This window comes from Sphingopyxis sp. 113P3 (assembly GCF_001278035.1).
Classification (GTDB): Bacteria; Pseudomonadota; Alphaproteobacteria; order Sphingomonadales; family Sphingomonadaceae; genus Sphingopyxis.
On sequence record NZ_CP009452.1, the window covers coordinates 893,292 to 1,116,018 of the forward strand.

Below are 222,727 nucleotides of genomic sequence, written 5' to 3' on the forward strand. Positions count from 1 at the left end.
CGGGGACGCGGGTGCGGCATGATACGGCGCCTCCTTCTCGCGGCTCTATTGTTGTTCCCTGCCCCAGGCGTCGCCGGCGAGAGCTCCATCGTCAAAACGACGCAAGGTCTCCTCGCGGGTGAGATTCTCGATGACGGCTCCCGCGTGTTTCGGGGCATTCCCTATGCCGCGCCGCCGATCGGCTCGGCCCGCTGGCGGCCCCCGGCTCCTCCCCCGGACTGGAAAGGCATCCGCGATGCGACGCGTTTCGGACCTGCTTGCATGCAACCCTTGCTTCCGGTGAACAGCCTCTATGCCAGCGAACCTCGCGCCATGAGCGAGGATTGCCTGACGCTCAATATCTGGACGCCGAAAGCTGCGAAAAAAGCGGCCGTCATGCTCTGGATCCACGGCGGCTCACTTCTGACCGGAGAGGGCGCCAGCCCCTTTTTTGATGGCGCCCGGCTCGCCCGCGAGGGTGTCGTGGTTGTCACGATCAACTATCGTCTTGGCGTCTTCGGCTTTCTTTCCCATCCCGGCCTCACAGCTGAATCGCCCGAGTATGCGTCGGGCAATTATGGCCTGCTCGATCAGATTGCGGCGCTGCAATGGGTTCGCAGCAATATCGACGCCTTTGGAGGCGATAGGGAGAATGTCACTGTCTTCGGCCAGTCTGCTGGTGCTCTCAGTATCGCCTATCTGCTTGTCAGTCCGTTGGCGGACGGCCTCTTTCACAAGGCGATCGCGCAAAGTCCCTATCTGGTTCCGACGCCGGAACTCCAGCGCCCCGCCTATGGTCTCCCGTCGAGCGAGGCGATCGGGCTGGAAGTTGCAAAAGCGCTCGGCGCCGAGGACATCAAGGCGCTGCGTGCGATCGAGGCCACCCGGCTCAACGCGCTACCGCCAAAAGGCGGGCCGGTCCCGCAGGCGACCGTGGACGGCTGGTTCCTGCGCGGACAGCTGCCCGATATTCTCGACGCGGGCGAGCAGGCGAAGGTCCCGCTTATCGCAGGCTTCAACAGTGGTGAAATCCGGTCCATTCCAGGACTTGCGCCCCCAGCGCCCTCATCAGCTGAGGCATATGAGGACACCGTCCGCGCCCGCTTCGGTGACCTCGCGCTGCAGTATCTTGCGCTTTATCCAGGGACGCATGTGACGGACTCGCTGCTCGCGGCGACCCGCGACGCAATCTATGGCTGGAGCGCCCAGCGGCTCGTCGCGACGCAGGCAAGCCATGGGGCGCCGTCCTATCTTTATTATTTCGACCACAGCTATCCCGCGTCCGATGCGCGCGGGCTTGGTGCTTTTCACGCCATCGAGGTCCCCTATGTATTCGGTGCGGCCGGCCGCGATGTGCCGCTCCCGCGGAATTGGCCGGTGCCGCCTATCGACAGCAGGGAGCGCGCCTTGTCGAACGCTGTAATCGGCTATTGGACGAGCTTTGCAAAATATGGCCGTCCCTCAGTCCGCGACGGGCCGGCGTGGTCGCCCTATGGCGAGGCGAAGGTCTATATGCGCTTTCACGGCCGCGCCGAGGCGCAGGCGGGACTTCTTTCAGGCCCTTATGCGCTCGCAGAGGAGACCACCTGCCGGCGCCGCGCCGCGGGACAATCCTGGATCGGGGCAGTGGGAAGCGCGCCGCCGAACCTTCCGTTGATCCTGTGCGGCGCACCGAGGCGCTGATACGGGAGAGAGAGAAAGAAAGAGGCCCGACGCGAGGGTGGCCTCGGCGCTGCGCGTTTGGAGCCAAATGGAGCATGGGATGAAAGCCAGATTTTTCCGCTTGCAGGCCGTCGCGTTCGCGATGCTGCTTTTTGGCCTTGTCGCAGGCGAACCGGCGCACGCGCAGGAGGGGGAGGAGGCTAGACGCTGCATCGATTTGCGCGGGCTCGCGGTCGAACAGGGCCGGGTGGTTGCCGCCTCCTTCGAGCGCGTCGGGGCGTTCCGCTCGCCAGACAAGGCGCAGCTTCCGGCGCTTCCCTCCTTTTGCCGGGTGGTCATCCTCTCGGCGAGCGAGCCGGGTTCGCGTATCGTCAGCGAGCTTTGGCTTCCGCTCGGCGCGGCGTGGAACGGCAAACTTCTCGGCACCGGCAATGGCGGCTTCGCTGGCGCGATCCGCTACAATGTTCTCGCGGGCGGGGTAAAGCGCGGGTTTGCTGTCGCGAACAGCGACATGGGCACCGCGCCCGCCCATTCGGCAGCGATCTGGTACGAGGCCGGGAACGGCCAGCCCGTCATGATCCGCGACTGGGGACACCGCGCAACCCATCTGATGACGGTCGCGGCGAAAGAGATCGTCCGTCGCTATTATGGCAAGGCTCAGCGACACGCCTATTTTTTCGGTTGCTCAACCGGCGGACATCAGGGCCTTTCCGAGGCTCAGCGCTATCCGGGCGATTATGACGGAATTCTGGCCGGCGCGCCTGGGCACAACCGCACGCATCTCCACGCAGCTTTCAACTATAATTTCCAGAAAGCGCAGGCGACCAAGGCGCGCGAACTGCCCGCGGCCAAGGCAAACCTGTTCCGAACCGCGGCGCTCGCCCATTGCGGCGGGAAGGACGGCGGTGCGCCGGGCGAGCCCTTTCTCAATGCGCCCCTTGCGTGCCGTTTCGACCCGGCCCGACTCGCATGCAAGTCGGGTCAGGAGGCGAGCTCCTGTCTGACGGCGGGCGATGTCACGATCCTGCAGAGCTTTTTCGCTGGCGCTCGCAATCCGCGCACCGGCGAGCGCATCTATTTCCCTTTTCTTCCTGGAAGCGAGACCCAGGCGGCCCCCTTGTTCGGCAATCCGCAATCGCTCGCAAGCCGCGCCCCCGGCGATCTTGCCTCCTGGGCGACCGACGGCGTCGCTGCGAGCGACCGCTTTGATTTCGACCGCGACCTTGACCGCCTCGATGCGACCTGGGGCGCTGACATCAATGCGCTCGACCCCGACCTTTCGCTTTTCTCGGGCCGGGGAGGCAAGCTTATCCTCTATCACGGCTGGGAGGACGGCGTTGTCAGTCCGCTCGACAGCGTCGCCTATTTTGAAGCAGTCCGCGGCGGCCCCCTGAAACGCGATCGCTTCGCGCGTCTCTACATGGTGCCAGGAATGGGGCATTGCACGGGCGGTCCGGGCCCTCGCCCCTTGACCCTTGAGGACATGCCCGACGACGATTTTCCGGACGATGAATTGCTCGCGGTGCTTGATCGCTGGGTCGAGGGGAACGTGCCCCCCGCTGTCCTAACCGCCTACGCCTTCGAGGAGGGAGAGCTCCGCGCCACCCGGCCGCTTTGCGCCTATCCTGCGGTACCGCGCTACATGGGCACTGGGAGTCCAGAGAAGGCGGCGAGCTTCGCTTGCGTGCGCGCGGCTCCCCTTGCTTTCGAGCACCCTTCGCCACGGTATCTCTTTGGCACCCAAGGGGCGCGCTGAGATGCTCTCGCGGCGCGATCTCGTCCGATGGGGCGCGGCAGGGGTTGCGGCCGCGCTGTCGCCGCAGCGCCTGACTGCGCAGGCTCCCGCCTCAACTGCCTCTCCTGCTGAACATGAAGCGCTACTTGGGCTCGTCGATCCTGAACTGCGCGGCCCATTTTTGGCGAACCGGACAATCTTGGATGCTTCCACCCTGCCAGAAGTGCGCGCGCGAATGGCAGCGAATATCCCGTCGTGGCTGGAGACACCCCCGATTGTTCGCCGCGCGATAAGAGGATCACGGGGCGCACCCGACGTGCCGATCGCGATCATCAACGCTTGCGCTACCGGCGTGCCAAGGCCCGCGGTCCTTTACCTTCATGGCGGGGGCTATGTCGCGGGCAGCATCGAGGGCGAGCTTGGGATGGCGCAGCGCATCGCCCGCGATCACCAATGTGTTGTCGTGAGCGTCGACTATCGGCTCGCCCCCGAAACACCTTTTCCTGGCCCGCTGGAAGATAATTATGCCGCGCTCAAATGGGTCGCCGCGAACGCCGCAGAGCTTGGCATTGATAGAGGCCGCATCGCCGTTATGGGAACAAGCGCGGGCGGTGGCCACGCCGCTATGCTCTCCGCAGCCGCCAAGGACCGCGGCGAGGTCTCCATCTGCTTTCAACTCCTGATCTCTCCCATGCTCGATGATCGCACGGGAAGTAGCCGGCCGATGCCGCCCCACATTGGGGCGTTCATCTGGACGGCTGACGCTAATTGCTTTGGGTGGTCGTCGTTTCTCGGGCTGCCTGCGGGGTCGGAAACGGTACCCGAAGGCGCTGTGCCATCGCGCCGGCTGGATCTCGCCGGGCTTCCACCGACCTATATCGGTGTTGGATCGATCGACCTCTTTGTAAGCGAGAATATCGACTATGCCGCGCGGCTCGTTGCCGCGGGCGTACCGGTCGAACTCAATGTCGTCCCTGGTGCCTATCACGTCTTCTTCGCGATCAAGCCCGATGCCGACGTGTCGAAGCAATTTGCCGCGTCATACAACCGCGCCCTTGCGCGCGCATTCGCGGCAGTCTGATGGCTATCCGATTGGCCGGCCCGCTTCGCTGGCGCGGATCCTTCTGTGAGACTGTCCCAGCGGGAAACGGCGCATTTGCCGCTCAGCGGTCAGGAGGGGTGCTTTGCACAAGGAAACGCATTCTATTTCCAGCCGGGGGCCGCGTCATAGTGCAAAACCCGCTATAATCTTGGAAATTTCGACGAGATTGGTTTGACCGGTGAATTCGAGTTTCACTTTGCCAAGGCCTGAAAAATACATCTCGAGTTCGGAATCGAGATCAAATGTTCCCGCGGTTTCAACCGAAAAGGCCGAAATCTTGCTATAAGGGAGGGACGAATAGTCGACCTTCCGGCCGGTGATCCCTTGTACATTGACGACGATAATCCGCTTGTCGGTAAAAACGACACCGTCCCGGATCGCCTTGAACGAGCTAATGACCTTCTCATCAGGCAGAAGAAGCTGAGCCACCTTGTCGGCGTACTCATCATTCTGCTTTAGCTTGAAAAAAGATCCGTTCTGAAAATCGATCATCCTTCTCTCCCCCATTTCATTCCGAAATAGATAAAATCAGATCCGAAACCGTCTCGGACTAGAAGACCACCAGCATTGTGCGGGAAGCAATGGGTTTTCAGCAATGGACGAGGAAGAGGAGAGGAAGTTCAATCTTGTTCCTCCCGAACGGGAGAAGCATCGAATGAGGCCGCACTGTGCTGACGATCAGCGGACGCATCGACCGCGCAGTCCATACTGACAGCGTGATGGCCTTTTTCGGCTCTATGAAGGCTGCTCACCGTTCATCAAGCTGCGATTGCGGTTTCGAGGAAGAGTGCGAGGGATCGACGTCCTAACCTCCACGGACCATAAGCCGGCGCCTTCCACGCCGCGCTCGACATATTTGCAAGCCGTGTTGGTATCGCGAACTGTCTGTGGGCCTGTGTGATGGCCGGCACCAAAAAAAGGCTCCAAACGGCATTTATCACGGCAAACCCACTTATCGATTATTTCGATCAAAAGTACCGATATTTTCAGTTTCCGCATTGCAACATAAGAGGCTAGAGGAGGGCTCCCGACAACCAAGGAGTTTTTCATGTCCGTTCTCAATACGACCCTCAAACCCTTTAAGGCCACTGCGTTCAAGGACGGCAAGTTCGTCGACATCACCGACGCTGACGTGAAGGGCAAGTGGGCGGTTTTCTTCTTCTATCCCGCCGATTTCACCTTCGTCTGCCCGACGGAGCTTGAAGATCTCGCCGACATCTATCCCACTCTCCAGAAGATGAACGTCGAGGTCTATTCGGTGTCGACCGACACGCATTTCTGCCACAAGGCGTGGCACGACACCTCACCGGCGATCAGCAAGATCAACTATTACATGGTGGGCGACCAGAACCACGTGCTGTCGAACAATTTCGAAGTGCTGCGCGAGGGCGTCGGCCTTGCGGACCGCGGCACTTTCGTTGTCGACCCCGAAGGCGAGATCCAGCTGCTTGAAATCACCCCCGAGGGTGTGGGCCGCAACGCCGCTGAGCTGCTGCGCAAGATCAAGGCGCTGCAATATTGGGTCAGCCACCCGGGTGAAGTCTGCCCCGCGAAGTGGGAAGAGGGCGCTGAAACGCTTGCGCCTTCACTGGACCTCGTCGGCAAGATCTAAGCCATGAACCCGTGTCCCGTCCCCGCGAACGCGGGGACGGGGCGCCTCAGGCCGCACGCTTGCGGCCTGTTCCCCCGGACTCGCCTGTGCGCGGGCCCGCGGATGCCCTACCTGTTCGCAAAGGAGCTCTCCCATGCTCGACGCCAATCTGAAGCAGCAGCTTCAAGGCCTCCTCACGAATCTTCGTGAACCGATTGAACTTGTCTCGTCGCTCGACGATGGCGTGAAGTCGGCTGAGCTGGCGGATCTTCTCGACGAAATCGCCGCGCTCTCCGACAAGGTCAGCGTGGAGCGCGCCGACGACGATGCGCGCCGCCCGAGCTTCCTCATACGCCGCGTCGGCCACCCCGAAATCGCGGTACGCTTCGCGGGCATTCCGCTCGGCCACGAATTTACCTCGCTCGTGCTGGCGCTGCTGCAGGTCGGGGGCCATCCGCCCAAGGTCGCGCCCGAGGTGATCGACCAGGTTCGCGCGCTTGAGGGCGACTATCATTTCGAGACCTATTTTTCGCTCTCGTGCCAGAATTGCCCCGACATCGTGCAGGCCTTGAACCTGATGAGCGTCGTCAATCCGCGCATAACGCACACGGCAATCGACGGCGGCCTCTTCCAGAGCGAGGTCGAGAGACGCCAGGTGATGGCCGTGCCGACAATCTTCCTCAATGGGGAGAATTTCGGCCAGGGCCGGATGGAGCTTGAACAGATCCTTGCCAAGCTTGACACGGGCGCTGAAGCGAAGGCGGCCGAGAAGATCGCGGCCAAGGATGCGTTCGACGTTCTCGTTGTCGGCGGCGGGCCCGCGGGCGCCGCGGCCGCCATCTATGCGGCGCGCAAGGGGATCCGCACCGGCATCGCTGCGGAACGTTTCGGCGGGCAGGTGCTCGACACGATGGCGATCGAAAATTTCATCTCGGTTCCGCACACCGAGGGACCCAGGCTCGTCGCGCAGCTCGAGCAGCATGTCAAAGACTATGACGTCGACGTCATGAACCTGCAGCGCGCCGAAAAGCTGATCCCCGCCGAGCGTGAAGGCGGTCTGCACGAAGTGCGCCTTGCAAACGGCGCGTCGCTGAAGGCTCGGACCGTGATCCTTTCGACCGGCGCCCGCTGGCGTCAGCTCGGCGTGCCGGGCGAAGAAGAATATCGCAACAAGGGCGTTGCCTATTGTCCGCACTGTGATGGCCCGCTCTACAAGGGCAAGCGCGTCGCGGTGATCGGCGGCGGCAACAGCGGCGTCGAGGCGGCGATCGACCTTGCCGGCATCGTCGCGCATGTAACGCTCATCGAATTTGACAGCGAGCTTCGCGCCGACGCGGTGTTGCAACGCAAGCTTGCGAGCCTCTCCAACGTCAAGATCATCACCTCGGCGATGACGACCGAAGTGCTCGGCGACGGCACGAAGGTAACGGGCCTGTCGTACAAGGACCGCGGCAAGGGCGAACTCCATCAGGTCGAGCTTGAAGGCATCTTCGTCCAGATCGGGCTTGTCCCCAATACCGAATGGCTCAAGGACAGCGTTGCCTTGTCCCAGCGCGGCGAGATCGAGGTCGACCATCGCGGCGCAACAAGCCAGCCTGGAATCTTCGCCGCGGGCGACTGTACGACCGTGCCCTACAAGCAGATTGTCATCGCAATGGGCGAAGGGTCGAAGGCGGCGCTGTCGGCGTTCGACTATATGATCCGCCTGCCCGCCGAAGCTGCGGTCGAGGCCGCCTGATCCGTCCGTAATTCCGGGCTGGGTTCAGCGTCTCGCTCGAGGGCGAGCGGGATCCTGGACCTCGCCCGGGTTGACGAAGGATTATTCGGGAAGCGCCGGCCTTGCCAGGATCGCACGGAGACAGGCCTCGAGCCCTTCGGCCTCCGCCTCGGTGAAGCGCAGCCCGAGCTTGCTGCGGCGCCAGAGTATATCCTCGCTCGTGCGCGCCCATTCGCGCGTGACCATCCATTCGGTCTCGGCCGCCGAGAGACCGTGCCCGATTTCGCCGCCAAGATCATCCCAGCTTTGCGCATTGCCGAGCCAGGCCCGCGCCCCGGTGCCGTGAGCGCGCGCGATGCGCTCCGCAGTAGCGGGGGTAAGGAAGGGGTGCGACTGGCGAAGTTCGGCGGTGAGCGCCGCAAGGCCATCAACCGGAAAATCCCCGCCGGGCAGCGGCCTCTTGCCGGTCCAGCGGGGTCCTGAGAGGGCGGGGACGTGCGCTGCAAGCTCGTCGATCGCATGTTCGGCGACATGGCGGTAGCTCGTGATCTTCCCGCCGTAGATGGTGAGGAGCGGCGCGCCCTCGTCGCAGTCAAGATCGATGCGGTAGCCGCGGGTCGCTGCCTCGGGTTTTCCCGACCCGTCCTCGATGAGCGGGCGAACGCCTGAATAGCTCCACACCACGTCGGAAGGGGTGAGCGCTGCGCGAAAATACTGATTTGCGCCGTCGCACAGATAATCGATTTCTTCTGCGCTCGCGTGAATATTGTCGAGGGGACCTTCATGGTCCTGGTCGGTCGTGCCGATCAGGGTGAAGTCGCGCTCATAGGGAATGGCAAAGAAGATGCGCCCGTCGGGAAGCTGGAAGAAATAGGCATAGCCGTGATCGAAGATGCGGCGCACGACGATGTGCGAACCGCGCACCAGCCGCATCCTGTAATCGGGAGGTGCCGCAGCACGGCGAAGGACATCGAGCACCTCGGGGCCCGCGGCGTTGACGAGACTGCGTCCGGTAAAGCGGTACGCTTGTCCGCTCTCGCCCGTCGCCTCGACGACCCACAGTCCATCCTCGACGCGCATCATGTCGGCGCGCGTGCGGGTGCGGATGCGCGCGCCCTTGTCGGCAGCATCGCGCGCGTTGAGGAGGACGAGCCGCGCGTCGTCAACCGCAGCGTCCGAATATTCAAAGCCTTTGTCATAGCGGCTCTGGAGCGGCGCGCCGGCCGGATGCTTGCGAAGGTCGAGCGAACGGGTCGCAGGCAGTTTCTTGCGACCCCCGATATGATCGTAGAGAAAGAGCCCGAGCCTGAGGAGCCAGCGGGGCCTCAGGCCCTCGCGATAGGGCAGGACAAAGCGCATCGGCCGGATGATGTGAGGCGCGATGCTCCACAGTCGCTCGCGCTCTTTCAGCGCCTCGCGCACCAGCGCGAATTCATAATGTTCCAGATATCGAAGGCCCCCGTGGATCAGCTTGGTCGACGCCGATGAGGTGCCGCCTCCAAGATCGCCCGCCTCGAGCAGCAGCACCCGGGCACCCCGTCCTGCCGCGTCGCGGGCAACCCCCGCGCCATTGACCCCGCCGCCGATCACGATGACGTCATAGGGCGGCACGGGGTCGGTCATGGCGTTGCTTCCTAGGGCCGTCTGGCCGACAAGGCCAGCTTCTGCAAAGCTATGCGGCCTACGTATGCGCGTTGCAATCAAGCGGTGCATCGGCCAGTTTTCGGTCGGATATCCAAGGGGAGAGCGCGTGAGCGTCAAAGTCGAAACATTGATATTGTTCGGGGCCACGGGCGATCTTGCGCACCGGATGCTGTTCCCCTCGCTTTACAATCTCCACATGGACGGCTTGCTCGCCGACACGTTGACGATCATCGGGTCGGGAAGGAGCCCCCTCGATCGCGCTGCCTTCCAATTGCAGGTGCGCGAAGCGCTCGGCGAGCATCTTGCCGAAGACCGGTTCGATGCCGCCATGGCCGAGAGCTTCCTCAAGAGGATTGACTATTGCCCGGTCGATGCGGGCTCGGGCACGGGATACGAGGATCTTGCCGCCCTGCTCGGCGATCGCATGACCCGCCCGATCGGTGTCTATCTTTCGACCCCGCCCTCGATGTTCGGACCGATTGCACAGGGGCTTGCGGCGGCGAATATCGCGTGCGCCGAATGCCGTATCGCGATGGAAAAGCCGATCGGGCACGATCTTGCCTCATCGCGCGAGGTGAATGCCCAGGTCGGCGATGCCTTCGCTGAGGATCGGGTGTTCCGTATCGACCATTATCTCGGCAAGGAAACGGTGCAGAACCTGCTCGCGCTGCGCTTTGCCAACATGTTGTTCGAGCCGCTCTGGAACGCACAGGCGATCGACCATGTCCAGATCACCGTCGCCGAGACCGTGGGGCTTGAGGGGCGTGTCTCCTATTATGACGGGGTCGGCGCGCTTCGCGACATGGTGCAAAACCACATGCTGCAGCTTCTTGCGATTATCGCCATGGAGCCGCCCGCGAGCGTATCGGCAACAGCGGTGCGCGACGAGAAGGTGAAGCTGCTTCGCAGCTTGCGCAAGATGCGCGCCGAGGATGTCAAATCCCTGAGCGTAAAGGGTCAATATACCAGCGGGGCGGTCGGCGGGCAGGCGGTCGCGGGTTATGCCGACGAACTTGGAAAGCCGTCGAACACGGAAACCTTCGTCGCCTTGAAGGCGTTCATCGACAATTGGCGCTGGAAGGGCGTGCCCTTTTACCTGCGTACCGGCAAGCGCATGCCACAGCGCCAGTCCGAGGTGCTGATCCAGTTCAAGCCGGTGCCGCACAATATCTTCGCGCGCGTCGGCGCGCCCAGGCTCGACCCCAATGTGATGATCATCAATCTGCAGCCCGAAGAGAATATCCGCGTCAAGGTCATGGCAAAGCAGCCGGGCCTCGACCGCGATGGCGTTCGGCTGAAGGAGGTCAATCTCGACGTCTCGCTCTCGCACAGCTTTGCTGGCGAGCGGCGGCGGATCGCCTACGAGCGGTTGCTGCTTGATTTCATCGAAGGCGACCAGACGCTGTTTGTGCGCCGCGACGAGGTCGAGGCGCAGTGGGAGTGGATCGATTCGATCCGCAATGCCTGGGCGGACGTTGACCTTGCACCGCAAAATTACACCGCCGGAAGCTGGGGCCCGTCCGCGGCGATCGCGCTGATCGAGCGTGACGGGGCGAGCTGGCATGATTGAAGGAGCTTCCCTCGCGCGCCGGGTGGATCGGATGGATTTTCATCCTTGCCTGGCTGCTGCACGCCCGGAGCCCGGGAGGGATCCTGGCTTGCCGCTCACCCTTCCTCTTCTCACCCATCTGAGGCGGCGCAGCGCGCTGCTTCGCCTGCACATCCCCTGCCCCATTGAGGCGGGGGGATTGGAATTCTCATGACCACGCTTCACCCCGCCATCGCCCGCGTGACCGAGCGCATCATCCGCCGCAGCGCCGAGCGCCGCGCCGCCTATCTTGCGCTGATGGAACGCCAGCGCGAGGCGGGGACCAATCGCGGCGTGCTCTCGTGCGGCAATCTCGCGCACGGCTTTGCAGCAGCGGGGGACGACAAGCCGGCGATCCGCGGGGGGAGGGCGATGAATATCGGCATCGTTACCGCCTATAACGACATGCTCTCGGCGCATCAGCCCTATGGCCGCTATCCCGAACAGATCAAGCTTGCAGCGCGCGAGAAGGGTGCAACGGCGCAGGTCGCGGGCGGCGTGCCTGCGATGTGCGACGGCGTGACACAGGGCCAGGCGGGGATGGACCTGTCGCTCTTCAGCCGCGACACGATCGCGCACGGGACCGCGATTGCGCTCAGCCATGCAATGTTCGAAGGCGCGCTCCTTCTTGGCATTTGCGACAAGATTGTTCCGGGCCTTCTCATCGGGGCGCTGCGCTTTGGTCATCTGCCGACGATCCTCGTGCCCGCGGGGCCGATGCCCTCGGGGCTTGCGAACAAGGAAAAGCAGCGGGTTCGCCAGCTCTACGCGCAAGGCAAGGCGAGCCGCGACGAGCTTCTCGCTGCCGAGGCCGCCTCCTACCATAGTGCCGGCACCTGCACCTTTTACGGAACGGCAAACAGCAACCAGATGATGATGGAGCTCATGGGACTCCACGTCCCGGGAAGCGCATTCGTCAATCCCGGCACGAAGCTGCGCCAGGAACTGACCCGCGCTGCAACGCACCGGCTGACCGAGATCGGGTGGGATGGCGATGACTATCGTCCGCTTGCGCGCTGCGTCGATGAAAAGGCGATCGTCAACGCAGCGATCGGTCTCCTCGCGACGGGCGGCTCAACAAACCATGCCATTCATCTGCCTGCGATCGCGCGCGCAGCCGGGATCCTGATCGACTGGCAGGACTTTGATGAACTCAGCCACGCCGTGCCGCTGCTCGCGCGCGTCTATCCCAATGGCGCGGGCGACGTGAACGATTTTCGCGCCGCAGGCGGGATCGGCTTTGTCGTGCGCGAACTTCTGAACGCGGGACTGCTCCACGGCGATATCCTCACCGTGAGCGGCTCGATCGAAGCCTATGCGAGCGAACCGCTGATCGAGGGCGATGAACTGCGCTGGGAGACCGCGCCCGCCGTATCCCGCGACGAGGCGATGCTGCGCCCGGTGACCGAGCCCTTCTCCGCCGACGGGGGAATGCGGCTGCTTGCCGGCAATCTGGGCCGCGCGATCATCAAGACGAGCGCGGTGGCCGAGGACCGCTGGACGATCGAGGCGCCCGCGCGCATCTTTGATGACCAGAATCAGGTGATCGAGGCCTTCAAGGCAGGCGAACTCGATCGCGATGTGGTCGTCGTCGTCCGCTTCCAGGGGCCGCGCGCCAATGGCATGCCCGAACTCCACAAGCTGACCCCGCCGCTCGGCGTCCTTCAAGACAAGGGTTACCGCGTTGCGCTCCTCACCGACGGGCGCATGTCGGGCGCGAGCGGGAAGGTGCCCGCGGCGATCCATCTTTCGCCCGAGGCGCTGCCGGGCGTCGACGGCGCGAGCGGTCCGCTCGCCTATTTGCGCGACGGCGACATGGTGCGCGTGTGTGCAAGAAGAGGCGAGGTCACCGCGCTGGTCGACGAGGCCGAGTGGGCGGCGCGGGCTCCCGCCGCGCCCCCGCCGCCTGCGCTCGGTGTCGGACGCGAGCTCTTCGCCTTGTTTCGTATCCACGCGGACGAGGCAGAAAGAGGGGGCTCTGCGATATTGGCGGCGATGGACAGCGTCACCTGACTGTCCCTTATCCCCAAAAGGCGCCGGGATGGCGCTGGATTGGCAAAGCGAACAAACCCCGATCCCGGCTTTCGCCGGGTATCCAAGGAAAGAGAAGTTTGAACATGGCACAATCAGGCATCGAGCAGATCATGGCGCTGGCGCCGGTCATTCCGGTCATCGTCATCGACCGGGTGGAGGATGCCGTGCCGATGGCCGAGGCGCTCGTTGCGGGCGGCCTTCCCGTGCTCGAGGTGACGCTTCGCACCGCAGCCGCGCTCGATGCGCTTCAGGCGATGAAGAAGGTCGCAGGCGCCATCGTCGGCGCCGGGACCGTGCTGGATCCGCAGATGCTGAGCGGCGCGATCGAGGCGGGAGCCGAATTCATCGTCTCGCCGGGTCTCACGGACACGCTCGGCAAGGCCGCGGTGGCAAGCGGCATTCCCTTCCTTCCTGGGACGGCCAATGCGAGTGACATCATGCGCGGCCTCGACCTTGGCCTCTCCCACTTCAAATTTTTCCCCGCTTCAACGAGCGGCGGTATTGCAGCCTTGAAGGCGCTCGCGGGTCCCTTCGGCCAGGCGCGCTTCTGCCCGACCGGCGGTATCACGGCGGCGAGCGCCCCCGGATGGCTCGCGCTCGATGCGGTGCTTTGTGTCGGCGGGAGCTGGGTCGTTCCGCCCGGTCCGCTCGATCCCGCGAAAATCGAGGCGCTGGCGCGCGAGGCCGCAGCGTTGCCGCGTTAAGGCATTGCGCGCGTCCCCTGCGCATCCGAGACGAGAAAATGGGGTTTCTATAAGCGCATCTGCTGTTAGCCTTCCTTCCGGGGAGGACGATATGATGGCACGCCCACTCAATGAGGATGATCCGCTCGACGATTTCGAGCAGCGCAATATCGCGCTGCTCGGCCGCAAGCACCGCGTCTACACGATGGGGAGCGGCCCTGCGATCATCGTGATGACCGAGATGCCCGGCATCAGTCCGCATGTCGCGCGTTTCGCGCGCTGGGTCCGCGACGCGGGATTTGCCGTCTATATGCCGCATATCTTCGGGAAGGATGGCGCGGTACCGCGCATGCCGGGCGCGCTGTTCACGATGATCGGCGGATGCATGAGCCGGCAGTTTCGCGCCTTTCAGGCCAATGAAAGTTCGCCTGCGACGCGCTGGCTGCGCGAACTTGCAGCGCTCGCGCACGCCGAATGCGGCGGTAGGGGCGTGGGGGCGATCGGCATGTGCTTTACGGGGAATTTCGCGCTCTCGATGATGCTCGAGCCCGCGGTCGTTGCGCCGGTGCTCGCGCAGCCCTCGCTGCCGCTCAATGATCCGGCAGGCATGCACATCGCGCCCGATGAACTCGCGGCCGTCAAGGCGCGGATGGAGGCGGAGGATCTCACCGTCCTCGCCTACCGCTTTGAAGGCGATAAATTCTGCAAGGCCGCGCGCTTTGCAGCCTATGAGGCCGCGCTGGGTGACCGTTTCGTCGGCCGCGTCCTTCCCGACAGCGCCGCCAACCCTGACAGCCCGATGAAGAATCCGCACAGCGTCGTCACGCTCCATCTCATCGACGAGGCAGGGCAGCCCACGGTCGCGGCGCGGGATGAAATCCTCGATTTCTTCCGTATGCGGTTGAGCGAATGAGCGCGCGGGCCTAAGGGCGGCGGCAATCTTCAACCGAAAGGATTTTTCATGCGCCCTTCCGGCCGCGCGCCCGATCAGATGCGCTCCATCACCATCGAGCCCGATTTCACCATCCATGCCGAGGGCAGCGTCCTCGTCTCCTTCGGCAACACCAAGGTGCTGGTGACCGCCAGCGTCGAGGAGAAGGTGCCACCCTTCCTGCGCGGCAAGGGGCAGGGCTGGGTTACGGCCGAATATGGCATGCTCCCGCGGGCGACGCACACCCGCGGCAGCCGGGAGGCGGCGAAGGGCAAGCAGTCGGGGCGCACCCAGGAGATCCAGCGGCTCATTGGCCGCAGCCTGCGCGCCGTCGTCGACATGGCGAAGCTCGGCGAGCGCCAGATCGTCATCGACTGCGACGTGATCCAGGCCGACGGCGGCACGCGCACGGCGTCGATTTCGGGTGCGTGGGTCGCGCTTCGCCTCGCGGTCGACAAGCTGATCGCGGCCGGCGCGCTTGCCGAGGATCCGATCGAGGACAAGGTCGCGGCGATCTCGTGCGGCATATACAACGGCACGCCGGTGCTCGACCTCGACTATGACGAGGATTCGAATGCCGAAGCCGATGGCAATTTCGTGCTGACCGGCAAGGGCCAGATCGTCGAGGTCCAGGCAAGCGCCGAAGGCGCGACCTATGATGAGGAAGGCCTGCTCCGTCTGCTCCGCCTGGCGCGCATCGGCTGCGCCGACATCTTCGCAGCGCAGGCGAAGGCGGTGGAGCGCTGAGATGACGCGCAGGCTCGCTCCCGGGAGGCTCGTGATCGCAAGTCACAATGCGGGCAAGGTGCGCGAGATCCGTGCGCTTCTTGAGCCCTTCGGGATCGAGCCGGTGTCGGCGAGCGATCTTGGCCTTCCAGAGCCTGAGGAAACGGGGACGACCTTCCGCGAGAATGCGCTTTTGAAAGCGCATGCGAGCGCAGCCGCGTCGGGCCTTCCAGCGCTCGCCGACGACAGCGGCCTCGAGGTGACCGCGCTTGGCGGGCGGCCCGGGGTCTACACCGCCGACTGGGCCGAGCGGCAATGGTTCGAGGGTGAAAAAGGGCGCGACTGGTATCTGGCGATGGGCAAGGTCGAGGGGCTCCTCGCCGAGCAGGGGGCGGACGTCGACCGGAGCGCGCGCTTCGTCTGCACCTTGGCGCTCGCCTGGCCCGACGGCCATGCCGATGTTTATGAAGGCTGGGCGAACGGCCAGCTGACCTGGCCTCCGCGAGGCGAGCTTGGCTTTGGCTATGACCCTGTCTTCGTCCCCGATGGCATGGCCTTGACGTTTGCGGAGATGGACCCGGCTGAAAAGCATCGCATCAGCCACCGGGCCGATGCATTTGCAAAGCTGGTTACGGGTGCCTTCGGCGCATAGTTATACCCGGGTAATATTGACGGGAATTTTACCCGGGTGTAATGGAGCGGCATGACACAGGAACATGATAGCGTCACCGCCTTTCTCGGTGACACCCGGCTTACCTCGGGACGCCGCGAGGAGGTGACGCGCCTCCTTGAGGAGCGTTATCCCGGCGATCTTGGCACCATCCTGGTTTTCGAAGATGCGACCGGGCGATTGACTGATCTGGACTATTGGGACGCCGCCAGGGCGGCGCCGCCATCGGCGGGACGCCCGCGGCTCGGCGTCAAGGCGCGCGAGGTCACCTTGCTGCCTCGCCACTGGGACTGGCTCGCCGCGCAGCCCGGCGGCGCCTCGGCGGCGCTGAGGCGACTGGTCGAAGCTGCGTGCAAGGAGGCCCCGGACGCGAAGCAGCGCCGCGACGCCGCCTATCATTTCATGAGCCATGTCTGCGGCGACCGGCCAGGCTATGAGGCGGCCTTGCGCGCGCTTTACCGGGGCGACATTGCGGCGCTTAAGACCGCTATCGCCGGGTGGCCCGCCGATATCCGCACGCATATCGCGCATCTTCTCGCGCCCTGATGCCTTGCGCGGGGCATTTCAGCCTTTGGCGCGAGCTCACAAAGCGAGTAGGGCGCGGGCGATGGCCGAACCGCTCGCCCTTTATGTCCATTGGCCCTTTTGCGTGAGCAAATGCCCCTATTGCGACTTCAACAGCCATGTGCGCGATCATGTCGACCAGGACGTCTGGCGCGCCGCCCTGCTTGCAGATCTGCGGCATGAAGCGGCGCTGCTTGGAGAGCGGCGCGTCTCCTCCATCTTCTTCGGAGGCGGGACGCCGAGCCTGATGCCGCCTTCGACCGTCGCCGCCGTAATCGCCGAGGCCGAGGCGCTTTGGGGGCTCGCGGATGAGTGCGAGATCACGCTCGAGGCGAACCCCAATTCGGTCGAAATTGCTGCCTTTTCCGATCTCGCCGCCGCAGGCGTCAACCGCGTGTCGATAGGCGTTCAAAGCTTTGACCCCCAGGTTCTTGCCTTTCTTGGGCGCGCGCATAGCGGTGAGGAAGCGCGGCGGGCGATCGCGGCCGCGCAAGCCTCCTTTGCCCGCACAAGCTTCGACCTCATCTATGCGCGTCCCGGGCAGTCGATTTCAGATTGGCAGGCCGAGCTTGGCGAAGCGCTTGCCTTTGGCACCGGGCATCTCTCGCTTTATCAGCTCACGATCGAGCCCGGCACGCGGTTCTGGGCGCTCGCGGCAAAAGGCGAGCTCGTCCTTCCCGACGGGGACACCGCCGCCGATCTCTTCGACGTGACGCAGGCGCTGACGCGTGCTGCGGGCCTGCCGCGCTACGAAGTTTCGAACCATGCAAGGCCCGGCGAGGAGAGCCGGCACAATCTCACTTATTGGCGCTACGGCGACTATGCCGGTATCGGCCCCGGCGCGCATGGGCGGCGGCTCGCCCAGGCGAGCGAGCGGCACAAGAAGCCCGAGAATTTTATCGCGGCGGTCGAGCGGAGCGGACACGGGCTGAAGGCCGAGAATGATCTGCCGCCGCACGAACGCGCGACCGAGGCGATGCTGATGGGCCTCAGGCTGACCGAAGGCGTTGACCTCGCGCGCGTCGAGATCCGCTCCGGACTGGCGCGCGAGGCGTTTTTCGATGCGGGGGCGGCAGAGCGGCTTGCGGCGCAGGGGCTGGTGCGGCAGGCGGGTGACCGGCTGATTGTCACCGACGAGGGGATACTTCTCCTCGACTCGATCCTTTCCGAGGTGGTTCGAACCGGCTAGTCTGTCCGAAAGACCGCGTCCTCTTCGCTTGGCAACCCTTGGGCCAGGCTTCGCCGAGGGAAGGCGGTTCATCCTTTTTCAAGGGCTGGGGATAGGAGAGGGCCTTGAAAGCACAGCCTGAACGGAATGTGGCTTGGCTGATCGACTGATCCGCGATTGGGACGCGCATCTCGCGCATGAGAAGCGCCGCTCGGACCACACCCGCCGCGCCTATATAGCGACGGCAGAGCGTTTTTGTGCCTTCCTGTCGCAGCATCGCGGCGGCGAGGTCGACAAGGCCATGCTCTCCGCGGTGAACCCAAATGACCTTCGCGCCTATCTCGCTGACCGCCGCGCGGGAGGGCTTGGCAATGCGTCGGCGGCGCGCGAGCTGTCGGCGCTGCGGAGCTTTCTGCGCTATGTGGGCGGGTCAAACGCGCACGTGCCCGCGATGCGCGGGCCGCGCGTCAAGAAGGGCCTGCCGCGCCCTGTCGCCCCTGCCGAGGCGATGGGTCTTGCGCAGGATGTCGAGGATAATGCGCGCGAGGGCTGGGTGGGCGCGCGCGATTTTGCGCTGCTGCTTCTGCTCTACGGCGCCGGCCTGCGCATCGGGGAGGCACTGTCGCTGACGGGCGCAGCGCTGCCGCTGGGCGATACGCTGCGCGTCACCGGCAAACGCGGCAAAACCCGCATCGTCCCCATCCTGCCAGCGGTCGCGAAAGCAGCGGCGCGCTATGCCGCGGCCTGCCCCTGGCCGATCGACAAGGAAACGCCGCTTTTTCTAGGCGCGCGCGGCGGCCCGCTTCAACCGGGCGTCGTCCGCGCGAGCGTGCGTGCAGCGCGGCGCGCGTTGGGCCTTCCCGAGCGGACGACGCCGCATGCGCTGCGCCACAGCTTTGCAACGCACCTCCTCGCAGGCGGCGCGGACCTGCGCAGCCTGCAGGAACTGCTCGGCCATGCCAGCCTCGCCTCGACGCAGATCTATACCGCGGTTGACGCGGCGCATTTGCTCGATGTCTACCGCTCGGCGCATCCGCGGGCGTGAGGCGATCGCCTGGGGGTGACGGGAAAGGCGGCTCGCTCTCTCGGTGCTGGATGCGTCTTTCACCGTCTCCGGAGCCGGAGATTCAAGGCCAATTGTTATGTTCGTGAGACGGGCGATCCGTTCCGGATCTCTTGTCCGCGAAAGGATCGGCAGGACCGGGTCTATCCATCAAGGGCATTGCCGATGGAAATCGAGCCCGACGTTTACGACGAATATTGGAAGACCATTCGACGCCGTGATCGCGCGGGATGACCCGCATAAATAGGGGGCGGGAGGATGCCAACATGCTGTCCGGCCAAAAAAATTGCGGGTTGCCTGGGGCTTTGGGCCGATGAACAATTTCCCCGACGATTGGCGCGCTCGCGTCGCAATCGGGGGACGAAATGACAATCTGGAAACTGGTGGTGGCGGCGGCCATGCTGATGCCGGGAGCTGCATGGGCCCAGAGTAAATGCCATGCGCCCGAATGGCGCACGGTGAATGATAGCGTCGCAGGCGCGGTCTATGACATGCCAGCGCCGCCGACGCGGTCGCATTTCATTGCTTCGGGAATCGGTTTTCCAAGCGCGCAGACGCGCGAGATGATACGCAGTGGACCGCAGGTTTCGGGGCGTTGCAGCAGCTTCAGCGTGCATGTGGTCAGAGTTGGTGACAATTATATCTCCAACCCAAAGGGATTTTTCGACACCGAACAGACCAATGCGATCAAAGGCCTGACCGAGGGCAAGATCGTGTCGAGTCGGTCGCTGACCATTGGCGGCTATCCGGCGCGCGAATATCAGTTCACTTTCCTCACCGATTACACTCGCCGCCCCGCCCGGCACAGGGTGCTCCTGGTCGTGCGCGGTAGCCAGCTGTTGAACTTCACCTGGGTGTGGGGCGATGCTGGGCCGCCGCCCGAGGATTCCAATCGGTCCTTTGCCTCGATTCGCCTCATCCCCGCGGACGACGCGATCCATATGGCGAGCTTTGCGCTGCTCCAGGAGTCGATCGAGAACTACTGGATTTATCCGTCATCCGATGGCGACAATGGTGGCATCTATTTCACCTCTGCGCTCCGCTCGCGCCTCGATGCCCGGCGCGCCGAGGATACCAGGGTGATCGCCGCCTTCGGCTTCCCGCGCGAGCTCAGATTTCTCCGCCGCGACGGAGCCGCGAAGGTGATCCGGAGCGAGCATGACAATGCGGTGGTCGACTGGACGATCACCGACAACGGCAAGACAATATCGGCAATCAGTTGGCAGAAGCGCTAGGCGCACGCGTTACGATCCCGTCGCCTTCCTGGGCATCCCGCCTGGGAAGGCAAGGCGGCATGAGGCCGCTCACTCGCCTTTTGCCTTGGGTTTCCACGTCACGACCCGGTAAATGTAGAGGAGGACGAGCGAGCCGATGGCAACCAGCGCGACGGGGCCGACGAAGGCGTCGAGATTTGCAAAACGGCCGCCGAACCAGCTACCCGCGCCCGCGAGCGCCGTGATCCAGATTGCCGAGCCTGCGGCAGTCCAGGCAAGGAACTTTGCCTGGTTCATCCGCACCATCCCGGCGGGCAGCGACACCATTGTTCGCGCGACCGGCATGAAGCGCGCGGCAAAGACGATGCCGGGGCCATATTTCAGGAAACCGCCGTGCAGCCGCTCGACCTCCGACCAGTCGAGCGTCAGCCAGCGTCCGTGGCGATCGATGAAGGGCCTGAGCCGTTCATAGCCAATCCAGCGCCCAACTGCGTACCAGACCCAATTGCCCGCGGTCGTCCCGGCAACCGCGACCGCGATCAGCGTCCAGAAATCAAACCGCCCCTTGGCGACCGCGATGCCGCCAAGCCCCATGATCACTTCAGACGGGATCGGCGGGAACACATTTTCGAGCAGCATCAGGACGAAGATGCCAGCGTAGCCCCAGCTCTGGATCAGATCGAGAATGAAAGCGGTCATGCCGTACTCTACGCCGGAGGCGCGTCAACCGATCCGCCGCGCGATCGCATCCCAGATCATTCCCGCCGTGTCGGTGCCGTTGAACCGGTCGATCGCGACGATGCCGGTCGGCGAGGTAACGTTGATCTCGGTGAGCCATTCGCCGCCGATGACGTCGATGCCGACGAAGATCAGTCCGCGTTCGCGAAGCTTCGGACCGAGCGCGGCGCATATTTCCTGCTCGCGCGGGCTGAGCGAGGCGGCTTCGGCATAGCCGCCGACCGCGAGGTTCGAGCGAAACTCGCCCTCGCCGGGCTTTCGGTTGATCGCACCCGCAACCTCGCCGTCGATCAGGACGATGCGCTTGTCGCCTTCGCTGACGCTCGGGAGGAATTGCTGCACCATGAAGGGTTCGGGCCACACCTGCCCGAACAGTTCGACGAGCGCGCCGAGGTTTGTGCCGGCCTCATCGATGCGAAACACCGCCTTGCCGCCGTTGCCGTGGAGCGGCTTGATCACCAGCGCGCCGTAGCGCCGGTGAAAATCCTTCACTGCCTCAAGATCGCGCGTGACCATTGTCGGGGGCATGAACTCGGCGAAATCGAGCACGAAGACCTTCTCGGGCGCGTTGCGCACCGAGACGGGATCATTGACGACCAGGGTCTCGTGCGCGATCCGCTCGAGCAACCAGGTCCCGGTCAGATAGCCAAGGTCGAAAGGCGGATCCTGGCGCATCAGCACGACGTCGACGTCGCGGCCGAGGTCGAGGGTCTGGGGCTCGCCAAAGCGGTAATGCGCGCCCACCTCGCGCCGCACGTCGAGCACCGGATGCGCGCGCGCGGTCAGCCGCCCCGCCTCCCACGTCAGCGAGCGGACATCATAGTGGTAGAGGCTGTACCCGCGTTCCCTGGCGCTCAGCATCAGCGCAAAGCTGCTGTCGCCCGCGATGTTGATGCCATCCATCGGGTCCATTTGCACCGCGGCGCGCAGGGTCATCGGGGTCTCCTCGGGTTGCCAGACGTGGTCCAGATGGCGCGGCATGCGCGCCGGCGCAAGGAGCATTGCGCTGTCGCGGCGCCGCGCAAGCGCGAAATCAGAGGTCTTCCTTCAGCGCGAGCGCGCGCGCGTAGACGGCGTGCCGGTCGCGACCGAAGCGCTTTGCGATCTCTTTCGCCGCTCTCGACACCGGCTGCGCTGCAAGCGCGCTTCGCAGCGCTGCATCAACGACCGCGTCGTCGGCTTCTTCGGCGGCGCCCTCGGTGGGAGGCGCAACGATTATCACGATCTCGCCCTTCGGGGGCGCCGCGGCGTAGCGCGCGGCAAGCTCGGTGAGGGGGCCGGTCACGCATTCCTCGTAAAGCTTCGTGATTTCGCGCGCGACCGCTGCCTCGCGGTTCCCGAGCCCTTCGGCGAGCGCGGCGAGCGATGCGCCAAGGCGCGGCCCGCTTTCGTAGAAGATGAGGCTGGCCCGCAGATCGGCGAATTCGGCGATGGTGTCGGCGCGCGCCTTTGCCTTGGAGGGGAGGAACCCTGCGAACAGGAAGCGGTCGCTCGGTAGCCCCGAGAGAGTGATCGCTGCGATCGCAGCGCAGGGACCGGGAAGGGTGGTAACGAGCCGTCCTGCGGCGCGCGCATCGCGGACCAGCTTGTATCCAGGATCCGAGATCAGCGGCGTTCCTGCGTCCGACACCAAGGCCACGACCTTGTCGGCCATTTGCGCAACCAGATCGGCGCGGGTGCGTTCGTCGCTGTGATCATGATAGGGGGTCATCGGAACACGCAAACCCAGGTGCGAAAGCAGCTTCGCGGTCACCCGCGTATCCTCGGCCGCGATCAGGTCGGCGCGCGCCAGCACCGCAGCGGCGCGCGCGCTGATATCGCCAAGGTTGCCGATGGGGGTCGCCACGATATAGAGACCGGGCAAGGGAGAATTTGAGATGGTCGAATCCGGCATGACGCCGAAAATGGCAGAAACTGCCGCGCTGCGCCAAGACAATGCGTCGCCGCGGCGGCATTTGCTGCGCGCAATGAGCGTAATGGCGCTCGGCGGATTGCTTGCGGCGTGTCAGGTCGTGCCGAAAACAGCGGGTCCGCCGCCGCCGCCCGAAACGCCCGAGACGATCGAGCCCGGCCTGCCGACCGATACCGATCGTCACCGCGTCGCGCTGCTCGTGCCCGAGACGGGCGCAAACGCCGACGTCGGCACCGCGATCGCCAATGCGACGACAATGGCGCTGCTCGACGCGCGCGCCGAGAAGGTTCGCATCACCACCTATGATACCGCGCTCGGGGCGGCTGCTGCGGCGCGCCAGGCGATCGCCGACGGCAACAAGCTTATTTTGGGGCCGCTGCTCAGCGAGGATGTCGGATCGGTCGCACCGATCGCACGTGCGGCGAAGGTGCCCGTGCTCAGCTTCTCCAACGACACGAGCGTGGCGGGCAACGGCGTCTTCATCATGGGCTTTGTCCCCGGCCAGTCGGTCGAACGCGTCGTCTCCTTCGCGCGGGGCAAGGGGCATGTACGCTTTGGCGCGCTGGTCCCCAAGAATGTCTACGGCGAGCGCTCGGCGGCCGCCTTCCGTTCGGCGGTGAAGGCGACCGGCGGCACGCTCGTTGCGGTCGAATCCTATGACCATAGCGCCGCGGCGATGACGGGTGCGGCGCGCCGGCTTGCCAATGCGGGCGACATGGATGCCGTGCTGATCGCCGATGCCGGCGGGAATGCGGTGCGCGCGGTGCCGGTGATCAAGAGCAATGGCGAACGCCAGATCCTGGGGACCGAGCGCTGGAACACCGATGCGTCCCTCGGGGCGAGCGCCGCGATGCGCGGCGCCTGGTTTGCGAGCGTCTCAGACGGTCTTTATGGCCAGATGGCAACGCAGTACCGCAAGCGCTACGGTAAAGCGCCCTATCGCCTCTCGAGCCTTGGCTATGATGCGGTGCTGCTCACCGTACGAATCGCCCGCGACTGGAAGCCGGGTACGAATTTTCCGGTAAATCGCTTGCTCGCGCCCGACGGCTTTGGCGGGATCGATGGCATTTTCCGCTTCGATAATCGCGGGATAGCGATGCGCGCGCTCGAGGTCAGCGAGGTCGGAGCGGGCGGATTCCGCGTCATCGACCCCGCTCCGACCAAATGGTAATCCGCGCCCAGGCGTGACTTCGTCGCCACAGTCGGGCGAAAACTGCGGTCGCTTTGCCACAGGCAGCCTTTACGAGGCGCCTGCGTTCACTATATGAGCGCGTGACGCGCTGCGTGACGATGCCGCGCGCCGCGCCCATGTTTTCAGGAGATACAGCTATACGCCCGCCCATGACCCGCCGCCCGCTGGCGCCGATGCCGCCGAAGAACGGCCCGCGATATAATGAATTCATCGCCTCCCCCAAGGTCCGCGTGATCGACGAGGAAGGCGAAAATCTGGGCGTAATGCTGACTGCCGAAGCGATCGAACAGGCGGCCGAAGTCGGCCTCGATCTGGTCGAAGTCTCCCCGAACGCCGATCCGCCGGTGTGCAAATTCCTCGATGTGGGCAAGTATAAGTACGAGGCCCAGAAAAAGGCGAATGCCGCGCGCAAGAGCCAGAAGACGCAGGAGATCAAGGAGATCAAGATGCGTCCGAACATCGACGACCATGACTTCGACGTGAAGATGAAGAAGGTTTTCGACTTCCTCGAGGAAGGCGACAAGGTCAAGATGACGATGCGCTTTCGCGGCCGCGAGATGAGCCACACCCAGCTTGGCCTCAACGTCCTCCAACGCGTGGCGGAAATGACCGCCGAGGTCGCGAAGGTCGAGGCACACCCGCGCACCGAAGGCCGCCAGATGCTGATGGTGCTGGCGCCGAAATAATAGCAGGGCTCAGCCCACCCAAAATTCAAGGGCGGTCGTTCCAGCGGGACGGCCGCCCGCTTCATATCTGCGCTCGGTCATTTTGACGCTGCCATCGGCGGCAAGCGCGACGAGAGTCGAGCAGCGGGTGCCATAGACGCCGCCTTCGAGGAACAGCGCTGGATCGTCCGTCGCGGTGAGCGTGTCGAGGAGACGATCGGGGGCCATGCCGGAGCTCACGAAGGCGCCGAGCGCCGCGCGAAGCCGCTCGGCCCGCGGGCAGGGCTGTTCGATGGGCTCATTGGCGAGCGCATGGACGCCCGGCTCGAGCGACAGGATCTGCGCGCGCGGCCGGTTGGTAAGGAGACGCGCCTTCCCGTCGACGGCAAACAGGTTGAAGGCATTGAAGCGCTCGAGATCGGCTGCCGCGGGCTCGGCGAAGCGGCCATCGCCGCGCAGCATGTCGACCACCAGAGCGCCGCGTGATTCCTTCGCCGGATCGGGCATCGCGCCGCGCACGTTGGTGACGACGACGACGCGGCCGCTTGGTCGATGCGCGCCCAGCCACGTCCCGCCCGCCTTGAGATCGCGTCCCCCAACGATTCCGCTGCCATCGTCCCAGGCTGCAAGCGCAGCGCTCGGTCGCGCATGAAATTCATCGCGATTGCCGACGAGGATCAGGGGCCAGTCCGGATGAACCCGCCAGGCGAGGGCAACGACGCACATGGCGCGCCTATCGCGCGGCCGCCCCGGCTTGCCAAGGGGGAAGCGCGTCATGCCGACACAATCAAGTTCCGCGTCCCGGTAAAGCATGGTAGATTGGGCGCGCTCAAAAAAGGGGAGGGGCTTGCCATGAACGGGACGGTCAGAACGCCTTGGCATTTGTGGGTTGTCGGGATGCTTTCGCTCCTGTGGAACGGCTTTGGCGTCACCGACTATATGATGACCAACCTCAAGAATATGTGGTGGCTGCGCGACTTCGCCCAGCTGACCCCCGAACAGATCGCCTATTTCGACTCGACGCCCAGCTGGGCGACGGCGGCCTGGGCGTTCGGCGTATGGGGCGCCTTTGCAGGGTCGCTGCTGCTGGTGCTGCGTAGCCGCCATGCGGTGACGGCCTTCATCGTGTCGCTCGCGGGCCTTGCTTTCAGCACCCTCTATCAGTTCGCTCTGTCACCCGTTGACCTTACCGAATTGTTCGGCCCCGGCCCGATGCTTACCACGCTGGTGATCTGGCTGATCGAGATCGCGCTCCTTTATTATGCGCGGCGCCAGACGGGGAAAGGCGTGCTGCGCTGAGCGAAGGGTGGCGGGGGCCACTCTAGCGCCCCCATTTGGTCCTGCTCTGCTTTCCAAAGCGCCCCTTTCGGGTGCCCGGCTTGCCCTCGTTCGAGCGCCCGACCATCGGCGCGACTTGCTGGTCGGGGGGCAGTCCGAGCTCATCGGCCTCGAGCCGGCGAATTTCATCGCGCAGGCGCCCTGCTTCTTCAAACTCGAGGTTTGCAGCAGCATCGCGCATCTTCTTTTCGAGCTCGGCGATGTAGGCGCGCAGATTGTGGCCGACCATATGATCGGGCCGGTCGTCGCCAAGCTCGATGGTGACGCCGTCCTTTGATGCGACATGCGCGATGATGTCGCCAATCTGCTTCTTCACGCTTTCGGGCGTGATGCCATGCTCTTCATTATAGGCGAGCTGCTTGGCGCGGCGGCGGTCGGTCTCGCGCATCGCGCGCTCCATGCTGCCCGTGATCCGGTCGGCATAGAGAATGACGCGGCCATCGACGTTGCGCGCGGCGCGGCCGATCGTCTGGACGAGGCTGGTTTCGCTCCGCAGGAAGCCTTCCTTGTCGGCATCGAGGATCGCAACGAGTCCGCATTCGGGGATGTCGAGCCCTTCGCGCAGGAGATTGATGCCCACGAGCACATCGAACACGCCAAGGCGCAGGTCGCGGATGATCTCGATGCGTTCGAGCGTCTCGACATCCGAGTGCATGTAGCGGACCTTGAGGCCCGCCTCGTGCAGAAACTCGGTCAGATCCTCGGCCATTCGCTTTGTCAGCGTCGTGACCAGCGTTCGGTAACCCGCCGCTGCCGTCTTCTTCGCCTCAGCGATCAGATCGTCGACCTGCTCTTCAACCGGTTTGATCTCGACCGGCGGGTCAATGAGGCCGGTGGGGCGGATCACTTGCTCGGCAAAGACGCCCTGCGTGCGTTCCATCTCCCAGGTTCCTGGCGTCGCCGAGACGCTGACGGTCTGCGGACGCATCAGATCCCATTCGGCAAAGCGCAACGGGCGGTTGTCGATGCAGGAGGGCAGGCGGAAGCCATATTCGGCAAGCGTGATCTTGCGGCGATGGTCGCCTTTCGACATCGCGCCGATCTGCGGGATCGTCTGGTGACTCTCGTCGACGAAGAGCAGCGCATTGTCGGGCAGATATTCAAACAATGTCGGTGGCGGCTCGCCGGGGAGGCGGCCGGTGAGAAAGCGGCTGTAATTCTCGATGCCGGCGCAGCTTCCAGTCGCGGCGATCATTTCAAGGTCGAAATTGGTGCGCTGTTCAAGGCGCTGGGCTTCAAGCAGGCGTCCCTCGGCTTCGAGTTCCTTGAGGCGCTCGGCGAGTTCGTGCCGGATCGCCTCGGTAGCCTGCTTGAGCGTCGGCCCCGGGGTAACATAGTGACTGTTCGCATAGACCCGGACATGATTGAGGCTGGCGATCTTTTTCCCGGTCAAAGGATCGAACTCGGTAATCTCCTCGATCTCGTCGCCGAAAAAGCTGACGCGCCACGCCATATCCTCATAGTGCGAGGGGAATATTTCGAGGCTGTCGCCGCGCACGCGGAAATTGCCGCGCGCGAACGCCTGGTCGTTGCGCTTGTACTGGAGCGCGACGAGCTTGCGGATGATCTCGCGGCTGTCGACGACCTGCCCCTTCTTCAAATCGAAGATCATCGCCGAATAGGTTTCAACCGACCCGATGCCATAAAGGCAGGAAACCGACGCGACGATGATCACGTCGTCGCGTTCGAGGAGCGCGCGCGTCGCCGAGTGACGCATGCGGTCGATGGCCTCGTTTACGCTGCTTTCCTTCTCGATGTACGTGTCCGAGCGCGGCACATAGGCCTCGGGCTGATAATAGTCGTAATAGCTGACGAAATATTCGACCGCATTGTTCGGAAAGAAGCTTTTGAACTCGCCATAAAGCTGCGCGGCGAGGATCTTGTTCGGAGCAAGAATCAGCGCGGGTCGTTGCAATTCCTCGATCACCTTTGCCATGGTGAAGGTCTTGCCCGACCCCGTGACGCCGAGCAGCACCTGATCGCGCTCACCCGCGCGCGCGGTGCCGACGAGTTCGCGGATTGCGGTCGGCTGGTCGCCCGCGGGCTCATAGTCGCTGACGAGCTCGAAGCGCTTGCCGCCCTCGACCTTGTCCGGGCGCGCGGGGCGGTGCGGGACATAGCCCTCGGCTGTATCGATTTCGTCGAGCGAGGTGCGAATCTGGATGGCCATCAAGGCCAATATGGGGCCGCGGGGCGTCCGCCGCAATCGGTGCGCAACCAACCGGGGTCAAGCGTGTTTTCCCTTCGCCGAAGTGGAGGAGGAAACCCATGAGAAAGTGCGTGACGATGGCGGCGCTTGGCGCTGCCCTGGCGTTGGCTGGATGCGGCAAATCGGATGACGCCGCCAAGCCTGGCGAGGCCGCGGTCGGCGCGAAGGCCGAAGGCAGCGCGGCTGCCCCCCTAGCCAAGCGTGAGCCGGGCAACTGGAAAACCGACGTGAAACTCGTCAAGTTCGACATGCCCGGCGCACCGGGCGCGGTGAAGGATCAGATGGCCAAGCAATTTGCCTCGGCTGGCAGCACCGAGACATGCTTGACGCAGGAAGAGGCGGATCAGGAAAATCTGGCGAACGTGATGTCCGAGCGGTTCGGCGAGGCTTGCACCTGGTCGAAGAATGTATTGCGCGGTTCGACGATCGACGTTGCGGGCACTTGCACCGCCAATGGCCAGAAGGTCGATCTCGCGATGGCGGGAACGGTCGGGGCCCAAAAGACGGACGTGACGATCACGACAAAGACGGCGGCGCCCACGGGCGGCCCGGTCGAAATGCAGATGCAGGTCACCAACACGCGCATCGGCCCCTGCAAGGCCTGAACGGCCGCAGTCGGCCCAGCAAGAAGGCGCGCGGCCTCGAGGGCCGCGTGCCTTTTTCAGTGGGCAGGATTTCCTTGGGCCATGCTGGTCGCAGCGCGATGGGCCTGCAGGAACGACGAGGGCAAGGGGAAGGGAGGCGGACTTGCCGATCGGGAGTAGGTGGGGCTACTGCCCGATCGGCGAAGTCTCAGTGTATGAAGCCGGCAGACCATGCGAATGATGCCAGGGACCAGCTCGCACCATTCAATCCATCGACCTCAAAGCGTCTACCTGAGACCAGGTCTCAGACCAGACCGCGGCGCTGTGGGGGGCACCGCGTCGAGGAAGGATTGACATCTTAGAGGAGGATGCGGCAGTTACATGGGGTCACGAAGCGGCATGTAGCCATTTGATAATCAATTATTAACCTCGTGGGACGCTTTTTTCGGGCTGGAAATGTGGGAACTATTCCGGTTCGAACGCGTTTGGGTTCGCTTGTTACCGTTACACGGTCATCCACTGCTGGGCAAAACGCCGGTTTAGGGTATCAACTGTGTTCCGGGTCGTCGGGGGCATATAAAGGCTAGCATGGATCGCACCAGGGATAGCGAGACCTCGGATACCGGCGGCGCCGACCGGATTATCGCCAATGAGCTGGAACAGCTTCTCGCGTCGCCCCTGTTCGTGCGTTCCCCCGTCCTTTCGCGCCTGCTTCAATATCTTGCCGATCATCAGCTGCAAGGTGGGCGCAGCGCCCCCAAGGCCTATGCCATCGCAACCGAAGCGCTTGGCCGCAGCGCCGATTTCGACCCGGCGGTCGACAGCTATCCGCGCGTCATGGTCGGGCGGCTGCGGACCCTGCTCGACCGTTACTATGCGGACACGCCCTGGATTCATCGCCTTCGCGTGCCGCAGGGAAGCTACGAGCTCGTCGTGCAGCATCGAGCCTCGCCGCCATCGCGTACCGAAGGCGTTCCAGCGCCTGGCAAGGAGGTGGCAAGCGAGCCATCAGCGCCGTTCGTCGCTGATAGCAGCCGCCGGGGGGCGCTTTGGTGGTCGGCACTTGCCGCTCTTGCCTTATTGATCTTGCTGTTGGCCGCCTGGTGGGCCTTTGCGGGGAATGCGCTCGGAAAAAAGCTGGCGCCGGTGCCGCTCCTTGAAGTGAGCGCGCCCGTGGCCGGCGATAGCGCCGAATCGCGTGCGATGGCGCGGGCGCTCGACGGGAAGCTGCGCGACGGATTGCGCCGGTTCGAACTCGTCGATCTGCTGAGCGCGCGCGAGCCGGGTGCCCGGTCGGCAAGAAGGGATGCTGATTACCGGCTTGATGCCTCGATCGTGCGAACCCCCGAGGGGCCCGTCGATGTCACCCTCGTCCTTAACCGCGTCGCCGACCAGCGCGCGATATGGTCGGTTCAGATCCGCGCTGCTCCCGATCAGTTGCCCGAGTTCGACGCGATCGCCCCCTCGATTGCCCAGCTTGCAGGGGACTATGGGGTTATCGTGCGCGACCAGATCCAACGCGAGCCCGAGAATTTCGCCAAGGGCTTTCCCTGTCTCGCGCAATTCAACCGCATTCGCCAGATGCGCGATCCCGCGAGCGTCCAGCAGGTCAGCGGATGCCTGCGCGCGTCGCTCGACGCCTCGCCGCGCGATCCTGTTTTGCTGAACGCCCTATCGCTCCTGCGCTTTGGGGATTGGCAGCCGCAGCGCGCGGGCGCGGCCGGCAAGGCGGCGCTGGACGAAGCTCGGCGGCTCGCCGAGCGCGCTTACCGGAGCGCGCCCGCGTCGAGCGCGGGCCTCTTCGCCATGGCCCGGGCGCATTTTTATGCGGGCAATTGTGCCGCCGGAATGCCGATGGGCGACGCGGCTGTGGAACTCAATCCCTATGACCCCGATCTCGCGGGCTTCCTGGGGCTCTTCAAGGCCTCGTGCGGCGATCCTGAAGGCGGCGAGCCGCTGCTGCGCCGTTCGCTTGAACTCGACTCGACTTACGCAGGTGTCCCCGCGGTCACGCTCGCTTTCATGCTGTCGCAGCGCGGCGAACTCGATGAAGCGCTCGCAATCCTTGACCGCATGCCCTCACCGAGCAATCTCGAGCCGCAATATCTGATGGTCCGGGCGATCGTCGTCGCGGCCAAGGGGGATGTCGAGGGGGGGCGCCGGCTCTGGCGCAAGCTCCTCGACTATACGGGCCAGCCGGCGAATGCCCCGCCCGAGCAGGTGCTGCGCCAGTTCATGATTACGCCTGCGGTCATCGCGCGCGCATCGGCCGCGCTGCGCAAATCGGCTATTGTTCCCGCGCGCAGCGGTGGGTAAATTTGGCCCGGAAATCCGGGGCGATCGTCCCGGGATCGTTGCCGCACGAGTATTTTTCGGTGCGCTTGCCGCGCGCCAGCCCTCTTGCCAGCCCCCTCGCTGGGCTCTAGGGCAAAATCCAACATTCACGCCATAGTCAGAAAAAAGGAACTGTGCATGAGCGATTCGGCCGAAAAGGTTAAGAAGATCGTCGTCGAACATCTGGGCGTCGAAGCCGACAAGGTGACCGAGGAGGCGAGCTTCATCGACGATCTGGGCGCCGACAGCCTCGACATCGTCGAACTGGTGATGGCGTTCGAAGAAGAATTCGGCGTCGAGATTCCCGACGATGCCGCCGAGAAGATCGCCACCGTCAAGGACGCGATCGACTATATCGAGGCGAACAAGGGCTAAAGCGGTCCAGTCCGGCGCGGCCGGACGCGGCGGCGACGCCGCCCACGCGTTTCCGGCTTCCCGGTCCCAAGCGCTCGCGCGCCGTGGCTGGGAAGCCTTTTTTATGGATACGCGTCTGCGAATCTGATGTGGACCCTTGCGGGGGCAGGGGCCGACGAAAGGAAAGACTATGCGCCGGGTTGTGGTGACGGGACTGGGTTTGGTGACGCCGCTGGGCGGAGACGTCGAAACCAGCTGGGCCAATCTGCTCGCCGGAAAGTCGGGCGCGGGGCAGATCACCCGCTTCGACGCTTCGGACCAGAAATGCACGATCGCGTGCGAGGTGAAGCCAGCCGACCATGAATTCGGCTTCGATCCGGGAAAGCGCGTCGACCACAAGATACAGCGACAGGTAGACCCCTTCATCATCTATGGTATCGACGCGGCGGGGCAGGCGCTCGAGGATGCCGGCCTTACCGACATGAGCGAAGAGGACCGGCTGAATGCGGGCTGCTCGATCGGTTCGGGAATTGGCGGTCTGCCGGGGATCGAAAGCGAAAGCCTGCTGCTCGCCGAAAAGGGCCCGGGCCGCGTCTCGCCCCACTTTGTCCATGGCCGCCTCATCAACCTGATTTCGGGCCAGGTCAGCATCAAATACGGGTTGATGGGACCCAATCATGCGGTTGTCACCGCCTGCTCGACGGGCGCGCATTCGATCGGCGATGCCGCGCGCATGATCAAGGACGGCGACGCCGACATCATGCTCGCGGGCGGGGCCGAATCGACGATCTGTCCGATCGGCATTGCGGGCTTCGCGCAGGCGCGCGCGCTCAACATGAGCAGCAATGACGCTCCCGAAAAGGCGAGCCGACCTTATGACAAGGGGCGCGATGGTTTCGTGATGGGCGAGGGCGCAGGCGTGGTCGTGCTCGAGGAATATGAGCATGCCAAGGCGCGCGGCGCGAAAATCTATGCCGAGGTCGTCGGTTACGGTCTTTCAGGCGATGCCCACCACGTCACGGCGCCGCATCCTGAAGGTTTTGGCGCCTATCGATCGATGGAAATGGCACTCCGCAAGGCGGGCATGACCCCCGCCGACATCGATTATATCAACGCCCATGGCACATCGACGATGGCCGACACGATCGAGCTCGGCGCCGTCAAGCGGCTGTTCGGCGACGCGATCAGCGGCGTCTCGATGAGTTCGACGAAGTCGGCGATCGGGCACCTCCTCGGCGGCGCAGGCGCTGTGGAGACGATTTTCTGCATCCTTGCCATCCGTGACCAGATCGTTCCGCCCACCCTCAACCTCGATGATCCTGATGAGGGTACCGAGGGCGTCGATCTCGTGCCGCACAAGGCCAAGGCGCGCGCCGTCCGCGCGGCGCTCAACAACAGCTTCGGCTTCGGCGGCACCAACGCGAGCCTGGTGGTGAAGGCGTTCGAGGAATAAGCCATGCGCTGGCTGCTCGCAGCCTTGCTGGCTTTTCTGCTCACCGCCTGCTCGGGCGGGGCACCGCGCGATACCGTCGTCGTCATCCCGCCCGGGGCAAGCATCGCCAAGGCCGGGCAGATCCTCGAGGAGGCGGGGGCGGCTCCGGCCTCGGGCTTCGTCAATCACGCGCGCTTCTTTGGCGGCGATGCGCCGATCAAGCCCGGCGAATATGAAGTGAAAAAGGGGATGAGCCCGGGCGACATCCTCAAACTGCTCCAGTCAGGCAAGACCGTCCAACGCTTCGTTACCGTTCCAGAGGGCATGCCGTCGATCATGGTGTGGGAACGGTTGATGGCCGAAAAGCGCCTGAAGGGCGAGGTCGCGGTCCCGGCGGAGGGCAGCGTGCTTCCCGACACCTATGCCTATACCAGGGGCGAGACACGCGCGGCTGTCTTGAAGCGGATGCAAGCGGCAATGGACAAGACTTTCGCCGAACTCTGGGCGAAGCGCAGCCCGCGGACCGCGGCGAAGGATCGCAATCAGGCGATCACGCTCGCTTCGATCGTCGAGAAGGAAACGGGCGTTCCCGCCGAGCGTCGCACGGTCGCGGGCGTTTATACCAACCGCCTCGCGGTCGGGATGCGGCTCCAGGCGGATCCGACGATCATCTACCCGATCACGAAGGGCAAGCCGCTCGGCCGCCGCATCCTGCGTTCCGAAATCCTCGCAGTGAACGATTATAATACCTACGCTATGACCGGCCTTCCCAAGGGCCCGATCGCGAACCCCGGCAAGGCGTCGATTGCTGCCGTGCTCGATCCGGAGCCCAACGATTATCTCTATTTTGTTGCCAAAGGCGACGGCGGTCACATCTTCGCCCGCACGCTTGCGGAGCATAATGAGAATGTGCGCAAATGGTATGAGCTTCGCCGTCAGCGCGGAGAAATGTGAGCGAGATCCCTGTCTGGGATGAGACGACGTAAAGAAAAGGGAGAGAATATGACAGCTAAACTCTTCCTCCACGGCGTGCCGGACAGCCCAGCGGTCTGGCGCCCGCTGCTCTCTCAGCTCGAACTTGGCGATGCGCCTATTGCGGCACCAGCACTGCCCGGTTTCACTGCCCCGCTTCCTCCCGGCTTTGCTGCCACCAAGGAGGCCTATGCCGATTGGGCCGTCCGCGAAGCAGAGGCGCTGTTCGCAAAATATGGTCCCATCGATATCGTTGGTCACGACTGGGGCGCGCTCATTGCGCAGCGCGTGGCGATGGTCCGCCCGGACCTCATCCGGAGCTGGGCGGTTTCCAACGCGGTGATCGATCCCGACTATCGTGGCCATCGCCTCGCGCGGATATGGAACACGCCGGTCCTCGGCGAAATCTTCATGGCGTTGAGCAAGCCCGCAGCGCTCGCCAAGGGTCTTGCAGATCAGGGTCTGCCTCCAGACATCGCTGCGGAGGAGGCCGCTCAATGGGCAAGCAAGGACAAGCGCCGCGCAATTCTCCGCCTCTATCGCTCGGCGAAAGGATTGAGCTTTGAAAAAGACTGGGCGCGCGACATCGGCCGGCTGCCGGCAAGCGGCACGCTGCTCTGGGGTGCGAACGATCCCTATGTCGCGCTCGCCGTCGCCGAACGCTTTGCTGCGCGGACAGGAACGCCGCTTACGGTCATCGGCGGGGCAGGGCATTGGGCTATCGCCGAGCGGCCGGGGGAAGTCGCGGCCGCGCTCGCTCACTTCTGGAAGAGCTTGTAGCGAAGGGGTTTCATCACGTGATAGGCGCGGCCGATCATTGTGACCCAATAAATCGATTGGATCGCTTGGAAATGATCGGCGAAAGGCAGGGGCAACGAGACAGGGCGCCCCATGGACGATGGCCATCCCCCCCCTCCCGCCGCCCTCCATCCCGTCTCGTGAACAGCGACCCGGGCCTCCCCTCCCGTCCGGGTCTCTGGAGCCGCGCCCGTCATCGTCACTGCGACGATGGGCGCGGCAGACCAGCGCTTCTTCAACGCTTTACGCGCCGCGCATTACCCGCCGGACCGCAATCATGTCCCGGCACACATCACGCTTTTCCACCAGCTGCCTCCCTCGAGTCTCGGTGAGCTCAAGGCACTGGTGCGGCGCATAGTCGCCGACACGCCGCCGCCCGCTGCGACACTGGCGAAAGCCTATTCGCTTGAAACGGGCGTCGCCTTCCGCATCGACAGCCCCGACCTGCTCGCCATCCGCGAGCGCATTGCCAGCCATTTCGAGGGTCTCCTGACCGCGCAGGATCGCGGCACGCCGCGACTTCACATCACCGTCCAGAACAAGGTAGCGCCCCAAACGGCCCGGGCGCTGCTCGCCGATCTCGCCCTCAGCACTCGTCCGCGAGCCATGGCTATCGCTGGGCTCGCCGCGCGTCTCTATCGCGGCGGAGCGTGGGAGACCGCCTTTTCGCGGAATTTTCGCGGGCGGCGCGGAGCGTATTGACCGAGGCAACCGCCATGCTTATAGGCGCGGCTCGCCCGCAAGCGGCGGCCTTTCGGGGCGGAGTAGCTCAGCCGGTTAGAGCAGCGGAATCATAATCCGCGTGTCGGGGGTTCGAGTCCCTCCTCCGCTACCAGTAATCAAGCACTTAGCGATGATCCGAAAACACGGTTTACACCCCACGCTGTAAACCAACGCGACATTGTTGCGTCTGTTCGCCGGCTGTTCTGCGCCCCAGCTATGCTCGGAGGTGCGTGATGGGCGACACCGACCTGTGCCCTGTCTGCGGGGCGCAAACCGAACGATCTGCCGTCGATATAGGTGTTGGCACTCAATACGGCCCCGCTCAATGCTTTGAGTGCGGATGGTCGGAAACCGACGAATGCGCCGATTTTCTGGATTACATCGAGAACGGAGCCCCATTCTAATGAGCCTCCACGACGAAACCGCCGAACGCTTCGAGCGCGAAGGGCGGAGGGCCTACCGCGACGGGAAGGCGGGCAACCCATATCGCGCCGGAACAATGGCCCACGATCGCTGGGCAAAGGGGTTTATGGACGCGCTCCATGAAGCGGGAGAGGCGTCATGACCACCCCAAACCTATCTACCCCGCGCGGGGAGGCGGAAACTGTGCGAGCGATTGTCTCATGGCTTCGGGATAAGGGAAGCGCCGATCTCCATGCGTCCAAAAGCTGCGCTTCATCCACGTCGGAAAGCCTACACCTGTTACGAGGCGGCACGCTCTACGAACTGGCCGAAGCTATCGAGCGCGGCGAACACCTGAAAGGAGAGCAGCAATGACCGACAAGGCAACTGACGTGACCGTGACGCAGGCGGATGAGAAGCGCGCAGACGATTGGGCGACGATGCTCGGCCGAATGGGCGGAGTTATTCTTGACCAGTCACAGCGCCGCGGACTAGCGGCACAATTCGCCGCCCACCGCATCGAAAGCACCCGCACCGTCCCGTCAGGCGACGACAAGCATCCCGAGATTGGTCCGGGCCTCCCGCCGCTTTCGTCAGGCGAGGGCCGCAGCAATGGGGCGGGGGAGGTCGATCCGTCGAAAATGTCGGTCGAAATGGCTGACCTGTTCGGGCTGGTCTGCAAGCTCAATCGCCTAAAGACCGAACGCGACGACCTGATGCGAACCGATGGCGGCTTTTCCGTCATCGAACGCGCGGCCGACATGATGGACGAGATTGTAGACGCCGTGCCCGAGTTGCAATCCGCTTTCGGTAAGGTCTGCGAACGGGAGCGCCAGTTGCTTGCCGCCCTCTCCGCTCCCCAAGTCGAGGTGGAGCGGCTGAGGGAGGCGCTGGTCGCCGAGCGTGAGGAAAACCTCTGGAACGCCTACAACACAGGGCATGTCAGGGATGGGAAGTGGGACCATCTCTGCATGAGCGATGGCGAATGGCTCGCGAGAGAATGTGGCTTCAATGTAAGCGATTGCCGCTTTGACGATGAAGCTATCAGGGCGGCTATCCCAAAGGCTGCGCGCAAAGCCCTCGCTCACAAAGACGTGAACGCCAACATAGGAGGGACCGATGCATGATGCTGAGACAATCGCAGGGCGCCTCACAGATGCGCAGAGGCGGGCGATCACTCATGTCGGCGCGGGCAACGGCTGGGGACTATTCGCAGGGATGCGCTGGGACCGGCGAACGCGCTACCGTCTGTTCGACCTCGGCCTTGTCGCGGCGTCGCGTTTAACCGACAAGGGGCGCGCAGTCCTTGCGATCCTGAACGGGGAGTGATGCACCGCTACGCGATATGGCGGCGAGCCGACCGGGAACCCCCTGTCCTAACTCGCCGCCTCTTCCAGTGGACGGCTCTATCTAGCAGGCTCGCATACCGCGCGCCACGACGCGTTGAAGGCGGCGGACGTTTTTGGGCGTGGAACCTTTAACCCTCTGTTCAGTTGACACCCCATATAACCTATCATAATGATAGGCAGATGACAGAGCCGACGCCGTTTAAGATGTCCGTTCCCTCGGCCAGCAGAATGCTGAAGGAGCTTGCTGCCGACAGCGACAGAATAGTTGTCGTGGCACATGGGCAGAAGCGGGGCCGGCAGCGTGGAATCACGCGCCGCCAGATGGAGCTTTGCGTCCAGAAGGGAGTGATTATCGAAGGGCCATTTCTCAATCAACATGGGAATTGGCAAGTGACGATCCAGCGGCGCGCCGCTGGTGAAGAAGTAACCTGTGTGGTGGCAATCGACTGGCCGAACCGGCTGATCATTATCACCGCTTTTTGAAGCTAGGAGCAAGGAGATGTCATACCACTACAAGGAAAGTGGTCTCGACAATATCGTTTTGGAAAATGGATACACCATCCATAAGACCCCTTATGGAGAGGGCGTGTCCATTCAGGACACGGAGGGACTGCATAAGGCAATCGCAGCATTCATCGTGGATATGGCTTGCCCGATCAACGGCGCGGAACTTCGGTTCCTGCGTCTGGAAATGGAACTCACCCAAAAGCGTCTGGCGGAAATTCTCGGCTCGGATGAGCAGAATGTCCGACGCTGGGAGAAGGCGCGCGACAAGTCCATTACGGGGCCGGTGGATCGGCTCCTGCGCGCGCTATACAAAGACTATGCGCTCGGAGACGGAACCTTGCGCGCAATGGTTGATCGACTGGCGGAACTCGATTGCGTCGAGAGATCGCCCATTGTGCTGCGCGAGACTGACGACCATTGGTCGCTCGCGGCCTGAGACACGGTAAAAAGGGGAAGGGGCGGGCTTCGGCTCGCCCCTATTTCGTTGCTTCGCACAGCCGTCGTAGCGCGGCGTTCTGTTCGGCCAAATCCTTCACCGTCTCATCCGTGTCGAACTGGTTGCCGGGGTCGTCAACGCCCGCCGCTGGCGCCGGATTGAACCGCACAACCTTCATGGTCAGGCAGGTATCGGACGCAGTTCGTGGGGGTTCGGGCTGACCGCACGCACTCAACATACATAGCGCAAGAGCGAGGATCGTTGACGGCATCGCGCGCGTCATTCGCAGCTTTGACATTCTCGATCACCTTTCCTTGGGTTTCGATCCGCTCGGCAGTGACACCGGCCTTCACGCCCGCGTCATGGGCGTCGTCTACTGTGTCGGTGAACCACCAGATTGCCCCGCCGATGACCGCCGCGACGATCAGCAGCACGAACGCCCACGACGCGAGCTTGGCGAAGCGTTCGCCCACGATACGGGTGGCAAGGGGGAGCAGGAGGCCGATCATCCTTCGCCTCCTTCCGCCGAAGCCTTCCCGAAATAGTACCCAACCACGAGTCCGGCGAGCGTGTTGACCCCGCCGATAAGCTGGATGATGCTGTCGCGGTTGTCGGTAGGGATCGCGACAAAGGTCATCACGATCACAGCCCCGCCGAACAATGCGAGGACAAGCAGCGCGATCAGAAAGCGCTGGATGTTGCGGTTGAGCCAGGTCATCGCATCGCCTCCGCCAGTTTGCGGTGATAGCCGCCCTTTTCGTAGGCCGTGCCGTTGTAACCCTTCGCGAATGCCCGGCAGTCGTCCGGGTTCGTCGACAGTGCGCGGAAAGCCTTGGTCAGCCCGTTCGTCTCTATGAAGCGGGCCAGTGCCTCATAATGCGCCTTCTCGGATCGCGACAGCGCCCAGACAAATTCGACAGCGTTGCCGTAGCCCAGCGATTTGGCGTGCGCGCCCATGATCTGGAACTTGCCCCAGCTCGCGCTCTCGAATGCGGCGAGAGGCGAGCGCATTGCTGCATCGGCAACCTTTTCCCAGCTGTCATTGATGCCGTCGCCGTCCGCGTCGATCGTGTAGCCGCCCGGCGTCGGGTTCGACAGGAGCGGGATAATGACCTGCATTCGGCGCCAGAAATAGTGCCGCTCATAGAGGCATTTCAGGCGGCCTTGATTGTCCCAGCCGCCGCCGGCGCTTTCGACCTTCGCCACTGCGGCAAGCTGGCGGGGACTGCCACCGAGACGGGCGGCGATCTGGGCAATCTCGGCGGGCGTGACGGCGGGCGCACTCCGGTTAATGAAGGTGTCGAGGATCGCCTTGCGGGTCGACGGGCCTCGAAGACCATCGACGACGAGGTTGGCGCCGCGGACGTTGAGCCACATCTGCAGGTCCCGAAGGTTCATCGCCGTTTCTCCAATGCAAGGTCGAGCTTGGTTTCAATGCGGGCCAGCCGGTCGTTCACGCTCGTTGCCGTGCGATCCGCGGCGTCGGCGCGCTGCTCGAGCTTGTCGAGGCGAGTGTTGGCCGTTGCTACGTCGCTGCGCAGCATTCCCGCCGAAAAGACGAGGCCTCCGAGTCCCAGTCCGATTCCGAGCCACGATGCCCATGATGCCTTTTGCTTCCCACGCGACGCCTCGAGAGACGCGATGGTCTGCTCGATGATGAGCCGCACCTGCGCGGCGTTGCCGTCGAGAATAGGCGCGTCAGGCATCACCGGCCTCCTTTGGAGTGGAGTTCCGATTGGGCGGTCACCGGCCAGCCCCATTCCATTCGATATCAACGCTTAACGCGTAGCCGGTTCCAACCCCTCCAGCGTAAGCCGCTTGGAATTCAAGATCGCTCCCGTTCAGAGCAATGTCAGCCGTGAAAGCCGGGTCTAGGGTATTCTCGATGTCTGTAACCGTGAGGGTTGACCCATCCCAAGTAAACCGCGCTTCCCGCAATCCGCGCGATCCGGTATTCGACGCGGCAGTTACTGTCATCCTTCCGCAAACACTCACTCGCCCTGTCGTGCTATTCCAAAGCTTCTTTGTAGCGGGGAGCGTGCCCAAAACGTCGGGATCAGAGCCCGCCAAATCTGAAAAGACACCGCCGAAGCGCTGTGCCCCCTTCCGGGCAAAGGGGGTATCGTAAAGCGTGTTGAACGACACCCCTGCGAACTGCATTCGTGTGCGGCTCGTCTTGCTGAGCGTGTTCGAGGTCGTTAGATCGGAATACACATGTTCAGTGTTTCCGGTCGTCATTTTCGTCCTAAGGGCACCGCCGGTACGAGTTTGCAGGATATAGCCTGCCTGCATTTCCGCTGCGAGATACGGGAATTTTAGGGTCGGACTCGTCCCATTCTTGACAATTATCGCATAGAGAAAATTCGGAGCGCCGGACGCCGTTGAGGCATAGGCCCAATAGAACTCGTCGGTGAGCCCGCTATAACCGAGTAGGGTGCGGTTACCTCTGGGGTCTGGATCGTCGATTGAGCGCGCAAACGTGATATCGGTGTTTCCAGTCGGTGTGCCGCAGCAAGAAATGATGCTGTGACTATCTCGCCGAAACTCAAAAGGCATCGCGACTATGTTCACGTCGCCACTGTTCTCCGCATCTGAAAGGCGCAGGAGAGTTGTCCCGGTCTTGGCATTGCGGAACCAGAGGTAACGGTCGTTCGAGACGATATCTGTCCTGAATTTCCCGCCGAGCGAGTGAGAAACGTTATAGTCGGTGCCGTTCACTTTAAGAATGACTTCGCCATAAGGCGTCGAAAACGAATCCATCCAGACATCGTCATCATTAACAATGTACGTTCCGGGCGGGATTACATATCGCCGATTACCCTTCGAGCGCGCATCAGCAAACGCAGAAGTAGAATCCGCCGCTCCGGTAGGATCGGCGCCGAACTGCGTTACAGTAATGCGGTTGCGAAGTTCGGCTTCCACAGTTCCATCAACAGCGTCTGGGTCATCCTGCCTGAATCCCACCATTTCAGCGCCGGTTGAGGATGCAAGCACCGCTTGCGACACGCCCAGCGCATCAATCGCCTGTGCCACCCGCTGCGGCGTCATGGCTTTATTGTTCACTGCCCCGGCTTCGGCCTCCGACTGAGACGCAATCGGGAAACCAGACGCGACAAGCTGGGCAGGGGTGCTTTTAAAGACACCCGAGCCATCATCGACAATAACCGCCGAGTTCGGATTGACCTCGCCGTCAGGAACGCTGGTCAGGTCGCGGGGGAGAACATTGGCCATTAGCTGCTGCTCGCTTCATTGACGACTTTACCACTTTTTGATAAAGCGTTGTTGTGGAAGAAATTTGGAAGCCGGTTCATCGGGCTGACCTTGCCCATGTTTTCGAAGTGAGCACTTGGGGCCGCGCCAGACGAGTGGACGGCAAAGCGCGCACTGATTTTTTCGTCCCGTTCGGCGGCAAGGGGGGGTACAAGCAGTTCTTTTTTCGCGCTGAGGGAAAGACGTGGCTGCCCCTCGTTCATCGCCTCGTCGCGATGGCGTTCCTTGAGAATCCCAACAATCTTCCGGAGGTGCACCACAAAGACGCAAACAAAGAAAACAACCGGTTGGATAATTTGCAGTGGGTAACGAGATCCGATAACCAGCTTTTGACGATACGAGATTGCCCCAATCGGATTGGCGAGGGGCACTATCTGTCCCGCCTCAATGAACAAGCGGTTCGGGAAATACGCGGGCGTCGAGGACGTGGGGAATCCTTGTCCGAGATTGCCAAGGATTATGGCGTGTCCATCAACACGATTTCTGCTGTGGCTCAGCGCAAGACATGGAAGCATGTTGAATAGCGGCTTCATGAGCTTGAACTCTTGATAATTTTGTTAAGGATGATGGTGGGCTGGACGTTCGCGTGAGCCTCGCCGCCACCTGCATTTTCGGCAGAAACCTCAATCGTGTGCGAGTGGGCGCCCGAACTTCCGGTTGCGCTGGTCGCCGAACTCGGCACGGTATTAAGGCCGTTCCCCACAAGGTTTGTCCCGCCGCCAAGGTTTAGGCTGTGGCTGTGCGCCCCCGCCGAATTGGTCGAGCCGGAAACCTCGTGCGTATGAACGGGCATCTGCGCTTCGGTGAGCGTAACCGTCTGCGAGCCACCGGCAGCCCCGAGCGTTCTGCTGTTGGGGCTGGTCAGGCGGTCGGCATAACCGCCTGAATCCACGTCCAGACCGGCGACCACGCGCCCGCGAAGATCGGGCAGGTTGAATACCGAAGCCGACGACGCGCCGAAAGTCGTGCCAAGGACCGCGAAAAGGTCGGGATAAGCCGCGCGGCTCAACGATTGGCCCGCGCAGATAAGCCATCCGGTTGGAGGTGAGGCAGCGGCCCAGTCCATCATTGAGCCCACTGGAACGCCGCTCAGTCCGGTGATTTGTCCGACCGTGGCGGCGTCTGTCGGCTGCGTTCCCGGCGCAAGGTTGCGTGCCTTGAAGCCGCCCATGTCGAGATTCGAGCGCATTCCGCCCCGCCCGTCGCGCGAAAGGCTATCCGAAAGCGCCTGTGCGATATCAGTGAGCGGCGGGTTGTGCTGCGACGGCACAATATCCTCGCCGACGCTGACCAGAGAGCCGCTGGGAAGGCTGTATGCACCGTCCGATGCGCGTGGCATTGGCTATGCCTCCTTTTTCGTGTAATGGGCGGGGATGGCATTTGGAGCATTTGAAATGGCGGCCATTGCCGCAGGCGCTATGTTCAAGCGCCCGATCAACGCCGCCACCGTCTGGTTGCTGAAACGGATCTGGGGGTTATTGCGCATTAACCGCCCCCGTGATGGCCAAGGCAGCGCCCACGTTCCCGAAGCGGGTTCTCAGATCATCGACGTAACGCCGGTAAGCGGTCGCATCCGCGAGTAGCTGAGCGGCCTCATCGACCGGGCGCTCTGTGGCCAGGAGCCGGGCAATCTCGCTTGACGCTTCCTCACGAGCCCCGCGGAATCCCAAGCCGTTCCGGTTTCGCAGAAAGCGCTGCATCACGCTAAGGCCGGCAGATGTCGGAGACCCCGTGAGGCCCGTTTCAAGGATGGCGTTCGTCATTTCGCCGCCGATCTGGTCGGAAAGCTGCTCATCCAGAGCTTGACGCGGCTGCGTCGGCGAACCCCCGAGGAATGCGTTCCGGGTTGCGCTCATCGCCTGCTCGACATCATAGGCCTGCTGGAAACGATCCGCCGCGTCTTGGCCGAAAACCAGCGATGCCCGCTCATAATCGAGTGGATCGCCCCAGATGCGCTGGTAGGGGTCGGACGATGTGCGCGCAGACTGAACCGCGTCACCCATTGCGGTTCGCTGGCCAAGTCGGAATTGATCCAACTGAGGATCCGACATCCCTTCAAGCCGCTGCCGGACCTGCCGGGGATGCTTGCCAACCATCTGCTGACCTGAGAGCAGAGCGGCGTTTTCCGATGCCGGGCCGGCAAACGCCGCTCGGGCTTGTGGATAGGTATCAGGGTATAGGCGGTCGAGTTCCGCGACGTAACGCCTGCGCAGGCCCTCTATGGCCGAACCTTCCGTGTCGAGCGCCAAGCGGCCCGTAGTGGTATCCCGATACCCGTCCAGCACATCGTCAAATCCGCGCTTGACGTAGTCGAGCGTTTGGGGGGAGGGCGAGCTGGTTAGCACCACTTCCCCAAGGTCGTTCAGGTCGAAACCAAGGGTGTTGGGGTCGACCTGATCGTTAGCCGCAATCGTCTGCGCTCGCCGCAACGCTTCGCGGCCTGCCGGGGTCTGCAGCATCGCTTGAATTTCCGGCGACGTGCGGGCGGGCTGTTCGCGGAATGCCATGTAAAGTGGATCGGACTGCGCTCTTGCCTGCGCCATGAGCGCCTGACTGGCTTGGATCGGATCGTCGAGCGGGCCGAATGACGCCTCGATCTGGTTCTGTGCTCGCCCAGCCTGACCGCGTGCCCGGTCGGTAAGCAGTCGGCCTATCTCTTCCTGAGTGCCCATATCGGCGCGGCGATACGCAGCTCCGCCTATTGTTCTCAGTTGGGGCGAAACATCCGCCAAGGTGACAGGCATGTCCAGCGAACGCCCCTGAGCGAGCATGGCGGCCACAGAGTCAACGTCTTCGGGAAGGTTGCTCGCGACGACCCTCTCGCCGACCGTCAACCGTGGCGTCGACGAACCGGTATAAGGAACGGGAGATTCCCCGCGGACGCCCAGCCATGCATTCCGTGCGCCGGTCCCAGCGTTAGCCAAAAGGTCTGCCACCGTGCGGCCAGCGCGCGTGTTGGCGGCTTCTCGGACAACGGGCGCAAGGAGGTATCGGCCACCAAGATTGCCAACCAGCGCGGAAGTCCCGCCTAGAACTGCGTCCTCCCAGCCATCTCCCTCACTATATCCTCGGCCTGCGCCATAGAGGATGTCAGCCCCCACGCCCCCGCCGCGCGTCAAGGCGCTGAGCCCGAGCCTGCCGCCTAGACTGGTAACGCCGCCTATGGAATTGGCTGTGCCTGCCACATCGCCAAGGAACGACGATAGAGGACGTTGCTCCTGAAGGCCCTGCAAAATAAGATCAGTGTCTCCGCCAGCCAGATTGTCGAGGTTCCCGAATGTGGCCGCGTTCGCGTAATTGATCACGCCCGCACCAATTGGGCTATCGGCCAGCCAGCCAATCGCTTTATCGAGGCCAGTGGCCGGCTCCCATACCTTCTCCAGATCGACACTGGGGCTAAAGTCTGGATGTTCGCGGAGATATTTGATGTTCTCCGAGATGCCCGTGGCGCTGTCTCCGAGGCCAGGACGAACGCCATTCAGATAGCTTCTAATTTCCGCTTCCGAACGCCCCTCACGGATCATTCGGTTTACATTGGCATTTGCGCCGGCAAGTGCGGGGTCGTTGATTATCCGCCCGTCTCCGCGCACTTCGGTGTCATCGCGGGGCGGGGGCGCTGAATCTTTCCGGGGCGCGGTGACTTGCTCAACCGTTTCCCCCCTGTAGAGCCGATCAACCTGTTCTGGAGACAGGCCTTTTGGCAGCGGCGTGACACGACCGCCAGCATCGGGCACTCCCCCGAGATACGAAATAGCCTTGGTTCGAGCCTCACGTGCGAGGTCGCGAACGCTCTGAATTTTGCGCTCGACCTCTTCGTTCGTGTCCCAACTATCTGGGATATAAGGCCCGTAGTTGATGACCAATTCGCCGGCAGTGTTGCCTTCGCCGCCAGTGAACCCGAGCGCCTGCTTGAGTTGGCCGCGCATGCGACCGCCGATAAGGCCGAATGCGCGGTTCTCGCCAGTCGGCAGGAAGTCTTTCACCCCGGCGATGCCGCTGGTGCGCCCTACCGTGCGGCGATATTCCCTCTCGATCTCGTCTGCTACCCTTTCAAGGACGGGGGCCGCATTGTAAGCGTCCAGTGCCTTGTTGCGTGTCTCATCGCCAACGCGCCCGCGCTCGGCGGCTGTGATCGCATCCGCGAGCTTTTCGGTTGTTACCGCGTTTTCAAGGTTCGTGCCGGTCAGGTTCGCTGCGGCCGTGGGGGCGGCGTAGGGAAGGGTGGCCGCACCGGTCTGAGCATCGACAACAGCCTTGTCCGCTTCCGCGTCCTTTTTTCGCTGAGTCCGCGCGCTGGGCGGGATATACGTTCCCTGACCGCCAGCAGGGCCGATGTCCTGCACTCGACCGTCCGGCAACTCGCGGTAGCGGCGCCCGTTCATTTCAAACTCGGCCATCAGCGACCTCCGAGGCGCGACATAAGGCCGCTCACATATCGTTTCGTCTCGGCGGGCATGGCGTCAAACCAGCGTTCGCCGTAGCGCTTGACGGCTTCATCAACGCGGCCAGGACCAGCGTTGTAGGCGGCCCACATTTTCGCCAGATCTCCGCCGTAGCGCTTCTGCATCGTTGCCCGGTACTCGCGGCCCAGCCGGTTCATGTCCGCCGCATTGCTCGGATCGGCGGGGCGGAGGCCGAAGCCGGGATCGCGAGCCGTCGAGGGCATGACCTGCATCGCGAAGCGCGCGCCAGCGGGCGAGGTGATCGGCCGACCGTTCGCAAAGTCCCGGCCACCGCTTTCGGCTTGCGCGGTCAAGGCGTTGAGCGTCGTCACGTCAAAAGTTGCCCGACGCGCTAGGCGTCGGACCTCCCTGCTTGCGAGGGTCGGGGATGATATCGCCCTCCTTGGTCGTTGCCCCGGACGCTCCACCGCCAAGGATGGCATTCAACCCCGACTGGCGTCCGGCATAGGTCCCGAAGTCGGGGTTGCCGATGATGTTGACGTAGGGGTCTTCCTTATTGGCGGCGACACCTTGGAGGAACTGCAACTGACGCGCGGGGTCGTTGGGGAACGCGACCTTGGCGAGCCGCTCTTCCGGCGTCGGTTCGGCGTATTTCGCCTGTATCTGCTGCTTGTGCTCGAAATTCGCCATGTCGAGCTGCATCTGCGCAACAGCCTTCGCACTGTCCGGGATGTAGGGATCGGCAACGATGGCCGATAGCTGGGCAATGTTCGCCCCCGGCGGAGGAGCACCGGGGGCGCCCGATGCGGAAGGGACACCGCCGGGATTCAGGAGGGATTGGATAATCTGTTGGCCGTAATCGGCGTTCGCCTGAGCGGCCTTGTCGGCTTCGTGCGACCGATACCCACCGATCAGGTTCTCAGCGACCCGCGCCAGACCCTGTGTCCAGTGCTGGACGGGCGAATAATCCACGTCCATCTGGCGCGTGGCGATCTGTCGCTCGCGGGCTATATCTTCCGGCGTCATTCGGCGGCCGCCCGCGCCCCACTGAAACGGGGCTTGCGGCTGCTGGGGCTGCATCAGTTGGGACGCTATCACCGATGCGGGGGTCATGGCGCCGATCATTGGACCGCGATCCCGTAGTTAACCATCTTGAAGCCGCCGTGCCCTTCGGTAACCGCCTCTGGATGAATTGCCTCCACGTCCTGCGCCATGAGTCCGATCTGGACGGGGCCTCCCGAGCGATATTTGAATGCATAGACGGGGAGCCCGTTATCGAGCGTGCCGACGCGTCTGATCTCGGTTTTGAGGCGGCGATCAGACCACTTTGAGAGCGCTCCGCCGCCAAGCGCCCCAGCCAAGCCGAAGAGGCCGCCCATGAGGCCCCCACTCGAATTAAGCTGGTTCTGATAGTTCTGCTGGACCATGCCCGCGTAATCGACGCCTCCGACCTGCGTCTGCGGCGTCGGCCCGGACATGCTCGCCGGGTTCGACACCTGCGAGCCCGAGAGCAATGCGGTTATCTCGTTGATCGGCTGGTTGCGCGTCGCCAGCGCCTCCGCGAACGCCTGTCCGCGCCCCGTCAGGGCAAGCTGGTTAAGCTGGTCGGTGTTGGCGTTGGTGAGGCGGGTCATTTCCGCATCCCACCCGGCACTCCCCGGCCTCAAACCAGCATTGATAAGGCGCGCCCGCAAAGCCTTTTCATTCTGCCCCTGCTGCTCAAGGATACGCGGCGAGGCAAGGTCATAAGCCCACTGCTCGGCGTCCTGGTTGTCGAACTCGAAGGGCTTTGAAAGATAGTCCTGCAGCATCGCCGACTGATCGGCGGCCAGCTGCGAAAGGTTGATTTCCGCTTGCTGCGACTGGTCGTAAATCTGCTGTTGCTCGGGGCTGAAACTCGTCGTCTGCGTGTAGCGCGGGATGGTGACGACCTTGCCGTCAGAGCCGATAAAAGACTGCGTGCCGTTCGGCGAATAGGTGACACTGCCCCAAGGGCCGGTCGTATCGACCATATTGAGCATTTGCTGGGTAAGCGCAGTATCCCGGTTATAACCGGCCTGCGCTTGTGCAGTTGCTACGGGATCTGGGGCCTTGGGGGTCCTCAATTCGTGAACTCCTTGACATATGCTCCTGACCTTATAATGCGTTCGATATGGAACATTTCACTGCCGCTGCTATCGCGAGATTTTGGTCCAACGTGAAAGTTGGAAAAGACCACCAGTGCTGGGAATGGACGCGAGGCAAGCAAGGTGCTGGTTATGGAGCCGCCTATGTCGATGATGGTTCGGGGAAACGGATTCAGATGCTGGCGCACCGCGTCGCGTGCACAATCGCTCACGGGTCGCCGCCAGAGGGAAAGGCATCCGCGCTCCATAGCTGCGACAATCCACCTTGCTGCAATCCGGCGCACCTTCGCTGGGGCAGCCACAAAGAAAACACGGCAGATGCCATTGAAAGAGATAGAGCCAGCCCGCCCCCGAAAAACACATCCTATCGCCGCCGCGACACGCAGCCCAAGGGCGCAGACGTATGGAACCAGTCGCTTACGGAAGATAAGGTGAGAGAGATTTGGCGACTTCACCTTGCGGGCGGGATGACTACGTCGCAGATCGCGGAGGCCGTTGACGCCACGCGGCACGCTGTCACTGACGTTGCGCGCGGGCGAAGCTGGCGGCACCTTCCGGACGCCCCGAGCGTCGAATCCCTGAAAGCTGGTGGAGTGAGGCGGGGCTACAACCAATTCTCGGACCTACTCGAAACGTGCGCGAAGTAGGTCCAGCCGCACCAGATGACGGGATTTATGCCAGAATCCCGCTTATTGGTCAATACCGCCAATCTCTGGCGAGGATTCCGACGATTGTTGCGTCTTGCCCCGGCCCATATTGGTCGCGCAGAACTCCCTCAACCTGGCCGCCGAGACGCTTTGCATAAGAGACGACCTCTGGTTGCCCGGTCGTGATAGTCATCCGCGCGCAGTCGAGCTGCCGATAGACATAGTGCCCCACCGCGCGCAGGAAGCCCCGCGTCCAACCTTTCCCGGCCACCGTGACGTGGACCGCCGAGCCCTCGAAGCAATGAAAGATGACGCCTCCGACAAGCTCTCCATCACGTTCTATGCCGAGCGTCGTATAGGGCGGGCAAAGGGTGATGCCGAGCCGCTCGGAAACGAAGCGGGCAACGCCTTCGCCGTCAACGATCATGAGAACCTCGCAAACTCTCCGAACGCATCTGTGGCCGCCCGGCAGTATGCTTCGTGAGCGCCCTGCTCGGTTTCGAAACTGCCCAAATGGACTTTGCGGCCCTCGATATAAATTCCCGATACCCAAGTGTTCCGGTCGGCATCCCAGCACGCTCCCTTGAGGGCGCCAGCCGTGCCTCGCCTTTTCCGTCGATTTTGCGCATTTTGCTTTAGCGTTGCTATCCGAAGGTTGGCTTTGCGATTGTCTAGCCCGTTTCCGTTTTTATGGTCTACTATGGCGCCAACTGGCGCGTTCAAGATCATCCGATGCATCAAGATGAGACCATCCGCATTGGTGGTCCTCTTTGCATAGCAAATGCCGGTGTTCCCGATGACTACCGACCAGCAATTACCCTCCACCAGATGAACGTCCTCGGCGTCGATTATAGCGCGATACCCCCTAGTAAGCGGGACGATTGCGCTGTCGCCTTCTATTATCACTTCCCGCTTAGGGCGCGCGACATGCAGCGGGTCGCCGTATGTTCGCAACTTCCAATAATGAGATTCACAAAGTCCGCGGCAGTACAGCCTCTTGCCGCATTCCCTGATTGTGCATAGTCGTGCATTAGCCATGTCGAACGCTCCATGTTCGGGGTGGTCAGGGCTGATGTGAGGTTGCACCCTTACGTCAGCCCGCTCTTTTTGGCAGAATCCCGCCCATTTTACAATAACTCCGTCACTTCATAGGTCAGTTCGGCGCTGATAATCTCATCGTCGAGCGGCTGGGCCGACCCGCTTGTCACCTGATAGGCCAGCGATCCGTAATAGCCGGTTCCCCCGAGCGACTTCCATCCGTCATTGATGAAGCGGGGGAGGCTCTCGACCCACTGCGATTGCCCCCAGATACCTTGCCCCCAAACGCTGCCGCCCATCAGCTCCGTCGCGTTGGGGGCTGCCGGGAGGGTCTCGCTATAGTCACCCTGCCACGATATGCGCGGGGCCACCATTGCCGAGGCCCGCGTGACATAGCGGCCAACCTTCGGGATTTTCCGGGCGCCCGGGGCCCCAAAGTCATCGAACAGCGGGATGACAGCGCCAGTGTAGGGCACGCCATCGTCAGACCCGGTTTCGTTGGCGATAAAGACCCCGCCGCCCGGCTCCCCGAACAGCAAGCGCCCCTCGAAAACCTCCATGCAGCGGACATCCCAGCCGGTAAAGCGACTCCATGCGCCGGTTTCGGTATTGGCCACGAAAAGCACAGGAGGAAGCCCAGCCCCCCCAGTCGGAGGAGAAAATGCAGCGATCTTCTGCTCGGGCCATACTTCGCCGTGCCAAGCCTCCAGCCCGCGCTGCTCGACCGCGTTCCCCCATGCGTCGGCCACCGGGTAGGATATGCTGGCGGCTGTCAAGGCTGTCAGGTCCAGTTCTATCGCTTTGGACAGGGGGACAAGCCCGACCGATGTTGCAATCGCAATGTCGCCCGCGCCGCGGATGAAGGCATTTTTCCCAAGAGGCCTCCCAACGCGATAGAGACCTACCTGCCCCCATGTCGTCGTGTCTTCCGGGGAGAGCCCTTGGAAGATAGCAACCTCGCCCTCGGTCGAGACGAAGGCATTCTGCTCGGAGAGGCCCCCATCTCCACCCGAAGACAGCGACCAGCGCTGACCAAACAGGAGCGATCCGCCCAACCCGAAAATGCCGGACATCGGGAACTTGGTAGCAGCCCCGCCAACCGAATCCACCTCAAGATACCAGGCGTCGAGCGTGTCTTTCTGGACGAAATAGAGGCGATTCTTGTAAACCCAGACGAACGACATATCAGCAGAGGTTATACCGGTGCCGAATTCAATCCCCGGCAAATAATCAGCCTCAGCACCGTTCGCGGTGGCTTCTCCGTCATCGCCATCGGTCAGGGTCTCATCGTCCACAAAAGGGCCGTTCTCCACCCCGTAGATGTACAGGATACCTTCACCTGAGCCCGTTTCCTCGATCTGCCAGACGATCCCCGTCGCGCCGGACGTGCCCCCGGTTACGGTCTCGCCGATTGTAAAGGGTTCAACCTCATCGTCATAGGCGAGTATTTGAATGCCGCCCGCCACATAGGGGTAGAAGACCGCCCCATCATAGATAAAGCCGGTGTCTTTCCCGTTCACCCCAACCAGAAATATCGCGCCCGACGCGGCGAACTGGACAACCGACCAGTCCCCTCCGGTAAAGGCTCCCATGACGCTGAGGAACTGCGTCGAAGACCAGCCGAATACATTGCCGTTGCCATCTTCGATAAGATCCCCGTCCTCGGTCGAAATCTCGGCGTCGGTGGCGAATTCAACATCGGTGATGTCGTAGATCGTGGTCTCGGTCGCCCCAAAGAGCTTCCGGTTCTGCCCGTCCTTGTAGGAAAAGAGCGCCGTCGCGTCCTCCGACCCGTTCCCGAGTGTGCAATGCCTGCGCTTGCCCCGGCGTAGGATAACGCTGGTCGCGCGCGGAATGAAGTTATCGAGAACCGCTGCCCCTTGCGGAGCCTTCCCGTCAGGGCCGTTCGGGACGGCCAGCGCGCGATTGCTGATCCATCCCGCAGTAGGGGCGGGGAGTTTCTTTATCTGCGATTTGCGCTGCTTGGGGCGTTGCAGGGTGCGGCCATACATTAGCCCAGCTCCCACGGCCACGCGAGATGCGTCCCCCTCATCGGCAGGCGGCGACCCGAGCGATAAATGCGCGACCCCTTGTCCTTGGCCGCAGCATCGGAGAGGGCGAGGGTAAACGCCTCCTGATCGCCGGTATAATTGAGCTTCTTCTGCTCGCGCCAGCGCCAGACAAGCCCGAGGGTCAGCAATCGCTCTTCCAGCTTGAACGTGTCGGTGTCGCTGTCAAAGGCGGCTTTTGCCCCCAGGGTTCCAGAATCCACCGCATAATTGCGAGATATATAGGGATAGGTCGCGGTCGATCCATCCGCCGGCGCGGGGGCGAAATGGATCTGGTCCTGATAAATGATCCACCCGCCCGGAAAGCCGGTAAAACCGCGCTCCTTCTGGTAGGTGAAATCATTGATGTCGGTGATCCGGCAATAGCCCCACAGCCAGCTATTCACGTCCATCATGTCGGAGCGCAGGAGCTGGCGCGCATAATCGTCCGGCAGGTCGAAGTCCGCCGTCTCGCCGTCCCCGCTGATCGTCGCGATCTTCGTCAGGCCCTGCCAATCGGCGAAATCAACTATATCGCGCGCGACCTCGTTCAACAGGTCGCAAAGCTCGATCTCGGTCTGTCCCGACGATCCGAAAAAGACCGCCGGTTTCTCACCGACAAGGCGGATGGACGCCGATTGGAGGGCGGAAAGGACGCTCACGCCGCCTCAAGTTCCGACAGAAGCCGCTCCAAGGTATCGCGGGTTGGCGTGCCCCGAGGAGCGGCGCCGGTCTTTTCCTTGATCTTCGCCTTGATGTCATCGTCCGACATTTCCGCGTAGGACTTGTCCGCGGCCTTTTGTGCGGCAGCGATCTCGTCGGGCGTCGGCTCCTTCACGGGCGGGGTAGAGGCCCCTGCCGCCTTGAGGGCTGCGATCTCAGCCTTGAGCGCTTCGATCTCATCCATCGCCGCCGAAGTGCTGTTACGAGTTGCGAGGAACTTCCTCGCCGCCTCACGAAGCTTGTTTGCGTGCATGCCCAGCGCTTTGACAGCCTCGGGGCTCTGCATCTTGTCGAGCGCCTCAATCGAATAGACCTTGACCGCGCGGCAGAGCGACAGCTGCTCGGGCGTCACGCCATATTGGCGGAGCATCTCAAGCGGCGTGCCCATCGCCTCCTGCGGGTTACCTTCCTTGAACGCCTGGTACTGGTCGGCCCAGCGTTCGGCATAGGTGATGACGCGGTTGCCGTTCGTGGGATCGCGCTGCCACATTGCATGCGCGGGAAAGACCGGCGAATAATTCTTCGACCCGGCGAAGCGGACCTCCACCATCTCCTTGACCTCCATGACCGGGTAACCGGCCTTTTCGGACTTGGGGACGTTCTCGATCTCCATGATCTTGAACACCGGGGTGACCGTGATTTCGCGGTCGTCGATAATAGCCATGCGCGTCATTGATTTTCCTCCAGAAGTGCAAGAAAAAAGGGGCGAGTTTCCCCGCCCCTTTCAGTCATCAGGGCGCGGTTCCCTTGGCGGCCCAGAAGCGGTCACCCGCCGCGATCGTGCCGCTGTAGAAGCCGGAATGCGGGGCATAGAAGCCACCCGCCCCGGCAGCGGCGGTGATGTCGTCGGGACCGGTCACGGTAAGCGAAATCTGCGTGCCAGGCGAAGCCGCGACCGTGATAGTGTCCGAGGCTTCGACCCAGACATATTCGCGGCCATTGTCGCCGAAGGATACATCGCCGAGCTGCGGACTGCCGACCTGACCAGCGCCAGCAGCGCCGCGGCCAGCACCCTCGTACCAAACCTTGTTGGCCTTCACGACCTGATGGAGGTTGGGACCGAGGCTCGGATTCGTGCGAAAAGGGGAAGTCATTTCCTTGCCTCCTTATTCTTCATTGGTGAGGATGCGGTAGGAGAACAGCGGGTTCTCAAGAACCAGCTGGCCCGACCAAACGATGCCCTGCGCGATGGCGTCCTGATTGATAGGACGCATCCCGTTGCCCGGGTGGAAGGGCACGAAGGCCTGACCCGGAAACTCGTAAAGGGCGAGACCCTGCGTATCGATGCCGATGATCGTATCCGCGGGCATGACGTTGCCGATACCGCCCGCTGCCACGATGTCCACCGGACCAGCCGGGGTCATGTAGGTGAGGCCAGCAAAGCCGAGACGCGCGAGACGCTCCGAGGCGAGGCGCTGGTGCGCCACGAACGAAGCCGAAATCGGCGCATAAGCGTTGGCGTCGGCGATCAGCAGGTCGGCATAGCGACCGTTACGCGAACGGGCGAGGGCGATATGCTCGATAATCGGGCGCGCGGTCGTGCTGTCCCACGTCGTGTAGGGCGACACATCGCCGTTGGTGATGTCGAACGTGCTGGTTCGCCAGTTGGCGACATCGACACGGCTTACACCACCATAGATGCCGGTGTTCGGAGTGACCGGAATGGCACCGCCGAGACCGATCATCTGGCGGCCACCGGAACCGGTGCCGTCGCCGACGAGCGAGGTTTCGAACTCCTCTTTGACCGACTTTTCAGCAGCTTCCATGTAGAACGCCATGAGATCGACCACTTCTTCCTCGCCCGAGGTGTAAAGCAGTTCGGTCCCATTCAGCGAGAACATGCCGACTACGCGCGACCAGTTGAAAACCGCCGAATTGAGAAGCTCTTTCGGGGTGATCTCGATCTTGTCGTAGCCGGTGAACCACTGCGCCTGCAGCTTGTCGAACTCGACAGGCACACGAAGCTCGGGGCCTCCCGCGCGCTTGACCTTGATGCGGCCCTGATCGCGCAGAATGCGGGTGAGGGGGGTTGCGTTGTAAACGATGTCCTGGATCGCCTTGGATCGGCGAGCCGTGGCAGCGGTGAGTAGCTGCCCATAATTGCGATCTGGATTGATCGGCATGACTAAGCTCCTAGGCTCTCATGCGCCTGAGCTCTTTTCGGATGGAGTCCTCGATACTTTCACCACTTGCGGCTACCGAATCGACATCCTCCGACACTGAGCCGGGCGATGATTTGATGGATTTGGCGGAGCCGCCGAAGTCATTGTCAGCGCGGCGATCAGTAGCAGGCTCGTCGGTGGTCGCTGGTCCGGCATTGGAGGCGGGATTGATCCGCTCAGCCATGTCGTAAGCCGCAGCGAGCCGTTCGGACGGGCTCAGGCTGTGCGGGATCTTACCAGAAGCGAGAAAAAACGCAATATCTGGTTCGAGTTCCTTATATCTGGGATGTTTCGCGGCGAAGGGCTCGATAATCTCGCGCATAGCCGCCTCGGCCTTCATCTTCGCGACTTCCTGTTTCAGGGCTTCGACCTCGCTGTTGCCCTGCATCTGCTGCTGCTGGACAGCGCCTTGCTGGACGATCCTTTGATAGCCGTCCTGCCCCTGCTTCGCGATGAAGCTGGCGACATCGATCATGCTCAGCGGCTGCCCATCGGCCTTGCGCGGGCCTACCTCCGCGAGAATGGCATTCAGTGCAGCAATCGGGTTCTGCTGCATCATGTTCTCGATCTGGTTGAGCTTGATGAGGCTTTCTTTCAGGTCGCGCCCATTGCTCCTGGCCAGCTCGTCGAACTCGCGCAGGTCGTCATATCGCTTGTAGGATTCGGTCGCCTGCTCAGCCTCGGCGAGAACGCGGTTGATTTCCGCTTTTACCTCGTTGGGAGTGTTTCGCCAAAGCTCCTTGGCGCGTGGCAGAAAGCTGGCCGGGGCATCGGGGTGGCGGGACTTGCCTTCCTTTGTTTCGGCCTCGCCCTTTTCGCCATCGCCCTTTTCGCCATTGGCCGGCTTCTCATCGGCTTTATCGGCCTCGCCCTTGTCATCCTCTTTCTCTTTCGCCTCGGTCTTCTTGTCGGCGGGCTCGGGCTTTTCCTCTTTCGCCGCAGCGTCGTCCTTTTCAGGCTCCTTGGCTGCGTCCGTCTTGTCCGCATCCTTGGGCTCGTCCATTTCCTTCAAGGCCGCATCGATGTCGTCGCGCGTGCTCGGGATCGTCGTCGGCTCGGCAATCTTGGGCGTACCAGCCCCGCCAGCGCTCGGGGTGGGCTCAGTGTCGATCGTGGTCGAAAGCTCGGTCATGTCAGTCCTCCAAAATCACAGGTTGGGGGACGTTCCCGTTCCGCACGTCCGCCATTGCTGCGCGAATGTCATCCCGGCGCTGCTTCGGGTCGAAATCGTAGGTTTTGCTCGGCAATTCCTCATTGTGTCCGAGCTCGAAATATCGTTCGCCCTTCGCGTTCCCTTCGGGGGTCAGGCTGTGGCGATAGGAGGCGAGGCTGTCGTGCAGCTTCCCGTCCGCGCCCATGCGGGGATCTATGCAGTCCGACACCACCAACGGGGCCGATACCATCCGGGAAGCACCCGCCCCGCACGCGCAGGATTGAACATCGTCAAACTGCGCGAGCGGGACGAAGCGCTCGAAGCGGTGGCCCTCGCCGCACCGGAAATCATACAAGGGGATAAGCACCTCCCGCCGCGTCGACATGCTTCCAAAGCTGCCGATTGCGAATCTTGCTTATGATTTGAGGTCGAAGCTGCACGGCCATGACTAGAATGCGACTCCCTTCTGGAAGTCCCAGCCAGCACTCCAGGCGTCCCGGAGAGCGCCCTTTCCGTGCGGGGCGCTCCGGCGCTCGATCCCCGAAAGCTGCGCGCGGCGGCCCTGCTCGTAAGCTGCGCGCTCTGCATCGGTGAGCGGCTTTGTTTCCGGCTCACGGGGCTTTGCAGAGGGCTTCGCAGCCGGTTTCGACTGGACCTTCTTTGTGGGCTTTGCGGGCTTTGCCGCCTTCTTCGCCGTCATGCCGCCGGGATCGCCGCGCCGATAGCGTCAGCGAATTCCTGCAGGTTGCCGCCAGCGAACTCGAAATTCGCCTCATCGACAGCCGCGACGGTAACCGCCGTTGCCGGCACAGTCACGCCAGCCACCGCGGCATTAATCTGGCTGACCAGTTCCGCGGCCAGTTCGGGCACCATGCCCAGCTCAATCAATCGTCGTGCATCTGCCATTTTCAGTCTCCTATGCGGTAGTGATTTCGGTGATCTCGCCATCGGTGACCGTGAAGGTCACATCCTTGGCGACGCCATCGACGAGCATGTTGATCGTCTGCTCGTTGCTGACGGCTACCGCTGAGCCGCCGACAAGGGTGACCGGCGTGCCCATCCCTGTCGGGGTGACAGGCGTGCCGTTGTTCGTGATCGTGACGGGAATCCCGCTCATTGCTGCGCTCCCTGCTGCTCGGTGAATTGCTGTTGACGATCCGCCCGGCTCTCTCCGCGCTCGCGGAAATCGCGCTCGGTGGCGGCTTGTTCGGCGGCCATGACATTATCGACCTGACGCTGCTGCGACTGCTCGGCCGCCTGATATTCCGACAGGTCCTGTTTCCGCTCGTCGAGCCCGATGGACGCGAGTATCTTTGCGGTTTCGGCGGTGAGCTTGTTGATCTCGGCCTGCTGCTTGTCGCCCTTCTGGGCCATCTCAGCGAGTTGCAGGCGCAGTTTTTCAGCCTCCATCTGCGCCTTCACCGCATCGGCCTGCGCCTTCGACTGCAGTTCGGTGACCTTGTTCTGCAGCTCGGCCTGCTTAAGCTGCGCGTCCGCCTGCACCTTCGCCATCGCGGCCTGCGCCTTCGCCATTTCCGCTTCCGCGAGCTTGTTCTGCGCGGCAATCAGTTCCTCGCTCTCGCCCTGTTGTCCGGCAGCATTGGCAGCCATCTGTGGGGCCTGATCGATGAACTCCTCGATAGCCCCATCAAACTCACGGCCAGCCCGGTAAGGCGCGAGAACGAATTTCATCATCGCCCCGGCGAGCTTCGCGCCCGCCTCGCCCATGCTCGCGAGCCCCATGAGCGACTGCGATGCGGTGGCAAACTCGGCCATGAACTCGTTGCGGGATTGCTTTTCCTGCAGTTCGTCGGTGAGGATCGTGCTGCTGCTCTCGATCTCGAATATGAAGTTGCGCGCACGATCGTCGCGCAAAAGGTCAACAACGTCCTCAATCGCGACCTGCTGCTCCGCCTGCTGGAGCATCGGCCCATATTTGGCGAGGATTTGCTGCTGGGCCTGCTGGACGGCCTGCTGCGCCTGCGCGGGATCCTGCATCTGCCCCGCCGTCTGCTGGGCTTTCTTGCCCAACTCCTTGATCTCCGCCTCGGCGGCTTCCTCGATTTTCTTGATGCGCTGCTTGATCTCGGCCCGCGTCGGTATCTCCATCTGCGACATGGCGAGCATCTGCTTCTGCGGGAATTTCTCGGCGATAATCTCCGCCGCGATCTTCACCGCGTCAGCCGCAACCCGCTGGAGCTCAGAGCTCCTTTCGCGAACGCGCACCGATCCGTATTGAGATTTAAGCTGCTGGGCGCCGAGCGTCTCGTCGGGGTCGGTCGCGCCGCGCATGATGTCGGCAATGCCGGAAAGCTCGTAGAAATTCTGGATCAGTGTCGCCCGCGCTTCGATGAGCCCCTGAATAGCCTGCGCGAGCTCGTTGAGCGGGAGCCATGCCACAAAGCCCTCCGCGCCCTGCTGCATCGCTGCCTGTGGGACAGGCACCAAAAGGCTGTCATCCACATCGGAGCGGATAAGCTGCTCGACCGCATCGCCAACATCCCCGCCAGCCGGGATGAGCCCCTTCATCCGCACCTTGTCGAGCAGCGAATAGATGCGGCGGGTTAGCTCGCTGATCTTGCTGAAATGGACCGCGTAGCGCCTCCAGTCCGGTACAGGGATCAGGCTGCGGCGTTCTGTCGTCGCATAAGCGGGTTTCGGGCAGGGGAAGAACCCCGCCAGGTCAAGATGGGGCTTGCCGCTGTCGAGAAGAACGTCGACACCCTCGGTTACCCAGAAGACCTTGCCCTCGGCCTTGTGCCAGACCTCCCACACCTTGGCCTTGGGCGCGTTGGCGCGCTCGTCGCGGAGATTATCTTCGCGATCCCGGCGCTTGGTGAAATTTGCATCCTGATACGCATCGCCGCTCGTCTTGCGGAAGCGCTGGCGCATCTCGCGCTTCGTCATCCACGACGCCGCGGCAACCCACCCGACTTCGGACCACTTGCGCGCGGGCTCATGCAGGAAGTCGAGCCGGTCTTTGTGCTCGACGCAAATCTGGTGATCGCCGTCCGTGACTTCGTGCCGCATCCACAGCGCACCGCGTCCAGCGAACAGAAGATCATCGCGCGCCTGAATCATCACGTCGTTGATGTCGGTGCGCTTGAACACCGATACTGCGCAGCGTTCGAGCAATTCCGCCGTCGTGCTGTTGACCGGCTTCCCGTCCTTGAACAGCGGCGCAACCACAGGCTGGGGAGGGCGCGCATAAACGGCGGGCTTCAATACCTCAAACGACGCCCAGAAAAGATCGAGCTCGCTATCGCGCCAGTCGTAGCCGTCGATGAAGGCGCGCAGTGTGTCGCCCTCAAGGCTGTAGATCTCGTCGATGACCTGGCATGTCGTCTGCCACTCGCGGAAAGTGTCCTCCGCCTTGCTGATCGCGGACAGTATCGCTTTCGACGATTTCGGCTCGTCGGCGGGAAGCAGGTCGTCGTCTTCGGTCATCGCCTCGTCCTCAAGGGGGGCGCAATCACGCCGTCAGATACGACCAGCGGAGCCCTGACAGTCTTCGGGCGGGCCTCTTTCGGGCGCTCACCCATCATCATGCGGTCGAGCAGCTGGCCGACGAGCCCGAGCGCATCGACCTGATCGTCGTGCACGCCCACAGGGAAGCTCATCAGTTCGGATTTGAAGTCGGAGAACCATTCGGCATTGCGGGGATAACGAAGCCCCTGCATCGCCATGCGGCCACGGATAGACTGAGCCCGCACTGCCTTGTCGCCGCGTGTCGGGAATTGCTCGCGGGCCGTATAACTGCCTGTTTCCAGCATCTGCTTGATGAGGAACGGGCCGACGCCGCTCTTGATCTGGCCCGTTTCCTCGGCCCAGCCGATAGGGTGCCACTTGCGGACCAGCGCGCAGAAGCTATCCACCCAGACATTCGAAGCCGCCTGCGCGCGCCACAGGTCGAGCAGGTAAATCTTGCCCTCGCTGTCGACCCCGACGACGACATGAACGGTGTAGTCTCCGCCGTCGGCCGTTACCGCATAGTCTGAGCCGCCATAGATCGCGAGTTGATCGCGGGGCGGGATATGATCGACGGGGATAAGCCAGTCGGCCTTGAAATAGTCGCCGGTCTCGGGCGTGGGCCGCTGCTGGTAGAGGGCCGACCAGTCACGCGAGGGGAGCGCGCGCTTGATCCGTTCCAGCGCCTCGAAGGGGTATTGCTCGGGCCACAGCGCTTCGCCGTTGTCATTGATTGCCGGCAGGTTGAGCACCGTCCAGCCTTCGTGCGCGTGCTCCTCCTGCAGCCAGCCCGAAAGGTCATCCTCGTGCCATCGGGTTTGAATGATGACGATCCGCCCGCCCGGCATGAGGCGCGTGTATGCGGTCGATGTATACCAATCTTTCGTTTTCTTGCGGATGACCTCGGATTCAGCATCCTCGCGGTTCTTTACCGGGTCGTCGATCAGCAGCAGGTGCGCGCCGCGGCCAGTGAGAGGGCCACCGACGCCCACCGCGTAAAATGCCCCCCGCTGCGTCGTGACGTGCTCAAAGCCGCCGAGGGTAGCCGAACCCTCGATATGGAAGCGCTTGGCGCTCTTGCTGTCGTCGGCGAGCCCTACGCCGGGGAAAACAGCCTTGAAACTCGGATCCTCGATCTGGTTCTTGACCTTGCGCCCGAAATCGTCGGCGAGCTCCTGCGCATAGGTCGCCGTGACGACGTAGTGATCGGGGTTGCGCCCTATATACCACGCCGGGAAAAACTCGCTCGCCAGCATAGATTTGCCGTGGCGGGGCGGCATGGTGATCATGAGGCGGGTTATCTCGCCGCGCTCGACGGCCTCGAGGTGGCGCGCAATAAGCCGATGATGGGGCGCGTCCTGGTAGCTGGGCCATTGATAGGCCGCGTAAGCAATGAGGCGCGAGAAAGCGAAATCCTCGGCGGTGAGGGCATGGGCCGCGCTCATTGGTCGGCCCTCGTCGCGGCGGCAACGGCGGCGTCGCGTTGCTCCTTCGTGCTGGTCTCGATCCCGCCGCTATGCTCAACCTCGCGCTTGTCCCGCCAATCCTCGGGCCCCGCGTTCTTGAGCGCAAAGATGGTCGAGGTAACGACGGGCCCGGCGTCGGCGGTGAGCAGGCGGCGCTCGAGGAAAAGCTGCCGTTTTGCCTGTGCGAGCTTTACAGTGTCCGCAAATTCTGGGTGGCGCTCCATCCACTCATAGACGCGCTGGCGGTGGATATTGAGCTCGGCAGCGCTCGCGGCAAGCGAAAGTCCACCCTCCATCAGTCCAAGGATCTTGTCGCCAAGGTCTGGCGTAAAGTCAGTCGGTCGGCCTGCCATAGCGGCCAACCATTTACATCACGATTTTTTGCCCCGTAACGGGGGATTAAATCAGCTCTGCGCTCTCATATCTGGCAGGCGGAAGAAGCCACGTCGGTAATCAGGGTTATCCCGCTCTACATATTTCTTGCGCGGTGTGAGGCCTACCCAACGGCGGATGCGTTCAATCATTCCCGCCGGGACCTCATCGCGGATTATGGGGGGACAGTAGCGATTGCCGACAACCTGAAACAGCTCCGGATATTCACTCGCGCTAACGTGCTGGCCAGCGAGAGGAAGATAGTTATCGCCGAAATCCCCTGCGATGGGAATGACCATACCAACCCGGCCAACGCCTTCGCGAGCGCAGATTCCATAATTAATTTGAGCGCCACTCATATCGCACCAAGCTTTCTCAGGTCCGAGACGATCCTACGCGCCTCTCGATAGTCATACAAGCCGCAGCGGCGGGCGAGGCGGGCGAGTGATATGGGTTCGCCCGCCTGAGCGGCGCCGATATACTCCTCAAGCACCTGTCGGCGCCTGTGGGTCATCTGTCCTCGGGGGCGGCCTCTTGCCATCAGTCCCTATCCCGGTCTGGCGCCACGCACCGCCAGAGGCGGCTGCTTTTCGGCGTAATGCTCTGGCGGAGGCCGTTGTCGTCGTAATAGACGTATATAATTTCCCATCCGGCCATCATTTGTTTGGTGATGACAGTCTTGTTCGTGGCCTTTTCCATGCAAAGCACTCGCTTGGGCTCCGGAGCGCAGGCGGCGATCAGGAACATTGCAGCGAGCATTGTGAGGCTCACCCCCTTTGCCAACGTCCCGATCACAGCCGGGCGAGCCTTTCGACCTGGTAGCGGATGCGGTAGGCAACATCGTCGATATCGCTCAGGACATTGCGGAGCGCGTCCATCTCGCCATCGGGGCCGACACCAACTTGGCTCAGCTCGTCATCCTTCTCAGGCCGCGATCCGAGGATGCGGTCAAGGTGGCGGTTCAGGTTTTCGTGCAGGTCTGCCAGATTCTTGTGCGTCTGATGGGCGCGCTCGATCGCGTTGCGCAGTTCGGGTGTCGAGGTGCTGTTCCCCAGCATCACGCCAGCGCGATCCAGCCCGCGGTCTATCGCGTCGAACCTCGCCACAGCTTTCGCAAAATCGTCCATCTTCATTCTCCTTCTTCAAATCTCAGGTGGGTTCCGGCGCTCAGCAGGGACGATCACATATCCTGCCTCGGTTATGGCGGTGAGAGCGGCTTGGGCGTTGGTTCGGGCGGCGTCCTGATAGACCCTGTGCTGACCCGGAAAGTTGTCGAGCGGGTGTTTGCCATCGACCTCTCCGAACCAGTCGGGATCGATCGCCCGCGCTATCGCCTCTACCAGCGTGTCGCTCGCTATGGTGCTGGGGGGATTCATGCGACGGGTTCATAGGTTGCGGCGAAAATCTCCGGCTTGCACGGATAGAGCTCGCCCGCGACGCCACGGATGATCCAATCACCGACCGACGCGATATGATGTCCCTCAAGCGTGACGACCATGAGCTGGGGATTGTCGCCCGCAAGGTCGAGGAACACGGCACCAGCCTCGCTTTCCCGCTTTGCCATCCCTTCGGTCAGCCAATCCGGCGGTGCGAACGAATGGTCGAACATCGGTTGCAGATGACCTTCGACGGGTTCCCATCCATTGTATTGAACTGCCTCGATAACGACCGGCTTTTTGCGGTATTTTGCCATCTTCATTCCTCCTCAAATCTCAGGTTGGTTATGTCGAAAGGCTCACCACGATCTCGCCAGTCCAGTTGATCGGCGGAGTAGGTCCAGCGGCTGATTTGCCCGCATCGAAACCGAACGCGGAGGCGTCTTGCGGTGCGGGGCTGCCGCCAGCGGGTGATGATCCAGCGCTTTCGGGGGCGGGCCGTCACCCCTTCACCCTCCCAACGCCAGTCATGGCAGCCCAGACCGCATCGGCGTAGGCGGCCAGCGATCCCGAACCTTCGTCTGGCGTCTCGTTGGCGCCAGCGGCCAACATCGCTTCGGTCGGTTCAAGCGGGAATACGTCGAATCCCGAGGCTCGCAGCGCGTGCAGACATGTCCGTATCGCGTTTCGCTTCTGGGTGCGCTCGTTGGGCTTCAGTTCGTCCCACGAGCGCGATGACGGGCGGCTGTTCGCGATCCAGTGGGCGCGGGCCATGATTTCTATGGGGTCGGTCACGGGTTGCTCCTTTTCGACGGCAAGGCCCTCAATCAGGTCGGCCAATTTCCGCCCATCGGGGTCTTCCGGGTGGTCCTCAATGCGGTCGCGGATGCGGATATGCTTCACGCCGGGGCATTTCCCGATGGCCTGCATCGCTTTGGTCGCGGCCTCTTGCGTGTCGGCATAGGCGGCGTTCTGCCAGCCTATTGCCTCATGGTTCGGCCAGCCTGTCGTTTGGACAACGAACCTCTGGCCCTTGTCGCCTATGCGTTCGGGAGGGAGCGTCATGACAGCGCCCACCCAAGGCCGAAATAGACCATCCAGACGAAGCACGTTCCAAGCAGCGACAGAAGGGCGATCAAAGCGCCGCCTATGTCGGGGAGATAGCCACCCCGCACAGGCTCGTAGCGGAGCGTCGGCCACCATGCGGCGATCGTCAGGGCCAGCGGTAACAGCCACCATCCAAATTCAATCGTGAACGTCATTCGACATAGCCGGGGTGGCGATCTATTGTGGCGCGCAAAGATGGCGCGCGCGGTGCCGAGCGCCGCGGCTCATCCTCGAATGCCTTGCGGCAATCGAGGTAGCGCTGCGTCGAGCCGTCCGGCATCTCGCGCTTGTTGACGAACCAGTGGTTGCCTAGCGCGATGGTGAAGCTCATCCGGTTGAGCGTCGCCGCATAGTTTTCGAGGAACGACAGGTCGATGGCCCCGCCGCCGTCCCCGCCATTCTGCTGGCGCCGGACCATGATTGCATTGCTAGCCATATGCGCCCTCCAGGAGCTTGGTGAATGATTTGGATTGCAGGAAGAAATCGAAGTCTGCCTTCCAGTCGGTCTTCTCGCCCCGGCAGAAGGGCGAGCGCTCGATGGCGTCCAGCGCCGCGGCGAAGTCGTCTGGAGGATGCTGCGCGATCATCGTTCGGAGACGCTTGCGGCGAGCGTCTGTCAGCCGCACGACCTTGGCGAGACCAATCCGGCTTGCCGTGTCGTTCCATGCCTCAACGACATGCTCAGGTTTCAAAGCCTCAGAATTTTCGTCGGGGGGCGTATCAGCGTTAGCTGATACAGGGGGAATGGAGGTTCTTGATGGTTTGGGTGCAGATTTTGCGGGGGTTTGACGCAATTTCTGCGGGGGTGCAGATTTTGCGGGGGTGCAGATTTTGCGGGGGTCGAGAATGTATTTCGGGCTGGTCCCGTTTCGACCTTCGATCTCGAAATAACCCTGTTCCTTGAGCCACTTCAGCGCTGTCTGAACCGTGCGTTCTGACTTGCTCGTCTTGCGCATGATAGTGGCGACAGAAGGCCAGCAGACTCCCTCGTCGTTGGCGTGGTCGCAAAGGCTCATGAGCACCATCTTTTCGGTGCTCCCGATGTCCAGATCCCACGCAGCTGAAAGGAGGCGGATGCTCATCTAGCCCTCTGCGCGTTGCGAAGGATCGCTTCGATGCACTTGTGATCGCGAGCCAGGATGCGCCCGATCGCCCTCAGGGATAGACCCTTGCCGCGAAGCTCAACGATGGCCTGGGCGCGGGCGCGACGGATCGGGTGGCGCTGTGAACGCCCCCGTAGATCCGCGATGCTGAGGCCGTGCGAGCGTGCAACGCTGGTCAGCGTGTCCATCAGAACCGCTCCTCCACCCACTCGCCCTTGACCCGCTGGATCGCGACGAACTGGAAAGGATACTGAGACGCCGCGACCTTGATCTTGACGCGCGCGTCGTCGGCATCACTTGGGAGAGCGGTTTGACGCCTGCTCTTTAGGGGTGGCCCAGCGGCAATTTCCTGGCTCGTAGTCACCGTCGTTGTCGATGCGATCAATCGACAGGCCGGGCCTCCAGCCTTGTCCCATGTCTGCGAGAAACCCCTCAAACGATGACCATTGCTGGCAAACTTTAATCCCGCGCCCGCCATATCGGTGGAATCGGTTATGGTTCGGATTGCCACATCGCGCGTGCATTTGCGCCCATGACGTATAGATCGGGCTAACCTTGCCCCCAGATGCATGGCCGTGGGTAGAGACCTTTTCAGCGACCTTTTTGTAGCGCGTGCACCCGCAACTTTGGACCGATCCATTCCGTAAATGCGATGTCCGAACACGCTTGGTATTTCCACAGTCGCACCGGCAGCGCCAAAAGACTCTGCCCTGCGCGTCGCGACCGTCTTGTTCTTGTGCAGTGAGTGTTCCAAACCTCTGTCCAGTCAAATCTAAAGCATTGTAATGCATGGCAATATCTCCATAAGTCCAATAGGACTTTGTTAGACCATTACCACTTAATATTCAACCGTCCTCCACCCGCCGCCTTCATTTTTGGGGATCGGGAAGGCGACCAGAAACCTGAACGGCATCACTGCGGATGCCGCCCTCACCTTGACCTTGGCGTCGTCCATGAAAATCCGGGGATGCCCTTTGACTTCATGGCATTCCAGTTGACCATTGCGGCTCAAGACGGCATAATCCGGCGTGTAAAAGCAGTTCTTGCCGATGCGGATTTTCCAAGGCTCGAACGCATACCAGAGGACTTCCCCCGCCTGCATCGCTGGCTTGAGAACATCATCTTCATAGGCGATTTCGGTCTTGTTGCGCTCACCCTGCTTTAGCCGACCGAGGGCGCGCATCCGCATCGAAGGTTTGAGGGCGATCATACCAACCCCTCCAGCCTGTAGCCGAGCGCCCGCCCGCGGCCTCCACCGCTTATGGTGACGCCTTTCTTCCTCATGTTGCAGATCATCACCTTGACCGACGTCGGGGTGCTGTCGAGCGCGCTGGCGATATCCTTGCAGGTCATTCGCTTGTCCCTGCGGATAAGCAGGTCAGCGATTGCCCGCTCGCCGCGCGTGAGGGTGTCTGGATCGCGCCTTGGGAGTCTCATGCGGCGAGCCTTTCCGCCTCAATGGAAGCGAGAATGGCGCGGCCGATCAGTTCGGGGATTTGAGGGACTACGGCGTTTCCGAGGGCCGCAAGTCGGTGTGGAACGTCGGGAACCCCATCATGTCTTCCACAAATTCTGGATTGGGGAAGATTGGATCGTCCGGGCCATCGCGCAAAACTTCCCTCAGGTTGGAGAAGCAGGTCCCGCTGCCCAAGTATCGGCCCTTCGGGGATCCCTTGCTGTCCGCACTCTTTGTTGGGGTAGGCAAGTACCCATACTCTGTCCCGTCGATGCCAGGCGCCAACGTAGGAAGCTGGTATGCAATGCCATTCCGCATCATACCCGAGCGAGGCCAGGTCTCCGAGAACTCTGCCAAACCATCCGCCACGTTGCTCAGTTGGGCCACTAAGCAGATTTGCGACGTTCTCCACGATGATGAAGGACGGTCGAATTTCGCCAGCCAATCGACAGATTTCAGACCAAAGGCCGCTTCGCGTGCCGCCCTCGATACCAGCTCGCAAGCCGGCGATGGAAACGTCTTGGCACGGGAAGCCGCCGGTAACGACATCGACGGCAATTCCATCAACATTGAGTCGCTGCGCGGTAAGCTCTCTGACGTCTCGATAGCAGGGGACGTCGGGCCAGTGCTTTGCAAGGACACGGCGGGGGAACTCCTCTATTTCACAGAAGGCGACGGTCTCGAAACCGCCCGTGCGCTCAAGCCCCAGGCTGAAACCTCCGATGCCGGAAAAGAGATCGAGGACTTTGAGCTTGCTCACCCCGCCCTCCGCTTTTCCCAGCCCTTGTGGGCGGCCTGAGAGCGTGCTTTCCGCCCCTCCCGACGACGAGCGAGAACCTTGTCCAGATCGGCTTCGGTGAGCACGACAGGACGGCGGCCAGCGACTGTGAGCGGGGCAGTGCGGGCGAGGGCGAAGCGAATGCGGCGGATGAGGCGGATCATGCTGCCTCTCCGTCCAGAAAGAGGTCGCCTTGACGCTGAGCGTCCTCGATGCGCTTGCAGGCTATGTCGAAAGCGTCGGGGCATATCTCTATGCCAATGAAATTCCGGCCTTCCCGCATACAAGCGACGCCCGTGGTGCCAGCCCCCATGAAGGGGTCACACACAGTGTCGCCTTCGCGGCTGTAATCGCTCACTAGAAGCTGCATTAGGCGCGTAGGCTTGCCGCCCATGCGTTCTTTGTCGTTCCAGCCTTCATTGGCGATATAGCCGCCGCGAAGGGTGCCCCATTTACTCTGCGCTTTAGTGCGCGAAACGACGATCCAGTCTGTCCATGAGCAAGGGCCATCACCTGCGAGCCTTACGCTGCGGCCAGAATGGAAATAAGGAAGTGGAGCAAAGGTTGTGCGACCAAGGCGATCAAATTCCCGCCTCAGCGGAGCGGCAAGTTCCGAGTCTGTCAGCCAAACGATCCAGCCGGGGCAATTATGGAGCAACGCAGCCAGCCTCAGAGCATCCGATTCAGATAGCGCGGAATAGCCTAGTTCGCGGGCAGCCGCTCCGTCACGGCGCCGCAGAGACTGCTTGTCGTGGGAGCCATGCGTCCGCTGACTATACGGCGGATCAGTGATAATGTGATCCGCAGCAATTCCTGGCAGCAGCTCAAGCGCATCCCCGCAATAGAGCGTCGCCCGCCCGATGGTGACAACCTCACTCACCGATCACCTCCGCGATCCGTGACGTGCGGACGGTCTTGTTACCGGCGATGATCGACCGAATGGCGCGCAGCTTTTCGATCGCGAGGCTCTGGCTGTCAGCGCAGCGAGCGTAAGCGGCGAGCGCTTCGTCATCACTCCCGAGGTCCGCCAGCTTCCCAGCGGTAAAGAACGCGCAAACCAGAAACCCTGCGATAGAGCCACCAAGGGCGAAGAGAATGTTGGTGATCATGCTGCGATCCCCAGCCGTTCGGCGCGGGCGATCAGAGAATTGACCAGTCGCTGCGTCGCCTTGAGGTCCGGCAGCATGTCCGCCAGTTCGATATGCGTGATTGCCGCACCGCCCTCGCTGTCGTCGTCGGTCGCGATCGAGAGTTTGTGCAGCGAGCCGGTGACCGCGGTAAGCGATACCCGCCCATCCGATGCATCCTTGGGCACGTTCCGGCCGCCGAAACAGGCCGACCAAGGATCGAGGCATTCGGGGCCGAAGCGCGCGCCGAGCTTGGCGATCGTTTCCTGATTGAGGTCGGTGCGCTCGTTGCGGACGTTGCGGATCGTGCCATCGCTGACGCCGAGAAGATCGGCCAGCGCCTCGTCTGTCAGTCCATGCTCGGCCTGCACCGACCGCACGATTTGCGCGAGGGCCGACCGAAGATCATTTCGGGTTGGCAGGGACATTGGCAGCAAGCCATTGCGGCGATCATCAGCCATTATAGCCTCCATGGAAGAAAGGAACGAGACGGCGGGCGGCGATGGTGCCGAGCCCGAAATCGATGAAAACCACGCGCGGCTCATCGGAGAAATCGTTGCCGATGCGGTTGCCGCGCTGGGAGCCGACAGGGCTATGACGCCCGGTGGCTGTGTGACTATTGGCCCGGACAGGGGGAATGAACTGTCCGGGCCAGCCGCGCGGGGGGAGCGCGGAACTCATGAACGGGGACCCTCAACTTCGAGCGCAAATGCGCGCCATGCGGACGCGACGGTCATGCTCAGAAGCAGGACCATCCACAGCACAAAGCCAGTGCTGTAATGACCTGCGCTATTGGCGGGTCGCTGGAGGTCACCTTCCGTTATGATCTCGAAGATGAGAACGACAAGGTACCCGCCCCATTGCGCCATCGTGGCCAGATGGATGCACGTCCAGAGCCACCCGCCCCGTGGTTCGCCCCCCGAGGTCATTATGCGCGCTCTTTTTGGGCTGGCCTGTATTCGGCCATGAAGCGGCGGATACGGTCCTCGGTATCGCCCCAGAGCCTTCGAGGGCGCGAGCGGCCTTGACCACGCAATTCCTTGATGAGCCTCCAGTCGCCAGCGGCCTCACGACCGAAAGTGCTTTCGGCCATGCCATGGGCGGCAATGAAGGTTTCGATCTCTGCCAAGATGGGGTGCTGTTCCATGGCCCCACTTTATTGCGTGTAATTACCCGCAGGTCAAGCCCACATGCGGGTGATTACACGATATTGCGGGAAAATACCCGCGAGTTGATAAGTGCGCTCATGGAAGGCGCGCCCAGAATTGACATAGATCGGCTGGTTGCCGACATGGAGGAATGCGTCAGGCGCACGTCAGGACGCCGCTTTTCGCTGAAGGCGACGGGCGGGCGAAACCCGGACTTTTATCGGAACTGGAAGGGTGGCCAGGACAAGCGGCTGTCCGCAGATGTATTCGCCGGAATTGTCACGGCGTTGGGGCGCGACCCCGGAGATTATATTGTTGGCTGGAGCCCCACACTAAGGTTGCCTAGTGCAACCGTGCTGACAAATACGTTCGCGACACTATTGGCCACGCTCGGTGTAGATCCCTACGAGGGCGAGCTCGCTCAAAAGCTTGGGCGGCAGTTTCCAGATGCTCTTCGAGACGTCTTAACTCTTCACGATCGGTTGGCCGACGAGTCGAGCTCGCCTCACGAAGAAGGCGCTCATGATCGCGACGAAGAGACTTTAGCACCATGACAATCGCCGCGCAGCGCAGGGTGCATCTCTCGCACTGCTCGGGGCACGCTGGTTCAATCAATTCGGTATTCAGGTTCATTCCATCCCCCACAGACGTTCTACGTTTGTTCTCTTGGTAATTCTCCAACATTTCAAGAGGGGGGTGACTGTTATCCACAGAGAACGAGCATTTGATATGCCGAATTTATTTGGGATCGTGGCGGGCAAAGTCCCTCCACCCGTTAGGGCCACTCCACTAGGGAATGAAACGGGTTGGCCCGCTGGCGCTCTCTGTCGTGTTTACCGTGTCACCGCTATCGGCGGTCAGTCGTGGCCCCCTCCGTTGGACAATGACAGCTTGTCGGCGTCCTTCCGAGGTCGAAAAATGACCGAAAAAAAATCGGCCGTGGCGCTGAGACACGTATATCCGGGTTGGCATCCAGCTAGCCTTCCCGAGGGGCGGGTGATACCCCCACGACACCCGTTTATCAGAGAAAACGACCCTCTTTGCGGGACTCGGCCTTTACCGGAACGAACTCGGTGCGCGGCGTACCCAAGGCAGCTTTTACGGCCACGGATAAAGCGCCAATTCGCATAACCGTTGCACCCTGGGGCCATTGTACGTATATCGTAACCCATGACGGCCTCCAGCAAATCGGCCGTTCGGGTGGGGGCTGGGTGCAAGACAAGCCTCCACCCACCCCTCTAGCACGAATCGCGAACAAAGCAAAACCCTCGGGAACGATCCGGGAACATATTGGCAACCGCCTTTCCCGGCGGGGTTTTTCGTGCCCGAAAGCCCTTTGCGGGTAGTTACACGCAATATTTGCTTGACGCGGGTAAATACCCGCATATACTGACCTCCATCAGACACCCCACGGGGAATGATGGAGGGAAACGAAATGGCTACCGCGCCGACACCCGAACAGAAGGAAGCCTTCGCCACCTACCGCGCCGCTCTGGCAAAGGTGCAGATCCACGACCGGATGAAGTCTTTCGAGACGATCCGCGCCATCTGCGACCGCGCGCTTGAGTGGGGACCGGAATACGAGGACGAAGCCCGCCTAGCCCTTGCCTACGCTCTCGATGACGTTCTGGACGTGGATAAGGCGCAGATCGAGGAGCTGGAGGACGAGTGCCGCGTCAACCATGAATTTGGTTGGGCCTACTGCGAGCGGAAGAGGGCTTTCGAGCGGGAGTGGGGGCTGTGAGCGCGCAGCACACTCCGGGGCCTTGGAAAGCGGTGACCGACCCGTTCCACTTTAACACCCTCTCGACCGTTGTCGGTGGCGGCCATGCAGAAAAGGGGCTCCAGCGCGCGATGATCGTGGAGGTCGGCGGCTATGCTGGCTGGCAAGAGCAAGAGGCCAATGCGCGGCTGATTTCCACGTCGCCGGACCTTCTGGCAGCCGTCTTCCAGTATCGCGACGATCTGATCCACCCTCTCAGCGAGGATAGCCGTGAGCGTCGCTTGGCAATGGTCAACGAGCTGATAGCGAAAGCAACGGGAGGCCAGCAATGACCCACCGCACCAACCTCGAGGCTTTCAACCGCGCCACCCACTCCGACGCCCTGCGCGAGATGCAGCTTGTCCCGGCAGGGGCAATGCGGCCCGTCGAGATCATCCGCACCATCCCCAAGCGTGAAATCGCAGGCTGGTTTCTTGTCTTTGGGATGCTGGCTGTGGTGGCGGCTGGCTGGGGGGTGGTGCTGTGAGCGCGCCCGACACCTATCGCGGCTGGACGATCAGCCAAGGCCGCTGGCCCGAACCGGCATGGTCGGCAGTCAGCCCGAACTATGACGCCTCTTGGGAAGGAGAGGAAGATGGCTGGGTCGACAACGGCGAGAAGGCCGATGCCCCGACGCGCGAGGCGCTGATCGAGGAAATCGACGCGTGGTTCGATGAGCATCCCTCTCAAATCACTGGAGAGCAATAATGAGCATCTTGCATACCCCGGGGCCTTGGTCATATCGTCCCGATTCATACGACGATTGGGGAATCGTGCGTGCGCCGGTCACTGAACAAGGCAGGCTGCTAGGCGGAATAATCTGCCAAGCCCGCGATCCAGAGGCATGCGACGAGGTAACGCTTGCGGCTCACCGCGAAGCCAAGACCGACCCGTGGGAAGCCAACGCCCGCCTTATCGCCGCCGCGCCTGAATTGCTGGCAGCAGCCAACGAGGCGTTCGACTTCCTCGGCGGCATCGATGGCGCTTCGGAAATTCGTTCCACGCTGCTCGCCTCCATCTCGAAAGCCACCCCCAACACCCCTGACATGGAGAAAAGCAAGTGACCGCTGTCTACAAAGCCATCGCTGCCATCCAGGAAGAATTGTCGAAAGTCGGCATCGCCAAGGATGGTGTGAACGAGCAACAGAAATACCGATTCCGCGGCATCGACCAGGTTTATTCAGCCCTGTCGCCGCTGCTTGCCAAGCACGGCCTTTGCGTCTTGCCCCGCATGGTCGATTGCTCCCGCTCCGAGCGGGTATCGATGAAGCCGGGATACAATGGTGGGCCACCGAAAGAAAGCGTCCTGTTCTATGTGACCGTGACGGCGGAATTCGATTTCGTCGCGGTCGAGGATGGATCGACGCACACCGTCCGCACCTATGGCGAAGCGATGGACAGCGGCGACAAGGCGACGAACAAGGCTATGTCCGCTGCCTACAAATACGCGGCGTTCATGGCATTCGCGATCCCGACCGAAGGCGACAACGACGCCGACGCGACGACGCATGAAGTCGTGCGCGGGATGCCCGACGATGAGCTTAAGCGCCTCACCCAAAAGATGAAGGCCGCTCGCCTGACGCCTGCCCGCGTCTGCGAAAAATACGGCGTCAAAGACCTTCGCAACCTCAACTTCGACCAGTTCAACGAGGTCATCGGCGTCTGCGACGAGAGGATCGCGAAACAGGCGAAGGCCGAAACGAACAAAGCCGCCCAATCCAACGACGATTTCGGGGACATCTCCGAAACCGATCTCGCAGCCTGAAAGGCCTGACCATGACCAATATGTATCAGAGCAGCAAGGGGCCGATCGCGATCGACACCATGCCGCTGAGCTACGCGAAAAACGCACTGGCGAAAATCCAGCGCGACGAGACGCAGCGCCACCGCACGGCGGAAATCGGGTGGCTCGACCAGCATATTCGCAAGCTGGAATCCGAGGCACCGACCGACGAGCCAAACCGCGGCATCGGAGGAAACAACCCGCCCGCCGAAGCGAAAGCGGCCATGCAGTGGGACGCGATCAAGGCGCACATGGATGACCTTTTGACCGAGGCCCGCAATTGGGCGGACGGCGACGCCATTTCCTCGCAGGGTATCGCCGATGAGATCGGGCGGCTGCGCCAGCAGTTGCAGGATGCCGCCAAACTGGCGGACGAAGCCCGCGTTGCCGAGAAGAAGCCGCTGGATGACGAAATCCAGAAAATTCAGGACCGCTACAATCTCTACATCGCCCCGCTGAAAAACAAGCAGCCGGGGTCAGTGAGCAAGGCGGTCGCGGCGCTCGGATCACTCCTGACCGTCTGGCTGAACAAGCTGGAAGCCGAAAAGCAGGAGCGCGAAAAAGCAGCCCGAGAGGCACACGAAAAGGCTCAGGCGGAAGCCATCGAGGCGCGACGCTCGGCGATTGGCACCGGCGACCTCAACGCGATCGATGCGGCAGACGATCTTCTCGACGCTGCCGAGGAAGCCGGGAAGGCGCTAAAGGCTGTCGAGAATGAAAAGGTGCAGGCGAAGGGCGAGCATCGCGCCATCGGCCTGCGCTCGCGCTGGATTGCGCGTCTCCGCGACGGCGAGGGCGGCAAGGCCCTGACCTACTACGCAAAGACGCAGCCCGATCGGGTGAAAGCCTTCCTCCAGGTTCTCGCAGACGAGGACGTGAAGGCAGGGGTCCGCCCGGTGAACGGCGAGAGCCCGATTCCGGGTGTTGATATCATTGAAGAGAGGATTGTCTGATGTTCGTCACCCGAGTTTCCATTCACCGCGACGGCTACATTGGATACGGCCGCGCCGATCCTACGAAGCCGTTCCGAGCAACTGTCGAAATCCACGGCGAAAGCGGCAAGGTCGAATTGAACCTGCCAGCCGACGCATCCGACAAGATCGTTGCGCTCATTTCGGAAGAGATCGCGGCCGCCGGTCGCCGGACCGCCGAGATGCTGACCGCCAGCGCCCTTGAGGCACAGCCTGCCGCCAAGCAAATTGCGGAGGCGAAGTAATGTCCAGCCTCAACCAATGCAGCTTCATCGGCAACCTTGGCGCCGATCCCGAATGCAAGACCTTCCAGTCTGGCGACCGCATCGCGAACCTTCGGATTGCCGTCACCGAGAAATGGAAATCTCGCGATGGCGAGCGCAAGGAGCGCACCGAATGGGTATCCATCGTCCTGCGCGCCGGGCTGGTCGATGTCGCCGAGAAGTATCTGCGTAAGGGCAGCAAGATCTATGTCTCTGGCCGCCTCTCGACCCGCAAGTGGCAGGACCGTGACGGCAACGACCGGTACGCCACCGAGATCATGGGCGACAAGCTGGTCATGCTCGACGGCGCCCCGAAGCAGGGCGGGCAATCGGACAGCGGCTGGGGCGGTGAATACGGCCATACGAAGCCGCGCGACCAACAGCAGAGCGGCGGCGGCGATTGGGCCACCGATGACCTCGACGACGATTGTCCGTTTTGATGTTGCCCAGAGCCATCCCCAAGGCCCCGAAGCGCGCCAGCCGCTGGAAATCCCAAGCGCATCGCAACTTCGTCCGTAGCCGCATCTGCTCGATATGCGGGGCAACGGCATGGATCGAGGTCGCGCATGTCCGCCTCGGGAGCGGGGCGGGCATGGGGCAGAAGCCTGACGACTTCCGCACCGTCAGCCTGTGCCGGGACTGCCACCGCCGCCAGCACGAAGTCGGCGAGGCGACATTCTGGAAAGGCAAGGACCTGGAGGCGCTGATTGATGCTTTCTGCCGCGCCTCTCCGAAGGCCGCCGAGATCCGCGAAGTAAAGAAGGAGCGCGAGCAATGTCTGACAAGATCACGATCAAACTCGTCGGCCCCGAACAGCGCCAGCGCGCGCAGAAGCTAATTCTTCGCGCCCCCGCTGATTATGTCGTGACCATTTCGGAGCCGACGCGGACGCTCGACCAGAACGCCAAGATGTGGGCGATGATCGCGGACTGCCAGCGGCAGATACCCGACATGCAGGCGATGGACGCCAACGATATCAAGCTGCGCTTCATGGACGCGCTAGGCGTTGAGATGCGATACCTGCCGAAGCTGGACGGCGCGGGGTTCTTCCCCGTTGGCCACCGCTCATCGCAGCTTTCCAAGTCGCAATTCGCCGCTCTCATCGAACTGATTTACGCCCACGGCGCCGCACATGGCGTCCGTTGGTCCGAGCCGATGGATCGGGCTGCATAGTTTCACCACAGAGAAGGCGGGCGGGCACCTAACAAGGCCCGCCCGAGAAATCATTGACCATCATAGACAGTATTCTCGCGAAGATCGGCCTGATGCGGGTCGAGGATCACATAGCTGAGACGAACCGGCTCAATCTCGAACTGGCAAAGCAGGACAACGCATTATCCGAAGCGATGGCCGAAGCCCGCAAGGCCACCGACGATCTCGGCAAGCTAGTGAAGGATTACGGAACGCGCGGCGAGTTGCTGACCAGCGCCCACTCTGCAATCGCCTCCCTCCGCCCCGACGCCGAGAAGTGGCGCGCCCGTCTCCGGCGGGACCGCGAGCGCAGGAAGCGGGGGAGGGCGTGATGACCTACAGCACCACCGAGCGCATCTTCCGCGTCACCCGCCGCCCCGGATACCAGACACAGTGGCAGCAGGAGAGGGCACGCGGGCCGATTCTGCCAATGGAACAGCCCAAGCGCGGGCTTCTGGCGCGGGTGCTGGGCCGTGGATAAGGGCGTCATCATTCTGGTCAGATCCGATGACCCTGACCGCAAGCCGCAGCTATATGCATGTCCGCAATGCGGCAGCGTCCATTCCCCACGCATTTATTCCGCAACCGACGAGCGCGCGCATCAGGCGGCACGAGAAGCTGCGGAAAACTGCTACAACTGCAAAACGCACAACGATTGTTCCGAGTGCGGCGCTGAATGCCCGAAGGGTTGGACCGCTTGCGAGCCGTGCCGCTACGCGAAGAAGCTGGCGGCAGCCGAAGAGGTTCCAGACGATGGCGGTCCATACTGCGCATTCGACGGCGATACCTATTATCACGAGATGGACGATGCCGTTGACGCTGGCCTCGAATGGGTAAGCCCGTGCAACATAACCTACCCGAAAATTGATCCAGATGACGTTATAGATGGCGTCATCAGCAACATGCACGATGATGCGTCCGTTGATGATCTGGAGGGTGTTGAAGCATTCTATCAAGCCGTGAAGTCGTTCAACGACGCCCAAACGTCGCGCACATATTGGGGCGACAGCAAGCGCAAAATCCGGGTTCCTCGGCCTGATGAGGTGACGGAATGACCACCGCCAACCTCAAAGCAGCCGCCCGCCTCGCTCGTGAAGCATCGCGTGGGCGGCGAACAATCGAACTCTTCGTGACCGAGGAAGGCGTTGTCGTGCGGGGCTGGACCGTGGTGCGCGAGCAAATGGCCGCGGCGTCTCACGAAGTTACTTGGCGCGAACTGGACGCAGCGGTTGACCTGGCATCGAATGCGGTTGCGCTGGTCGATCGTCGGCTTTCGGCGATGGAAGGGGCGGGGGCATGAGCTATCACGTCTTCTTCTCATTCTCGACTGGCCTGACCGAGCCGATCACCGCGCCGAAGGGAACGCTTGCGAGCATCCTGCGCCATGTCGAATCGGTCGAGGAAACGCTGGGTCTCAAGCGGTCGCAGTATAAGGACAACCCCGTCCATTGGGATACCTTCGATCCCAACTATCGTCTCGGCTTCCCCGATGTTGACGACGAGATCCTCTGCAAAACCGTGCTTGAGCATAACGCTTGGGTCCGCCGCCTTTATGCCGACATCGCCAAGTGGGCCAGCAACCCGGTTGCCGATGGCGAAACCATCACGCCGGAAGATGCGCAGACGTTTTGGCACGGCCTGCAAATGCTCCGGGTCAAGCCCGACCGCTGGACCGGCGAATATTATCGTTCGCGGATGGAGCATTACTACGAGGTGATGCGCGGGCGCGATGACGAGGGTGTATCGTGGCCGGCGCCGAAACTGTCGCCCAAGCAAGCCGGGGCCGTCATTTGGCTGCTCGCCGACCTGCTCGACCATGATGACATTCGCTTGGAAGTCGCGCGCGGTAACGATCATCTGTCCAGCGACGACGAATATACATGGTGCAGCAAATGCGGCGCTGTGACTGACGAAGATGCGAACGCCTGCCGGAAGCGGGATTGCAAGGCGTCGTCGCGGGACTGCCCCAAGTGCAACGGCTGGGGCCGGATCGAGAAGGGCGACAAAGAAATCGAGTGCCCGAAATGCGACGGGCAGGGGACGGTCTATGCCTGAGGCCTACCGCGCATCTGGCAAGCAAATCCTGAAAGCCGATCAACACTTCGCTGATGCTTCGACCGATGAAGCGGCGAGGGCGATCGTTGCCGCGCTGAACCTGCCCGCTGCACTCGATGACCGCGCCAGCCGTGCAAATCGCGCGGGAAACAGGTCCGCCGCCCGGATCTATCGCATTCTTGCCGATGACCTTCGGGCTGGGGTGATGGAGGAATAGATGGCTGAAGCCCTCGACCTTCTCGGCGATCCGGTCTTGCAGAGGGATGCGACATTCCTGCGCCCCGGCGTTCGGTTGACGCTCTCCCGCCGCTGGGGGCCGGGACCGCGCGCCTGTGTGATCGGCTGCAACCCGTCCGATGCCGACGCCCTCAAGGATGACCCGACCTCGAAATGGTGGAACCGCTGGTTTCAGCATTATGGGTTCGGCGGATATGACGCGGTGAACGTGTTTCCGTTCTGCTCGCCCGACCCGCGCGTATGCAAGGCCCGAGTGGCGGCGATATGGGGCGGAGAATGGTATGACCGTGACGCGCTTCACGCCAATTTCAGCCATGTTGCCGAAACCGCCAAGGCCGCCGACCAGGTATTCGTCTGCTGGGGCAACATCGCGCGCGACATAGACTTTGATTGCGTCGAACAGGTGATCGAGGAAATCCAGTCGAACGAAGAGCCTTGGCCCGACCTGTGGTGCTGGGGAAAGACCGGCAGCGGCGCTCCGACGCATCCTATGGCGCGCGGCAAGCACCGGATCGACCCGCTTCAACCCGCAATGCTTTGGAGGGAGGGACGGTGACCAAGCTTCTGTCCTCGCCGGAGATCAAGCGCGTCCTGAAAGCGGCCAAGGACGCAGGCGTCGAGATCGGCCCCATTGACATATACCCTGACCACGTGACCATTCACCCCCTCGGAGAATCTGGGGGCAAGGCCAATGCGTACGACGTCTGGAAGCAGAGTCATGACCGGGCTGCACGTCGTTAAGAAGAAGATCAAGGGCGGCCTCCGGTGGCACGTCTACGCCTATCGCGGCGGCCCGAACATCTTGACGGTGGATGGCACGCGTCCGACGATCACGCCTGCTCTTCTTGAAAAGGCGTTCGAGATGAAGCGCCAAGGCGCGCCCTTGGGCACTGTCTCTTGGCTTGCCGCCGAGTACCGCGCTGACGATGACTTTACAGGCCTGGCGCCCGAAACGCAGCGGGATTACCGGAAATCCCTTGATCGGATCGAGGATGAGTTTGGAGCCTTCCCGCTGGAGATATTCGAGGACCGCCGTATGCGCGGCGATATCATCAAGTGGCGGGACCGGTGGCGTTCACAGCCCCGCACGGCTGACAAGCTCACCGTCATGCTCGGCACGTTGCTGGCGTGGGGGCTTCTGCGCGGATATGTCGCGATCAATGTTGCCGCGGGGATCCCCCAGATACACAGCGCCGATCGCTCGGATCTGATATGGGAGGATCGCCATTGGTCAGCGATGCGGGCGACCGACGAGGACGGGGAGCCCATTTGCCCGCCGCACCTGATGGACGCGCTTACCGTCGCCAGCCTGACCGGGCTCCGGCTCGGCGACCTTGTGTTGCTCGACTGGTCGCATGTCGGCGACAACGCAATCGTACTCGTCACCAAGAAGCGCAAGGGCAGGGCGGTGATCCCCATCCTTCCCGAGCTTCGGGCATGGCTCAATGCCAGGTCGAAGAAGGAAGGCCCGGTGCTGCTCAATAGCCGGGGCAAGGCGTGGACGACGAGCGGGCTGGGGAGTGTATTTCAGAAGTCCAAGCCGGAAGGGTTTGACCGAACGATCCACGACCTTCGCGGGACGTTCGTCACCTTCCTGGCAGTCAAGGGACTGACCGACGAACAGATATCCCGCATAGTGGGCTGGACGGCAAAAAGGGTGGCGGAAGTCCGCGCGCGATATGTCGACGAGGCCCGCGTTGTGGTGGAGCTGGCCAAGCGATTATCGGCCTGATTTGGTTTACAGTAGGGTAGCTAAGTTTTTGTAATGAAAGGATCGGATTTTGACGCGGTTTACAGCAAAACCCGCGCAAATGCTTGAAAAAGACAGGAATCATAATCCGCGTGTCGGGGGTTCGAGTCCCTCCTCCGCTACCAACCTTTTTTAGCCATTGAAATTAAACGATTTTTTTAGGTACGCATTGGCTACCACGTCCCGCCTGCTTTAATTTAAGAGGTTGAAATATCACTATTTCTTATTCGCGCATGAGCGCGAATTTTAAATGAAGCTACAGGTTGGGGGTATCGATCAGGTCGTCTGAGGACTGATCATCCGCTTTACGCTTCATTTCGGTCGTGCACTATAGCTTTGAATGCGGCCCAAAAGTGATCGTGGTACCGACCGGCCCACCCTTGAAAACCGCCATGTAATTGTGATGTCGAAGAACGGCAGTTTTTGCCCGAATCCGTGAAATCCTCTCCGTGCTCGTTCTTTAGCGGCCACGCCAAAACGTAGCGGTTGGGGATTGCGGGGCAGCCTCCAACTCAAGAGGTAAAATGTGCGCTAGCAATAACGCACATGCACCACGGTGACGCACGTGCGTCCCGTGGTGGCCCGCTCGAGCTCCTTAGCCTTGCCCCGACTTTCGATATCCCGGTTCCAGTCCGCGACCTTTTCAGCAAAGGTCTTTTCCGGCAGCTTGCTCGCAGTGCCGCCCGACCGAATTAGCCCGGCACGTTCCATGCTGGCATAGATCGACTCTGGAACAAGGCGGCACGCTTCGGTTGGGTTGGCATCATAGGCACGCATAAACAGACCGGGTTCGTGGCCGACTTGGGTCTTCGCATGCGCATAATAGGGGTAACACGACCCCGGAGCCGAAACGAATGTTTGCGGCAGAGCGCGCAAATCGGACAGGATCTTGCCGCGTTGATCGGTTTGCGCCTTGTAGGCGGCGAGCGCCGCGTCGCGGCGGCGTGCATCGGCGCCGAGTTGAAGGTGCGTTGCGAGCACTGGGTCGCTTACGCTAAGCGTGCTTGTCTGCGCTTCTCTCAGACGTGTCATGAGCGGCACCGTTGGGTCGAGCCGTTCGGCAGAAACCCACTGCGCGGCGTTACCCGTTCCTCCTCTCCGGACGGCGAGCCGATAAAATCGATCCGGAATATCGCCCCTTGCGTCAATCCCGCCGCCCTCGATCCAGACATCGGTGAAGGGTCCGACCAGTGCATGACTCACTTTAGCGAGCATTTCCGGCGTATAAATGACCTCGCTGCCGCGCTGGATGCGATCGCCAATCCAGTATCGCTCTTCGCCATCGACCAGACGAATGACAACATAGCCTTCCCACGCTTCGACATGTTTGCTGCCCGTTCGTATCGGATCGAAAGGGAACATGCCGACGAAATCGCCCGGCATTGCTGCGGGACTAGCGCTATCGTCCATCGGCCAATACAATTTGGTCAGGACAGTGCCGAAGCGCCGGGGCGGTAGTGGCAATTCGAACAGGAGCGAATTGAACCGGATACTGTTGGTGTCCCGATCATAGCGTTGCACGACGGTCACCGGTGGCAGCGCGGAAGCAACCACCGTCTGATCCCAACGATAGCTCGCAGACCAGGTGCGATCACCCTCGCGATGCCGCACGACGAAATTGTCTGCAAAGCCATGAATGCTGCTTTCGAGCCGGTTGCTGGTCGCGCTTCCATCAACTTTGGTGATTTTGGCATCGCAATTGCGCGTCGCGCCGACAACGCAGTACGAATATGTCCCATCCGACTGGCGCGTGCCGAGTACGAGCCGCATGGGAGCTTTGGACCCGAAAGGAAAGGTCTTGAAACTGGCGGCTGGCGGCAGCGCTCGGAACTCGCGCGTCTTGAGATCGACGAAGCCATATATTTCGTCCATGCGGCGGACGAGCGCGGTGCGCGAGGATATGGGCACTGCCATCCGATAGGCGCGGGGCAGCAGCTCTTTGCCTTTGACGTCGGTGATACCACGCAGATAGACGGCATCGCCCTTCAGCGCCTGATGATGTCGGGTCCCCGGCACTTTCTGCTCTTTGGCGATCGGAACGCCGGACTTGACGACCGCGGCGCGAACGCTCTTTTCCTTGTGCCAGTCTCCCACGCTCTTCAGCAAGATCGGGGCGCCACCCGTCGCATCCGGCACGAGATAGGTATCGACGCGCTCCTTGCCGTTGGCTGGGGCGGCCAGTCCGAGCGAAACCACAAAGGCCGCGGGAATTGTTTTTAATGCCGATGTCACGGAAGGCTCTACTCAAATTGAACGCCTCGCGGTCAGGCCAAGCCGCGCCAAATTAGTGCCGTCGTCTTCCGGCCTTCATCCGTGCTCCCGACGGTCGGCGAACCTTGTACCCGCGGGCTTGATCGGATCAGTCGAACTTGTCCTGATGACCGCGACGAACCACGTCCGCCATCGCGGGGGTCAGCTTTCGCATCGCCTCGGCTTTCTTTTCATAGGCATAGGCGTTCGGGACTTCGGCCCGGCCGCTTGTCGTACCGCGCCCAGCCCGATACATCGCGGCCGCTTGCACCGCCCCGTCTAGCTCGCCGTGGTCGGCGGCGCGCTTGAACATCTCGAGCGCTTGCGCCTCATTCTTGGTCACGCCGCGCCCGTCGCGCAGTGCATAGCCGGCGGATAGTTCGGCGGGACCATATCCCTTGAGCGCGGCCTTCGCGATATATTCGAAACCGCGCGCGTGATCAGCCGGGAGCTTGCGGCCTGATAGCAGCTCAAATCCGAGGTCGTTTGCTGCGAGCACGCTGCCGTTGGTCACCGCCCGGTCCATATAGAAGATATATTTGTCATAGTCGCGCAGCACCGCGCCGCCGCCGTCATTCCTGCCCGTAAAGTAAAGCGACGCCAGCTTACGGCTAGCAAGATTGTCGCCGCGCCCGGATAATTCGGTCAGTATCTCGATCGCCTTCGCGGTGTTTCGAGGCAGCAGATAGTCGCCCTCCAGCAGCTGCCAGCGGGGTTTTTGCGCGTCGGTAATGCCGATCCCGGACCTCCAGTGATACTGAACACCGGTCAGATATTGCGCGGCGAGCAGGTGCGCTGCCGCGTCGCCCGCACGCAGCCGGACGGGGGTGGCATAGCGGATGGCCTTTGCCAGGGCTTCTGTCTTTTCCGTTCGGTAGGCGATGGAGAGTTCGCCCGACTCCTTGTCAAGAAGACCGGCAGCCTCGCGTTTCGTCCGGTCAAATTTCAGTTCGCCCTGATCCTCACAGAAACTGCAATAGTTGGGATCGAGCGCAATTCTGAGGAAGCCTGCCGCCGCCTCGCGATTGCCGAGCACGGCGCCTTTTTCATAATAGGATATCGCTTCGCCGCGATCGCGCGAGCGCCGTTTCATTTTCCAGCTGTAGTCGGGCGATTCCGCAATTTCGCCGACCCGCGCGAACGCCAGCCCGTTGTTCTGCGCCATCGCGAGCGCATAATATTTCAGCATTTGTTGCTGGGTCTTTTCGCGTGCCCAGGGTTCGCCGAGCAGATCGTCGCGAATCCTATCAGCGAAAGCGACCTGCGCGGACGCATTGCCCGCATCGGCGCGTGCCTTGAGCGCCTGAATATCGGCATCAGCGAACCATTTTTTCACCCGCGCCTCGGATGCTTCCAGCGCTTCCTTGGATTCGGCAGCTAGGCCATCCACCAGATCGTCGAGACCGCCGCTTTGGGCAAGGGCTGGCGCGGAGAGCGCCGCCACTGCGAGGATCAGGGTCAGGGGCCGTGCGGGTGAAAGGCAAAACATCATCATGCTCCCGGTTGCAAAGGGGTGGTTGTGAGGGTGCAGGCTTGCTTGTGCCCAAGCCGGCAGGCTTCCTTGTGCGCGGCGTCGGCCGCTCCGGCATCGCGGATTCGTTCCGGTCCCTTCGTCAGCATCTGGCCGAGGTTGAAACAACCGCCATGGCTACCCAGCGCGCAGGCCTTGCGCAGCAGCGTGCCCGCCTTGCCGAAGTCGGCCGGGCCGTGCATGCCGTTCATCAGCATGACCCCCATATTGTCGCAGGCATTTGCAGCGTTGGCGGTGCAGGCCGCGTCGAGCAAGGTCGCGGCGCGCGCGACGTCCCGCGGTCCCGCTTCGCCCATCATCAGCATATAGCCATAGTTGGTGCAGCCATCGATGCTGCCCGCCGCGCAGGCAGCATCGAAGAGAGCGCGGGCGGCGGGCAGATCGCGCGGCCCGCCTTCACCGAACTTCAGCATCACGGCGTGATTGTTGCAGGAATCGGCTATCTTTGCGTCGCACGCTTCAGCGAATAGCGCGCGCGCCTGGACGACCTCGCTCTCATTCGCTGCCGCGTAGTAAAAGAGCTGGCCGAGGTTGTAACAGGCGTTGGCATAGCCCGCACTGCACGCCCGGCGATAGTTGCGCACCGCCGCCTGGCGATCGGCCGGGCCCCCGATCCCTTTTTCGAGCATTGCGGCAAGAAAATTGCAGCCTTCGGCCGCCCCCTCCGCGCACGCTTTCGCTGCGAAGCGACGTGCGGTCAGGTCGTCCTTGGAAAGCTTCTTGCCTTCGTAAAGGCGGATTGCCTGTTTGAGGCACGATTGCGCGTCGCGGTCGATGTCGCACGCCCGGGGCAGATCGGCCGCGTCGCTGCCCGGCGACTGTGCCGACGACGCCGGGGCCAGCGTGAATAGGCCCGTAAGCGTTAGGGCGAGGAAAAGGCGGAGCAAGGTGGTCATCATTCGGGGCGCGGCACGGTCGCCCATGCGATGGCTTCGCGGAGCTCGCCGAGCGTGAATTTCTGGGGATCGGGTTTCCGGCCTAGGCCAAAGAAGGGCGTCCATTTGCCGTCGCCGTCCTGCCACTTGATATGGACGATAGTCGCGTCGGCCTTGCCCACGAGCGCGGCGATTAATGCCTTTGGCAGCTCGAAGCGCGCAGAACCCAGACCCTCCGTCCCGCTTCCCGAAAATTTGATGAGGGGGATGCTCGTGCCGTCGCTGATGCTCAACGCGACGGCGGGAGCATTGCCGCCGAGCCGGACCGTCCAGCCACCGTTAGGACGGAACAGCAGTTCACCGCGAGGACCGCTGAACGCGCCAATGCTTGCCAGATGGAGGAAGGCGGTGGTGGTGTCGCCGCGCCCGACGAGGCGAAAAGCGTTGATCCCGTCGCGCGGAAATGACCCGTTAAAACCGCCGCGCCGTAGCCGCCACGGCCCCATTGCCTTTGCCGCCACGACAGACTGATATCTGCCCGCCAGCGATGAACCCGGGCCTTTGTCGCCGCCGTTGGCGAGGGCATTGTCCTCGGCGAGCCAAAGGGCGTCAAACCCCGCCTGCAGCAATGACGAACTCTGCGCGCGCGCGCAGTCTGCGTCGATCAGTCCGGCGAACATTTTTTTCAGTCCGTCGAACGCCGCGCGTTCGCTATTGGCGTGGTGCCGGGCGGCCATGGCTGCGACAATTGTCCAGTCGGATCGCGGCAGCTTCTCGCCCATATTACCCGTCGAGCATTTGCCGGGATCGCTGGTCATCACCGTGGGCGCCGCCTGCAGCGCGTGCGCAATCAGCTGCGCGCTATCGATGCGGCGCCATTCGGTTTCGTGCGCGCGGCGCGCGAGGCATCCCTTTGCCCAGTCCTTCGTCCCGGTCGGTGCGTGGTTCAACGACGTAAACACTTCGCTCGTCGTGGCACGCGAGAGGTCGGGGGTGAGCGCGTCGCGCAGCACGACCAGCCCCCGATACTCGCCCTGATCGAGCAGGTCGCACTGCTCATTGGCGCCCAAGGCATAGGTCGCGACGCCGTAAAGTTGCGCCATCGAACGCAGCTTTTCGTTGTCGGATTGCGCCTGCGCGGCGGTGACCGATGCGAGGATTGCAGATACGGAGAGCGTGATGGACATGCGCGAGAGGATCCTGCGAATTGGCATGGAACGAGCTGGCCCGCCTTTCAAACCGGTGAAGTCGAGGCTGACGTGCCCGCGCCGCAGGCGTTGTCGCTGCCAAGCCGGCAGGCTCTTTGGCGCAGCGTGTGGGCGTCTTGGTCGGGCTGCGCCGACGCGTCGCCATCTCCGATGATCGTCGCCAGCGTTTCGCACGCCTCTGCCCAACCAAGGTCACAGGCGTGGGCGAACAGTTCCACCGACCGGTTCCGGTTAACGGGGCCGCCGATGCCCTTTTTGTGCATCACGGCGAAGGCGAAACAGGCCTCCGCGACCGCACCATCGCAGCCTGCGCGCATGAAACGGCGCGCGGCGCTATCGTCACGCGCACCAATCGGGCCGTTTGCGTAAAACAGCCCCAAGTTGGCGCAGGCGATGCCGATTTGCGCAGCACATGCTTGTTGAAGGATTGTCGGCGCGTCGGGCGCCTTCAGGCGCTCCTCGTCCTTCAGAAGAAACGCCAGCAAGGTCATGCAACCATCCGCGCGAGCGGCACGGCAATGCGCCGACGCGCGTTCTACTAAATCGCTTTCGTCCGCGGGCAAAGCCGCCAAGGGCAGGCATCCTGGATAGGCCTTATGGTTACAGGCTGTGGCAGCGTAACGCTGTATCGCGCCCATATCCGCGCCGCCCCGTTCCTCGGCGTGCAACAGGGCGGCGGCGTCGTAGCAGGCGGTGTCGTGCGGGGTGGCGCGGCAATCTTCGCCCATCTGCAACAGTGCGATCGCGGCAATACCCTCTGCGCTCGCCGCGCCGGGGAAGGCTTGTCCAAGCGCCACGCCCATTTTTGCGCACGCGAAATCGCTCCCCGCGAGGCACCCGGTTGCAAGATCGCGTGCGGCGGCCATCAGGTCTTCGCTGCCGTTCGCGTCGTCCAGCTTGGCAAGCCCTGCCATCGTGCAAGAAGGTGCCAGTTTCATGGCGCAGGCGCGGTCGAAACTCTCGATAGCCAGCATCATCTCGCCCTGCCGTTCCGCGGTAAGGGCGGCCTGGTGCAGCGCGAACGCGTCGGCGGGCTCTTTGGCCGCCGCGGATGCCACCACGGTTGCCGGCGTAAACAGCGCCGCCGCCGCGACCAGCGCGGCTGCGAATGTTCTGGCCAAACGATGGCGCGCTGAGCTCGCTGTGGCTGTCATTTGCCGATCGCAAGAAATTGAACCTGCCCCTCGAATTCGCTCATCGTTTCGATGCGACCGACGGTCCTCCTAGCCCCCTCCGAGTCTTGGCCAAACCGGCTGACCGCTGAGCGGCGACGCTGCTTGGTGATCGGGTCGGATCTGGCGGCGGTGCGCTTGGCCCGATGGGTCAGGCGCACCGCCCGCTGACGACTGTGGGTCGCAGATCGCCGTCAGCGATTGCGAATAGAGCCCAACCCTGCGCGCTGTTCATCCTTCAGATGGAGGATGGAACGAAGTTTTTCGATTAATTCGGGGCAGTTGCACCGATCCGGGCCAGCAGCCCGGCAAGGTCCGACTGCCGTGACGTGCCCGTTTTTTCGAGCACGCTGCGGATTTGGCTGCGAACGGTGCTGATGGCGACCTGGCCTGATGCCGCGATTGTATCGGGCGTCTCGCCGCGGGCGATACCGCTGGCAACCCTCGCTTCCGACGGCGTCAGGTCAAATAGCGATTTCAGCAGGGTGGCTGAGGGCACGCGATCCGACGTGACCGGTACCATCATCAGCAAAGCGTACGAATCCCCAAAGACATCGTGTGCGCCGCGCGGGACAGGGATCAGATGCGCAACCTGCCGGGGCATTCCAGCCGCGTCGCGCACCGGAAACGATCGCGCGCTGATTTCGGGCGCCGAGGTCAGCGATACGAGGGCATCGTCGAGGAGCGCATCGGCCTGCCTGTCGGCCAGGTGCAGGCGGCCGTGTGCGCCCAATATCACGAGCGAAGACACATCGGCGCCAAGCTGGCTCATCTCGACAACTTCACCGCCGGCGCGCAGCAGAAAGGCCGGCAGCTGAATCGCCGTCAGCGCCTCGGCGGCGCCCTGCGCGCGCTTGTGCTGCATGCGCGCGCTCACAAGCGCGCTGCGCGCCAGATGCGGGCGCAGAAGGTTGAGCCGTGACACGCTTTCGGCCGCCACGGGGCCGTCAGTAAAGGCCCGCTCGACGCTGAACACGATATTGTCACCGGTCGGCACCTGGACCCCGGTTCCCGCCGACCATCCCAGCCCGCGCGGACGGAAAAAGTCGCGATACACCGGGTCGGCATCAATTTCCTCGTCACTCCAGAAATCATGCTCCACGAAAAAGGAGGGTTCTTCGCGGCCCATCAGGCAAACGCGCCGACTGCATTTCCCGAACCATCCTTCCTCCACATAGGCCGCAAAGACGTCGGCTACTCGCTCGGAAGCGGTCCAGTTCAGTGCCTTGCGCGCCGAGAAGAGCAGCCCCCCTGCCGATCCCGCGAGGGCCGCCACCTCGTCGAGAACCGCTGGCCACGCCTCCGGCACCACCGAGCATTCATAAATCCGATCGACTAGTCCGTCTTGCATTCTTGATCCCCGCGAACCGATGGGGGCATTCTCGTCATCTTGGTCCAAATGGCAACAGTAACGAGCGCAGCCTGCAAGTCACTTCGATCGACCGGGTTGAGGCTGCACACGATCGGCCGCTCCCTCAAGTAGCGTTTGACCGCTTTGCGCCTGATGGACGAACCCGCTTCGCGGGAGGGGCGCCAGGACTGCGGTAGCGAGAATGCACGGACGTTGAGCCAGGCGGCGCGGTAGGCCGATCATGGAGCTCCTTCAACGAAGGGGAGCATATGATGACTATCGTTACAACGGACGTTCCCGTCACCCCGCTTCGCCAGCGCATGCAGCATGATATGATGATGCGCGGCCTTCGGCGGCGACTGAGTCGATCCGCCGATAGGTGAGACGACGGCTCTCCATACCGTTCACAATCGTCTGAGCGCGCTCGCTGTCCGACAGGCTGCGCGTGTTACAGCGAAGGTCAAACTCGCGGCAGTAGCGGCCAAGGTGCGCTTCGCTCATGTGTTGAAAGGCATTCATCCTCTGGCAACCGGCACGGCGAGCGACGACCTGATCTTCAACATTCTGGCGCGCCGCCGCGAACCGCCGCGACCGCTCACCATCATCACCTCCGAAGACAGCGCCTTGCGCCATCCGCCGATCGCCGACTGCGCCCGTTACGACCAGCTGAGGACCTTCGATGCAGCGGCATGACATGATCGAGGCGATGCGCGGGCTTGGGCTCAAGGGCATGGCGGGCGCGTTCGACGATGCGGTCACCACCGGCCTTCAGCGCCAGCGCACCACGATGGAGATACTGACCGACCTTCTGCGCGCGGAAGCAACACATCGCCCTGCTGCCTCGATCCGATACCGGATGGCGGCCGCCCGGCTGCCGGTCGTGAAGGATATCGATGCGTTCCGGTTCGAGGGCACGCCGATCAACGAGGGGCTGGTGCGTTCGCTTCACAGTGGGGCGTTCCTGCCCGCTCGGCGCAACATCGTCCTGGTCGGCGGCACGGGCACCGGGAAGACCCACCTGGCCATCGCCATCGCCGCCAATGTCGTTCGCTCGGGTGCGCGAGGCCGCTACTTCAACACCGTCGATCTGGTGACCCGCCTCGAAGAGGAGGCCCGGATCGGCAAAAGCGGCGCTCTCGCCGCCCAGCTATCCCGCCTCGATCTGATCGTGCTCGACGAACTGGGATATCTGCCGTTCGCCCGCTCAGGCGGCCAACTGCTGTTCCATCTGGTCAGCAAGCTCTACGAGCAGACCAGCGTTATCATCACCACCAACCTCGCGTTCGGCGAATGGCCTACCGTGTTCGGCGATCCCAAGATGACCACCGCGCTGCTCGATCGCGTCACCCATCATTGCGACATCGTCGAGACTGGCAATGACAGCTGGCGCTTCAAAAACCGCAGCTGATCACCCCCGCCGACCTCCGATTAAAAGATGCTTTGCGCTGCGCGCGCCTCCGGTCGGGCTCCGCCCTCCCTACGCCGCGCGCAGCGCAAGAGCGCGTGTCCGATCAACCCTGCGCCATCGTGAAAGGGGGTCCCTTTTGCGCACGATGACGTAATTGCTGCCGTTGTTCTCATTTGGGCGCGACAGCTGCAGGATGCGAGAAATCATCGTAACGGAGGAGCATCGCCATGAAGCACTATGTCGGACTGGACGTATCGCAAAAGGAAACGTCGATTTGCATCGTCGATGAGGCAGGACGGCCCATACACCAGGGCCGGGTGAAATCCGATCCGGGCGTGCTGGCGGCGGTCATCGCCAAGAAAGCTCCCAATGCCGAACGCGTCGGCCTCGAGACGGGCGCCATGTCGAGTTGGCTCTGGCATGAACTCAAGCGCACCGGTTTGCCCGTGGTCTGCATCGATGCGCGTCACGCCCCTGCGGCCCTGTCCGTTCGCATGAACAAGAGCGACGAGAATGATGCTCGCGGTTTGGCGGAACTCGTCCGGGTCGGCTGGTATCGGGAGGTTGCCGTCAAGAGTGAAGAAAGCCAGACCGCGCGATCCATCCTCGTGTGTCGATCCCGATTGGTACGGGTCCGGCGCGACCTCGAAAACCAGATGCGGTCTATGCTGAAGGAATGCGGTCTGCTCTTTCCACGCGCTGCCGGCGGGCAATTCCAACGGCGGGTCAACGACCTCATCGCCGATGGCCATGCTCTCGGCTCCATTCTTCGGCCGCTGCTATCCGTGCACCAACAGACTTGTAGCGAACTGGAAAAGATCGACCGAACAATCCGCGACCTTGCGCGAGAGGATGAAACGACGCGGCGGCTCATGACCGTGCCGGGCATTGGCGTCGTCACGGCCCTGACATATCGTCACACGATCGACGATCCAACCCGTTTCCAGAATGCGGCAAAGGTTGGCGCTTATCTCGGACTTACGCCCCGCCGAAAGCAATCGGGTGAAATGGACGTCACGGGAAAAATCTCGCGCTGGGGCGACCGGTTGTTACGCGCCTATCTGTTCGAGGCGGCCAGCGTGCTGCTCCATCGAACCAAGCGGTGGTGCTCGCTCAAGGCGTGGGGGCTGCGGCTTGCGAAGCGAAGTGGCATGAAGAAGGCGCAGGTCGCGGTCGCCCGAAAGCTCGCCATCATCCTTCATTGTATCTGGGTGGATGGAACCGAGTTCGAGTGGGGGAAGCAGCCTGCCTGACCGTCATACCCACCCTGAGATTGCAGGCCTGACGCCAGACCTGTGATGATCCACCGGGACGGTGGTTGCGGTGACCTCGTTCAAACGGCTGCGGACTTCCAGGACCGCGTTGCGCACGTTGAGGCATCCGACCCGGACATCATCATGAGGCATGACCTCGAAAAGGACCATGACCCCGGTTCGGATCAATATGCAGGCTTGACAGATACCCGCAATTAAAGGGCCGTTTGACACTTGCGTAAACCGGCGAAAGGCCATGTCGTCGATCAGCCGCTGGCGTAGCGGGCTGATCGGCCCAATCTGGATAAGCTCGTCGTTTAATCGTGGCCTCGTCAAGCGAGTTTTTGGCGAACGTCTTTGATCTACGATTGCGTATCGCAGATGGAACAAGGTGAGGCCGTCTGCTTCTTGTGCTTACACGTGCCAGCAATGCCGCTTGTCGGGTACATGGTCGTTTACGCGGTCGGGACATGCCTGCCGCAGGATAGGTCTTCGTGGATGGGACCTTCCAATGTTCATCACGCATTTGCCGGGATAGTGGCACATGCAACGAGCTTAACGGAATGATCCTGTCCTCGTCCCGACGGGGACGGCTCGGCGCGTCCAGCAGGGACGCAAACGGGAGAGAGAGAAGGTTAAATCAGCAGACGTAGTGTCCCTTCACCTTGCATCTCATGCTTTGGCAGCGATCGACTGATCGAATAGTTCACCTGTCTTGAGCATGGCATGCATTATGACAGCGAGCTTGCGCGCGACCGCGACTGCGGCTCGCTTGAAGCCGATCTTCTCCCTGAGCTTGAGGCCCCAGGTCCGGAGCGCACTGTCAGCCGTGGCGCGCGTGAGTATCACGACTGCCGCTTCATACAGCAGACCGCGCAAATGGTTGTCGCCGCGCCGGGATATATGACCATCGTAATCGACTTCGCCCGACTGATAACGCCTGGTTGTCAATCCGATCCAAGCGCCAACTGCACGCGACTTCGGAAAGTTTTTCGGGTCCTCGATCGCCGCCACGAAGGACGAGGCAGTTACCGCGCCGACGCCTGGAATCGAGGAAAGCAATTGGCACTGCGTGCTCGCACGCGCCGAGGCGATGAGCTGCCTGCTCAACTCTGCAGCACGGGCGCGCATGCCGCGCCACGCCTCTAGCACTGGCAGAATGATCTTTTCGAGGCCGGCGTTGCTCGCCAGAAGGCGGCGCACGTGACCCTCAAAAACGCGACCGGTACCACCGGGAACGACCAGGCCGAACGTCTTCATCAAACCGCGGATCTGATTCGACATCTGTGTTGTCGTTCTGAGCATCTGAGTGCGCGCTGCGACGAGCGTCCGGATCAGCATGCTGTCGAAGGTCTTCACACGTACCTCGCGGTAGAAGCCGACTTCGGCAAGACGCGCAAGACCGTCCGCATCGTTTGCATCGGTCTTGTTCGGCGCCATATCGAGTGCTGCCTTGGCGTGGCGAGCATCAATACAGATCGCGGGCAAACCGTCCTGCTTCATGGCGTGATAGAACCAGATCGACAGCGGCCCCGTCTCAAAAACAACTCGTTTTACGTTCGGTGCGCGTTTTCGGATGGTCTCTCCTATCAGCGCAGGATCCGATGGGCACTTGCCGCGCCATATCCGATTGCCGCCTTCGCGGACCGATATGAAAGTGTCTTTCAAAGACACGTCGAGGCCGATAAATTGGTCCATGGTTGTCTCCCGTTTGTTGCTGGGCCCGGTGTCCATCGTGAGCCCGTTTTTCAACCTATCGGGGGGCAACCACCATTCCCACGCAGATCGCCTGTGAAGGTGATCACGCCCCGCGATTACTCTATGTTCATCGTTCGACTCCTCAGGTTGAAGGAGTCGGAAGGGTCTGCCTCTGGCTGCGGACGTTCAATCAGGTGGGGCGGTCGCTGGACCGCTTTACGTCGACGCTAGCGCCAATCCGCGGAGCGGTTCGTGCACCGGCCAATCCCGGATATTATGATGCTTCGATGAGCGCCGCCAGCTTGGGATGGGTATCGTCCGCGAGCGGATTGATGATCGTCAGCCCTCTCGTCACGAAACCATGCTGCATGTCTTCGGATAATAGCAGCGCACAGCCTGCATCGGCCGCAGCAGTCACAATCAAGGCATCCCAGAATTGCAGCTTATGATCGACCACCAGATCCGCCGCCGACAGTGCAGTTCGCATCTCCGAGGCCGACGTTCCAAACGCTTCGGCAAATTCGAGCAGAACCTCGCGCGCTTCTTCGGCGGAAGCACCGCTGCGCCGCAAGACCACGAACAGCTCGCCCAAGGTCTGTGCTGGCGCGATCAGGCTGACCGATTCTGCCAAGCGGGACACGAGCTCGCGGACCTTCGCGATCTTGCCATCGTCTTCCGCCGATCGGCTGACGCCGGCAAGATAGGCGAGAATATTGCTGTCGAGGGCGACGCGCATCATTCGTAAAGATCGTCGCGCGACCAATTGCCGGAATGACGGACGGGGAGCTGCGTAACGAACTTGAGCAGCCGGTCGACCGAACGGCGCTCCTGATCGCGGTCAACAGGAAGCACGCGCGCCACGGGGCGGCCGCGAGACATCACGGTAAAGCTCTGGCCTTCGGACACGTCGCGGAGGAGCTCCGAGAAATGCTGGTTGGCCTCGCTGGCGCTGATCGCTCTGTCCATGCTTTCAATTTAGTGGATACCACTAAGTTTTGCAAGATTGAGGTTTGGCGGTCGTTAGCCTCACTCCACTGGCTTTTTTCGACAGATATTTGATAACCACCCACCCAAGGCGTTAACCATTAGGGTCAGGACCCATTGATTTGAGGTAGCGATTATGATTCAGGCGGCCGCGAAGGAGCCTGAATTTGAGCGATTTATTCTGGCTGACGGACGAGCAGATGGCCCGCCTTCGGCCCTATTTTCCGAAGAGTCATGGCCGCGAACGGGTTGATGATCGGCGGGTTTTGAGCGGGATCATCTTCGTCAACCGCAATGGGCTGAGGTGGCGGGATGCTCCGAGGGAATATGGCCCGGCAAAGACGCTCTATAATCGCTGGAAGCGGTGGAGTGAAAAAGGCATCTTCATCCGCATGATGGAAGGGCTGGCGACGCCGCAGGCTCCCGATCGCAAGACGATCATGATCGACGCGACCTATCTCAAGGCTCACCGCACGGCGTCGAGCCTTGGGGTAAAAAAGGGGGTCCGGGACGTCTGATCGGCCGCACGAAAGGCGGCATGAATACGAAGCTGCATGCCGTGAGCGATGCGAACGGTCGCCCGATCAGCTTCTTCATGACCGCCGGGCAGGTCAGCGATTACACGGGCGCGGCCGCTTTGCTCGACAGCCTGCCCAAGGCACAAAGGATGCTGGCCGACCGAGGCTATGATGCCGACTGGTTCCGTGACGCCTTGCAGGAAAAGGGCATCACGCCCTGCATCCCGGGTCGGAAAATACGAAACAAGACCGTCAAATACGACAAGCGCCGCTACAAACGCCGCAACCGTATCGAGATCATGTTCGGTCGCCTGAAAGACTGGCGGCGGGTCGCAACCCGTTACGATCGGTGCCCGAAGGCCTTCTTCTCCGCCGTCGCTCTCGCCGCGACCGTCATATTCTGGCTCTGATCAATGAGATGGGGTGGTTGCCGCCCTCCCTGACGGCATCAAGATGTGCCAGCGTAGTTTTGGTTCAAGCTACGAACGGAAAGGACGGCAACCATGAGTATCGATACGATGATTGGTGTGGATCTGGCAAAGTCTGTTTTTCAGGTTCACGGGGCGTCGATGAACGGCGAGATGCGGTTTCAACGCAAGCTGTCGCGGCAAGCATTTCGCACGCTCATGGCCCGGCATCCAGCCGCCGCGGTCGTAATGGAGGCTTGCGGTAGCGCTCATTACTGGGCGCGTGTGCTGAGCGGATTTGGTCACGAAGTCAGGCTGATCGCGCCGCGCTACGTGCGCCCATTTGTGAAGCGCCAGAAGAACGACGCAGCCGATGCCGAGGCGATTGTGGTGGCGGCCCAGCGGCCCGAGATGCGCTTTGTTGAACCCAAGAGCGAGGCTCAGCAGAGCGCTGCGATCCTGTATCGATCCCGCCAGCGCCTCGTGCGCCAGAGAACCGAGACGGTGAACGCCTTGCGGGCAGCTTTGTATGAGTTCGGGCACGTTATCCCTCAGGGCATCCAGCACGTCGGCCGCATCCATGCGATCCTGGAGGCGCCCAACAGCGATCTGCCGGCATTGATGCGCGAGGAGTGCCTCGCAATGCTCGAGCAGCTTGCTGTGCTCAACGGCTGGATTGATACGAAGACAGCAAAGATCAAGGAACTCGCAGCCGCCACACCGGTATCGAAGCGATTGCAGACCATGCCCGGCATCGGCCCGCTGGTGGCGATGGCCGTGGAGACCTTTGCGCCTGACATGGCGAGCTTTCACAATGGCCGTGACTTTGCGGCGTGGCTTGGATTGGTACCGCGACAGTTTTCATCAGGCGGCAAGGAACGGCTCGGGCGGATCACCAAGGCCGGCCAGGCCGACATCCGGCAGATGCTGATCATTGGTGCCATGTCGCGATTGAACTGGATGGGACGCAAGTCGATCCTGGAAAGCTCATGGCTGGCGCGCATGATGGCCCGTAAGCCGCGCATGCTGGTCGCCATCGCACTGGCCAACAAGATGGCGCGTCAGATCTGGGCCATGCTGACAAAGAACGAAGACTACAAGAATCCGATGCCGGTCATGGCTGCCTGATACCAGGCTAACCCAGACAGGCTGGATGAAAGGGGTGTGAGAAGGCGACGACCCGAATGGGCAGAATGATCGAACAGATCTGGATCAGGAAAACCAGTTCAGATGGGGTGATTGGGGCTCCGCCGAGTCGGTGGGGTGGCTGCTCCTCGCAAATGGTAGAACGTGGTCCGTGTGAGCGGCCACAACCATAAGGAGAAGCAACCATGAGCTATTATGCCGGACTGGATGTATCGTTGGAAGAGACGGCCATCTGCATTGTCGATGAGACGGGCGCGATCGTCCGCGAGCTGCGCGCGCCCAGCGATCCAGGAAGCCTGATATCGGCGTTCGATGCCGTCGGTCTACCGATGGAGCGAATAGGGCTCGAAGCCTGTTCGCAGTCTGCCTGGCTGCACCAGGGGCTGACGCGGGCTGGCTTGCCGGCCTTGTGCATCGAAACGCGTCACGCGAAAGGCGCGATGAGCGCGATGCCGAACAAGACCGACCGCAATGACGCGCGCGGCTTGGCACAAATCATCCGGACGGGCTGGTATCGCCAGGTCCACGTCAAGAGCGCGCCATCCAGGATGGCGCGTTCGCTGCTGGTGGCGCGCCGGACGGTGCTGTGCAAGCTGCGGGACATGGAAAATGCCGTGCGGGCTGTCTTGCGCGAAAGCGGGCTCAAGGTGGGATCGCCGGGGCGCAAGCGGTTCTCGGCCCGGGTCCGCGAGCTGGCCGAGGCGGATCCCACATTGACCGACATAACCGAACCCCTGCTGGCGATCATCGCGACCATGTACCGCGAACTCGAGCGACTGACCCGTCGCGTGCTGGAATCGGTTCGGGTCGAACCGATCTGCCGTCAGCTGATGACGATACCGGGTGTCGGTCCACTAACGGCACTGGCATTCCGCGCGACCGTGGATCAGCCAGAGCGCTTCCGGCGATCACGCGATGTGGGCGCCCATCTCGGTCTCACCCCGAGGCGTTATCAGTCGGGCGAAACCGACATCCAGGGGCGCGTCAGCCGATGCGGCGATGAGCTTGCCCGCACCTTGCTGTACGAGGCTGCCCATACGCTGCTGACCCGGTGCAAGAAGTGGTCGGCCCTAAAGGCATGGGGCATGAACATCGCGAAGCGGCGCGGCATGGCGAAGGCCCGCGTTGCCGTCGCCCGCAAGCTTGCTGTCATCATGCACCGCATGTGGAGCGATCAAAGCGAGTTCCGCTGGGGCAAGGCGCCAGCATCGCTGGCAGCATGAGGAGGCGTACCCGGCAGACGCTCGGGGTGGATGCCCCTATTACTCACAAAGCGGGCGAAGCCTATTTTAAGGCGGTTTTCGCTGGGTTCATCGAGCGCCTCGGACAGGAAACGGCTGAGCGATAGACCAACCCCGTGCGACGGCGGACGGCGCCCAGCGTTACGTATGGTTGAGAGCGGCCGCATCGATAGCCCGGTGATCCCCCGGGAGCCTGGCAGAGGTCACCCCGCCATCGACGACCAGCGTGTGTCCAACCAGATAGTCGCCGGATCGCGCTGCGAGATAGATGGCGGCAGCCGCCATATCTTCGGCCTCCCCGAGGCGCCGGGTGGGGATCGACGCGGAAACTGTCTCGGCATCGTCTCGCGCCGCTTGATTGAGCTTTGACGGGAAGGCACCCGGAGCGATCGCATTAACGTGGATATGGTCGAGGATGAGCCGCGCCCCGACAACGCGCGTGAGATAATGAAGCGCGGCCTTCGATGCCTGATAGCTGTACGTTTCCCAATCGCTGAGGCGCAGGCCGTCGACGGAGCCAATGTTGATGACCTTGGCGGGGCGCTCGGGCCGGGCCGCCGCCTTCAACAGTGGCGCCAGTTTCTGGGTCAGGAAGAATGGCGATTTGAGGTTGAGGTTCATCACCTTGTCCCAGCCGCTTTCGGGAAAATCGGCGAAGGGCGCCCCCCACGCGGCACCGGCGTTGTTGACCAGGATGTCGAGCCGCGCCTCGCGCTCGCGAAGGTCGCCCGCCAGCTGTTCGCATCCTTCGATGGTGCCAAGGTCGGCGGGCATTGCAAAAGCGTTCGGACCAAGCGCCGCGGCTGCCTCGAAGCAGGCCTGCGCGTTGCGGGCCGCGATATAGACCCGCGCGCCCTGCGCGGCAAACCCGGCGGCGATCATTTGTCCGATGCCGCGCGATCCGCCGGTGACAAGCGCGACTCGGCCTTCCAGCGAGAAAAGTTGGCGAGGTTCCGTCATCATCTCAGCGCATTTTCGACAAGCGCCGCGGCCTTCGCGAACGGCGGGCAGAAGGTGAGAAACTCATCCTGCGTTCTGCGTACCACTACGCCGCGCGGGTTTGAAAATTCCCGAAAGCCCTCAAGGCCGTGATGGCGTCCCATGCCGCTGCTACCGATTCCGCCGAAAGGAAGGTCGGGGATCGCGCCATGGACGGCGCAGGAATTGACGACGGCCCCGCCCGACACGGTGCATTTCAAGACCGTTTCGGCGATTTCCGCTTCGCCGAATACGTAGATGCCGAGCGGCCGTTCGCCAGCGTTGATATCCGCGATGGCGTCATCAAGGTCGTCATAGCCGATCACCGGCAGGATCGGTCCGAAGATCTCTTCCCGCATCAAACGCAGGTCGGGGCCGGGATCCAGCACGAGCACGAGCGGCATCCGGCGCGTCGTCCGGTCGCTGACCCCGCCCTCCTCGACCTCGATGATGTCACAACCGGCGCTTCGCGCTTCGCTCAGCATCGCTTCGATTCGGTCCATGTGGCGATCCGAAATGATCCCCGTGCAGTCGGGGCCGCGCGAATAATCGGGAACGTGCCGCGCAAACCACTGGCGCGAGAGTTCAACGAAACGGCCGACTTCCCCGCGCGGGACGAAGACATGGTCGACCGAGATGCACATCTGGCCATTCTTGAGAAGTTTGGTCGCGAGTATCGATTCCACCGCGCTTTCGTCGAGTGCGCCTTCGGTGAGGATGGCCGGACATTTGCCGCCGAGCTCGAGCGTGACGGGTACGAGATTGTGCGCGGCAGCGATCATGATCTCGCGGCCGATGGCGGGGCTGCCGGTGTACAAAAGATGATCCCAGCGCAGCGTGGAAAAGGCCTTTGCCAGATCGACGCCGCCGACTGTGACGGTGACCAGATCGGGCTCGAAAGTCTCCGCGATCATCTCGGCCAGGAGGTCGGCGCAAGCCGGCGTATAGTCCGAGGGCTTCAGGATCGCGCGATTGCCGGCGGCGAGAATATCGATCAGTGGCCCCACAGAGAGATCAAAGGGGAAGTTCCAGGGCGAAATATTGCCGATCACCCCTTTTGGCTGGTAGCGAATCTCAATCGCGGCGTCGCCGAACAGGGCTGGATCGCCTTGCCGGCGCTGCGGCGCCATCCATGACTCCAGATTGTCGAGCGCATGCTGGGCGCGCCCGACCATCCCCAGAACTTCGATCAGGTCGGTCTCGGGCGCGGGGTGATGACCGAAGTCGGCGTGCATCGCGTCCACGATGCGCTGGCGGTAGCGGATCATCATATCGATGATGGCGGCCAGATTGGACCTACGCACCGCAATATCAGGCTGCGGATCCTCGAGGAAAGCAGCCTTCTGCCGCGCGAAAGCCGTGTGCAGTGCCGCGATGGCGGCGGTGTCGTCGCTGATGGAGGGTTGGGAAGGTGCGCGAATGCTAGTGTCGAATTTGGTCATCGGGCTCTCCGCTTAATGGGTTTTGTCATAGTCAGATCTCGGACGGCGCAACGACAGCAGGTGCCGGCTGGGTGTCCGCAACGCGGAAGGTCAGTCCGGCATGGCGTTCGAGGCGCTCGACGAGTTGCAGTCCGAGCGCCGCGCCCGGCGTCCATATGCCGGCGGGAATGTCCAGGCGATGATCGTGCAGGCAGAGCGCGGTCTCCACGATGATCCGCGCGGTCGATCCATAGCCGGGGTCGCGGTCGCCCGTCACGCTGAGGCGCAACTCGCGCCCATCTGCTGCGATGCCGATAAACAGCAGGTCGTACCACCCCGCGTCGCGTTCGGCGCGGCTCGGGCCCTCGCCGGGCTGAAGCGTCGCGTTGTCGCCCAGCGGGCTCCCCCCCTCGATTGACCGCGCGCGGCTTTCGCCATCGGGACCGCCGCCGGTTGCCCACGCCTCATCGTAAACAAAATCCGTTCCCCATATGTGGCCCCGAAGCGCGTTGGAGCGATGGATGTTGCGCGTGTTGATCGGCGCCATGACGAACGGGGCGATCCATTCGCCAAGGTGGGCATCATAGGCAGCGCCCGCCTCGACCGGTTGGGGCGGTCCTGCAAAACCCGGTGTGAGGCAAAATGGGTCAGCAAGAAGGCGCGCCGCGTCGGGATCGGCTTTCATCAATGCGCGGGTAGCCTTGCCGCTCGCGACCGTGCCGCCTGAGAATCCTCCCACCATCTGGCGGACCCGGCCCTTCACGCGCGGCAGCGCGGCGCCGAGCCGTCGGCGGGCGGCGTCCTGAAGGTAGACCACCCCAAGCTCGAACGGCACCGAGTCGAAGCCGCATGAAAACAGGATGCGCGCGCCGCTCCGCTCGGCGTCGGCGGCGTGGGCGTCGATCATCCGCCGCATCCAGACGGTCTCGCCAGAAAGATCGAGATAGTCGGTGCCGGAGTGGGCGCAGGCGGCGACCAGTGCCGATCCGTAGAGCTGGAAGGGGCCCGCCGCGGCGATGACGGACCGGGTCCGAGCTGTCATGCGATCGAGCGCGCCGATGTCTTCTGATGCGGCCTCGATCAAGGCAAGGTCGCGGGGCAGGCCGAGTTCCTGACGGACCGCCGCGAGCTTTGCAAGGCTTCGGCCCGCCATCGCCCAGCGCAGTCCGGTCTCACGCGCCCGTTCGGCTAGCCGCTCGGCGATCAGGCGACCCGTGAAGCCGCTGGCGCCATAGACAATGACATCGAGTTCGGCGGTGTCACCCATCAGTAGCGATACCGCACCGACAGGCCGATCGTGCGCGGGCGGTCCTGGAAGCGGTGATAGGCATCAATCAGGCGAAACACCGTGTTCCAGCGCACCACGTTGAAAACATTGTTCACGAAGATTGTCGCACGCCACTTGTCGTCCGCCGACTGGACGCCGGCGCGCAGGTCGAACACCGTATATGCCTTGATGCCGAACTCGTCGGCCGGCACTGCGTCGTTGCGCAGGCTCGCATTGTCCGCACTGTGGTAGGTACCGTCGCCCCCGATGAAGGCCTGGATCCGGGGCCCCACGTCGACCGCATATTCGATGTTGCCGACAATCTGCACCTTTGGCGTGAAGGGGAGCTGCGATCCGCGCGCATCGATGAGGATGCCGTCCGAATTATAGGCGGAAAAGCTGTTGCGCACCGAGCTGTCGAGGTAAGTGGCCCCGAGGCTGGCCGACAGGCCGCGCACGGGCTGTGCGATGATATGCGCCTCGACCCCCATGACGCGCGACTTTGGAATGTTTATCTCGCGTTCGAGCTTGCCGAATACCGGGTCAAGCACCGTCCCGCGGATCTGCTTGTCGGTATAGTCGTAATAAAAGGCTGCAGCGTTCAGCTGGACCTTGCGGGCGAACAGCGGCGCTTTCACCCCGACTTCGAACGCGTCGAGCCGCTCCTGGCCGGCGGGGTCATATTGCGACGTTCGGGACGCAGCGATGATTGGCAAGATGCCGGATTTATAGCCGCGGCTCACCGACGCGTAGAGCAGTGTGCCGCTGTCCGTCCGGTAATCAGCGCCAACGCGCCACGAGAGATTCTCCTCACGCAGGCGAAGATCGGCTGCGGCGGGATCGAAATTCTCGTTCAGACTGGCGCATTGTCCAGGCGCGATCGGAATGAAGCTGCCCTTCACGAGGAACTGCAGCACCTCGAACAATTGCCCCAATTCGTTGGAAGGCAATGTTTCATAGCTGCACCCGGTGCCGCGGTTTCTAAAGTGCGTATAGCGCATGCCTGCGCGCAGCGTCAGATTGTCCCCGGCCCGATATTCGGCATTGCCGAAGGCGGCAAAGGTGTTGCTGCGCTGTGTCAGCGTGTTACCGACGTCGAGATAGGGAGGCAGGCCGGGGATCGGCTGGCGGTTGGACACGATCGTCTGATCATAGATCAGGTTGTCGTCGGCCTTCACATGCTCGTAGCTTGCACCGACGAGCCAGTTCAGCGCCCCGGTATCGCCGGCAAGGCGAACCTCCTGGTTGAAGGAGGAGATAAAGCCGCGGTGAAGGATATTTTGATAGGGGAGCGGCGTGCCACCTTGCGGGAGGCGTTCATCGACATCGACGTGCTGATAGGAGGAAATCGACGTGAGCTTGATACCGTCGGTAACATCGATGTCACCGCGCAGCGTCGCCTGATAGAAGCTGTTGTCACGGTTCGGGAAACCCTTCGCCCAATCGGCATCGCGCGGTCCGCGCGCCGGTTGCGAGGTTGCGAACCCCGGCGCGATCAGTGCCGGGTCCATCGGTGCGATGCGGACCAGCGACGGCGCGAGGGGATCGCCGCGATCCTGATAGGCATTGAGGTTCAGTGACAGTTTGACTCGATCGGCCGGTTGCCAGTCAAGCAACAAGCGCCCCTGAAGGAAGGACGCGTCGCCAAGCTTGTCCCCGCGCGACGTGCTCTTCTGCCACGCACCGCCGTTGGTCGTGCGCACGGCAATGCGCGCGCGCAATGTCTCGCTAAGCGGGCCACTGGCAAAAGCTTCAATATCGACTTCGCCAAACTGATTGACACTGGCGTAGGCTCCAGCCGCGGGCGTGTCTGTGGGCTTCGCGGCGATGTAATTCACCGCGCCGCCGGTGGAGCTTTGCCCGAACAGCGTGCCCTGGGGGCCCTTGAGCACTTCAACACGCTCGACGTCGAGCGTCGCGCCCTTGGTCATGACGGGAAAAGCAAGCGGAACTTCATCGACATACACGCTGACCGATGGCGAGGAAGCCAGCCCGGAATCATAAAGACCAACGCCGCGCAGCGTATAGACCGGCGTCGAGTAAGGCGAAGGGGTGAAGGTGAAGCCTGGAACGGCGCGCACGAGGTCTTCGGCGCCGCGAATGCCGCGGTTCTGCAATTCGTCGGCGCCCATCGCCTGGATCGTCAGGCCGACGCGGTTGATCGACTGTTCGCGCTTTTGGGCGGTAACGATGATGTCATTGACGCCGGCCCGATCGTCCTGCGTAGCGGCAGCGGCTGCGTTTGCCACACTCTCGCTCATGGAGGACGCGTCTTGCGCCGAGGCCGTGCTGCCGAACATCACCCCGACGGGAAGTATAGTCGTAGCTGCAAGCCATGCCCGATATCGTTCGATTGCCATGTCGTCCCTCCCAAAAAGGCGGCGCCGGCTGACCGGTCGTCCGGTTGCGGGCTGCTCGCTCGGTCGTCCTTCGAAGGGCCCGCCGAAAGGGTCGGGAGCCCTGGTCGTTGCAACGTGGGGGAAGGATATGACCCGACCTGCATGTCGGATACGGAGGTTTGCGTCTAGTTATGGTAACCGAAAATACTGAATATTTACGCTCACTATCCGGCTCAAACTATGTCTCTTGTACAGTTTCGGTTGGAATGCTGACGTGGCTGTCTGGCCGTGGCTTGAGCCCGAACATGAACAGGCGCGTCGAGCAATCTGCGACCTTTTCGGGATCGGTACCTTCGGTGAAACGTGACCATGCCGGAATGTTGTTGCGCAGGCCCGCTCCGACCTCCTGAATGAAGAGCGTGTCGATCTGCCGGAACGTTCCTTCCGCCTTCGCCCGCTCATACCGGCCCATGTTTCGCCCGACGAGTACGCGATCGATGAGTTGGAGCTCCGCCCGGTTCGCCGGGGTCAGAAAAGGGACATTGTGAAAGCTGATCTTGGGTCCATAGGGCGAATGATGAAGGGCGGTCACCGCACGCAACAACTCGAATTCGAAATGGACCGCCCGCACGGCCGCGTCGGGCGAGGTCGGCGCATGTTCGATCAATAGCTCAAGCACCTCGGTCTCGATACGATAAGCGCGCTTCAGGCAGAGATGGAGGAGGCTGTTCTTGTCGGGAGCGTGATAATAATAGGCCCCGCGCGACACCCCGGCATCGGCAGCGATATGCTCGATTGACGAGCCCACAACTCCGCGCTGGTTGAAACTTTCCGTGGCGATCCGGAGCAGGCGATCGCGCTTGGCCCGGCGCTTGTCCATCCGGGCCAAATGGCCAAGCAGCGCGAGCGGGTCGCGCGGCGGCGGCGGTGCGATTTCGGCGAGGTCGCGGCGGACGATGCCGTGAGCGACAATGTCGTCGAGGATCTCGGCCGCTTCCTGCCGCGTGTAATAGCTTCGCTCAGAATACCAGAAGGGCATCCAATCGAGCACGGAGAAGATTGCGAGGCTGGTGAGAAAAGGATCGCACCTGGCGATGCTTCCGTCATCGATACCCCGCTCGATCAGCCCGCCCAGCATCCTGATATTGCCCATCCGCGCGTTGTGAACGATGTCGCGATGGTTGCGGGGCAGCGCGTCAATGTCGGAGAAGGTTATCATGCGCGGTTCGCCGGGACGCAGGCGCCCGCGCACAAAACGCCTGACCATCTCCAGCCCGTCGAGCCCGGGCTCGCGCGCCCGGTCGATTTCGTCGCGATACATTCGCAGACCGCGGCTGAAACACTCGAAGACGAGCATCTCCTTGCTTTGGAAATGATGGTAGAGTGCGCCAGGCGTCAGACCGATTTCGGCAGCGATCTTGTCGAGCGTCGTTGCAGCAAAGCTGTGCCTGTTGAAGAGCCGGGTCGCCGTCGCGAGCACCTCCTCGCGGCGCGAGGAACCGCTCTTGCGCTGCGCAGCATCCTCCGCTCGCAAAGAGATTGTCTCCTCAGCGATCGAGCCCTGCGCCACCGGCCTCAAAGCACGGTCATGAAGCGGGCCGGGCGGACGGGCGCCGAAAGGTGAAGGGAAGGAATGCGTTGATGGACTGCCCTGCCGCAATCGCCACATGGACGCCTAGCGCGCGCGGGGAGCGGGCGAATGCTTGTCGGCGTAGCAAGGACGCGGGAGCCGCTTCCGGTGCGAAGGCCCGGCAATATGCCCAACGATGAAACCGCCATGTCGCTCATGCTGCGCACAATGTTGCTCTGCCCGGGCGCCGCGTAAAGGGAGAAATGGACGGATCGATGGGCCTGAGCGCGCCGCGGGCCATCATGGCCGTGATCAACGGTGCGGTCGGTTCACCTGGTTCGAATAAGGTCGGTGACCGCTCCTTTGATATCGGCGCGACTGCTGCCTCTCCGCGGCTTGTCAATTGCCAACGCATCGCCAGCAAGTCTGGCAGCTACGGTCCGTATCGCCATCCTGGTTGCTCGCAGCACAAGGAGCGAAGGCTTCACGTGACCCGCTATCCGATTCTCAGCTGCGCGGATTCGACGCCGAGCGTATTTTCGTGCATTCACATGCGGGGAGGGGGGCATGAGGGCAATAGCTATCCTAGCGCTGTCGCTAAGCGTCGCAACAGCCGCGAACGGTCACCCAGGGGGGCTGGCGGCGGACGGCTGCCATAATGATCGCAAGACTGGCACACGTCATTGCCATCGCTCGCCTGGGCGGTCTGCGCCGCCAGCAGAGCGGCCTCAGCGCCTGATCGGCGGCGACCTTTATTTCCCCAATTGCGCGGCCGCTCGGGCTGCAGGCGCAGCGCCGGTTCGGCGTGGCAGCCCCGGATATGGAAAACACCTCGACCGAGACGGAGACGGCGTGGGATGCGAGTGATAATCTGGTTGGCAGCGGCTCACGCTTGGTGACTGTGGAGCAATCGAGAATCGTCCCTACCCCTTTCCAGTCAGGAGACGTGCAAGACCATCTTCCCGCACTGCCTCGTCATACGCACTGCGGCACTATCGCAGCGCTTCATCTGAGGCAGCGTAAAGACGCCGAAGGTTGCGCCTGCGAACGGGGGTCAGGCGACGACTTCTCGCATCTGCGATCTTGTTGGAGTGCCTGCAGTGTCGCTGAACGAGGAGAAAGGCGCCGGGCAATCGTCGGACATCCCCCGATTTCGACCGGCCATCTTTGCTTGGTACAGCAGTTTGTCGGCTCGTTCGAAAAGCGTATCGAACCCGTCCTGGGTCGGCGCCGTCCGGACATTTTCGCTCATGCCCATGCTGGCGGTCACCGGCGCAGAGAGGTTGGGAACGGCCTGGGCGACGAGGGCAGGGATCGCACGCCTTCGGCGCTCTGCGAGATCGTAAGCCTCGGCGCCGCGCAGCAAGAGCACGAACTCCTCTCCGCCCAAGCGGTAGGCATATACATTCTCGTCGGGCGCGAGCGCTTTGGCAGCTGCTTTGAGCACAGCATCGCCGACAGCGTGACCGTGCGAGTCGTTGATCCTCTTGAAATGATCGAGGTCGAGGATGGCGAGCGCATCGAACCCCTCGGCGCGATGCCTGATATAATTCTCTTCGAGGGCCCGGCGGTTCAGCAAGCCCGTCAGGGGATCGCGTTCTGACAGGCGTTCAAGCAGTTCGGCTTCGGTCAGCGCATGGTCGCGCTGCTTCTTGAGCGTCATGAACCGGTCGGCGACACCCATGGCGGTCGACATGACCTCGAACACGCAACCAAAATAGAATAATTGCATCGCGTCCTCGCTATTCAGCGAGGGCAAAAGCCCCGTCACAAGCCGGGTCAGCCCGACCACGAGCATTGGAGCCCAGCCAATCACCTGGAATTTGGCGGCCCTGCTGCCGCGCCGCAGCGCGTCGATCATCGACCAGATAAAGATTGCCAGAATTGGCGCAAAGGCCGCCGTGTAGAGTGGCGACTGGATCGGACGCGCGACGAATGGAAATGCGGCATGAAATGCGCTCAGGGCCATCGCGGCACCTGCACAATAGGGCAAGGAGCGGCGGAGCCTCGCGTGCAGTCGGTCCGGTTCGACGAAACTATGGGTGAACATGGTTCCCGCCGCAACGGAAAGGCCAAACGTCATCGTCGCCATCCAGCTCAGCGTCATGACGGGCAGGTCAAGAAGAATTGGAGACAGGCCTGACGATATGAGGATCGTGAGCATCAGCGAAATTGTGAGCGCCGAGTGCCAGACGACAAAGGGCTCGCGCAATATGTGGTAGAAGGCCGCGTTGAAAACGAGCGGCATCAAGAGCATTCCACAAAGGCCGGCCAGCAGGATCAGAAAGCGCGTGTGGCCGGTATGGTCGGAAAGGTCCGTCGAGGTCAGATAGGCCCGCTCCAGCGTCATGCGGTGGGTCGGGCGATCGAACGCCACGACGACCTGCCGCGTCTGCGGCGACAGCTTCGGCAGACGGAGCTTGAAATATCCGCCATAGCGCGCGTTTTCGAGCGCGCTTGCCGGAATGCTTGTCTGATGGATCGCGCCGTCGGTCTCGATCGAGAGAAGGTGAACCTTTTCGAGCGCCGCCCTGCGGGACAGCAGATATTGGGGCGGCTCCTTTGCAGGATCGAGGTCGAAGCGAAGGAGCGCCCGCTCGGCATTGATCGAAAAATCGCTGTCGCCGCAGTGCCATCGCTTGGCCGACTGGAGGGCGGCTACGGGGCTTTCCGACAACGAGCCCGATGCCCAGCACGAACTGCTGACCCTCAATGCATCTTTTGCCATCGCGGGAGAGAAGACGGTCAGCAGGAATAACAAGACGGCTGTAGCGAGCTTCTTCATCCCGGCGATCCTAGGCATCCGCGGTCCGTGGCGCGGAAAGCTTAGGATGCAGTTAAGCTTAGTGCACGGGGTTGCCCTTGCCGTCGTTCTTGATGGAGAGCAAGTCGATCTCGATCGCGGCGACGAGTGGCAAGTCTTTCGCGTGCGATGTGGCCACTTATCGTCTCGGCGCCTGATCCTGGCGAAGGTTGGCGGACGATTGTACGGAATTCGGAATCAGTCCTGCGCGCTGACGCTGACACGCTCCGACGAAGCGGTGCTCGCGGGAAGGGGAGGCGCCCCTGCATCAAAGAAGCAGCGAATTCGGCGGAAGTCCGACCAGCGGGCGTCCGTGAAGTTCGGTTGCGACATCAAGGTCGTAGACGATGTGACTTTGCATGACCTGCACATCGCGCAGAAGGCGCTGCATCGGATTGTCGAGCGCGTGGACCGACGATCCGACAGCTTCGCAGCAGGTGCGCACCGCCTCGACGCATTGCTGGACCGCAATCGCGATCTCGGCTCGCAAGCGGATGCGTTCGCTTGTCTGTTCGGGCTCGTCGATCTCGCCGATCAGCAAATTTTCCCGGGCCGCGCGCTCAAGACGCATCGGGGCGGCCGGCTTCTCGATGCTCCTCGTGGTGCTTCCGAGTTTATATGTGCCTGCAGGTGCTGCCGGCAGAGCGCGATCGCCTGGCGTGCGGCGCCAAGCGCCGGAATGGACGCGGTCATGCAAAAATAGGGGAGCATCGGTGAGCCATAAATCCCCGCGCCGTAGATCGCGCGGCCGTTGCCGCGGCCCGATCGTACCGGCTGCACCTCGAACTGACAGTCCAAGATTCAGCGTTCAGCCACGATGAGATGGCTTCAACCTGCCGGCTGTCGCGGCGCGTGCGTTCGAGGGACCGTCGATCGGATCCGGCGCTCGGCTGCCCGCCAGCCTGGATCAAAATGAAATGTGGAGGCGAGGCTCGAGTTCCCACCCGCTTGAACGCGCTTTTGCTTGCTGAAAGGTGCGCGCAGGCCCCTCCTAGGCCGTGATCCCGAATAGCGCCGCCGCGGCGCAGGCCGCGATCGACACGGTAAGCCAGCGCAGAAGCAACTTGTTCGGGCGCGGTTCGGGGCGGATGATCGCGGCCAGCGGGATGGCGGTGGCGGCGAGCCAGAAGATCGCGATGAGCGGCGCTCCATTGCCAAGCAGGATGCGCGCGAGAAGTGTGAGCGCGAGCGCGAGCGGAACGCCCCAGATCACCCCGTCCCAGCCGGCGCGCAGTCGCGGTTCGTGGAGGCCGCGCCGCTGGCGCTTGCCGAGCCAGATCGAAGTGCCGGTTGCGACGACGATGGTGAGTGCGAGCCCGAAGACGACATAGGCAATCTTCACCGGCAGGCCGCCATAATTTCCGAAGTGGAGATTATATGTCGACGCCGCGAGCTGTTGCCCGAGGTGGCCGTCGGAGAGGCCGACCTTGCCGTGATAGCTGCCGTCGGCGCCAAATTCATAGGTCTCGCCATAGATCAGGCGGCGCGGATGTTCGGCGATGAGCTGCGTATGTTGGCCGCGCGTGCCGGGGTCGTGGAGGATGACGTAGGTCAGGCGTGCGTCGGGCTGGTTCCGCGCGAGCCAGGCGAGGGGCGCTGCGATGTCGGCGAGTGGCGCTGGGCGGGCATCGGCGGCGTGCTCCTCCCCGAAGATCGGCGCGTAGGCGGCCTCGATGTCATTCTTGTAGAAGGCGGCAGCGAGACCATAGGCACCGACGACACCAAGGCCGATCATCGATCCGGTGATGGCGATCGCGAGCGAGAAGGGCATGGTCCAGACGCCAAGCCGGTTGTGCCAGTCGGCAAGGCCGACACCATGGTTGTCGCGCGTGCGCAGGCGAAAGGCGTCGCGGAAGATGCGCGGGTGGGCGATGAGGCCCGACAGCGTGAGCGCGAGGATCATCACGCCGAAAATGCCGACGATCGTCATTCCGACCAGTCCCGGGATGTTGAGCGCATAATGGGCGCCGAGCAGAAATTCGGACCAGCTATTCTCCTCCGGCCCGGCGATCTTGCCGTCGGCATCGATGTGAACCGCCTGGTGGTCGGTGGTGATCGTGGTGCGCGGCAGGCCTTCGACCGGCATGTGAACATAAAGGTGAGTCGTGGGAGGCTTGTCCTTTTCGGCAGCAAGCACGGAGGCGGCGGCGCGCTGAACGGCTTCGGGGGCGATCCCGGTCATTTCGGGCGCATCGGGCTGCTCGATCCGCTGCCATTCCTGGTAGAAGACGACGACGGTCCCCGTGAGACAGATGAGATAGAGGAGCGCTGAGGCGAGGAGGCCTATTGCGGCGTGCGCCGAGAGCGCACGCTGGACGGCATCTTTTGAAATGGCGAGCGTCATCGCGCGCCTCCCACGAAAATGAGGATGAGGCCCGCAGCAGCGGGCACGGCAAGGCAGGTCCATTGCGCGCGGCGCGCCGGCAGCATGAGGAGCCAGAAGGCGAGGATGCCCCACAAGAGCGGGAGAAGCAGCAGCGCGATCGCATTGCCATCGGCGTCGCTCAATCCCGCCATGGCAAGGAGGGCACGCGCGCCGAGCGCAGCCAGCAGCGAGGCCGCGAAAGCGAGCGGTATCGTGAGGAGGAAGGTGAGGAGGCGGCGGCCGATATGGCGGGGTTCGCCTCGTTCGGGGAGCGCATGGGCCTTCCGGTCCGAAGCGCGCCCCTTGCCGCGCGGCGACGTCCACCCCGCATATGCGAGGAGGAGCGCCGCGCACGCCATGCCAAGAAGCGACGCGACGGCGAGGCCCCATGCCCCATCGCCTGCGAGCGCGAGCAGCGAGCCGAGGAGCATCAGCGCCCAGCCCATGCCGTTTGCTGAAGCCGAGCGGCGCGAAAGGCCCCACGCGCGGCGGAGTTGGAGAACTGCGGCGATGATCGCTGCAGCGCCGAGCCAGACGAGAGGCGCGGGATCACTCACCGGAAGCGGTAGCCGACCGTTGCCATCACATTTCGCGGCGCGCCGACGAAGCAGTCGCCGCGTGCCAGGCACGACGCGAAATAGCTGTTGTTGAGCAGGTTCGTCGCGTTGACGGCAAGACGCCATTGTCCCCAGTTGACCTCGGCCAGCGCATCGACCGTCGTGTTGCTGGGGGTGACCAGCGACCAGGCCGGACCCGTCGAGCGGCGTTTCCCGGTATAGACGATCCCCGCGCCGAGCCGCAGCTGCGCATCGCCTTCGAGCCCGAATGTCTTGGTCGACCAGATCGAGGCGATGTGGCGCGGAAGGTAATCGAGGTCGGTGTTCACCTCGGACTTCAGCTTGTTATAGCCATAGTTGACGAGCAGGTCGAAATTTCCCGGCAGCGTGTGGCTCGCCTCGAACTCGACGCCCTTGGTCGTGAGCTCGCCCGACTGCGCAGTGCCGCCGCCGGCGAGATAGAGGACGCGGTTGCGCTCCTTCACCCGAAAGGCCGTGACCGTCACCAGCGTGCCGGAAAGCGGATGCCACTTGAGGCCCGCCTCCCATTGTTCGCCGGTCTGGGGCCGGAAGGGATCGCCGACACTGCCGTCGGCATTCTCGTTGCGTCCCGCGATCGGCAGGAAGCTTTCCGTATAGCTTACAAAGGGCGAAATCCCGGCGCCGATGTCGCCGATGATCCCGGCTCGGAATGTCGTCGCATTATCCTTGTTCCCCGCCGAGGAGGTCACGCGGTCGCGCCGCGCGCCAAGCACGACCGAGACCCGGTCGAAGAAGCGGATCTGGTCCTGGACATAGACGCCGAGCTGTTTCTGCGAATCATAGGCGAAGGGGCCGGTGGGATCATAGGTCTGCAGCGCGTCATAATCGATGTCGTAAAGGTCGATGGTCTCGAACCCGAACACGCCCCGCTTGCCAACCTTGTTCCAGCTATAGTCGATGCCGACGAGGAGCTTGTGTTCGATATTCGCACCGGTTCTGAAATCGAACTGGAGATTGTTGTCTGTCGAGAAGACATTCATCCGTGCGTCGCTGGCATCGGCGTAAAGGCCGATCGTGCGGCGGTCAGTCCCATAGACCGAAAAGGGATCGGTCGGGTTGCTGTAGCTGTCGGCATAGTGGGTGAAATATTCAAGGTCGCTGTCGATGTAGCGCGCCTTGAGGCTGAGACGCACCGCATCGGAGAAATCGTGCGTGACGCTCGCCATGCCCTGCAGCGATCGGCCGGCGTAGCGGTCCCAGCCGGGCTTGCCGACGAAAGTATAGCGGTCAAGGTTGCCCGGTGCGCCCGGGTTCGGACGGAAGGTACCGATGATCGGCAGAAACTGCGAGGTCGAACCCGTGTCGTCCTCCTGGTAGAGACCGGTGAGGATGATGTCGGTGTCCGCGCCCGGCTGCCAGCGAAGCGATGGAGCGAACATCACCCGGTCGTCGGGAACATGATCGACATAGGTGCCGGCGTCGCGCGCGCGCCCGACCGCGCGCACGGCCAGGCTGTCGCTCAGCGCAAGATTGACGTCCGCGAGTATTTCCTTGCGATCGTAGCTGCCGTAAACGAGGTTCACCTCGCCCTGCGTTTCAAAGCCGGGGCTTTTCGAGACAAGGTTGACGAGACCCCCGATCGAGCCTTGTCCGAACAGGACCGAGGCCGGACCGCGGACAATTTCGACGCGCTCGAAATTATAGGGGTCCGAGGTGATGCTGGCGTAGTAGGAGAATATGTCGCGCATTCCGTCGCGGAACTGCAGCGCGTCGATCCCGCGCACGTTGAAGCCGTCGACACGCGTATCGCGGCCATAGGGATTGGCAAGCACGCCGGCGGCATATTTGACCGTGTCGCTGATATTGATCGCGCCCTGCGCCTCATATTGGTCTGCGGTGATGATCTTCACCGGCTGAGGCAATTCGACCAGCGCGGTTTCGGTCTTGGTGCCGGCATAGCCAGTCACGACAATCGAACCGGGATCGTCGGCCTCGGCCGAAGCCGCATCCGCGGCGAGGGCATTGCCGCTCACCAGCGCTGCGCCAAGAAGCAAGGCTATACGCGCGTTCTTCAATTTTCATTCCCCTGAATTGCAACCGATTCGCACGCTCACTAATGCGATGCACTCGCATTAGCAACACAGGCATTGATCTTGTTCTTGCGGCGGCGGCGGGCGTTTGCGACATCGCTCTGTTGCAAGTTCACGCGAGCGCAGGTCGCAATTGCCCCCTCGGGCGGGGTGCATTTCAAGGGTTTGATAAATCCCTGCCGAAGTCAGCGAAACGTGTGTTGGCGCGGCCGACTTCCTCCCTTCGGGGAAAATGGGAGGATGAGGATTTTTCTAGTCGCCCAACCAATCGGCTTTGATGTGTCCTCGATGTCCCTCCGGCGCCAGCGCGGCGCGGAGGGCTTCCAGAAGCGGCGGCAGCGCCTGGGTAAAGGCATAGGGCGGGTTGACGATGAAAAGGCCAGCGCCGTTATATATGTCGCGCTGCTCGCTGTCGTAGAGCCAATGCTCGACCACCAGAAACTTCGGGATACCAAGTTTGCGCAGCTGTTGCTTCCAGCGCCGGTGCGTCTCACGGTCTTTGAGCGGGTACCAGATCACCGTCACACCATGCGCCCATTTGCGGTGGGCGGACGCGAGGGTGGCGGTAATGCGTGCGCGTTCATCGGTTTGTTCGTAGGGCGGGTCCACCACGACAACACCGCGCGCGGTTCGCGGCGGCAACATCGCCAGCCAAAGCTCGTATGCATCGCGCTGATGGACAGCGGCGGATGTGCCGCGCATCGCGCCGCGCAGTGCATAGGCGTCTTCGGGGTGCTTCTCGTTGAGGATGAGAAAATCCTGCGGACGTAAAAGCTGCGCCAGAATTCGCGGCGATCCGGGGTAGTAGCGAGGCTCGGCACCCGCATTTACGGCCCCTACGGTGGCGCGGTACTCCTCCAGAAAGGGGCTCGGCTCGGCAAAAACCCTTAGCACGCCCTGATTAGCCTCGCCGGTGCGCTGGGCGTCCTCACCGCCAAGGTCATAGAGCCCGCAACCGGCATGGGTGTCGATGAGAGTCAGCGCGCCCGGTTTATGCTGCAAGGCTCTCACGAGGGCGATCAGCAGGCTGTGCTTTACGACATCGGCGCTATTGCCGGCATGAAAGCTATGGCGATAATTCATCCTGATCTTGATCCTGGCGACCTGCCTGCATGCGCTCGGCTGGGCGCCGAAGCTGCGCGCAATACCCAAAGCAGCTGATCGCGGACCCGTACAGAATCAGAGGGAAACCTTCAAAAGATTCTGCCAAGAGCCTCAAAGCCGTCATCGAGGGAGCCGGCAGGGACACGGCCGCATAGCCGGGGCGGCGCCGAGACATGACGGTAAAATTCTTGCCTTTCCGATACAAAAAATCCCGCGAGCCTTCTTGTAGCAGGGCCGCCGCACTTTGGCGCGATAAAGCTGCAAATGCTCATGACGCGGTCACGCGTCCGTCGGAGCGTCCGCGAGAGCCTCGATAATCGCGTCGCAGAAATCGGGCAGATCGTCAGGACCGCGGCTGGTGATAATCTTCCCATCCACGACGGCTGGGCGGTCGACGAGCTTTGCGCCGGCGTTGATCATATCGGTTCGTATCGACTTGTAGCAGGTCATCGACCGGCCCTTGGCGATGCCGGCCTCGATGAGGAGCCAAGGGGCATGACAGATGGCGGCAATCGGCTTTTGCGCGCTGGCGAACGCCTGAATGAGCGCGATCGCATCTTCCTCGACCCTCAAGAGATCGGGGTTGATCTGGCCGCCGGGAAGCACCAGCGCTTCGAAATCGTCAACGTTCGCATCGGCGATCAATAGGTCGACGTGGACGGCATTTCCCCAGTCGCCCTCGTCCCAGCCATTTATCTCTCCATTCTTCAGCGAAGCCACACGGACCTCTGCTCCAGCCTCTCTGAGCTTGCTGCTCGGAACCTCTAGCTCGGACTGCTCAAATCCGTCGGTGGCCATGATGAGAACGCGGCGACCGGTGAGAGGGGCGGGCATAGGCTAACCTTTTCGCAGAGCTGTGGGGACTGGGACGCCGCATCCCCTTCGGCAGCGAAGCCGGGCCGTGCGGGAGCGACGGCCCGGCCCAGAAGAGCGCGGCATGAGCGCTCGCCTGTAGCTGAAAATGTTCATCTTTGCCCCAAGGGGAGAGGGCCTCATGAAGACGCGGCAGGCGGGGCCATTGTTCCCTTCATTGCGGCTCTAATTCATGCGTTTAACCTATGTTGTGAAAGGCTTTTCCGAACCGCAAAAGAAGTGGGAACGAAGTGGTAGTTCTGGAGTTGCGAAGATGGTGGATCCCTCCCATCACGGGTGCCGGCGACCGACGAACCCCTCAGTCGCCGGCACCCGACTCTTATCAAGGCCTCGCGACGGGCGCTCGTGACAGTGCGAAATCTGAGGCCCCATCTGCAACCCTTGACGGTCGTTGATTCCTGGTCCCCGGGCGTCTTTGGCGGATGGAAATCCCTCGCTGTCCAACGGTGAACGCGCGCGCCTTATGGGCACGGCGCGGCGTAGGCGCGGCCCTAAAGGCGCGGCGGATCGGCTCGCAATCTGCGAAGCGGAGGGGCACTGTCGATCGCGCCGGGCGGGTACTGGGTGAACATCGATCTGATGGCCGGACGGCGCGCCCCGATCAATCGGCGCATGGAGGCGGACACCCTATATGCCGGTCAGCTCGAGGCGCTTCTGCAGAAATGAGAGGGTCAGGACGTCGCGGTCATCAGGGGCGCGGTCGATCCCCGGTGAATCCTGATCAGCATGCTGCCGAGCCCCGCAGCGGGAACGACTTTCATGCGGTCACTGCCGATGCCGCGGTAATCGAGCATATGCGCCAGCGCCTTGGCCTGCGCCTCGTCCCCCGCAATCTCGATGGAAGCGGCCGGAGCCCCGCGCAGGATCGTTGCAAGATTGGCCGCCTGACCAAGTCCCCGGCGCGTGAATCTGGGCCGGTCCTCGACAAAGCCGGCAAAGATGAACTCGGCCTCGGTCCCCTCGCGCGCGGCCAGCCAATCGGCGACCGCGCGGGAGAAAGACCCTTCCGGCGCAACGAAGGTCGAGCCATCGGGCAGGGAGACAAGCCCGTTTTCCGGGCTGTCCGTGGGTGCGGCCTCGACGCTCTCTGCGCCGCAGGATTGCAGCGACAGCGCAGCTGCGCCAATGAACAGGACCGATGTCGCCAGTATCAGGGGCCGCGCCATAACATCTCCTTGCCCCGCTCGAGACTTGAAACGCGCGGGGGCATGAAGATGTTGCAGCCGTCTCCCCTGCGCGGCGCTGCAGCCGATGGAGAGCGCGAGCCATGAAGCATGGACGGATTTGCGCCGAGCCGCCGCGCGCCTGCAGGGTGCGGCGGCGCCTTAAGCGCGCGGAATGATTTTCCTCGTTTTGAGATCCTTGAAGATTTGCAGGAACATCGCCCTGCTATCGACATATTCGTGAAAGCCAAAGTGCCGCGCTTTGGAGCCGTCGGCGATGACGTCATAATCCCAGCCGAAAACGAAATCGCCGAACCGCCACGAGGAAACGTCCGAATAGGAATTGGGCGCAAGCTTGTAGCGCTCGACCATGCGCTCCCATACCGGCGCCTTGTCCGCCATCACATCTGAAAGGGGCATCGGCAAAGGGGGAGCCACTTCAATTTCGAAGGCGCGGGCGATTTCGGGCCACATCTCGCTCCATCGGAACATGTCGCCATTGTTGATGTTGAACGCCTGGTTGGCGCACCTGGGATCCGTCGCCGCCCAATGTGTGGCGCGCGCAAGAAGGTTGGCGTCGGTCATCTCGATCAGCCTGTCATATGCTTTTGGACTTCCGGGGAAACGCAAGGGCAGCCCAAGCTCCTTGGAGATCGCTGCATAGACTGCGATCACCATCGCAAGGTTCATCGGATTCCCGATCGCATAGCCGCAAACCACCGACGGCCGGATCGCGGACCAGGACCAGCGCTTGCCTTGCTGGCGAGCACTGAGCCACTGCTGTTGGTCGACATTGAACTCGGGCGGCATATGCGGGGGGTCATCCTCGCGTGCCGGCGTCTTGAATGGGCCAAGATGCGCGCCATAGACCTTATAGCCTTGCATGAGGCTGACATGCTGCAAGCCGGGCGCGACCGCCTCTATGGCGCTCAACGTGTTGACGAGCATCGCAAGGTTGGGTTCGACGAGTTCAGACCAGCTGGGCCTGTCCTGATAGGCAGCATAGAAGACATGCGTCACGCCGGTCAGCTCTTCGAGAGCACTTTGCGTGGCCTTCGCGTCGAGAAGGTCGACCGAGACGTGCCTCACGCGCGCCGAAGCCGGCGCGGCGCGCCGCGACAAGCCGATCACGTCCCAGTTTCCGAGGTCTTCAAGATGCCGAACGAGATTTCGCCCGATCACCCCCTGCGCTCCGACGACGAGGGCCAAGTTGCGACCGTCCATATTTCAGCTCCTTTACGTTTGGGAGGAGCGTAGGCTGTGCGTCTGAGATGCATCAGTGCTATTGTGGGCAGACCGGATCTGCAGAAATGCACAGGCGTGAAGGGTCCTGAGACATGGCGCGAAGTCGAATGGATTGGTCCGACCTCCAGTTTATCCTGGCCGTTGCCGATCGCGGATCGCTGGGCGCTGCGGCAAGGACGCTCGGGGTCAATCACACCACTGTGCTTCGGCGGATCCAGGCGTTCGAGAAGGCGCATGGCGTTCGTCTCTTCGATCGATTGTCCTCGGGCCATGCTCTCACCGGGGCAGGGGAGGCCACCCAGGACATTGCGCGGTCGATCGCCGAATTGGTCGAGGAGCTTGAGGGCCGGATCGCGGGTGAGGACCTGCGGCTTGAAGGCACGCTTCGCATCGCCACAACCGACACCCTCATGGCGTCGATCCTGCCCGGGATCCTTGCAGCCTTTCAAAAGGAGCATCCCGCTGTCGAGATGGATGTCTCGGCTGGATCGGACCTCGCAAATCTGGCAAAACGCGAGGCTGATGTCGCCATTCGCGTCACTGCGGCGCCGCAAGAGACGCTGATCGGACGAAAGATCGGCGAGGTCGCCATGGCCGTCTATCGCACCACAACGAACGAGGCGCCCCTTGCCCAAATGCCGGCACTACTCTGCGAGAAATGGGTGGCGCTTTCGGGCGATCTTGCCGGCACCTCGGTGGGGCGGTGGATGCGCGCCAATGTTGGCGAGGGGCAGATCGCATGCCGGATCGACAACTTTATTTCCCTCGCGCAGGCCGCAGCGGCGGGAATGGGCCTCGCTGCCCTTCCGGTCTATCTCGGCGACTACGCCCCGGGACTGAGGCGCGCATCAACTCCTATCCACCTGAAGCCGATTCCGAGCCTCTGGATATTGAGCCACCGGGATCTCAAGCGATCGGCCAAGGTGCGCGCCTTCGTGAATTTCGCCGCCGCCGCGCTCCTGCGCGAGCGCAAGCGACTTGCAGGGTGATCATCCTGCACGCCGCTCGAAAATAGCCATCAAGGCGAGCTGCCGAGGCGCGCCAGATCGGGATCGGCGGCGAGGCAAGGCTGCGTCGCGGGGCGCCGATTTGCCGGTCGCGGACATAAACTGTCCTCAATCTGGTTCTATCTTTGGAATATATTTGAAATTGCCCGCATTCTGCGCACGATGTCTCCCGATCGATCACCTTGTCCAGCGGTGATCTCCGTCGCCGTCGGGCCGCCCATTGAGAGGACTTAGCCCGCCGGCCCTGACGAGGAGCGGTGCCGGTCGTCTGGGTTAGCGACTGCAGCCGTCGCCGCCATGGGTCGCTATGCCGACAATGGACGCCGCGCACGCATTCGCGCACGACGTCACGCAGGTGCAGGATCTTGCAGGTTTTTCCGACCTGCTCGCCGAACTTTGCGGCCGGCTCGGCTGTCGCTGGTTCGCGCTCAGCCATCATGTCGATTTTCTTGCCGCCCCAGCGCGGGGCGTGCGGATCCATAATTATCCCGACGAATGGGCTTTGTGGTTCGACCAGCACCGCCTTGGCCTTTCCGATCCGATCCACCGCGCGAGCCGCCGCGGTCTTGCGGGCTTTTTCTGGCACGATTACGCGCGCTTCACGCAGCGCCGGGCGAGCGACGAAATCATATTGACCGAGGCGCGTCGCCACGGGATCGGGCCAGGATTGACGGTGCCTGCGCATCTTCCCGGGGAGGCGCATGGATCGGTGTCCTTCGCCTGGACGCCGGGCGGAGTTCCGGATCCGCAATCGCTTTGGTTCGCGCGAATGATCGGAGGCCTTGCGTTCGAGGCAGCGCGGCGCCTTGTTCATCCCGAGATTGCCGCAACGGGTCCAAGGTTGACCGAACGCCAGCGTGAGTGCCTGATATGGACGGCGTGCGGCAAATCGGCATGGGAGACCGCGACCATCATGGGGCTGCGCTATGATACGGTGAAAGAGCATCTGCGTAACGCTCGGGCGCGCTACGATGTGACGGGCTGCACGCCGCTCACCATTCGGGCGCTGTTTGCCGGCGATATCTGTTTCGGCGATCTTGCCGGGCTCTGACACCCCCCGATCGTGGTATGGCGGCGCGCCGCCATGTTCTTCAATTGGAGGGCCTCTTTTCAACAAGGAGGTCTTCCATGCTGCTGATTGTCGATTCTTCTAACCGAGCGCATGCGCACCATGCGCTCCGCACCATGTTCGAGGCGCGCAAACGGGTCTTCATCGATCTTCTCAAATGGGATCTGCCCGCACTCGCAAATCGGTTCGAGATCGATCATCTCGACGACGAACATGCGATCTACCTTATCGTGACCGATGGGGAGGCGAACCACCTTGCCTCCGCACGGCTGCTTCCGACGACCCGGCCCGCCCTTCTCGATAGCCTCTTTCCCTGGCTCGTCGCGGGCGAAATACCGCAAGGTCCGGGGGTCTTCGAGATTACGCGCTTCTGTCTTGCGCCCGAGATCGGTGCGAGCCGGCGACGGGCTGCGCGCGATGCGTTGCTCGCCGGGCTCGTCGATTTCGCGCTCGACAAGGACATTCATAGCTACACGGGCGTCGCTGAGCTGACCTGGTTCCGCCAGATCCAAAGTTTCGGCTGGGACTGCCGCCCGCTCGGCATGCCGATGCTGCATCGCGGGAGCGCGCTCACCGCGCTTCGCATCGATATCGATCGCGACACGCCGGCGCGCCTCGCCGCTGCCGGTATTGCGCCCGCTGCCGCCCCGGCGCGCGCGGCTTGAGGGAGGGCGGAGATGTTCAAGGATCGAGCGCGTAATCTCGTCATGCCGCAAAGGCCCCCTGCCTATCGGAAACTGGCGGACGAGGGCTATGTCATCCTCCGCGAAGCGCTACCGGCGCCAATGATCAAGGCGCTTTCTGCAGATCTTGACGCGCACTTTGAAGCGACGCCCTTTTGTCAGGGAAGCTTTTACGGCGCGCACACGAAGCGTTTCGGGCGCCTCCTGATCCGCTCGCCCCATATGGCCGCGCTTGTCATGCACCCCGACATTCTGGCGCTCGCCGAAGCGGCGCTCGGGCGCTGGTGCGATCGTCTGCAGCTCAACCTTACCCAGGCGATTGCTGTTCACCCTGGCGCGCTCGCGCAATTTCCGCATCGCGACCAGGACATGTATGGGGGCGCGAAGGGCGAGACCGAATATCTGATCAATGTGATGTGGCCGCTCACCGCCTTTACCGAGGCGAACGGCGCCACCCGGATCTGGCCGCGCAGTCACGGCGCTAAGGCGCTCGGCGAAGAGCCGAAGGGGGCGAGCGCGATTGCCGAGGCGGAGCCAGGCGACGCAATCATCTTCCTCGGATCGGTGCTTCACGGTGCCGGCGCCAACATCAGCCGCGAGGTGCGCCGCGGCATCATTGTGAGCTACTGCCTGGGCTGGCTTAAGCCCTATGAAAACCAGTGGCTGGCCTATCCCCCCGAGATCGCGCGGGACTTTTCAGCCGAGCTCGCCGCGCTTGTGGGCTATGCGCACCACCGGCCCAATCTCGGCAATTTCGAGGGCCAGTGTCCCTCGGTGCTGCTGCACGGACAAGCCGACGTCCCGCTCGCCGCGGTCGATGCACTGCGCCCTGACCAGGAGGCGCTGCTCAACGATTTCGTCGCTAGCCAGCGCGCTATGGAAGAGAGCGGAGGTGCTGCATGAGCCCGGGCGCGACGATGCAAAGGGTCTATATCGAACTCAAGGCGCGGGTTCTTGCAGGGACATTTCCGCCTGGGTCGCGCCTTGAGCCTGCGCAGCTCGCCCCATCGCTGGGCGCAAGTGCTACGCCGGTACGCGATGCGCTTCATCGCTTGGCAGGCGAGCGCTTGATCGAGAGCTGGCATCAGGAGGGCTTCCGCCAGCCCATACTCGCCGAGGCTGATCTTTGCGATCTCTATAGCTGGGCTGCAATGCTCCTGGCGCTCGCCCTCAAGGACCGCCCGGCGCATCAGGCCGCCGACGGGCTCTTCGAGCTGGAAGAGCGGACAAGCTATGGCGAGGCCACCGAGTCGCTCTTTCGGACCATAGCAATGAGCGCGGACAACCGGGAACTTCGCGGCGCGCTCATCAACGCGATCGAGCGAAGCCAGATTCTGCGGCGCGCTGAAGTGCGGGTGGATCAGGCATCCCGGGGCCTTCTTGCCGCAATGGAAGAGGATTACCGCTTCGGGCGCTGGACTGGATTGCGCAGCAAAATCACAAGCTTCCACCGGCGCCGCGTCAGACAAGCGGGGCGGATCGTCGCCGAACTCAGGCCGCGCACTGATCCCCTCCGATAATATTGAGCCAATAATCGACCGATCGGAGCTGTATAAAATTCCTATACGGGCCGCGGGTCATAGTTTCGACGGTGCCGCAATCCTGCGGTACATGTGAAAGGAAGCACCATGGAACGCGAGAATGACACTGTCGAACTGGGCTCGGCGAGCGCCGACACTCTCGGCAACTTCGGCCCTCCGGTCGAGATCGGCGGCCACGAACTGCCCGCCGGCATTGACGTCGAGTGAGCGAGTGTTCCGGGTGTCGTCCTCGCCGAGGCCGGCACCCGGATCCGGTTCGTGAAATGGGATGGACTCTCGCACCAGGTGTCGGCTTCTGCATAGCGGGCGATGAAATAGTCGTCCTGGATTTGCAAACTGACCGCTATCTTGCGCTTCGCGGTGAGCTGTGCGCCGCTTTCCACCGACTTCGGGCGAACGCTCCGAATGATAGCGATGAAATGACTGGAATTGTTGGGACCGGGCTCGTCACTCGCTGCAATGGGGCGACGGTCCTCGAACCGCCTGCGGTTGTTGTTCCGCACGCGGATCTTGAAGGCTCCCTGCGTGTGCGGTCCGGTGCGCGAATGGCCCTTTCGGCGGTCTGGCATCTAAACTGGGCTCGAAGGGCGCAATCTTCTCATCGTCTGGCAAAGACCGTTGCCGACCTTTCCAACCGGAAGCGCATTTTGCAGGGCAGCGCTGATGAGGAGGACATGACCCGCATCGCGGCGTGCTTCGCGTCTGTCCGAGCGCTCGTTCCCATCCGCCCCCGCTGCCTCCTCGACTCGCTCGCATTGCTTCGTTTGATGCTTCGTCGAGGGCTTGCGCCAACTTTGGTATTTGGTGTGCGGCTGGAACCCTTCGCCGCTCATTGCTGGCTTCAATCTTCCGAAAGGGTTCTGACGGGCAGCGTCGATGACGCCCACAATTTTAAGCCGATCCTGGTCCTGTGATGAATCGCGGTCTTCTCGCCGCCTTGGGCGATCCCGGCCTTGTCGCCAGGGTAAATGGGGCCGCAAGAGTACACGGGCTTAAGCGGATCGAATTTGATCGCGACTTTCATCTCTTTGCGGGACCGGGGCTACACCGCGAGCGGGTCGGAGACGGCGCGGTCATCCTCGGCGAGTGCTTTCCCCCGCTGTCGGGCAGCTGCGATGCGGGCAGCGGCTGGGGGTCGTGGCTTTCCTTCCGCCTAATAGCGTCGGGATCGTTGGGAGTGGCCCGCGCTGCGTTGACTGGTCTGCCGCTCTACTGGGCGTCTTGTGATGCTGGTCTGGTGTTTTTTTCGCACCTTGAGTTGGCGCTCGCCGCGGGCATTGCGCCGTGTCTCGACATCGACTTTCTTCGCCACCAGCTTGCCTACCAAAATCTGAGAACAGAGCGCACTGGGATTGTCGACGTCCGTGAGTTGCTTCCCGGAATGAGCCTTGTCGCATCGAACAAGGATGTGAAAATAAGCTGTGACTGGTCGCCTTGGCGCTTCGCCGCGTTGGCGCATTCACGTGGCAGCGCCGCGCTCGAAATCGAACACACGATCGATGCCTGCGTCGCGGCCTGGGCGGCGAGCCGGCCAGAAATACTGCTTGAACTTTCAGGCGGGCTCGACAGCTCGATTGTGGCGGCGGCACTTTCCGCTTCGGGAGCGCGCTTCGGCGCTATCAATGTAGCGACATCAAGCCCCGACGGTGATGAGCGGCGATATGCGCGGGCGGTCGCAGCGTGCCTCGGAATAGGGGTTGCTGAAGTTCTCCATGCCCCTGGAATCGACGATCTGGACCAACCCCCCGCCTTTCCAAGCCCTCGCCCTTCGAGTTTCGGGGCGCTGTTGGGTGTTGATACGGCGCTCGGCTCTGCCGCGTCAGCAGGCGCCAGCCTGTTCAGCGGCATTGGCGGCGACAATGTCTTCGCGCTGAACCGCTCGGTCGCCCCCGTTCTTGACGCCCTTCAATTGCGGGGCCCCGGACAGACCGCACTCCTGTCCCTCGTCGATCTCGCCCGCCTGGCCAATGTCAGCGTCTGGCACGCGCTCCGCTTGTGTATGCGGCAATGGCGACGCGGGACTCCAGCCACCTGGCCGCGAGGGGAGGATTATGTGCCGCCCGGCGCCTTGGCAAGCGAACCCTTTTCGCATCCGTGGGACGCTGGGGCCCACCAGGCGCCATACGGTAAACGGCTCCAGGTACAAGCAATCCGGCGGATACTCGACTTTCTTGATCGACCGGCGCGCTGGTACGACCGTGATGTCGTTGCGCCGCTGCTCTCACAGCCGGTTGTCGAACTCTGCCTTTCGATTCCAAGCTGGGATTGGATCGCTGGCGGACACGATCGGGCTGCGGCGCGCGCGGCCTTCGCGAACCGGCTTCCCTCCGAGGTTGCGTGGCGGCGAGGAAAAGGACGGCTCGAGACGATGTGCGCGCAAATTTTTATTGGTCAGCGGGCGACAATCCGTGAGCTTCTCCTCGAGGGCCGCCTTGCGCGCGAGGGGTTGGTCGACCGCGAAAGGGCGGAAGCCTATCTTGCACGCGATAGGATTGATGGCGACTATGACTATTTCCGGCTTCTGGAGCTCGCCGACATCGAGCGCTGGATCGCCTCGCTACCCTGACTGTGAGGCTCGGAGCCAAGTTTGGACCAGCGGTGATATTGACTCGCCTTTTCAGGGTCGGGATCGACATAATCCTGCAGCCAGAAACGGAACCAGTCGAGGTTTCGCTGATAAACGGCAAGCTTCTGACGCGGCTCGGTCTTGATATGCGACGCAAAGGGGAATGCATGTGCTTCACCCATTTGCGAGGCAGTAAGCCGCGCGATGAGCTCGGGTGATTGTCGCGCTTCCTGCTCGGGCATCTGCATGAGAATTGGCACCTTGATTTTATCGACATTGAGCGCGGGGGATAGAAAGCGCCAACGCACCGGGTCTGACCCAGGGGGGCCAAGGTTCCAATAGTGGTGCAGGTTGTTCCGGAACATGTCCCGGCCAATTCCCGCGTTGAACCAATAATAGGACGGTTCGAGCTGGACCGACGCAATCGACGCGGCTCGAAGCAGATCGCTGTGGATAGCCACCCACATCGTGACCTCGCTACCGAAACTGAGGCCGCCCATCCCGACGCGCGTGGAATCGACGAGTCCTCGTTTGTGGAGCTCTGTAATCGCGGCGCGCACAACCGCGAGCCCCAACTCGTAGCGCGCCTCGGGCGCGTTGCCCGGATGGGGTAACGAATTGATGCAGAGCGCGGCGATGCCGCTCGCGGCGAGTGCGCGGAGGGGCCATTCATCGCCGAGCCCCCCGCGCAAATAACCCACGCAGCGATAATAGGTCACGAAAAGCGGCAGCCGCCCGGGGATCTTCGGGCGCACGAGCCAGCCCGACGCGCGGCTGCCGCCCACCGTCCAGTCGATTGCTTCGGTGAGAAGTTCTGGCTGGTTCGGTAGCTTGTTTGGCTGATCGAGAATCTGCTGGGTACCATCAGCGAGATCGATACGGAGGAGATGCGGAGGTGTTGCTGCATTCTCGGCGACGCAGAAAAGGGCATTGGTCGAGGGCGCGCAGGAAGTTCGCTCGTCACGTCCGCCTGTCAGTGTGCCATCGCTTGCCGCGAGCTCTCGCAGCGTCGGCGCCGCGGGATCCCACAGAAAGATGCGCTGGCGCATGCGGCGGTCCCGCGTCGTCAGCACGAGCCGACCCTCGGCGGTCTCGGCCCAGCTCCACAGTCGCTCGTGACCGGGTTGATGACACGGCTCCTCGTCAACGCAGATCGAATGCGCCGCTAGCCCGGCACGTGCGCGTGCCGGAAGCGGCCGTGGCGGCGCGGACGTGAGTTGCCGTGCTTCGCCGGGGCTTGCCTTCCGGTCGACGTCGGTCCCGGGAACGTGGACCAAGACTTGACGCTCTTGGCGCGCCAGCAGCGGCTCGCGGTCGAACCAGTTGCCACTCAAGCGCTGGCTCGCGGGCCGTCCGGCGATTATCGCCCCGCGGTAGAGGGTCTGTGCAAGATCGACGCGAGGACCGATCAAGATACCAGTATCTCGCTCGCGCTCTTCTGCGCGAACAATCTCGGCGCGCGAGGGTCCCACCTCGTAGATGATGGAGCCGTCCGCTCGAACCGCGAAGCGCTCGATGTCGCTATCGACGAGGAGGAAGGGTGCGAGAGTGCCGCCCCCGGGGGTCGCCGTCCAGAGTCCGGCAGTGCCGTCCACGCGCGCGACCAGGTAGAAGCGACTGCTGTCGCCCGCCCACTTCGCGGCGCCCGGCTCGATCAGCCCTGTCCCGTCCCAACTCGCCGCCCCGCCATCGCCTATACGCACCGGAGGTTCGCTTCCGTCGGTTTTCACGAGGTACCAGGCGAGATCGATTCGACCCGTTACCGTTGAGGGACGCTCGCGACGATAGAGGAGCCAACGTCCGTCCGGAGACGGGTGGAGGCTTGAGAAGTCGGTCATCTCGACAAGCTCACGCGGACTCGTCTGCGCCAAGGCTGGTGTGGCGACAAGCAGGAATGCCATCGCCCAGCAAGAGCAGTTCACCATCGGACCTTAGCCTGCAGCGATATCATGCGCCCGATCGGGTTCGCCTTCTCCGGGTCATAGGCGAGCGCCGACGTGTTGGTCCGGTTGTTCACATATGGCGGATCCTTGTCGAACAGATTGAGTATCGAAAGAGCCAGAGTGACCCCGCGCGTATCCGCATCGCCAATTTGCTGTGAGAGCGTCAGGTCTGCCGTCGTCCATGGCGCGACCGCTTCGGGGATCGCGGGAATCTGGTTGCGGTATCCGCCGGTGTAGTTGACGAACACCGTCGCCGCGAAGCCGTCCTTGGACCAACCGGCGCGGCCGCGGAGCCGCCATTTTACGGGGTTTGCAAATGTTCCCACGACATCGGCCGGCGCTGTGCCCGGCGTGAGTTGACGATCGATCTTCAGAATCCTGCTTCCACTGAGGCCGAAATCGAGCGCGGCGCTCCCGAACCGCGGAGCATAGCCGACGTCAAAGTCGAGCCCGGTCTGGTGCACCGCAGAGAGATTGCGAACCTGGCCGTCGAGAATCGCGTCGACATCGCCTGAGGCAAGGCCGAGCGGATTGGTGAAGGTCGGGAAGTTAAAATAATAATCGACGAGCTCAGGTGACGGATTATCAATGACCACGCCGCCGAACTGCCCGCGATCGGTAAGGAAGCGGGCATAATCTTCACTTACCGATCCGATGCGGTCACGATAATCGACATTATAATAGGTGAACGATGCTTTAAGCGCCGGGATTTTACGCGGCGCAATATCGAACCCCGCCGTCCAGGTGGTCGCGCGCTCAGGTTTGATGTTCGGCCCATAGCCAAACAATGCGATGACTCGCGCGGTGCCCGACGGCGACGTAGGGTCTGCGACTGTAAGGGTGGTGTAGAGCGAAACCGAGGGACCGATAAGTTCGTCGAACGCCGGCGCACGGAACGAGGTGCCGTAGCTCGCGCGTAAAGCGACTCCCACCACCGGCTCCCAGCGCAGGCCGATCTTGGGATTGGTTGTGGTGCCGACGTCGCTATAATCCTCGATGCGTCCCGCGAGCGAGAGATCAAGGCGTCGCGCGCCGGGCATTTCATTCGCCTCGCCGATGAGTGGAAATAGCAATTCCGCATAGGCCGAACGGACATGACGTGGTCCGGGAAGTCCCCTGAGCGGCGTAAGGCGCGCCTCCGGAAAGCTGAGGTCATTGAATGTTGCGTTTCGGTACCGCTCGCGCCGGTACTCGGCTCCGATTGCCAAACGGGCATCCCCGCCCGGAAGTGCCATTAGGGGTCCGTCTGCCCTGATGGCCCCGGACCAGCTTTCATAGTCGTCGCGCGAGCCGATGCTACCGCGAATCTGGGCAATCGTAGCCCGACTGTTCGCGCTGCCATCACCGAAGACATTGAAAGAACTATTGGGGTCGGGATCCGCGATAGCTGCGGCAAGTCGGGATCGGTTGGGAATGTTGAGGCTGTCGCTGCGCCCTTTCTGGCGGCCATAGGCTCCGCCAAGCTGAATGCGCCAAGCGCCGAGCTGCCGTTCGAACCCGACTGCGGCGGTGATTCCTCGAACCCGGCCAGTATTGATTGGGGCTCCGAGGTCGTTTGCAAAATTATAGCTCACGGTTACCGGCGCGCCGGTCCCGATTGGGTCAACGTAAAATGGGTTCGTAGGCGCAACGCGAACTGGGCTCAGATATTCGCCGAGCCCGATCTTGCGGTAGCGACGCTCTACGGCCAAGAGGCGCGCATTGACGGTCAGATGGTTACCGACATCGAAAGATCCTGCTGCATAAAGGCTATGAATGCGCTGACGTGGCAGCAGATCGCTCGCGGAGCGCCGGTCACCGAGGTTGCGCGTGTCGGGCGCCAACTGGTCCGCTCGGAGCGCGCTGCCGTCCTGACCGGATGGAATCGCAAATGTCCGCCCGTTTTCGGCCGTAATCGTGCCCGGAACGGCGAAAAGGGAGCGATAATCCGGTCCGCCCCACCGGCTCAAATCTTCAGTGGCGAAAGAGCGATCCGCCGCGGCAAGCGCGCCGCGCTGGCTGAATTGATACGCAAGCACGAGATGCCCGCGACTCCAGCTCTTGCCGAAGAGCTGCGCAAACAGCGTCTCGCCGAGATCGCCGTCGGCGCTCCCCCTGCGCAGTGTGGTCTCGGCTCCCTCGAAATCATTCCGCAAGCGGATATTGACCACCCCTGCGACAGCGTCCGCGCCATATATTGCGGATGCACCGTCCGTCAGCACCTCCATTCGGTCGATCGCGCTCACTGGAATCAACGAGATGTCGGCAAAAACGCCGCCCAGCCCGCCGAGTGCGGGTCGGCTCCCGTCGATCAGTACCAGCGTCGAGGAGGGGCCCAGGCCTCGTAGATTTATGCTCGCAGCGTAGGTGCCGTCGGTTCCGGCCCCGTTGCGCGTCGTCGCACCCAGCGTCGCCTCGTTCGGGCCGCCGCCGAACGCTTGCGGAAGCGCCTGAAGTATTTGCTGCGCTGAATTCATACCGCTCTTCTCGATTGCGGCGCGATCAATCGTCGTGACTGGCGACCCGATGGGTCCGGTCCCCCGGATGCGTGTGCCGGTGACGATGATCGCTGCATCGGTGTCGTCGGCGGGCGCCGATTTGACCCGCAGTACGAGCGTGTTGTCGACCCGTTCGGCGACGAGCCCAGTCCCGGCGAGAAGCCGGGTAAGCGCCGCATCGGGTGAGAGGCGGCCGCGAACGGCGCTGCTGCGCCGTCCCTCGAGAAGCTGCGAGGCGGCGATCACGTCGCGCCCCGTGGCCTCGGAGTAGGCGCGCAGCGCATCGGCGAGCCGCTGCGCAGGGATATTAAATTCGGTCTCTGCGGTCTGTGCCTTGGCGGTGGGGGCGCTAAGCGCAAGGCAGCTTCCGGTTGCCAGCAGAGCGGCCATAAAAATCGGTTTCATCCATCCCTCCCTTGCAGCCATGTACGGGCTGTTCGGGGGGCTCGATGACGCTGGGGGCATTCACCCCCCAAAAATTTTTGTGGGCGCTCGAGGATCAGGGCGTCGGGACGCGAGATGACGACAAAGCCGAACGCTGCTGCAAGCTTTGCGTGCTAGCGTCTGACCGACGCCTTGCTCGGCCTTCAACTCTCTCGGCTGGCGCGAGAGCAATAATGCGCCGGCCCTCCGACCTCGCCTAACGGTCCCGAGCTGAAAGGACGACTTCTTGGTGGACGGCTCGCATCTAAGGCTTTGATCGATTGCACTTCAATCGAACGCTATTTGGCCTGCGATCTCGCGATTGGGAGCTTTGAATATTATCGCTTGCTCGAAATTGCCGATACCGAGCGATGGGTGCGTTCGGTCGAGGCGGAGTTCTCCTGACGACCGAGTTTTAGCCAGCGTCTATATTGTGCCGCTTTTGCGGGATCCGGATCAACGTCGCTGTTCAACCAAAAGCGAAACCAGTCGAGATTGCGCTCATAGACCGCGAGTTTCTGTCGAGGTTCGACCTTAACATGCGGGGCATAGGGGAAGATATGGGTTTCTCCCATGCGCGCGGTGGCCAGCCTGCTGACGAGCTCGATCGACAGACGGGCCTCCTGTTCGGGAAACTGCATCAGGATCGGCGCCTTGATCCGGTCGATGTTGCGCGCGGGCGAGAGCGCCTTCCATCGCGCGGGAGTTTCGTCGGGCGCGCCGAGATCCCATGTCTTGCGTAAGGTTTCGGCGAAGGTCTCGCGGCCGGGGCGCGCGTTGAACCAGTAATAGGCGGGCTCCATCTGGACCGACGCGATCGATATCGCCTTGAGAAGATCGCTGTGCATCGCCGTCCACATCGTAACTTCGCTGCCGAAGCTGAGGCCGCCCATGCCGACCCGCGCCGCGTCGACGATCCCGCGGTCCGCGAGGAGTTCGACCGCCGCCTCGACCGCGGCGGTACCGCGCGCGTAGCGCTTGTTGCCGCCTTCCCCGGGCACCGCGTTGACGCAAAGCGCCGCGATCCCGTGCGCGGCCATTGCCCTGAGCGGCCATTCGTCGCCGACCCCGCCGCGCAGATAGCCAGCGCAATTATAATAGGTGACGAAGAGCGGCAGCCGTCCGGGGATCTTCGGGCGTATCAAGACGCCCGACGCACGGCTGCCGCTCACCTGCCACGCGATCGTTTCGACAAGGAGCCCATCGCGGTCAGGATTGGGATAGGGGTTAGGAGAATCGATCACGCGCTTTTTGCCGCTCCAGTCGATCCGCACGAGGCGTGGCGGGATGTCGGGGGCGGCCTCGATGCAGAAGACGGCGCCGGTCACCGCGGCGCACGGGTCGAAATCGAATCGGCTCCCCGAAAGAAGCCCCGGGGACGATGCGAGCAGCTTCAGATCGCGCGTCGCGGCCGACCAGCTCAGAAGCGACTGGCGATAATCGGCGTCGCGAAGCGCGACCAGCGCGTCGCCCCCGGCGCGCGGCAGCCACCACGACAGGCGCGGCGCTTCGGCGGGGCACCCCAGCTTGGTCTTGCAGGCGCCCCGCGCTTCAACAGCGGTGCCGATATCGGTCGGGAGGTCGCTCGTGAGCAGCAGCCACGAAGGGGGCGGCGGCGCGAGAAGCTCGGCCTCGCCTTCGGTCGCCGGCCGGGCGCTCCCATCCAGCGTGCGTGTTTCGATCTTGCGCGGTAGCGACGCAAGCAGCGGGGCGCGGTCGAACCAGTCGTTCGAAAATCGCTGGCTCGATCTTCGCCCCCTGATGAGCGCGCCGCGGAACAGCGGCTGGCCGAGATCGGTCCGGCCGTCAACAAGGATTCCGGTCTCGCGTTCGCTCACTTCGGTGCGCGCAATCAGATCGCGCGGGGGGCCCTCGCTTATGACGAGGGAACCGTCCGCGCAGAATGCAAAGGCTTCGATATCGCCTTCGCCCGCGGCGATCATTTTGAAGCCGGAACCATCGACAGGACTCGACCAGAGAGCGAGCTGTCCATCGATGAGCGCGCGTACGACAAGGTGCCGGCTGTCGGGCGACCACTTGGCCTCGCCCGGAACGACTACGCCGGCATCGTCCCACCATGCCTCGCCGGTGCGGCCGAGACTGCGCGGCGCAGCCGAGCCATCCGCAGGCACGATATACCAATCGACGTCAATCCGGTTTGTGAGTGTTGACGGGCGCTCGATCCGGTAGGCGATCCAATTGCCATCGGGTGATGCGACTAAACCCGAGATATCGGCGATTTCGGTGATCTCGCGCGGCGTCACCTGGCTGGCTGCGGGCGACCCAGCAACCAGCAGAGCCATCAGCAGGGCGGCGCGGCTCACCATCGGATTACCGCCTGCACCGACATGATCCGACCGGTCGGGCTCGCCTTTTCGGGGTCATAGCCGAGCGCGGAGATCTGGCTCCTATTGTTTACATATGGCGGATCACGATCGAAGAGATTCTGGATTGCGAGCGCGAGCTGTAGGCCGCGCGCGTTCGCCGTGCCGGCCCCGGCGCCGATGCGCTGCGTCAAGGTCAGATCGGCCGTCATCCAAGATGCCACGCGGTCTATCGGCACGACGATCTGGTTGGTGTAGCCATCGGTATAGTTGACGAATGCACTAGGCCGTGGACTCATAAGCGTTGATCCAGAGGCGTGCTGAGAAGAGCTTGATGGCGGCGAGGAAGTTGTCGGCTCGCTTGTCGTATCGGGTGGCCAAGCCTCTGGCGTGTTTGAGTTTTCCGAAGAAGCGTTCGATCAGGTTGCGATATCGGTAGAGGAAGGTGCTGAACACAAAGCCCTGCCTGCGATTGCGCTTGGCGGGAATGTTGGCGAAGCCGCCTTGTGCTGTGATCCGCGCGCGGATGGCGTCGCTGTCATAGGCCTTGTCGGCGAGGAAGGTGCTGCCTTCCGGCACGGCGCCGAGCAGCGGATCAGCTTGTTTGCAATCGCTCGCCTGTCCTTCGGACAAGTGCAGCTGGATCGGCAGGCCTCGTCCATCAACCAGTGCGTGGATCTTGGTCGTCAAACCGCCGCGGGAACGTCCCATGCAGCGATTTGGGTCCCCCTTTTTAAGGTCGCACCGTGCTGGTGGACCCGGATGGAGGAACTGTCGATCATCACCAACTCGCCGTCGAAGGCATGGGAAACTGCCGTCAGCAGCCGATCCCACACACCGGCTTTGCGCCAGCGCACGAAGCGATTGTAGCAGGTGGTGTGTGGACCATAGCGTTCCGGAATATCCGCCCAGGGGCTGCCTGTGCGGAACCGCCACAATATCCCGTTGATCACCCGGCGATCATCCACACGTGGCACGCCCCGCGGCTTGTTCGGAAGCAGCGGCTCGATCACAGACCATTCGAAATCTGTCAGCTCAAAACGGCGACGCATCTCCAAGACTCCTTTCCCGAGCCTTGAATCAATCACTGCCGCCTCGCGCAACTCAGTTTATGAGTTTACCGCCTAGCCGAGAAGCCGCCCTTCGCCCAGCCGAGCCGACCGCGCAAACGCCATTTGACCGGGCTGGCGTAAAGGCCGACGAAGTCGCTCGTCGCCGATCCCGGCGAGAGCTGCTTCACGATCGAAAAGATATGTGTCCCGCTGACGCCTAGGTCGAGCGTACCGCCCGCAACCTCGGGCGCGAGGCCGATGTCAAAGTCGATCCCCTTCTGATGTTCGCGCGCGAGATTGCGCGTCCGCCCGTCCAGGATCGCCGCAACCTCTGCCGCTGCGATGTTGATCGGATTGCTGAAAGTCGGTTGATCGTAATAATATTGGACCAAGTCGAGCGGCGGACGATCGGTGACCACCCCGCCGAACGTTGCACGGTCAGTGAGGAACCGAAAATAGTCCTCGGCGAGCGTTCCGATGCGGTCTCGATAATCGACGTCGAAATAGGTGACCGACGCCTTCAACCCAGACATCGACAGTGGAGTGATATCGAAACCTGCGGTCCAGCTCTTCGCTTTCTCCGGCTGGATGTTCGGTGCATAGCCGAACAGCGCGAGCACATTTGTCTCGCCCGTGGGCGACGCGGGGTCCGGAACCGAGAGCGTGGAATAGACCGAAACCGCCGGACCGACCAGCTCGTCGAATTGCGGTGCGCGAAATGAGGTGCCGTAGGAGCCGCGGAACGCGAGCCCTTCGAGGGGTTCCCAGCGTGCGCTGAACTTGGGGTTCTCGGTGCGGCCGAACTGATTATAATCCTCAATGCGCCCCGCGACCGTCAGGTCGAGCCTGCGGAGGCCGGGGCGCGCATTGTCCGCGCCGAAGAGCGGGAGCAGCATCTCGGCGTAGATCGAACGGACGTGCCGCGGCCCTGGAAAGCCTGGGTAGGGACCGGCGACCGGCGTAAGGGTGTTGGAATCGAGGATTCGGTAATAGTCAAAAGCCTCGCGCCGATATTCCGCGCCGACAGCCAGCCGTACGTCGCCGGCCGGCAGGCGGAAGAGCGGCCCGTCGCCGCGAAGCGCCGCCGACCAGGTCTTGAAATCGTCGATCGTCGTGATGCTCCCGCGGATGTAGTCGATCGTCGTTGGGTTATTGGCCGTGCCGTCGCCGAAGACATTGAACGCGGTCGCAGGATCGGTGTCGGCGAGCGCCAGCGCGAGGCGCGCACTGTTGACGATATTGCGCGTTCTGGCTTTACCCTTCTGGACACCGTGGCTGCCGCCCAGTTGGACACGCCAGCCGTCCAACGCCATTTCGAGACCAGCCGAGGTCGAGATCGCGCGAACCCGGCCATCATCGATCTGGGGGCCGATATCATTCACAAAACTGTAGAGGACCTGCACCGGCTCTCCGGTGCCTATCGGATCGACGTAAAAAGGGTTGGTGACTGGCACACGCGCTGTACGGAACGAAGTCACATTGCCATCGCGGCGAAATTTGCGCTGCGCCCCCAGCAGATTGGCGCGAAAGGTAAGGTTGTCGGTCAGCTCGAATTCGGCTGCCGAATAGAGGCTGTGGACGCGCTGACGTGGAAGAAGATCGCTGTCGACGCGGTTATCCCGTAGGTTCTGGACTCCGGATAGGAGCTCGCCTGGGGTTAGATCGCGCCCGTCCTGGTTTGCAGGGATGCCGAAGATCCGGCCATCCGCGGCAAGAATCGTACCCGGGTTCGCATAGATCGAGCGATAGTCGGGGCCGCCCAGCAGTCGTAGATCCTCGCGCGCGAAAGCGCGTTCAGAGGCCCTGAGCGCGCCGCGGTTTGAAAATTGATAGGCGAGCACGAACCGGCCCCGGTCCCACGTCTTGCCGACGATCTGGCTGAACTGGACGTGGGTCATGTCGCCATCAGCCGTGCCGATGCGAAGCATCGTCTCAGCCCCCTCGAAGCGATTGCGGAGCCGGACGTTGACGACGCCGGCGACGGCGTCCGCTCCGTAGATCGCCGACGCGCCGTCCGTCAGTATCTCGATCCGCTCGACCGCGCTCATCGGGAGCAACGAAATATCGGCGAGCACGCCTCCAGTGCCGCCGAGCGCCGGACGTGCGCCGTCAATCAGCACCAACGTCGAGTTGGTCCCGAGCCCGCGGAGATTGATGCTCGATCCGAGCGTCGCATCATTGCCTGTGCCATTTCGCGTGGTCACGCCGGTAGTGGTCTCGTTGGAGCCACCCATGAATGCTTGGGGGAGCGACTGGAGCAATTGCTGGACCGTAGCGTAACCGCTCTTCTCGATTGCTGCCCGATCGAGTGTGACTACGGGCGAGCCAACCGGTCCCGCGCCGCGAATGCGGGATCCAGTGACGACAATGGTTTCGCTCCCTGTGTTTGCAGGTACTCCAAGGGGCGCAGGGTCGTTTTCAAGTTGCAGCACCCAGCTGTCCACGACGTGCTCGGCGACGAGCCCAGTCCTGGCGAGTAGGCGCGCGAGGGCCTCGTCGGGTGAGAGGCGGCCGTGGACGGCGCTGCTGCGCCGTCCCTCAAGGAGTTGCGAGGCGGCGATCACGTCGCGCCCTGTGGCTTCGGAGTAAGCGCGCAGCGCGTCGGCGAGCCGCTGCGCCGGGATATTAAATTGGGTCTCAGCGGTCTGCGCTCTCGCGGTGGGGGCGCTGAGCGCGAGGCAGCTGCCGGTCGCCAGCAGAGCGGCCATAACAATAGGTTTCATCCATCCCTCCCTTGCAGCCATGTATTGGCTGTTCGGGAGGCTCGATGCCGCGGGGGGCGTTCACCCCCTTAAATTTTATGGGCGGGCGAGGACCAGGCCGTCAGGACGCGAAATGACCACAAGGCCGAGCGCTGCTGCAAGCTTGCGTGCGAGCGCTTGACCGCCGTCGATCTCGAAACGGCCGGTCACCAAAAGATCTGCGAGTGCTGGGTCGGCAAGAGCAATTTTTTGGCTGTTCACCGCGTTGGCGCTCGTAAGAATGGTCCCGAGCCTTGTCCTGTCGGCAGCGATCTTTCGGGCGACGACGGGGCTTGGTGCCGTGGCCACGCGCTTCGGCCCCTCACGGCTCACTTCGGCGCTCTCGCCCGGTGCGAGCCGCAGTGCACGGGCGTCACCCGCTTTCGCCGCGACCTCGACCGAGCCCGTGATGAGATGGATGCGCGGTGCTGTGCCTAAAAGGTCGACCTCGAAGATAGTGCCGAGCGCCGTTGTCACAGACCGTCCCGCGACTACCCGAAAAGGGCGGCTCGCATCATGCGCCACGGTAAAGAGCGCGTGGCCGCCACTCAGGGTCACGATCCGCTCATCGGAGGTAAAGTGGGTCTCAATTCTGGAGCCGTCCGAAAGCGCGACGAGCGTTCCGTCGTCGAGACTCCGTCCGCCTGTCGTCGCCTCGCCAGCGATGCGGGTGTCGCTGCGGCCGGTGCCCATGGTGACCCAGGCGAAGCCTGCTGAAAGCGAAAGCAGAACTGTAGCGGCGAGTGCCCAGCGCCGCCTCTGCCTCAATCGCGCTGCGTCGTGGGTGCGCGCGAGGACCGCGACCTGATCGACGGAGACCTGGCGGACCCGATCGAAATCGCGGCGCAGCACTGCATAGGCTGCTGCGTTGGCCGGATCGCGATGCCAGACCTCGAACGCCTCGCGGTGTTGCTCGGCGCCGGGACCCTCCATTCGCGCGAGCCAGTCTTCGGCGCGCTCCCCGCCGATCATCGGTGATCCTGCCGCGAGCGGCGGATCGCGCCGAGGGCCTTGGCCATCTGTTTTTCCACGCCTTTCACACTCATCCCCTGCGCGGCTGCAATCTCATCATAGCTCAGCCCCTCGATACGATGCATCAAGAATATGGCTCTTGTCTTAGGCTTGAGCCGGGCGATCACCTCTTCGAGACGGCGAATGGCATCGCGCGCCTCCAGCGCCGCATGCGGGTCGGGGCCAGCGTGGGCCTCGTCTTCAAATGGGCTGTGACCCGCCTGCAACCGGCGCGCATTGGTACGGGCATTTTCGGCGAGGAGATTGCGGGCGGTCTGAACGAGATAGGCCGCGGGCCGGTCGATCAACCCCGTCGCCGCGCGGCGGCGCTGGGCGAAACGGCGGAAGCATTCCTGCACGAGGTCGCCAACATCCTGCGGCTGGACGCGGCGCCGAATGTATCGCGCAAGTTCAGGCCCATGCGCCTTATAGGCGGCTTCCACGCCGATGCTGACAGCGAGATTCTGGCACGTATCGGGTGAAATGGCGTCACGTTCCGTAACGCCGCGCCTGCTTTGCTGCTCCTCAAAATCCATGTCCGCTGCCTTCCCGTTCGGACGGTAAGGCAGCCCTGCCGGGCGTTGAGAACTTGCTTAGCGAACAAGCGCCGCCGCCTTTGGCCCGTAGGCTTGGACATGCGCGGCGGCCACCCGGACAGGATGGAAAATCAAAACGGCCAAGACGGGTTCTCACGCCCGGCATCGTGCCTATTCGCCCGATGCCCCTTGAGGATAGCGGACGCGGGCGCGAGGACAAGGGGAAGAGCGGAATTAGAACCAAATTGAAGATTGTTGTGTCTCAACCCGCGTTCTGCGGAATTGAACTCCGGTTGGCCCCGTGTCGCCGCAAAGCCGTTGTTCGGCTCCTGAATGTCGGGCCACAGTAGCCTGACTGGAGAAACACCATGCGGATCCGTTTCATCCTCGGATTGAGCCTTTTTGTCGGTGCGACGCCTGCCGCAGCGCAGGACATTCCCATGATCGACGGTGTCGGCGCCTATAATCACAGCCAGGTCATGCGCCACCGGGATCGGAGCGCCGACGAGAAGCGAACGCACGCGCCCGACGCGGAGGAGCTTGGCCACAAGCGGTTGATGGCGCTCAGTCCCGAAGCGCGGCGCGCACTCATTGCGCTAAAACCGGAACTTGATCGCCGCGTGAAGCGTGATGGCGAGGTGGCCGCCAATCGGTGGTTTGAAAGCAAGGTGGCGGAAGCTGAAAAGCGCGAGGGACTGCGCCCCTGACAAGGCAGAACAATCCTACAAGTGGCGGCAAGAGGGGCGATATGCGTGACATCCAGCATCCTCCGCGGCCCTTGGTCGGGATCCATAAGCATCTCTTCGACAGCATGTTTTCATGCGGCGGTCGCCGCGATGCGCGCGGGGCAGGAGACGGACGCGAAATTTCGCGGCCGGGCGCCCCGCGCTCGCAAAGCTTCTAATCGGCGAAGCGGGACGTGCCGCGGCAGTCGAAGCTCAAGCTCTTCCGCACCGCGATCGGCTTTCACGATGCCTATGTCGCGGCGCCGAGCCAGAAGGCCGCACTCGAGGTTTGGGGAAGCGAGAGCAATTTGTTCGCCGTTGGCGCTGCTGAACGCGTCGACAATCCCGAGGTTATGCGTGAAGCGCTAGCCCGGCCTGGCGAAGTGATAAAGCGGACTCGCGGCACGATGGCAGAGCATCTTGCCGCGCTGCCCAAGGCGTCGCCGCGAGGGCGATCAAGGTCGGCCGCCAAAGATGAGGATGCGGAGCCGGCGCCTCGGCGTGCAAGGCCCTCAAAGCCAAAAGCCTCGCGCGCCAAGCCGAAACCACGCCCGAAGCGTACGTCGCTCGACCGCGCCGAGGCTGCCCGCGCCGCTGCCGAACGACGCCACGGTGAAGAGCGGGAGACGCTGGCGAAGCAACAAGCGCAACTCGACCGGGCGCGGCGCAAGCTCGAGGCGGCCCAGACCCGCGAGCGCGAGCGGCTCGAGGCGCGCGTCGATTCGGCGCGAGCCGCCTATGAGCGCGCGATGCGCGCGTGGCGCGCCAGCTGAATGAGGGTAGGGCGGCCCTCGGAACGAGACGGCGCCCCGTTGAGGCAGCACCGACCCGCCATCGGACCTGCCAAACAGCGGTATCAATTCCCCCAGCGCGCGGGTTCAAGCGCGATCGCGATGGGCGGCTGAATCTCGGACCAGCCCCGCGCCGCGATCACATCGTTGCTCTCCTTCGCCCGCCGCCCCGGGCCAAGCGACCAGCTGATGTGATAATGGCTGCCATCGCCGCGGTCGGTCTTTCCGGCAATGCACACGACCAGCGCTTCGACGCCTTCGCCATCGTCGCTCCGGCCCACGACCTCGCCGCATCGATCTTCGGGAAGCGGAGCCGCTTCATCCGCCCCGAAGCGCAGTGTGACATGGTCGGCTACAAGCGCTTCGTAACGTGGAGGAAAGCGCTTCAGCAGCGCCTCGCGGTCTCGTTCGGGAAGCTTCCAGCCCGTGGTCACACCGCTCATGGCCCTGGCTTTCGGCCGCGCGCCGGCGTGTCGGCAAGTTCGATCCAGGCCGGCGCATGGTCGCTCGACTTCTCCCAACCGCGCGGGCGCGTGTCGACCCCTGCGGCGCTGAGCCGTTTCCTGGCTGCCTTGTTGAGCAGAAGGTGATCGATACGGATCCCCGCTCCGCGCTCGAACGAGCGGCGCCAATAGGCCCAGAAGCTGTAGATCCGCTCGTCCGGATGGAGGGTACGGATCGCGTCGGTCCAACCCTGGTCCAGATAGCCTTGATAGGCGGCTCTGGCTTCGGGAGCAAACAGCGCGTCCTTCTTCCAGTTTTCCGGTTTGTAGACGTCGAGATCGGTGGGAATCACGTTATAGTCGCCGCACACGATCACGGGCGCCTTGAGATCGAAGAGCGTTTTCAGATGCGCATCGAGGCGGGCCATCCACTTCAGCTTGTAATCGAACTTGGGACCCGGCCAGGGATTCCCGTTGGGAAGATAGAGGCCTGCAATGAGGATGCCGCCGATCGCGGCCTCGATATAGCGGCTTTGTTCATCGGCCGGGTCGCCGGGCAGACCGCGGCGCGTCTCGTGGATATCGCCGACCCGGCTGAGTATCGCAACGCCGTTCCAGCGGCTCTCGCCGTGCCAGACAACATCATAGCCCGCGTCTCGGATCGCATTTTCCGGAAATTTCTCCTGCGGCGCTTTGAGCTCCTGCAGGCAAAGGATGTCGGGCTTGGCGAGCGCGAGCCAGCGCAGCAGGATGGGAAGACGCCCGCCAATGCCGTTCACATTGTAGGTCGCGATCTTCATGGGGCCGGACAATCCTGTGCGGGCGGGGTGTCTAAGGTCATGGATCGAAGACCGCCCATGGGCGGCTTTTGTTCCGCGGGGCCATATGTCCGCGCCCGCAACTTGCGGATGCGCGGGGCGTTGCATCGGCAAGGAGATGGACAATGGCAAGCGACGACAAGAGGAATGTCGGTTCTCCCGACCGCGACCGGATCAGCCTCAGCGAAGATTATGAAGTGCGCGACTGGACGCAGGCGCTTGGCGTAAGCGAGCAGGAACTTCGTGAAGCGGTGGATGCCGTGGGTAGCTCGGCGGACAAGGTCCGCGCGTATCTGAAGGGTCGCTGAGGCGACTCCCCCGATCCGTTCAGGCTGGCTAGGCGAAATCTCTCGCCTGCGCCGCCCAGGTGCGCGCCTTGTGTGTCTAGAGCGGCAAGGCGCATGGCGCTCGCAAGCGCTCGACAAAAAAGCTGTGGCGCGGCGGCTCGGCGAAGAGGATGTCGTCCGGCAGCGTGACATCGAGCCAGTGCATCACATCGCGTCGCTGGATGACGACGCCGTGGCGCGACTGATAGGGAAGGACGTCGGCCCCCGCGGGCATGGTGAGAATGCGGTAAGAAAGGGGCCAGCCGGCAAGCGGCGGATCCCAGATCGCGGCGAGGTAGAAGAAATTGCCGCTGTCGAGCGCCACCCGGTAGCGATGGTCGCCCGAGCCCATCCGAAATTCGCTCGCGGGGATGAGGCAGCGGCGTGGGGGGAAAGCGCGCGCTTCGCTGCGCAAGAAACGATAGTGGACGCCGTCCGCAAAGCGGGGGTCGGAACCCCAGACCGCTTTGACCATTTCAATTTCGGACCTATTTTCCGGATTGCGGCGTACGAGCGCCCGCTCGGCAGTGCTTGGATTATCGGGATCAAAGGGCGTTGGCACATTTGTCACTCATGGAACATAACAAGAACATGGACCAATCGCAACAAGCGGGGACGCACGCTCATGTGCAATGATTATCGTCTTGAGGTCGATATCGCCTCGATCGCTGAAGATTTCGAGGATCTGCAAATCAGGCTCGAGACGCCCGAAGGACTCCCCAATGTCCCGGCGCGCGAGGATGTCAGGATCACCGATGTCGCGCCGATCGTGCGCAGCTCGAAGAAGGGGCGCGCGCGCGGCGAACTCATCAACCGGCGCTGGAGCTGGCCCGGCCCTAAGGGCGCGCCGGTCTATAATTTTCGCTCGGAGAAGCGGAACTTTCCCTCGCATCGCTGCCTCGTTCTTTGCGATGGATTTTACGAGTTTACCGATCCCGCCTCCCCGGGGCAGAAGCGTCTCGACAAGTGGCTGTTCACGATGAAGGGGCGGCGCTGGTTCTGCATGGCGGGTATCTGGCGCAGCTATGAGGAGGGCGAGGCCTTCACCCTTCTGACGATGGATTCCGGACCCGATATCGCGCCTTATCATCACCGGCAGATTATTCCGCTCGCGCCCGAGCGCTGGGCCGACTGGCTCGATCCCGCGGTGCCCGCAGACGATCTCCTGGCATGGCTTCCTCAAGGGTCTCTTGAAGTCCGCCAGGTCTATGGCAAGCCGCCCGCGCAAGGGCGCCTTGCCCTGTGAACATTGCGCGCGCGCTCATGCGCTTCATCGAGGCGCAGGCGGGGGCGTACGACCAAGCGCTCGCCGAGATCCGAAAGGGAGCAAAGCGCTCGCACTGGATGTGGTTCATTTTTCCGCAGCTCGCGGGGCTCGGCCGGAGCGTAATGGCGAAGCGTTACGCAATAGCCGATCTCGCCGAAGCACAGGCCTATCTTGCCCACCCTGTGCTCGGGCGCCGCTACGCCGCCTGCGTCGCGGCGCTCGCCGATCTGAGCGGCAGCGATCCCGTGGCGGTATTCGGCGCGATCGATGCCATGAAGCTTCGCTCGTCACTCACCCTTTTCGAGGCGGCAGGCGGTGAGCCGGCGTTCGGGGCGGCGCTTGATCGCTGGTTCGGCGGCGCGCGCGATGAGCGCACGCTCGCGCTTTTGGGCCACAGCTGAACGGGCGGAACAAAGCCGATGCTGCCGGGTTTAACGGATTGCTCGGGCGAAGCGAAAGATCGACGGATCGACCGCAGCCATGAGTGCCCACCGTGCCCGCGGCTCCTCGATCGTCTGTTCGATATCGCCGCGGCGCACGGACTAGGCGTTCAGCTTTGCGGCTGTCCGTGCGGTTTGGGCACGAGAATCAACGTGCGACCTTCGACCCGCCACGATGCGAGCGCCGAGAGAAAATTCATGCCCAAAATGTCGGTGTCGCCGAGCGCGGGCGATATCACGGTCTTGAGTTCGCGCGCCTCGATCCCGCCGACGTCGAGCCGCGCGATCGTTCCCGCCTCGGCGCGAACGGTTCCATTCGCGGTCTGCATGAGAAGGGGGACGAACGCTGCGTCGGGTTCGACGCCTGCCGCCTTGGCGCTTCGCGTTGAAAGCGCCGTGATCGTGGCGCCGCTGTCGATCAGCATGCGCCGCTCAAGACCATTGATCCGCGTCTCGGCCCAGAAATGCCCGTCGCGGCTCATCGGGATGCGCACTTCGCCTCCCACCACTTCCTGGCGATCAAGGCCAAGCGCCGCCGCGGCGCGCGCGAGAAGAGGATCGAAGGGCGCCTGCTGGAGCAGGAGCAGGATGGCGACCGCGAGGACGGCGAAGGAAAGGAGCGCCCGGAGAAGGCGTCCTGCATAGGGGATTTGAAAGAGAATGAGGAGAATGAGCGCGGCGCCCGCGGCATAAAGCACGAGCGCGTTCCCGGAAAGATCGGTGGTGATGGGCATCAATCCTCAGCTTTTACACGCGCCGAGGTGACGCGGCGCTGAACGATCCACAGCATATGCGTCAGACGGCTTGACGATCGATCGGACTAGGTGGAACATATAGGGAACATTTGAGTCGATGTCCTATGAATATTCCAGTCCCAACACAGCCCCGGCCCGGCGCCGGGGACCTTGCCGCCTTGCGCGAAACGGTCGCGCGCGTCGCTGCGGCGCGTGGCCCCCTGCTGCCTTTCGGCATCGCGCCGCTCGATGGAAGACTGAACGGCGGCGGGCTTGATGGCGCAGGCCTTCACGAAATCGCCGCAGCCACGGCAAGCTGGGGCGATGACGCCGCTGCGACGCTTTTTGCCGCCGGGATCGCCGCGCGCTTCGCGGCGGCGCCGGGGCTTTCGGTGCTCTGGGCGCTCACGCGCTTCGACCTTTATGCGCCTGGTCTGGAACAGGCAGGGCTTGGACCTGAGCGGATCCTCTATGCTGAGGGGCGCGATGACCGCGAGCTGCTTGCGATATGCGAGGATGCGCTGCGCGGCGGCGCGCTCGCCTGCGTCGTTGCCGAGGTGAAGGCGGCCGATCAGACGGCAACGCGGCGGTTGCAGCTTGCCGCGGCCGAAGGGGCGACGCCGATGCTCCTTTACCGGCGCCATCGCCGCGTCGGCACCTGCCCGCTCGATGCTCCTTCGCTCGCGATGACGCGCTGGCGCATCGGAGCGCGGCCCTCGGAGCGCCTCGCGGTTCCCGGGATCGGACGCGGACGCTGGCACGTCGAGCTCGTCCGCCAGCGCGGCGGGCCGCCTTTCGCTCTCGAACTGGAGGCGTGCGATGACCAGGGTCGCCTCGCTCTTCCTGCCGCAGCTCGCGATCGAGCGGCTGCGACGGGCGGAGCGGCATCCCCCGCGCTCGAGCGCGCCGCCTGAGGCGGCGCGGCCTGCGCCGCGACCGGTTCTAAGGCCCGCGCGCTCACGCTTCGATGGCCCCCCGTGCGACGATCCGCCAAACGCCTGCTCGGTGCCGCGCGGCGGTGGCTGGCGCCCTGGCGCGCGCTGGGCGCGCGCGGCGGCAGCTGAAGCATCTGCACCGGACTGGCGCGGCGCAGACGCGGGCGCGGCGGGTGCGCGGCCGATGATCCTCATCGCGCGGACCGGACAGCGCGATATGGTGACCGCCGCCTGCCCTGCGGCGCTCGATCTCGGCATCACCCCCGGCATGGCGGCTGCGCATGCGCGGGCGCTCGTCGCCGATCTTGAGGTGCGTGCGGCCGATCCTGACGCCGACCGGGCCTGGCTCGATCGCCTTGCGCTCCACGCCGCACGCCACTGGACACCGAGTGCGGCGGTGGCGGGGGAGGATGGCCTCTGGCTTGACATTGGCGGAACCGCGCATCTTTTCGGGGGCGAGGCGCGCTTTTCGGCGCGGCTTTGCCGCTTCCTCGCCCGCCTCGGTTTCACCGCCCGTATCGCGGTCGCTGGAACGCCGGGGGCTGCGCACGCGCTCGCGCGCTTCGGCGGCGCGCCGATCCGGCTGCTCGGTGCGGGTGAGGAAGCCGAAGCCCTGGCGCCGCTGCCGCTTGCCGCGCTGCGCCTGGCTCCGGGCGCGCTCACTGCCGCGCGACGCTTCGGCCTTGAGTGCGTCGGCGATCTTTATCCGATGCCGCGCGGTCCGCTCGCGCGGCGCCTCGGGCGCGGCGCGGTCGAACGGCTCGACCAGGCGCGGGGGTTCGCGCCCGAGCCGATCGTGCCGGTCGTCCCTTTCGAGACGCCCGAGGCGCGCCGTCAGCTCCTCGAGCCGATCGGGACCCCCGAGGCGATCGGCGCGGTGATCGACGATCTCCTGCGCGATCTGCTTGCCGAGCTTGAGCGCCAGGGTCTCGGGCTGCGCTTGGCGCTGCTGCGCTGCGCGACGCTCGATCGCGGCGAACAGCGCGTCACCATCGGTGCAGCGCGTGCGACGCGCGATGCGGCGCATCTGCGGCGTCTCCTCGGGCTCCGGATCGACCGGATCGAGCCGGGTCTCGGGATCGAGGCGATGATGCTCGCCGCGATCGAGGTCGAGCCGCTCGCGCCCGCGGAAATCGACGCCGCGCTCGATGGGCGCGCGCAGGGGCGCGATCTTGCCCCGCTTGTCGACCAGCTCGCCGGGCGGGCGGGCGAAGCGGCGCTGTTCCGGCTCGCGTCGGTCGAAAGCGACGTTCCCGAGCGCGCGGTCGCGCGCGCGGTACCGCTCGCCAGCCCTCCCGGCTGGCCGGCCTGGCCGCGCCCCGTGCGCATCCTTTCGTCCCCCGAACGCCTCGCAGGCGTTGTCGCTTTGCTCCCCGATCATCCGCCGCGCCGCTTTACCTGGCGCGGCCGCACCTATCGGATCGTCGCGGGCGATGGCCCGGAGCGCATCCATGGCGAATGGTGGCGGCGGCCCCGCGAAATGTGGGCGGTGCGCGATTATTTCCGGGTGGAGACCGACAGCGGCGAGCGCTTCTGGCTTTTTCGGCGCGGCGATGGGCTCGACGATGAGAGCGGGGATTTGAGCTGGTTCATGCACGGCGTGTTCGGATGAGCGGGATCGACCATCCGGCGGCGCGAAGCGCGCCGAAGACGACCTATGTCGAGCTCCAGGTGACGAGCCACTTCTCTTTCCTGCGGGGCGCCTCCTCGCCTGAAGAATTGTTCGCCGCCGCTGCGCTGCAAGGCCACAGGGCGCTGGGGCTTTCGGACCGCGGCAGCGTCGCGGGCGTGGTGCGCGGTCTTCTGGGAGAGGAGGCAACCGGCGTACGCCTCATCGCGGGGTCGCGGGTCGATCTCGATGATGGCCGCGCGCTTCTCCTCTATCCGAAGGACCGGCGCGCCTGGTCGCGGCTGACCCGGCTCCTGAGCCTTGGCAAGGCGCGCGGCGGCAAGGGGCATTGCATCCTTGGGCTTGAAGATGTCGCAGCACATGCCGAGGGCCTCGTCGCGATCCTTCTTCCCGATGCCCCGGGCGCGCGCCTCGAGGCTGATCTTGGCGCGCTTCGCGATATCTTCGGGCTTGATGCCTATCTCTCGCTGGCCTTCCGGCGGCGTCCCGGCGACATCGCGCGGCTTGCAGCGCTCGATGCACTCGCGCGCGATGCCGGCGTGCGCAGCGTGGCGACCGGCGACATCCTCTATCATGCGCCCGAACGCCGCCCGCTCCAGGACGTGATGAGCGCGATCCGCGAAAAGAAAGTGATCGACACGCTCGGCTTTGAGCGCGAGCGGTTCATGGACCGGGCGCTCAAATCGCCGCAGGAAATGGAGCGCCGCTTCGCGCTTTTCCCGGACGCGATTGCGGCGAGCGCCGATATCGCTGCGGCGTGTCGCTTTGATCTTCGCGAAATCCGCTACCAATATCCCTATGAGGAAGTGATGGAAGGGCGCAGCGCGCAGGAAGCGCTCACCGCGCTCACCGAGGATGCCGCTGCGCGCATGTTCCCCAACGGCCTGCCGGCGGCCTACCGCGCCCAGATCGACCATGAGCTCCGCCTCATTGGCGAGCTTGGCTACGCGCCCTATTTCCTCACCGTCCATGCGATCGTTGCCGAGAGCCGGCGGCGCGGAATCCTCTGCCAGGGGCGCGGGTCGGCGGCAAACAGCTGCGTCTGTTTCCTCCTTGGCATCACCTCTATCGATCCGATCAAGCACGAGCTTCTCTTCGAGCGGTTCGTCTCGGGCGAACGCAAGGAGCCGCCCGATATCGACGTCGATTTCGAGCATGAGCGGCGCGAGGAAATCATCCAGTGGATCTACGAGACCTATGGGCGGCATCGCGCCGCCCTGACCGCAGTCGTCACTCGCTATCGCACCAAGGGGGCGGTCGCCGAGGTCGGCAAAGCGCTCGGTCTCCCGCGCGATCTCACCAAGATGCTCACCGGCCTTGTCTGGGGCTGGTCGGAGGATGGCATGACCGATGAGCAGATCGCAAGCCTCAACCTCAACGCGAGGGATTATCGCCTCCGCCTGACGCTCGAACTTGCGCGCCAGCTGATCGGCACGCCCCGCCACCTCTCGCAGCACCCCGGCGGCTTCGTGCTCACCGAGGAACGGCTCGATGATCTCGTGCCGATCGAGCCTGCGCGCATGGAAGCGCGGCAGATCATCGAATGGGACAAGGACGACATCGACGTCCTCAAATTCATGAAGGTCGACATCCTGGGGCTCGGCATGCTCGGCTGCATGAACCGCGCGTTCAACCTGCTCGCCGAGCATAAGGGCATCGCGGTCAGCATGGCCGATCTTCAGGACGATGACCCTGATGTCTATGCGATGATCCAGAAGGCCGACACGCTCGGGGTCTTCCAGATCGAAAGCCGCGCGCAAATGTCCATGCTGCCCCGGATCAAGCCGAAATGCTTTTACGATCTCGTGATCGAGGTCGCGATCGTGCGCCCGGGCCCGATCCAGGGCGACATGGTCCATCCCTATCTCCGCCGCCGCGAGGGCAGGGAAAAACCTGAATATCCCAGGGCCGAGCTTCGCGCCGTGCTTGAGAAGACGCTCGGCGTTCCGCTTTTCCAGGAGCAGGCGATGAAGGTCGCGATCGTCGGCGCGGGTTTCACCCCGGCCGAGGCCGACGAGCTTCGCCGCGCGATGGCGACGTTCAAGCTCACGGGCGGCGTCTCGCATTTCTTCGACAAGCTCGTCGGCGGCATGATCGCGCGCGGCTACCCGCGCGACTTTGCCGAGCGCACCTTCAAGCAGATCGAGGGGTTCGGCTCCTATGGTTTTCCTGAAAGCCATGCGGCGAGCTTCGCGAAGATCGCCTATGCCTCCTGCTGGATGAAGCATCATCATCCCGATGTCTTTTGCGCAGCGCTCCTTAACGCGCAGCCGATGGGCTTTTATGCGCCCGCGCAAATCGTCACCGACGCGCGCAAACATGGGGTCGAGGTTCGTCCGGTCTCGATCAATCACAGCCACTGGGATTGCACGCTCGAGCCGAGGGGCGGACGCACCCTTGCGGTGCGCCTCGGCTTTCGGCAGGTGCGCGGGCTTGCCAATATCCATGGCGCCGCCATCGCGGCGGCGCGCGGCGCCTTGCCGTACGAGAGTGTCGAGGACCTATGGCGCCGCGTGCAGGTGCCGCGCGCCGCGATCGAGCGGCTCGCCGAGGCCGACGCCTTTGCCTGTCTCAGCGAGGACCGGCGCCAGGGGCTCTGGAAGGTGAGAGGGCTTGGCGAGGCGCCGCTTCCGCTGTTCGCGGCGGCCGATGCGCGCGAGGCGGCTTTCTCGCCCGAGGGGCGTGAACCCGATGTGGCACTGCGGCCGATGACGGCGGGCCGCGAGGTCGTGGAAGATTATCGCACCACCCAGCTCTCGCTGCGCGCGCACCCGCTGAGCTTCCTGCGCGCCGAGCTTGATGCCATGAAGATCGTGCGCTGTGCCGATCTCGCCTCGATCCGCGACGGGCGCAATGTCGAGGTCGCGGGTGTCATTCTCGTCCGTCAGCGCCCGGGCTCGGCGAAGGGCGTGTTGTTCGTCACCATCGAGGACGAGACCGGCATTGCGAACGGCATACTCTGGCCTGACAAATTCGAGACCTACCGCCGGCCAATCATGGCGGCCTCGATGATCGCGATGCGCGGGCGCCTCCAGAAGGAGGGCGAGATCATCCATATCATCTGCGATCGCATCATCGATCACGACGCAATGCTGCGCTCGATCGCGCAGATGGATTTTGCCGTGGCGCCGGGCCCCGGCGATGGGGCGCGGGGCGCGGGGCGGGGGCGGGCCCGATCCGCGCACCCCGGCGGGTTGGACGCCGCGCGGGCGGACCTTGGCCTCGCCGCCATTCGGCAGGGAGGAGGAAGAGCTTCTGCGGGTGCGTAGCCATGACTTTCGGTGACACCGGAGGCGCCACGAAGAACAGCCCGCGTGTGACTTGGTGGCCAATGTCGCGAAGAAACATGGCCCAACCGCTTCCTCCCCCCCGACGCGTTGGCGGGGGCGCGCTAATAATTTTTGTTTGCACGCCGCAAGATGAGATACGCTTGCCCATCAAACTCAACCTTTTTTATAGGGAATTCACGAGGGATGATGATCTCCTGCTCTCGTGCGTCCTCATGGAGATCCGCGGCTTTTGACAGGGATGCAGCTTGCTCCGCGTAACCAACAGCTAAAGCGCGCGATACCTAGGCGACAACGCTCCGTGTCGTGTTCCCCTTTCACGAAGGGAACCAGAAATGCCAAAGTCATAGGTCCGGCGGCTTCGCGCCATCATATTCTCGCCTGACGTAGGGCCGGGTCCGCTCCCGGACCCGCAGCAGGCGTTCATTTTCAGGAATTTATCTGCCCGGAAGGGCGGCCCTCCTGCGCGCGTCCAATGGCTGCAGCGCGGGGATGAGAGGCGTGCGCTCTTCCGGTCCAAGGGGGACCAAATGTCATCGCAATCTATTCGCCCGCTCCTCGCGCTCATTCTGGGAACGAGCGCTGCTGCCCTATATGCACCGCCTGCTTTGGCAACCGAGGCTGCCGATGAGGCCGACGGAATTGCGCCTGGGGAAATCGTCGTCACCGCGCAGGGCCGCGAGCAGCGTCTTCAGGATGTGCCACTGTCTGCGGCGGTCGTGTCGGGCGCGGCGCTTGAGAAAGGCAATATCAGGGACCTTCAGGATCTGGCGAGCCATGTCGCGAACGTGCGCATAGCGAGCGCCCCGGCAGCCGAACTCATCAATATTCGGGGCGTAGGCTCGGGGCTGAGCGCCAATTTCGAGCAATCGGTCGGTACCTTTGTCGATGGTGTCTATCGCGGCCGCTCGCGCTCGGCACGCGCCGCCTTGTTCGACGTGGACCGTGTCGAGATCCTCAAGGGTCCGCAAACCACCTACTTCGGCAACAATGCGATCGCCGGCGCGCTCAACATCACAACGCGCACGCCTGGCCACGAATTTGGCTATAACGCGAGTGCGCTGCGCGGTACCGACGGCGAATATGCCTATGAAGCGGGCGTCACCTTGCCGCTCGACGATAGCTTGAGCATTCGCATCGCGGCAAAGGCCTACGGCCTTGATGGCTATATCGAGAATGACCTCACCGGAGGGGCGGGACCCTTCCAGCGCGAATGGGTCGCGCGCGCTTCGATTGCCTGGACGCCGAGCGATCGCTTCCGCTCGGACCTGCGCCTCGACCGCGGACGAGCGCGCAACGAGGATGCCTATCCCGCACAGGTTCTGAACTGCGAGGCGGGCACTGCCACGGCGCAGGGGCTCTGCCTTCGCTACCTATCCGCCTATGGCGCGGGCGCCGATGATGATCTTGACCGCCACCGCGCCGGTGCCCCGAGCGATTACGACTATGACTATACCGAGCTTGCATGGCGGAACGAACTCGCCCTCGGCGCCGTCACGCTCAAGTCCCTGACGAGCTATTTCAAGCACGACGTCAATGCGATCTTCAATCTCTTTCCGCTGCCGCTCGTCGGGGTGGCGGGCAGCAATGTCCTCTTCTCTGCCGGGGGACCCGAAACCTACCGCAGCTTTGCCCAGGAAGTCCGGATCGAGTCCGACGACAGCGGCCCTCTGACCTATACGCTTGGCGCCTATTTCTCGCGCGGAAAGCTCTTCACGGACGGAACGCTCGGGGCCTTTTTTGCCCCGCTTGGCGCTGCGCTCACCGCCGTCGGCTACAATGCCTCGTCACCCCTCGCGTCCAACACTCTCTTCCATCAGACCGATCAGACCTGGTCGGCATTCGGTGCGGTGACGTGGCGTGCGACCGATCGGCTGCGCGTGAACGCATCGCTGCGCTACTCGATCGTCGACAAGAAAGCGGCGCGCTCGGTGGTTTCGGGACTTCACGATGGTTCGGCCGTCTTTGCCTCCTCGGCAACGATCATTCCGGGATCCCCTGCACAGCAGGCGGCGATCAACCAGGTGCTTGCGGTCGATGCGGCGCCTTTCGTCGACAGCAAGCGGCGCGACAGCAAGCTCATGCCCGGCATCGGGGTGCAATATGATTTCACCGGTGCCGTGATGGGCTATGCAAGCTACAATCGCGGCTTCAAGGCGGGCGGCTTCTCGAGCGCATCGAGCATCAATCTTTTCGGGCCCGAGACGGTCGATGCCTATGAAGTGGGCATCAAGTCGAGCCTTTTCGACAACCGCGCGACCCTGAATGTCAGCGCCTACTGGAACGACTTTAAGGATCTGCAGGAGGCGAGCAATTTCCTGTTGCCGAATGGCACGAGCCTCTCGCTCATCCAGAATGCGGCGAGAGCGCGTGTGCGAGGCGTTGAAGTCGGCGGCGCCTTCAAGCTGAGCGACGCTGTGACGGTGAATGCGGATCTTGCCTATCTCGATGCCAAATATCGCGACTTTCCGAACGGCCCGTGCACGCCGTCGCAAGTCCTGACCATCCCCAACTGCCGCCAGGATCTCTCGGGTGCCTCGCGCGCTTTCGCGCCGAAATTCAGCGGCAATATCGGGCTTGAATATTCCGCCCCGGTTGCGGGCGGCAGGATGAGCTTTGCGCCAAACCTCTTCTTCACGTCCAAATATGGGCAACAGGTCAACAACGACCCGCTTTTCTACCAGGAGGGCTATGCGAAGCTTGACGCGCGCCTGGCCTTTGCGGGCGATAGCGGGCGGTGGGAATTTGCGATCATCGGCAAGAACCTCACCGGCAAGACCACCGCAAGCTTTCGCAACTCGCTCCAGAATTTCGGCTCGGTCTTCGCGCTGGCCGAACGCGGGCGCTCGGCGGCCGTCCAGTTCTCGCTTCGTCACTGACCTTCCATTGGAAGAGGAATGAAATCATGAATATTTTCGTCAAAACCGCCCTTCTTGCCCTGGCGGCTTCCAGCTCGAGCCATGCGATCGCCAAGGCGGATGAGGGAGCCGACCGCCGCCCGAACATCGTCGTCATTGTCGCCGATGACCTCGGCTTGTCGGATCTCGGCGCCTTCGGCGGCGAAATCCGAACGCCCGCGCTCGATTCCATTGCCGAGGCGGGGGTGCGGCTCACCAACTTCCATAGTGCGCCTGCCTGCTCGCCCACGCGCTCGATGCTGCTCTCGGGCACCGATAACCACACCGCGGGGGTTGGTGCCATGGCCGAGACGCGGACGATGCGGGGAGGAGCCCAAACGCCTGGATGGGGCTATGAAGGCGTGATCACGACGAGGGTTGCAACGCTCGCCGAGCGCCTTCGCGCCGGGGGTTATCATACGATAATGAGCGGCAAATGGCATTTGGGGCTCACCGCCGACCAGAATCCGGCCGCGCGGGGCTTCGCTTCCTCCTTTGCGATCCTCCAGGGCGGCAATAACCACTTCGGAGGCGGCTTTGGTCCGGACAGCAATCCGAACCTGCGCGCCACCTATACCGAAAATGGCCGGGAAGTCGGTATTCCAGAGGAGTTTTATTCCTCCGACTACTTCACGACGAAACTCATCGAGCAGCTTGATGGCCGGCCAAAATCGGCGCCCTTCTTTGCCTATCTCGCCTTCACCGCGCCGCACTCGCCGCTTCAGGCGCCCGCGGAGGATATCGCACGGTACAAGGGCCGCTATGATCAGGGCTGGGCTGTGCTGCGCGAAGAACGTCTCGCGCGAATGAAGGCGCTCGGCATTGTGCCGGCATCTATAAAGGCCGCCGATATCGCAGGCTACCGTGAAGCGTGGGAAAAGCTCACGCCTGAGGAGAAGCGGATCGAGGCGCGCAAGATGGAAATCTACGCCGCGATGGTCGATCGGCTCGATCAGAATGTCGGGCGGGTGGTGACCTATCTCAAGAATACGGGGACCTACGAGAATACGATCATTCTCTTTTCGTCGGACAATGGTCCGGCCGCCGAAGGCGCCGAGCTTTACGGACTGCTTCCGGGCATGGCGGTACATATCGCGAGCCAGGACCAGAGCTTCGAGGCGATGGGCACCAAATCGTCGCTCCTTTTCTACGGCCCCAATTGGGCGCAGGCGGCCTCGGCGCCATACCGACTGCACAAGGGAGTGATTACCGAGGGAGGAACGCGGGTCGCCGCCTTTATCAAGGTGCCGGGCGCCGCACGCAAGCGCGAGATCAGCGATGCCTATGCAAGCGTCATGGATGTGACCCCGACCTTGCTCGATGCCGCGGGGCTGACAGCCGAACCGGTGTTCGATGGGCGGGAAGTCGCGCCGATACGGGGGCGCTCGATGCTCCCTTATCTGCAGCAGGCGACGCGGCAGGTTCATGCCGACGATGAGCCCATCGCCTTTGAACTGCATGGGCATCGCTCGGTCCGCCAGGGACGCTGGAAGCTCGTCTATCTGACGCCGCCTCACGGGACGTCGGCCTGGGCGCTCTACGACCTGGCGACCGACCCCGCCGAACAGCATGATCTCTCTGCCGCTCAACCGGAGCGCAAGCGGGTGCTGCTCGCTGCTTGGGATGAGTTCGCGCGCCAGACCCATATCGCGCCATGAAGGGTGCCGGACCCCTGACCCTGGCGCTCGGGTGTGCGATGGCTTGGGGGCTGCTCGCGCGCGAAGCTCCCCCGCCCGGCGCCAGCGCCACCAAAGCGCTCTGCGCCAAGGCGGGCGGGACCGTCACCATAGCGGCTGGCGCTACCGCGCTTGGCGAGGATGGTCCGGGCGTCCCGGGCGCCGTCACCAGGGTTCGGGCCTTTCGCATCGACCGCACCGAAGTCACGAACCGCCAGTTTGCGGCCTTCGTCGAGGCGACGGGTTATGTGACGGAAGCCGAAAAGCAGGGCGAGGCGGCGGTTTTCATCCCGCCGGACAGGCTTGAGCGCGGCCTTGAGGATCCCGGGCAATGGTGGCGCATGGTCGCCGGGGCGACCTGGAGACACCCCCAGGGCCCGGGGTCGTCGATCGACGGCGCGCTCGATCTGCCCGTTGTGCAGGTCACCTTCCGCGATGCGCTGGCCTATGCGCGCTGGCGCGGTGGGACATTGCCGAGCGAAGCGCAGTGGGAGCGCGCGGCTCGGGGCGATCAGCAGGGCCATCGCGATCGCCACAGCTGGGCCCGGTCGAAAGATGGCGCGCCGCTCGCCAATGCGTGGGACGGGGTCTTTCCGGTCGCGAACACGGGAGCGGACGGCTTTCGAGGCGTCGCTCCGGTCGGATGCTTTCCGCCCAATGATTTTGGGCTGTTCGATATGGTTGGAAATGTGTGGGAATGGACGCTCGGGGCCGGCGGCGAGCCGGCCGCGCTCCGCGGCGGATCCTATCTTTGTTCGCGCAACTATTGCGCCAATTACACCCCGACAGGCCGCCAGGAGCATGAAGCTGACCTTGCGACGTCGCACGCCGGCTTCAGGGTGGTCTATCCCGTCGGCGCCGGAGACGGGGGCGCCATGATGGACCGGGATTCCGGCGGCAATTGAGCAGGTTAAATCGGCTTTGGTGAAGCGGTGGTCCATGCTGGCGGCAGGCTAATGCTTGCTGGCCAATGAGAGGGTGGCTCCGAGAAGCGATTCGGACGATGCGTTTAAGCGGGCAGCCTAAGCAACCGAGGGTTAAACCGGTCGTTAAGGAGGGACGAATATTGCTAGGGTGAGGAAGTAGCAGAACAGCAATGCCAATATCCCCCGTTGCCGACGGCTCAGCGCCCGCCCAATCGGATGCCGTCGTGCGCGAGCAATATGCGAGCCTCGTGCGTCAGATTCCCCTGATGTACGCGCTCATGTTCCTCAACGTCCTGTTTCTGGCGCTCGTCACCACGGTCAACGGCACCTTGGCCGTCAGCCTCGTCGCACCGCTCGTGCTGATCGCGATCGTCGCCTCGCGCGGCGCCGCCTGGTACATGCGGCGCGGACGCACGGTGGGTGACGAGGAGATGCGGCGCTACCTGCGTTGGACGATCATCCGTGCGGGCGCCTTCAGCTTCCTGTTCGGCGGCTGGGGCCTTTATCTCTTCCTTGCCGCCGATCCGTTCCACACCCCAGCGATAGCGCTTTTTATCTTCGTCGGTTCGATCAGCTGCTGTTATTGCCTCCAGGCACTGCCTTCCGCCGCGCGTCTCGTGCTCCTGTTCGGCGCAATGCCGGTGACCGTCGGGCTCCTTTTCTCGCGCGACTTCTACTTCACGGGTACGGGTCTGACCTTTCTGCTTGGCGCAGCGGTTATCCTGCGGACGATCGCGACCACGCGCTCGGCGGTCTTTGAGTCGCTGCGTTCACGTTCCGAGATGGCCGCGCTTATCGAGGCGCTCCAGCGCAGCGAGGAACATTATCGCTATTCGGTCGAGCTCAACCCTCAGATACCCTGGATCAGCGATCCTGAAGGCCGGATCGTCGAAGTGGGGCCGCGCTGGAGCGAACTTACGGGCGTTTCGCCCAAGGCCGCGCTCGGCTGGGGCTGGACGGAAGCTGTGCACCCTGACGATCGGCCAGGCGTCCTCAGTCATTGGACGCAGGCGCTCACGTCCGAGGAAAATGCCGTTGCCGACGTGCGCTACCGCGTGCGCCATGCGGATGGCAGCTTCCGCTGGTGCCGCGCCCGCGCGCATCCGCGCCGCGACGAAGAGGGGCGGATCATCAGCTGGTACGGGACGCTTGAGGATATCCACGATCAGGTGACGGCGGAGCTCGCCCTGCGCGAGAGCGAGGAGCTCTACCGCCTTGCATCGCGCGCAACCAATGACGTGATCTGGGACATGTCGCACGTCACGGGCCGGATCGAGTGGGGCAATGGTGCTGAACAGATCCTCGGTTATCCCGAAGCGGCGAAAGGCACGTCTCTCGAGTGGTGGAAGGAACGCATCCACCCTGAGGATCTTGCTCACGTCAATGCAACCTATGACCGCATTCGCATCAATCGCCAGGACAGCTGGAGCCATGAATATCGGTTCCGCGCGGCATCGGGCGAATATATCAACATCTTTTCGCGCGGCTATGTCGTGCGCGGTGAGGACGGCGAGGCGGTGCGCTCGATTGGCGCGCTCCTTGATGTCACCGATGCGCGGAGGGCCGAACGGGAATTGCGCTGGGCCGCGAACCATGATCCTTTGACGGGCCTGCCCAACCGCAAGCTCTTCGGCGAAGTACTGGAAGCGGCGCTCGCATCGGAAGCCGCCGACGCGAAGTGCGTCGGGGTGATCGTCATCGATGTCGACGGCTTCAAGCTCCTCAATGACAGCCTGGGGCATGCAGCAGGCGATCAGCTGCTGCGAACCGTGGCCGAGCGGCTCCAGGCGAACCTCCCCCCCGACGCCACGGTCGCACGGCTCGGAGGCGACGAGTTTGCAGTGATCATGACCGGTCTTGGCCGCGATGAGCCGCTCGTCCCGGCGGCCGAGGCCATCCTGAACGGCGTCGGCGATGCCTTGACCATCGACGAAGGCGTCGTCGAGGTGAGCATCAGCGCCGGCGCCGCCATCTGGCCCGCGGATGGGCAGGACGCTGAGGCTCTTTTGAAGAGCGCCGACCTTGCTCTTTATGCTGCCAAATCCGACGGGGCAGGGGGCGTTCGCGCGTTCCGCGCGGACATGCGCGAGGCCGCCGAAAGCCGCAAGTCGATGCTGCGCCAGGCGCGCAGTGCGCTGAGCGATGACCGCATCATTCCCTTTTACCAGGCCAAGGCAGACCTGGTGACGGGCGAAATCGTCGGGTTCGAGGCGCTGCTTCGCTGGCATCACCACCGGCGGGGATTGCAGCCCCCCGACGCCATTCGCGCGGCCTTTGAGGATACGCTGCTCGCGACCGCACTCACGGACCGGATGATCGACCATGTCCTCGCCGACATGGAGAGTTTGACCGAGAAAGGCATCGCGTTCGGCCGTATCGCGATCAACGGGTCGCTGGCAGACTTTCGGCGCGACGATTTTGCAGACCGGATCTTGACCAGGTTCCAGCAGCAAGGATTGCCGCCCACACTTCTCGAACTCGAGGTGACCGAGAGCGTCTTTGTCGATCATCTTGCGGCCAATGTTGAGCGCGCGCTGCAGACGCTCGCTGCCGAAGGCGTTTCGATCGCGCTCGACGACTTCGGCACCGGCTATGCTTCGCTGACCCATTTGCATCAGTTTCCCGTGCACGTGCTCAAGATCGACCGGTCGTTCATCTCGCGGCTCGACACCGAAGAGAGCGCCGATTTCGCGATCGTCCACGGTGTTATCGACATCGCGCGTCGCATGAAGATCGCAACGGTTGCCGAAGGCGTCGAGAATGAAAGGCAGCTTGGCCGCTTACGCGAGCTTGGCTGCGACATCGGGCAAGGCTATCTCGTCAGCCGCGCGATCGGGATCGAGCGCGTGCCCGGCTGGCTGAAGCGCTGGTCGCAGCATCCCCCGGCCTGGTCGCGCATGGCGACAAGCGAGCCGGTCGGCCGCCAGGGTGGCAGCGGGCAGTGAGCAGGCTTTCGCTCTTCCAGCGGGCTTCTCGCGCGAAGCCACGCTCGCGTTAGGGAAGGCGTCTTCAGGCGGCGAGTTCGGCTTCGGCGACGTCGGCTTCGAGGCAGAAGAGCGCGCGGGCCTTGCCGCCCGCTTTCGCGCGGTAGAGCGCGGCATCCGCGCATGCGAGAAGCCGCTCGAGCTCGAGTCCGAGCTTCGGCGCTGTCGCGATCCCGACGCTCACCGAAACCGACAAGGACAGCTCCCCTATGATGTAGGGCCTGCTGAGCTCGCGGATGATCCGGCGCGCGAGCATTTCGGCCTCGCTCTCCTCGCTGATCCCTGTCTGCAGCACGATGAACTCGTCACCGCCGAGGCGCGCAACGACATCGCCGGCGCGCACCATCGCTTCGAGGCGCCGCGCGACTTGCTTCAGAAGTTTGTCGCCCACGGGGTGACCATGGAGATCATTGACGGCCTTGAAGCCGTCGAGATCGAGATAATGAAGCGCGAGGAGGCTTTTGGCGCGCACCGCGGCGGCGGCGCGTTCCTGAAACTGCTCGCGCAGCCGAAGCCGGTTCGAAAGACCCGTGAGTGCGTCGGTTCGTGCAAGCTTCGCCATGTCGTGGCGCGCTGTGTGGTGCTCTACGGCGGAGTGATAGAGGTGGAAGACCGTCTGGAGGCTGAGGACGGCGATCGCGGCGATGATGAAGGCTTCGGCGAGAAACATCTCGCCGTGCAGCGGGTCGCTCGTCGGCTCGGCTGCGTGAAGCGCAAGACTGGTTGCGGTGGGAAGGGCGGCGACGAGCAGACTCGCGACGCAGGCGAAGGGCCTCACCGAGGTGCGTGCGACGATGCCCGCGCCAAAGCCGAAGACGAGGCTTACGGTGAGGAGATGAACCGTCGGATCATGTCCCCTCATGGCTGCAATGTTGAGGAGCGCGAGCAAAGCGGCTGACGTCAAATTGCCCGCAGCATAGCGGCGCTCCCAGCGCCTGAGCTCCTCAAAGCCAAGGATGGGCGCTGCGCGGTGGAAGGCGGCGATGGTGGCAAGCCTTGCGATTGTCGTGAGCGCGCCGGCTGCAGCGAGCAGATAAAGAAAGGGGTTGCCCAAGTGGAGGCCGACAAGGATCGCGATGCCGACAAAAACGGCGCCCAGCCCAAAAATGGGCAAGCGCATGCTGTAGAGCATCTCGATGAAATCGCGGTAGACCGGCAAAGGCAGCAGGGCTGCGTCCGCGAAAATGCGCTGACGAAACGTGGTCGCGATCGGTGGCGTGGGGGCCGATCTGTCCATGGCGCCGATCATCCTCCGATCCTGTTAAACTTGGGTAACCCAAGGGCTCCGAGTCTGGTCACGCGGATGCATCTCGTGCGAATGACGCCACGATAGGGTCTGGACGGCCCCGGCCGCCAGGCATTCACCGACTCGTTACGGGGCCGGTAGCTTGACCTCGGGCAATGCGTCCAGCCTTGCCTTGGTCATCGTTGTCTGAAGATCGGTGTCGGTGCCCCGCACCACCGGCGTGAGGCCGAGTATGGGCAGATGGACATAGCGGTCTCCCGGTCCTTCAAGCTCGACCAAAAGCCGGTCAACCTTGCCCGAAGCGTCACGCAGGACCTGTGCCACCTCACCGAGTTCCCTACCGTCGGATCCGACGATGTCGGCGTCGAGAAGCTGTGCCTCGCTCAGTCCGAGGGCAGCGGGTGTCGGTCCCGCCACAGTCGCGCTGGTTTCGGCCGCCCGCTCAAGCCTTTCTTCCGCGGCATCATTCTTGTCCGAGCAGGCTGCAACGAAACAAAGCGGCAGGGTCATCAGGAGCAGTTTTTGCATGTCATTTCCTTTCGCTGATGATCGCTAACGCCTCTGCTCGCGCGTCGGTTGCCCGGGCGGCGGCGCGATGGAGAGAAGCGAGGTGGGGCCAGCCTTGAGGCGGCAGACCTCGCTTGAGCCTCAGTCGCCGAAGCCGAGAAACCTCACCTGCTCGCCGAGCGGAACGCGTTCGCGCTCGAACAGGTTGACAGGCGCCTCGGCCTCGCGCCATCCGATCGACAAACCGCAAAACAGGAGTGTGTCATCGTCAAGGCCGAGCTCGGCTTTGATCGTGCGCCCATAGACCCCCATATATTCCTGCGGGCAGCTGTCGAGGCCCTCGCCGCGAAGCAAAAGCATGATGGTCTGGAGCCACATTCCCACGTCCGACCATTGCGGCTCCTTCATGAATTTCGGAAAATGGCAAAGGAGGAGAACCGGTGCACCGAAGCAGGTGATATTGTCGCGCACGAAATCGGCGCGGCGATCCTTCTCGTCGCGTGCGACGCCGACGGACGCATACATGGCGGCGCCGAGCGAGCGCAGCCGTGACTGATATTTTTCATGCGCTCCGGGCGCGGAGAAATCATATTCCAGGGGATCGTCGGGCTGGCTCGCGAGAAGCCGCGTCTGCAGCGAGCGCAGCGGCTCGCCCGTGAGGACGATGGCCTCCCAGGGCTGGAAGTTGCAGCCCGAAGGCGTGAAGCGGGCCTGGTCGAGCACCCGGTAGATGGTCTCGAAAGGCACTGGCCGATCTTCAAAGGCCCGGATGGAACGGCGGCTGGCTACGGCTTCTGCAACATTCACGATGCAATATCTCCTCGAGGGTCTGCGCATAGACGTATCGGGCCCGGCGGGGTGCGCAACGCAGAAAGGATGGGGCCGCGAACAAGAAAAACTTCGCACTCGAAGCGATCGATGATCGGCGCTGAGTTCCCTTGCACTCAGATCGACGATTTCCAGCCGGCCGTGTTCATATCCCGCAGGCTCTCGACGGGAGGGCCCCAGTTTGCCGTGAGGGCATTCCAGAGATTGGCGACATTGTCGCGGCCGATCCGGCGCTCGAGTTCCGCGGTAAGCTGGAACACGGCATCGCGCGCATCATTGGCCCGCTTTTGACCAAGCGGTGTGATGGTAACGATCTTCGCGCGCTTGTCGCCGGGATCGGCTTCCATGGCGAAAATGCCCGTTTCGATCATCTCAGCAATGATGGTGCTAGCCGACTGGCGCGAGATGCCGAGCGCGCGCGCGATGGCAGCGGGACGATTGCACCCTTGTCGCACGAGGATCATTGCCATCGTCTGCGACCTTGAAACCTCGGCCCATCCCGCTTCGGTCATCAAGGTCTGGAGGCCTGCGTCGAACCAGCTGAAGGCCTCGAACAGGGGAATGAACAGCGTTTCAACACGTACCATGAGTCTAGCCTTTGTCGGGAAGGTCGGCGATCCCGTGGGGGATAGCCTGGGGGCTGCATCAACATGGGGAGAAGGCGTGGCGTCCCGCGCGCTCAGTCGGACCCCCGAGTCTTGCAAGTTCGCGGCTCATTTCCCCCGTGCGCGCGGCTGCGAGTGCATCCGTTATAGGACCATGAACCCAAGGAATCCAGACATTTTATGTCATGATATCTACCTATATTTGTCAGTTTTATTGACATTACAGGATCGGCTGGTTAGAGGGCTGGCAAACAAACAGGGATGGGGATGAGAGATGACATCATCGGCGCACGAGGATGATCTTGCGGTCATCGACGCCATTCACAGCTGGTGTGCTGCAATCGACGGGCGCGATTGGGCTGCGCTGGAAGCGCTGATCACCGACCCGATTCTTATCGACTATAGCTCGAATGGAACCACGGGCGGCCATCTGGCGGCCTCCGAGTGGACCGATCGCCTCCGCGTCCTGCACGGGTTCGACAAGACGCTGCACATGGTGAGCAATGTCCGTCCCCATGTGGACGGCGATGCGGCGATCTGCACCTCTTACGTCAACGCGATGCATTTTCTCATGGACGGCGAGGAGGAGTTCCACGCGCACGCCTGCGGTCAGTATCGCCATGATCTCATCCGGATCGAAGGGCGCTGGCGTATCAAGGGCGCGACATTTCTTCTCGCGGGGCGCCAGGGGGGGCACAAGGAGTTCGACAGGGCCTTTGCCAGGGCCCGGGAGCTTGCGCCCCAGCGCATGTAGGCGGGAGCCGGGCAACACTTTCCTTTCCGCGAGGCCAGGGGCCGCCTCATCGCAAGAGGGCCGGACGCGGGGGAAGCTTTCAAAACTTAGGTGCTTATTTAGCTAACTAACTAAAAATGGGGAGAATCGGAATATGCGACGGCTTGAGTATCTGTTCCTTGGCGCAAGCTCCCTCATGTTTGCGGCGCAGCCCGCGATGGCGCAGGAAATGGAGGCCCAGCCGGCGGCTGTAGAAAGAGCGGCCGACGATATTGTGGTCACGGCTCAAAAGCGTGAGCAGAGCCTCCAGGATGTGCCGATTTCCATTGCTGTCGTAACGGGCGAGGCGCTTTCCGATTTCCACGCCAAGGATATGGCCGACATCGCAGCGTCGGTGCCAAACCTTTTCGTCGAACGCCTCAACGCCGCCGACGTCATCTATATTCGCGGCTTCGGCTCGGCGCCTTCCAATTTCGCCTTCGACCAGTCGGTCAGCCTCTATCAGGACGGCATCTATGCGGGGCGCGGCAAGCAGTTCGAGGCGCCCTTCTTCGATATCGAGCGGATCGAGGTGCTGCGCGGACCGCAAGGCGCGCTTTTCGGGAAAAATACGCCCGCGGGTGCGATCAGCATCGTCACCGCCAATCCCACCCCCACGTTCGAGGCGGGGATTACGGGCACCTATAATTTCGATCTCGAGGGCACCGAATTCACAGGCTATGTCTCAGGCCCCGTGACCGACAATCTTGGCGTTCGCCTGGCGGTCAAGGCTCTCGATCTTGGCGGATATATTCCCAATCGCACGACCGGAAAGCGCGACCCGCGTCGCAATCAGACGCTTGCGCGCCTGACGCTTCAATATGAAAATGCAGGCTTCGATGCGACGGCCAAGCTCGAATATAGCCGCTCGCGTACCAAGGGCGCCGCAATCGTCCTTTCGACCGTGACCGCGCCTTTGGAAATTACCAAGGACCGCTTCGCCGACGATTATCCCTTCGGCTTTGCCGAATCGAACAATGTGACGTCGAAAAATGCGTCGCTCACGGCGAACTACGAGATTGGCGACCATGTTCTGACCAGCATCACGGGATACTCCGCTTATGACGCGAACCGGTCGAACTCCTATGCGAAGGACGTCCCTGCCATCTTCCTCAACCGGATCTTCGAGGAGTTTGAACAATTCTCGCAGGAAATCCGCCTGGCCTCTCCTGAGGGCAAGCCGCTCGAATATATCGTCGGGACCTATTTCGACTGGAGCGACTATGAGCTTGAGTATCCGCGCTACTACACCGGGCTGCCGAGCGGCCTGACGGGCTCGAACAACTCGCTCTTCGATCAGTCGGCGCAGACCCTGTCCTTCTTCGCGCAGGCGACCGCCAATCTCTCGTCCGCGTTCCGGATCATCGGAAGCGCGCGCTACACCCGCACCAAGAAGCGCGGGAATTTCGAGACGATCACGCTTTCGGGCATGCCTTTTGGCGCAGAGACGACCGCCAAGGGGCGCATCTCGGAGGACAATGTCGATCCCTCTTTGACCGCGCAATTCGATGTGACGCCCGATGTCATGCTCTATGCGTCCTACGGCCGCGGTTCGAAATCGGGCGGCTTTGTCAGCAATACGGTGGGCACGGTCGACAGCACCTTCATTTATCGCCCCGAGCGGTCGACCAACTATGAAGTGGGCGTCAAAGCCGCGCTGCTCGACCGGATGCTCACCCTCGACCTTGCGCTTTACGATCTCACCTTCAAGAATCTCCAGACGTCGGTCTACGATCCGACGCTCAGCCCTCCGGGCTTCGTGACCAAAAATGCTGCGAGCGCGACGTCACGCGGTATCGAATGGTCGGTCGGGCTTCGCCCTGCGCAGTGGCTGAAGCTGAGCTGGAGCGGCGCGTACCAAAATGCCGAGTACGACAATTTTCCGGGTGCAAGCTGCCTTACAAGCCAGCCGATCTCGGTCTGTAATCCGGCGGCTCCCGTGGGCGCGCCGAACAATCCTGCGAACAACAATCTTGCAGGCTACAAGCTCGCCTTCTCGTCGAAGTGGAGCGGGTCGATCCAGGCACAGATCAAGGCGCCGATTGCCGATCGCTACCTGCTCGCGACCACCGCGGCGATGAATTACCGCTCCAAGTTCTTCATCTCGGATAACCAGGACCCGGTTTACGGTATCCAGCCATCCTATCAGAAGCTTGATCTGAGGGTAGAGTTCGGCGACCGGGACGAGCGATGGAATGTGGCGCTGGTGGGCCGCAACCTCACCAACGAGCGGACCTATTCCTTTGCCTTCCTCTGGCCCGGGTCACTTTCCTACACCCCGAGCGGCCACCGCTACCTGGAGGAAACCCGCACGATAGCCATCGAAGGCAATCTGCGTTTCTAAGCGGTCCTTCATGCGCACGGAAATCGAACAGGGCGAGGCACCGCCGCGCGCGGCGACGGTGCCTCGTGAGCGCCGATGGGCCCTCGCGCTCATGCTCGCGATCACGACCTGTGCCTTCATCGACCGGGCGATCCTCAACACGGTCGGCCAGGCCATTCGCGATGATCTGAAGCTCAGTGATCTTCAGCTCGGGTTGCTGGGGGGCGCGGCTTTTTCCATTCTTTACGGAACGCTCGGCATCCCGGTTGCGCGCTGGGCCGAGCGATCCGACCGGATCGGCATCGTCTCGATCGCGGTCACCATCTGGTCGAGCATGACGATGCTGTGCGCGATGGCCACGGGCTTCTGGCAGCTCCTGTTGATGCGCATCGGGGTCGGGGTTGGTGAAGCGGGGGCAAACGCCCCCGTCCAATCCTATCTGTCGGATCTTTATCCGCCCGAACGGCGCGGCACGGTTGTCGGAATTCTCGGTCTATCGGTTCCGCTCGGCATCATTATCGGCGGGATCGGCGGCGCCTGGGTCGCGCAGCATCATGGCTGGCGCATGGCCTTCCTCCTCGTCGGGCTCCCGGGCCTTGTTCTCGCCGCCGCGGCGCGGCTGACACTCCGGGACAAGCGGCCGCCGGTCGCAAAAGCCGAGATACCCTCGCTGCGCACGGTGCTCGCGACGCTTTGGGAGAGCCGGAGTTTTCGTCAGATGATTGCAGGCGGCGTGGTGACAAGCTTCATCGGGCAGGCGGTGCTCGCCTTTGGGCACCCCTTTTTCGTGAGAAACTTCGGCCTCAGCTATACCGAGGCGGCGGTCTATTTTGCGCTCGTCAACGGCGCGTCGGTCGCGGGGGGCTACATGGTCGGCGGCTTTGTCGTCGACCGGTTCGTGACCCGCGATGTTCGCTACTACGGGTGGATACCCGCGCTCATGATGCTGCTCGCGGGACCCTTTTATATCGCAGGCTTCCTCCAGCGTGAGCTTCTCCCAGGGCTCATCCTCCTCGCGATCCCGGGCGTGTTTTCAGCAAGCTATTATGCGCCTGTGCTCGCGGTGACCCAGAACATCGTCGCAAGCCGGATGCGCGCGACAGCGATCTCGATCGTGCTGCTCGCAATGAATATCATCGGCCTTCTGCTCGGCCCGCTCACCGCGGGAGCGCTTAGCGACTTCTATTTTGCGCAGGCGCTCCCGGCAGGCATCGACGCTGCGGCCTGCCGCGCGGCGATGACCGCCCTTTGCGAGGCAGCATCGGCGCGCGGCGTGAGCTACGCTCTTGCCACCATCTGCCTGCTCTTCTTGTGGTCGGCCGTCCATTATTTCGCCGCGAGCCGGCATCTGGAGCGCGACATTGATTTTCAGCAACAACAGGATGGGAACCCATGATCAAGATGTCCTTTGCCGTCTACCGCCGTCCCGATCTCACCCAGGAGCAGTTCCTCGACCACTGGTTCAACATTCACGCCCCGATCGCCAAGAAATACGCCAAGGCCTTGCGGATCAGGCGATATGTCCAGCTCCACGGTGGCGACTATGAGGCGGCCCGGCAGATGACCCAATCGCGCGGCTGCCAGCCGCCGCACGACGGCGTCGTCGAGATCTGGTGGGATTCTGAAGAGGATCGACTTGCGGGCGCGGCGTCGCCTGAGGGCCAGGAAGGCGGCCGCCTGCTCCAGGCTGACGAGCTCAATTTCTGCGATATGTCGCGCTCGAGCGTCATGTTTGGCGTGGAGCGGGTCATCATTGACGAACTGGACGGGTAGCGAGGAAGCATGGTCGGCGGCGTCAGGCGTCCCGCATACGCCGCTTGCTCGCTCGCCGCCGGATGCACCTGGAGGCCGGGAGGAGCCGTTCCAGTCAGGATCCCGGACCGATGCGCATCGGTGATGGAGAAGCATGGCGGCCGCCGTGGTTCGCCTTGATCCCCCCCTCGCTACTGACGGGCAGCGAAGCCATAAGCAGGCTGTTCGCAACCGCCTGAGCATTTTCGGTCAGCTCGTTGTCGGCGAGTTCGCCCGCCGTCCAGAAGGACAGGGTTCCGCGAACGGCAAAGGCGAGGTGGCGCGCAAGCATCTGCAGCGCCTCGTCCTTCTTAGCCACCATCTGGCCGCTTCCGTCGCCCAGAGCCAGCCGCCAGAGGCCTGTCGACAATTCCAGCGCGCGGCCCGGTGCCGGGCTCGCGGTTCCGATCACACCCATCACCGCGCGATTGACCCGCGGCTCTTCGAGCATTCCCTCAGACGCAATCCGGGTGGCAAGAAGGACCCTTTCAAGAGCGTCCGCGAGCGGCGGATGCTCGGTAAAGCGCTTCGCCATGAGCTCGATCCGCCGCTCGGCGAGCGCCTGCATGATCGCGGCCTTGCTCCCGAACCGGTTGAACGGCGTCGCAAAGCTGACGCCGGCCTCGGAGGCGAGGTCGCGCATCGAGAATTCCGCCTTGCCTTCGCGGAGCAGGCGCTCGGCTGCGTCGATGACGCGCTGGCGGACGGGCCCGCCCCGTGCGGCGGACGGTAATTTTCGGGTCTTGATCCGGGTCGTGAGCTATCGATATCATGATATAGTCATCGATCCTGTCCACCGGAGTAGACCATCAACTCGCACGAATCGATCCCTTCGATCGGGTTCAAGTCGCTTGTGTCGTTCGTGTCTGCCAGCGCGCAGCAGCTTGTTAGCTGCGGGGAGGCATTATTCTATGATTTGCGCGAGCAGCCGAATATCGCAGCGAGGCCGATCACTTACGCAAGTATCTCGCCCGCTCAGAGCGAACCGCGGCTGAGCTCGGCGCGAATCCGTTCTACGAAAATCGCGATAATTCCAAGCCCGCTGACAGCGGGCTGGATGATTAGGTCCGGTACCCTCTACTGGTTCGCTGAGGAGCGGACCATGAGGTTCGACGCGGATGACCTGCTCTACCTCGACTCCCAGACCGCCATGCTCCGGCCTTTAAGCGGAGTGCAGCGCTTACCCGATTGCCGTCAGGCCAAGTGGCGGAACATTGCCGACTTTCGATGGTTAGCCTTGCATATTCATCGGCAAGGGAGATTCGAGATGAACAGCAATTGTTGGACCATGGTCGCCCTTCCGGCTCTCCTAGCGGGTTGCAACTCTCCCGACACTTCGACGCCCGCGGCACCGGTTAACAGCAAGGCTTTCGAAGAAGCGGCGCTGAGTGGTGCCGGGCAAGCGCCGTCCCAAAGCGCCGCCGCGGAACTCAAGGCAGCGGATGGCAAGCCTGTTGGCAGGGCGAGGGCGACGGTCAACGACGGGCGCGTTATGCTGAGCTTGCAAGTCGAGGGGCTCCCGCCAGGCGAACACGGCGTCCATGTGCATATGACCGGAAAGTGCGACGCCCCCAAATTCGAAAGTGCGGGTGCACACTGGAATCCCGCAAACACCAAGCACGGCCTTGAAGCTCCCGGCGGGCAACATGCCGGCGATATGCCGAACCTCGTGGTCGACCCCAATGGGCGCGGGAGCATTTCGTACGAGCTGAAGGGTGCGACGTTCGCTGGTCTGATGGACGGGGACGGGTCGGCCATGGTGGTCCACGCGTCGGCCGACGACCAGAAGACCGACCCATCGGGCAATAGTGGCGATCGCATCGCTTGCGGTATATTCAACGTCGTCTGAGCGATCGATAACACCCCTGGTTGTTGCGTCCCGTGCATACCGCTCTCATGGCGCACCTTATTTCAGGTTCTTGTGTTTCCGGGAGGATGGGCATTTGGCGACTGAGGAGGATCTTTATCGGATCGAGGCGGGCTTTTGGCTCAAGGGAAGAAAGCATTTCCTCGAGAATGTCTATGAAAAGTGCCTCCTTGCTTTTCCCCAGATGACCGAGATGCATGGGGTACATTCGCGTGAAGAAGTTGCGTCAACTGCGACAAGTTCAAACCGCTGGCGTGACCTCGCGATGACAGACCGCGCGCTAGTGGAGAACGATGACCTTGCAATTATCAGTTACCGCGCCGAGGCGACGCGCGCCGACGACGAGCCCTATACGGCGCTGGTGAGCTCGGGCTATGTACGGCGCTCAGGCGGCTGGAGGCTCATCTTCCACCAGCACTCGCCGCTCTGAGCAAAACTGGCCCTCCTAAATCGCGATGAAGCGGCGGCTGTGCGCGATGATCTTGGCGATGAGCGGCCGCGACTCGGAAGCGCCGAGTCCTTGTTCAATGATGCCTACGCCCGGCTCTCGGCTTCCTTCTTGCTGACGCCGAGCTCACAGATTTCCTCGATGTGCTCGGCCTTGCGCCTTTGCTTGTCGGTCTACCTAGCCTTGTCGCCTCGTGGCATGATCCCTCTCCTTGGTTCCCTCGATTTTCTGCAACGCGCGAGATACGCCATCTGTCCGGTCGTCACGCGTGGTTCGGGCGCAAATCCCTGGACAGATGTCCACAGAGCCGTGCTGGCGCCATGTCTGCGGGTGAGCAACGCCTTGAGGCTCTCAATCGTGCTCGCCGCGCCCTAATTGTGAAGATATAGGCGGCCCGCCGTTTCCCGAAGATGCGCATGCTTGAGTTGGTCGTCGAATGGTCCGAATGCCCGTCCCCGGGAAGTAGTGCTCTGCGGCCCATTTTATCTTTGCGGAGCAATCTACCTGCCGCGCGGGAGACCGATGTGGATGACCGGGCTACTCTTCCTCTTGGGCGATCCGCCTGCGCTCACGGCGGCTGTCGATGAACATCCGCACGATCACGCCCCAGAGCAGGCCGATCGCGATGAGGAGCGGGGCCATTGCTTCGAGAAAAGATGCATGCATCAGGACCTCCTTGGGGAATTTGCCGGAGCAACTCCCAAATTGTGCAAAGGATGCGTCGACCCGGCATTAACTGCGGTCACTCGTGACTTGCCGCTGGACAATGCTAGTGGCTTCAGCTGGGCTTAACGCGCCCATAGAGGATGCCGACAATTATTGAGAATGGCAAAATCGTGAGGCCGATAATCTGGACGGGTGGATGCGGATCACCTCCCCAGATTGCCCACGATGGCAATGCCGACTGCTGTGCAGTTATGAAGGCCAGATGTAACCCGACGCTTGTCCAGATCGTGCCGGTTACTGCCCGGACAATTCCGAGAACTATGCCGAAGCAAGCGATGAAGCTCGCATCGGTTACCGAGCTCACGGCTCCCACGACCCATGCGAACAGGCTGAAAACGAGGGCCTGGCCAAGCACAGGTTTCCAAGGCGAGCGATCTTTCTCCAGAGCCTGCATTATCCAGCCCCGGAAGAGTAGCTCCTCAGGCAAGGCCTCGCTTAGGAGGACCAGAAGGAGGAGATACGCGAGTGTGAGAGCCGTCTCGGATGAGCGTGTTAAACCGATGTCGGTCAACCCGATCCAGGCCAGCGTGGCCGTCGCCGGGATGGCCAGCGCGGCATATGCCGCCGCTCCGCTTGCGGTCTGACTGAAAGTCCGTCGGTCTAGTGGACTCCAGGTGATGAGACGCGGCCGCGCGTATGACATGGCGCAGCTGAGCCCGGCGACAATGCCTGTGACGGTCACGCCGAAGGCCAGCCGTTCGCCATGATCAATGGGGAAGGGGGCTTTCGCGCTCAGCGACAATGACGCTCGCCAAAGAATGACCGCGCCTGTCGTAAGAATACCGATCCAAAGAAGCGCCCTCAAGCCGTCCCTCATCCTCGCCCTCGCGCTCAGTGCGAAAGTCCATACCAGCCTACAACGAACCGGCCATGAGCGTCACTCTCATATCGACCTCCATAATAGTGCCGCCTGTCGGTGGAGGGCGGGGAGGACCGAGGAGCACCTCACGCACTGCAAGACCGCAAGATTACGCAGAACCTGCCCGGTCCAACGCAATATGCCAGCGCATCAAAATTCCCCTGCGATCCCGACGCGGGCCGCATTGTTCCCATTGCCCGCATAGGCGAACCCCGCCGTGAGCGCGAAGGGCGCCTCGGTGTCGAGGCGATGCGAGATCGCGCCGCCGATCGCCTGCGCTCCGCGGAAGGTCGAGCCGTTAAGCGCATAGCTCGTTCGGCCAGGTTCGGAGGGCATCGGCGCATAACCGATCGCCATGGCGGCTGCTATCCCCGCCCGGGCATCGCGCCGGTCGCGGTTCACGCGGCCTTGAATCCGGGCGATGTCGACCGGTCCGAAATCGGCGAGAGCCAGATTGCCCGATGCGTCCGCCGTCACATAGCGGATGTCGCCCGACTGCGCTGCCCGGCTCTCGGCCGATCCGATCCCCGCAAGCGTGTAGGTCGAACCCGACGAACCCAGCGCGACCTGGCCAGGTCGGCTCGCGACGGCATTTTCGCCGATCGCCACCGCACCTGCGGCGGTCGCCTGCGCGTTGCGGCCGAGCGCGATTGCCGATTGCCCTTCGGCAATGCTGTCCGCACCAATTGCCACGGCGCCGGTCCCGATTGCCCTGTTGTCCGCGCCGAGCGCGACGGCGCCCCGTCCGGTGGCGATATTGGGATCACCGATCGCGACGGCGCCGTCACCCGAGGCGATATTCCCCGCGCCGATGGCGACGGCCTGGCCGGCCGCAGCCTGCGCGTTCGTTCCGATGGCTACCGAGCGGTCGCCCGCCGCCACGCTGTCGCCGCCAATGGCCACAGCGTCGGCGCCGGTGGCCTGCGAGGCCGCGCCGCTGCTGTTGACCGCGAAATAGACAAGCTCGGCTTCGTTCGCATTGGCTTTGGCGAGCGCGATATCGGCGTCAGCCTGCGCCTGCACTGCGATATTGCGCGCGGTATCGGCCTCTGCCTGCGCTTTCACCGCCTTTTCAAAGGCGTTGTCGGCGCGCTGCCGCGCCGCCACCGCATCCTCGCCTGCCTCAATGGCGACGCGCTGTGCTTCTCGGGCTTCCGTGCGGGCGGCCGCGGCGTTGGTCTGCGCGGAGACGGCGTTGTCGAATGCGTCGTCCGCTCGCTGCTGGGCGGCGGCCGCGTCCGCAAGCGCGGTGTCCGCGGAGCCCTGCGCGCGGGCCGCGGCGTCCGCGTTGGCTGCGATCGCGGTATCTTGCGCGGCATTCTCCGCGAGCGCCTGATCGGCCGCATCCTGGGCGCTTGTCGCCCGCGTGAGCGCGGTGTCGGCCGTGCCCTGCGCCCGCGCCGCTGCCTCGGCGTTGGCGGCAATCGCGGTGTCCTGCGCGGCATTTTCCGCGAGTGCCTGATCGGCCGCATCCTGGGCGCTTGCCGCCCGCGTGAGCGCGGTGTCGGCGGTGTCCTGCGCGCGGGCCGCTGCCTCGGCGTTGGCGGCAATCGCGGTGTCCTGCGCGGCATTTTCCGCGAGTGCCTGATCGGCCGCATCCTGGGCGCTTGCCGCCCGCGTGAGCGCGGTGTCGGCCGTACCCTGCGCCCGCGCCGCCGCCTCTGCGTTCGCGGCAATCGCGGTGTCCTGCGCAGCATTCTCCGCGAGCGCCTGGTCGGCCGCATCCTGGGCGCTTGCTGCCCGCCCGAGCGCGGTGTCGGCCGTGCTCTGGGCGCGTGCGGCAGCCTCAGCATTGTCGGCAATCGCGAGATCCTGCGCATCATTTGCGGCAAGGGCCTGGTTTGCGGTGTCCTGGGCCGTGGCGGCGTTCGCGAGCGCGGTCCCGGCCGCCGCCTGCGCGGCGGTGGCGCTGGCGAGGGCCGTGTCGGCGGTCCCCTGTGCGCTCGCGGCGCTCGCAGCGGCCTCGTCCGCCGCCGCCTGCGCCGCTGCCACCTGCTGGTTGGTGTTGTAGAGCTGGTCGCCCGTCACCGCGTCGGATGAGCCGGCGGTAACGGCCCCGCTCGCGACATTGACGATCCGTCGCTCCGCGCCGGCAGCACCCACCGAAACCGTGTTTGCCTCGTCGGCGACCGCCCCCTGACCCAGAGCGACCGAACCCTCACCGGTGGCCTCCGCGTGCGCGCCAAAAGCCGACGCATTCAGCGCGTTCGCGGTAGCCTGTGCACCGACCGAAGTCGCGTTGTGCTGCCCCTCCGCGCCCGCGCCGGCCTGAGCTGCATGGCCAAGCGCGGTTGCGCCCTGGTTGACAAACCCGTTCGCCTTGGTGCCGCCAGCGTGGGTGTAAAATCCGAGCGCGGTCCCTCCATCGCCTGAGGCGAAGCTGCTGGTACCAACCGTCGTGCTCGAAAGACCCAGCGCAGAACTCTCCGAACCGATCGCCGTCGCATAGGAGCCGCTTGCGACACTCCCCCAACCGTTCGCCGTGGTTGCCGTTTCGCTCGCCGTACTGACCGTGCCGGTCGCCGTGCTGCGGACGCCGGTAGCCTGCGCGCCCCTCCCCGTTGCCGTCGCTGCAAAGCCGCTCGCAACGCTTCCCTGGCCGGTTGCGGTGCTGGCGGTCCCGTTCGCGGTGCTGCCCTGGCCGATCGCGGTAGAGTTTGGAGCGTTGGCGGTGCTATCCGCGCCGCATTCGGTTGTATTGATGCCCGGTCCGGTGTTGCATTCGGGCGTGGTATCCGCACGAGCCTCGGTTGGGATGAGCAGCGCAGTCGCGATGGCGAGCGGTGCACTAGCGACGAGCGATTTCGAAAGCATTGTGGATCGCATGATCATTTCCCTGTTTCGTGCCAACACGTCGACACCGAAGAGCCAAGCGTCCTACGGGGAGGTGGGGGCGCGCGGTGCGCTGCTCAGCCTTCGTTGCGGCGTGCCTCCAAACTAGGGTCGCCCCGGCCATCGATTCCACCGATCAATTCCAGTGAATTCTGACAAAATCTGACGGCGCGGGGTTGGCTCCCTACATGGTTAACAAAATCCAAAGCATTGATTTACGAAAGAAAAGTGGCGATAGCCGATTCATGGGCGCGCGAACGACATGCTTGATCTGAAAACGGTTCTCGTCGTCACTCTCGCCACGGTGTGTCTCCAGGCCCTGGTCTGGATCTTTGCATGGCGCGCCTGGCGGCACCTATATGAGCTCAGATTTCTTGCAGCCGGTTTCGCCGCAATGGCGCTCGGGGTGTGGCTGATGCTTCTGCGCGGCGAGCAGCCGGGGATCTGGGCGATCCTCATCCCCAACACGATCATCAAGCTCGGCCTCGTCCTGCTCGCCGAAGGGCTCGCCCGCTTTCTTGGTCAACCGCGCTACAGCTGGATCGGCCTTTCGCTGCTCGCCGCCCATATTGCCGTGTGGAGCACGGTGATCGTGGCCGCGCCTGGCGATGTTGCGATCCGGATACACGCCTCTACGCTCTTTACCCTCGTCATCATGTCGGTGATGTGCCTCGGGCTTGCTCGCGATCGCACGCAGCCAGCGCTTCTGCGCTGGGCCACCATCGCAGTCCTTGGCGAATATATGCTCGCAAGCGTGGTGCAGAGCGCCTTGGAGTTCATGCTGCCCGCCGACTTTCAAAGCGCCCCGATCCTCGCCGACCGCAATGCCTGGTATCTGCTGCAGGGCACATTGTTTCTGATCGCCCTCTTTACCTGCCTTCTCTTCATGCTGAGCGCGCGGCTCTCGGCTGACCTGCGCGAAAAGAACGCCCGTCTGATGAACGAAGTCGAGGCCCGGCGGCGTCTTGAAAATCGTTTGAGTGCGAGCCTCGACGCCGAGCGCGCGCTTCGCGAGGAGCAGGCCGACCTGGTGCGCGTGGTCAGCCACGAGTTTCGCACACCGCTCGCCGTCATTCGCCGCTCTGCAGAAATGATCAGCCTCGTGGGCGACAGTGCTCCGAAAGCCAAGCACGAGCGGCTCGCAGGGATTAACGAAGCGGTCGATCGGCTGTTCGCGCTGATCGACCGCTTCATGACCGACGACCGCGAGCGCACCTTCCAACCCGAACCCGTCAGGATCGGCGCCATTCTGGCCGAAGTCCTGGCGCATCTTGCCGTGCGGGAGCACCGGGGGCGTCTCGAGGTTGCGATCGAAAATCCGCAGGTGATGCTGGAAGCCGACGCCGAGATGATCGCGACGGTCCTCACCAATCTCATCGACAATGCGCTCAAATATTCGCCCGCCGACAGCCAGGTCGCGATAGTGGGCCGCGAAGAAGGGGCATCCCTCGTCGTCGAGGTGCGCGATCGGGGGATTGGCATTCCCGCGAGCGATCGCGGCAAGATAGGTCGCCGCTTTTTTCGCGCACCCAACGCCAGCGCGATCACGGGAACGGGGCTCGGTATCTATTCGGCTCGCCGGCTTCTCGCCTTTCACGGCGGCACCCTCGATTACGAGCACCCGAGCGACGGCGGCACAGTGGCCGTCGTGCGCGTCCCGCTGCCCGCGGTGCGCCAGCGCCAGGTCAGCTGCGAGAGGGTGACGGCGTGAGTCAGATCCTGATCGTCGAAGATGAACCCAGGCTGCGGCAGGACCTCGGCGACTTTCTGAAGCTGCGCGGCTTTGAGGTAACATCCGCGGCTTGCGCGCAGGAAATGCGCGCGGCGTTTGCAAACCAACTGGCGCCCGATGTCGTCATCCTCGACGTGGGGCTACCCGATGGAAATGGTTTCGATCTCGCTCTGGAAATTCGCAAGGGCCACAATTGCGGCATCATCATGCTGAGTGCCTATGGCGACACCGGAGACCGGGTTCGAGGGTTCGACAGCGGCGCCGACATCTATCTCGTCAAGCACAGCCCCTTGCGCGAGGTCGAAGCGGCCACCCGCTCGCTCTTGCGGCGAACGCGGGAAGCGCGAGCCGCGGCGGGCGGCACTTCGGGTTCCTGGGCTCTCGACACCACCAGCTGGGAACTGGCTTCGCCCGACGGCAAGTCGCTTCGGCTGACCGGTACCGAATTTGCCTTCTTGCATCTGCTGTGCCAGCGTCAGGGCCAGACGTGCACGAGAGAGGAGCTCGTGACCGCGCTTGCGCGGCCCTCTGGTCATTTCGAGAATCGCCACCTCGACGCCATTGTGAGCCGGCTGCGCAGAAAAATCGAAAGCGCCACGGCTCACCCCCCAGCTATCAAGGTTGTCTATGGTGTAGGCTATACTTTTGCAGCCCCGGTGGTCGTCGAATGATGGGGGCACATCCGGCGGCGGTTGATGCCGCGTCGCGGCAAAAATTTACCCCTCCGCCTCACTCCGCAATCTCTCGATCCGCTCGGCGCAGAGTGTTTCCACGATATTGCGCAGCCTGCTGGCCGCCTCGGCCAATGCAGCAAGGTCTTCGGCGCTGATCTCATAGCTCATCGAGTAGCGAGCCTCGACATACGCCCGTTTCAAGAGCTCAAAGCGCCTGCGGTCGATTTTATTGTCGCGCGGCCAGGCCGCGATCAGCCGCTCCTCCTTGTCCTCGGCGAGCGAGCGGAGGAATTTGATGTTGTGGGACCGGGGAAAGTAGAATGTGTATGTCAGAAGAAAGCAGCCATATGCGCGTTCCACGGCTTGGTGAAGCGCAAACGCGGCCGCGTTCATCCACTGCCTATTCTGCGGACTCCGTTCAACCTGAAAACGAGCCGTTTCGATCTGAACGTTGATTGCGGGAAACGAGCTTGCATAATATTCTGATGCCATCCTGTACGCATCGCTGGCCGTCATAGGCTGCGGCGCGGCGAACGGGTGGTTGGGTAGCTCGTAAAGGGCGATGCCGTCGCGGATGATGTCGACCCAGAAATATTCGCCGCGGCGGAGCGCCTGATTCACCTCCTGCATCGTATGAACGATGATGTTGACGGTTCGCCCTATTGCAGGATCGCGCAGGATCCTGTCCTCGGCGACATACCAGTGATCGGCAATGTCGGTGAGGTCCTCGTGACTGACAATGATCAGGAGATCAAAGTCGGACTGATAGCCATTTTCGGGCTCGTCGACCCAGTCGCCCCGCGCATAGCTGCCGAAAAGGATGATCTTCAGGATCTTGCCGTTGCGCTTCCATTCCATCGTCGCGCGCTCGATCGAGCGCGCAAACTCCTCCATCAGCACGCACGTGATACGCTCAAGCTCGCCTTGCTGTCTTGCCGGCAGATGGTGGATGTCACTTCTCATTTTCGCTTCGATTCTGACGGGAGACCCAAGGGCTGGCAAGCTCTTCTGCCCTCAATCTGGCGCTATCGGACGCGGCGACGTCCCGGAAGGGGAGGGGGAACGTAGGGCGGGCGTCACTCGCCCAGGCTTCGTTTTTCATAGACGGTCCTGATCGAGGTCCCGTCCCATACATAGCAAAGATGCCGCTCCTGCCGGCAATTTGAAAGAATGCGGGGGCGGAATGCGGCAGCGCATTCGCCCCCCTCGTGACGGACGCTCCAGTAGCGGATGCCGTCGGCGCCCGCATCGCGCAGCTCGGACGCGAGGCCCTGGGCGATCGCATAATTGTCGGGGTCATAGAGATGCGGGTGGCTCGCTGCGAGCGGACGGATGTCGTGGAGATCGGCGGCGAGGTCGACCGCGTAGACGCGCATGTCGATTTCCTGCGGGGGCTCGTTAGTCGCAGCGAGGAATTTGGTGCGGTGGTGTTTCGTCTCTGCGATGGCCGTCTCGAGCGTGAGCGCGGCGTAAAAAACGCCGAAGCTGCCATCGGTGAAGCGGCTGCCCGTGGGGTTGAGATGCGTAAAGGCTGCCATGATCGGCGTCGCTCCCGGGCCCGAAACCCGATCCTCGGGCGGCACGAGCGCAAGATCACCAACCTCGTCCCTCAGGCGGTCGTTGGTCATCGCCTCGATCTGGAAGACCGCATCGAGATCCTCTGCGCGCGCGACCTTGTCGAACAGCCCGACCGGTGGGAAGCGGCTCGGGATGATGCGATAGCAAGGCGACCAATGGGTCGCGGTGACAGGAATATCTTGTGCCACGCCTTAGCCGCGCTGACCGTCGATATATTGCCGCACGACATAAAGATCAGCGACATTGCCCGAGGTCATCCGGTCGAGCGCCGACTTGCCCGCGAAAAGCTTCGCCTTGTTCGGCTTGCGCACCCAACTATCCGCGGTCGCGGGCACAAGGATCTGCAGCCCCTTGTAGATGCCCATCACGTAGGAAATCCGCTCAAGCGCGTCCTTCGAGAGCGCCGCGACCTCGCCGCGCTTCCAGTTCTGAAGGGTCGAGCGGCTGTCGAGCCCGAGCAAGGCCATTTGCTCCGCTTCATTGAGATCCCACGCCTCGGCGATACTGAAGAAGGTTCGCAGCGCCGGGCCAGTCAGGCTCTTGCGGTCGATCGCGTTACGGGCTGCGGTTGCCATATCGGCTCCTTTCCGAGCCTACATTATCCTTATCTGGTCAAAAATCAATATTCGACCCGAATCGGAACATTTGACTATGCTGATGCGACCGGTTCCCACGACAGGGTTCGCCGGCGATGCCCTCGCTTTCCCAATCAGGGTCGACCCGGCGCCTCCGGCGATACTCCGACGACGTCCACCAGACCCTCGCCAACCACTACTCCGGTGATCCGGACCCGCTTTTCGATATGGTCGACAGGGACACGGTGAAGATCGAGCTTCCAGCGGCCGCCGAGATCGCGGCGCAGGATGAAGCCGCCCGCCTCGCGGACCAAGGTTCCGGTTTCGTCAATCCTGGTCCCGATCGCGGTCATGAGCCGCCTTTATGAAATGCAAGGATCAAGTGCCAGTCCAAACCTTCTGAGGAAGGCCGGGCCTTGCGTGCGGCACCACGCGTCCCGAGCGAATTTAGAACCAGATTGAGGCCGTCTCCGCGACACAAACTGGCAAAGCTCGCTTATGCTCATCGCCTGCGCGCTGGAGTCCGTCCGTCGATTGATCCGGCAAAAGCGCCCAGATTTCGAAGCCTTGGCCCTGATTGTGTCATGGGAGTATATTATGCACCATAAGATCGACTGGCAGTCCGAATATTATACGAGGATGTTCGAGCGATATGATCGGGCGGATTTCGCGCAGGAGTTTCTCCGCCGCAATCCCTGCTATCAGCGTCAGTATGTCGCTGCGCTAGGCAAGCCCGCGGCGCTCGGCCGGGTCGCGCGCCACTGGGGGTTGGTCTTTCGCCTTCGATCCCGATCTTAGCGCCGCCGAAGCACCCGCAATCTGGCATCCACGTGCCTGCGCGCTCGTCGCGGTTGCCCAGCCGGCGCCCGAGGGACTCGCTGCGGCACGGCTCGCTGAACTTGTGCGCAGCGACCGGGTCGCGAGCGAAGTGATCGGCTATCGCGAATGGCATCTCGTGCTTCGGATTGCGGGCCGCCACTACCGCGTCGCTGTCCGCTACTGCGAGGGCAACGAGGAAATTGCCTATGTCTGCCCAGCCGACGCGCAGGGTGGCATCCGGCTCGCGCTTGCCGCCGCGCTGCATCGCGGCCTGAGCGGGGAGGAGCTGGTGACGCCTCCAGCCGGCGTCGATCCCGGACCAACCGAGCGCTGGCGCCTTGTCCAGTGGCTTCGTCTTCTCGATGGGATCGCGGTCGGCGCGTCGCCTCGTGCGCTTGCCGCCGCGCTCCTTACGCCCGAGGCGCGTCATTATTCGGCCGCCGAGTGGGACGCCTCGAGCGAAAGGCGCCGCATCGCGCGATGGCAGCGCGGCGCGCTCGCGATGCGCGACGGCGGTTACCGCGCGCTCCTCGCGGCCTCATGATCGGGACATTCCGACCTTTCCGCGCTTTGTCCGTTCTCCGTCATGATCAGGATCGGCGAGACATGCCTTGAGCCCGCGAGCCTGGCGGGCACGTCGCTTGCTAACGCCGGAGATCGCCCATGACCGAGCCGTTTGAGCCCGATGGCCCCCGCTATCTCAGAACCCCCGATGCGGCCTTGCATCTCGGGCTCTCGGCGCGAACGCTCGAAAAGCACCGCTGCTTCGGCACGGGCCCCAAATATCTGAAGCTGGGCGGGCGCATCGTCTATGAGATTTCCGATCTCGACGCCTGGGCTGGAACTGGGCTGCGCTATTCGACCACGAATCCGCCCAAGCGACTGATCCATCCCGCACGCCGTGTGGTGCGTCGCTGATGCGCCTGTGCCGCGATGCGGGCGAGCGGGGCCCCCAGGCCCTGGGGCGAGCTTCATCTCCGGAGGGGGCCGCCCTGCATCGCGGCTATCTCGCCGCGACGCTCGCAGCGGCGGCGCTCTTCGCCTCCCTCTTCGCCGCGATTATCTGGCAGGCGCCGCGTCCACGCCTGATCTGGAACGCGAGCGCGAGCGTTCCCCTCGGCCTCTACCGGATTGAAGCGCGCACCCCTGCGCCCGGTGATCTCATTGCCATCAAACCCCCGCCTACGGTCGCTGCCTGGCTTGACCGCCGGGCTTACCTGCCTCTCGGGACGCCCCTTCTCAAACATGTCGCGGCGACGCGAGGGGCCCGCGTCTGCCGCTGGGGTTCCCAAATATCGATCGACGGTCGCCGTGCGGCAATCGCGCGCGCGGCCGACCGGAGAGGTCGCGCACTCCCGCGCTGGAGAGGCTGTCGCACGCTTCGCCAAGGCGAAATCTTCCTCCTCAACGCCGCGCCCGACAGTCTCGACAGCCGCTACTTTGGACCCCTGCCGGCTTCCGGCCTTCTTGGCCATGCGCGGCCGATCCTCACGCGCTCGGCGCCCGGTTCCCCGCTTCGCTGGCGTTCGCACGGACTCTCCTGCTCGTTCCACCCCAAGAAGAAGGATTATATCTCATGCTGATCGGAACCTTTCACGAAGCCGGCCCCGGCTACTCGGGCCGGATTACGACGCTGACGCTCGATGCGGCACTTGCCATTGTTCCAGCAGCCCCAAGCGATACCGAGAATGCCCCCAATTGGCGCGTGCTGCTTGGCGAGGCCGACAGCACGATCGAGGTAGGCGCTGGCTGGGACCGCACCGGCGAGCGCGCCGGGCCCTATATCGCGCTGCAGATCGACGACCCCGCGTTGCCGGCGTCGCTCCGCGCCAATCTCATTCGCTCAGCGCGCGACGAGGGAGAACATCATCTTCTCTGGTCGCGGCCGCAACCGCAAGACCGGAGTTGAGCGGTGCCGGGCATGGGGCATCGCAGCCGCAGCGCGGCTGCGCACAAGCGGCGCATCACGGCGGCGTGCGCGCTGGCGATCGCGGTGCATCCCATGCTCGGTGCGGCGGGAGCAGAAAGCCGGGATCGCCATGCTCCGGCCGCGCCGCGGCACGCTGCACAAGCAGCGCATGTGGCGGAAGCCGCGCGCCGTTTTGCTGTCCCCGAAGACTGGATCTGGCGCGTCATGCATGCCGAAAGTGGCGGCAATCCCCGCGCGCAATCGAGCGCTGGCGCAATGGGGCTGATGCAGATCATGCCCGCGACCTGGGCTATGCTGAGCGCGCGCCACGGGCTCGGACCTGATCCCTTTGATACGCGCGCCAACATTCTCGCAGGCACCGCCTATCTCCGTGCGATGTGGGACCGATATCGCAATATCTCCTTGATGCTCATTGCCTATAATGCGGGCCCGGGGCGCGCTGACGCCTACGCAGCGGGCCGCCGCGGGCTGCCGGCAGAAACCCGCGCCTATGTCGCCCGCCTCGCTCCCCTTTTGAGAGGCGCGACAGACAAATCTGCACCCGCCTCACGCAAAGAGCCGCCGTCTTGGCGCGATGGGTCGTTGTTTGCAGCCCGGCCCGGTCTGCCGCCCCAAGCGGCGGACGGAGAGGAAGGGCCTGTCGCGCTAGTTTCGCTGCCATCGCTCTTTATTCAGCTCTCGCGCCGTGAGCCATGAGCAGCCTGCTCGTTCCGGATAGCGGGGAAGGCAGAAATGGTGAGGCGATCCTCGCCGCCAGATCATGACCGAGCCGCATGATCGCCGGCTTCATGCGGAGATGCTGCGGCGGCAGGGGCGCTACAGCCAGACCCGACGTTTGAAGCGCCACCTTGCGATCATGCTCTGCTCGGTCGCGCTCGCGGGCCTCGGCTCCCCTTGGCTGATGCTCAGCACGCCCGCTCTCCAATCCAGCGGTGCATGGTGCCGGTCGAAGATTTTGATCTGGTTTGCGACGAGCCACGATCCCGGCATGACGATCCGTCATGAGGGGGCGGATTACCGCGTGTCAGCGCGCGCGCTCGCGGCGCATCCCTATTATCGCCGCGCTGCGCAAGTCTCCGGCGGCTTGGTCCTGCGTGGAGGCGCGGCTGGATTCGGGGCCTGGCTTTCCTGCCTGATCCTCCTGCGCGGAGCTGCGGCGCGGCGGCGCGAGCGTGCGCTGCGCGACCGGTTCATCAGCGGCACGCGTGTGGCGAGCGGGGCGACGCTCGCGAAGCTGACGCGCAAAGAGGCGAACGCACGCGTGCTTGCAATCGGGCCCGTTGCGATCCCGCCGCGCCTCGAAACCCGGCACATGGCGATGATCGGCACGACCGGTAGCGGCAAGACCACCGTACTGCGCCAAATGCTCGACGGGATCGAGGCGCGCGGCGAGGCGGCGCTTGTCTATGACACGAGCGGCGAATTCATTGCCCATTATTTCAACCCGGCGCGCGGCGATGTCATTCTCAACCCATTCGATGCCCGCTGCGCCTACTGGTCGCCATTTGCCGAGATCGCGCACCCCGCGGATGCCGACCGCATCGCGCAGCAGTTGATCACCGAAACCGGCCACGACGGGCGCGATGTCTGGGTCGAGACGAGCCGCATCCTCGTCGCCAATATGCTGCGCGCGCTCTGGCGCGAGGGGAAGGGGAGCTTGCCCGACCTTCTTCACGCGCTCCAGGATCGGACCCGGGATGACCTCAAGGCGTGGCTCGGCGACAGCTCGTCGGCTCGGATCTTTGCCGACGACGCAGACCGCGCGACCGGCAGCGTCCTCTTCATGCTCGCGAAAGCCGCCAACCTCATCCAGTTTCTGCGGTTGCCAAGCGGGGCGGAGACACCTTTTTCCTTTCGCGACTTCATCGCGGGTCTCGACGCCTGCAAAGGAAAGAGGCCCTGGATTTTCGTGCCCCGCAAGGAGGATTATTTCGAAGCCTCAAAGCCGCTCCTCGCCTGCTGGCTTGAATGCGCGGCAAGCGCGCTGCTTGCCCTGCCGCCATCGCCCGAACGGCGCGTCTGGCTCCTGCTCGACGAGCTCGCCGACCTCCCGCGCGTCGACAATCTTGCCCGGCTGCTTCCCGAGGGACGAAAGTTCGGCGCCGCGGTCGTGCTGACCTTCCAGGCGATCGGGCAGATGCGGCACCGCTACGGCAAGGATCTCGCGGAATCGATGCTCGGCTGCTGCAATACCAAGCTTTTCCTCCAGATGATCGATGGCGAGAGCCGGAAATGGGCGAGCGACGCCGTCGGCCATTGCGAGGTTGAGGTGCATACCATGACCGGCGGGCTCGGCGATCGCGATCATGCGCCCCATTTCACGCTCGGGCGGCAGCGCCGAACGCGCCCAGCGGTGCCTGAAAGCGCGCTTCGCCTTGCGCGCTACGAAGGCTATTTGCTCTTTCCCGATGGTTTGCCGGTCGCGCGGATTTCGCTCAGCAGCGACCACATCGCGCGGCGCGGTCCGCCGGGGCAGCCCGCTTTTATCGCGGCCGACCCAGCGGCGAGCCTTTGGCAGCGCGCGGACCGTGGGAGAGGGGCGATCAACGCTAGGCGCTCCCCAATCGCCTCGGTGCTCGATGAAGGTCCGCTCTCATGGGCCGGTCAGCCGCGCCCCTCCTCGAAATAGGCCCGCATCCGGTGCGCCGTCTCGGGTGTGAGCCTGACGAAGCTTCGGCGACCATCACTCGGGTCGGGTATGCGATCGATGATCCCGGCAGCGCATAATTTCCGGCAGAGCCGGAGCGCGCTGCTCATCGGGATGCTCGGCGTGACGCAGAGCGAACTGAGAGGCAGGGGTTCACCCTCGCACTCATGGATGAATATATCGATGAGCATCTCCCACGCGGGATCGCCGAACAATTCGGGAGCGCCGAATAGCTGATCGCGCAGCAGGCGCCGTCGCAGCGTGGCCTTGGCATTTTCCAAAGCGATTTTGCCCCTCTCGGCGGGCCCCGGACTGCGAAGCTGCTGCATGGGGCCGCGCTCGAGCTCATTCGCTGCCCTGCTGGTGCGGATGTGACGCGTGCCGCCCTCGGCAACGATGATGTGATCGATCAGCTTGATGTCGAGTTCGCGGCCGATCCGGTCAAGTTGCCGCGTGACTTCGATGTCATGATCGCTCGGTGTCGGGTCGCGGCTTGGATGATTGTGGATCATCCCACGGCGTTCATTATCATTTTGACATTCAATGATTTTTTTGAATAACCCCTGAAGATGGTGCCGTGGTTTGGGAGCTGCGCTTAGTACGCTATCGTGATCGTCACGGGCGATCATCAACGCGCTCAGCGAGTTCGCGTCACGCACGGCACCGAACTTCATCCTTTCCGCCTCACAATTCAAGCCCACCGATTCGGCGGAGCCCCTCGGGGCATTCACGAGCTGGCATTCCGGCTATCCAGTCGTCTTGCGATACCGCCCTTTCCTCGGTGATCCAACATAGCATATGAGATCTGCCGCCTTGAGCGCGGCGATGTCCCGTCGCGCGGTTTTCACACTGACGTCCCAAACAGCCGCGATCTCCCTGGCGTCGCATCGACCCTCGACGACTCGGCCCAGAAACCAGCGTTGTCGCTCATTGATCTCTGCCCGATCAGGGACATTTATAGGGTCACGTTCAGGGACACGTTCAGGGTCATATTCTCGCGCACCCGTTGCTGAACGTCCGCCAGCGGCTTCACCGGCCGCATAGGCTTCACGGGCTCTGGCAAGCGATATGCGATCCACCGGGCCGGTCAACGGGATCGCCGCCGGGCCTTCGAGCAGGCCGAGAACGAAGGCCCTGATGACGGGCGACGAAACCACCAGGCGCAGGAAATACACCGTATCCGGCCCGTGCTGCGCTGAGAGCCAATGCTTCACGGTCCTCTCGCTCGCATCCGTCTGACGCATGAGCTGCTTGATCGCACGGCGACTGTCTCCATGCTCTTTGCGCAGCAGCTCGGCGATGGTCTGCGCATAGGTGTCGCGTCCGCCAAGAACGCCTGTCCATAGGGGAAATTTCCTGCCCGTTTTCGGCAACATCTTCCGTTTTCTCCGCAGCTAAACTGGTTTCCGTGCGGAGTGGCGGCAGAGGCCCGTCATGCGCTGCGGCGGTCGGTCGCCCGGACCGCCGCAGGCAATTTCGGGAGGGCGTAATGTGATGGGCCAGCGACTTTACGATGATCGGTCAGGGCAGCCTGAACGTCCTCTTCGGGCTGCCGAATACGTCCGCATGTCCACGGACCATCAAAAATATTCGACCGAAAACCAGTCCGACGCGATCAAGCAGTATGCTGAAGCCCGCGGAATAGAGATCGTCAGAACCTATGCCGATGCGGGGAAAAGTGGCCTCAAGATTGAGGGACGCGACGCGCTCAGACAGCTCATCGAGGACGTGCAGTCCGGGAACACCGATTTCACCTTGGTTCTCGTCTATGACGTCAGCCGCTGGGGGCGTTTTCAGGATGCCGACGAGAGCGCCTATTACGAGTATATCTGCCGACGCGCCGGCATCGCCGTCGAGTATTGCGCGGAGCAATTCGACAACGATGGCAGCCCGATCTCGACCATCGTCAAAGGCGTCAAGCGGGCGATGGCCGGCGAGTATAGCCGCGAGCTATCGACCAAGGTGTTTGCGGGCCAAGGCCGGCTGATCGAGAAGGGCTACCGTCAGGGCGGACCTGCGGGCTTCGGTCTCCGCCGAACCCTGATCGACGAGCATGGCGTCATCAAAGGGGTTCTGGGCCGTGGGGAGCACAAGAGCATCCAGACCGATCGGGTGATCCTGACGCTTGGCCCGGCGGAAGAAGTCGAGCTGGTGCGCGGCATCTACCAAGCCTTCGTCCATCAGGGATACAGCGAGCGGGAGATCGCTGCCGATCTCAACCAACGGGGCCTACCGACCGATCTTGGACGACCCTGGACCAGGGGAACGGTCCACCAGATTCTGATCAACGAGAAATATGTCGGCGACAACGTATGGAACCGCCGCTCCTTCAAGCTGAAGAAAAAGCGCGTCCAGAACGATCCCGAGATGTGGATCAGGTCGCCGGACGCCTTCGTGGCCGTCGTCGAACGGCAATTATTCGAGGCGGCCAGGACCATCATCAGCGCACGCTCCTTCCGTTTGAGTGACGAGGAGATGCTCCAATCTCTGAGGAAGCTCTACCAACAGAAGGGTTTGCTGTCCGGCATCGTCATCGACGAATGCGAGGGGATGCCATCCAGTAGCGCCTATAGTTCCCGCTTTGGCAGCCTGCTTCGCGCCTATGGCCTCGTGGGCTTCACGCCGGATCGCGACTACCGATATGTCGAAATCAACCGCGAGCTGCGCAAGCTCCATCCCGAAATCGTCCGCGAGGTGCTCGACGGATTGCGGGCTGCGGGTAGCGACGCCTGGCAGGATCTTCAGACCGACCGGGTGATCGTCAACGGCGAGTTCAGCCTCTCGGTGGTGGTCGCCCGGTGCGTCGAGACGTCGACCGGGCTGCTGCGGTGGCATCTGCGCTTCGACACCTCGCTCGCGCCCGACATCACGATCGTCGTGCGAATGGACAGCGCCAATCGCGCGCCGTTCGACTACTACCTGTTCCCGCGTATCGACATGCTCTCCGAAAAGCTGCGGCTGGGAGAGGAGAATACGCTTGGGCTCGACGCCTATCGCTTCGACGGCCTCGAGCTTCTTTACGACATTGCCACGCCCATTCCTCTTGGGGAGGCCGCATGATGCCTGCCGTCCGTCCGAACAGGGTCGAAATGATTCCGATTTCCCGGATCACCGTTCTGAATCCACGCGCGCGCAACAAGCGTCAGCACCGGGAGATCGTGAACAACATTGAGGCCATCGGCCTGAAGCGTCCGATCACGGTGAGCCGCCGTGATGGCGCCGGGGGGCCGAGATACGATCTCGTCTGTGGCGAAGGCCGGCTGGAAGCCTTCCAGATGCTGGGTCAGACGGAGATTCCGGCCGTGGTGATCGAGGCCAGCGAGAGCGAGTGTCTCGTGATGAGCCTGGTCGAAAATATCGCGCGGCGCACCCCACGGCCCATAGACGTCATGAAAGAGATCGGCGCTCTGAGTTCTCGCGGCTATAGCGATGCCGAGATCGCCGAGAAGATCGGCGTCGGGGCGTCCTGGGTGAATATGATCGCTTCGCTTCTTGAGCGCGGCGAGGAACGGTTGGTGGCCGCGGTCGAAACCGGGCTCATTCCGATCACCCTGGCGATGGAGATTTCCAAGGCGGAGACGGAAGAGGCACAGAATCTGCTCCTTGACGCCTATGAGACCGGCAAGCTCAGGGGCAAGAAGCTGGCCGCCGTCCGCCGCCTGCTCGACATGCGGATGCGAAGCCAACGCAAGGGAGGTTTGCCTGCCGGGCGGTTAGGTCGGAAAGGCACCGGGGTCCGCCGAATGACCGCCGCCGATCTCATGCAGGTCTATCAGCGTGAAGCGGAAAAGCAGCGCCTGCTCGTCAAGAAGTCGGATTTCACGCAGACCCGCCTGCTGTTCGTCGTCGAGGCGCTTAAGGATCTGCTCGCCAACGACGGCTTCATCAATCTGCTGAGAGCGGAAGGGCTGGCGACCATGCCTCGGGCGCTCAAAGTCCGCGTTTCGGGAGGCGATCATGCCTGATGAACCGAGGGGTCGGGAGGATGGGCGTATTCATCTCGCCTTCGACCGAGACTTCCTGACAATTCCTGTCGCGGCTATCGTTCCGCTCAAGACGTTGCCGAACGGCGCCAAGGCGAGCCGGTCCTATTCGCAGGTTCTAAGTTCCATCAAGGCGATCGGTTTGATCGAAGCGCCCGTCGTTATGGCGGATGAAAAGAACCCCGGAACCTGGTTTCTCCTGGATGGCCACCTTCGGCTGGAAGCGCTGAAGGAACTCGGCATCGCTGAGGTGGAGTGCCTGCTCGCCTCTGACGACGACACCTATACCTACAACAAGCGCGTCAACCGCATCCCGCCGATCCAGGAGCACCGGATGATTGCGCGCGCGATGGATCGAGGCGTGTCATCCGCCGACATTGCCGCGGCCCTGAACCTCCAGGTCGAGTCAGTGCTGCGGCGTTTCCGGCTGCTGGAAGGGATCAGCCCCGAGGCGGCCGAGATGCTGAAAGACACGCCTTGCTCCATGAAGGTGTTCGACATTCTGCGTCAGATGACGGCCGTGCGGCAGATCGAAGCCGCCGATCTGATGATCGGCCAGAACAATTTCACGGTCATGTTTGCCCGCGCGTTGCGCGCGGCGACATCCGAAAACCAGCTTGCCGCCACCAAGAGGGGAAAGGGCGGCGGCAAGCCGACGCCCTCGGGTCAACAGATCGCCCGGATGGAGCGGGAACTGGCGGCGCTCCAGACGCAGGTCAAGTCGGTCGAGGAAACCTACGGCATCGACAATCTGCATTTGACCGTCGCGCGTGGATACGTCGCCAAGCTCCTTGCGAACAATCGCGTGGTCCGTTGGTTGGCGACCCATCAGCAGGACTATCTCAGCGAGTTTCAGAAGATCGCCGAGATCGACACGCTCGGCCCGATCGCGGAAACGCCGAGCGCCTGAGTCAGATATGGGGACCCGGACCCGATAAGCGCGGGGACCATGGGAGAAGCCGCACCGTGGGGCGGATCAAGCATGGCGGTGGGAATGGCGGCGAACCCGCATGAGGCCCACCAGGCTGGCCGTCATATGGTCCAGCCGCATGAGGGGCGGTTCGCCTCGCATGAACTGAAGGCGGGCGGGCGCGTCGGCAGCGCCAACCGGCGCGCCCGCCATTTGTGCTGAGCGATCAAGCTCGATCCATGGTGCTTTGCTCAATTCGCTTCGGGGCGCGGCACTGCACACGATTCCTATCGTCCCACGCCTCAAGCTCGTCGATCCGGTAGAGCACCGCTTTGCCGATTTTTACGAACGACGGCCCGATCTTCATCGCACGCCAGTTCCGAAGGGTGCCGACGGAAACGCTGCCACGATAGCGTTCGGCCACCTCTTCCGGCGTGAGGAATGTGGTCTCTGACATACGCCCTCCTTCGGCAGGAGACCTGCCGCTGATGATCGTTGATGGTCGAGCGCGAGACGCATTTCGTAATGCGTTGGTCATTCAGAGGCACCGACACGCTGGCCGAGCTTCGATGGCGCACGCTCCCGCACGACCGAACATGAGCGCGCAGAAGTGGCCAGGGAAGTATCAATCGTCAGGCGTAGGGAAGGCGGATGGTGGGGGATATAAATAGGCGGGGATGCGGAGTGGTCTTCCCACTCGCAAAGGGCATTTGAAGCCAGGCGCGGTGAGGTCATCACGCTGACCTGTCGAACACCTCTGGCTCAAGCCGAATTTGCAGGTCTGTAAGCAGGTTGGAGTCCATGCCGTGGCCGGCCAGGGTTTGCAGGTAGTCGAGCAGATCGTCCTGCCGCGGTTGACCGAAGGCCAGTCGATAGACCGTGAGGCTGCGTTTGAGCCAGGCGAGTCGCGTGACTTCCCGACTGAACGGCAGCATCGGCACGCGCCGTTCGACGCGCACGGAACCTTCGTAGATCCAATAGGGGATGAGATCGGTGTCGACCGCCGCCTCGGATCGCGCGTGCTCGAACATCAGCTTCCACGGATCGTCAGGAGCCTGCCCACGGCCCCTGACGACCGCGGCCTGGCGTTCGGCCAGATTGAGGCGCACGGCATGGCCCTTGAAGCGGTGGACGCGGCCTTCGCGCTGCTCGAGGTCCACCGGGTTGCCCGGCAAGTTCCAGTGATAGACGCGATAGCAATAGGGATGGAAGTCCAGCCCTTCCTGGCCGACTGACGTGGTGGCGAGAACGAACGGCCGGAACGGTGAGTTGAAAGCGTCACGCACGCCTCCGAGCCGCGCGACGGCGCCGTCTTCGTCCTTGTAGTCGGCGAGCCGCATCGCGAAGCGTCCGCGCATCTGGAACTTGCTGATGGCGAGGGACTCTCCATCGACCTGCACGTCATCGACGTCGATCTGCGACGGGCGGATAGTGAGGGCCTGGGCCATGGCGCGAGCGACACCGATTGCGCGGTCGTCGGCTGGGCGGGCGCCGAGACCTTCGGCATCGACAAGGTAATGTGCGTATTCGTCCAGGACGGCCTGTAGGTTGTGCTGGGCGCAATAGGCCAGCACGCGGCGCCAGTAGTGATCGTCGGTATCCCGTCGCAGCAAGGCGACCGCGTCATGCTGATTGAGCAGCGCACGGAACGACCAGGCGACTTCAGCGGCGGCGCTGAGCAAGCGTGGGTCGTCCCACGCCAGCTCGGGCGCGATCCGCTTGAGGGCGCGAAGCGCGCAGACGGCCGGACTGCCGAGCGCGACGTCAACCAGCAGGTCCGAAAGATCGTCGGACAAAGCGCCGATGTCGTGCGTCTTCACCGCTGCCGCCAGTTCGGCGATATGATCGTGGAAGCCGTCTTCGCTCGCCAGGGCGCGCATGCCGTGGGGCGTCTCCAGCCAAGCGCGGGATCGCGCGCCTAACAGATCATCGATCACGGCTGGGGCGGCCCACTCGGCGCTGTGCGCGTCCTGATGCGACACCGCGCCTTCCTTCAAGGCACCCAGGACGGGCTTGAGGCGGTCGCCCACAGCGGAGCGCATTCCCTCCAGCGACAAGGCGGCTCCCGTTTCACTGAACACCGCCAGCGGGTCGGCCAGCTCCGCCAGCGCCGGCGAGGGATAGATCAGCAGCAGCGCGCGCAGACCAGCGAGCCGGCCGTGATCCTGCCGAAACTGCAAGGGGCGCAGGCGATGCTGCTCGAAATAGCGCCGGCCGGATTCGCCGACGCCCATGCGCCGTTCGGCTTCGTAGGACAGCAGAGCTGCGATTGCATCGGGCACCATGGACCAGGACGAAAATATCAGCGCCTTGGTCAGGGGCGCCCCGGCTCGCGCCTCGCCGTAATAGGGCATGGCGGCGGGTATCCAGAGATTCTGTTCCAGGTGCTGGCCGAAGATGTCGTCCATGATCGCGCGCATGCGGCCGTTGGCCGGGTCCAGCGGCGCATAGGCGTCGATGGCGTCGTGATCGAGCATGGCCGGCCGAGCCGCCTGGATTGCAGTGCGGAGCACGGCCGAAGGCGCGTCGACCTGGTCTTCCAGCAGCCGCTTCAGGCTGTAGTGGCGCATGAAGTTGAGCAGATAGGGCGAAGACTTCCAGTATTCGATGATCTCCGGCGCATCGAGCGTGCGCGCCACCTGAGAAACGGCGGATGCCTGCGCGAGGTCGGCGGGCGCGATCGAGACCGTGATGGGAGGCTCGCTCATCATGGAGTCGCGCTCGACCGTGGATGCGACCCGCTCGGTTCGGGCGATCACACGGCGCAGGCGCCGTTCGATGGTCTGGCGGGTCTCGACCGCTGAGGCATGTGACTGTGGCAGGGCATGCAGGAGGCCGCGGAAGGCGCGCATTTCACGCGCCAGCGTGGCTGCCACCTCCGGCCCCTTTTCCCGGCCGTAGAGGAAACTCAAGGTCTCAAGGAAGTCCTGATAGTGGTCGCCTTCGTCGGGCTCGTCGCCGGCGAGCGTGAGCATCCGGTAGGGTGTGGCTGAGAGCAGCAAGGTGCGGGCAGCGTGCCCGTCGCCTCCCGAGTAGTCGAACAGTTCGCGCGCGAGGATCGCCGCGTCGCTGTCGCCATGCAGCAGATCCCGGAATCGTTGGAACTCGTCCATGATGATGAGGTCGGGTTGCAGCGCATCCACGCAGGCGTGGGACAGCTTGGCGCGGAGCCGGGCGACCAGGCTGTTGCGGGGCTGTGTCATTTCTGCGGGATAGGTGTCCCGACGGCGCGGGAAGAGTTCGCAAACCCGTTCGAGTTCCTCGAAGAGGTCGCGATCCGCCTGCACGTCGCGGCGGAAACGCTCGATGATGCGCTTGTCGACGCCTTCGAGGGTGAGGTTGTCCACGGCGCGGTTCCAACCCTCGACGCCGGCCGTGACCTGCAAAAGGTTGTGCAGGCCACGCGGGCGCGTAACGAGGTCGCGCAGGAGATGGAGCAGCAAGGCGCGTTCCTGTGTCACGCCCGTCGCGGAGCGCAGATCGAAGGTCGTGCCCGGCGTCAGGCTGATGAAGTTCACCCTGTTGGCGTCGAGGCCCGCCTGATCGCGCAGTTGCAGGGGAACGAGCGTCATGCGGGTCGGCAGGGCCAGCTCGCGCCGCCCGAGGACGTTCAGCCGGTTGAGGTTCTGGGCGGCGATCGCCTGGTTCGAGCAGATGTAGAGGATGTCGATTCGCTTGGTGTTGTCCCACAGGTGTTCGATCATGCGGGCGATGACCCCGCGCGCCACCATCGTTTTGCCGAGGCCGACTTCGTCGGCGACCAGGAACTGGCGGACAGGATCGTCCTCGCCGTAGAGCCGATCGAAGACGTAGTCGACGGTGCGCCGCTGAAAGACCTTGAGGGGAGCGAGCGCCGCGTCGGCGCGAAACCGTTCATTCGGCATGCGCAGCATCCTGCGTGGCGAGCGCAATTCGGAATGTGTTCCAGAGTGTGCGGAACTCAGCCGGAATCGGATCGGTATCGTCACCGTCGCCGGTTTCCAGGCGTGCGATCAGCCGTTCGATGGCGCGAAGCTGGTCGCCGCCCCGGCAGAAGGCCCGAACCATCTCCTCGAGAATGGGCGCGTCGTCGCTTGCCGCGCGCCAAGCGCCCTGACCTGACCCGTCCTGCGCTGCGAGGGCGGCGGCGAAGGGATCGCCTAATTCGGAGAGGAGCAGGCGGAGATAGCGGAAGAAGGCGTCCTTGCTGTCGATCACCCAGCGCAGGATGGCGGCGTGGCGCTCTGCGGGCAGCCCCTCCATCATGAGCCCGGTGCTGAACAGGATCGAGACGTCTTCCGTCTCGTCCGTCAGGTGACAGGCAAGGAACCGGGTAAGGTCGACCAAGGGCATTGCGCCAAGGTCGGCGGGCTGTCCCTGTCGGAGCGGCTCCAGCACATCGCGCGCATGTCCTTCGCCCCGCGTGATCGGCCAAACTCGCAGCGTACCGAGCCCGGTAAGGTGCAGCGGTTCGGACGGGATCAGCCAGACCCGCCAGACCGGCGCGCCATCGGCGGCGTGCTCGCCGCGCTCGCAACGGAGCTTGAGGCCGCTGCGGCAAATCTCGCGCCGGGCCTGATCCAAACGAGCCTCGGCGGCTCGTTGCGCGGCATCGGCGGCTCCCGTCTCGTCGCGGACGAACGGCCGCGTCAGCCGGCCAAACCCCTTGTTGCCGAGGATTTCCTCGACGCTGCCGACCCGCGATCGCTTCCCGGTCAGGGTGGTGAAGATCTCGACATTGCTGCCGGTCAGCAGCGCCGGCCGCGTGGCGTTTCCCGAGCCGACCGTGATCGCGGTGTCCCAGCCGCGTTCGGCGATGAACGCCTTGGCATGGAGCCCTTGCAGGGCCGCTGCGTCCTCCTCCTCGCCATCTTCCGTGGCCGCCATTTCGTCGAGCACGGCCACGCGGGCAAAGCCATCGAGTGTGGCGCCGGGCACCTGGGCGAGTTCGTCGGATCGCCCGATGAAGATGGGCTTTTCGGCGCTGGCCAGACCGGCGAGCATCGACAAGGTTTGATCGTCGCAGAAGGGCGAGACGACGCCCAGCCGAACGCAGGGTTCCGGGCGCCATGGCTTTCCGCCGAGGCCGTTGACGGCGAAGGAGACGCTCTGGAACGGTTCGGGCAGGCTCCATTCGGCGCGGCGCACGTCTTCGGCCAGGTCATCGACAAGCGTCTTCGTTCCGTCGGGAACGCCCACGGTCGCGAGGTCGGGGAGCTGGCGAAGGAAGTCGGCGACCGGGCGATTGACCGCCTTGGGCTGCTTGGTGATCACGCCGTCGAGGGTGGCGGCAATGTCCCATGAGCGGTCGCGCGTCAGGTTTCGGGAGAGAATGAGCAGACGCAGGCGGGCGGGGTCTTCGGGCCGCAACGGCGTGAAGCGCAGCGCCCACATCTTGGGGTGGAAGGCTCCGCCTTGAGGGGCGGCGACCTCGACGATAATGCGTTCGAGCAGCGAGCAAAGGCGGGAATGTGGCCGGGCGCTCGCCTGGATATGGCCGGCGTCGGTGAAGACGACGAGGCGGCCGGCGATGCGCTCGGCGCCTTCGAGCAGCGCCAGAGGATGAGAGAGAATGTCGTCGCGGTTCTCGGCGGCGAAGAGCGCCAGACTGACCGGCACGGCGAGCGCCGTCTCGAAGTCGAGCGAGAAGGTCGTGGCGACCGCCGCGTCGAAGACATAGCCCGCCGGCGGCTGAAGATTGGCGCCGTAGAGCGTTCGCTGTTCGGGATCGAGGCTGCGCCTATTCAGCATGGGCGAGATCCCGCAGGTGGGATTTGGCCTGCGCCCAGCGGAAGCTGAGGCGGTCGGCGCCCGATGCGCCGGTCCAGCGGTCACGGACAGCGTGATTGGCGTAGCGGGACTGGCTGGTCTTGAGCCGGCGTTCGCGCTCCTCGACGAGCCGCCGCGCCGCGGGCGCCGAGATTATCTGCTCCGTCCCGGCCAGAACCAGATCGCGCCACTCGCTCACGAACCGTTTGGCGGCCGGACGGACGGCGTGCGCGGGGTGCTCCACGACATTCCAGAAATCATCGAGCGACCACGCGCGGACGGCGCTGGTATCGAGTTCGTCGCTCCAGGCTTCAAGCCGAGCGCGATAGTCCTCGATCCAGTCGTCGCGCTGGCGCAGCTCACTGAGCGCGAGGTTATAGAGCAGCGCGGCGCCATGCATCACATGGGAGAAGATTTCCCCATGCTGGACGAGGCGGCGCGCTGCGGATGGAAACGCCGACAGATGGGGGTGCGTCCAGATATAGTCGCAGTCCGCGTCGATGCCTTCGCGCGCCAGCATCGTGAGCAGTGCGGTGGGCTGGCTGGCGATCAGGCGGTCGATGAGGAATTGCGCCTCGTCGGTGGTCAGGCGGAAGACGGCCTGCTCAAGCAGGTCGCCGGGCATCTGGGGCAAGGCCGGATTCCAGACGGCGGGCGTCTGGGCGCCGGCCAGAGCGTCTTCGCCGCTGGATGCGCCGCGCGACCGACCACGGCCCCGCAAGGCGACGAACAGACTGTCGAGCGAGCCCGGAAAGACCCGGATGCCCCACGCGCCCAGGCCAGCCCAATAGACGGAACTCGGCAACCGCTGGAGCCGTGGTCCTGCATCCCGGCCGATGATGCCGTTGGACTCACCGCCGGCTTTCAGGGCGTCGGCAAGCCGGATTTCGGTGTCGCGCGCCTCGGTGCGGAGCTGCGCTTCAGGGACTTCGCGCTTTTCCAGCGCCCGATAGAGCCAGGGAATGAACAGCATGTATCGCAGGCGCGTCTGGATCGTGCTCGTGCCCGGAAAGAGGTGATCGGCGATGGAATCCCGGATCGCCCCCAGCCCCAGCTCGTCGCGGGTCTCGCGCTCCTGAAAGAGCGCCATGATGCGCTGCGCGCGCTGCCGCTCGGCTTCATCGAAATCGATCCAAGCAAGAGACGACATGGGCTCAGGCCGCCTCGCTCTCGGTCGGCTTCGTCGGCAGGACGGGAATGACGGCGCCGGAGGTCATCAGCACGATCAGTCCGCGCTCGGCTCCGGTCATGTCGAGATAGGCCCGCACCTGCGCGCGATAGTGATCGAGCGTTCCCGGCGCCGGCGTCACATCGCTTTTCCAGTCCACGACGACGGCGGGGCGGCCCTCGGCCGTCAGGGTCAGGGCATCGGCAATCCCGGCCGTTGCGGTTTCCACACCGTCGGCCGCCTGTGCGGAATAGACGGGAAATTCGGCCAGAAGACCCGGCCCCAGGGCCGCGATGTCAGGCAGAGCCAGGGTCCGGGCGACACAGGCCGCTAGTTCCTGCGCCGACAGCCCCGTCGCCGGGTCGGCGACCGGAGACTGGCCGAGGGCTCGGATGAGGTGGCCAGCCCGTTCAGTCAGGGCGGCTTCCGCTTCGGGAATTTCTCCGGTCAGCACCTCTTCCATGAGCTTGTGGAGGATCAGCCCGCGCTCGCGGCCTCCCTGCACGAGGACGGCTGCTTCCAGCTCGGGGGGCTGATCGTCGGCCGATCCCGTCCAGAGCGCGGCTTCTTCTTCCCGCAGCACGGTCCCGGCGGCGTTTTCGTCACGGCTGGGCGCGAGCCAGGTCAACCGCGTCTGCGCGGCCGCGATGGCTTCGGCTTCTGCGGCGAAGCTCGCGCGCGTCTGGGTGTTGCCCGCGCCCGCACCTGCGGCCGCGAGACCGGCAGGCAAGTGAGAGACGTCCAGGCCGGGAAGGTCGGCGAGCGACAGATCGACGAGACCGATCCAGGCCGATTTCGACGGCGTGGCGTCGAGCCGGGGCAAGACGAGTAGTTCGCGGGCGCGGGTGGCCGCGACATACCAGAGCCGGATGCGTTCGCGGTCCAGCTCCTCCTTTTCCGCCTGGCGCGCGGTTTCGTAGCCCTCGGGCACGACGCCCAGGACCGGGCAATAGAAGGTCTCGGTCCGGCGGTCGATCACGGCGCTGTCGGGCGCCATGACGCCGGTCATGGTGTTGACCGGAATGACGATCGGCCATTCCAGCCCCTTGGCCGCGTGCATGGTGAAGAGCGCGACCGCTTCCTCCTGGGCGTCGGGCCGTCCCTCGACCGCGCGGGCCTCATCGGACCACGCCGCTGTCATCGCCTCGGCGAAGGCGCGCAAGCCGCGCACGGCGTAGCCGGTCGACAGGCTGAGATAGAGATCGACATTGGCGAGCGCGCGCTCGGCCTGGCCGCGATGGCGATCGAGGAGGAGCGGACGGACGCGCAACACGTCCACGGCCTGCGAGAGCAGCTCGTGCGGGGTCGTGCTGTTGCCGCGCCGGGAGAGCGATTGCAGCCGCTCGATGACTTCGCGCGCGAGCGGGTGCGCGATGACGGCGGGATCGATGCTGAGATCCAGGCGCGGAATCCGATCCGGCTGTTCCTCCGAGCGCGGAAGTCCCCAGATGATGTCCAGCAGGTCTTCTTCGGTGAGTCCGACCAGAGGCCCGCGCAGCAGCGCGCCGAGCGCCAGCGTGTCGCGGCGGTCGGCCAGAACGCGGGTCAGCGCGATCAGATCCTGCACCTCCTGGCGGCGGAACAGCCCCTTGCCGGCTTGGGTCGCCACGGGGATGCCGCGGCGTTCCAGGGCTTCCTCATAGCGCCACAGCTCGGCGCCGGTTGGCGCCAGCAAGGCGATGTCGCCCGGCTGACAAGGGCGCTCCGCGCCGCTGCGACGGTCGATGATGGGGTGGCTTTCGATCAGCCGGGCGCACAACTCGGCGATGGCGTCGGCTTCGGCGTCCCGCTGCTGTTCTGCGCTGGCCTTGCCGTTTTCGTCGGCCACGGCGATGTCGAGAGCCGCCACGCACAGGCCACCCCGATCGTCATGGAACGGGTCGAGAGCGGTGAAGCCCGGCTGGCCATCGGCCGAGAGCACGGCCTCGAAGCGCTCGTTGACGAAGGTGAGGATCGAGGCGCAGGAGCGGAAGTTGGTGGAGATCGACAGAAGGCTGCCGGGGTCCTGGGCGCGGAAGGCGTCGCGCGCCTGCACATAGGCGCCGACGTCGGCGCCCCGGAAGCGATAGATCGCCTGCTTCGGGTCGCCGACCAGGAAGAGCGCGCCCGGCCGGATTTGGAACCGCGCCCAGTCGACGTTGCCATCGACCGGATCGCCGCACAGACGCCAGAAGATCTCGGTTTGCAGGGGGTCTGTGTCCTGGAACTCGTCGACGAGGACGTGGGCGAAACGCTGTCCCAGCGCCCGGCGCACGGCATCGTGGTCGCGCAGCAAGGCGCGCGCCGCGAAAATCAGATCGTCGAAATCGAGCTGGGCGCTGGCGCGCTTGTGGTCGCGATAGCGTTGCAGGATGGGATGCGCCTCGTCGATCAGCGCAGCGAGGGCATGGCCGGCGGCGGCCTGCACGAGCGCGGTCCAGGCATCGCAGCAGGCGGCGTAGTGGGTCTCGGCCGCGTCGTTCAGCCGATCGCCGTCGGCCTTGGAAAGTCCGGCCTGCTTGGCGGCGGCCGCCCATTTCCCTTTCTTGCGGTAGGAAGCGAAGGCGCCGGCTTTGGTGCAGAGATCCGGGTGAGGACGCGAGGTCAGGAGCTGGACGAGGCCCGCGGGCGTCCCCGGGTCTGGAGCGTTCGCCAGGACCGCGACCATTTCGGCCAGCCGTTCGACGATCGTCGCGGTCTCCGGCTCGGCCGCCGCCGTAGCGCTCATGAAGCCCGTGAAATCCGCCGCCGCCTGCCGAAACGCCGCAAGGTGGCCGTCAAGTGCCGAGACAGGGGGCGCAGCGAGCGTGGGGCGGCGGCGCAGATTCTCGGCGATCTTGTGGATCAGCGCCACCGTCTCGCCGGGGCTATGCAGCACCATCTCGGCCAGGATGCCGCTTTGACCGCCGGACAGCCGCTCGCGCAACCAGCCATCGACAATCTCGAGGAAGGCCAGATCGGCCTGGTTGCGATCCATCACGGCGGCGCCGGGGTCGATGTCGGCCTCCGCCGGATAGGGCTTGATCAGCCGCTGGCAAAACCCGTGGATGGTCGAGCAGGTGATTTCGTCGATCGCGGCGCTGGCGGCGGCGAGATTGCGGCGATGGACCTCCGACAGGCCATCGGGGAGCGCCACGCGTAGCTCGGTCGCGATCACACCGGCCGAGAGGTTGGCGACGAACTCGCGGACACGCGACAGCAATTCGCTCGCGGCGAGCTCGGTGAAGGTGACGGCGGCGATGGCGCGTGGGGAAACGCCTTCGGCGAGCATGGCGGCGATGCGTCCAGCCATGACGGCGGTCTTGCCCGAACCCGCGCCGGCCTCGACCAGGATGGAGCGATCATGAAGGCTGATCGCATGGCGGCGCGCGCCGTCGTCCTTCAGCACCTTGGACTCGTTGCTCATCATTCCGCCTCCCAGACCTGAGTGACTTCGCCGAGCCGCTCCGTGGCGGCCGGCATCTTGCGTTTGCAGTAGGTGGCGCTGGCGTTGGCCGGCAGGGCAAAGGCGAGGTCGTCGTAGTCGCCGCCGGTATCCGGCCCAGGCAGGGCCGCGCCGCCGGCGAGACTCGCCCGTGCCGCGCGCAGATAGCCGGTGATCTCCACGAGCACCGCTTCGGGGTCGTCGAGCTGGAGATCGACGGGATCGCGTGGGTAGAGCAGCGAGGCGCTGATCGCGACGTCATCGCCGAGCAGCGCCTTGACCGCGAACGCATAGAGGCAGCGCTGAAGCTCGCGTCCGCCGTTCAATCGGATGTCGCCGCGCGGCGGGCGGCCGGTCTTATAGTCGCGCACGAGGGCGCGTTTGCCGTCGCCCGCGATGTCGAGCCGGTCGATATAGCCGGCGATGTTGAAGCCCGTGTCGGGGATCGTGACTGGCGTGCTCGAATCCCAAGGCGTCTGAGCGTCGGATTTCGGCTGCGAACCGCCGAAAGGAACCTCGCCGTAGGAACGTGCGCCTGGCAGAAGGTTATCGCCGTAGGACAGGGCGCGGCTCGCCAGCGTGCGGGCGTCGTCGAGGGTGCGCCCCCAGATGACCGCCGGCGGAACCGGGCGCTCGCTTTCCCAGTCGGCGGCGACGGCTTGCGCGGCCCGCGCCACGGCGGCTTCGATGGTCTGTGCGTCGGCGGCCGCAAGGCCGCCCCCGGCTTCGAGGTCGCGCAGGGCGTGGTCGAGAACCAGGTGGACAAGATCGCCGACCCCCAGCGCGTCGAGCACGAGCGGTTCGGCGCTGCTCTGGGGTTCGCGCCATCCGAACGCATAGATCCACACAAAGCTCAGCGGATTGCGCAGCAGTCGGCGCAGCGAGCTGGCCGATTGGGTCCGGCCGAGGATGGCGAGGACGAGCGGATGATCCGCGCGCACGAGTCCATCGTGGGGGGTGATCTCGACCTGTCGCCAGTCGCGCCAGCAGCCTTGAGCGCTGACGGCTTGCGGATCGGCGGCGAATTCCTCGGGCCGCGCCATCAGACGATCGGTCTCGCTGAAGGCGTGCGCCGGCGTCGCGTTGCGGCGCAGATAGGTCTCGTCGCCATGTCCGGCGAGCAGAGGGCTGCGCCCCAGGAGACGGCCGTCGCTGTCGCGCCGTGCGCGCGACAGGACGACGGTGTCGCCCGTCGTGGCGAGGATCGTCTCGAAATCGCGCCGGTCGGCGAGATTGACCGGCAGCGGATCGAGCACCGGGGTCGGGATGATATGGTCGGGGATCAGCCGGTCTTCGGCGATCCCGCGCGGCCAGCGGGACGAATTGAGGCCAAGCAGGCGCACGAAGCGGCGGGGCGACGCCGCAAGCGCACTGGCCGGCATCCAGGCGATGCAGACGCAGGCTTCCAGTCCGTCGTCCTGCTTCAGGGTGTCGAGCGTCGCATCGACCGAGGCGGCGGGGCCGGCGAGCAGCGCCTTGCGCCAGATCGCGAGGGCTCGGCCCTTGAGAAAGGCTTCTCCGATCTCACCGGCGGCCTCCGGTCCTTTCGCCAACGTCTCGACCGCCGCGCGCAAAGCCGGGATATGGTCGGCGCCATCGGGCCAGTCGTCCGCCGTCAACCGGGCGAGCAGGCGGTTCCAGGCGCCCGGCGTCGAGAGCGGCGCATCGGTGGGCAGGACTCGCAGCCAGCCTTCGGGCAGCGACTCAAAAGGTCCGCTGTCCCGGCAGAGCGCGGCGAGCCGCCGCAACCGCGACTGCGACAGGCCGCGGACCACGATGTCGGCGAGCGCCGCGGCGGCCTGACCGTCGCGGGTGGTGACGGTGCGGACGCCGTGGACGAAATGCAGGTCGATGTTGGCGTCGGCGCGCAGAGCCAGGAAGTGATCGTCATAGTCGGCGGGCGAGGCGGTCGCGATGGCGATCTCCGAGGGGGCGACGCCCGAGGCGAGCAAGCCGCGCGCCCAGCGCATCGCCTCGATGGCCTCGTGATAGGCCGTCGCCGCGCTGACGGCGTTGATTCCCGGCGCCTGCGCCGGTGCGCGCGCGATCGCGACGCCCGTGCCGTCCAGCCACGCGGGAACGCTCCTCGGGCCGGCCGTCCACTGCACGGGGATATGGGTGGTGAGTGCCTGAAGCAGCGGTCGCCAGCACGGCGAGAGTTCGGTGAGCCCGACGATCTCCATCGGACCAAGCACCGCCGGCGCATGGGCCAGGCGCTCGGTCGCGGCGGCGGCGATGTCGAGAGGCCGCAGCATGCCGTTCGGAAGCTGGTCGAGGACGGCCGCCTCCAAGCGTGCGATGGCGGCGAGGCGCGGATGGCCATCGGTCGCGCGTGCGGCAAGGTCGATGCCCGCGCGCCAGGCTTTGTGCAGCGTGTCGGCCGCCGCATCGATCATGCCGGGCAGGGTCTTGATGCTTTCCAGTTCGCCCATTGGCGTGACGGACAGGGCTGCCTGGATGGCCGCGCGCAGGCTCTCGTCATCGATCGGGCGGACAAAACCGCCGGCCAGCCGGACGGCGGCCTGCTCGAAGGACATGATCTGGAGGCCGTGCCGACCGGTACGCCCCGCCGCGAGGCGGTTCTCCCGCATGGCGAGGCGGCCCTGAACGACCAAGGTGGATCGATGCGCGATGGTCATGACCGTCCTCCTTCCGGGTTTCGCTCGAAGCTGTGCGCCGGCCTAGCGATCCGATCCTCCAAGCCGAGTCGCCCCACGCTTTGCTCCGCTGGCTGTGACCGATAGACCATTGACGAAACCCCCTAATGCGAATAATAATTACACGGACCTCAGCAGGTTGTCCATATAGTTTTTATCCTCATGTTGGCGAGGCAAGACAAATGGCGGAAGCCACGACGGCGTTGAAATGGGGGGTGGGGCGCCGACTCGAATTCATCGAGTTTCGGCTGTTCTGGGAGGGTTCGATCAACCGGGCCGACCTTGTCGAGGCGTTCGGCGTGTCGGTTCCGCAGGCTTCCAAGGATTTGACGCTCTATCAGGAGCGGGCGCCGGGCAACATGGAGTACGACACCCGCGCCAAGCGCTACGTCGCCGCCGAAAAATTCGTTCTGCGCTTCCTTGAGCCGGACCCTTACATCTATCTGTCGCAGCTCCGCTCGGTCGCCGAGGGGGCTGTGCCTGCGAGCGACTCGTGGATCGCGGCGCTCCCCAGCGCCGATGTGGCGCTAACGCCCAGGCGGGACATCGACATCAAGGTTCTGCGGAAGATACTCGACGCGAGCCGGGAGGGCGTCTCCATCGACGTCTTCTACCAGTCGATGAACAAGTTGCGGCCCGAGCCCACCTGGCGACGGATCACCCCGCACGCCTTCGGCTACGATGGTTTCCGCTGGCACGCGCGGGCCTATTGCCACCTCGAACACAAGTTCAAGGATTTCCTACTGCCGCGAGTCCTCGACGTTGGTGCGAAGGGGGAGCCTGGCGAGGCGGGCGACCGGGACTGGCTCTGGAACAACTATTTCGACGTCATCATCGGCCCGCATCCGGGGCTTACGGCGAGCCAGAAGATGGTCGTCGCCAAGGATTATGGGCTGGACCCTGGAAACGGCGTGCTCTCGGTTCGCTACGCCATGCTGTTTTACGTTTTGAAGCGCCTGGGTTTGCTTGGTGACGCCGCGAAACAGAGCGCCCATACACAGCATATCGTAACAATAAACCGCAAGGAAACTGAAGCCGCGCTTGAGAAGGCGGAGCTTCAGCTATGAAAAACTGGGGGGAGCCGAGCAATGCCGGCAAGGCTTGAGGAGATAAAGAACGGCGCCACCGTGCGAGGCGTCGCTTCGGCGCAGCCTGTGCATGTGCTTTCGATCGACTGGATCGGCGATCAGGCGATCAACGTCGTTTTCCGCGACCACAACGGCACGGTGGCCGAGGCTGTTCTTTATCGCGACGATGAGCACCGTCTCGAGGTCGAGCAGAACGGCCGACCGTGGTCGTTCGATGCCGACGGCGCGTTGCTGCGCCTGGTGACGGAAGCCAACCGCATCAAGCTGGCGCACTATTTCGACCCGTATCTGGCGATTCACACGAGCCTGGTCGATCCGCTGCCGCACCAGATCTCGGCGGTCTATGGCGAGATGCTGCCGCGCCAACCGCTTCGCTTCCTCCTCGCCGACGATCCCGGCGCGGGCAAGACGATCATGGCCGGGCTGTTGATGAAGGAGCTGATCGCCCGCAGCGATCTCGAACGCTGCCTCGTCGTTGCGCCGGGCAGCCTGGTCGAGCAATGGCAGGACGAACTCGGCCAGAAGTTCAATCTCGAGTTCGACATCCTTTCCCGCGACATGATCGAGAACTCGCGGTCGGGCAATCCGTTCAGCGACCGGGATCGGCTGATCGTCCGTCTCGACGTGTTGGCGCGCAACGAGGAGCTTCAGGAGAAGCTCATGAGCGCGCGCGAATGGGACCTGATTATCTGCGACGAAGCCCACCGCATGTCCGCCACCTATTTCGGCGGTGAGGTCAAATATACGCGGCGCTATCAGGTCGGCCAGAAGCTCGGTCAGGTTTGCCGCCACCTGCTGCTGATGTCGGCGACGCCGCACAACGGCAAGGAAGAGGATTTCCAGCTCTTCATGGCGCTCCTCGACGGCGATCGGTTCGAGGGCCGGTTCCGCGACGGTGTCCACTATGCCGACACGGAAGACATGATGCGGCGGCTGACCAAGGAAGAGCTGCTCAAGTTCGATGGCCGGCCGCTGTTCCCCGAGCGGCGCGCGCGCACGGTCAAGTATCAGCTCTCGGAAGGGGAGGCCGCGCTCTACACCGCCGTCACCGAATATGTGCGCAGCGAGATGAACCGCGTGCAGCGCTTCGCCGAGGGCGACGGGAAGAAGCGCAACAACGTCGGGTTTGCCTTGCAGATACTTCAGCGGCGTCTCGCCTCGTCGCCGGCCGCCATCTATCAGTCCCTCAAGCGCCGCCGGGAACGGTTGGAAAACGAGCTGGGCGAAGCGCGGCTTGCCGCCAAGGGCCGCCGGGCCGGCGCAAACGAGCCCGCGATCAACGCTGACATGCTGCGGAACATCGAGGAGTATGGCCAGGAGGAGATCGACGAGCTTGAGGATCTGATCTCGACGGGCGCGACGACGGCCGAGACGGTCGAGCAACTCGCTCTGGAAGTCGAAACCCTGAAGGGGTTGGAGACGATGGCGCTCGGCGTGCTGCGCTCAGGCGTGGACACGAAATGGAGCCAGCTCAATCGTATTCTCGACGATGATCTGATGGTCGACGCGGCCGGCAATCGTCGCAAGCTGATCATCTTCACCGAGCCCAAGGACACGCTGCACTACCTGCTCGACAAGGTGCGGGCGCGGCTCGGCAACCCCGAGGCCGTCGAGGTGATCCACGGCGGCGTGTCGCGCGAAGAGCGGCGCAAGGTCGTCGAGCGCTTCATGCAGGACAAGGACATGCTGGTCCTGATCGCCAACGACGCGGCGGGCGAAGGCGTGAACCTCCAGCGCGGCCATCTCATGGTCAATTACGACCTGCCGTGGAATCCGAACAAGATCGAGCAGCGGTTCGGCCGTATCCACCGCATCGGTCAGACCGAGGTTTGCCACCTGTGGAATCTGGTCGCGGCCGATACTCGCGAGGGCGAGGTTTACGCGCGGCTGTTGGAGAAACTGGAAGCGGCGCGCGAGGCGCTGGGCGGCCGGGTCTATGACGTGCTCGGCGAATTGTTCGACGGCGTGGCGCTGAAGGATTTGCTGTTCGAGGCGATCCAGTATGGCGAGCAGGAGGACGTGAAAGCGCGCCTTTTCCAGCAGGTCGATGGCGCGGTGGATCAGGCGCACCTGCTCGAACTGCTGCGCCGCCGCGCCCTGACCAACGACACCATGCCGGAAGCGAGGGTCGAGGAATTGCGGCTGGAGATGGAGCGGGCCGAGGCGCTGCGCCTACAGCCGCACCACATCCAGAGCTTCTTCGTCGAGGCGTTCCAGCATCTGGGCGGGCGCATCAAGCGCCGGGAGGAAGGGCGTTGGGAGGTCACGCATGTCCCGGTGCGCATCCGCGAGCGGGATCGCCAGATCGGAACCGGCGCGCCGCTCCAGACGCAGTATGAGCGCATCTGCTTCGAGAAGGACAAGATCAACCAGCAGCCCGTCGCCGCCTTCGTTTGTCCCGGCCACCCGCTGCTCGAGGCCGTGATCAGCCTGATCCGCGAACAGTATGAGCAGATTATGCGGCAGGGCGCGATCCTGGTCGACGACACCGACGCGGGCGATGCGCTGTCGGCGATTTTCCTGCTGGAACATACGGTCCAGGACGGTCGCGTCACCAGCGCCGGCAAGCCGCATGTGATCTCGCAGCGCCTCCAGTTCGCTGCGATCGACAAGGCCGGAAACACCGTCAACGCCGGCATCGCGCCGCATTTGAATCTGCGGCCGGCCACGGCGGAGGAGGTCGGCAGCGTGCGCGATCTTCTAGACGAGAGTTGGCTGACCACCGACTTGGAGAAGGTCGCGATCCGGTTTGCGACCGTCGAACTGGCCCAAGGCCATGTCGCCGAGGTCAAGGCGCGGCGGCTGCCCGAGATCGAAAAGGTCGAGCAGGAAGTTCGCGCTCGCCTCAAGAAGGAGATCAATTACTGGGACTCGCGCGCCTTCGAGCTGAAGGAGGAGGAGCGCGCCGGCAAGAAAACGCGGGTGAATTGGCAGAACGCGCAGCGCCGCGCCGAAGACCTGGCGGATCGGCAGAAGCGCCGCATGGACCAGCTTGAGCGGGAGCGTTTCATCTCGTCGCAGCCGCCGCGCGTGCGGGGCGGCATGGTCGTCATCCCCCGCGGGCTGCTCGAAGAGCGTCAGGCGCCGAGCATTCCGAACCATTTTGCAGAAGACCCGGCCGCGCGCCGGGAGATCGAGCTCGCGGCGATGGCGGCTGTGATGGCGGCCGAACGGGCGCTGGGCAACGAGCCCGCCGACGTCTCCGCCCAGAAGATCGGCTACGACATCGCGTCCCACGATCCGCGGTCGGGGCATCTGCGCTTCATCGAGGTCAAGGGCCGCATCGACGGCGCGGACAGCGTGATGATCACGCGCCAGGAGGTCATCACCTCCCTGCATGAACCGGAGAAGTTCATTCTCGCCATCGTGCCGGTCGCCGCCGGCTTTGCCCATGCGCCGCGCTATGTGCGCGGCCCGCTCGTGGAACGGGAACCGTCGTTTCTCGAGACCGCGATCCAGTTCCATTTGCCACGCCTACTCGAGCGTGCGGAGGAACCGCGATGAGGATCACCAAAGGCCTGATCATCGCCGACCCGTGGATCGGCTACATTCTCGGCGGGACCAAGGACTGGGAGATGCGCTCCTCGGGGGCGTCACATCGCGGCTGGTTTGCGCTGATCCGTAAAGGCAGTGGGACGATCTATGGCATTGCCCGACTGGTCGACGTGGGGTCGCCGCTATCGCCAACGGAGATGGTCGCCACGTTCGCGCATCACCGTATTGCCGAGCACATGATCCAGTCGGGTGAAGTCGCCAAATGGAATACGCCTTGGAAGCTCGCCGATGTGCGTCGCCTCGAACGTCCGATCCCGTATCAGCACAAGAGTGGTGCCGTGACTTGGGTCGAGCTGGACGACGCAGCCATCGATGGCGTCGCCGCTCAGCTCGAGGCTGGAGATATGACGATCGCCCCCGAAGCAGCAGCTCGGCCGGATGACGGCTCGCGGCGTGATCGCGTTGGCCGCGCCGATACGGTGACGGTTGAGGTCTCTAAGCGCGGCAGGAAGCTGCATATCGACATCGAATGGGATGATCGGGAGCCGGACGCTGTCGCAGCGGTGACACCGCGACCTACGCCAGCATCGCCCCGTCCTCTGACGCCGCCGCCTATAACGGCTGCGCAGACAGCAGCGGGGCGTGTGATCGGCGAGGTGGAGATTACCGACGGAAACATCACGAACAAGCACATCTACCTGCGCTCATTCTTCGACCGCTTTCCGGCCGACGTCATTGGCGGTTCAAACAAGGCGACGAGAGCAAGGCGCGATCTCACGATCGACTGGGGCGGCACGGAGCCGGTCCAGACCGACCTTGACGGCCAGAAGAAGTTTTTCCGTGCTCGCGGCTGGATCGGCGCCTTCTATCAGTTGCATCGCGCTCAGGCCGGGGACCGCGTCGTGGTCGAGGAGATTACGGCTTATCGTTATCGCGTCAGTCTCAGAAAACAGGGACCGCGAGCAGGAGCGGCCCGATGATCGACGGATTGGACGACCAGCTTTGGAATTGGGCTGAGCTGAAAGATCAGGAGGATTGGTCGGGACTGCTCATCGGCAACGGGTTCAGCCAGAATCTGTGGCAGCGTTTTGGGTATGGTTCGCTATTCGAGACCGCAGCACAAGGCGATGGAGCGCAGCTCAACGCCGCGGACATCTCACTGTTTGACCGCCTGGAAACACGAAATTTCGAAGTTGTTTTGAGCGCCTTGGCGACCAGCAAGACCGTGTCCGCGGCGCTCGGTCAGCCACTGGATCCGTTTTCAGAGCGAGAGGTCAGTATTCGGGAGGCGCTGATCCGGGCCGTCCATTCGGTCCATGTGCCATGGCAATCCGTACCTGCCGCCCACCTCGACGTTATCGCCGCCGAACTATCGGCTTATGCGTCGATCTACTGCACGAATTATGACCTCACGCTCTATTGGGCGCTCATGCGGAATCAGAACGGCTTCCGGGATTATTTTTGGTCGGAGAAGTTCGACGTCACAAACACCGAGATCTGGGGCAAAAGGACCAAGGTGCATTTCCTGCATGGCGGCCTGCACCTCTATCGGCGACCGAACGGCCAGACATTGAAGAGACCGGCCGCGGCGGGACAAAACCTGCTAGATCTGTTCGGAACCGCCTATCAGGATTCTATGCCGCTCTTCATTTCGGAGGGGACGGCTCAGGAGAAGCTCGCGTCGATCTATCGGTCCGACTACCTCTCCTTTGTATTCGCTTGCCTGGCGCAGGACACGGAACCCTTGGTTGTCTTTGGTCACAGCCTTGGCGACAGCGACAAGCACCTCATAGACGCTATCGGAAACCACAAGGGCCGTTCGGTTGCCGTCTCGCTGCGCGCCACTGGCAATATTCGGCAGAAGAAGGCCGCGCTGATTGAAGCGCTGCCCGAAGCCACACTGCATTTCTACGACGCCGCCACGCATCCGCTGGGCGCAGCAAACCTCCAAATTGAAGAGCCCGCGTAATGACCCAGAATTATAAAAAGAAGCTCATCGAAGTCGCAATCCCACTCGAGGCGATTAATGCGGCATCGGCGCGGGAAAAGTCGATCAAGCACGGGCATCCCTCAGCACTTCACTTGTGGTGGGCGCGGCGGCCCTTGGCGGCATGCCGAGCGATATTATTCGCTCAGCTTGTCGATGACCCGTCGAGCCATCCCGAAAAGTTCGCGACCGAGGAGGAGATCGAAACTGAACGCGATCGTCTCTTCCAGATCATCCAGGACCTGGTGAAGTGGGAGAATTCCACCAACGAAGAAGTTCTTGAACGGGCCCGGGCTGAAATTCGCAGGAATTTCCCGGAGGGCGTCCCTCCGGCCTACGATCCATTTTCGGGCGGTGGTTCTATTCCGCTTGAAGCTTTGCGGCTTGGTTTGCGTTCGACCGGGTCTGATCTCAACCCGGTTGCTGTAATGATCGGCAAGGCAATGATCGAGCTACCTTCCCAGTTCAAGGATCGGAAGCCTGTCCATCCCGGCAAACTGGAGCGCCTTCACTATCGCGGCGCTGAAGGTCTTGCCGAAGACATTCTCTGGTATGCGCAGGCGCTAACCGACAAGGCGCGGGAGAAAATTGGACACCTCTATCCGCAGGTCGCTCTTCCTAAGAAGGATGGCGGCGGCGAAGCTACCATCCTCGCCTGGCTGTGGGCGAGGACCGTTGCGAGTCCGAACCCGGCGGTGCGCGGCGCCCATGTCCCTTTGATTTCCAACTATTGGCTTTGCAACAAGCCCAAAAAATCAGTTTGGGTGCAGCCCACCATCAGTGGTTTTGACATCTCCTTTGAAATTCACACTGGCAAACCCGCTGATACGGCTGCCGTCGCGGCAGGCACCAAGGCGGGCCGCGGTGCGAATTTCAGGTGTCTCCTGACCGGCGACGCGATCACGGCCGACTATGTGAAGGCCGAGGGTATGGCCGGTAGGATGGGCTGGCGTTTGCTGGCTGTTGTCCTGGAAGGCAAAGGCGGACGTCGATACGTTGCTCCAACTAAAGAGGATGAGGTCCTAGCTTTCAGTGAAAAGCCTGATTGGAGACCAGAATTCCCTCTTTCACAGCACCCTCAGTATATGAGTGTAACCAACTATGGTCCGACCAATATCTCTGACCTATTCATGGATCGGCAGACCATTGCCCTGAACACATTCATGGGCCTCATTTCAGATGTGGTCGGAAAAATACCTGATGAGGATTACCGAAAGGCGATCTTCTCATATCTGGTATTGAGTGTGAGTCGATTGGCCAATCGGCAATCCACCAGTAGCTTTTGGGATACGACCGGGGAAAAAATACAGCAGGTGTTTGCGATGCAGGCTTTGCCGATGCGCTGGGACACAGTTGAAGGAAACCCGTTCTCGTCGTCCTCGGGCAATTTCATCGGTCAAGTCGAATATCTGGCGAAAGCCGTGGCCGCTCTTCCCTGTTCGGATCAGGGTGGCGTCGAACACCAAATGGATGCCCAGAACGTAGATTTCTCAGGCTTCGTTATCTCTACCGACCCGCCGTATTACGACAACGTCCCTTATGCGGATTTGTCCGATTTCTTCTATGTCTGGCTGCGGAAAGGGCTGGCAGGGACCTACCCGGACCTGTTTTCGACCATGCTGGTTCCCAAGCAAGAGGAACTGGTTGCCGACTATAAACGCCACGGCGGTAAGGACGAGGCCGACAGCTTCTTTCTCGAAGGTATGACTACCGTCATGCGTCACATGGCGACGCAGGGCCGGCCCGATGTGCCGGCTGCGATTTATTATGCTTTCCGGCAAGGCGAGGTCGACGAAAGCGGTTTCTCGGTTAAGGGGTGGGCGACCTTCCTTCAGGCGATTGTCGACGCCGGCTATTCGATCGGGGCGACATGGCCGGTACGGACCGAGCTTGTTGGCAACCTCAAGAAAAACAAAAACGCGCTCGCTACGTCTGTCGTGATGGCGTGTCGGCCTCGTGCGGCGGATGCCGAGACGATCTCGCGCATCGAGTTTATCCGGGCGCTGCGCCGTGAACTGCCCGCAGCCCTCAAGGAGATGCACCGCGCAAGCATCGCTCCGGTGGATATTCCCCAGGCTTCCATCGGCCCCGGCATAGCGATTTTCAGCCGCTACGCCTCAGTGATCGAACGCGATGACAGCCCGATGTCGGTGAAGACCGCCTTGCAAATCATCAACGAGGAACTGGATCAGTATCTTTCCTCTCAGGAAGGTGATTTTGATCCGGAGACGCGCTTTGCCGTGACCTGGTTCACTCAGCATGGGTACGAAAAGGGCTTTTTCGGCGATGCCGATAACCTTGCCCGCGCCCGTGGCATTTCGGTGGACGATGTGCGCCATGCTGGCATCGTGGAATCATCGGCAGGGCGAGTCCGCATCTACAAGCGGGAAGACCTAGAGGTGGATTGGAATCCCGAAACGGACCGCCATCTCACCATCTGGGAATGTTGCCAGTATCTCGTGCGTCAACATCAACTGGATGGGTTGTCGCATGAGACGGCATTGCTCCTGAAGAAGTTTGGGAGCGACAAGGCCGAGGCGGTGAAGGACTTGGCTTACGTCCTTTATGAAATCAGCGACAAACGGCGGCAGGATCGCCAAGAGGCCACTACCTACAACGCGCTCGTCACCGACTGGACCGAACTGACGCGGCAGGCTGCGGCGATCCATGACACCGTCGGCGATCGCCAGATCAAGCTGGACATCTGAGGGGGGACGGAACGTGGCAAAAAGCACGCGCCAATATGTGTTTGAAGGAATGGAGTTGCTCCCGGCGGCGCTCATCCCGTTCGTAGAGAAAAGGCTGGAAAGTTCGCTCAAGGGGCACTGGCAGGTCCAGGTGCTGGAGAAGTTGCCGAACCTGCGCCCCAACAGCAGCGGTGAGGTCGGTTGGGACCAGGCCGCGCTGTTCAACGCCATGGATCGCTTTTGGAGCGAGGCGTTCAAGGCCGTGCTTGGCCGCGCCGAGCGCTCGCTGGTCAACGAGCTCGGGGATGTCCGCAACAAGCTCTCGCACAACGAGACCTTCACCTACGACGATGCCGAGCGCGCTCTGGATTCCATGCGTCGGCTGATGGAGGCGATCAGCGCCGGCGAGACGGCGGAGCAGCTCGGTAAGATGCGCGACACCATCCTGCGCACGAAGTTCACCGAGCTTCAGCGCAACGAGGAGCGGCGGAAAACCCAGCGCCTCGAAATCTCGGTCGAGACCGTGGCGGGGCTGCTGCCGTGGCGCGAGGTGGTCGAGCCTCACCAGGATGTCGCCACCGGCGAGTTCCAGCAGGCCGAGTTCGCGGCCGACCTCGCCAAGGTGCATTCGGGCAGCGCGCCGCCGGAATACCGCGACCCGCGTCAGTTCTTCAGCCGCACCTATCTGACGGAAGGTTTGAGCGCGCTGTTGATTGGGGCCGCGAAGCGGCTGTCCGGTAGCGGCGGCGATCCGGTCGTCGAACTGCAAACCAACTTTGGCGGCGGCAAGACGCACTCGATGTTGGCGCTCTATCACATGGCTGGGCCTACCCCGGTGCAGGACCTCTCCGGCTTGGACCAGTTGCTCGAAAAGCAGGGGCTCAGCGTGCCGCAGGGCGTCAACCGCGCCGTGCTAGTCGGCACGTCACGCGGGCCGCAGGACGTCCTCCATGCCGAAGGCGATCGGAAGATCCGCACGACCTGGGGTGAACTCGCCTGGCAGCTCGGTGGCGCCGACGCTTTCGCCATGGTCGCGGAGAATGACGCCAGTGGTATCGCGCCGGGCTCGAACTTGCTGGAGGCGCTCTTCAAAAAGTATGCGCCGTGCCTGATCCTGATCGACGAATGGGTCGCGTACCTGCGTCAGATCTACAAGGTCGAGGGACTGCCGTCCGGGTCGTTCGATGCGAACCTGTCCTTCGTCCAGTCGCTGACCGAGGCGGTCAAGGCTAGCCCTGGCACGCTGCTCGTCGCGTCTTTGCCGGCGTCGCAGATCGAGGTGGGCGGCGAAGGCGGCCAAGAAGCGCTTGCTCGACTCAAGCAGACCTTCAGCCGCGTGGAATCCTCATGGCGTCCGGCGAGTCAGGAGGAGAGCTATGAGATCGTCCGGCGGCGGCTGTTCAAGGACATCCCCGGCGACAAGTTCCACCATCGCGACAACACGCTGAAGCAGTTCGCGAAGCTCTACCGTGAGAACGCCAACGATTTTCCGCAAGGCTGCGCGGACGAAGACTATCGGCGCAAGTTGGAGAAGGCTTATCCGATCCATCCCGAGTTGTTCGACCAGCTCTACACGAGCTGGGGGTCGCTCGAAAAATTCCAGCGCACGCGCGGCGTGCTGCGCCTGATGGCGCAGGCTATTCACGAGCTGTGGATGAACGCGGATCCGTCGGTGATGATCATGCCGGGCAGCGTGGCGGTGAGTTCACCGCGTGTGGAGCCGGAATTGCTGCACTATCTTGAGGTGAGTTGGCAATCGATCATCGCCGGCGATGTCGATGGTGCGACGTCCACGCCCTACAAGATCGACCAGTCCGCGCCCAACCTAAACCGATACTCGGCGACGCGTCGCGTCGCGCGCGCGATCTTCATGGGGACGGCGCCGACGCATCAGCAGCAAAACACGGGCCTCGACGACAAACAGATCAACCTCGGCGTCGTGCAGCCCGGCGAGCGGCCCGCGATCTTTGGTGATGCGCTCCGGCGGCTAACCAACCAGGCCAAGTTCATGCACGCTGATCTCGGCCGTTACTGGTATTCCATGTCGGCCAGCCTCAATCGCATCGCGGCGGACAAGGCCGCGCAGATCGAGGCGGCATTGGTTGACGTTAGGATTGATGCGGAACTCGGCAAATATGTGAATGGCCTTGTGGACCGCGGGCATTTCGACGCCGTGCAGGTCGCGCCTGCTTCATCGGCCGAAGTGCCCGATGAAGCCGGAGGCGTGCGGGCCGTGGTGTTAGGGGTTGCACATCCACACAGCGGGCGCGACACGTCGGAGGCCCTCGCCGAGGCTAAGGACATGCTGACGCAGCGTGGTTCCGCACCGCGCGTTTATCGCAACATGCTGGTTTTCATTGCCGCAGACTCGCGCCAGCTCGATAACCTGAAAGACGCTATGCGCGCGTCCCTGGCCTGGGGCGAAATCGTTCGTGACAAGGAGCGTTTGGAGCTTCGGCCGAGCGATCAGAAACTCGCGGAGGCCAAGCTGGCCGAGGCGACAGAAACGATGAAGACGCGCCTCAAGGAGGCGTGGTGCTACCTGCATTATCCGGCGCAGGAGAGCGCTCAGACCGATGTGGAGTGGGTCTCGGGTAAAGTTCCGGCGCAGGATGGGCTGTTGGCGCGGGCGAGCAAGAAGCTCGTGGCCGAGGAAGGTCTGCTGACCGAGCTGGGGCCGTCGCGTCTCGATCGCGATCTCCAGAAATACATCTGGAACGACAAGTCACATCTGTCGCTGAAGGATCTGCGGGAATACCTCAATCGCTACATCTATCTGCCCCGCCTCAAGGGGCAGGACGTCCTGATCAAGGCCGTGCAGGCGGCCGTCAGCGGCATGTTGCCCGGTCCCTTCGCTTATGCCGAGCGATGGGACGAGAAGACCGATACCTATCTGGGGCTTGCCATCGAGCGGGCCGGCAACGCGCCTGTGGTGATCGACAGCGATAGCGTCATCATCAAACCGGACGTGGCCGAAGCGCATCGCCCGGCGCCTTCGCAACCCGGGGCGGGTGATGCGCCTGGAGGCGCCGACAGTGGCGGACCCACGCCCGCGCCTGGCGGGCCGGGCGTCGAGGAGACGTCTGCCACGCCGCCGACGGAAAAGAAGCCGACGCGCTTTAGCGGCGCGGTGATGATCTCACCGGAGCGCCCCGCCCGGGACATTCACCAGATTGTCGAGGCGATCGTGGAGCAGCTGACGACGCTGCCCGGCAGCGAGGTGCGGCTGAGGCTGGAGATCGAGGCGGATGTGCCGGGCGGGCTTGATCGCGCCAAGGTGCGGACCTTGGTCGAGAATGCAAACACCCTGGGATTTACCGAGAAGTCGGTGGAGTGAGTGCGCAGGAAGCGGATGCAATCCGCCTTCCTATGTAAAACCATGTTTATTCAAACAGATGAAACCATGATGGGGTGAAATGTAGCGCGGCAAGAGGTGGAGAAGAGTAGCTCCATTGTGATCGAGTTGCGCAACATTCAATACTTTGTCGCGGCTGCGGAGCATGGAAGCTTTCGCAAGGCGGCGGCGTTCCTGAATATCCAGGAATCTGCCGTCAGCCGCCGCATCCGCGATCTCGAGGATCGGTTGGGCGCTTCCTTGTTCCACCGCCATTCCGGCGGCGTTTCCCTCACGGTGGCGGGCGAACGGTTTCTGCGTCGTGTCCGCATCGCGCTCCAGCAGATCGAGAATGGCGTCAACGATGTCGCTGCGATCGGCCGATCCGAGGATGGCATCGTCAAGATCGGCATCTTCTCGTCCCTGGCGTCGGGTTTCCTGTTCGACCTGATGAAGGCGTTCGACGAGAAGCATCCGCGCGTGACGGTCGAACTGATCGAAGGCAATCCATCGGTCCATGTCGCGGCGGTCCGGCAGCTTCAGCTCGACGTGGCGTTCATCACTGGCACGGGGGAGTGGCCCGGTTGCGAAACCGAGCAGCTATGGACGGAAGGCGTGTTCGCCGTCCTGCCGTCGGAACACGGTCTTACGAAGAAGCAGAGCTTGCGCTGGCGCGATCTCGCCGGGGAGACCTTCATCGTCAGCGATGCCGCGCCGGGACCGGAAATCCGCGATTATCTGGTCCAGCGCCTGGCGGATCTCGGCCGCCATCCGAACATCCACCCTCAATATGTCGGGCGCGATGTCCTCCTGTCGATGGTCGCCGTGGGGCGCGGACTGACGGTGGTCAGCGAGGCGGCAACCGGCGCGCGTTTTCCCGGCGTCGTCTATCGGCAGATCGCAGATGAGGTCCTGCCGTTCAGTGCGATCTGGTCGCGCCGAAACGACAATCCGGCATTTCGCAGGTTTCTCAGCCTTGCTCGAATGTCATCGCGATCCGAAAGCGCGAATATCAAACGGACGGGTTCGCCCGCTTCGCCTTCGCAAAGCCGCGATCCGTCCCGATGAACCGCTCCAGCATCGGAATGATCAGCCGCGCCGGATCCGTCGCCGGCTGCCCGGTCTCGCGGGCGAGGATTTCCGCATAGGCGGTGAGATCACGATGAAGGCTCGCGGGCAGCTCCAGCGTGACTTTGACCGGCTTGTCGTCGACGATCGGGCCGAGCTTCAGTTTTGCCATTTCAGCCTCCGTAGGGTTCGAGCACCAGGTCGCGCGTAACGATGACGCGGGCGGGAAAGCCCGGCCGGATGGTCAGCGTCGGCGCGATGTTGAGCTGGCGCTGGACGATCTGTTGGCCGGTCTGGCTGATGCTGTCGGAAGCCCCGTTGCGGAGCGCACGCACGATGTCGCTCTCCTGCCCGGACGAGCCCGTCTCGGCGCCGACGCTGAGCAGGGTCGAGAGTGCGGCCGACTTGAACAGTTCACCCCAATGATAGTCGACGCTGTCTTCCAGTCCGGCAAAGCCCTCGGCATCCGCGCCTGGCTGGCGCTCGAGCACGATCGAGCGGCCGTTCGGGAAGATCAGGCGATTCCAGACCAGCAGAATGCGGCGCTGGCCGAAGCCGACGCCGCTGTCATATTGGCCGACGACGCGGGAGCCCTGCGGGATCAGGAGGATGCGGCCGGTGGGGCTGTCGTAGATGTTCTCCGTCACCTGCGCGGTGATCTGGCCGGGCAGATCGGAGCGGATGCCGGTGATGAGCGCGGCGGAAATCACCGCGCCCGCCTGCAGGACATTGGCCGATGCGGGCGATGCCACCCGGTCAGTGGAAACCGTGCGCTTGTCGGGCGTCTGGTTGAGGAAGGCGAGTTGGCGATCCTGGGCCGAGGGCGTGGCCGGTTGCGGTGCGAGGCCAAGGCTGGCGAGATCGGTCGCGGGCGCCGTGGCGGGGGCGTTTGCTGATGGGGTGGCGGGCCGCGTCTCGGTGGACGAGAACAGGCGCGCGGTGCGCGCTGCTTCCAGCTCCTGCGCCCGGCGCTGTTCTTCCGGGCTGGGACCGGGCGGTGTCGCGGCCATGCCCGGCCTCGGAACCGTCCGGCCGCCATTCTGGGCATTGAGAATGGGGCGGCCGAGATCGCCGGGCAGCGGCGGGCCGAGATGCGGCACGCTCGCATAGTCCTTGGGTAGGCCATTCAGCCCATCGGGCGTGGCGCGGTTGTCGGTGGAATAGAGTTCCTGTCCCCGATGTCCGTCGTTGCGGGACTGGAGCGCATAGACCAGCGCCCCGCCGACACCGATGCTGGCGACGAGGCCGAGCCCGGCCAGCACCTTGCGCGAGAGGCGGGTCACGCGCGGCGGCTCGGGACGCAGCCGCATAGGCGCTGCGGGCTCGCCCGAGAGCGGCCGTTCGTCGATGCCATCGTCGGGCCGCGAGGGCGGAGCCTCAGCGGGCGTCCGGCCGTCTTCCTCTTCAGGATCGCGTGGGTCGCTCACGATGCCGGCCTCCCATCGTTCCGGGAGATGCGCACGCGCTTCTGGGTCTTGCCCGCGCCGAAGCGCAATTCGGCGGCGGCGAACAGCCGGTCGACGATCATGTAGTTGCCGCGCACGCGGTAGTTCACGAGCTCGGAGGTGTCGCCTTCCGCGCCGACGACGAACAGCGGCGGCATCTCGCCCTGGCCGATGCCGCGCGGGAACTCGATGAATACCTGCCGGCCATCGTCGAAAGCGCGCAGCGGCCGCCACGGCGCACGATCGCCGCTCACATCGTAGCGGAAGTTCACGCGCGCCAGATCGATGCCGGCCGAAACCGGCTGGGCCGCCTGCGCCTCGACATTCTGCCTGCGCAGCGCGATCAGTTGGTCCTGCGGATATTGCCAGGACACCGACGCCATATAGGTCGCCGGCGTCGAGCGCAGTTCCATGTGGTAGGTGCGGCGATCGGTGTTGATGACCAGGTTGGTCAGCAGTTCGGCCCGGGTCGGTTTCACGAGGATGTGGATCTGCCGCGCGGCGCCGACGCCGCTTTCGGTATCGCCGATGATCCAGCGCACCGTATCGCCGGCGGCGACCGGGCCTGCGCCGACGAGCTGCTCGCCGGGCTGAAGCGCGATGTCGGTGATCTGGCCCGGCGAAGTATAGACCTGATAGAGCGCGCCGCCGACGAAGGGATAGACCTGCATCGCATTGATGAAGCCATCGCGTACCGGCTGAACTCGCGCGGCCGCGTTCGCCTGGTTGACGCGCACGGTCGGATCCGCGGCCTCGGGTTGCGGCCGCGCGCCGGGAGCGACGGGCTTCAACTGGCCGGGGAGCGGCAGGGGCTTCGGGAGTTCGACGACCTGTACCGGCTTGGGCGGTTCGACGGCCTCCACGGCGGGCACGGCGTTATCATAGGAGATTTCAGGCGGCGGCAGGTGGCTCGCGCAGCCGGCGAGCGCCGACGTGCAAAGCAGCACGAGCAGCAGGCCGGATGTACGGAATGCCGGATTGGCGGGGATGCGGAAAGCCGGACGCCCTGCACTCCAGGGGGCGGCTTTGCGGAGTGCGGGCGTCATTGTCCAAGCTCCTTCGACCAGTTGATGGCGTTGACGTAGATTCCGAGGGGGTTCTTCTTCAGCGTGTCGGCGTCCCGCGGAGGCTGCACGCCGACGGTGAGGATGGCCGACCAGCGTTCGGTGGAGGCCAGAGCGCCGTCCTGATAGCGCCGCTCGATCCAGGCGACGCGGAAGCTCGACGGCGAGGCGCGGATGACGCTCGATACCTCCACCGCCACCTGGCTCTTGCCGACCTTGGCGAAGGGATCGTTCGACCGGGCGTAGTCATTGAGCGCCAAGGCCCCGGCCTGGGTCGTGAGGTCGTAGGCGCGCAGCCAGTTCTGCCGCACGATGATCGCGTCGGCGGGGATCGAGCGGACCTGTTCGATGAAGCGCGCGAGGTAGAAGGCGATCTGCGCGTCGTTGGGCTGATAGTCGGCGGTCGCGGGCGCGATCGCCTGTGCGGCCCCCAGCCGGTCGACCTGCACCACCCAGGGCACGATCGAGCCGTTCGCCGATTGCCAGACCAGCGCGGCGGACAGGCCCATCGAGAGCGCGAGCGAACCGAAGGCCATGAAGCGCCAGTTGCGGGCCTGCACGCGGGCGGAGCCGATGCGCTCGTCCCAGACCTGGGCGGCGCGCTGATAGGGCGTCTCGGGCTGTGGGGATTTGCCGTAATGGGTGGCCGGTCGTTTGAACATGGTCAGTCGCTTTCCGAGAGGTTGACGGAGGAGCCGCCGCCGTGGCTGTCGCCGCTGCGCACCGCATGGGCCGCGGCCTGAACGCCGTGCGTCATTTGCTGTGAGCGCTTCATGCGCTTGGCCCAGGCCGGCGGGCCGTCCGGGGAAGGCGCCTGGGCGGCGGTTGGCGCGTCGCCGTCGACCGTACCGGCTGTCGATGACCCGCCGGTCGAGGCGAGGGCGGCGCGCGCGCCGGATCGATAGCTCTGTTTCAGACTGTCGGCGGCGCGGCTGGCCGCGCGCTTCAACGGCGATACGGCGGCCTGGGCGCCCGCGCTGGCGACGTTGCCGAGCCCGGAAGCGACGGCGGACGCGCCCGAGGAGCCGGCCGCGCCCAGGCTGTAGGCGGTCGATGCGCCGCCGGCGAGCGCGGCTCCGCCACGCGCCGCGGCGGCGGCGCCACCTGCGAGGGCCGCGCCGCCCGAGGCGACGGCGCCCACCGTGGCAGCACCAGTTGCCACCATGCCGCCGGCCGCGAGCCCGGTGCCGATCGCAGCGCCGGCGCCGAGTTGCGGGCCACCGGAGACGAGGCCGTTGGCGATGCCCGGGCCGAAAATGCCGAGACCCAGCAGCGACAACGCGGCGAGCACGATCGCCATGGCCTCGTCGATTGACGGCGTGGCGCCGCCGAAGCCTGCGGTGAACTCGGAGAACAGGGTCGAGCCGATGCCGATGATGACGGCGAGCACCAGCACCTTGATGCCCGAAGAGATGACGTTGCCGAGCACCCGTTCGGCCATGAAGGCGCTCTTGCCGAACAGGCCGAAGGGGATCAGCACGAAGCCGGCGAGCGTCGTCAGCTTGAACTCGATCAGGGTGATGAAGAGCTGGATGGCGAGCACGAAAAAGGCGAGCAGGACCAGCGCCCAGGCGAAGAACATGCAGGCGATCTGGATGAAGTTCTCGAAGAACGACCAGTAGCCCATCAGGCCCGAGATCGAGTCGAGCAGCGGCCGGCCGGCATCAAGGCCGGTTTGCGCCACCTTGCCGGGGCGGAGCAGATCGGTGACGGTGAAGCTCGTGCCGGACGCCTTCAGGCCAAGGCCGGCGAAGCTCTCGAAGATGATCCGCGCGAGATTGTTCCAGTTGGAGATCAGGTAGGCGAAGACGCCGACGAACAGGGTCTTCTTCACCAGCCGGGCGATGATGTTGTCGTCGGCGCCCCACGACCAGAACAGAGCGGCCAGCGTTACGTCGATGACGATCAGCGTCGTGGCGATGAACCCGACTTCGCCGCCGAGCAGGCCGAAGCCGCCGTCGATGTAGCGGGTGAAGACCTCGAGAAAATGGTCGATAACGCCGGTGCCGCCCATGGTCAGCGACCTTCCGGAGCGGCCCGTCGCTCCGGGAGGACGGGCGCGATGTCACCGGCGGCCGGATCGTTGGCGCCGCCGGGAAACAGGCTGGCCGGTGGCACCGAGGCCGCTGACGGCGTGGATGCCGGTTGCCCGAGAAAGCGCCGGCGGTTCTCGGCCCAGATCTTCAGGCAGCCCGGATCGCGTGTGCCGGCTTCCCCCATGGCGCTGCACCGGGCGAGATCCGCGCGGAGCGGATCATGCGCCGGTGCGGAGCGTACCTGCGGGGCGGTGTTGTCGTACCCGTCTTCCTTGCGGGCCATCTCGATGGCGGTCGCTGTGACCGCGACCGCCACGAAGACGACGGCGCCGAGGCGTGCGAGGGTTTTGCCGTCCATCGCGCCGCCCTCAGTTGCCGTTGTAGAACATCTGCGCGTTGCCGGCCTGATAGCCGGTCCCCGGCGTCAGGAAGCGGCGGCGCTGCTCGCGGCCCTGTTCCGCAGCCGCGGCCCGTTCGGCCGATTGCAACGCCTGCGCCCGGCCGTTGGCGCTGACGACGGCGGTGAGGTCGGCGAGCTGCTGCGCCTGAAGCGCGAGGAGCTGGTTGCCGGCCTGCGTCGCCTGCAATGCGCCCGTGGCCCACTGGCTCGCCCCGACCAGCGCCGACATCTGGGTGCGGTTGGTGTCGATATTGCCGACGACGGTGGCCTGTACGCGCATGGCGTCCTGGAGGCCGCCCACCGTGTTTTGCCAACGGGTCTTGGCATCGGCGAGCAGTTGCGCGTCGGACGCCGACATCGACACATTGGCGTATTTGCTCTGGAACGCCTGGTCGATCTGCTGGACGTCGTAGGCGATGTTCTGCGCCTGGCTGAGCAATTGCTGCGTGCGCTGGACCGATTGCTGAAGCTGTTGCAGCGACGAGTAGGGCAGGCTCGCCAGATTGCGCGCCTGGTTGATGAGCATCTGCGCTTCGTTCTGGAGCGAGGTGATCTGATTGGTGATCTGCTGAAGGCTGCGCGCGGCCGTCAGCACGTTCTGCGCATAGTTGGTCGGGTCGAACACGGTCCATTGCGCCTGCGCCGGCGTCGCCAGCATTGGGGCGAGCGCGACCGGGGTGAGGAGCAGCGCGGCGGCGAGCCGCGCCGCGCGGGAGCGAGGCAAGGTCATGGTAGTTTCTCCTTCGGGGTGAGCGGCGGGATGAGGTCGACCGCCCAGCCGAGGTCGCGGTGGCGGAGCCAGGCGGCGAGGAAGCCGGCCTGCCCATGTTCGGCGGTGAGCCGGGCGATCGCGGCCTGATCGGTCTTGGAAGAGGCGGCGCAGAGCGCGAGGGCGACGTCGGAGAGGCCGAGCTCGAACAGGCGGTTGCCGCGCCGGGACTGGCAGTAATAGTCGCGCTTGGGCATGGCCCGCGCGATGATCTCGATCTGTCGGTCGTTGAGGCCGAAGCGGCGATAGATCGCGGTGATCTGCGGTTCGATGGCCCGTTCGTTCGGCAGCAGCAGCCGGGTTTGGCAGCTCTCGATAATGGCCGGCGCGATAGCGGAGCCGTCGATGTCGGAAAGCGACTGCGTGGCGAAGACGACGCTGGCGTTCTTCTTGCGCAGCGTCTTCAGCCATTCCCGGAGCTGGCCGGCGAAGCCCTCGTCGTCGAGCGCGAGCCAGCCCTCGTCGATGATGAGCAGGGTCGGCGATCCGTCGAGGCGATCCTCGATGCGGTGAAAGAGGTAGGAAAGCACGGCGGGCGCGGCGCCGGTGCCGATCAGCCCCTCGGTCTCGAACGCCTGGACGGTGGCCGTGCCGAGCTGTTCACGCTCGGCGTCCAGCAGGCGACCGTAGGGACCGCCGATGCAATAGGCGCGCAGCGCCTGTTTCAGGTCATTGGACTGGAGCAGGACGCAAAGGCCGGTGATGGTGCGTTCTTCGACCGGCGCGGAGGCCAGCGAGGTCAGCGCCGTCCAGACGTGCTCCTTCACCTCCGGGCTGATGGCGACGCCTTCGCGGGTCAGGATGGCGACGATCCAATCTGCGGCCCAGGCGCGTTCGGGAACGTCGTGGACGCGGGCCAGCGGCTGGAGGCTGACCGACGTTTGTGAGCCGTCGGAAAGATCGCCGCCGAGGTCGTGCCAGTCGCCGCCCATGGCCAGCGCCGCAGCCCGGATCGATCCGCCGAAATCGAAGGCGAAGACCTGAGCATCGGCATAGCGGCGGAACTGCAAGGCCATCAGCGCCAGCAGCACGGATTTGCCCGCACCGGTCGGGCCGACGATCAACGTATGGCCGACGTCGCCGACGTGGAGGGAAAACCGGAACGGGGTCGAGCCCTCGGTCTTGCCGAAGAGCAGTGGAGGCGCTGCAAAATGCTCGTCCCGTTCCGGCCCCGCCCACACCGCCGAAAGCGGGATCATGTGGGCGAGATTGAGCGTGGAGATCGGCGGCTGCCGGACATTGGCGTAAACGTGCCCCGGCAGGCTGCCGAGCCAGGCGTCCACCGCGTTGATGGTCTCCGCCATCGCCGTGAAGTCGCGGCCCTGGATGACCTTTTCGACCAGGCGCAGCTTCTCGTCGGCGGCGCGTGGATCGGTGTCCCACACCGTCACCGTCGCGGTGACATAGGCGATGCCCGCATAGTCGGCGCCGAGTTCCTGGAGCGCGAGGTCGGCGTCGGCCGCCTTGTTCGACGCATCGGTGTCCATCAGGACGGACGCCTCGTTGGTCATCACCTCCTTGAGGATGGCGGCGACCGACTTGCGCTTGGCGAACCACTGCCGGCGGATCTTGGTCAGCAGCTTGGTCGCGTCGGTCTTGTCGAGCAGGATCGCGCGGGTGCTCCACCGATAGGGGAAGGCAAGCCGGTTCAGCTCGTCGAGGAGGCCCGGCGTGGTGGCGGTCGGAAAGCCGGTGACGGTGAGGATGCGCAGATGCGCCCGCCCGAGGCGCGGCTCGAGCCCGCCCGACAGCGGCTGGTCGGCCAGCAGAGCATCGAGATAGATCGGCGTCTCGGGAACGCGGACGCGGTGCCGCTGCGTGGAGACGCAGCCATGCAGATAGGTCAGCGTCTCGCCGTCATCGAGCCACCGGCATTCGGGCATGAAGGCTTCGACCAGGCGCAGCAGCCGGTCGGTGCGGTCGATGAAGCCGCCCAGCGCCTCGTGCGGATCGAGCCCCTTCTGTTCGCGGCCTTCGTAGAGCCAGCTTTCGGCGCGGGCGGCGTCTTCGGCCGGCGGCAGCCAGGCGAAGGTGAGGAAATAGCTGGACTCGAAATGCGCGCCGGCCTCCTCGAAATCGGCCTTGCGCTCTGCGTCGACCAGCGCAGAGGCCGCATCGGGAAAATGGCTGTCGGGATAGCGGTTGGAGGGATGGCGCTGCGCTTCGACGAAGATCGCCCAGCCCGAGCCCAGACGGCGGAAGGCGTTGTTGAGGCGGCCGGCGACCGCGACCAGCTCGGCGGGGACCGCGGAATCGAGATCGGGTCCGCGGAAGCGCGCGGTGCGCTGGAAGCTGCCCTCCTTGTTGAGCACGACGCCGGAGCCGATCAGCGCCGCCCAGGGCAGGAAGTCGGCGAGCCGAGCGTTCTTGTCGCGATATTCGGCGAGATTCATCATCGGCGCGCTCCCGCTCAGACCGTGAGGTGCGCGGGAATGCGCAGGTGGCGGCGGCCGACATCGACGAACAGCGGATCGCGCTTGGCCGCCCACACCGCGGCGACGTGGCCGACGGCCCAGATGACGATGCCGACCAGCCAGAGGCGCAGGCCGAGGCCCAGCGCGCCCGCCAGCGTGCCGTTCATGATGGCGAGCGCGCGCGGCGCGCCGCCGAGCAGGATCGGCTCGGACAGCGCCCGGTGGACCGGCACGGTGAAGCCCGGCAGATCGTCGGCTCCGCCCAGCATCAGACCAGCGCTCCGCCGCCGAAGGAGAAGAACGACAGGAAGAAGCTCGACGCCGCAAAGGCGATCGACAGGCCGAACACGATCTGGATCAGCCGCCGGAAGCCGCCGGACGTGTCGCCGAAGGCGAGCGTCAAGCCGGTCATGATGATGATGATGACCGCGACGATCTTGGCGACCGGGCCTTCGATCGACTCCAGGATGGATTGCAGCGGCGCCTCCCAGGGCATCGACGAGCCGGAGGCATGGGCGGGCGCGGCCATCGCCACGGAGAGCGCGGCGATGGACAGCGCCGCGAAGAGGCGGCGGCGGGCGTGGTGCAGGCTTTGAATCACGATGTTTCTCCTTCGGGGCTGGCGGGGATGAGAGCGGCGGCGGGCTCGCCGCTCCTGGAGACCGGGGCGCTGACGGCGGGCGCGACGCGGTAGTCGCCGTCCGGACCGAGGCCCTCGACGCGGGCGAGTTCGGAGAGCCGGCGCGCGGCTCCGCGGCCGGACAGCACGGCGACGAGATCGATCGTCTCGGCGATTAGCGCGCGCGGGACGGTGACGACGGCTTCCTGGATGAGCTGTTCCATGCGCCGCAGCGCGCCGATGGCGCTGCCGGCGTGGATCGTGCCGACGCCGCCGGGATGGCCGGTACCCCAGGCTTTGAGCAGGTCGAGCGCCTCGGCCCCGCGCACTTCCCCGACCGGGATACGGTCGGGGCGCAGGCGAAGCGAGGAGCGGACGAGATCGGAAAGCGAGGCGACGCCGTCCATGGTCCGCATGGCGACGAGGTTGGGCGCGGCGCATTGCAGCTCGCGGGTGTCCTCGATGATAACCACGCGATCGGCGGTCTTGGCGACCTCGGCGAGCAGCGCATTGGTCAGCGTGGTCTTGCCGGTCGAGGTTCCGCCGGCGACGAGGATGTTGGCGCGGGCCGCGACGCCGGTCCGCAGCCTCTCGGCTTGCGTTGCCGACATGATCCCGGCGGCGACGTAATCGTCGAGCGTGAAGACGGCGACGGCGGGCTTCCTAATGGCGAACGCCGGGGCGGCGACCACGGGCGGCAGCAGCCCCTCGAACCGCTCCCCCGTCTCGGGCAGTTCGGCCGACACGCGCGGGGCGCTGGCATGAACCTCGGCGCCGACATGGTGCGCGACCAGCCTCACGATGCGTTCGCCATCGGCCGGCGCCAACCGCTCGCCGGTGTCGGCCAGCCCTTCCGAGAGGCGGTCGATCCAGATGCGGCCGTCGGGGTTCAGCATCACCTCGACGACCGCGGCGTCTTCGAGGAACCGAGCGATGGCGGGGCCGAGCGCGGTACGCAGCATCCGCGCGCCGCGCGCCCATCCTTCCGAATTGTTCCGAGAAATCGCCATTCCATCCCCGTTTCGGCCGGGGAGACATCGAACGGTTCCCGGACGGGGATGATTAAAAGAGCCAGAAATCAGGCCGGCTCAACAAGGATTTGCGAGTGTAGTGGCCTGGCGTGCAAATACAGGAGAACGGCGGGATCGGCTCGGTCGGCCTGACCCCACGGCGTTCTTCAATCTGGCTCGACGGCTCCGCTGCGCCTCGAGTCGATGTCGCGCGACAGGTCTTTCAAGAAGCGATCCCCGGTCGCCAGCTTCCTGCCGAGCGTTTGCAGGAAGCTCTCGAACCGCTCGACGCCCTTGGCGCGCGCCGACGCCTGGGCGCTGTCGGGCAAGGGCGGCGTGATGGTCAGCCAGAAGCGGATGAACAGCGATAGCGTCTCGCCGAGAATGGCGAGGTCTTCGTCCATGCCGTCGATCTGGCGGCCGATCCGGTCCATGCGGTGGGCGAAGACCGCCTCCAGACGTTCCGAAGCGTCGGCCGAGAGGAAGGAGGCGACCGCGGCCTCGATGACGGCGGATTTGGAGATGCGCCGCCGCAGCGCCAGGGCCTCGACCTTTTTGAGGAGATCGGGATCGAAATAGACGTTCATGCGGGTCTTGGTCTGCATGGCCAGCCCTTTCACAACGCGATGCCGTCGTCCGGGTCCATCGTCGCCTGGCGCGCGACCGATGTGACCCGAAGGCGCAGGGTGCGGGCCTTCGCGGCGTCGAGGTCGGGTTCGTCGTCGAGGAGGTCGAACTCGCCCACGGCCGGGCGCTCGGGCGGCGTGACCTCCTCGTGTTCGGGCAGTTCCGGCTCACGGCGGATGCCGGCGTTGGCCGGATCGGCGATGTCGCCGAGCGCACGGCCCGCACTTGCGGCCGCCACTGCGGCGGGAACCGGCAGCGCCGACCAGTCATCGGCGGGGCGGGTCGTCGCTCGAATCGCGCTTCCAGGTTTCGGCGGCGGGACGATGCGTTCGCGGAATCGCGCATCCTCGTAGTAGCGCGCCTTCTTCGCCCGCACCGGCGGCACGCCTGCGACCAGCAGCAATTCGTCGGCGGGCGGCAGCTGCATCACCTCGCCGGGGGTGAGCAGCGGCCGGGCCGTCTCCTGCCGCGACACCATCAGATGCCCGAGCCACGGGGACAGCCGGTGGCCGGCGTAATTGGTGGAATCGCGCAGCTCGGTCGCGGTGCCGAGCGCGTCCGACACCCGCTTGGCGGTGCGCTCGTCGTTGGTGGCGAAGGCGACGCGCACATGACAATTGTCGAGCACGCTATTGTTCGCGCCATAGGCCTTTTCGATCTGGTTGAGGCTCTGGGCGATCAGGAAGGATTTGATGCCGTAGCCGGCCATGAACGCCAGGGCGGACTCGAAGAAATCGAGCCGGCCGAGCGCCGGGAACTCGTCCAGCATCAGCAACAGCCGATGGCGGTTGCCCGACGTCTTCAGATCTTCGGTCAGCCGCCGTCCGACCTGGTTGAGCAGCAGGCGGATCAGCGGCTTGGTGCGGTTGATGTCGCTGGGCGGGACGACGAGATAGAGGCTGACGGGTTTGTCGCTCGTCACCAGATCGGCGATGCGCCAGTCGCAGCGCGCCGTCACCTTGGCCACGACCGGATCGCGGTAGAGGCCAAGAAACGACATGGCGGT

At 63.5% G+C, this 222,727-nt stretch carries 226 protein-coding genes, 1 tRNA gene and 1 pseudogene (2 of these 228 only partly in view); 108 read left to right on the forward strand and 120 right to left on the reverse strand.

Features of this window, described 5'->3' with window-relative positions; translation table 11 throughout:
- The 4 genes from LH20_RS04210 to LH20_RS04225 all read left to right on the forward strand — a co-directional run.
- Nucleotides 1–22, forward strand: the 3' end of a protein-coding gene (locus LH20_RS04210) for a spinster family MFS transporter (protein WP_235527112.1). The gene continues 1,268 nt to the left of window position 1, outside the view; 22 of the gene's 1,290 nt are visible here — the last part of the coding sequence; the start codon falls outside the window, past its left edge; it ends in the stop codon at nt 20–22.
- On the forward strand, nt 19–1,662 hold the full coding sequence (locus LH20_RS04215) for a carboxylesterase/lipase family protein (protein WP_053553139.1): 1,644 nt from the start codon (nt 19–21) through the stop codon (nt 1,660–1,662). Before LH20_RS04210 ends, LH20_RS04215 begins: the two co-directional genes overlap by 4 nt.
- Before the next feature lie 79 nt (nt 1,663–1,741).
- The gene (locus LH20_RS04220) at nt 1,742–3,397 is read left to right on the forward strand and encodes a tannase/feruloyl esterase family alpha/beta hydrolase (RefSeq protein WP_053553140.1); all 1,656 of its coding nucleotides are present in this window, start codon (nt 1,742–1,744) and stop codon (nt 3,395–3,397) included.
- Between the two features lies 1 nt (nt 3,398).
- Nucleotides 3,399–4,457, forward strand: a complete 1,059-nt coding sequence (locus LH20_RS04225) for an alpha/beta hydrolase (protein ID WP_083455285.1) — start codon at nt 3,399–3,401, stop codon at nt 4,455–4,457.
- Between the two features lie 144 nt (nt 4,458–4,601).
- On the opposite strand, the gene LH20_RS04230 is transcribed toward LH20_RS04225, so the two are convergent.
- Nucleotides 4,602–4,970 carry a PH domain-containing protein gene (locus LH20_RS04230; protein ID WP_053553141.1) on the reverse strand — a complete coding sequence of 123 codons (369 nt, stop codon included), beginning with the start codon at nt 4,968–4,970 and terminating at the stop codon, nt 4,602–4,604.
- A gap of 556 nt (nt 4,971–5,526) precedes the next feature.
- Here LH20_RS04230 and ahpC point away from each other — a divergent pair.
- Nucleotides 5,527–6,090 (forward strand): alkyl hydroperoxide reductase subunit C, encoded by a 564-nt coding sequence (gene ahpC / locus LH20_RS04235; RefSeq protein ID WP_053553142.1) that lies wholly within the window; start codon nt 5,527–5,529, stop codon nt 6,088–6,090.
- Between the two features lie 133 nt (nt 6,091–6,223).
- The gene (ahpF, locus tag LH20_RS04240; protein ID WP_053553143.1) at nt 6,224–7,807 is read left to right on the forward strand and encodes an alkyl hydroperoxide reductase subunit F; all 1,584 of its coding nucleotides are present in this window, start codon (nt 6,224–6,226) and stop codon (nt 7,805–7,807) included.
- 81 nt (nt 7,808–7,888) lie between these two features.
- Here the strand turns inward: ahpF and LH20_RS04245 are convergent, their stop codons facing one another.
- Nucleotides 7,889–9,409: a glycerol-3-phosphate dehydrogenase gene (locus LH20_RS04245; RefSeq protein ID WP_053553144.1), complete on the reverse strand. Its 1,521-nt coding sequence runs from the start codon at nt 9,407–9,409 to the stop codon at nt 7,889–7,891.
- A 187-nt stretch (nt 9,410–9,596) separates the two neighbouring features.
- Here LH20_RS04245 and zwf point away from each other — a divergent pair, with 187 nt between their 5' ends.
- From zwf to LH20_RS04295, 10 genes are all read left to right on the forward strand, one after another.
- The gene (gene zwf, locus LH20_RS04250) at nt 9,597–11,000 is read left to right on the forward strand and encodes a glucose-6-phosphate dehydrogenase (RefSeq protein ID WP_053556085.1); all 1,404 of its coding nucleotides are present in this window, start codon (nt 9,597–9,599) and stop codon (nt 10,998–11,000) included.
- Nucleotides 11,001–11,189: 189 nt separating this feature from the next.
- Nucleotides 11,190–13,031: a phosphogluconate dehydratase gene (edd, locus tag LH20_RS04255; RefSeq protein WP_053553145.1), complete on the forward strand. Its 1,842-nt coding sequence runs from the start codon at nt 11,190–11,192 to the stop codon at nt 13,029–13,031.
- 104 nt (nt 13,032–13,135) lie between these two features.
- The gene (gene eda, locus LH20_RS04260) at nt 13,136–13,756 is read left to right on the forward strand and encodes a bifunctional 4-hydroxy-2-oxoglutarate aldolase/2-dehydro-3-deoxy-phosphogluconate aldolase (RefSeq protein WP_053553146.1); all 621 of its coding nucleotides are present in this window, start codon (nt 13,136–13,138) and stop codon (nt 13,754–13,756) included.
- A gap of 94 nt (nt 13,757–13,850) precedes the next feature.
- Nucleotides 13,851–14,648 (forward strand): dienelactone hydrolase family protein, encoded by a 798-nt coding sequence (locus LH20_RS04265; protein WP_235527113.1) that lies wholly within the window; start codon nt 13,851–13,853, stop codon nt 14,646–14,648.
- 48 nt (nt 14,649–14,696) lie between these two features.
- Nucleotides 14,697–15,413: a ribonuclease PH gene (rph, locus tag LH20_RS04270; RefSeq protein WP_053553148.1), complete on the forward strand. Its 717-nt coding sequence runs from the start codon at nt 14,697–14,699 to the stop codon at nt 15,411–15,413.
- Nucleotide 15,414: 1 nt separating this feature from the next.
- Nucleotides 15,415–16,044: an RdgB/HAM1 family non-canonical purine NTP pyrophosphatase gene (rdgB, locus tag LH20_RS04275; RefSeq protein ID WP_053553149.1), complete on the forward strand. Its 630-nt coding sequence runs from the start codon at nt 15,415–15,417 to the stop codon at nt 16,042–16,044.
- A gap of 51 nt (nt 16,045–16,095) precedes the next feature.
- Nucleotides 16,096–16,608, forward strand: a complete 513-nt coding sequence (locus LH20_RS04280; RefSeq protein WP_053553150.1) for a DUF2239 family protein — start codon at nt 16,096–16,098, stop codon at nt 16,606–16,608.
- 61 nt (nt 16,609–16,669) lie between these two features.
- Entirely contained in the window at nt 16,670–17,815 is a 1,146-nt protein-coding gene (gene hemW, locus LH20_RS04285; protein WP_053553151.1) for a radical SAM family heme chaperone HemW, read from the forward strand.
- A 133-nt stretch (nt 17,816–17,948) separates the two neighbouring features.
- Nucleotides 17,949–18,839 carry a tyrosine-type recombinase/integrase gene (locus LH20_RS04290; protein ID WP_053553152.1) on the forward strand — a complete coding sequence of 297 codons (891 nt, stop codon included), beginning with the start codon at nt 17,949–17,951 and terminating at the stop codon, nt 18,837–18,839.
- Nucleotides 18,840–19,222: 383 nt separating this feature from the next.
- Nucleotides 19,223–20,092: a hypothetical protein gene (locus LH20_RS04295; RefSeq protein WP_053553153.1), complete on the forward strand. Its 870-nt coding sequence runs from the start codon at nt 19,223–19,225 to the stop codon at nt 20,090–20,092.
- Between the two features lie 69 nt (nt 20,093–20,161).
- Here the strand turns inward: LH20_RS04295 and LH20_RS04300 are convergent, their stop codons facing one another.
- The 3 genes from LH20_RS04300 to rsmI form a co-directional block, all read right to left on the reverse strand.
- Nucleotides 20,162–20,770, reverse strand: a complete 609-nt coding sequence (locus LH20_RS04300) for a DedA family protein (RefSeq protein ID WP_053553154.1) — start codon at nt 20,768–20,770, stop codon at nt 20,162–20,164.
- 24 nt (nt 20,771–20,794) lie between these two features.
- A complete protein-coding gene (gene gshB / locus LH20_RS04305; RefSeq protein ID WP_053556086.1) occupies nt 20,795–21,745 on the reverse strand; it encodes a glutathione synthase in 951 nt (316 codons plus the stop codon).
- A gap of 97 nt (nt 21,746–21,842) precedes the next feature.
- The gene (gene rsmI, locus LH20_RS04310) at nt 21,843–22,703 is read right to left on the reverse strand and encodes a 16S rRNA (cytidine(1402)-2'-O)-methyltransferase (RefSeq protein WP_053553155.1); all 861 of its coding nucleotides are present in this window, start codon (nt 22,701–22,703) and stop codon (nt 21,843–21,845) included.
- Between the two features lie 73 nt (nt 22,704–22,776).
- On the opposite strand from rsmI, the gene LH20_RS04315 reads away from it, so the two are divergent.
- Together LH20_RS04315 and infC are read left to right on the forward strand one after the other, a co-directional pair.
- Nucleotides 22,777–23,892, forward strand: a complete 1,116-nt coding sequence (locus LH20_RS04315) for a penicillin-binding protein activator (RefSeq protein ID WP_235527192.1) — start codon at nt 22,777–22,779, stop codon at nt 23,890–23,892.
- Nucleotides 23,893–24,062: 170 nt separating this feature from the next.
- Nucleotides 24,063–24,599: a translation initiation factor IF-3 gene (gene infC / locus LH20_RS04320; RefSeq protein ID WP_053553156.1), complete on the forward strand. Its 537-nt coding sequence runs from the start codon at nt 24,063–24,065 to the stop codon at nt 24,597–24,599.
- Nucleotides 24,600–24,608: 9 nt separating this feature from the next.
- Here the strand turns inward: infC and LH20_RS04325 are convergent, their stop codons facing one another.
- Complete coding sequence (locus LH20_RS04325) at nt 24,609–25,304, reverse strand: NRDE family protein (RefSeq protein WP_053553157.1); 696 nt, start codon at nt 25,302–25,304, stop codon at nt 24,609–24,611.
- Nucleotides 25,305–25,430: 126 nt separating this feature from the next.
- On the opposite strand from LH20_RS04325, the gene LH20_RS04330 reads away from it, so the two are divergent.
- Nucleotides 25,431–25,877: a hypothetical protein gene (locus LH20_RS04330; protein WP_053556088.1), complete on the forward strand. Its 447-nt coding sequence runs from the start codon at nt 25,431–25,433 to the stop codon at nt 25,875–25,877.
- Between the two features lie 22 nt (nt 25,878–25,899).
- On the opposite strand, the gene uvrB is transcribed toward LH20_RS04330, so the two are convergent.
- On the reverse strand, nt 25,900–28,086 hold the full coding sequence (gene uvrB, locus LH20_RS04335) for an excinuclease ABC subunit UvrB (protein WP_053553158.1): 2,187 nt from the start codon (nt 28,084–28,086) through the stop codon (nt 25,900–25,902).
- Between the two features lie 98 nt (nt 28,087–28,184).
- Between uvrB and LH20_RS04340 the strand changes: the two genes are divergently transcribed.
- The 14 genes from LH20_RS04340 to LH20_RS04395 all read left to right on the forward strand — a co-directional run bounded on the left by LH20_RS04340 (nt 28,185) and on the right by LH20_RS04395 (nt 38,016).
- On the forward strand, nt 28,185–28,730 hold the full coding sequence (locus LH20_RS04340) for a DUF3617 domain-containing protein (protein WP_083455287.1): 546 nt from the start codon (nt 28,185–28,187) through the stop codon (nt 28,728–28,730).
- Nucleotides 28,731–29,297: 567 nt separating this feature from the next.
- Nucleotides 29,298–31,025 carry a hypothetical protein gene (locus LH20_RS04345; protein WP_053553160.1) on the forward strand — a complete coding sequence of 576 codons (1,728 nt, stop codon included), beginning with the start codon at nt 29,298–29,300 and terminating at the stop codon, nt 31,023–31,025.
- A 156-nt stretch (nt 31,026–31,181) separates the two neighbouring features.
- Nucleotides 31,182–31,418 (forward strand): acyl carrier protein, encoded by a 237-nt coding sequence (locus LH20_RS04350; protein WP_003039428.1) that lies wholly within the window; start codon nt 31,182–31,184, stop codon nt 31,416–31,418.
- Nucleotides 31,419–31,587: 169 nt separating this feature from the next.
- On the forward strand, nt 31,588–32,850 hold the full coding sequence (fabF, locus tag LH20_RS04355; protein ID WP_053553161.1) for a beta-ketoacyl-ACP synthase II: 1,263 nt from the start codon (nt 31,588–31,590) through the stop codon (nt 32,848–32,850).
- Between the two features lie 3 nt (nt 32,851–32,853).
- Entirely contained in the window at nt 32,854–33,783 is a 930-nt protein-coding gene (gene mltG, locus LH20_RS04360) for an endolytic transglycosylase MltG (RefSeq protein WP_053553162.1), read from the forward strand.
- Nucleotides 33,784–33,831: 48 nt separating this feature from the next.
- Nucleotides 33,832–34,581 (forward strand): alpha/beta fold hydrolase, encoded by a 750-nt coding sequence (locus LH20_RS04365; protein WP_053553163.1) that lies wholly within the window; start codon nt 33,832–33,834, stop codon nt 34,579–34,581.
- 228 nt (nt 34,582–34,809) lie between these two features.
- Nucleotides 34,810–35,301, forward strand: a complete 492-nt coding sequence (locus LH20_RS04370; RefSeq protein WP_053553164.1) for a 2'-5' RNA ligase family protein — start codon at nt 34,810–34,812, stop codon at nt 35,299–35,301.
- 56 nt (nt 35,302–35,357) lie between these two features.
- Nucleotides 35,358–35,434: transfer RNA gene (locus LH20_RS04375), tRNA-Met, on the forward strand.
- Between the two features lie 291 nt (nt 35,435–35,725).
- The gene (locus LH20_RS23695; protein ID WP_200905433.1) at nt 35,726–35,887 is read left to right on the forward strand and encodes a hypothetical protein; all 162 of its coding nucleotides are present in this window, start codon (nt 35,726–35,728) and stop codon (nt 35,885–35,887) included.
- A complete protein-coding gene (locus LH20_RS23235) occupies nt 35,884–36,099 on the forward strand; it encodes a hypothetical protein (protein WP_144423510.1) in 216 nt (71 codons plus the stop codon). Before LH20_RS23695 ends, LH20_RS23235 begins: the two co-directional genes overlap by 4 nt.
- Nucleotides 36,096–36,851 (forward strand): hypothetical protein, encoded by a 756-nt coding sequence (locus LH20_RS04380; protein ID WP_053553165.1) that lies wholly within the window; start codon nt 36,096–36,098, stop codon nt 36,849–36,851. Before LH20_RS23235 ends, LH20_RS04380 begins: the two co-directional genes overlap by 4 nt.
- Nucleotides 36,844–37,053, forward strand: coding sequence for a hypothetical protein (locus tag LH20_RS04385; protein WP_053553166.1), 210 nt, complete (start codon nt 36,844–36,846; stop codon nt 37,051–37,053). The genes LH20_RS04380 and LH20_RS04385 overlap by 8 nt, the downstream gene beginning before the upstream one ends.
- A 200-nt stretch (nt 37,054–37,253) precedes the next feature.
- Entirely contained in the window at nt 37,254–37,556 is a 303-nt protein-coding gene (locus LH20_RS04390) for a DUF4258 domain-containing protein (protein ID WP_053553167.1), read from the forward strand.
- A 16-nt stretch (nt 37,557–37,572) separates the two neighbouring features.
- Nucleotides 37,573–38,016: a helix-turn-helix domain-containing protein gene (locus LH20_RS04395; protein ID WP_053553168.1), complete on the forward strand. Its 444-nt coding sequence runs from the start codon at nt 37,573–37,575 to the stop codon at nt 38,014–38,016.
- Nucleotides 38,017–38,150: 134 nt separating this feature from the next.
- Here LH20_RS04395 and LH20_RS04400 read toward each other — a convergent pair whose 3' ends face one another.
- Genes LH20_RS04400 through LH20_RS04420 form a run of 5 tightly spaced genes read right to left on the reverse strand, consistent with a single transcriptional unit; the run spans nt 38,151 to nt 41,247 of the window.
- A complete protein-coding gene (locus LH20_RS04400; protein WP_053553169.1) occupies nt 38,151–38,525 on the reverse strand; it encodes a hypothetical protein in 375 nt (124 codons plus the stop codon).
- Nucleotides 38,522–38,734: a hypothetical protein gene (locus tag LH20_RS04405; protein WP_053553170.1), complete on the reverse strand. Its 213-nt coding sequence runs from the start codon at nt 38,732–38,734 to the stop codon at nt 38,522–38,524. Before LH20_RS04405 ends, LH20_RS04400 begins: the two co-directional genes overlap by 4 nt.
- Nucleotides 38,731–39,414, reverse strand: a complete 684-nt coding sequence (locus tag LH20_RS04410; RefSeq protein WP_053553171.1) for an N-acetylmuramidase domain-containing protein — start codon at nt 39,412–39,414, stop codon at nt 38,731–38,733. Before LH20_RS04410 ends, LH20_RS04405 begins: the two co-directional genes overlap by 4 nt.
- On the reverse strand, nt 39,411–39,722 hold the full coding sequence (locus LH20_RS04415; RefSeq protein WP_053553172.1) for a hypothetical protein: 312 nt from the start codon (nt 39,720–39,722) through the stop codon (nt 39,411–39,413). The genes LH20_RS04410 and LH20_RS04415 overlap by 4 nt, the downstream gene beginning before the upstream one ends.
- A gap of 37 nt (nt 39,723–39,759) precedes the next feature.
- Nucleotides 39,760–41,247: a hypothetical protein gene (locus LH20_RS04420; protein WP_053553173.1), complete on the reverse strand. Its 1,488-nt coding sequence runs from the start codon at nt 41,245–41,247 to the stop codon at nt 39,760–39,762.
- 254 nt (nt 41,248–41,501) lie between these two features.
- Between LH20_RS04420 and LH20_RS24360 the strand changes: the two genes are divergently transcribed.
- The gene (locus tag LH20_RS24360) at nt 41,502–41,810 is read left to right on the forward strand and encodes an HNH endonuclease (RefSeq protein WP_200905478.1); all 309 of its coding nucleotides are present in this window, start codon (nt 41,502–41,504) and stop codon (nt 41,808–41,810) included.
- A gap of 5 nt (nt 41,811–41,815) precedes the next feature.
- Here LH20_RS24360 and LH20_RS04430 read toward each other — a convergent pair whose 3' ends face one another.
- The 5 genes from LH20_RS04430 to LH20_RS04450 form a co-directional block, all read right to left on the reverse strand.
- On the reverse strand, nt 41,816–42,625 hold the full coding sequence (locus tag LH20_RS04430; RefSeq protein WP_053553175.1) for a phage tail protein: 810 nt from the start codon (nt 42,623–42,625) through the stop codon (nt 41,816–41,818).
- Between the two features lie 136 nt (nt 42,626–42,761).
- The gene (locus LH20_RS04435) at nt 42,762–45,683 is read right to left on the reverse strand and encodes a hypothetical protein (RefSeq protein WP_053553176.1); all 2,922 of its coding nucleotides are present in this window, start codon (nt 45,681–45,683) and stop codon (nt 42,762–42,764) included.
- Complete coding sequence (locus tag LH20_RS04440) at nt 45,683–46,060, reverse strand: lytic transglycosylase domain-containing protein (RefSeq protein WP_053553177.1); 378 nt, start codon at nt 46,058–46,060, stop codon at nt 45,683–45,685. Before LH20_RS04440 ends, LH20_RS04435 begins: the two co-directional genes overlap by 1 nt.
- 1 nt (nt 46,061) lies before the next feature.
- Nucleotides 46,062–46,814, reverse strand: a complete 753-nt coding sequence (locus LH20_RS04445; RefSeq protein ID WP_053553178.1) for a hypothetical protein — start codon at nt 46,812–46,814, stop codon at nt 46,062–46,064.
- On the reverse strand, nt 46,811–47,794 hold the full coding sequence (locus LH20_RS04450; RefSeq protein WP_053553179.1) for a tail fiber domain-containing protein: 984 nt from the start codon (nt 47,792–47,794) through the stop codon (nt 46,811–46,813). Before LH20_RS04450 ends, LH20_RS04445 begins: the two co-directional genes overlap by 4 nt.
- 197 nt (nt 47,795–47,991) lie before the next feature.
- Here LH20_RS04450 and LH20_RS24365 point away from each other — a divergent pair, with 197 nt between their 5' ends.
- A complete protein-coding gene (locus tag LH20_RS24365) occupies nt 47,992–48,462 on the forward strand; it encodes an HNH endonuclease signature motif containing protein (RefSeq protein ID WP_442800462.1) in 471 nt (156 codons plus the stop codon).
- A gap of 49 nt (nt 48,463–48,511) precedes the next feature.
- On the opposite strand, the gene LH20_RS04460 is transcribed toward LH20_RS24365, so the two are convergent.
- The 34 genes from LH20_RS04460 to LH20_RS04620 all read right to left on the reverse strand — a co-directional run bounded on the left by LH20_RS04460 (nt 48,512) and on the right by LH20_RS04620 (nt 68,520).
- Nucleotides 48,512–48,889, reverse strand: a complete 378-nt coding sequence (locus tag LH20_RS04460) for a hypothetical protein (RefSeq protein ID WP_053553181.1) — start codon at nt 48,887–48,889, stop codon at nt 48,512–48,514.
- Entirely contained in the window at nt 48,886–49,500 is a 615-nt protein-coding gene (locus tag LH20_RS24370; RefSeq protein WP_083455292.1) for an HNH endonuclease, read from the reverse strand. Before LH20_RS24370 ends, LH20_RS04460 begins: the two co-directional genes overlap by 4 nt.
- An 89-nt stretch (nt 49,501–49,589) precedes the next feature.
- Nucleotides 49,590–51,512, reverse strand: a complete 1,923-nt coding sequence (locus LH20_RS04470) for a hypothetical protein (protein ID WP_053553183.1) — start codon at nt 51,510–51,512, stop codon at nt 49,590–49,592.
- Nucleotides 51,512–52,210 (reverse strand): phage adaptor protein, encoded by a 699-nt coding sequence (locus LH20_RS04475; RefSeq protein WP_053553184.1) that lies wholly within the window; start codon nt 52,208–52,210, stop codon nt 51,512–51,514. Before LH20_RS04475 ends, LH20_RS04470 begins: the two co-directional genes overlap by 1 nt.
- Nucleotides 52,207–52,944: a hypothetical protein gene (locus LH20_RS04480; RefSeq protein ID WP_053553185.1), complete on the reverse strand. Its 738-nt coding sequence runs from the start codon at nt 52,942–52,944 to the stop codon at nt 52,207–52,209. Before LH20_RS04480 ends, LH20_RS04475 begins: the two co-directional genes overlap by 4 nt.
- Nucleotides 52,945–53,002: 58 nt before the next feature.
- On the reverse strand, nt 53,003–53,365 hold the full coding sequence (locus LH20_RS04485) for a hypothetical protein (protein WP_053553186.1): 363 nt from the start codon (nt 53,363–53,365) through the stop codon (nt 53,003–53,005).
- Between the two features lie 12 nt (nt 53,366–53,377).
- A complete protein-coding gene (locus LH20_RS04490) occupies nt 53,378–54,394 on the reverse strand; it encodes a phage major capsid protein (RefSeq protein WP_053553187.1) in 1,017 nt (338 codons plus the stop codon).
- Nucleotides 54,395–54,404: 10 nt separating this feature from the next.
- The gene (locus LH20_RS04495) at nt 54,405–55,565 is read right to left on the reverse strand and encodes a hypothetical protein (protein ID WP_053553188.1); all 1,161 of its coding nucleotides are present in this window, start codon (nt 55,563–55,565) and stop codon (nt 54,405–54,407) included.
- Between the two features lies 1 nt (nt 55,566).
- Complete coding sequence (locus tag LH20_RS04500; RefSeq protein WP_235527114.1) at nt 55,567–55,953, reverse strand: FmdB family zinc ribbon protein; 387 nt, start codon at nt 55,951–55,953, stop codon at nt 55,567–55,569.
- A gap of 81 nt (nt 55,954–56,034) precedes the next feature.
- Entirely contained in the window at nt 56,035–56,286 is a 252-nt protein-coding gene (locus LH20_RS04505; protein ID WP_053553190.1) for a hypothetical protein, read from the reverse strand.
- Nucleotides 56,283–56,492: a hypothetical protein gene (locus LH20_RS04510; protein WP_053553191.1), complete on the reverse strand. Its 210-nt coding sequence runs from the start codon at nt 56,490–56,492 to the stop codon at nt 56,283–56,285. Before LH20_RS04510 ends, LH20_RS04505 begins: the two co-directional genes overlap by 4 nt.
- A gap of 10 nt (nt 56,493–56,502) precedes the next feature.
- Nucleotides 56,503–56,703 carry a hypothetical protein gene (locus LH20_RS04515; protein WP_053553192.1) on the reverse strand — a complete coding sequence of 67 codons (201 nt, stop codon included), beginning with the start codon at nt 56,701–56,703 and terminating at the stop codon, nt 56,503–56,505.
- Nucleotides 56,700–59,033 (reverse strand): hypothetical protein, encoded by a 2,334-nt coding sequence (locus LH20_RS04520; protein ID WP_053553193.1) that lies wholly within the window; start codon nt 59,031–59,033, stop codon nt 56,700–56,702. The genes LH20_RS04515 and LH20_RS04520 overlap by 4 nt, the downstream gene beginning before the upstream one ends.
- A complete protein-coding gene (terL, locus tag LH20_RS04525) occupies nt 59,030–60,499 on the reverse strand; it encodes a phage terminase large subunit (RefSeq protein ID WP_053553194.1) in 1,470 nt (489 codons plus the stop codon). Before terL ends, LH20_RS04520 begins: the two co-directional genes overlap by 4 nt.
- On the reverse strand, nt 60,496–60,873 hold the full coding sequence (locus tag LH20_RS04530; RefSeq protein WP_053553195.1) for a hypothetical protein: 378 nt from the start codon (nt 60,871–60,873) through the stop codon (nt 60,496–60,498). Before LH20_RS04530 ends, terL begins: the two co-directional genes overlap by 4 nt.
- 51 nt (nt 60,874–60,924) lie before the next feature.
- On the reverse strand, nt 60,925–61,191 hold the full coding sequence (locus LH20_RS04535; protein WP_053553196.1) for a tail fiber protein: 267 nt from the start codon (nt 61,189–61,191) through the stop codon (nt 60,925–60,927).
- A 241-nt stretch (nt 61,192–61,432) separates the two neighbouring features.
- The gene (locus tag LH20_RS04540) at nt 61,433–61,639 is read right to left on the reverse strand and encodes a hypothetical protein (protein ID WP_144423512.1); all 207 of its coding nucleotides are present in this window, start codon (nt 61,637–61,639) and stop codon (nt 61,433–61,435) included.
- Between the two features lie 44 nt (nt 61,640–61,683).
- A complete protein-coding gene (locus tag LH20_RS04545; protein WP_053553198.1) occupies nt 61,684–62,019 on the reverse strand; it encodes a hypothetical protein in 336 nt (111 codons plus the stop codon).
- A gap of 15 nt (nt 62,020–62,034) precedes the next feature.
- A complete protein-coding gene (locus LH20_RS04550; protein WP_053553199.1) occupies nt 62,035–62,268 on the reverse strand; it encodes a hypothetical protein in 234 nt (77 codons plus the stop codon).
- Nucleotides 62,265–62,585: a hypothetical protein gene (locus LH20_RS04555; RefSeq protein WP_053556089.1), complete on the reverse strand. Its 321-nt coding sequence runs from the start codon at nt 62,583–62,585 to the stop codon at nt 62,265–62,267. The genes LH20_RS04550 and LH20_RS04555 overlap by 4 nt, the downstream gene beginning before the upstream one ends.
- Nucleotides 62,586–62,769: 184 nt before the next feature.
- Nucleotides 62,770–63,333, reverse strand: coding sequence for a hypothetical protein (locus LH20_RS04560; protein ID WP_053553200.1), 564 nt, complete (start codon nt 63,331–63,333; stop codon nt 62,770–62,772).
- Nucleotides 63,330–63,530 carry a hypothetical protein gene (locus tag LH20_RS04565; RefSeq protein WP_053553201.1) on the reverse strand — a complete coding sequence of 67 codons (201 nt, stop codon included), beginning with the start codon at nt 63,528–63,530 and terminating at the stop codon, nt 63,330–63,332. Before LH20_RS04565 ends, LH20_RS04560 begins: the two co-directional genes overlap by 4 nt.
- On the reverse strand, nt 63,527–63,811 hold the full coding sequence (locus LH20_RS04570) for a hypothetical protein (protein WP_053553202.1): 285 nt from the start codon (nt 63,809–63,811) through the stop codon (nt 63,527–63,529). The genes LH20_RS04565 and LH20_RS04570 overlap by 4 nt, the downstream gene beginning before the upstream one ends.
- On the reverse strand, nt 63,804–64,457 hold the full coding sequence (locus tag LH20_RS04575; RefSeq protein WP_053553203.1) for a helix-turn-helix domain-containing protein: 654 nt from the start codon (nt 64,455–64,457) through the stop codon (nt 63,804–63,806). Before LH20_RS04575 ends, LH20_RS04570 begins: the two co-directional genes overlap by 8 nt.
- Nucleotides 64,454–64,666 (reverse strand): hypothetical protein, encoded by a 213-nt coding sequence (locus tag LH20_RS04580; RefSeq protein WP_053553204.1) that lies wholly within the window; start codon nt 64,664–64,666, stop codon nt 64,454–64,456. Before LH20_RS04580 ends, LH20_RS04575 begins: the two co-directional genes overlap by 4 nt.
- Nucleotides 64,666–64,842, reverse strand: a complete 177-nt coding sequence (locus LH20_RS23910; protein ID WP_235527115.1) for a hypothetical protein — start codon at nt 64,840–64,842, stop codon at nt 64,666–64,668. The genes LH20_RS04580 and LH20_RS23910 overlap by 1 nt, the downstream gene beginning before the upstream one ends.
- Before the next feature lie 474 nt (nt 64,843–65,316).
- Complete coding sequence (locus LH20_RS04590; RefSeq protein WP_144423513.1) at nt 65,317–65,688, reverse strand: DUF1064 domain-containing protein; 372 nt, start codon at nt 65,686–65,688, stop codon at nt 65,317–65,319.
- Nucleotides 65,685–65,915, reverse strand: a complete 231-nt coding sequence (locus LH20_RS04595) for a hypothetical protein (protein WP_053553206.1) — start codon at nt 65,913–65,915, stop codon at nt 65,685–65,687. Before LH20_RS04595 ends, LH20_RS04590 begins: the two co-directional genes overlap by 4 nt.
- Entirely contained in the window at nt 65,912–66,694 is a 783-nt protein-coding gene (locus LH20_RS24375; protein ID WP_083455294.1) for a DNA cytosine methyltransferase, read from the reverse strand. The genes LH20_RS04595 and LH20_RS24375 overlap by 4 nt, the downstream gene beginning before the upstream one ends.
- A complete protein-coding gene (locus LH20_RS24380; protein WP_083455295.1) occupies nt 66,691–66,876 on the reverse strand; it encodes a hypothetical protein in 186 nt (61 codons plus the stop codon). The genes LH20_RS24375 and LH20_RS24380 overlap by 4 nt, the downstream gene beginning before the upstream one ends.
- Nucleotides 66,873–67,592, reverse strand: coding sequence for a DNA-methyltransferase (locus LH20_RS23245; RefSeq protein WP_144423514.1), 720 nt, complete (start codon nt 67,590–67,592; stop codon nt 66,873–66,875). The genes LH20_RS24380 and LH20_RS23245 overlap by 4 nt, the downstream gene beginning before the upstream one ends.
- Nucleotides 67,585–67,821: a hypothetical protein gene (locus LH20_RS04610; protein WP_053553209.1), complete on the reverse strand. Its 237-nt coding sequence runs from the start codon at nt 67,819–67,821 to the stop codon at nt 67,585–67,587. The genes LH20_RS23245 and LH20_RS04610 overlap by 8 nt, the downstream gene beginning before the upstream one ends.
- Nucleotides 67,818–68,300 carry a helix-turn-helix domain-containing protein gene (locus tag LH20_RS04615; protein ID WP_053553210.1) on the reverse strand — a complete coding sequence of 161 codons (483 nt, stop codon included), beginning with the start codon at nt 68,298–68,300 and terminating at the stop codon, nt 67,818–67,820. Before LH20_RS04615 ends, LH20_RS04610 begins: the two co-directional genes overlap by 4 nt.
- Entirely contained in the window at nt 68,293–68,520 is a 228-nt protein-coding gene (locus LH20_RS04620; RefSeq protein WP_053553211.1) for a hypothetical protein, read from the reverse strand. The genes LH20_RS04615 and LH20_RS04620 overlap by 8 nt, the downstream gene beginning before the upstream one ends.
- A 343-nt stretch (nt 68,521–68,863) precedes the next feature.
- Between LH20_RS04620 and LH20_RS04635 the strand changes: the two genes are divergently transcribed.
- From LH20_RS04635 to LH20_RS04725, 21 genes are all read left to right on the forward strand, one after another.
- A complete protein-coding gene (locus LH20_RS04635) occupies nt 68,864–69,541 on the forward strand; it encodes a hypothetical protein (RefSeq protein WP_158501098.1) in 678 nt (225 codons plus the stop codon).
- Nucleotides 69,542–70,422: 881 nt separating this feature from the next.
- Nucleotides 70,423–70,731 (forward strand): hypothetical protein, encoded by a 309-nt coding sequence (locus tag LH20_RS04640; RefSeq protein ID WP_053553215.1) that lies wholly within the window; start codon nt 70,423–70,425, stop codon nt 70,729–70,731.
- 32 nt (nt 70,732–70,763) lie between these two features.
- A complete protein-coding gene (locus LH20_RS04645; protein WP_053553216.1) occupies nt 70,764–71,042 on the forward strand; it encodes a hypothetical protein in 279 nt (92 codons plus the stop codon).
- Nucleotides 71,039–71,236, forward strand: a complete 198-nt coding sequence (locus tag LH20_RS04650) for a hypothetical protein (protein WP_053553217.1) — start codon at nt 71,039–71,041, stop codon at nt 71,234–71,236. The genes LH20_RS04645 and LH20_RS04650 overlap by 4 nt, the downstream gene beginning before the upstream one ends.
- On the forward strand, nt 71,233–71,457 hold the full coding sequence (locus LH20_RS04655; RefSeq protein ID WP_053553218.1) for a hypothetical protein: 225 nt from the start codon (nt 71,233–71,235) through the stop codon (nt 71,455–71,457). The genes LH20_RS04650 and LH20_RS04655 overlap by 4 nt, the downstream gene beginning before the upstream one ends.
- A gap of 65 nt (nt 71,458–71,522) precedes the next feature.
- A complete protein-coding gene (locus LH20_RS04660) occupies nt 71,523–71,813 on the forward strand; it encodes a hypothetical protein (protein WP_144423516.1) in 291 nt (96 codons plus the stop codon).
- Complete coding sequence (locus tag LH20_RS04665; protein WP_053553220.1) at nt 71,810–72,514, forward strand: ERF family protein; 705 nt, start codon at nt 71,810–71,812, stop codon at nt 72,512–72,514. Before LH20_RS04660 ends, LH20_RS04665 begins: the two co-directional genes overlap by 4 nt.
- Before the next feature lie 11 nt (nt 72,515–72,525).
- Nucleotides 72,526–73,485, forward strand: a complete 960-nt coding sequence (locus LH20_RS04670) for a hypothetical protein (protein ID WP_053553221.1) — start codon at nt 72,526–72,528, stop codon at nt 73,483–73,485.
- The gene (locus LH20_RS04675) at nt 73,485–73,748 is read left to right on the forward strand and encodes a hypothetical protein (RefSeq protein WP_053553222.1); all 264 of its coding nucleotides are present in this window, start codon (nt 73,485–73,487) and stop codon (nt 73,746–73,748) included. The genes LH20_RS04670 and LH20_RS04675 overlap by 1 nt, the downstream gene beginning before the upstream one ends.
- Nucleotides 73,748–74,206 carry a single-stranded DNA-binding protein gene (locus LH20_RS04680; protein ID WP_053553223.1) on the forward strand — a complete coding sequence of 153 codons (459 nt, stop codon included), beginning with the start codon at nt 73,748–73,750 and terminating at the stop codon, nt 74,204–74,206. The genes LH20_RS04675 and LH20_RS04680 overlap by 1 nt, the downstream gene beginning before the upstream one ends.
- A complete protein-coding gene (locus tag LH20_RS24385) occupies nt 74,206–74,604 on the forward strand; it encodes a DUF968 domain-containing protein (protein WP_083455296.1) in 399 nt (132 codons plus the stop codon). Before LH20_RS04680 ends, LH20_RS24385 begins: the two co-directional genes overlap by 1 nt.
- Nucleotides 74,541–74,939 (forward strand): recombination protein NinB, encoded by a 399-nt coding sequence (locus LH20_RS04685; protein WP_053553224.1) that lies wholly within the window; start codon nt 74,541–74,543, stop codon nt 74,937–74,939. Before LH20_RS24385 ends, LH20_RS04685 begins: the two co-directional genes overlap by 64 nt.
- Before the next feature lie 92 nt (nt 74,940–75,031).
- Nucleotides 75,032–75,289: a hypothetical protein gene (locus tag LH20_RS04690; RefSeq protein WP_144423517.1), complete on the forward strand. Its 258-nt coding sequence runs from the start codon at nt 75,032–75,034 to the stop codon at nt 75,287–75,289.
- Nucleotides 75,289–75,438, forward strand: a complete 150-nt coding sequence (locus LH20_RS23455) for a hypothetical protein (protein WP_158501099.1) — start codon at nt 75,289–75,291, stop codon at nt 75,436–75,438. The genes LH20_RS04690 and LH20_RS23455 overlap by 1 nt, the downstream gene beginning before the upstream one ends.
- On the forward strand, nt 75,431–76,012 hold the full coding sequence (locus tag LH20_RS04695) for a hypothetical protein (RefSeq protein ID WP_053553226.1): 582 nt from the start codon (nt 75,431–75,433) through the stop codon (nt 76,010–76,012). Before LH20_RS23455 ends, LH20_RS04695 begins: the two co-directional genes overlap by 8 nt.
- Nucleotides 76,009–76,257: a hypothetical protein gene (locus LH20_RS04700; protein WP_053553227.1), complete on the forward strand. Its 249-nt coding sequence runs from the start codon at nt 76,009–76,011 to the stop codon at nt 76,255–76,257. The genes LH20_RS04695 and LH20_RS04700 overlap by 4 nt, the downstream gene beginning before the upstream one ends.
- Nucleotides 76,254–77,012, forward strand: a complete 759-nt coding sequence (locus tag LH20_RS04705; RefSeq protein WP_053553228.1) for a hypothetical protein — start codon at nt 76,254–76,256, stop codon at nt 77,010–77,012. Before LH20_RS04700 ends, LH20_RS04705 begins: the two co-directional genes overlap by 4 nt.
- Nucleotides 77,005–77,229: a hypothetical protein gene (locus LH20_RS04710; protein WP_053553229.1), complete on the forward strand. Its 225-nt coding sequence runs from the start codon at nt 77,005–77,007 to the stop codon at nt 77,227–77,229. The genes LH20_RS04705 and LH20_RS04710 overlap by 8 nt, the downstream gene beginning before the upstream one ends.
- Nucleotides 77,230–77,805, forward strand: a complete 576-nt coding sequence (locus LH20_RS04715; RefSeq protein WP_053553230.1) for a DUF1643 domain-containing protein — start codon at nt 77,230–77,232, stop codon at nt 77,803–77,805. It abuts the gene before it with no gap.
- A complete protein-coding gene (locus LH20_RS04720; RefSeq protein ID WP_053553231.1) occupies nt 77,802–77,990 on the forward strand; it encodes a hypothetical protein in 189 nt (62 codons plus the stop codon). The genes LH20_RS04715 and LH20_RS04720 overlap by 4 nt, the downstream gene beginning before the upstream one ends.
- Complete coding sequence (locus LH20_RS04725; RefSeq protein ID WP_083455297.1) at nt 77,968–78,981, forward strand: tyrosine-type recombinase/integrase; 1,014 nt, start codon at nt 77,968–77,970, stop codon at nt 78,979–78,981. The genes LH20_RS04720 and LH20_RS04725 overlap by 23 nt, the downstream gene beginning before the upstream one ends.
- Nucleotides 78,982–79,530: 549 nt before the next feature.
- Here the strand turns inward: LH20_RS04725 and LH20_RS04730 are convergent.
- From LH20_RS04730 to LH20_RS04765, 7 genes are all read right to left on the reverse strand, one after another.
- A complete protein-coding gene (locus LH20_RS04730) occupies nt 79,531–81,231 on the reverse strand; it encodes a hypothetical protein (protein ID WP_144423518.1) in 1,701 nt (566 codons plus the stop codon).
- Between the two features lie 127 nt (nt 81,232–81,358).
- Complete coding sequence (locus LH20_RS04735; protein WP_083455298.1) at nt 81,359–82,744, reverse strand: tetratricopeptide repeat protein; 1,386 nt, start codon at nt 82,742–82,744, stop codon at nt 81,359–81,361.
- A complete protein-coding gene (locus LH20_RS04740) occupies nt 82,741–83,676 on the reverse strand; it encodes a tetratricopeptide repeat protein (protein ID WP_235527116.1) in 936 nt (311 codons plus the stop codon). Before LH20_RS04740 ends, LH20_RS04735 begins: the two co-directional genes overlap by 4 nt.
- Nucleotides 83,676–84,842, reverse strand: a complete 1,167-nt coding sequence (locus LH20_RS04745) for a hypothetical protein (protein ID WP_053553235.1) — start codon at nt 84,840–84,842, stop codon at nt 83,676–83,678. The genes LH20_RS04740 and LH20_RS04745 overlap by 1 nt, the downstream gene beginning before the upstream one ends.
- A gap of 47 nt (nt 84,843–84,889) precedes the next feature.
- A complete protein-coding gene (locus LH20_RS04750; protein WP_235527117.1) occupies nt 84,890–86,017 on the reverse strand; it encodes a tetratricopeptide repeat protein in 1,128 nt (375 codons plus the stop codon).
- A gap of 286 nt (nt 86,018–86,303) precedes the next feature.
- Nucleotides 86,304–87,386 carry a helix-turn-helix transcriptional regulator gene (locus tag LH20_RS04760; RefSeq protein WP_053553238.1) on the reverse strand — a complete coding sequence of 361 codons (1,083 nt, stop codon included), beginning with the start codon at nt 87,384–87,386 and terminating at the stop codon, nt 86,304–86,306.
- A 300-nt stretch (nt 87,387–87,686) separates the two neighbouring features.
- Nucleotides 87,687–87,887 carry a hypothetical protein gene (locus tag LH20_RS04765; protein ID WP_053553239.1) on the reverse strand — a complete coding sequence of 67 codons (201 nt, stop codon included), beginning with the start codon at nt 87,885–87,887 and terminating at the stop codon, nt 87,687–87,689.
- A 21-nt stretch (nt 87,888–87,908) separates the two neighbouring features.
- Here LH20_RS04765 and LH20_RS04770 point away from each other — a divergent pair.
- The 3 genes and pseudogenes from LH20_RS04770 to LH20_RS04780 all read left to right on the forward strand — a co-directional run.
- Nucleotides 87,909–88,079, forward strand: a pseudogene (locus tag LH20_RS04770) (IS21 family transposase); the annotation flags it as partial.
- Nucleotides 88,066–88,794 (forward strand): IS21-like element helper ATPase IstB, encoded by a 729-nt coding sequence (gene istB / locus LH20_RS04775; protein ID WP_053553241.1) that lies wholly within the window; start codon nt 88,066–88,068, stop codon nt 88,792–88,794. The pseudogene LH20_RS04770 and the gene istB, both read left to right, overlap by 14 nt.
- 227 nt (nt 88,795–89,021) lie before the next feature.
- Entirely contained in the window at nt 89,022–90,047 is a 1,026-nt protein-coding gene (locus tag LH20_RS04780) for an IS110 family transposase (RefSeq protein WP_053553242.1), read from the forward strand.
- A gap of 672 nt (nt 90,048–90,719) precedes the next feature.
- Here LH20_RS04780 and LH20_RS04785 read toward each other — a convergent pair.
- From LH20_RS04785 to LH20_RS04795, 3 genes are all read right to left on the reverse strand, one after another.
- The gene (locus LH20_RS04785; protein WP_053553243.1) at nt 90,720–91,745 is read right to left on the reverse strand and encodes an IS110 family transposase; all 1,026 of its coding nucleotides are present in this window, start codon (nt 91,743–91,745) and stop codon (nt 90,720–90,722) included.
- Between the two features lie 274 nt (nt 91,746–92,019).
- Nucleotides 92,020–92,481, reverse strand: coding sequence for a PIN domain-containing protein (locus tag LH20_RS04790; RefSeq protein WP_144423519.1), 462 nt, complete (start codon nt 92,479–92,481; stop codon nt 92,020–92,022).
- The gene (locus tag LH20_RS04795; RefSeq protein ID WP_053553245.1) at nt 92,481–92,711 is read right to left on the reverse strand and encodes a type II toxin-antitoxin system Phd/YefM family antitoxin; all 231 of its coding nucleotides are present in this window, start codon (nt 92,709–92,711) and stop codon (nt 92,481–92,483) included. Before LH20_RS04795 ends, LH20_RS04790 begins: the two co-directional genes overlap by 1 nt.
- A 185-nt stretch (nt 92,712–92,896) precedes the next feature.
- Between LH20_RS04795 and LH20_RS22755 the strand changes: the two genes are divergently transcribed.
- From LH20_RS22755 to LH20_RS04815, 3 genes are all read left to right on the forward strand, one after another.
- Nucleotides 92,897–93,657 (forward strand): IS5 family transposase gene (locus LH20_RS22755; RefSeq protein ID WP_144423520.1). Its coding sequence is split into 2 segments (ribosomal slippage): nt 92,897–93,221 and nt 93,221–93,657, totalling 762 coding nucleotides; the frame shifts between segments, so codons are not numbered across the junction.
- 93 nt (nt 93,658–93,750) lie between these two features.
- Complete coding sequence (locus tag LH20_RS04810; RefSeq protein ID WP_053553248.1) at nt 93,751–94,782, forward strand: IS110 family transposase; 1,032 nt, start codon at nt 93,751–93,753, stop codon at nt 94,780–94,782.
- A 203-nt stretch (nt 94,783–94,985) separates the two neighbouring features.
- Nucleotides 94,986–96,023, forward strand: a complete 1,038-nt coding sequence (locus LH20_RS04815) for an IS110 family transposase (RefSeq protein WP_053553249.1) — start codon at nt 94,986–94,988, stop codon at nt 96,021–96,023.
- A gap of 159 nt (nt 96,024–96,182) precedes the next feature.
- Here the strand turns inward: LH20_RS04815 and LH20_RS04820 are convergent, their stop codons facing one another.
- The 5 genes from LH20_RS04820 to LH20_RS04840 all read right to left on the reverse strand — a co-directional run bounded on the left by LH20_RS04820 (nt 96,183) and on the right by LH20_RS04840 (nt 103,580).
- Nucleotides 96,183–97,004 (reverse strand): SDR family oxidoreductase, encoded by an 822-nt coding sequence (locus LH20_RS04820; RefSeq protein WP_321164237.1) that lies wholly within the window; start codon nt 97,002–97,004, stop codon nt 96,183–96,185.
- Nucleotides 97,001–98,461 carry an aldehyde dehydrogenase family protein gene (locus LH20_RS04825; RefSeq protein WP_053553250.1) on the reverse strand — a complete coding sequence of 487 codons (1,461 nt, stop codon included), beginning with the start codon at nt 98,459–98,461 and terminating at the stop codon, nt 97,001–97,003. Before LH20_RS04825 ends, LH20_RS04820 begins: the two co-directional genes overlap by 4 nt.
- Nucleotides 98,462–98,492: 31 nt before the next feature.
- Entirely contained in the window at nt 98,493–99,707 is a 1,215-nt protein-coding gene (locus tag LH20_RS04830) for a saccharopine dehydrogenase family protein (RefSeq protein ID WP_053553251.1), read from the reverse strand.
- Complete coding sequence (locus LH20_RS04835; RefSeq protein WP_053553252.1) at nt 99,707–102,067, reverse strand: TonB-dependent receptor; 2,361 nt, start codon at nt 102,065–102,067, stop codon at nt 99,707–99,709. The genes LH20_RS04830 and LH20_RS04835 overlap by 1 nt, the downstream gene beginning before the upstream one ends.
- Nucleotides 102,068–102,284: 217 nt before the next feature.
- Entirely contained in the window at nt 102,285–103,580 is a 1,296-nt protein-coding gene (locus LH20_RS04840; protein WP_053553253.1) for a TetR/AcrR family transcriptional regulator, read from the reverse strand.
- Between the two features lie 603 nt (nt 103,581–104,183).
- On the opposite strand from LH20_RS04840, the gene LH20_RS22760 reads away from it, so the two are divergent.
- Nucleotides 104,184–104,483: an excalibur calcium-binding domain-containing protein gene (locus tag LH20_RS22760; protein ID WP_144423521.1), complete on the forward strand. Its 300-nt coding sequence runs from the start codon at nt 104,184–104,186 to the stop codon at nt 104,481–104,483.
- 187 nt (nt 104,484–104,670) lie between these two features.
- Here LH20_RS22760 and LH20_RS04845 read toward each other — a convergent pair whose 3' ends face one another.
- From LH20_RS04845 to LH20_RS04885, 9 genes are all read right to left on the reverse strand, one after another.
- Entirely contained in the window at nt 104,671–106,401 is a 1,731-nt protein-coding gene (locus LH20_RS04845) for a sensor domain-containing diguanylate cyclase (protein WP_083455301.1), read from the reverse strand.
- Nucleotides 106,402–106,687: 286 nt separating this feature from the next.
- Complete coding sequence (locus LH20_RS22765) at nt 106,688–107,116, reverse strand: hypothetical protein (protein WP_158501100.1); 429 nt, start codon at nt 107,114–107,116, stop codon at nt 106,688–106,690.
- A gap of 294 nt (nt 107,117–107,410) precedes the next feature.
- The gene (locus LH20_RS04855) at nt 107,411–108,763 is read right to left on the reverse strand and encodes a PepSY-associated TM helix domain-containing protein (protein WP_053553255.1); all 1,353 of its coding nucleotides are present in this window, start codon (nt 108,761–108,763) and stop codon (nt 107,411–107,413) included.
- Nucleotides 108,760–109,341 (reverse strand): hypothetical protein, encoded by a 582-nt coding sequence (locus LH20_RS04860; protein WP_053553256.1) that lies wholly within the window; start codon nt 109,339–109,341, stop codon nt 108,760–108,762. Before LH20_RS04860 ends, LH20_RS04855 begins: the two co-directional genes overlap by 4 nt.
- Nucleotides 109,338–111,398, reverse strand: coding sequence for a TonB-dependent siderophore receptor (locus tag LH20_RS04865; RefSeq protein ID WP_083455303.1), 2,061 nt, complete (start codon nt 111,396–111,398; stop codon nt 109,338–109,340). The genes LH20_RS04860 and LH20_RS04865 overlap by 4 nt, the downstream gene beginning before the upstream one ends.
- Nucleotides 111,399–111,665: 267 nt before the next feature.
- A complete protein-coding gene (locus tag LH20_RS04870) occupies nt 111,666–112,496 on the reverse strand; it encodes a 23S rRNA (adenine(2030)-N(6))-methyltransferase RlmJ (RefSeq protein ID WP_053553257.1) in 831 nt (276 codons plus the stop codon).
- Nucleotides 112,497–112,796: 300 nt separating this feature from the next.
- Nucleotides 112,797–113,351, reverse strand: a complete 555-nt coding sequence (locus tag LH20_RS04875; protein ID WP_053553258.1) for a type 1 glutamine amidotransferase domain-containing protein — start codon at nt 113,349–113,351, stop codon at nt 112,797–112,799.
- Nucleotides 113,352–114,061: 710 nt separating this feature from the next.
- Nucleotides 114,062–114,556 (reverse strand): hypothetical protein, encoded by a 495-nt coding sequence (locus tag LH20_RS04880; RefSeq protein ID WP_053553259.1) that lies wholly within the window; start codon nt 114,554–114,556, stop codon nt 114,062–114,064.
- Between the two features lie 159 nt (nt 114,557–114,715).
- Nucleotides 114,716–115,777, reverse strand: coding sequence for an SDR family oxidoreductase (locus tag LH20_RS04885; protein ID WP_053553260.1), 1,062 nt, complete (start codon nt 115,775–115,777; stop codon nt 114,716–114,718).
- A 128-nt stretch (nt 115,778–115,905) separates the two neighbouring features.
- On the opposite strand from LH20_RS04885, the gene LH20_RS04890 reads away from it, so the two are divergent.
- The 8 genes from LH20_RS04890 (at nt 115,906) to LH20_RS04920 (ending at nt 122,664) form a co-directional block, all read left to right on the forward strand.
- Complete coding sequence (locus LH20_RS04890; RefSeq protein WP_053553261.1) at nt 115,906–116,787, forward strand: LysR family transcriptional regulator; 882 nt, start codon at nt 115,906–115,908, stop codon at nt 116,785–116,787.
- 334 nt (nt 116,788–117,121) lie between these two features.
- Complete coding sequence (locus tag LH20_RS04895) at nt 117,122–117,856, forward strand: autoinducer binding domain-containing protein (RefSeq protein WP_053553262.1); 735 nt, start codon at nt 117,122–117,124, stop codon at nt 117,854–117,856.
- Nucleotides 117,857–117,933: 77 nt separating this feature from the next.
- The gene (locus LH20_RS04900; RefSeq protein ID WP_053553263.1) at nt 117,934–118,539 is read left to right on the forward strand and encodes an acyl-homoserine-lactone synthase; all 606 of its coding nucleotides are present in this window, start codon (nt 117,934–117,936) and stop codon (nt 118,537–118,539) included.
- A gap of 12 nt (nt 118,540–118,551) precedes the next feature.
- A complete protein-coding gene (locus tag LH20_RS04905; protein ID WP_235527118.1) occupies nt 118,552–119,460 on the forward strand; it encodes a phytanoyl-CoA dioxygenase family protein in 909 nt (302 codons plus the stop codon).
- On the forward strand, nt 119,457–120,077 hold the full coding sequence (locus LH20_RS04910) for a GntR family transcriptional regulator (RefSeq protein ID WP_053553264.1): 621 nt from the start codon (nt 119,457–119,459) through the stop codon (nt 120,075–120,077). The genes LH20_RS04905 and LH20_RS04910 overlap by 4 nt, the downstream gene beginning before the upstream one ends.
- Before the next feature lie 108 nt (nt 120,078–120,185).
- Nucleotides 120,186–120,305 (forward strand): benenodin family lasso peptide, encoded by a 120-nt coding sequence (locus tag LH20_RS23250; RefSeq protein WP_144423522.1) that lies wholly within the window; start codon nt 120,186–120,188, stop codon nt 120,303–120,305.
- A gap of 56 nt (nt 120,306–120,361) precedes the next feature.
- Nucleotides 120,362–121,012 carry a lasso peptide biosynthesis B2 protein gene (locus tag LH20_RS22770; protein ID WP_083455306.1) on the forward strand — a complete coding sequence of 217 codons (651 nt, stop codon included), beginning with the start codon at nt 120,362–120,364 and terminating at the stop codon, nt 121,010–121,012.
- The gene (locus tag LH20_RS04920; RefSeq protein ID WP_053553266.1) at nt 121,012–122,664 is read left to right on the forward strand and encodes an asparagine synthase-related protein; all 1,653 of its coding nucleotides are present in this window, start codon (nt 121,012–121,014) and stop codon (nt 122,662–122,664) included. Before LH20_RS22770 ends, LH20_RS04920 begins: the two co-directional genes overlap by 1 nt.
- Here LH20_RS04920 and LH20_RS04925 read toward each other — a convergent pair.
- From LH20_RS04925 to LH20_RS04965, 8 genes are all read right to left on the reverse strand, one after another.
- Entirely contained in the window at nt 122,607–124,565 is a 1,959-nt protein-coding gene (locus tag LH20_RS04925) for an Atxe2 family lasso peptide isopeptidase (protein WP_053553267.1), read from the reverse strand. The genes LH20_RS04920 and LH20_RS04925 overlap by 58 nt on opposite strands.
- A 17-nt stretch (nt 124,566–124,582) precedes the next feature.
- Complete coding sequence (locus LH20_RS04930) at nt 124,583–127,489, reverse strand: TonB-dependent receptor (protein WP_053553268.1); 2,907 nt, start codon at nt 127,487–127,489, stop codon at nt 124,583–124,585.
- Between the two features lie 356 nt (nt 127,490–127,845).
- Complete coding sequence (locus LH20_RS04935) at nt 127,846–129,834, reverse strand: Atxe2 family lasso peptide isopeptidase (RefSeq protein ID WP_053553269.1); 1,989 nt, start codon at nt 129,832–129,834, stop codon at nt 127,846–127,848.
- Complete coding sequence (locus LH20_RS04940) at nt 129,828–130,130, reverse strand: TonB-dependent receptor (RefSeq protein ID WP_053553270.1); 303 nt, start codon at nt 130,128–130,130, stop codon at nt 129,828–129,830. Before LH20_RS04940 ends, LH20_RS04935 begins: the two co-directional genes overlap by 7 nt.
- A protein-coding gene (locus LH20_RS22775) for an IS5 family transposase (protein WP_144423492.1) occupies nt 130,114–130,883 on the reverse strand; the annotation gives its coding sequence in 2 pieces (ribosomal slippage) (nt 130,114–130,568 and nt 130,568–130,883; 771 coding nt in all). The genes LH20_RS04940 and LH20_RS22775 overlap by 17 nt, the downstream gene beginning before the upstream one ends.
- 65 nt (nt 130,884–130,948) lie before the next feature.
- Nucleotides 130,949–133,606 (reverse strand): TonB-dependent receptor, encoded by a 2,658-nt coding sequence (locus LH20_RS04955; protein ID WP_158501101.1) that lies wholly within the window; start codon nt 133,604–133,606, stop codon nt 130,949–130,951.
- Nucleotides 133,607–133,681: 75 nt separating this feature from the next.
- Nucleotides 133,682–134,596 (reverse strand): FecR family protein, encoded by a 915-nt coding sequence (locus LH20_RS04960; protein WP_053553272.1) that lies wholly within the window; start codon nt 134,594–134,596, stop codon nt 133,682–133,684.
- Nucleotides 134,593–135,171, reverse strand: coding sequence for an RNA polymerase sigma factor (locus LH20_RS04965; protein ID WP_053553273.1), 579 nt, complete (start codon nt 135,169–135,171; stop codon nt 134,593–134,595). The genes LH20_RS04960 and LH20_RS04965 overlap by 4 nt, the downstream gene beginning before the upstream one ends.
- 368 nt (nt 135,172–135,539) lie before the next feature.
- Here LH20_RS04965 and LH20_RS04970 point away from each other — a divergent pair, with 368 nt between their 5' ends.
- Together LH20_RS04970 and LH20_RS04975 are read left to right on the forward strand one after the other, a co-directional pair.
- Complete coding sequence (locus tag LH20_RS04970; protein WP_053553274.1) at nt 135,540–135,878, forward strand: hypothetical protein; 339 nt, start codon at nt 135,540–135,542, stop codon at nt 135,876–135,878.
- A 212-nt stretch (nt 135,879–136,090) separates the two neighbouring features.
- Nucleotides 136,091–136,669: a hypothetical protein gene (locus LH20_RS04975; RefSeq protein ID WP_053553275.1), complete on the forward strand. Its 579-nt coding sequence runs from the start codon at nt 136,091–136,093 to the stop codon at nt 136,667–136,669.
- Between the two features lie 83 nt (nt 136,670–136,752).
- On the opposite strand, the gene LH20_RS04980 is transcribed toward LH20_RS04975, so the two are convergent.
- Together LH20_RS04980 and xth are read right to left on the reverse strand one after the other, a co-directional pair.
- Complete coding sequence (locus tag LH20_RS04980) at nt 136,753–137,130, reverse strand: hypothetical protein (RefSeq protein ID WP_053553276.1); 378 nt, start codon at nt 137,128–137,130, stop codon at nt 136,753–136,755.
- Nucleotides 137,127–137,930, reverse strand: a complete 804-nt coding sequence (gene xth / locus LH20_RS04985) for an exodeoxyribonuclease III (RefSeq protein WP_053553277.1) — start codon at nt 137,928–137,930, stop codon at nt 137,127–137,129. Before xth ends, LH20_RS04980 begins: the two co-directional genes overlap by 4 nt.
- Nucleotides 137,931–138,073: 143 nt before the next feature.
- On the opposite strand from xth, the gene LH20_RS04990 reads away from it, so the two are divergent.
- A complete protein-coding gene (locus tag LH20_RS04990) occupies nt 138,074–138,256 on the forward strand; it encodes a DUF3606 domain-containing protein (protein ID WP_053553278.1) in 183 nt (60 codons plus the stop codon).
- A gap of 76 nt (nt 138,257–138,332) precedes the next feature.
- On the opposite strand, the gene LH20_RS04995 is transcribed toward LH20_RS04990, so the two are convergent.
- Nucleotides 138,333–138,749, reverse strand: coding sequence for an SOS response-associated peptidase family protein (locus LH20_RS04995; RefSeq protein ID WP_053553279.1), 417 nt, complete (start codon nt 138,747–138,749; stop codon nt 138,333–138,335).
- 150 nt (nt 138,750–138,899) lie between these two features.
- Between LH20_RS04995 and LH20_RS05000 the strand changes: the two genes are divergently transcribed.
- Both LH20_RS05000 and LH20_RS05005 read left to right on the forward strand, forming a co-directional pair.
- Nucleotides 138,900–139,520, forward strand: coding sequence for an SOS response-associated peptidase (locus LH20_RS05000; RefSeq protein ID WP_053553280.1), 621 nt, complete (start codon nt 138,900–138,902; stop codon nt 139,518–139,520).
- A gap of 17 nt (nt 139,521–139,537) precedes the next feature.
- A complete protein-coding gene (locus LH20_RS05005; protein ID WP_053556095.1) occupies nt 139,538–139,942 on the forward strand; it encodes a DUF1810 domain-containing protein in 405 nt (134 codons plus the stop codon).
- Nucleotides 139,943–140,091: 149 nt separating this feature from the next.
- Here LH20_RS05005 and LH20_RS05010 read toward each other — a convergent pair whose 3' ends face one another.
- Nucleotides 140,092–140,715 carry a retropepsin-like aspartic protease family protein gene (locus LH20_RS05010; protein WP_053553281.1) on the reverse strand — a complete coding sequence of 208 codons (624 nt, stop codon included), beginning with the start codon at nt 140,713–140,715 and terminating at the stop codon, nt 140,092–140,094.
- Between the two features lie 125 nt (nt 140,716–140,840).
- Here LH20_RS05010 and LH20_RS05015 point away from each other — a divergent pair, with 125 nt between their 5' ends.
- The 7 genes from LH20_RS05015 (at nt 140,841) to LH20_RS05045 (ending at nt 155,011) form a co-directional block, all read left to right on the forward strand.
- On the forward strand, nt 140,841–141,629 hold the full coding sequence (locus LH20_RS05015; protein ID WP_144423525.1) for an ImuA family protein: 789 nt from the start codon (nt 140,841–140,843) through the stop codon (nt 141,627–141,629).
- Nucleotides 141,535–143,262 carry a DUF6504 family protein gene (locus LH20_RS05020; protein WP_235527119.1) on the forward strand — a complete coding sequence of 576 codons (1,728 nt, stop codon included), beginning with the start codon at nt 141,535–141,537 and terminating at the stop codon, nt 143,260–143,262. Before LH20_RS05015 ends, LH20_RS05020 begins: the two co-directional genes overlap by 95 nt.
- On the forward strand, nt 143,259–146,549 hold the full coding sequence (locus LH20_RS05025; RefSeq protein WP_144423526.1) for an error-prone DNA polymerase: 3,291 nt from the start codon (nt 143,259–143,261) through the stop codon (nt 146,547–146,549). The genes LH20_RS05020 and LH20_RS05025 overlap by 4 nt, the downstream gene beginning before the upstream one ends.
- A gap of 548 nt (nt 146,550–147,097) precedes the next feature.
- Nucleotides 147,098–149,446 carry a TonB-dependent receptor gene (locus LH20_RS05030; RefSeq protein ID WP_083455309.1) on the forward strand — a complete coding sequence of 783 codons (2,349 nt, stop codon included), beginning with the start codon at nt 147,098–147,100 and terminating at the stop codon, nt 149,444–149,446.
- Between the two features lie 26 nt (nt 149,447–149,472).
- The gene (locus LH20_RS05035; protein WP_053553283.1) at nt 149,473–151,122 is read left to right on the forward strand and encodes an arylsulfatase; all 1,650 of its coding nucleotides are present in this window, start codon (nt 149,473–149,475) and stop codon (nt 151,120–151,122) included.
- Nucleotides 151,119–152,045: an SUMF1/EgtB/PvdO family nonheme iron enzyme gene (locus LH20_RS05040; protein ID WP_053553284.1), complete on the forward strand. Its 927-nt coding sequence runs from the start codon at nt 151,119–151,121 to the stop codon at nt 152,043–152,045. Before LH20_RS05035 ends, LH20_RS05040 begins: the two co-directional genes overlap by 4 nt.
- Before the next feature lie 191 nt (nt 152,046–152,236).
- Nucleotides 152,237–155,011 (forward strand): EAL domain-containing protein, encoded by a 2,775-nt coding sequence (locus tag LH20_RS05045; RefSeq protein WP_053553285.1) that lies wholly within the window; start codon nt 152,237–152,239, stop codon nt 155,009–155,011.
- Between the two features lie 64 nt (nt 155,012–155,075).
- Here the strand turns inward: LH20_RS05045 and LH20_RS05050 are convergent, their stop codons facing one another.
- The 4 genes from LH20_RS05050 to LH20_RS05065 all read right to left on the reverse strand — a co-directional run bounded on the left by LH20_RS05050 (nt 155,076) and on the right by LH20_RS05065 (nt 158,218).
- The gene (locus LH20_RS05050; protein WP_235527120.1) at nt 155,076–156,287 is read right to left on the reverse strand and encodes a GGDEF domain-containing protein; all 1,212 of its coding nucleotides are present in this window, start codon (nt 156,285–156,287) and stop codon (nt 155,076–155,078) included.
- Between the two features lie 135 nt (nt 156,288–156,422).
- A complete protein-coding gene (locus LH20_RS05055) occupies nt 156,423–156,824 on the reverse strand; it encodes a PRC-barrel domain-containing protein (RefSeq protein ID WP_053553286.1) in 402 nt (133 codons plus the stop codon).
- Nucleotides 156,825–156,944: 120 nt separating this feature from the next.
- Nucleotides 156,945–157,640 (reverse strand): nitroreductase, encoded by a 696-nt coding sequence (locus tag LH20_RS05060; RefSeq protein WP_321164238.1) that lies wholly within the window; start codon nt 157,638–157,640, stop codon nt 156,945–156,947.
- Nucleotides 157,641–157,747: 107 nt separating this feature from the next.
- A complete protein-coding gene (locus tag LH20_RS05065; protein WP_053553288.1) occupies nt 157,748–158,218 on the reverse strand; it encodes a MarR family winged helix-turn-helix transcriptional regulator in 471 nt (156 codons plus the stop codon).
- Between the two features lie 292 nt (nt 158,219–158,510).
- Between LH20_RS05065 and LH20_RS05070 the strand changes: the two genes are divergently transcribed.
- From LH20_RS05070 to LH20_RS05085, 4 genes are all read left to right on the forward strand, one after another.
- Nucleotides 158,511–158,990, forward strand: coding sequence for a nuclear transport factor 2 family protein (locus tag LH20_RS05070; protein WP_053553289.1), 480 nt, complete (start codon nt 158,511–158,513; stop codon nt 158,988–158,990).
- A gap of 133 nt (nt 158,991–159,123) precedes the next feature.
- The gene (locus LH20_RS05075; RefSeq protein WP_053553290.1) at nt 159,124–161,352 is read left to right on the forward strand and encodes a TonB-dependent receptor; all 2,229 of its coding nucleotides are present in this window, start codon (nt 159,124–159,126) and stop codon (nt 161,350–161,352) included.
- Between the two features lie 10 nt (nt 161,353–161,362).
- Nucleotides 161,363–162,727 carry a spinster family MFS transporter gene (locus LH20_RS05080; protein WP_053553291.1) on the forward strand — a complete coding sequence of 455 codons (1,365 nt, stop codon included), beginning with the start codon at nt 161,363–161,365 and terminating at the stop codon, nt 162,725–162,727.
- Nucleotides 162,724–163,104, forward strand: coding sequence for an EthD domain-containing protein (locus LH20_RS05085; RefSeq protein WP_053553292.1), 381 nt, complete (start codon nt 162,724–162,726; stop codon nt 163,102–163,104). Before LH20_RS05080 ends, LH20_RS05085 begins: the two co-directional genes overlap by 4 nt.
- Before the next feature lie 94 nt (nt 163,105–163,198).
- Here the strand turns inward: LH20_RS05085 and LH20_RS05090 are convergent, their stop codons facing one another.
- Complete coding sequence (locus tag LH20_RS05090) at nt 163,199–163,870, reverse strand: TetR/AcrR family transcriptional regulator (protein WP_083455310.1); 672 nt, start codon at nt 163,868–163,870, stop codon at nt 163,199–163,201.
- A 519-nt stretch (nt 163,871–164,389) separates the two neighbouring features.
- Between LH20_RS05090 and LH20_RS05095 the strand changes: the two genes are divergently transcribed.
- Nucleotides 164,390–164,971 carry a superoxide dismutase family protein gene (locus LH20_RS05095; RefSeq protein WP_053556099.1) on the forward strand — a complete coding sequence of 194 codons (582 nt, stop codon included), beginning with the start codon at nt 164,390–164,392 and terminating at the stop codon, nt 164,969–164,971.
- A 283-nt stretch (nt 164,972–165,254) separates the two neighbouring features.
- The gene (locus LH20_RS23460; RefSeq protein WP_158501102.1) at nt 165,255–165,419 is read left to right on the forward strand and encodes a hypothetical protein; all 165 of its coding nucleotides are present in this window, start codon (nt 165,255–165,257) and stop codon (nt 165,417–165,419) included.
- A gap of 555 nt (nt 165,420–165,974) precedes the next feature.
- Here the strand turns inward: LH20_RS23460 and LH20_RS24165 are convergent.
- The 3 genes from LH20_RS24165 to LH20_RS05110 all read right to left on the reverse strand — a co-directional run bounded on the left by LH20_RS24165 (nt 165,975) and on the right by LH20_RS05110 (nt 169,836).
- Nucleotides 165,975–166,103 carry a hypothetical protein gene (locus tag LH20_RS24165; RefSeq protein WP_268796096.1) on the reverse strand — a complete coding sequence of 43 codons (129 nt, stop codon included), beginning with the start codon at nt 166,101–166,103 and terminating at the stop codon, nt 165,975–165,977.
- Between the two features lie 112 nt (nt 166,104–166,215).
- Nucleotides 166,216–166,968 carry a CPBP family intramembrane glutamic endopeptidase gene (locus LH20_RS05105; protein ID WP_158501103.1) on the reverse strand — a complete coding sequence of 251 codons (753 nt, stop codon included), beginning with the start codon at nt 166,966–166,968 and terminating at the stop codon, nt 166,216–166,218.
- A 204-nt stretch (nt 166,969–167,172) separates the two neighbouring features.
- Nucleotides 167,173–169,836 (reverse strand): YadA-like family protein, encoded by a 2,664-nt coding sequence (locus LH20_RS05110; RefSeq protein ID WP_053553295.1) that lies wholly within the window; start codon nt 169,834–169,836, stop codon nt 167,173–167,175.
- Between the two features lie 280 nt (nt 169,837–170,116).
- Here LH20_RS05110 and LH20_RS05115 point away from each other — a divergent pair, with 280 nt between their 5' ends.
- Entirely contained in the window at nt 170,117–171,565 is a 1,449-nt protein-coding gene (locus LH20_RS05115) for a sensor histidine kinase (protein WP_053553296.1), read from the forward strand.
- Entirely contained in the window at nt 171,562–172,257 is a 696-nt protein-coding gene (locus LH20_RS05120) for a response regulator transcription factor (RefSeq protein ID WP_053553297.1), read from the forward strand. Before LH20_RS05115 ends, LH20_RS05120 begins: the two co-directional genes overlap by 4 nt.
- A 45-nt stretch (nt 172,258–172,302) precedes the next feature.
- On the opposite strand, the gene LH20_RS05125 is transcribed toward LH20_RS05120, so the two are convergent.
- From LH20_RS05125 to LH20_RS05140, 4 genes are all read right to left on the reverse strand, one after another.
- A complete protein-coding gene (locus LH20_RS05125; RefSeq protein ID WP_053553298.1) occupies nt 172,303–173,223 on the reverse strand; it encodes a nucleotidyltransferase and HEPN domain-containing protein in 921 nt (306 codons plus the stop codon).
- A gap of 113 nt (nt 173,224–173,336) precedes the next feature.
- Nucleotides 173,337–174,026, reverse strand: coding sequence for an RES family NAD+ phosphorylase (locus LH20_RS05130; RefSeq protein WP_053553299.1), 690 nt, complete (start codon nt 174,024–174,026; stop codon nt 173,337–173,339).
- A 3-nt stretch (nt 174,027–174,029) separates the two neighbouring features.
- Complete coding sequence (locus LH20_RS05135) at nt 174,030–174,413, reverse strand: antitoxin Xre-like helix-turn-helix domain-containing protein (protein WP_053553300.1); 384 nt, start codon at nt 174,411–174,413, stop codon at nt 174,030–174,032.
- 134 nt (nt 174,414–174,547) lie between these two features.
- The gene (locus tag LH20_RS05140) at nt 174,548–174,766 is read right to left on the reverse strand and encodes a DUF5818 domain-containing protein (protein ID WP_053553301.1); all 219 of its coding nucleotides are present in this window, start codon (nt 174,764–174,766) and stop codon (nt 174,548–174,550) included.
- A 244-nt stretch (nt 174,767–175,010) separates the two neighbouring features.
- Here LH20_RS05140 and LH20_RS05145 point away from each other — a divergent pair, with 244 nt between their 5' ends.
- The 7 genes from LH20_RS05145 to LH20_RS05175 all read left to right on the forward strand — a co-directional run bounded on the left by LH20_RS05145 (nt 175,011) and on the right by LH20_RS05175 (nt 179,791).
- The gene (locus tag LH20_RS05145) at nt 175,011–175,211 is read left to right on the forward strand and encodes a transcriptional regulator domain-containing protein (RefSeq protein WP_053556100.1); all 201 of its coding nucleotides are present in this window, start codon (nt 175,011–175,013) and stop codon (nt 175,209–175,211) included.
- 103 nt (nt 175,212–175,314) lie between these two features.
- Nucleotides 175,315–175,776: a DUF2285 domain-containing protein gene (locus LH20_RS05150; protein ID WP_235527122.1), complete on the forward strand. Its 462-nt coding sequence runs from the start codon at nt 175,315–175,317 to the stop codon at nt 175,774–175,776.
- Between the two features lie 119 nt (nt 175,777–175,895).
- Nucleotides 175,896–176,150, forward strand: coding sequence for a helix-turn-helix transcriptional regulator (locus LH20_RS05155; RefSeq protein ID WP_053553302.1), 255 nt, complete (start codon nt 175,896–175,898; stop codon nt 176,148–176,150).
- Complete coding sequence (locus tag LH20_RS05160) at nt 176,150–176,815, forward strand: S26 family signal peptidase (protein WP_083455312.1); 666 nt, start codon at nt 176,150–176,152, stop codon at nt 176,813–176,815. Before LH20_RS05155 ends, LH20_RS05160 begins: the two co-directional genes overlap by 1 nt.
- Nucleotides 176,809–177,141, forward strand: a complete 333-nt coding sequence (locus LH20_RS05165; protein WP_053553303.1) for a DUF736 domain-containing protein — start codon at nt 176,809–176,811, stop codon at nt 177,139–177,141. The genes LH20_RS05160 and LH20_RS05165 overlap by 7 nt, the downstream gene beginning before the upstream one ends.
- A 12-nt stretch (nt 177,142–177,153) precedes the next feature.
- A complete protein-coding gene (locus LH20_RS05170; RefSeq protein ID WP_053553304.1) occupies nt 177,154–177,858 on the forward strand; it encodes a lytic transglycosylase domain-containing protein in 705 nt (234 codons plus the stop codon).
- A 64-nt stretch (nt 177,859–177,922) separates the two neighbouring features.
- Nucleotides 177,923–179,791 carry a type IV secretion system DNA-binding domain-containing protein gene (locus LH20_RS05175; RefSeq protein WP_083455313.1) on the forward strand — a complete coding sequence of 623 codons (1,869 nt, stop codon included), beginning with the start codon at nt 177,923–177,925 and terminating at the stop codon, nt 179,789–179,791.
- Here the strand turns inward: LH20_RS05175 and LH20_RS22780 are convergent.
- The gene (locus LH20_RS22780) at nt 179,767–180,321 is read right to left on the reverse strand and encodes a JAB domain-containing protein (RefSeq protein WP_158501105.1); all 555 of its coding nucleotides are present in this window, start codon (nt 180,319–180,321) and stop codon (nt 179,767–179,769) included. The two genes, LH20_RS05175 and LH20_RS22780, sit on opposite strands and share 25 nt — an antisense overlap.
- A 234-nt stretch (nt 180,322–180,555) precedes the next feature.
- Nucleotides 180,556–181,185 (reverse strand): DeoR family transcriptional regulator, encoded by a 630-nt coding sequence (locus LH20_RS05185; RefSeq protein WP_053553305.1) that lies wholly within the window; start codon nt 181,183–181,185, stop codon nt 180,556–180,558.
- 118 nt (nt 181,186–181,303) lie between these two features.
- On the opposite strand from LH20_RS05185, the gene LH20_RS05190 reads away from it, so the two are divergent.
- From LH20_RS05190 to LH20_RS05200, 3 genes are read left to right on the forward strand one after another with little or no spacing between them, the layout of a single operon-like run.
- Nucleotides 181,304–182,869 (forward strand): recombinase family protein, encoded by a 1,566-nt coding sequence (locus LH20_RS05190; RefSeq protein ID WP_268796097.1) that lies wholly within the window; start codon nt 181,304–181,306, stop codon nt 182,867–182,869.
- Nucleotides 182,866–183,774 (forward strand): plasmid partitioning protein RepB C-terminal domain-containing protein, encoded by a 909-nt coding sequence (locus LH20_RS05195; RefSeq protein WP_442800449.1) that lies wholly within the window; start codon nt 182,866–182,868, stop codon nt 183,772–183,774. The genes LH20_RS05190 and LH20_RS05195 overlap by 4 nt, the downstream gene beginning before the upstream one ends.
- Nucleotides 183,767–184,702: a plasmid partitioning protein RepB C-terminal domain-containing protein gene (locus LH20_RS05200; protein WP_053553306.1), complete on the forward strand. Its 936-nt coding sequence runs from the start codon at nt 183,767–183,769 to the stop codon at nt 184,700–184,702. The genes LH20_RS05195 and LH20_RS05200 overlap by 8 nt, the downstream gene beginning before the upstream one ends.
- A 226-nt stretch (nt 184,703–184,928) precedes the next feature.
- On the opposite strand, the gene LH20_RS05205 is transcribed toward LH20_RS05200, so the two are convergent.
- The 6 genes from LH20_RS05205 to LH20_RS05230 all read right to left on the reverse strand — a co-directional run bounded on the left by LH20_RS05205 (nt 184,929) and on the right by LH20_RS05230 (nt 197,660).
- The gene (locus LH20_RS05205) at nt 184,929–185,159 is read right to left on the reverse strand and encodes a helix-turn-helix transcriptional regulator (RefSeq protein ID WP_053553307.1); all 231 of its coding nucleotides are present in this window, start codon (nt 185,157–185,159) and stop codon (nt 184,929–184,931) included.
- Between the two features lie 277 nt (nt 185,160–185,436).
- Nucleotides 185,437–188,595, reverse strand: coding sequence for a helicase-related protein (locus LH20_RS05210; RefSeq protein WP_235527123.1), 3,159 nt, complete (start codon nt 188,593–188,595; stop codon nt 185,437–185,439).
- Nucleotides 188,576–190,432, reverse strand: coding sequence for a phospholipase D family protein (locus LH20_RS05215; RefSeq protein WP_053553308.1), 1,857 nt, complete (start codon nt 190,430–190,432; stop codon nt 188,576–188,578). The genes LH20_RS05210 and LH20_RS05215 overlap by 20 nt, the downstream gene beginning before the upstream one ends.
- Nucleotides 190,422–191,600, reverse strand: coding sequence for a DUF6361 family protein (locus LH20_RS05220; RefSeq protein WP_053553309.1), 1,179 nt, complete (start codon nt 191,598–191,600; stop codon nt 190,422–190,424). The genes LH20_RS05215 and LH20_RS05220 overlap by 11 nt, the downstream gene beginning before the upstream one ends.
- Before the next feature lie 4 nt (nt 191,601–191,604).
- Complete coding sequence (locus LH20_RS05225; RefSeq protein ID WP_053556107.1) at nt 191,605–195,003, reverse strand: UvrD-helicase domain-containing protein; 3,399 nt, start codon at nt 195,001–195,003, stop codon at nt 191,605–191,607.
- Nucleotides 195,003–197,660: a PD-(D/E)XK nuclease family protein gene (locus LH20_RS05230; RefSeq protein WP_053553310.1), complete on the reverse strand. Its 2,658-nt coding sequence runs from the start codon at nt 197,658–197,660 to the stop codon at nt 195,003–195,005. The genes LH20_RS05225 and LH20_RS05230 overlap by 1 nt, the downstream gene beginning before the upstream one ends.
- A gap of 200 nt (nt 197,661–197,860) precedes the next feature.
- Between LH20_RS05230 and LH20_RS05235 the strand changes: the two genes are divergently transcribed.
- From LH20_RS05235 to LH20_RS05265, 7 genes are all read left to right on the forward strand, one after another.
- A complete protein-coding gene (locus tag LH20_RS05235; protein WP_053553311.1) occupies nt 197,861–198,745 on the forward strand; it encodes a WYL domain-containing protein in 885 nt (294 codons plus the stop codon).
- A 21-nt stretch (nt 198,746–198,766) separates the two neighbouring features.
- Nucleotides 198,767–202,270 (forward strand): helicase-related protein, encoded by a 3,504-nt coding sequence (locus tag LH20_RS05240; RefSeq protein ID WP_053553312.1) that lies wholly within the window; start codon nt 198,767–198,769, stop codon nt 202,268–202,270.
- Complete coding sequence (locus LH20_RS05245) at nt 202,267–203,241, forward strand: hypothetical protein (RefSeq protein WP_053553313.1); 975 nt, start codon at nt 202,267–202,269, stop codon at nt 203,239–203,241. Before LH20_RS05240 ends, LH20_RS05245 begins: the two co-directional genes overlap by 4 nt.
- Nucleotides 203,238–204,230 (forward strand): DUF4917 family protein, encoded by a 993-nt coding sequence (locus LH20_RS05250; protein WP_053553314.1) that lies wholly within the window; start codon nt 203,238–203,240, stop codon nt 204,228–204,230. The genes LH20_RS05245 and LH20_RS05250 overlap by 4 nt, the downstream gene beginning before the upstream one ends.
- The gene (locus LH20_RS05255; RefSeq protein ID WP_053553315.1) at nt 204,230–206,956 is read left to right on the forward strand and encodes a DUF1156 domain-containing protein; all 2,727 of its coding nucleotides are present in this window, start codon (nt 204,230–204,232) and stop codon (nt 206,954–206,956) included. The genes LH20_RS05250 and LH20_RS05255 overlap by 1 nt, the downstream gene beginning before the upstream one ends.
- Nucleotides 206,957–206,969: 13 nt before the next feature.
- Nucleotides 206,970–210,272, forward strand: coding sequence for a DUF499 domain-containing protein (locus tag LH20_RS05260; RefSeq protein ID WP_053553316.1), 3,303 nt, complete (start codon nt 206,970–206,972; stop codon nt 210,270–210,272).
- Nucleotides 210,273–210,389: 117 nt separating this feature from the next.
- Nucleotides 210,390–211,337 carry a LysR family transcriptional regulator gene (locus LH20_RS05265; RefSeq protein WP_053553317.1) on the forward strand — a complete coding sequence of 316 codons (948 nt, stop codon included), beginning with the start codon at nt 210,390–210,392 and terminating at the stop codon, nt 211,335–211,337.
- On the opposite strand, the gene LH20_RS05270 is transcribed toward LH20_RS05265, so the two are convergent.
- The 13 genes from LH20_RS05270 to LH20_RS05330 form a co-directional block, all read right to left on the reverse strand.
- Nucleotides 211,282–211,509: a DUF2274 domain-containing protein gene (locus LH20_RS05270; protein WP_053553318.1), complete on the reverse strand. Its 228-nt coding sequence runs from the start codon at nt 211,507–211,509 to the stop codon at nt 211,282–211,284. The two genes, LH20_RS05265 and LH20_RS05270, sit on opposite strands and share 56 nt — an antisense overlap.
- Nucleotide 211,510: 1 nt before the next feature.
- Nucleotides 211,511–212,647 carry a TrbI/VirB10 family protein gene (locus LH20_RS05275; RefSeq protein ID WP_083455558.1) on the reverse strand — a complete coding sequence of 379 codons (1,137 nt, stop codon included), beginning with the start codon at nt 212,645–212,647 and terminating at the stop codon, nt 211,511–211,513.
- A gap of 113 nt (nt 212,648–212,760) precedes the next feature.
- Nucleotides 212,761–213,828, reverse strand: coding sequence for a P-type conjugative transfer protein TrbG (gene trbG, locus LH20_RS05280; RefSeq protein WP_053553319.1), 1,068 nt, complete (start codon nt 213,826–213,828; stop codon nt 212,761–212,763).
- A complete protein-coding gene (gene trbF, locus LH20_RS05285; RefSeq protein ID WP_053553320.1) occupies nt 213,825–214,508 on the reverse strand; it encodes a conjugal transfer protein TrbF in 684 nt (227 codons plus the stop codon). The genes trbG and trbF overlap by 4 nt, the downstream gene beginning before the upstream one ends.
- A 2-nt stretch (nt 214,509–214,510) precedes the next feature.
- Nucleotides 214,511–215,860 (reverse strand): P-type conjugative transfer protein TrbL, encoded by a 1,350-nt coding sequence (gene trbL / locus LH20_RS05290; RefSeq protein WP_053553321.1) that lies wholly within the window; start codon nt 215,858–215,860, stop codon nt 214,511–214,513.
- A 2-nt stretch (nt 215,861–215,862) separates the two neighbouring features.
- Entirely contained in the window at nt 215,863–216,240 is a 378-nt protein-coding gene (gene trbK-alt / locus LH20_RS05295) for a putative entry exclusion protein TrbK-alt (RefSeq protein ID WP_053553322.1), read from the reverse strand.
- Nucleotides 216,241–216,250: 10 nt separating this feature from the next.
- Nucleotides 216,251–217,012, reverse strand: coding sequence for a P-type conjugative transfer protein TrbJ (gene trbJ, locus LH20_RS05300; RefSeq protein WP_053553323.1), 762 nt, complete (start codon nt 217,010–217,012; stop codon nt 216,251–216,253).
- Nucleotides 217,009–219,447 (reverse strand): conjugal transfer protein TrbE, encoded by a 2,439-nt coding sequence (trbE, locus tag LH20_RS05305; protein ID WP_053553324.1) that lies wholly within the window; start codon nt 219,445–219,447, stop codon nt 217,009–217,011. Before trbE ends, trbJ begins: the two co-directional genes overlap by 4 nt.
- Nucleotides 219,448–219,461: 14 nt before the next feature.
- Complete coding sequence (locus LH20_RS05310) at nt 219,462–219,734, reverse strand: VirB3 family type IV secretion system protein (RefSeq protein WP_053553325.1); 273 nt, start codon at nt 219,732–219,734, stop codon at nt 219,462–219,464.
- The gene (locus tag LH20_RS05315) at nt 219,734–220,066 is read right to left on the reverse strand and encodes a TrbC/VirB2 family protein (protein ID WP_053553326.1); all 333 of its coding nucleotides are present in this window, start codon (nt 220,064–220,066) and stop codon (nt 219,734–219,736) included. The genes LH20_RS05310 and LH20_RS05315 overlap by 1 nt, the downstream gene beginning before the upstream one ends.
- Nucleotides 220,063–221,094, reverse strand: a complete 1,032-nt coding sequence (gene trbB, locus LH20_RS05320) for a P-type conjugative transfer ATPase TrbB (protein WP_053553327.1) — start codon at nt 221,092–221,094, stop codon at nt 220,063–220,065. The genes LH20_RS05315 and trbB overlap by 4 nt, the downstream gene beginning before the upstream one ends.
- Nucleotides 221,095–221,261: 167 nt before the next feature.
- The gene (locus tag LH20_RS05325) at nt 221,262–221,699 is read right to left on the reverse strand and encodes a CopG family transcriptional regulator (RefSeq protein WP_053553328.1); all 438 of its coding nucleotides are present in this window, start codon (nt 221,697–221,699) and stop codon (nt 221,262–221,264) included.
- Nucleotides 221,700–221,710: 11 nt separating this feature from the next.
- Nucleotides 221,711–222,727: the 3' portion of a conjugal transfer protein TraG gene (locus LH20_RS05330; protein ID WP_053556109.1), read on the reverse strand. The gene runs 975 nt beyond the window's last position; 1,017 of the gene's 1,992 nt are visible here — the last part of the coding sequence; the start codon falls outside the window, past its right edge; it ends in the stop codon at nt 221,711–221,713.

Excerpts from the sequence above, each read along its gene's own strand:
- LH20_RS05095 (WP_053556099.1), top strand. The coding sequence starts at position 164,390 with ATGAACAGCAATTGTTGGACCATGGTCGCCCTTCCGGCTCTCCTAGCG.
- LH20_RS04700 (WP_053553227.1), top strand. The coding sequence starts at position 76,009 with ATGACCACCGCCAACCTCAAAGCAGCCGCCCGCCTCGCTCGTGAAGCA.
- LH20_RS04445 (WP_053553178.1), bottom strand. The coding sequence starts at position 46,814 with ATGATCGGCGCCATGACCCCCGCATCGGTGATAGCGTCCCAACTGATG.
- LH20_RS04995 (WP_053553279.1), bottom strand. The coding sequence starts at position 138,749 with ATGGTCAAAGCGGTCTGGGGTTCCGACCCCCGCTTTGCGGACGGCGTC.
- LH20_RS05060 (WP_321164238.1), bottom strand. The coding sequence starts at position 157,640 with ATGCGCAGACCCTCGAGGAGATATTGCATCGTGAATGTTGCAGAAGCC.
- LH20_RS04550 (WP_053553199.1), bottom strand. The coding sequence starts at position 62,268 with ATGAATCCCCCCAGCACCATAGCGAGCGACACGCTGGTAGAGGCGATA.
- trbK-alt (WP_053553322.1), bottom strand. The coding sequence starts at position 216,240 with ATGGACGGCAAAACCCTCGCACGCCTCGGCGCCGTCGTCTTCGTGGCG.
- LH20_RS04245 (WP_053553144.1), bottom strand. The coding sequence starts at position 9,409 with ATGACCGACCCCGTGCCGCCCTATGACGTCATCGTGATCGGCGGCGGG.
- LH20_RS05140 (WP_053553301.1), bottom strand. The coding sequence starts at position 174,766 with ATGACCGCGATCGGGACCAGGATTGACGAAACCGGAACCTTGGTCCGC.
- gshB (WP_053556086.1), bottom strand. The coding sequence starts at position 21,745 with ATGACCCTGCGCGCCGCGGTGCAAATGGACCCGATGGATGGCATCAAC.
- LH20_RS04520 (WP_053553193.1), bottom strand. The coding sequence starts at position 59,033 with ATGACCGAAGACGACGACCTGCTTCCCGCCGACGAGCCGAAATCGTCG.
- istB (WP_053553241.1), top strand. The coding sequence starts at position 88,066 with ATGCAGCGGCATGACATGATCGAGGCGATGCGCGGGCTTGGGCTCAAG.
- LH20_RS04560 (WP_053553200.1), bottom strand. The coding sequence starts at position 63,333 with ATGACGCTCCCTCCCGAACGCATAGGCGACAAGGGCCAGAGGTTCGTT.
- LH20_RS04580 (WP_053553204.1), bottom strand. The coding sequence starts at position 64,666 with ATGGACACGCTGACCAGCGTTGCACGCTCGCACGGCCTCAGCATCGCG.
- LH20_RS05085 (WP_053553292.1), top strand. The coding sequence starts at position 162,724 with ATGATCAAGATGTCCTTTGCCGTCTACCGCCGTCCCGATCTCACCCAG.
- LH20_RS24360 (WP_200905478.1), top strand. The coding sequence starts at position 41,502 with ATGGCGTTCCTTGAGAATCCCAACAATCTTCCGGAGGTGCACCACAAA.
- LH20_RS04570 (WP_053553202.1), bottom strand. The coding sequence starts at position 63,811 with ATGGCTAGCAATGCAATCATGGTCCGGCGCCAGCAGAATGGCGGGGAC.
- LH20_RS04910 (WP_053553264.1), top strand. The coding sequence starts at position 119,457 with ATGAGCCCGGGCGCGACGATGCAAAGGGTCTATATCGAACTCAAGGCG.
- LH20_RS04855 (WP_053553255.1), bottom strand. The coding sequence starts at position 108,763 with ATGACGCTCGCCATTTCAAAAGATGCCGTCCAGCGTGCGCTCTCGGCG.
- LH20_RS04970 (WP_053553274.1), top strand. The coding sequence starts at position 135,540 with ATGCGGATCCGTTTCATCCTCGGATTGAGCCTTTTTGTCGGTGCGACG.
- LH20_RS04515 (WP_053553192.1), bottom strand. The coding sequence starts at position 56,703 with ATGAGCGGGATTCCCGTCACGATCACGAACAACGGCACGCCTGTCACC.
- LH20_RS05275 (WP_083455558.1), bottom strand. The coding sequence starts at position 212,647 with ATGCGGCTGCGTCCCGAGCCGCCGCGCGTGACCCGCCTCTCGCGCAAG.
- LH20_RS05185 (WP_053553305.1), bottom strand. The coding sequence starts at position 181,185 with ATGTTGCCGAAAACGGGCAGGAAATTTCCCCTATGGACAGGCGTTCTT.
- LH20_RS04680 (WP_053553223.1), top strand. The coding sequence starts at position 73,748 with ATGTCCAGCCTCAACCAATGCAGCTTCATCGGCAACCTTGGCGCCGAT.
- LH20_RS05045 (WP_053553285.1), top strand. The coding sequence starts at position 152,237 with ATGCCAATATCCCCCGTTGCCGACGGCTCAGCGCCCGCCCAATCGGAT.
- LH20_RS23695 (WP_200905433.1), top strand. The coding sequence starts at position 35,726 with ATGAGCCTCCACGACGAAACCGCCGAACGCTTCGAGCGCGAAGGGCGG.
- LH20_RS04460 (WP_053553181.1), bottom strand. The coding sequence starts at position 48,889 with ATGATCGTTGACGGCGAAGGCGTTGCCCGCTTCGTTTCCGAGCGGCTC.
- zwf (WP_053556085.1), top strand. The coding sequence starts at position 9,597 with ATGCTGTTCCCCTCGCTTTACAATCTCCACATGGACGGCTTGCTCGCC.
- LH20_RS23250 (WP_144423522.1), top strand. The coding sequence starts at position 120,186 with ATGGAACGCGAGAATGACACTGTCGAACTGGGCTCGGCGAGCGCCGAC.
- LH20_RS04420 (WP_053553173.1), bottom strand. The coding sequence starts at position 41,247 with ATGGCCAATGTTCTCCCCCGCGACCTGACCAGCGTTCCTGACGGCGAG.
- LH20_RS04385 (WP_053553166.1), top strand. The coding sequence starts at position 36,844 with ATGCATGATGCTGAGACAATCGCAGGGCGCCTCACAGATGCGCAGAGG.
- LH20_RS04325 (WP_053553157.1), bottom strand. The coding sequence starts at position 25,304 with ATGTGCGTCGTTGCCCTCGCCTGGCGGGTTCATCCGGACTGGCCCCTG.
- LH20_RS04565 (WP_053553201.1), bottom strand. The coding sequence starts at position 63,530 with ATGACGTTCACGATTGAATTTGGATGGTGGCTGTTACCGCTGGCCCTG.
- LH20_RS24380 (WP_083455295.1), bottom strand. The coding sequence starts at position 66,876 with ATGATCCGCCTCATCCGCCGCATTCGCTTCGCCCTCGCCCGCACTGCC.
- eda (WP_053553146.1), top strand. The coding sequence starts at position 13,136 with ATGGCACAATCAGGCATCGAGCAGATCATGGCGCTGGCGCCGGTCATT.
- LH20_RS04620 (WP_053553211.1), bottom strand. The coding sequence starts at position 68,520 with ATGAGTTCCGCGCTCCCCCCGCGCGGCTGGCCCGGACAGTTCATTCCC.
- LH20_RS04225 (WP_083455285.1), top strand. The coding sequence starts at position 3,399 with ATGCTCTCGCGGCGCGATCTCGTCCGATGGGGCGCGGCAGGGGTTGCG.
- LH20_RS04505 (WP_053553190.1), bottom strand. The coding sequence starts at position 56,286 with ATGACGGCGAAGAAGGCGGCAAAGCCCGCAAAGCCCACAAAGAAGGTC.
- trbB (WP_053553327.1), bottom strand. The coding sequence starts at position 221,094 with ATGGCGATTTCTCGGAACAATTCGGAAGGATGGGCGCGCGGCGCGCGG.
- LH20_RS04675 (WP_053553222.1), top strand. The coding sequence starts at position 73,485 with ATGTTCGTCACCCGAGTTTCCATTCACCGCGACGGCTACATTGGATAC.
- LH20_RS04820 (WP_321164237.1), bottom strand. The coding sequence starts at position 97,004 with ATGATGACGGAACCTCGCCAACTTTTCTCGCTGGAAGGCCGAGTCGCG.
- LH20_RS04530 (WP_053553195.1), bottom strand. The coding sequence starts at position 60,873 with ATGGCAGGCCGACCGACTGACTTTACGCCAGACCTTGGCGACAAGATC.
- LH20_RS04930 (WP_053553268.1), bottom strand. The coding sequence starts at position 127,489 with ATGAAACCGATTTTTATGGCCGCTCTGCTGGCAACCGGAAGCTGCCTT.
- LH20_RS05195 (WP_442800449.1), top strand. The coding sequence starts at position 182,866 with ATGATGCCTGCCGTCCGTCCGAACAGGGTCGAAATGATTCCGATTTCC.
- trbJ (WP_053553323.1), bottom strand. The coding sequence starts at position 217,012 with ATGACCTTGCCTCGCTCCCGCGCGGCGCGGCTCGCCGCCGCGCTGCTC.
- LH20_RS04220 (WP_053553140.1), top strand. The coding sequence starts at position 1,742 with ATGAAAGCCAGATTTTTCCGCTTGCAGGCCGTCGCGTTCGCGATGCTG.
- LH20_RS04430 (WP_053553175.1), bottom strand. The coding sequence starts at position 42,625 with ATGCCACGCGCATCGGACGGTGCATACAGCCTTCCCAGCGGCTCTCTG.
- mltG (WP_053553162.1), top strand. The coding sequence starts at position 32,854 with ATGCGCTGGCTGCTCGCAGCCTTGCTGGCTTTTCTGCTCACCGCCTGC.
- LH20_RS04980 (WP_053553276.1), bottom strand. The coding sequence starts at position 137,130 with ATGAGCGGTGTGACCACGGGCTGGAAGCTTCCCGAACGAGACCGCGAG.
- LH20_RS04405 (WP_053553170.1), bottom strand. The coding sequence starts at position 38,734 with ATGACCTGGCTCAACCGCAACATCCAGCGCTTTCTGATCGCGCTGCTT.
- hemW (WP_053553151.1), top strand. The coding sequence starts at position 16,670 with ATGGCCGAACCGCTCGCCCTTTATGTCCATTGGCCCTTTTGCGTGAGC.
- LH20_RS05015 (WP_144423525.1), top strand. The coding sequence starts at position 140,841 with ATGAATATTCCAGTCCCAACACAGCCCCGGCCCGGCGCCGGGGACCTT.
- LH20_RS04750 (WP_235527117.1), bottom strand. The coding sequence starts at position 86,017 with ATGACAGCCACAGCGAGCTCAGCGCGCCATCGTTTGGCCAGAACATTC.
- LH20_RS05075 (WP_053553290.1), top strand. The coding sequence starts at position 159,124 with ATGCGACGGCTTGAGTATCTGTTCCTTGGCGCAAGCTCCCTCATGTTT.
- LH20_RS04905 (WP_235527118.1), top strand. The coding sequence starts at position 118,552 with ATGTTCAAGGATCGAGCGCGTAATCTCGTCATGCCGCAAAGGCCCCCT.
- LH20_RS04435 (WP_053553176.1), bottom strand. The coding sequence starts at position 45,683 with ATGGCCGAGTTTGAAATGAACGGGCGCCGCTACCGCGAGTTGCCGGAC.
- LH20_RS04350 (WP_003039428.1), top strand. The coding sequence starts at position 31,182 with ATGAGCGATTCGGCCGAAAAGGTTAAGAAGATCGTCGTCGAACATCTG.
- LH20_RS04395 (WP_053553168.1), top strand. The coding sequence starts at position 37,573 with ATGTCATACCACTACAAGGAAAGTGGTCTCGACAATATCGTTTTGGAA.
- LH20_RS04555 (WP_053556089.1), bottom strand. The coding sequence starts at position 62,585 with ATGGCAAAATACCGCAAAAAGCCGGTCGTTATCGAGGCAGTTCAATAC.
- LH20_RS04890 (WP_053553261.1), top strand. The coding sequence starts at position 115,906 with ATGGATTGGTCCGACCTCCAGTTTATCCTGGCCGTTGCCGATCGCGGA.
- LH20_RS05040 (WP_053553284.1), top strand. The coding sequence starts at position 151,119 with ATGAAGGGTGCCGGACCCCTGACCCTGGCGCTCGGGTGTGCGATGGCT.
- LH20_RS04495 (WP_053553188.1), bottom strand. The coding sequence starts at position 55,565 with ATGACCGAGCTTTCGACCACGATCGACACTGAGCCCACCCCGAGCGCT.
- LH20_RS05310 (WP_053553325.1), bottom strand. The coding sequence starts at position 219,734 with ATGCTGGGCGGAGCCGACGATCTGCCGGGCTTCACCGTGCCGGTCCAC.
- LH20_RS04825 (WP_053553250.1), bottom strand. The coding sequence starts at position 98,461 with ATGACCAAATTCGACACTAGCATTCGCGCACCTTCCCAACCCTCCATC.
- LH20_RS04760 (WP_053553238.1), bottom strand. The coding sequence starts at position 87,386 with ATGCAAGACGGACTAGTCGATCGGATTTATGAATGCTCGGTGGTGCCG.
- LH20_RS04745 (WP_053553235.1), bottom strand. The coding sequence starts at position 84,842 with ATGTCCATCACGCTCTCCGTATCTGCAATCCTCGCATCGGTCACCGCC.
- LH20_RS05000 (WP_053553280.1), top strand. The coding sequence starts at position 138,900 with ATGTGCAATGATTATCGTCTTGAGGTCGATATCGCCTCGATCGCTGAA.
- LH20_RS04780 (WP_053553242.1), top strand. The coding sequence starts at position 89,022 with ATGAAGCACTATGTCGGACTGGACGTATCGCAAAAGGAAACGTCGATT.
- LH20_RS04925 (WP_053553267.1), bottom strand. The coding sequence starts at position 124,565 with ATGGCATTCCTGCTTGTCGCCACACCAGCCTTGGCGCAGACGAGTCCG.
- uvrB (WP_053553158.1), bottom strand. The coding sequence starts at position 28,086 with ATGGCCATCCAGATTCGCACCTCGCTCGACGAAATCGATACAGCCGAG.
- LH20_RS05135 (WP_053553300.1), bottom strand. The coding sequence starts at position 174,413 with ATGGCAACCGCAGCCCGTAACGCGATCGACCGCAAGAGCCTGACTGGC.
- LH20_RS04595 (WP_053553206.1), bottom strand. The coding sequence starts at position 65,915 with ATGAGACTCCCAAGGCGCGATCCAGACACCCTCACGCGCGGCGAGCGG.
- LH20_RS04380 (WP_053553165.1), top strand. The coding sequence starts at position 36,096 with ATGACCGACAAGGCAACTGACGTGACCGTGACGCAGGCGGATGAGAAG.
- LH20_RS05065 (WP_053553288.1), bottom strand. The coding sequence starts at position 158,218 with ATGGTACGTGTTGAAACGCTGTTCATTCCCCTGTTCGAGGCCTTCAGC.
- LH20_RS04610 (WP_053553209.1), bottom strand. The coding sequence starts at position 67,821 with ATGATCACCAACATTCTCTTCGCCCTTGGTGGCTCTATCGCAGGGTTT.
- LH20_RS04410 (WP_053553171.1), bottom strand. The coding sequence starts at position 39,414 with ATGAACCTTCGGGACCTGCAGATGTGGCTCAACGTCCGCGGCGCCAAC.
- LH20_RS05270 (WP_053553318.1), bottom strand. The coding sequence starts at position 211,509 with ATGGCAAAACTGAAGCTCGGCCCGATCGTCGACGACAAGCCGGTCAAA.
- LH20_RS04485 (WP_053553186.1), bottom strand. The coding sequence starts at position 53,365 with ATGACTTCCCCTTTTCGCACGAATCCGAGCCTCGGTCCCAACCTCCAT.
- LH20_RS05165 (WP_053553303.1), top strand. The coding sequence starts at position 176,809 with ATGCTGATCGGAACCTTTCACGAAGCCGGCCCCGGCTACTCGGGCCGG.
- LH20_RS23460 (WP_158501102.1), top strand. The coding sequence starts at position 165,255 with ATGACAGACCGCGCGCTAGTGGAGAACGATGACCTTGCAATTATCAGT.
- LH20_RS04810 (WP_053553248.1), top strand. The coding sequence starts at position 93,751 with ATGAGTATCGATACGATGATTGGTGTGGATCTGGCAAAGTCTGTTTTT.
- LH20_RS04650 (WP_053553217.1), top strand. The coding sequence starts at position 71,039 with ATGACCCACCGCACCAACCTCGAGGCTTTCAACCGCGCCACCCACTCC.
- LH20_RS05050 (WP_235527120.1), bottom strand. The coding sequence starts at position 156,287 with ATGGACAGATCGGCCCCCACGCCACCGATCGCGACCACGTTTCGTCAG.
- LH20_RS04960 (WP_053553272.1), bottom strand. The coding sequence starts at position 134,596 with ATGATCGGCGGGGAGCGCGCCGAAGACTGGCTCGCGCGAATGGAGGGT.
- LH20_RS04690 (WP_144423517.1), top strand. The coding sequence starts at position 75,032 with ATGCGGGTCGAGGATCACATAGCTGAGACGAACCGGCTCAATCTCGAA.
- LH20_RS04230 (WP_053553141.1), bottom strand. The coding sequence starts at position 4,970 with ATGATCGATTTTCAGAACGGATCTTTTTTCAAGCTAAAGCAGAATGAT.
- trbE (WP_053553324.1), bottom strand. The coding sequence starts at position 219,447 with ATGATGAATCTCGCCGAATATCGCGACAAGAACGCTCGGCTCGCCGAC.
- LH20_RS22770 (WP_083455306.1), top strand. The coding sequence starts at position 120,362 with ATGGGATGGACTCTCGCACCAGGTGTCGGCTTCTGCATAGCGGGCGAT.
- LH20_RS04920 (WP_053553266.1), top strand. The coding sequence starts at position 121,012 with ATGAATCGCGGTCTTCTCGCCGCCTTGGGCGATCCCGGCCTTGTCGCC.
- LH20_RS04835 (WP_053553252.1), bottom strand. The coding sequence starts at position 102,067 with ATGGCAATCGAACGATATCGGGCATGGCTTGCAGCTACGACTATACTT.
- LH20_RS05325 (WP_053553328.1), bottom strand. The coding sequence starts at position 221,699 with ATGCAGACCAAGACCCGCATGAACGTCTATTTCGATCCCGATCTCCTC.
- LH20_RS04315 (WP_235527192.1), top strand. The coding sequence starts at position 22,777 with ATGAGCGTAATGGCGCTCGGCGGATTGCTTGCGGCGTGTCAGGTCGTG.
- LH20_RS04640 (WP_053553215.1), top strand. The coding sequence starts at position 70,423 with ATGGCTACCGCGCCGACACCCGAACAGAAGGAAGCCTTCGCCACCTAC.
- LH20_RS04735 (WP_083455298.1), bottom strand. The coding sequence starts at position 82,744 with ATGATGATGTTTTGCCTTTCACCCGCACGGCCCCTGACCCTGATCCTC.
- LH20_RS24385 (WP_083455296.1), top strand. The coding sequence starts at position 74,206 with ATGTTGCCCAGAGCCATCCCCAAGGCCCCGAAGCGCGCCAGCCGCTGG.
- LH20_RS04990 (WP_053553278.1), top strand. The coding sequence starts at position 138,074 with ATGGCAAGCGACGACAAGAGGAATGTCGGTTCTCCCGACCGCGACCGG.
- LH20_RS04795 (WP_053553245.1), bottom strand. The coding sequence starts at position 92,711 with ATGGACAGAGCGATCAGCGCCAGCGAGGCCAACCAGCATTTCTCGGAG.
- LH20_RS04725 (WP_083455297.1), top strand. The coding sequence starts at position 77,968 with ATGACCGGGCTGCACGTCGTTAAGAAGAAGATCAAGGGCGGCCTCCGG.
- LH20_RS04400 (WP_053553169.1), bottom strand. The coding sequence starts at position 38,525 with ATGATCGGCCTCCTGCTCCCCCTTGCCACCCGTATCGTGGGCGAACGC.
- LH20_RS04510 (WP_053553191.1), bottom strand. The coding sequence starts at position 56,492 with ATGGCAGATGCACGACGATTGATTGAGCTGGGCATGGTGCCCGAACTG.
- LH20_RS05235 (WP_053553311.1), top strand. The coding sequence starts at position 197,861 with ATGGCGGAAGCCACGACGGCGTTGAAATGGGGGGTGGGGCGCCGACTC.
- LH20_RS04365 (WP_053553163.1), top strand. The coding sequence starts at position 33,832 with ATGACAGCTAAACTCTTCCTCCACGGCGTGCCGGACAGCCCAGCGGTC.
- trbL (WP_053553321.1), bottom strand. The coding sequence starts at position 215,860 with ATGGGCGGCACCGGCGTTATCGACCATTTTCTCGAGGTCTTCACCCGC.
- LH20_RS05005 (WP_053556095.1), top strand. The coding sequence starts at position 139,538 with ATGCGCTTCATCGAGGCGCAGGCGGGGGCGTACGACCAAGCGCTCGCC.
- LH20_RS04880 (WP_053553259.1), bottom strand. The coding sequence starts at position 114,556 with ATGGCGCGGCCCCTGATACTGGCGACATCGGTCCTGTTCATTGGCGCA.
- LH20_RS04575 (WP_053553203.1), bottom strand. The coding sequence starts at position 64,457 with ATGAGCATCCGCCTCCTTTCAGCTGCGTGGGATCTGGACATCGGGAGC.
- LH20_RS05220 (WP_053553309.1), bottom strand. The coding sequence starts at position 191,600 with ATGTCGTCTCTTGCTTGGATCGATTTCGATGAAGCCGAGCGGCAGCGC.
- LH20_RS05255 (WP_053553315.1), top strand. The coding sequence starts at position 204,230 with ATGACCCAGAATTATAAAAAGAAGCTCATCGAAGTCGCAATCCCACTC.
- LH20_RS05025 (WP_144423526.1), top strand. The coding sequence starts at position 143,259 with ATGAGCGGGATCGACCATCCGGCGGCGCGAAGCGCGCCGAAGACGACC.
- LH20_RS24370 (WP_083455292.1), bottom strand. The coding sequence starts at position 49,500 with ATGGCTAATGCACGACTATGCACAATCAGGGAATGCGGCAAGAGGCTG.
- LH20_RS05210 (WP_235527123.1), bottom strand. The coding sequence starts at position 188,595 with ATGCTGCGCATGCCGAATGAACGGTTTCGCGCCGACGCGGCGCTCGCT.
- LH20_RS04785 (WP_053553243.1), bottom strand. The coding sequence starts at position 91,745 with ATGGACCAATTTATCGGCCTCGACGTGTCTTTGAAAGACACTTTCATA.
- LH20_RS04545 (WP_053553198.1), bottom strand. The coding sequence starts at position 62,019 with ATGGACGATTTTGCGAAAGCTGTGGCGAGGTTCGACGCGATAGACCGC.
- fabF (WP_053553161.1), top strand. The coding sequence starts at position 31,588 with ATGCGCCGGGTTGTGGTGACGGGACTGGGTTTGGTGACGCCGCTGGGC.
- LH20_RS04940 (WP_053553270.1), bottom strand. The coding sequence starts at position 130,130 with ATGAGTCCACGGCCTAGTGCATTCGTCAACTATACCGATGGCTACACC.
- LH20_RS05070 (WP_053553289.1), top strand. The coding sequence starts at position 158,511 with ATGACATCATCGGCGCACGAGGATGATCTTGCGGTCATCGACGCCATT.
- LH20_RS04590 (WP_144423513.1), bottom strand. The coding sequence starts at position 65,688 with ATGATCGCCCTCAAACCTTCGATGCGGATGCGCGCCCTCGGTCGGCTA.
- LH20_RS04790 (WP_144423519.1), bottom strand. The coding sequence starts at position 92,481 with ATGCGCGTCGCCCTCGACAGCAATATTCTCGCCTATCTTGCCGGCGTC.
- LH20_RS05125 (WP_053553298.1), bottom strand. The coding sequence starts at position 173,223 with ATGAGAAGTGACATCCACCATCTGCCGGCAAGACAGCAAGGCGAGCTT.
- trbF (WP_053553320.1), bottom strand. The coding sequence starts at position 214,508 with ATGTTCAAACGACCGGCCACCCATTACGGCAAATCCCCACAGCCCGAG.
- LH20_RS04390 (WP_053553167.1), top strand. The coding sequence starts at position 37,254 with ATGACAGAGCCGACGCCGTTTAAGATGTCCGTTCCCTCGGCCAGCAGA.
- LH20_RS05240 (WP_053553312.1), top strand. The coding sequence starts at position 198,767 with ATGCCGGCAAGGCTTGAGGAGATAAAGAACGGCGCCACCGTGCGAGGC.
- LH20_RS04845 (WP_083455301.1), bottom strand. The coding sequence starts at position 106,401 with ATGAAGAAGCTCGCTACAGCCGTCTTGTTATTCCTGCTGACCGTCTTC.
- LH20_RS04705 (WP_053553228.1), top strand. The coding sequence starts at position 76,254 with ATGAGCTATCACGTCTTCTTCTCATTCTCGACTGGCCTGACCGAGCCG.
- LH20_RS23455 (WP_158501099.1), top strand. The coding sequence starts at position 75,289 with ATGACCTACAGCACCACCGAGCGCATCTTCCGCGTCACCCGCCGCCCC.
- LH20_RS04955 (WP_158501101.1), bottom strand. The coding sequence starts at position 133,606 with ATGAAACCTATTGTTATGGCCGCTCTGCTGGCGACCGGCAGCTGCCTC.
- LH20_RS22780 (WP_158501105.1), bottom strand. The coding sequence starts at position 180,321 with ATGATCCACAATCATCCAAGCCGCGACCCGACACCGAGCGATCATGAC.
- LH20_RS05030 (WP_083455309.1), top strand. The coding sequence starts at position 147,098 with ATGTCATCGCAATCTATTCGCCCGCTCCTCGCGCTCATTCTGGGAACG.
- LH20_RS04295 (WP_053553153.1), top strand. The coding sequence starts at position 19,223 with ATGACAATCTGGAAACTGGTGGTGGCGGCGGCCATGCTGATGCCGGGA.
- LH20_RS04540 (WP_144423512.1), bottom strand. The coding sequence starts at position 61,639 with ATGTTCCTGATCGCCGCCTGCGCTCCGGAGCCCAAGCGAGTGCTTTGC.
- LH20_RS04480 (WP_053553185.1), bottom strand. The coding sequence starts at position 52,944 with ATGACGCGCATGGCTATTATCGACGACCGCGAAATCACGGTCACCCCG.
- LH20_RS05225 (WP_053556107.1), bottom strand. The coding sequence starts at position 195,003 with ATGAGCAACGAGTCCAAGGTGCTGAAGGACGACGGCGCGCGCCGCCAT.
- LH20_RS05200 (WP_053553306.1), top strand. The coding sequence starts at position 183,767 with ATGCCTGATGAACCGAGGGGTCGGGAGGATGGGCGTATTCATCTCGCC.
- LH20_RS04340 (WP_083455287.1), top strand. The coding sequence starts at position 28,185 with ATGAGAAAGTGCGTGACGATGGCGGCGCTTGGCGCTGCCCTGGCGTTG.
- LH20_RS05170 (WP_053553304.1), top strand. The coding sequence starts at position 177,154 with ATGGGGCATCGCAGCCGCAGCGCGGCTGCGCACAAGCGGCGCATCACG.
- LH20_RS04345 (WP_053553160.1), top strand. The coding sequence starts at position 29,298 with ATGGATCGCACCAGGGATAGCGAGACCTCGGATACCGGCGGCGCCGAC.
- LH20_RS23235 (WP_144423510.1), top strand. The coding sequence starts at position 35,884 with ATGACCACCCCAAACCTATCTACCCCGCGCGGGGAGGCGGAAACTGTG.
- LH20_RS04490 (WP_053553187.1), bottom strand. The coding sequence starts at position 54,394 with ATGCCGATCAATCCAGATCGCAATTATGGGCAGCTACTCACCGCTGCC.
- LH20_RS04615 (WP_053553210.1), bottom strand. The coding sequence starts at position 68,300 with ATGGCTGATGATCGCCGCAATGGCTTGCTGCCAATGTCCCTGCCAACC.
- LH20_RS05020 (WP_235527119.1), top strand. The coding sequence starts at position 141,535 with ATGACCAGGGTCGCCTCGCTCTTCCTGCCGCAGCTCGCGATCGAGCGG.
- rdgB (WP_053553149.1), top strand. The coding sequence starts at position 15,415 with ATGACGCGCAGGCTCGCTCCCGGGAGGCTCGTGATCGCAAGTCACAAT.
- edd (WP_053553145.1), top strand. The coding sequence starts at position 11,190 with ATGACCACGCTTCACCCCGCCATCGCCCGCGTGACCGAGCGCATCATC.
- LH20_RS04715 (WP_053553230.1), top strand. The coding sequence starts at position 77,230 with ATGGCTGAAGCCCTCGACCTTCTCGGCGATCCGGTCTTGCAGAGGGAT.
- LH20_RS04935 (WP_053553269.1), bottom strand. The coding sequence starts at position 129,834 with ATGGTGAGCCGCGCCGCCCTGCTGATGGCTCTGCTGGTTGCTGGGTCG.
- LH20_RS05175 (WP_083455313.1), top strand. The coding sequence starts at position 177,923 with ATGACCGAGCCGCATGATCGCCGGCTTCATGCGGAGATGCTGCGGCGG.
- LH20_RS05230 (WP_053553310.1), bottom strand. The coding sequence starts at position 197,660 with ATGACCATCGCGCATCGATCCACCTTGGTCGTTCAGGGCCGCCTCGCC.
- LH20_RS04830 (WP_053553251.1), bottom strand. The coding sequence starts at position 99,707 with ATGGGTGACACCGCCGAACTCGATGTCATTGTCTATGGCGCCAGCGGC.
- LH20_RS04765 (WP_053553239.1), bottom strand. The coding sequence starts at position 87,887 with ATGAGCGAAGCGCACCTTGGCCGCTACTGCCGCGAGTTTGACCTTCGC.
- LH20_RS05215 (WP_053553308.1), bottom strand. The coding sequence starts at position 190,432 with ATGCTGAATAGGCGCAGCCTCGATCCCGAACAGCGAACGCTCTACGGC.
- LH20_RS04470 (WP_053553183.1), bottom strand. The coding sequence starts at position 51,512 with ATGTATGGCCGCACCCTGCAACGCCCCAAGCAGCGCAAATCGCAGATA.
- infC (WP_053553156.1), top strand. The coding sequence starts at position 24,063 with ATGACCCGCCGCCCGCTGGCGCCGATGCCGCCGAAGAACGGCCCGCGA.
- LH20_RS05245 (WP_053553313.1), top strand. The coding sequence starts at position 202,267 with ATGAGGATCACCAAAGGCCTGATCATCGCCGACCCGTGGATCGGCTAC.
- LH20_RS05080 (WP_053553291.1), top strand. The coding sequence starts at position 161,363 with ATGCGCACGGAAATCGAACAGGGCGAGGCACCGCCGCGCGCGGCGACG.
- rsmI (WP_053553155.1), bottom strand. The coding sequence starts at position 22,703 with ATGCCGGATTCGACCATCTCAAATTCTCCCTTGCCCGGTCTCTATATC.
- LH20_RS24165 (WP_268796096.1), bottom strand. The coding sequence starts at position 166,103 with ATGCATGCATCTTTTCTCGAAGCAATGGCCCCGCTCCTCATCGCGATC.
- LH20_RS05035 (WP_053553283.1), top strand. The coding sequence starts at position 149,473 with ATGAATATTTTCGTCAAAACCGCCCTTCTTGCCCTGGCGGCTTCCAGC.
- terL (WP_053553194.1), bottom strand. The coding sequence starts at position 60,499 with ATGAGCGCGGCCCATGCCCTCACCGCCGAGGATTTCGCTTTCTCGCGC.
- LH20_RS05250 (WP_053553314.1), top strand. The coding sequence starts at position 203,238 with ATGATCGACGGATTGGACGACCAGCTTTGGAATTGGGCTGAGCTGAAA.
- LH20_RS04895 (WP_053553262.1), top strand. The coding sequence starts at position 117,122 with ATGGACGCCGCGCACGCATTCGCGCACGACGTCACGCAGGTGCAGGAT.
- ahpC (WP_053553142.1), top strand. The coding sequence starts at position 5,527 with ATGTCCGTTCTCAATACGACCCTCAAACCCTTTAAGGCCACTGCGTTC.
- LH20_RS04415 (WP_053553172.1), bottom strand. The coding sequence starts at position 39,722 with ATGCCTGACGCGCCTATTCTCGACGGCAACGCCGCGCAGGTGCGGCTC.
- LH20_RS04815 (WP_053553249.1), top strand. The coding sequence starts at position 94,986 with ATGAGCTATTATGCCGGACTGGATGTATCGTTGGAAGAGACGGCCATC.
- LH20_RS05145 (WP_053556100.1), top strand. The coding sequence starts at position 175,011 with ATGCACCATAAGATCGACTGGCAGTCCGAATATTATACGAGGATGTTC.
- LH20_RS04300 (WP_053553154.1), bottom strand. The coding sequence starts at position 20,770 with ATGACCGCTTTCATTCTCGATCTGATCCAGAGCTGGGGCTACGCTGGC.
- rph (WP_053553148.1), top strand. The coding sequence starts at position 14,697 with ATGCGCCCTTCCGGCCGCGCGCCCGATCAGATGCGCTCCATCACCATC.
- LH20_RS04685 (WP_053553224.1), top strand. The coding sequence starts at position 74,541 with ATGTCTGACAAGATCACGATCAAACTCGTCGGCCCCGAACAGCGCCAG.
- ahpF (WP_053553143.1), top strand. The coding sequence starts at position 6,224 with ATGCTCGACGCCAATCTGAAGCAGCAGCTTCAAGGCCTCCTCACGAAT.
- LH20_RS05190 (WP_268796097.1), top strand. The coding sequence starts at position 181,304 with ATGGGCCAGCGACTTTACGATGATCGGTCAGGGCAGCCTGAACGTCCT.
- LH20_RS05010 (WP_053553281.1), bottom strand. The coding sequence starts at position 140,715 with ATGCCCATCACCACCGATCTTTCCGGGAACGCGCTCGTGCTTTATGCC.
- LH20_RS05055 (WP_053553286.1), bottom strand. The coding sequence starts at position 156,824 with ATGCAAAAACTGCTCCTGATGACCCTGCCGCTTTGTTTCGTTGCAGCC.
- LH20_RS04215 (WP_053553139.1), top strand. The coding sequence starts at position 19 with ATGATACGGCGCCTCCTTCTCGCGGCTCTATTGTTGTTCCCTGCCCCA.
- LH20_RS04885 (WP_053553260.1), bottom strand. The coding sequence starts at position 115,777 with ATGGACGGTCGCAACTTGGCCCTCGTCGTCGGAGCGCAGGGGGTGATC.
- LH20_RS22760 (WP_144423521.1), top strand. The coding sequence starts at position 104,184 with ATGAGGGCAATAGCTATCCTAGCGCTGTCGCTAAGCGTCGCAACAGCC.
- LH20_RS04870 (WP_053553257.1), bottom strand. The coding sequence starts at position 112,496 with ATGAATTATCGCCATAGCTTTCATGCCGGCAATAGCGCCGATGTCGTA.
- LH20_RS04900 (WP_053553263.1), top strand. The coding sequence starts at position 117,934 with ATGCTGCTGATTGTCGATTCTTCTAACCGAGCGCATGCGCACCATGCG.
- LH20_RS04965 (WP_053553273.1), bottom strand. The coding sequence starts at position 135,171 with ATGGATTTTGAGGAGCAGCAAAGCAGGCGCGGCGTTACGGAACGTGAC.
- LH20_RS04670 (WP_053553221.1), top strand. The coding sequence starts at position 72,526 with ATGACCAATATGTATCAGAGCAGCAAGGGGCCGATCGCGATCGACACC.
- LH20_RS04710 (WP_053553229.1), top strand. The coding sequence starts at position 77,005 with ATGCCTGAGGCCTACCGCGCATCTGGCAAGCAAATCCTGAAAGCCGAT.
- LH20_RS05205 (WP_053553307.1), bottom strand. The coding sequence starts at position 185,159 with ATGTCAGAGACCACATTCCTCACGCCGGAAGAGGTGGCCGAACGCTAT.
- LH20_RS04330 (WP_053556088.1), top strand. The coding sequence starts at position 25,431 with ATGAACGGGACGGTCAGAACGCCTTGGCATTTGTGGGTTGTCGGGATG.
- LH20_RS04280 (WP_053553150.1), top strand. The coding sequence starts at position 16,096 with ATGACACAGGAACATGATAGCGTCACCGCCTTTCTCGGTGACACCCGG.
- LH20_RS05160 (WP_083455312.1), top strand. The coding sequence starts at position 176,150 with ATGCGCCTGTGCCGCGATGCGGGCGAGCGGGGCCCCCAGGCCCTGGGG.
- LH20_RS24365 (WP_442800462.1), top strand. The coding sequence starts at position 47,992 with ATGCTGGCGCACCGCGTCGCGTGCACAATCGCTCACGGGTCGCCGCCA.
- trbG (WP_053553319.1), bottom strand. The coding sequence starts at position 213,828 with ATGACGCCCGCACTCCGCAAAGCCGCCCCCTGGAGTGCAGGGCGTCCG.
- LH20_RS04535 (WP_053553196.1), bottom strand. The coding sequence starts at position 61,191 with ATGGTCATTCCCATCGCAGGGGATTTCGGCGATAACTATCTTCCTCTC.
- LH20_RS04265 (WP_235527113.1), top strand. The coding sequence starts at position 13,851 with ATGGCACGCCCACTCAATGAGGATGATCCGCTCGACGATTTCGAGCAG.
- LH20_RS04370 (WP_053553164.1), top strand. The coding sequence starts at position 34,810 with ATGGGCGCGGCAGACCAGCGCTTCTTCAACGCTTTACGCGCCGCGCAT.
- LH20_RS05155 (WP_053553302.1), top strand. The coding sequence starts at position 175,896 with ATGACCGAGCCGTTTGAGCCCGATGGCCCCCGCTATCTCAGAACCCCC.
- xth (WP_053553277.1), bottom strand. The coding sequence starts at position 137,930 with ATGAAGATCGCGACCTACAATGTGAACGGCATTGGCGGGCGTCTTCCC.
- LH20_RS04875 (WP_053553258.1), bottom strand. The coding sequence starts at position 113,351 with ATGCCCGCCCCTCTCACCGGTCGCCGCGTTCTCATCATGGCCACCGAC.
- LH20_RS04740 (WP_235527116.1), bottom strand. The coding sequence starts at position 83,676 with ATGACCACCTTGCTCCGCCTTTTCCTCGCCCTAACGCTTACGGGCCTA.
- LH20_RS05110 (WP_053553295.1), bottom strand. The coding sequence starts at position 169,836 with ATGCTTTCGAAATCGCTCGTCGCTAGTGCACCGCTCGCCATCGCGACT.
- LH20_RS05115 (WP_053553296.1), top strand. The coding sequence starts at position 170,117 with ATGCTTGATCTGAAAACGGTTCTCGTCGTCACTCTCGCCACGGTGTGT.